Origin of the sequence: Rhizobium fabae (genome assembly GCF_003985135.1) — a bacterium.
GTDB classification, from domain to species: Bacteria; Pseudomonadota; Alphaproteobacteria; order Rhizobiales; family Rhizobiaceae; genus Rhizobium; species Rhizobium pisi.
The window spans coordinates 1-224526 of sequence record NZ_ML133656.1 but is presented as its reverse complement, the minus strand read 5'-3'; the positions used below and the strand labels follow the sequence as shown (position 1 = coordinate 224526).

Annotated in this window: 221 protein-coding genes and 17 pseudogenes (1 of these 238 only partly in view); 119 read left to right on the top strand and 119 right to left on the bottom strand. The window is 58.9% G+C overall.

The features are described 5' to 3' along the window. The 12 genes from EFB14_RS24360 to EFB14_RS24305 form a co-directional block, all read right to left on the bottom strand. Window positions 1-57: the 5' end (the start) of an N-acyl homoserine lactonase family protein gene (locus EFB14_RS24360; protein WP_126829188.1), read on the bottom strand. Its footprint begins 810 nt before the window's first position; the window shows 57 of its 867 coding nt (coding positions 1-57); it begins with the start codon at window positions 55-57; the stop codon falls past the left edge of the window. Next, window positions 29-532, bottom strand: coding sequence for a hypothetical protein (locus EFB14_RS24355; RefSeq protein WP_126829187.1), 504 nt, complete (start codon window positions 530-532; stop codon window positions 29-31). Before EFB14_RS24355 ends, EFB14_RS24360 begins: the two co-directional genes overlap by 29 nt. After that, on the bottom strand, window positions 529-1569 hold the full coding sequence (locus tag EFB14_RS24350; RefSeq protein ID WP_126829186.1) for an aldo/keto reductase: 1041 nt from the start codon (window positions 1567-1569) through the stop codon (window positions 529-531). Before EFB14_RS24350 ends, EFB14_RS24355 begins: the two co-directional genes overlap by 4 nt. 269 nt (window positions 1570-1838) lie before the next feature. Then, window positions 1839-2789 (bottom strand): L-threonylcarbamoyladenylate synthase, encoded by a 951-nt coding sequence (locus tag EFB14_RS24345; RefSeq protein WP_342635074.1) that lies wholly within the window; start codon window positions 2787-2789, stop codon window positions 1839-1841. Between the two features lie 176 nt (window positions 2790-2965). Beyond that, window positions 2966-3946: an aldo/keto reductase gene (locus tag EFB14_RS24340; protein ID WP_097600935.1), complete on the bottom strand. Its 981-nt coding sequence runs from the start codon at window positions 3944-3946 to the stop codon at window positions 2966-2968. A 5-nt stretch (window positions 3947-3951) separates the two neighbouring features. Beyond that, window positions 3952-5241: a 3-oxo-isoapionate-4-phosphate decarboxylase OiaX gene (gene oiaX / locus EFB14_RS24335; protein WP_164737578.1), complete on the bottom strand. Its 1290-nt coding sequence runs from the start codon at window positions 5239-5241 to the stop codon at window positions 3952-3954. A gap of 5 nt (window positions 5242-5246) precedes the next feature. Further along, window positions 5247-6281, bottom strand: coding sequence for an aldo/keto reductase (locus EFB14_RS24330; RefSeq protein ID WP_097600936.1), 1035 nt, complete (start codon window positions 6279-6281; stop codon window positions 5247-5249). A 66-nt stretch (window positions 6282-6347) separates the two neighbouring features. Then, complete coding sequence (locus EFB14_RS24325; RefSeq protein WP_097600937.1) at window positions 6348-7346, bottom strand: substrate-binding domain-containing protein; 999 nt, start codon at window positions 7344-7346, stop codon at window positions 6348-6350. A 93-nt stretch (window positions 7347-7439) separates the two neighbouring features. Next, complete coding sequence (locus tag EFB14_RS24320) at window positions 7440-8402, bottom strand: ABC transporter permease (protein ID WP_097600938.1); 963 nt, start codon at window positions 8400-8402, stop codon at window positions 7440-7442. Window positions 8403-8439: 37 nt separating this feature from the next. After that, the gene (locus tag EFB14_RS24315) at window positions 8440-9972 is read right to left on the bottom strand and encodes a sugar ABC transporter ATP-binding protein (RefSeq protein ID WP_097600939.1); all 1533 of its coding nucleotides are present in this window, start codon (window positions 9970-9972) and stop codon (window positions 8440-8442) included. Between the two features lie 68 nt (window positions 9973-10040). Next, entirely contained in the window at window positions 10041-10928 is an 888-nt protein-coding gene (locus tag EFB14_RS24310; protein WP_097600940.1) for a beta-keto acid cleavage family enzyme, read from the bottom strand. Between the two features lie 10 nt (window positions 10929-10938). Next, window positions 10939-12291: a four-carbon acid sugar kinase family protein gene (locus EFB14_RS24305; protein ID WP_126829184.1), complete on the bottom strand. Its 1353-nt coding sequence runs from the start codon at window positions 12289-12291 to the stop codon at window positions 10939-10941. A gap of 150 nt (window positions 12292-12441) precedes the next feature. On the opposite strand from EFB14_RS24305, the gene EFB14_RS24300 reads away from it, so the two are divergent. Next, a complete protein-coding gene (locus EFB14_RS24300; protein ID WP_097600942.1) occupies window positions 12442-13236 on the top strand; it encodes an SDR family NAD(P)-dependent oxidoreductase in 795 nt (264 codons plus the stop codon). Window positions 13237-13337: 101 nt separating this feature from the next. Further along, a complete protein-coding gene (locus EFB14_RS24295) occupies window positions 13338-14039 on the top strand; it encodes a FadR/GntR family transcriptional regulator (protein WP_097600943.1) in 702 nt (233 codons plus the stop codon). Between the two features lie 178 nt (window positions 14040-14217). Here the strand turns inward: EFB14_RS24295 and derI are convergent, their stop codons facing one another. From derI to EFB14_RS24225, 14 genes are all read right to left on the bottom strand, one after another. Beyond that, the gene (gene derI, locus EFB14_RS24290; RefSeq protein ID WP_097600944.1) at window positions 14218-14691 is read right to left on the bottom strand and encodes a D-erythrulose-4-phosphate isomerase; all 474 of its coding nucleotides are present in this window, start codon (window positions 14689-14691) and stop codon (window positions 14218-14220) included. Between the two features lie 10 nt (window positions 14692-14701). Then, window positions 14702-15469 carry a triose-phosphate isomerase gene (locus EFB14_RS24285; protein ID WP_126829183.1) on the bottom strand — a complete coding sequence of 256 codons (768 nt, stop codon included), beginning with the start codon at window positions 15467-15469 and terminating at the stop codon, window positions 14702-14704. A 43-nt stretch (window positions 15470-15512) separates the two neighbouring features. Next, entirely contained in the window at window positions 15513-16562 is a 1050-nt protein-coding gene (gene fba / locus EFB14_RS24280) for a class II fructose-bisphosphate aldolase (protein WP_097600946.1), read from the bottom strand. 6 nt (window positions 16563-16568) lie between these two features. Next, on the bottom strand, window positions 16569-17591 hold the full coding sequence (locus tag EFB14_RS24275; RefSeq protein WP_097600947.1) for a class 1 fructose-bisphosphatase: 1023 nt from the start codon (window positions 17589-17591) through the stop codon (window positions 16569-16571). Then, window positions 17588-19657 (bottom strand): transketolase, encoded by a 2070-nt coding sequence (gene tkt / locus EFB14_RS24270; protein WP_245438303.1) that lies wholly within the window; start codon window positions 19655-19657, stop codon window positions 17588-17590. Before tkt ends, EFB14_RS24275 begins: the two co-directional genes overlap by 4 nt. Before the next feature lie 390 nt (window positions 19658-20047). Then, window positions 20048-20995, bottom strand: a complete 948-nt coding sequence (locus tag EFB14_RS24265; RefSeq protein ID WP_097600949.1) for a LysR substrate-binding domain-containing protein — start codon at window positions 20993-20995, stop codon at window positions 20048-20050. Window positions 20996-21047: 52 nt separating this feature from the next. Continuing rightward, window positions 21048-22664 (bottom strand): ribulokinase, encoded by a 1617-nt coding sequence (locus tag EFB14_RS24260; RefSeq protein ID WP_097600990.1) that lies wholly within the window; start codon window positions 22662-22664, stop codon window positions 21048-21050. A gap of 2 nt (window positions 22665-22666) precedes the next feature. Beyond that, window positions 22667-23377 (bottom strand): L-ribulose-5-phosphate 4-epimerase AraD, encoded by a 711-nt coding sequence (gene araD / locus EFB14_RS24255; protein WP_097600991.1) that lies wholly within the window; start codon window positions 23375-23377, stop codon window positions 22667-22669. Window positions 23378-23389: 12 nt separating this feature from the next. After that, entirely contained in the window at window positions 23390-24364 is a 975-nt protein-coding gene (locus tag EFB14_RS24250) for an ABC transporter permease (RefSeq protein ID WP_097600950.1), read from the bottom strand. Then, window positions 24357-25892: a sugar ABC transporter ATP-binding protein gene (locus tag EFB14_RS24245; RefSeq protein WP_126829182.1), complete on the bottom strand. Its 1536-nt coding sequence runs from the start codon at window positions 25890-25892 to the stop codon at window positions 24357-24359. The genes EFB14_RS24250 and EFB14_RS24245 overlap by 8 nt, the downstream gene beginning before the upstream one ends. Before the next feature lie 52 nt (window positions 25893-25944). Next, window positions 25945-27021: a sugar ABC transporter substrate-binding protein gene (locus tag EFB14_RS24240; protein WP_164737577.1), complete on the bottom strand. Its 1077-nt coding sequence runs from the start codon at window positions 27019-27021 to the stop codon at window positions 25945-25947. Between the two features lie 90 nt (window positions 27022-27111). After that, the gene (locus EFB14_RS24235; protein ID WP_097600953.1) at window positions 27112-27516 is read right to left on the bottom strand and encodes a cupin domain-containing protein; all 405 of its coding nucleotides are present in this window, start codon (window positions 27514-27516) and stop codon (window positions 27112-27114) included. Next, on the bottom strand, window positions 27513-27983 hold the full coding sequence (locus EFB14_RS24230) for a cupin domain-containing protein (RefSeq protein ID WP_097600954.1): 471 nt from the start codon (window positions 27981-27983) through the stop codon (window positions 27513-27515). Before EFB14_RS24230 ends, EFB14_RS24235 begins: the two co-directional genes overlap by 4 nt. Before the next feature lie 10 nt (window positions 27984-27993). Further along, a complete protein-coding gene (locus EFB14_RS24225) occupies window positions 27994-29556 on the bottom strand; it encodes an aminoacyl-histidine dipeptidase (RefSeq protein WP_245438300.1) in 1563 nt (520 codons plus the stop codon). Window positions 29557-30129: 573 nt separating this feature from the next. Here EFB14_RS24225 and EFB14_RS24220 point away from each other — a divergent pair. From EFB14_RS24220 to EFB14_RS24150, 15 genes are all read left to right on the top strand, one after another. Further along, window positions 30130-31260 (top strand): substrate-binding domain-containing protein, encoded by a 1131-nt coding sequence (locus EFB14_RS24220; protein ID WP_126829181.1) that lies wholly within the window; start codon window positions 30130-30132, stop codon window positions 31258-31260. 55 nt (window positions 31261-31315) lie between these two features. Beyond that, window positions 31316-32899, top strand: coding sequence for a sugar ABC transporter ATP-binding protein (locus tag EFB14_RS24215; protein WP_126829180.1), 1584 nt, complete (start codon window positions 31316-31318; stop codon window positions 32897-32899). Continuing rightward, window positions 32889-33869 carry an ABC transporter permease gene (locus EFB14_RS24210; RefSeq protein WP_126829179.1) on the top strand — a complete coding sequence of 327 codons (981 nt, stop codon included), beginning with the start codon at window positions 32889-32891 and terminating at the stop codon, window positions 33867-33869. Before EFB14_RS24215 ends, EFB14_RS24210 begins: the two co-directional genes overlap by 11 nt. A gap of 30 nt (window positions 33870-33899) precedes the next feature. After that, window positions 33900-34760, top strand: coding sequence for an NAD-dependent epimerase/dehydratase family protein (locus tag EFB14_RS24205; protein WP_126829178.1), 861 nt, complete (start codon window positions 33900-33902; stop codon window positions 34758-34760). Continuing rightward, entirely contained in the window at window positions 34747-35496 is a 750-nt protein-coding gene (locus EFB14_RS24200) for a GntR family transcriptional regulator (RefSeq protein WP_245438299.1), read from the top strand. The genes EFB14_RS24205 and EFB14_RS24200 overlap by 14 nt, the downstream gene beginning before the upstream one ends. A 13-nt stretch (window positions 35497-35509) precedes the next feature. After that, complete coding sequence (locus EFB14_RS24195) at window positions 35510-36625, top strand: isocitrate/isopropylmalate dehydrogenase family protein (protein ID WP_097600961.1); 1116 nt, start codon at window positions 35510-35512, stop codon at window positions 36623-36625. Further along, window positions 36622-36951, top strand: coding sequence for a putative quinol monooxygenase (locus EFB14_RS24190; protein WP_097600962.1), 330 nt, complete (start codon window positions 36622-36624; stop codon window positions 36949-36951). Before EFB14_RS24195 ends, EFB14_RS24190 begins: the two co-directional genes overlap by 4 nt. Continuing rightward, on the top strand, window positions 36948-37658 hold the full coding sequence (locus EFB14_RS24185; RefSeq protein WP_097600963.1) for a haloacid dehalogenase type II: 711 nt from the start codon (window positions 36948-36950) through the stop codon (window positions 37656-37658). The genes EFB14_RS24190 and EFB14_RS24185 overlap by 4 nt, the downstream gene beginning before the upstream one ends. Window positions 37659-37672: 14 nt before the next feature. Further along, a complete protein-coding gene (locus EFB14_RS24180) occupies window positions 37673-39151 on the top strand; it encodes an aldehyde dehydrogenase (RefSeq protein WP_097600964.1) in 1479 nt (492 codons plus the stop codon). A 3-nt stretch (window positions 39152-39154) separates the two neighbouring features. Continuing rightward, window positions 39155-40423 carry a 3-oxo-tetronate kinase gene (gene otnK, locus EFB14_RS24175; RefSeq protein WP_097600965.1) on the top strand — a complete coding sequence of 423 codons (1269 nt, stop codon included), beginning with the start codon at window positions 39155-39157 and terminating at the stop codon, window positions 40421-40423. Beyond that, window positions 40423-41070 carry a 3-oxo-tetronate 4-phosphate decarboxylase gene (gene otnC, locus EFB14_RS24170; RefSeq protein WP_126829177.1) on the top strand — a complete coding sequence of 216 codons (648 nt, stop codon included), beginning with the start codon at window positions 40423-40425 and terminating at the stop codon, window positions 41068-41070. The genes otnK and otnC overlap by 1 nt, the downstream gene beginning before the upstream one ends. Before the next feature lie 46 nt (window positions 41071-41116). Continuing rightward, window positions 41117-42433: an MFS transporter gene (locus EFB14_RS24165; protein WP_126829176.1), complete on the top strand. Its 1317-nt coding sequence runs from the start codon at window positions 41117-41119 to the stop codon at window positions 42431-42433. 48 nt (window positions 42434-42481) lie between these two features. Beyond that, window positions 42482-43204: a haloacid dehalogenase type II gene (locus EFB14_RS24160; RefSeq protein WP_126829175.1), complete on the top strand. Its 723-nt coding sequence runs from the start codon at window positions 42482-42484 to the stop codon at window positions 43202-43204. Between the two features lie 67 nt (window positions 43205-43271). Then, the gene (locus tag EFB14_RS24155; protein WP_126829174.1) at window positions 43272-44126 is read left to right on the top strand and encodes an NAD-dependent epimerase/dehydratase family protein; all 855 of its coding nucleotides are present in this window, start codon (window positions 43272-43274) and stop codon (window positions 44124-44126) included. A 124-nt stretch (window positions 44127-44250) separates the two neighbouring features. Next, a complete protein-coding gene (locus EFB14_RS24150; protein ID WP_097600992.1) occupies window positions 44251-45546 on the top strand; it encodes a DUF3422 domain-containing protein in 1296 nt (431 codons plus the stop codon). Between the two features lie 132 nt (window positions 45547-45678). On the opposite strand, the gene EFB14_RS24145 is transcribed toward EFB14_RS24150, so the two are convergent. Then, window positions 45679-46719 carry a LacI family DNA-binding transcriptional regulator gene (locus EFB14_RS24145; protein WP_126829173.1) on the bottom strand — a complete coding sequence of 347 codons (1041 nt, stop codon included), beginning with the start codon at window positions 46717-46719 and terminating at the stop codon, window positions 45679-45681. Between the two features lie 202 nt (window positions 46720-46921). On the opposite strand from EFB14_RS24145, the gene EFB14_RS24140 reads away from it, so the two are divergent. Genes EFB14_RS24140 through purU form a run of 5 tightly spaced genes read left to right on the top strand, consistent with a single transcriptional unit; the run spans window position 46922 to window position 51341 of the window. Next, window positions 46922-48010, top strand: a complete 1089-nt coding sequence (locus tag EFB14_RS24140; protein ID WP_126829172.1) for a fatty acid desaturase family protein — start codon at window positions 46922-46924, stop codon at window positions 48008-48010. A 21-nt stretch (window positions 48011-48031) separates the two neighbouring features. Next, window positions 48032-48346, top strand: coding sequence for a MocE family 2Fe-2S type ferredoxin (locus EFB14_RS24135; RefSeq protein WP_028758296.1), 315 nt, complete (start codon window positions 48032-48034; stop codon window positions 48344-48346). Between the two features lie 11 nt (window positions 48347-48357). Beyond that, entirely contained in the window at window positions 48358-49584 is a 1227-nt protein-coding gene (locus EFB14_RS24130) for an NAD(P)/FAD-dependent oxidoreductase (RefSeq protein ID WP_126829171.1), read from the top strand. Between the two features lie 43 nt (window positions 49585-49627). Beyond that, window positions 49628-50428: a 3-methyl-2-oxobutanoate hydroxymethyltransferase gene (locus tag EFB14_RS24125; RefSeq protein ID WP_126829170.1), complete on the top strand. Its 801-nt coding sequence runs from the start codon at window positions 49628-49630 to the stop codon at window positions 50426-50428. Between the two features lie 28 nt (window positions 50429-50456). After that, window positions 50457-51341, top strand: coding sequence for a formyltetrahydrofolate deformylase (gene purU / locus EFB14_RS24120; protein ID WP_097600971.1), 885 nt, complete (start codon window positions 50457-50459; stop codon window positions 51339-51341). A gap of 185 nt (window positions 51342-51526) precedes the next feature. Here purU and EFB14_RS24115 read toward each other — a convergent pair whose 3' ends face one another. Next, window positions 51527-52432, bottom strand: a complete 906-nt coding sequence (locus EFB14_RS24115; RefSeq protein WP_126829169.1) for a LysR family transcriptional regulator — start codon at window positions 52430-52432, stop codon at window positions 51527-51529. Window positions 52433-52717: 285 nt separating this feature from the next. Between EFB14_RS24115 and EFB14_RS24110 the strand changes: the two genes are divergently transcribed. From EFB14_RS24110 to EFB14_RS24095, 4 genes are all read left to right on the top strand, one after another. Continuing rightward, window positions 52718-53377, top strand: a complete 660-nt coding sequence (locus EFB14_RS24110) for an ABC transporter permease (RefSeq protein WP_126829168.1) — start codon at window positions 52718-52720, stop codon at window positions 53375-53377. Window positions 53378-53389: 12 nt separating this feature from the next. Further along, window positions 53390-54187, top strand: coding sequence for an ABC transporter permease (locus EFB14_RS24105; protein WP_126829167.1), 798 nt, complete (start codon window positions 53390-53392; stop codon window positions 54185-54187). Between the two features lie 15 nt (window positions 54188-54202). Beyond that, window positions 54203-55048, top strand: coding sequence for a transporter substrate-binding domain-containing protein (locus EFB14_RS24100; RefSeq protein WP_126829166.1), 846 nt, complete (start codon window positions 54203-54205; stop codon window positions 55046-55048). Window positions 55049-55154: 106 nt separating this feature from the next. Continuing rightward, a complete protein-coding gene (locus tag EFB14_RS24095) occupies window positions 55155-56387 on the top strand; it encodes a CapA family protein (protein WP_126829204.1) in 1233 nt (410 codons plus the stop codon). A gap of 57 nt (window positions 56388-56444) precedes the next feature. Here the strand turns inward: EFB14_RS24095 and EFB14_RS24090 are convergent, their stop codons facing one another. Continuing rightward, complete coding sequence (locus tag EFB14_RS24090) at window positions 56445-56924, bottom strand: helix-turn-helix domain-containing protein (protein ID WP_126829165.1); 480 nt, start codon at window positions 56922-56924, stop codon at window positions 56445-56447. A gap of 156 nt (window positions 56925-57080) precedes the next feature. Between EFB14_RS24090 and EFB14_RS24085 the strand changes: the two genes are divergently transcribed. Then, window positions 57081-57347: a helix-turn-helix domain-containing protein gene (locus EFB14_RS24085; protein ID WP_126829164.1), complete on the top strand. Its 267-nt coding sequence runs from the start codon at window positions 57081-57083 to the stop codon at window positions 57345-57347. Window positions 57348-57465: 118 nt separating this feature from the next. On the opposite strand, the gene EFB14_RS24080 is transcribed toward EFB14_RS24085, so the two are convergent. Continuing rightward, entirely contained in the window at window positions 57466-57945 is a 480-nt protein-coding gene (locus EFB14_RS24080) for a helix-turn-helix domain-containing protein (RefSeq protein WP_126829163.1), read from the bottom strand. Window positions 57946-58100: 155 nt separating this feature from the next. On the opposite strand from EFB14_RS24080, the gene EFB14_RS24075 reads away from it, so the two are divergent. Next, window positions 58101-58340: a helix-turn-helix domain-containing protein gene (locus tag EFB14_RS24075; RefSeq protein ID WP_126829162.1), complete on the top strand. Its 240-nt coding sequence runs from the start codon at window positions 58101-58103 to the stop codon at window positions 58338-58340. A 58-nt stretch (window positions 58341-58398) separates the two neighbouring features. Here EFB14_RS24075 and EFB14_RS33565 read toward each other — a convergent pair whose 3' ends face one another. Beyond that, a complete protein-coding gene (locus EFB14_RS33565) occupies window positions 58399-58617 on the bottom strand; it encodes a hypothetical protein (RefSeq protein WP_245438297.1) in 219 nt (72 codons plus the stop codon). Between the two features lie 239 nt (window positions 58618-58856). After that, complete coding sequence (locus EFB14_RS24065) at window positions 58857-59336, bottom strand: helix-turn-helix domain-containing protein (protein WP_126829161.1); 480 nt, start codon at window positions 59334-59336, stop codon at window positions 58857-58859. A 144-nt stretch (window positions 59337-59480) separates the two neighbouring features. Between EFB14_RS24065 and EFB14_RS24060 the strand changes: the two genes are divergently transcribed. Then, window positions 59481-59741 (top strand): helix-turn-helix domain-containing protein, encoded by a 261-nt coding sequence (locus EFB14_RS24060; RefSeq protein ID WP_126829160.1) that lies wholly within the window; start codon window positions 59481-59483, stop codon window positions 59739-59741. Between the two features lie 62 nt (window positions 59742-59803). On the opposite strand, the gene EFB14_RS24055 is transcribed toward EFB14_RS24060, so the two are convergent. The 3 genes from EFB14_RS24055 to EFB14_RS24045 all read right to left on the bottom strand — a co-directional run bounded on the left by EFB14_RS24055 (window position 59804) and on the right by EFB14_RS24045 (window position 63460). Beyond that, window positions 59804-61210, bottom strand: coding sequence for a hypothetical protein (locus tag EFB14_RS24055; RefSeq protein ID WP_126829159.1), 1407 nt, complete (start codon window positions 61208-61210; stop codon window positions 59804-59806). After that, on the bottom strand, window positions 61207-62460 hold the full coding sequence (locus tag EFB14_RS24050) for an MFS transporter (RefSeq protein ID WP_126829158.1): 1254 nt from the start codon (window positions 62458-62460) through the stop codon (window positions 61207-61209). The genes EFB14_RS24055 and EFB14_RS24050 overlap by 4 nt, the downstream gene beginning before the upstream one ends. A 112-nt stretch (window positions 62461-62572) precedes the next feature. After that, on the bottom strand, window positions 62573-63460 hold the full coding sequence (locus EFB14_RS24045; RefSeq protein WP_126829157.1) for a helix-turn-helix domain-containing protein: 888 nt from the start codon (window positions 63458-63460) through the stop codon (window positions 62573-62575). Between the two features lie 259 nt (window positions 63461-63719). Between EFB14_RS24045 and EFB14_RS24040 the strand changes: the two genes are divergently transcribed. Further along, a complete protein-coding gene (locus tag EFB14_RS24040) occupies window positions 63720-64700 on the top strand; it encodes a class I SAM-dependent methyltransferase (protein ID WP_126829203.1) in 981 nt (326 codons plus the stop codon). A gap of 109 nt (window positions 64701-64809) precedes the next feature. On the opposite strand, the gene EFB14_RS24035 is transcribed toward EFB14_RS24040, so the two are convergent. After that, window positions 64810-65277, bottom strand: a complete 468-nt coding sequence (locus EFB14_RS24035; protein WP_126829156.1) for a helix-turn-helix domain-containing protein — start codon at window positions 65275-65277, stop codon at window positions 64810-64812. A gap of 121 nt (window positions 65278-65398) precedes the next feature. Between EFB14_RS24035 and EFB14_RS24030 the strand changes: the two genes are divergently transcribed. Further along, a complete protein-coding gene (locus EFB14_RS24030) occupies window positions 65399-65701 on the top strand; it encodes a hypothetical protein (protein WP_125846497.1) in 303 nt (100 codons plus the stop codon). An 18-nt stretch (window positions 65702-65719) separates the two neighbouring features. Here EFB14_RS24030 and EFB14_RS24025 read toward each other — a convergent pair whose 3' ends face one another. From EFB14_RS24025 to EFB14_RS24010, 4 genes are read right to left on the bottom strand one after another with little or no spacing between them, the layout of a single operon-like run. Continuing rightward, on the bottom strand, window positions 65720-66262 hold the full coding sequence (locus EFB14_RS24025) for a hypothetical protein (protein WP_126829155.1): 543 nt from the start codon (window positions 66260-66262) through the stop codon (window positions 65720-65722). Between the two features lie 13 nt (window positions 66263-66275). Next, window positions 66276-66950: a thermonuclease family protein gene (locus EFB14_RS24020; protein ID WP_126829154.1), complete on the bottom strand. Its 675-nt coding sequence runs from the start codon at window positions 66948-66950 to the stop codon at window positions 66276-66278. Further along, the gene (locus EFB14_RS24015; RefSeq protein ID WP_126829153.1) at window positions 66947-67489 is read right to left on the bottom strand and encodes a thermonuclease family protein; all 543 of its coding nucleotides are present in this window, start codon (window positions 67487-67489) and stop codon (window positions 66947-66949) included. The genes EFB14_RS24020 and EFB14_RS24015 overlap by 4 nt, the downstream gene beginning before the upstream one ends. Continuing rightward, complete coding sequence (locus EFB14_RS24010) at window positions 67486-68055, bottom strand: hypothetical protein (protein ID WP_376772360.1); 570 nt, start codon at window positions 68053-68055, stop codon at window positions 67486-67488. The genes EFB14_RS24015 and EFB14_RS24010 overlap by 4 nt, the downstream gene beginning before the upstream one ends. A gap of 223 nt (window positions 68056-68278) precedes the next feature. On the opposite strand from EFB14_RS24010, the gene EFB14_RS24005 reads away from it, so the two are divergent. From EFB14_RS24005 to EFB14_RS23940, 14 genes and pseudogenes are all read left to right on the top strand, one after another. Further along, complete coding sequence (locus EFB14_RS24005) at window positions 68279-69157, top strand: lytic transglycosylase domain-containing protein (RefSeq protein ID WP_126829151.1); 879 nt, start codon at window positions 68279-68281, stop codon at window positions 69155-69157. A gap of 18 nt (window positions 69158-69175) precedes the next feature. Beyond that, complete coding sequence (locus EFB14_RS24000; RefSeq protein ID WP_125846502.1) at window positions 69176-69514, top strand: TrbC/VirB2 family type IV secretion system protein; 339 nt, start codon at window positions 69176-69178, stop codon at window positions 69512-69514. Window positions 69515-69517: 3 nt separating this feature from the next. Then, window positions 69518-69817 (top strand): VirB3 family type IV secretion system protein, encoded by a 300-nt coding sequence (locus EFB14_RS23995; RefSeq protein WP_126829150.1) that lies wholly within the window; start codon window positions 69518-69520, stop codon window positions 69815-69817. Window positions 69818-69820: 3 nt separating this feature from the next. After that, on the top strand, window positions 69821-72235 hold the full coding sequence (locus EFB14_RS23990) for a VirB4 family type IV secretion/conjugal transfer ATPase (protein WP_126829149.1): 2415 nt from the start codon (window positions 69821-69823) through the stop codon (window positions 72233-72235). After that, window positions 72232-73324 (top strand): annotated as a pseudogene (locus EFB14_RS23985) (lytic transglycosylase domain-containing protein). Before EFB14_RS23990 ends, EFB14_RS23985 begins: the two are co-directional and overlap by 4 nt. A 13-nt stretch (window positions 73325-73337) precedes the next feature. Further along, on the top strand, window positions 73338-74039 hold the full coding sequence (locus EFB14_RS23980; protein ID WP_126829148.1) for a type IV secretion system protein: 702 nt from the start codon (window positions 73338-73340) through the stop codon (window positions 74037-74039). A 1-nt stretch (window position 74040) separates the two neighbouring features. Further along, window positions 74041-74256, top strand: a complete 216-nt coding sequence (locus EFB14_RS23975) for a hypothetical protein (RefSeq protein WP_126829147.1) — start codon at window positions 74041-74043, stop codon at window positions 74254-74256. A gap of 10 nt (window positions 74257-74266) precedes the next feature. Further along, window positions 74267-75292 carry a TrbL/VirB6 family protein gene (locus tag EFB14_RS23970; RefSeq protein ID WP_126829146.1) on the top strand — a complete coding sequence of 342 codons (1026 nt, stop codon included), beginning with the start codon at window positions 74267-74269 and terminating at the stop codon, window positions 75290-75292. Between the two features lie 29 nt (window positions 75293-75321). After that, window positions 75322-76014 (top strand): VirB8 family type IV secretion system protein, encoded by a 693-nt coding sequence (locus tag EFB14_RS23965; protein ID WP_126829145.1) that lies wholly within the window; start codon window positions 75322-75324, stop codon window positions 76012-76014. A gap of 35 nt (window positions 76015-76049) precedes the next feature. Continuing rightward, window positions 76050-76826 carry a TrbG/VirB9 family P-type conjugative transfer protein gene (locus EFB14_RS23960; RefSeq protein ID WP_246719405.1) on the top strand — a complete coding sequence of 259 codons (777 nt, stop codon included), beginning with the start codon at window positions 76050-76052 and terminating at the stop codon, window positions 76824-76826. Beyond that, the gene (gene virB10 / locus EFB14_RS23955; RefSeq protein ID WP_126829143.1) at window positions 76823-78076 is read left to right on the top strand and encodes a type IV secretion system protein VirB10; all 1254 of its coding nucleotides are present in this window, start codon (window positions 76823-76825) and stop codon (window positions 78074-78076) included. Before EFB14_RS23960 ends, virB10 begins: the two co-directional genes overlap by 4 nt. Next, a complete protein-coding gene (virB11, locus tag EFB14_RS23950; protein WP_126829142.1) occupies window positions 78036-79061 on the top strand; it encodes a P-type DNA transfer ATPase VirB11 in 1026 nt (341 codons plus the stop codon). Before virB10 ends, virB11 begins: the two co-directional genes overlap by 41 nt. Further along, entirely contained in the window at window positions 79058-81100 is a 2043-nt protein-coding gene (locus EFB14_RS23945; RefSeq protein ID WP_126829141.1) for a type IV secretory system conjugative DNA transfer family protein, read from the top strand. Before virB11 ends, EFB14_RS23945 begins: the two co-directional genes overlap by 4 nt. 204 nt (window positions 81101-81304) lie before the next feature. Continuing rightward, window positions 81305-83146, top strand: coding sequence for a type II toxin-antitoxin system HipA family toxin (locus tag EFB14_RS23940; protein ID WP_126829140.1), 1842 nt, complete (start codon window positions 81305-81307; stop codon window positions 83144-83146). 43 nt (window positions 83147-83189) lie between these two features. On the opposite strand, the gene EFB14_RS23935 is transcribed toward EFB14_RS23940, so the two are convergent. From EFB14_RS23935 to EFB14_RS23925, 3 genes are all read right to left on the bottom strand, one after another. Further along, window positions 83190-83549: a hypothetical protein gene (locus EFB14_RS23935; protein ID WP_126829139.1), complete on the bottom strand. Its 360-nt coding sequence runs from the start codon at window positions 83547-83549 to the stop codon at window positions 83190-83192. 12 nt (window positions 83550-83561) lie between these two features. Then, window positions 83562-85634, bottom strand: coding sequence for a relaxase family protein (locus EFB14_RS23930; protein ID WP_126829138.1), 2073 nt, complete (start codon window positions 85632-85634; stop codon window positions 83562-83564). A gap of 317 nt (window positions 85635-85951) precedes the next feature. Next, the gene (locus tag EFB14_RS23925) at window positions 85952-86362 is read right to left on the bottom strand and encodes a plasmid mobilization protein (RefSeq protein ID WP_126829137.1); all 411 of its coding nucleotides are present in this window, start codon (window positions 86360-86362) and stop codon (window positions 85952-85954) included. Window positions 86363-86793: 431 nt separating this feature from the next. Between EFB14_RS23925 and EFB14_RS23920 the strand changes: the two genes are divergently transcribed. The 4 genes and pseudogenes from EFB14_RS23920 to EFB14_RS33555 all read left to right on the top strand — a co-directional run. After that, complete coding sequence (locus EFB14_RS23920) at window positions 86794-87504, top strand: ParA family protein (RefSeq protein WP_125846518.1); 711 nt, start codon at window positions 86794-86796, stop codon at window positions 87502-87504. Further along, window positions 87501-87893 (top strand): hypothetical protein, encoded by a 393-nt coding sequence (locus EFB14_RS33560; protein WP_210276263.1) that lies wholly within the window; start codon window positions 87501-87503, stop codon window positions 87891-87893. Before EFB14_RS23920 ends, EFB14_RS33560 begins: the two co-directional genes overlap by 4 nt. Window positions 87894-87897: 4 nt before the next feature. After that, complete coding sequence (locus EFB14_RS23910) at window positions 87898-89151, top strand: DUF1173 domain-containing protein (protein WP_126829136.1); 1254 nt, start codon at window positions 87898-87900, stop codon at window positions 89149-89151. Between the two features lie 384 nt (window positions 89152-89535). After that, window positions 89536-89790, top strand: a pseudogene (locus EFB14_RS33555) (WGR domain-containing protein); the annotation flags it as partial. Window positions 89791-89932: 142 nt separating this feature from the next. Here EFB14_RS33555 and EFB14_RS33020 read toward each other — a convergent pair. Continuing rightward, on the bottom strand, window positions 89933-90100 hold the full coding sequence (locus tag EFB14_RS33020; protein WP_164737576.1) for a hypothetical protein: 168 nt from the start codon (window positions 90098-90100) through the stop codon (window positions 89933-89935). Between the two features lie 414 nt (window positions 90101-90514). Here EFB14_RS33020 and EFB14_RS23900 point away from each other — a divergent pair, with 414 nt between their 5' ends. After that, window positions 90515-90793, top strand: coding sequence for an HU family DNA-binding protein (locus EFB14_RS23900; RefSeq protein WP_125846520.1), 279 nt, complete (start codon window positions 90515-90517; stop codon window positions 90791-90793). Window positions 90794-90837: 44 nt separating this feature from the next. On the opposite strand, the gene EFB14_RS23895 is transcribed toward EFB14_RS23900, so the two are convergent. From EFB14_RS23895 to EFB14_RS23820, 15 genes and pseudogenes are all read right to left on the bottom strand, one after another. Next, the gene (locus EFB14_RS23895; RefSeq protein WP_125846521.1) at window positions 90838-91149 is read right to left on the bottom strand and encodes a DUF736 domain-containing protein; all 312 of its coding nucleotides are present in this window, start codon (window positions 91147-91149) and stop codon (window positions 90838-90840) included. 516 nt (window positions 91150-91665) lie between these two features. Next, on the bottom strand, window positions 91666-92067 hold the full coding sequence (locus EFB14_RS23890) for a hypothetical protein (RefSeq protein WP_245438296.1): 402 nt from the start codon (window positions 92065-92067) through the stop codon (window positions 91666-91668). Further along, window positions 92030-92275, bottom strand: coding sequence for a type II toxin-antitoxin system prevent-host-death family antitoxin (locus EFB14_RS23885; protein ID WP_126829135.1), 246 nt, complete (start codon window positions 92273-92275; stop codon window positions 92030-92032). The genes EFB14_RS23890 and EFB14_RS23885 overlap by 38 nt, the downstream gene beginning before the upstream one ends. 78 nt (window positions 92276-92353) lie before the next feature. Next, window positions 92354-93277 (bottom strand): ArdC family protein, encoded by a 924-nt coding sequence (locus EFB14_RS23880; protein ID WP_126829134.1) that lies wholly within the window; start codon window positions 93275-93277, stop codon window positions 92354-92356. 296 nt (window positions 93278-93573) lie between these two features. Further along, window positions 93574-94158 (bottom strand): hypothetical protein, encoded by a 585-nt coding sequence (locus tag EFB14_RS23875; RefSeq protein ID WP_126829133.1) that lies wholly within the window; start codon window positions 94156-94158, stop codon window positions 93574-93576. Window positions 94159-94829: 671 nt separating this feature from the next. Then, entirely contained in the window at window positions 94830-95405 is a 576-nt protein-coding gene (locus tag EFB14_RS23870; RefSeq protein ID WP_126829132.1) for a hypothetical protein, read from the bottom strand. Window positions 95406-95437: 32 nt separating this feature from the next. Further along, window positions 95438-96049 carry a hypothetical protein gene (locus tag EFB14_RS23865; protein WP_126829131.1) on the bottom strand — a complete coding sequence of 204 codons (612 nt, stop codon included), beginning with the start codon at window positions 96047-96049 and terminating at the stop codon, window positions 95438-95440. A gap of 123 nt (window positions 96050-96172) precedes the next feature. After that, complete coding sequence (locus EFB14_RS23860) at window positions 96173-96583, bottom strand: hypothetical protein (protein WP_126829130.1); 411 nt, start codon at window positions 96581-96583, stop codon at window positions 96173-96175. A gap of 871 nt (window positions 96584-97454) precedes the next feature. After that, window positions 97455-98348 (bottom strand): DUF3991 and toprim domain-containing protein, encoded by an 894-nt coding sequence (locus EFB14_RS23855; protein ID WP_126829129.1) that lies wholly within the window; start codon window positions 98346-98348, stop codon window positions 97455-97457. A gap of 573 nt (window positions 98349-98921) precedes the next feature. Continuing rightward, window positions 98922-99008, bottom strand: a pseudogene (locus tag EFB14_RS23850) (DUF1419 domain-containing protein); the annotation flags it as partial. Between the two features lie 214 nt (window positions 99009-99222). Continuing rightward, window positions 99223-100050: a universal stress protein gene (locus EFB14_RS23840; RefSeq protein WP_126829128.1), complete on the bottom strand. Its 828-nt coding sequence runs from the start codon at window positions 100048-100050 to the stop codon at window positions 99223-99225. Window positions 100051-100360: 310 nt separating this feature from the next. Then, a pseudogene (locus EFB14_RS23835) lies at window positions 100361-100656 on the bottom strand (NAD(P)-dependent oxidoreductase); the annotation flags it as partial. 173 nt (window positions 100657-100829) lie between these two features. Beyond that, entirely contained in the window at window positions 100830-102356 is a 1527-nt protein-coding gene (locus tag EFB14_RS23830; RefSeq protein ID WP_126829127.1) for a SulP family inorganic anion transporter, read from the bottom strand. Window positions 102357-102360: 4 nt separating this feature from the next. Continuing rightward, entirely contained in the window at window positions 102361-103050 is a 690-nt protein-coding gene (locus EFB14_RS23825; RefSeq protein WP_125846530.1) for a carbonic anhydrase, read from the bottom strand. Between the two features lie 286 nt (window positions 103051-103336). Next, a complete protein-coding gene (locus EFB14_RS23820; protein WP_245438295.1) occupies window positions 103337-105295 on the bottom strand; it encodes an ABC transporter ATP-binding protein/permease in 1959 nt (652 codons plus the stop codon). A 253-nt stretch (window positions 105296-105548) separates the two neighbouring features. Between EFB14_RS23820 and EFB14_RS23815 the strand changes: the two genes are divergently transcribed. Further along, entirely contained in the window at window positions 105549-106031 is a 483-nt protein-coding gene (locus EFB14_RS23815) for a DUF2127 domain-containing protein (RefSeq protein WP_125846531.1), read from the top strand. 235 nt (window positions 106032-106266) lie between these two features. Beyond that, window positions 106267-106500: pseudogene (locus EFB14_RS23810) on the top strand (VIT1/CCC1 transporter family protein); the annotation flags it as partial. Window positions 106501-106574: 74 nt separating this feature from the next. Here EFB14_RS23810 and EFB14_RS23805 read toward each other — a convergent pair. The 13 genes and pseudogenes from EFB14_RS23805 to EFB14_RS23735 all read right to left on the bottom strand — a co-directional run. Beyond that, a pseudogene (locus tag EFB14_RS23805) lies at window positions 106575-106784 on the bottom strand (DUF302 domain-containing protein); the annotation flags it as partial. A gap of 159 nt (window positions 106785-106943) precedes the next feature. Next, a complete protein-coding gene (locus EFB14_RS23800) occupies window positions 106944-107243 on the bottom strand; it encodes a DUF982 domain-containing protein (RefSeq protein ID WP_126829125.1) in 300 nt (99 codons plus the stop codon). Window positions 107244-107312: 69 nt separating this feature from the next. Next, a complete protein-coding gene (locus EFB14_RS23795; protein WP_126829124.1) occupies window positions 107313-107789 on the bottom strand; it encodes an Hsp20 family protein in 477 nt (158 codons plus the stop codon). An 883-nt stretch (window positions 107790-108672) separates the two neighbouring features. Next, window positions 108673-109695: an extracellular catalytic domain type 1 short-chain-length polyhydroxyalkanoate depolymerase gene (locus EFB14_RS23790; protein ID WP_126829123.1), complete on the bottom strand. Its 1023-nt coding sequence runs from the start codon at window positions 109693-109695 to the stop codon at window positions 108673-108675. Beyond that, the gene (locus EFB14_RS23785) at window positions 109692-110147 is read right to left on the bottom strand and encodes an NUDIX hydrolase (protein ID WP_126829122.1); all 456 of its coding nucleotides are present in this window, start codon (window positions 110145-110147) and stop codon (window positions 109692-109694) included. Before EFB14_RS23785 ends, EFB14_RS23790 begins: the two co-directional genes overlap by 4 nt. 758 nt (window positions 110148-110905) lie before the next feature. Then, the gene (locus tag EFB14_RS23775) at window positions 110906-111793 is read right to left on the bottom strand and encodes a phosphotransferase enzyme family protein (RefSeq protein ID WP_164737574.1); all 888 of its coding nucleotides are present in this window, start codon (window positions 111791-111793) and stop codon (window positions 110906-110908) included. A gap of 292 nt (window positions 111794-112085) precedes the next feature. Beyond that, a pseudogene (locus tag EFB14_RS23770) lies at window positions 112086-112322 on the bottom strand (methyl-accepting chemotaxis protein); the annotation flags it as partial. Window positions 112323-112432: 110 nt separating this feature from the next. After that, entirely contained in the window at window positions 112433-113284 is an 852-nt protein-coding gene (locus EFB14_RS23765; protein WP_126829120.1) for a carbohydrate ABC transporter permease, read from the bottom strand. Between the two features lie 6 nt (window positions 113285-113290). Beyond that, a complete protein-coding gene (locus tag EFB14_RS23760) occupies window positions 113291-114172 on the bottom strand; it encodes a carbohydrate ABC transporter permease (protein WP_164737573.1) in 882 nt (293 codons plus the stop codon). Window positions 114173-114333: 161 nt separating this feature from the next. Further along, a complete protein-coding gene (locus EFB14_RS23755; protein WP_126829118.1) occupies window positions 114334-115587 on the bottom strand; it encodes an ABC transporter substrate-binding protein in 1254 nt (417 codons plus the stop codon). A 504-nt stretch (window positions 115588-116091) separates the two neighbouring features. After that, window positions 116092-117237 (bottom strand): ABC transporter ATP-binding protein, encoded by a 1146-nt coding sequence (locus EFB14_RS23745; protein WP_126829116.1) that lies wholly within the window; start codon window positions 117235-117237, stop codon window positions 116092-116094. 103 nt (window positions 117238-117340) lie between these two features. Further along, window positions 117341-118279, bottom strand: coding sequence for a PfkB family carbohydrate kinase (locus EFB14_RS23740; protein WP_126829115.1), 939 nt, complete (start codon window positions 118277-118279; stop codon window positions 117341-117343). A gap of 3 nt (window positions 118280-118282) precedes the next feature. Then, entirely contained in the window at window positions 118283-119083 is an 801-nt protein-coding gene (locus EFB14_RS23735) for a beta/alpha barrel domain-containing protein (protein WP_126829114.1), read from the bottom strand. Between the two features lie 226 nt (window positions 119084-119309). On the opposite strand from EFB14_RS23735, the gene EFB14_RS23730 reads away from it, so the two are divergent. Both EFB14_RS23730 and EFB14_RS23725 read left to right on the top strand, forming a co-directional pair. Beyond that, the gene (locus tag EFB14_RS23730) at window positions 119310-120071 is read left to right on the top strand and encodes a DeoR/GlpR family DNA-binding transcription regulator (RefSeq protein ID WP_040116482.1); all 762 of its coding nucleotides are present in this window, start codon (window positions 119310-119312) and stop codon (window positions 120069-120071) included. A gap of 162 nt (window positions 120072-120233) precedes the next feature. Beyond that, window positions 120234-121268, top strand: coding sequence for a LacI family DNA-binding transcriptional regulator (locus tag EFB14_RS23725; protein WP_126829113.1), 1035 nt, complete (start codon window positions 120234-120236; stop codon window positions 121266-121268). On the opposite strand, the gene EFB14_RS23720 is transcribed toward EFB14_RS23725, so the two are convergent. After that, window positions 121256-122209 carry an alpha/beta hydrolase gene (locus EFB14_RS23720; RefSeq protein ID WP_126829112.1) on the bottom strand — a complete coding sequence of 318 codons (954 nt, stop codon included), beginning with the start codon at window positions 122207-122209 and terminating at the stop codon, window positions 121256-121258. The genes EFB14_RS23725 and EFB14_RS23720 overlap by 13 nt on opposite strands. Before the next feature lie 9 nt (window positions 122210-122218). Next, window positions 122219-123367, bottom strand: coding sequence for a Gfo/Idh/MocA family protein (locus tag EFB14_RS23715; RefSeq protein WP_126829111.1), 1149 nt, complete (start codon window positions 123365-123367; stop codon window positions 122219-122221). A 235-nt stretch (window positions 123368-123602) separates the two neighbouring features. Between EFB14_RS23715 and EFB14_RS23710 the strand changes: the two genes are divergently transcribed. Genes EFB14_RS23710 through EFB14_RS23685 form a run of 6 tightly spaced genes read left to right on the top strand, consistent with a single transcriptional unit; the run spans window position 123603 to window position 128821 of the window. After that, window positions 123603-124424: a sugar phosphate isomerase/epimerase family protein gene (locus tag EFB14_RS23710; RefSeq protein WP_126829110.1), complete on the top strand. Its 822-nt coding sequence runs from the start codon at window positions 123603-123605 to the stop codon at window positions 124422-124424. Between the two features lie 9 nt (window positions 124425-124433). Beyond that, complete coding sequence (locus tag EFB14_RS23705; RefSeq protein ID WP_126829109.1) at window positions 124434-125510, top strand: Gfo/Idh/MocA family protein; 1077 nt, start codon at window positions 124434-124436, stop codon at window positions 125508-125510. After that, window positions 125510-126331 (top strand): sugar phosphate isomerase/epimerase family protein, encoded by an 822-nt coding sequence (locus tag EFB14_RS23700; protein ID WP_126829108.1) that lies wholly within the window; start codon window positions 125510-125512, stop codon window positions 126329-126331. The genes EFB14_RS23705 and EFB14_RS23700 overlap by 1 nt, the downstream gene beginning before the upstream one ends. Then, window positions 126328-127161, top strand: coding sequence for an alpha/beta fold hydrolase (locus EFB14_RS23695; protein ID WP_126829107.1), 834 nt, complete (start codon window positions 126328-126330; stop codon window positions 127159-127161). The genes EFB14_RS23700 and EFB14_RS23695 overlap by 4 nt, the downstream gene beginning before the upstream one ends. After that, a complete protein-coding gene (locus EFB14_RS23690; protein WP_126829106.1) occupies window positions 127158-127880 on the top strand; it encodes a ribulose-phosphate 3-epimerase in 723 nt (240 codons plus the stop codon). Before EFB14_RS23695 ends, EFB14_RS23690 begins: the two co-directional genes overlap by 4 nt. Continuing rightward, on the top strand, window positions 127877-128821 hold the full coding sequence (locus EFB14_RS23685; RefSeq protein ID WP_126829105.1) for an ROK family protein: 945 nt from the start codon (window positions 127877-127879) through the stop codon (window positions 128819-128821). The genes EFB14_RS23690 and EFB14_RS23685 overlap by 4 nt, the downstream gene beginning before the upstream one ends. A gap of 461 nt (window positions 128822-129282) precedes the next feature. On the opposite strand, the gene EFB14_RS23680 is transcribed toward EFB14_RS23685, so the two are convergent. Beyond that, the gene (locus tag EFB14_RS23680; protein ID WP_126829104.1) at window positions 129283-131076 is read right to left on the bottom strand and encodes a methyl-accepting chemotaxis protein; all 1794 of its coding nucleotides are present in this window, start codon (window positions 131074-131076) and stop codon (window positions 129283-129285) included. 478 nt (window positions 131077-131554) lie between these two features. Between EFB14_RS23680 and EFB14_RS23675 the strand changes: the two genes are divergently transcribed. Further along, window positions 131555-132277 (top strand): LuxR family transcriptional regulator, encoded by a 723-nt coding sequence (locus tag EFB14_RS23675; protein WP_126829103.1) that lies wholly within the window; start codon window positions 131555-131557, stop codon window positions 132275-132277. Window positions 132278-132469: 192 nt separating this feature from the next. Here the strand turns inward: EFB14_RS23675 and EFB14_RS23670 are convergent, their stop codons facing one another. After that, window positions 132470-134305, bottom strand: coding sequence for a HAMP domain-containing methyl-accepting chemotaxis protein (locus EFB14_RS23670; protein ID WP_126829102.1), 1836 nt, complete (start codon window positions 134303-134305; stop codon window positions 132470-132472). 364 nt (window positions 134306-134669) lie between these two features. Here EFB14_RS23670 and EFB14_RS33550 point away from each other — a divergent pair. Next, window positions 134670-134786 (top strand): annotated as a pseudogene (locus tag EFB14_RS33550) (class I SAM-dependent methyltransferase); the annotation flags it as partial. 46 nt (window positions 134787-134832) lie between these two features. Here EFB14_RS33550 and EFB14_RS23665 read toward each other — a convergent pair. From EFB14_RS23665 to EFB14_RS23655, 3 genes and pseudogenes are all read right to left on the bottom strand, one after another. Then, window positions 134833-135711 (bottom strand): alpha/beta fold hydrolase, encoded by an 879-nt coding sequence (locus tag EFB14_RS23665; RefSeq protein WP_245438294.1) that lies wholly within the window; start codon window positions 135709-135711, stop codon window positions 134833-134835. A gap of 274 nt (window positions 135712-135985) precedes the next feature. Then, window positions 135986-136066, bottom strand: a pseudogene (locus tag EFB14_RS33545) (GntR family transcriptional regulator); the annotation flags it as partial. Window positions 136067-136126: 60 nt separating this feature from the next. Further along, window positions 136127-136381 (bottom strand): hypothetical protein, encoded by a 255-nt coding sequence (locus EFB14_RS23655; protein ID WP_245438293.1) that lies wholly within the window; start codon window positions 136379-136381, stop codon window positions 136127-136129. 125 nt (window positions 136382-136506) lie between these two features. Between EFB14_RS23655 and ku the strand changes: the two are divergent. Next, window positions 136507-137041: pseudogene (gene ku, locus EFB14_RS23650) on the top strand (non-homologous end joining protein Ku); the annotation flags it as partial. 22 nt (window positions 137042-137063) lie between these two features. Beyond that, the gene (gene ligD, locus EFB14_RS23645; protein ID WP_126829100.1) at window positions 137064-138104 is read left to right on the top strand and encodes a non-homologous end-joining DNA ligase; all 1041 of its coding nucleotides are present in this window, start codon (window positions 137064-137066) and stop codon (window positions 138102-138104) included. Between the two features lie 95 nt (window positions 138105-138199). Here the strand turns inward: ligD (EFB14_RS23645) and EFB14_RS33820 are convergent. Together EFB14_RS33820 and EFB14_RS23635 are read right to left on the bottom strand one after the other, a co-directional pair. Then, window positions 138200-138315: pseudogene (locus EFB14_RS33820) on the bottom strand (AtaL-like protein); the annotation flags it as partial. Window positions 138316-138353: 38 nt separating this feature from the next. After that, window positions 138354-139223 (bottom strand): NmrA/HSCARG family protein, encoded by an 870-nt coding sequence (locus EFB14_RS23635; protein WP_126829099.1) that lies wholly within the window; start codon window positions 139221-139223, stop codon window positions 138354-138356. Between the two features lie 104 nt (window positions 139224-139327). On the opposite strand from EFB14_RS23635, the gene EFB14_RS23630 reads away from it, so the two are divergent. From EFB14_RS23630 to EFB14_RS33535, 3 genes and pseudogenes are all read left to right on the top strand, one after another. Then, a complete protein-coding gene (locus EFB14_RS23630; RefSeq protein ID WP_126829098.1) occupies window positions 139328-140218 on the top strand; it encodes a LysR family transcriptional regulator in 891 nt (296 codons plus the stop codon). Window positions 140219-140408: 190 nt separating this feature from the next. Next, the gene (locus EFB14_RS23625) at window positions 140409-141506 is read left to right on the top strand and encodes an NADP-dependent oxidoreductase (protein ID WP_342635067.1); all 1098 of its coding nucleotides are present in this window, start codon (window positions 140409-140411) and stop codon (window positions 141504-141506) included. Beyond that, window positions 141500-141664, top strand: a pseudogene (locus EFB14_RS33535) (ATP dependent DNA ligase); the annotation flags it as partial. The gene EFB14_RS23625 and the pseudogene EFB14_RS33535, both read left to right, overlap by 7 nt. Before the next feature lie 298 nt (window positions 141665-141962). Here EFB14_RS33535 and EFB14_RS23615 read toward each other — a convergent pair. The 3 genes from EFB14_RS23615 to EFB14_RS23605 are packed head-to-tail and all read right to left on the bottom strand — an operon-like array spanning window position 141963 to window position 145856. Continuing rightward, window positions 141963-142877, bottom strand: coding sequence for a hypothetical protein (locus tag EFB14_RS23615; protein ID WP_126829097.1), 915 nt, complete (start codon window positions 142875-142877; stop codon window positions 141963-141965). 31 nt (window positions 142878-142908) lie between these two features. Further along, window positions 142909-145545 carry a DNA ligase D gene (gene ligD, locus EFB14_RS23610; protein WP_126829096.1) on the bottom strand — a complete coding sequence of 879 codons (2637 nt, stop codon included), beginning with the start codon at window positions 145543-145545 and terminating at the stop codon, window positions 142909-142911. Window positions 145546-145547: 2 nt separating this feature from the next. Continuing rightward, window positions 145548-145856 (bottom strand): hypothetical protein, encoded by a 309-nt coding sequence (locus tag EFB14_RS23605; protein ID WP_125846550.1) that lies wholly within the window; start codon window positions 145854-145856, stop codon window positions 145548-145550. A gap of 184 nt (window positions 145857-146040) precedes the next feature. Here EFB14_RS23605 and dinB point away from each other — a divergent pair, with 184 nt between their 5' ends. Continuing rightward, a complete protein-coding gene (dinB, locus tag EFB14_RS23600; protein WP_126829095.1) occupies window positions 146041-147129 on the top strand; it encodes a DNA polymerase IV in 1089 nt (362 codons plus the stop codon). A 196-nt stretch (window positions 147130-147325) separates the two neighbouring features. Here the strand turns inward: dinB and EFB14_RS23595 are convergent, their stop codons facing one another. Further along, complete coding sequence (locus tag EFB14_RS23595; RefSeq protein WP_126829094.1) at window positions 147326-148075, bottom strand: SDR family oxidoreductase; 750 nt, start codon at window positions 148073-148075, stop codon at window positions 147326-147328. A gap of 98 nt (window positions 148076-148173) precedes the next feature. On the opposite strand from EFB14_RS23595, the gene EFB14_RS23590 reads away from it, so the two are divergent. From EFB14_RS23590 to EFB14_RS23580, 3 genes are all read left to right on the top strand, one after another. Next, window positions 148174-149118: a LysR family transcriptional regulator gene (locus EFB14_RS23590; RefSeq protein WP_126829093.1), complete on the top strand. Its 945-nt coding sequence runs from the start codon at window positions 148174-148176 to the stop codon at window positions 149116-149118. A gap of 536 nt (window positions 149119-149654) precedes the next feature. Further along, window positions 149655-149972, top strand: coding sequence for a PepSY domain-containing protein (locus EFB14_RS23585; RefSeq protein WP_126829092.1), 318 nt, complete (start codon window positions 149655-149657; stop codon window positions 149970-149972). 17 nt (window positions 149973-149989) lie between these two features. Then, window positions 149990-150589, top strand: coding sequence for a general stress protein (locus EFB14_RS23580; RefSeq protein WP_126829198.1), 600 nt, complete (start codon window positions 149990-149992; stop codon window positions 150587-150589). Window positions 150590-150808: 219 nt separating this feature from the next. On the opposite strand, the gene EFB14_RS23575 is transcribed toward EFB14_RS23580, so the two are convergent. Further along, a complete protein-coding gene (locus tag EFB14_RS23575) occupies window positions 150809-151120 on the bottom strand; it encodes a DUF982 domain-containing protein (protein ID WP_126829091.1) in 312 nt (103 codons plus the stop codon). Window positions 151121-151300: 180 nt separating this feature from the next. Between EFB14_RS23575 and EFB14_RS23570 the strand changes: the two genes are divergently transcribed. Then, window positions 151301-152326, top strand: coding sequence for a sensor histidine kinase (locus EFB14_RS23570; RefSeq protein ID WP_126829090.1), 1026 nt, complete (start codon window positions 151301-151303; stop codon window positions 152324-152326). Window positions 152327-152692: 366 nt separating this feature from the next. Here EFB14_RS23570 and EFB14_RS23565 read toward each other — a convergent pair whose 3' ends face one another. Continuing rightward, window positions 152693-152917, bottom strand: coding sequence for a hypothetical protein (locus tag EFB14_RS23565; protein WP_125846555.1), 225 nt, complete (start codon window positions 152915-152917; stop codon window positions 152693-152695). A 218-nt stretch (window positions 152918-153135) separates the two neighbouring features. On the opposite strand from EFB14_RS23565, the gene EFB14_RS23560 reads away from it, so the two are divergent. Together EFB14_RS23560 and EFB14_RS23555 are read left to right on the top strand one after the other, a co-directional pair. Continuing rightward, window positions 153136-153612, top strand: a complete 477-nt coding sequence (locus EFB14_RS23560) for an Hsp20 family protein (RefSeq protein ID WP_126829089.1) — start codon at window positions 153136-153138, stop codon at window positions 153610-153612. 90 nt (window positions 153613-153702) lie between these two features. Continuing rightward, a complete protein-coding gene (locus tag EFB14_RS23555; protein ID WP_126829088.1) occupies window positions 153703-154212 on the top strand; it encodes an Hsp20/alpha crystallin family protein in 510 nt (169 codons plus the stop codon). 187 nt (window positions 154213-154399) lie between these two features. Here the strand turns inward: EFB14_RS23555 and lov are convergent, their stop codons facing one another. The 4 genes from lov to EFB14_RS23535 form a co-directional block, all read right to left on the bottom strand. After that, entirely contained in the window at window positions 154400-155461 is a 1062-nt protein-coding gene (lov, locus tag EFB14_RS23550; RefSeq protein WP_126829087.1) for a blue-light-activated histidine kinase, read from the bottom strand. Between the two features lie 447 nt (window positions 155462-155908). Further along, window positions 155909-156250: a hypothetical protein gene (locus tag EFB14_RS23545; RefSeq protein ID WP_281015436.1), complete on the bottom strand. Its 342-nt coding sequence runs from the start codon at window positions 156248-156250 to the stop codon at window positions 155909-155911. Window positions 156251-156420: 170 nt separating this feature from the next. Then, window positions 156421-157005 carry a cysteine hydrolase family protein gene (locus EFB14_RS23540; protein ID WP_126829086.1) on the bottom strand — a complete coding sequence of 195 codons (585 nt, stop codon included), beginning with the start codon at window positions 157003-157005 and terminating at the stop codon, window positions 156421-156423. 79 nt (window positions 157006-157084) lie between these two features. Then, window positions 157085-157975 carry an SDR family oxidoreductase gene (locus EFB14_RS23535; protein ID WP_208661890.1) on the bottom strand — a complete coding sequence of 297 codons (891 nt, stop codon included), beginning with the start codon at window positions 157973-157975 and terminating at the stop codon, window positions 157085-157087. Between the two features lie 422 nt (window positions 157976-158397). Between EFB14_RS23535 and EFB14_RS23530 the strand changes: the two genes are divergently transcribed. From EFB14_RS23530 to EFB14_RS23520, 3 genes are all read left to right on the top strand, one after another. Next, a complete protein-coding gene (locus EFB14_RS23530) occupies window positions 158398-159297 on the top strand; it encodes a hypothetical protein (protein WP_126829084.1) in 900 nt (299 codons plus the stop codon). 180 nt (window positions 159298-159477) lie between these two features. Then, complete coding sequence (gene katE / locus EFB14_RS23525; RefSeq protein ID WP_126829083.1) at window positions 159478-161595, top strand: catalase; 2118 nt, start codon at window positions 159478-159480, stop codon at window positions 161593-161595. A 146-nt stretch (window positions 161596-161741) separates the two neighbouring features. Then, window positions 161742-162101 (top strand): low affinity iron permease family protein, encoded by a 360-nt coding sequence (locus tag EFB14_RS23520; RefSeq protein ID WP_126829082.1) that lies wholly within the window; start codon window positions 161742-161744, stop codon window positions 162099-162101. Here the strand turns inward: EFB14_RS23520 and EFB14_RS23515 are convergent. Continuing rightward, window positions 162098-162505, bottom strand: a complete 408-nt coding sequence (locus tag EFB14_RS23515; RefSeq protein WP_125850254.1) for a low affinity iron permease family protein — start codon at window positions 162503-162505, stop codon at window positions 162098-162100. The genes EFB14_RS23520 and EFB14_RS23515 overlap by 4 nt on opposite strands. 343 nt (window positions 162506-162848) lie before the next feature. Beyond that, window positions 162849-163466, bottom strand: a complete 618-nt coding sequence (locus EFB14_RS23510) for a flavodoxin family protein (protein ID WP_126829081.1) — start codon at window positions 163464-163466, stop codon at window positions 162849-162851. Window positions 163467-163967: 501 nt separating this feature from the next. On the opposite strand from EFB14_RS23510, the gene EFB14_RS23505 reads away from it, so the two are divergent. From EFB14_RS23505 to EFB14_RS23465, 9 genes are all read left to right on the top strand, one after another. Next, a complete protein-coding gene (locus EFB14_RS23505) occupies window positions 163968-164495 on the top strand; it encodes a DUF4142 domain-containing protein (protein ID WP_125850257.1) in 528 nt (175 codons plus the stop codon). 76 nt (window positions 164496-164571) lie between these two features. Further along, the gene (locus EFB14_RS23500; RefSeq protein WP_210276388.1) at window positions 164572-164808 is read left to right on the top strand and encodes a hypothetical protein; all 237 of its coding nucleotides are present in this window, start codon (window positions 164572-164574) and stop codon (window positions 164806-164808) included. 159 nt (window positions 164809-164967) lie between these two features. Beyond that, complete coding sequence (locus EFB14_RS23495; RefSeq protein ID WP_126829197.1) at window positions 164968-167376, top strand: FdhF/YdeP family oxidoreductase; 2409 nt, start codon at window positions 164968-164970, stop codon at window positions 167374-167376. Window positions 167377-167382: 6 nt separating this feature from the next. Next, window positions 167383-167982, top strand: a complete 600-nt coding sequence (locus tag EFB14_RS23490) for a c-type cytochrome (RefSeq protein ID WP_126829080.1) — start codon at window positions 167383-167385, stop codon at window positions 167980-167982. A gap of 29 nt (window positions 167983-168011) precedes the next feature. Then, window positions 168012-168962 (top strand): cytochrome c oxidase subunit II, encoded by a 951-nt coding sequence (gene coxB, locus EFB14_RS23485; RefSeq protein ID WP_126829196.1) that lies wholly within the window; start codon window positions 168012-168014, stop codon window positions 168960-168962. Next, entirely contained in the window at window positions 168959-170872 is a 1914-nt protein-coding gene (gene ctaD / locus EFB14_RS23480) for a cytochrome c oxidase subunit I (protein ID WP_125850262.1), read from the top strand. Before coxB ends, ctaD begins: the two co-directional genes overlap by 4 nt. Beyond that, window positions 170869-171471 (top strand): cytochrome c oxidase subunit 3, encoded by a 603-nt coding sequence (locus tag EFB14_RS23475; RefSeq protein WP_125850264.1) that lies wholly within the window; start codon window positions 170869-170871, stop codon window positions 171469-171471. Before ctaD ends, EFB14_RS23475 begins: the two co-directional genes overlap by 4 nt. Before the next feature lie 292 nt (window positions 171472-171763). Further along, the gene (locus EFB14_RS23470; RefSeq protein WP_126829079.1) at window positions 171764-172642 is read left to right on the top strand and encodes a cytochrome c oxidase assembly protein; all 879 of its coding nucleotides are present in this window, start codon (window positions 171764-171766) and stop codon (window positions 172640-172642) included. Continuing rightward, on the top strand, window positions 172635-173051 hold the full coding sequence (locus EFB14_RS23465; RefSeq protein WP_126829078.1) for a c-type cytochrome: 417 nt from the start codon (window positions 172635-172637) through the stop codon (window positions 173049-173051). The genes EFB14_RS23470 and EFB14_RS23465 overlap by 8 nt, the downstream gene beginning before the upstream one ends. 2 nt (window positions 173052-173053) lie before the next feature. On the opposite strand, the gene EFB14_RS23460 is transcribed toward EFB14_RS23465, so the two are convergent. Beyond that, window positions 173054-173938, bottom strand: coding sequence for a c-type cytochrome (locus tag EFB14_RS23460; RefSeq protein ID WP_376772363.1), 885 nt, complete (start codon window positions 173936-173938; stop codon window positions 173054-173056). 107 nt (window positions 173939-174045) lie between these two features. Next, window positions 174046-174246 carry a hypothetical protein gene (locus EFB14_RS23455; RefSeq protein WP_126829076.1) on the bottom strand — a complete coding sequence of 67 codons (201 nt, stop codon included), beginning with the start codon at window positions 174244-174246 and terminating at the stop codon, window positions 174046-174048. A gap of 750 nt (window positions 174247-174996) precedes the next feature. Here EFB14_RS23455 and EFB14_RS23450 point away from each other — a divergent pair. The 5 genes from EFB14_RS23450 to EFB14_RS23430 all read left to right on the top strand — a co-directional run bounded on the left by EFB14_RS23450 (window position 174997) and on the right by EFB14_RS23430 (window position 178173). After that, a complete protein-coding gene (locus EFB14_RS23450; RefSeq protein WP_126829075.1) occupies window positions 174997-175374 on the top strand; it encodes a response regulator in 378 nt (125 codons plus the stop codon). 481 nt (window positions 175375-175855) lie between these two features. Then, window positions 175856-176287, top strand: a complete 432-nt coding sequence (locus EFB14_RS23445) for a hypothetical protein (protein WP_126829074.1) — start codon at window positions 175856-175858, stop codon at window positions 176285-176287. Continuing rightward, on the top strand, window positions 176284-177504 hold the full coding sequence (locus EFB14_RS23440) for an Nramp family divalent metal transporter (RefSeq protein WP_126829073.1): 1221 nt from the start codon (window positions 176284-176286) through the stop codon (window positions 177502-177504). The genes EFB14_RS23445 and EFB14_RS23440 overlap by 4 nt, the downstream gene beginning before the upstream one ends. Next, the gene (locus EFB14_RS23435; RefSeq protein WP_245438291.1) at window positions 177501-177863 is read left to right on the top strand and encodes a hypothetical protein; all 363 of its coding nucleotides are present in this window, start codon (window positions 177501-177503) and stop codon (window positions 177861-177863) included. The genes EFB14_RS23440 and EFB14_RS23435 overlap by 4 nt, the downstream gene beginning before the upstream one ends. A 1-nt stretch (window position 177864) precedes the next feature. Beyond that, window positions 177865-178173 carry a hypothetical protein gene (locus tag EFB14_RS23430; RefSeq protein WP_125850284.1) on the top strand — a complete coding sequence of 103 codons (309 nt, stop codon included), beginning with the start codon at window positions 177865-177867 and terminating at the stop codon, window positions 178171-178173. A 126-nt stretch (window positions 178174-178299) separates the two neighbouring features. Here the strand turns inward: EFB14_RS23430 and EFB14_RS23425 are convergent, their stop codons facing one another. Continuing rightward, entirely contained in the window at window positions 178300-178572 is a 273-nt protein-coding gene (locus EFB14_RS23425; RefSeq protein WP_125850286.1) for an usg protein, read from the bottom strand. A gap of 279 nt (window positions 178573-178851) precedes the next feature. On the opposite strand from EFB14_RS23425, the gene groES reads away from it, so the two are divergent. The 6 genes from groES (at window position 178852) to EFB14_RS23395 (ending at window position 185015) form a co-directional block, all read left to right on the top strand. After that, window positions 178852-179166 (top strand): co-chaperone GroES, encoded by a 315-nt coding sequence (gene groES, locus EFB14_RS23420; protein ID WP_028739445.1) that lies wholly within the window; start codon window positions 178852-178854, stop codon window positions 179164-179166. Between the two features lie 46 nt (window positions 179167-179212). Beyond that, window positions 179213-180841 carry a chaperonin GroEL gene (groL, locus tag EFB14_RS23415; protein WP_126829072.1) on the top strand — a complete coding sequence of 543 codons (1629 nt, stop codon included), beginning with the start codon at window positions 179213-179215 and terminating at the stop codon, window positions 180839-180841. Window positions 180842-180896: 55 nt separating this feature from the next. After that, the gene (locus EFB14_RS23410) at window positions 180897-181214 is read left to right on the top strand and encodes a hypothetical protein (protein ID WP_245438290.1); all 318 of its coding nucleotides are present in this window, start codon (window positions 180897-180899) and stop codon (window positions 181212-181214) included. Further along, entirely contained in the window at window positions 181195-181623 is a 429-nt protein-coding gene (locus tag EFB14_RS23405; RefSeq protein WP_125850292.1) for a hypothetical protein, read from the top strand. Before EFB14_RS23410 ends, EFB14_RS23405 begins: the two co-directional genes overlap by 20 nt. 68 nt (window positions 181624-181691) lie before the next feature. Beyond that, a complete protein-coding gene (locus EFB14_RS23400; protein WP_126829071.1) occupies window positions 181692-182786 on the top strand; it encodes a glycosyltransferase family 4 protein in 1095 nt (364 codons plus the stop codon). A 24-nt stretch (window positions 182787-182810) separates the two neighbouring features. Further along, the gene (locus EFB14_RS23395) at window positions 182811-185015 is read left to right on the top strand and encodes an amylo-alpha-1,6-glucosidase (protein ID WP_126829195.1); all 2205 of its coding nucleotides are present in this window, start codon (window positions 182811-182813) and stop codon (window positions 185013-185015) included. 39 nt (window positions 185016-185054) lie between these two features. Here EFB14_RS23395 and EFB14_RS33015 read toward each other — a convergent pair whose 3' ends face one another. The 3 genes from EFB14_RS33015 to EFB14_RS23385 all read right to left on the bottom strand — a co-directional run bounded on the left by EFB14_RS33015 (window position 185055) and on the right by EFB14_RS23385 (window position 190051). Then, the gene (locus tag EFB14_RS33015; protein WP_164737570.1) at window positions 185055-185195 is read right to left on the bottom strand and encodes a hypothetical protein; all 141 of its coding nucleotides are present in this window, start codon (window positions 185193-185195) and stop codon (window positions 185055-185057) included. 83 nt (window positions 185196-185278) lie between these two features. Next, window positions 185279-188785 carry an ATP-binding protein gene (locus tag EFB14_RS23390; protein ID WP_126829070.1) on the bottom strand — a complete coding sequence of 1169 codons (3507 nt, stop codon included), beginning with the start codon at window positions 188783-188785 and terminating at the stop codon, window positions 185279-185281. Next, entirely contained in the window at window positions 188786-190051 is a 1266-nt protein-coding gene (locus EFB14_RS23385; protein ID WP_126829069.1) for a metallophosphoesterase family protein, read from the bottom strand. 201 nt (window positions 190052-190252) lie between these two features. On the opposite strand from EFB14_RS23385, the gene EFB14_RS23380 reads away from it, so the two are divergent. Beyond that, window positions 190253-190462: a hypothetical protein gene (locus tag EFB14_RS23380; protein ID WP_126829068.1), complete on the top strand. Its 210-nt coding sequence runs from the start codon at window positions 190253-190255 to the stop codon at window positions 190460-190462. A gap of 307 nt (window positions 190463-190769) precedes the next feature. Then, a complete protein-coding gene (locus EFB14_RS23375) occupies window positions 190770-190985 on the top strand; it encodes a hypothetical protein (RefSeq protein WP_125850304.1) in 216 nt (71 codons plus the stop codon). A 114-nt stretch (window positions 190986-191099) separates the two neighbouring features. On the opposite strand, the gene EFB14_RS23370 is transcribed toward EFB14_RS23375, so the two are convergent. After that, window positions 191100-191993 carry an AraC family transcriptional regulator gene (locus EFB14_RS23370; RefSeq protein WP_126829067.1) on the bottom strand — a complete coding sequence of 298 codons (894 nt, stop codon included), beginning with the start codon at window positions 191991-191993 and terminating at the stop codon, window positions 191100-191102. 89 nt (window positions 191994-192082) lie between these two features. On the opposite strand from EFB14_RS23370, the gene EFB14_RS23365 reads away from it, so the two are divergent. Continuing rightward, the gene (locus EFB14_RS23365; RefSeq protein ID WP_126829066.1) at window positions 192083-193036 is read left to right on the top strand and encodes an alpha/beta hydrolase family protein; all 954 of its coding nucleotides are present in this window, start codon (window positions 192083-192085) and stop codon (window positions 193034-193036) included. Between the two features lie 402 nt (window positions 193037-193438). Here the strand turns inward: EFB14_RS23365 and EFB14_RS23360 are convergent, their stop codons facing one another. Beyond that, the gene (locus tag EFB14_RS23360; protein ID WP_126829065.1) at window positions 193439-194212 is read right to left on the bottom strand and encodes an SDR family oxidoreductase; all 774 of its coding nucleotides are present in this window, start codon (window positions 194210-194212) and stop codon (window positions 193439-193441) included. Window positions 194213-194300: 88 nt separating this feature from the next. On the opposite strand from EFB14_RS23360, the gene EFB14_RS23355 reads away from it, so the two are divergent. Further along, window positions 194301-194936, top strand: coding sequence for a TetR/AcrR family transcriptional regulator (locus EFB14_RS23355; RefSeq protein ID WP_125850313.1), 636 nt, complete (start codon window positions 194301-194303; stop codon window positions 194934-194936). A gap of 271 nt (window positions 194937-195207) precedes the next feature. On the opposite strand, the gene EFB14_RS23350 is transcribed toward EFB14_RS23355, so the two are convergent. The 8 genes and pseudogenes from EFB14_RS23350 to EFB14_RS23315 form a co-directional block, all read right to left on the bottom strand. Further along, window positions 195208-197298 carry a VCBS domain-containing protein gene (locus tag EFB14_RS23350; protein ID WP_126829064.1) on the bottom strand — a complete coding sequence of 697 codons (2091 nt, stop codon included), beginning with the start codon at window positions 197296-197298 and terminating at the stop codon, window positions 195208-195210. Between the two features lie 271 nt (window positions 197299-197569). Beyond that, window positions 197570-197821 (bottom strand): annotated as a pseudogene (locus EFB14_RS23345) (SRPBCC domain-containing protein); the annotation flags it as partial. A 146-nt stretch (window positions 197822-197967) separates the two neighbouring features. Then, a complete protein-coding gene (locus EFB14_RS23340; RefSeq protein ID WP_125850317.1) occupies window positions 197968-198390 on the bottom strand; it encodes a type II toxin-antitoxin system VapC family toxin in 423 nt (140 codons plus the stop codon). Continuing rightward, window positions 198387-198641 (bottom strand): type II toxin-antitoxin system Phd/YefM family antitoxin, encoded by a 255-nt coding sequence (locus EFB14_RS23335; protein WP_125850319.1) that lies wholly within the window; start codon window positions 198639-198641, stop codon window positions 198387-198389. Before EFB14_RS23335 ends, EFB14_RS23340 begins: the two co-directional genes overlap by 4 nt. Before the next feature lie 217 nt (window positions 198642-198858). Continuing rightward, on the bottom strand, window positions 198859-199908 hold the full coding sequence (locus EFB14_RS23330) for an acyltransferase family protein (RefSeq protein ID WP_125850321.1): 1050 nt from the start codon (window positions 199906-199908) through the stop codon (window positions 198859-198861). 462 nt (window positions 199909-200370) lie between these two features. Beyond that, the gene (locus tag EFB14_RS23325; protein ID WP_126829063.1) at window positions 200371-201003 is read right to left on the bottom strand and encodes a class I SAM-dependent methyltransferase; all 633 of its coding nucleotides are present in this window, start codon (window positions 201001-201003) and stop codon (window positions 200371-200373) included. Window positions 201004-201103: 100 nt separating this feature from the next. Then, on the bottom strand, window positions 201104-201517 hold the full coding sequence (locus EFB14_RS23320; protein ID WP_126829062.1) for a nuclear transport factor 2 family protein: 414 nt from the start codon (window positions 201515-201517) through the stop codon (window positions 201104-201106). A 147-nt stretch (window positions 201518-201664) separates the two neighbouring features. Continuing rightward, a pseudogene (locus EFB14_RS23315) lies at window positions 201665-201784 on the bottom strand (SDR family NAD(P)-dependent oxidoreductase); the annotation flags it as partial. 226 nt (window positions 201785-202010) lie between these two features. Between EFB14_RS23315 and EFB14_RS23310 the strand changes: the two are divergent. After that, window positions 202011-202907, top strand: coding sequence for a LysR family transcriptional regulator (locus EFB14_RS23310; RefSeq protein ID WP_126829061.1), 897 nt, complete (start codon window positions 202011-202013; stop codon window positions 202905-202907). A gap of 67 nt (window positions 202908-202974) precedes the next feature. Further along, window positions 202975-203328: pseudogene (locus tag EFB14_RS23305) on the top strand (DinB/UmuC family translesion DNA polymerase); the annotation flags it as partial. 120 nt (window positions 203329-203448) lie between these two features. Here EFB14_RS23305 and EFB14_RS23300 read toward each other — a convergent pair. The 5 genes from EFB14_RS23300 to EFB14_RS23280 form a co-directional block, all read right to left on the bottom strand. Beyond that, complete coding sequence (locus tag EFB14_RS23300; RefSeq protein ID WP_125850333.1) at window positions 203449-203595, bottom strand: DUF1127 domain-containing protein; 147 nt, start codon at window positions 203593-203595, stop codon at window positions 203449-203451. Window positions 203596-203799: 204 nt separating this feature from the next. Further along, entirely contained in the window at window positions 203800-204528 is a 729-nt protein-coding gene (locus EFB14_RS23295; RefSeq protein ID WP_126829060.1) for a transporter substrate-binding domain-containing protein, read from the bottom strand. Window positions 204529-204565: 37 nt separating this feature from the next. Beyond that, entirely contained in the window at window positions 204566-205333 is a 768-nt protein-coding gene (hpaI, locus tag EFB14_RS23290) for a 4-hydroxy-2-oxoheptanedioate aldolase (protein WP_125850337.1), read from the bottom strand. Between the two features lie 8 nt (window positions 205334-205341). Beyond that, window positions 205342-206124, bottom strand: a complete 783-nt coding sequence (gene hpaH, locus EFB14_RS23285; protein ID WP_125850339.1) for a 2-oxo-hept-4-ene-1,7-dioate hydratase — start codon at window positions 206122-206124, stop codon at window positions 205342-205344. Window positions 206125-206145: 21 nt separating this feature from the next. Then, window positions 206146-207039: a dioxygenase family protein gene (locus tag EFB14_RS23280; RefSeq protein ID WP_126829059.1), complete on the bottom strand. Its 894-nt coding sequence runs from the start codon at window positions 207037-207039 to the stop codon at window positions 206146-206148. A 288-nt stretch (window positions 207040-207327) separates the two neighbouring features. Between EFB14_RS23280 and EFB14_RS23275 the strand changes: the two genes are divergently transcribed. From EFB14_RS23275 to EFB14_RS23230, 10 genes are all read left to right on the top strand, one after another. Continuing rightward, window positions 207328-208062: a GntR family transcriptional regulator gene (locus EFB14_RS23275; RefSeq protein ID WP_125850343.1), complete on the top strand. Its 735-nt coding sequence runs from the start codon at window positions 207328-207330 to the stop codon at window positions 208060-208062. Between the two features lies 1 nt (window position 208063). After that, a complete protein-coding gene (locus tag EFB14_RS23270) occupies window positions 208064-208894 on the top strand; it encodes a sugar phosphate isomerase/epimerase family protein (protein ID WP_126829058.1) in 831 nt (276 codons plus the stop codon). Between the two features lie 76 nt (window positions 208895-208970). Continuing rightward, entirely contained in the window at window positions 208971-209639 is a 669-nt protein-coding gene (locus EFB14_RS23265; RefSeq protein WP_126829057.1) for an amino acid ABC transporter permease, read from the top strand. Between the two features lie 11 nt (window positions 209640-209650). Further along, window positions 209651-210301 (top strand): amino acid ABC transporter permease, encoded by a 651-nt coding sequence (locus tag EFB14_RS23260; RefSeq protein ID WP_126829056.1) that lies wholly within the window; start codon window positions 209651-209653, stop codon window positions 210299-210301. Window positions 210302-210352: 51 nt separating this feature from the next. After that, entirely contained in the window at window positions 210353-211195 is an 843-nt protein-coding gene (locus tag EFB14_RS23255; protein WP_126829055.1) for a transporter substrate-binding domain-containing protein, read from the top strand. A 64-nt stretch (window positions 211196-211259) separates the two neighbouring features. Then, the gene (locus EFB14_RS23250) at window positions 211260-211982 is read left to right on the top strand and encodes an amino acid ABC transporter ATP-binding protein (RefSeq protein ID WP_125851029.1); all 723 of its coding nucleotides are present in this window, start codon (window positions 211260-211262) and stop codon (window positions 211980-211982) included. 10 nt (window positions 211983-211992) lie between these two features. Continuing rightward, entirely contained in the window at window positions 211993-212868 is an 876-nt protein-coding gene (locus EFB14_RS23245; protein ID WP_126829054.1) for a shikimate dehydrogenase, read from the top strand. A 25-nt stretch (window positions 212869-212893) separates the two neighbouring features. After that, entirely contained in the window at window positions 212894-213262 is a 369-nt protein-coding gene (locus EFB14_RS23240) for a 5-carboxymethyl-2-hydroxymuconate Delta-isomerase (RefSeq protein ID WP_125850974.1), read from the top strand. Between the two features lie 28 nt (window positions 213263-213290). After that, entirely contained in the window at window positions 213291-213740 is a 450-nt protein-coding gene (gene aroQ / locus EFB14_RS23235; protein ID WP_125850977.1) for a type II 3-dehydroquinate dehydratase, read from the top strand. A gap of 17 nt (window positions 213741-213757) precedes the next feature. Further along, a complete protein-coding gene (locus EFB14_RS23230; RefSeq protein ID WP_126829053.1) occupies window positions 213758-214795 on the top strand; it encodes a Gfo/Idh/MocA family protein in 1038 nt (345 codons plus the stop codon). A 147-nt stretch (window positions 214796-214942) separates the two neighbouring features. On the opposite strand, the pseudogene EFB14_RS33530 reads toward EFB14_RS23230, so the two are convergent. The 3 genes and pseudogenes from EFB14_RS33530 to EFB14_RS23215 form a co-directional block, all read right to left on the bottom strand. After that, window positions 214943-215020 (bottom strand): annotated as a pseudogene (locus EFB14_RS33530) (sulfite exporter TauE/SafE family protein); the annotation flags it as partial. Between the two features lie 93 nt (window positions 215021-215113). Further along, entirely contained in the window at window positions 215114-216559 is a 1446-nt protein-coding gene (locus EFB14_RS23220) for an adenylate/guanylate cyclase domain-containing protein (protein WP_126829052.1), read from the bottom strand. A 182-nt stretch (window positions 216560-216741) separates the two neighbouring features. Further along, the gene (locus EFB14_RS23215) at window positions 216742-217836 is read right to left on the bottom strand and encodes a nucleotidyltransferase family protein (protein ID WP_126829051.1); all 1095 of its coding nucleotides are present in this window, start codon (window positions 217834-217836) and stop codon (window positions 216742-216744) included. Between the two features lie 497 nt (window positions 217837-218333). On the opposite strand from EFB14_RS23215, the pseudogene EFB14_RS23205 reads away from it, so the two are divergent. After that, window positions 218334-218450 (top strand): annotated as a pseudogene (locus EFB14_RS23205) (SMP-30/gluconolactonase/LRE family protein); the annotation flags it as partial. Window positions 218451-218715: 265 nt separating this feature from the next. Beyond that, a complete protein-coding gene (locus EFB14_RS23200; RefSeq protein ID WP_245438289.1) occupies window positions 218716-219024 on the top strand; it encodes a hypothetical protein in 309 nt (102 codons plus the stop codon). A 109-nt stretch (window positions 219025-219133) separates the two neighbouring features. Here the strand turns inward: EFB14_RS23200 and htpG are convergent, their stop codons facing one another. Together htpG and EFB14_RS23190 are read right to left on the bottom strand one after the other, a co-directional pair. Next, entirely contained in the window at window positions 219134-221020 is a 1887-nt protein-coding gene (gene htpG / locus EFB14_RS23195) for a molecular chaperone HtpG (RefSeq protein ID WP_126829050.1), read from the bottom strand. Window positions 221021-221258: 238 nt separating this feature from the next. Then, window positions 221259-221495, bottom strand: a complete 237-nt coding sequence (locus EFB14_RS23190; RefSeq protein ID WP_125850987.1) for a DUF982 domain-containing protein — start codon at window positions 221493-221495, stop codon at window positions 221259-221261. A 290-nt stretch (window positions 221496-221785) separates the two neighbouring features. Here EFB14_RS23190 and EFB14_RS33010 point away from each other — a divergent pair, with 290 nt between their 5' ends. From EFB14_RS33010 to EFB14_RS23170, 4 genes are all read left to right on the top strand, one after another. Further along, window positions 221786-222355 (top strand): hypothetical protein, encoded by a 570-nt coding sequence (locus tag EFB14_RS33010; protein ID WP_164737571.1) that lies wholly within the window; start codon window positions 221786-221788, stop codon window positions 222353-222355. Window positions 222356-222446: 91 nt separating this feature from the next. Then, the gene (locus tag EFB14_RS23180) at window positions 222447-222641 is read left to right on the top strand and encodes a hypothetical protein (protein WP_126829049.1); all 195 of its coding nucleotides are present in this window, start codon (window positions 222447-222449) and stop codon (window positions 222639-222641) included. A gap of 734 nt (window positions 222642-223375) precedes the next feature. Next, window positions 223376-223717 (top strand): NIPSNAP family protein, encoded by a 342-nt coding sequence (locus tag EFB14_RS23175; RefSeq protein WP_126829048.1) that lies wholly within the window; start codon window positions 223376-223378, stop codon window positions 223715-223717. A 258-nt stretch (window positions 223718-223975) separates the two neighbouring features. Then, window positions 223976-224194: a hypothetical protein gene (locus EFB14_RS23170; protein ID WP_125850995.1), complete on the top strand. Its 219-nt coding sequence runs from the start codon at window positions 223976-223978 to the stop codon at window positions 224192-224194. Window positions 224195-224526: the final 332 nt, after the last annotated feature.

Sequence of the window (224526 nt, the reverse complement as noted above, 5' to 3'; positions counted from 1 at the left end):
GACCGGGTGCACCGGGCTGCGCGAGTATTCAAGCACCCAGATCGAATGTGCTCCCATGGTTTTCCTCCCCATGTTTAAATAGAGACCTTCCACAGCATGCGCTCGTATCGAAGGTCGTGGTGCCCAGGATAGCGGCCGAACGATTCAGTTCGGCCGCCGCTTTCGAAAGCAAACCCAGCAGCGTCGCGTCGGAACTGAACACGCCGCGCTGAAGGTGCCCGTCCGCCTCGACCAGCAGGCGGTCGGTGTTTTCGAGATGAACCACGCCGTGGGCATCGCGTGTGAAACCAAGCGCGACGGGCCACGCGTGACGAATCGACCGCTTTATTTCGGCGGCGCGGTCGGCGAGTTCACCAACAAGAATGCGCATGCTCTTCTCCCTCAACGCCAAATGCATGAACGAGTACACCGCAAGAAGGTCGCCATATGCCCGGACGAGCGCTTCGAGACTTGCGCGCATCTCACTCAACGCGACAGGGTCGATGATCGCGTCACAATTGAAGCTGCGGCGGACCGTATCCCTGGTCATCATCGGCCAGTCGGCAGCGGAGCGTTCGCCGGAAGCAGCCCGGCCTCTTTCAAATCATCCCAGAACGCAGGGGATATCGCCTCGTTGATAGCTTTGATGTTCTGGTCAACTTCGGATTGGTTCTTCGCGCCCATGACGAGAGTGGCTACCGCGGGATGCGCGTAGACGAACTGCATCGCAGCTGCGGGCAGGCTCACCGAATGTTTTGAGCAAATGTTTTCGATAGCCTTCACCTTTTCGACGACGGCGGTCGGAACCTTGCCATAGTCGTACGTGGCGGTGGCGCCGCCAACTCCAGTCGCCAGGATACCAGAGTTGAAGATACCTCCCGCGATTACGGATACGTTCCGCTGGAGCAACTCGTCGAAAGCCGCCTCAAGAGGAGCGTGGTTCAAGAGGGTGTAGCGGCCGGCGATCAGCGAGCAGTCGATCGGAAATTCACGCGCGACACCGACGACAGAGTCGGTTTCGTTGACCCCGAGGCCGATGGCTGAGACGGCGCCGCTGGACCGAAGCTCGTCGAGCGCCTTGTAACCGGAGGCTCGGAGCTGATCCCAGTAGAACTCGCTCTGGTCGCCATGCCAAGCGCGTCCGACGTCGTGCACCAGAAGAACGTCAATATAGTCAAGCCCAAGACGCTGTTGGCTGTCTTCGAATGCACGCATTATGCCGTCATAGGTGTAGTCATAGGTGTCGAGAAACGGAAGCGGGTCGATCCAGTCGATGCCGTAGACGGTTTCAAGCTTCTTCGTCTTGCTTGCGGGCTTTAGCACGCGCCCGACCTTGGTGCTCACCACGACGTTTTCACGCAGCTTGTTCGCTCTGAGCGCGTGACCGAGGTAATGTTCGGATTTCCCGAAGCCGTACATAGGCGCGCAATCGAAGTAGCGGATGCCGGCAGCATATCCAGCAAGAATGGTGGCTTCGAATTCGTCGTAGGAGACATCAGCGTTAAAGCCGGAGAGCGGCACGGTGCCTAGCCCGAGTGAAGTGACCTTCACGTTGCTTTTGCCGAGCGCCCTAATTTCGAGTTCAGTCATGTAGTCGTCCTCAAGATGTCGATAGAAGGTACCGGACGACCGGGCCTCAGCCTTGCCGTCATTGTTTGGGAAGAGCCCGCTTCGGAATTGATGAGAAGACCGCGCCCAGCCGCGCCGGCGGCCTGCCTCGATTTCTCAGACCAGTTTGATGAACACCTCCTTGGACCGACTCCTCAATCAGTAAGGTGTAAGGTATAAGGTCATACCTATAAAAGCAAGCTTTTTTGGAGGCTCATCCACACCGGTCGGGCAGAATCAACATGATCGGCTTACGTCGAACGAGGCGCGGCAGCACGTTTCAATCGGTCATTTATTGCCCTTCCGATACCGACCAGCGGCACTGACGCGAACGCGATCACGCCACCTGGCCCAGCGAGAGCATCGGCTTCGCTCATGACGGTGTAGAGGTTGCGTGCAGCCTCCTCCATGTCGCCAGAACTGGATAGCGTTAGCTGGCAGCCCTTGCTTTCCGGGCCGAAACCGACCCAGACCGTGTTGCCTGTTGGAGAGTTGAAATCCATCCGAACTGTGGCTTCCGGAGCGTAATGGCTCCTTAATTGGCCCGGGGCCGCGACCTTCTCGGGCATACTGTCCTCACCGATTGGACCGAGTAGAGCTTCCAGGGCTTCCTGGGGAACCGATCCATGGCGCAGAATGATCGGAAGCCCGACCAGAGACAGAATCGTCGATTCAAGTCCGTGATCGCATTCGTCTTCTTCAACGATCCCCGCTATTCGTCCGTTCAACTGGCGTGCAACCTCTGCGAACCGTGTCGAAGATATCTTTCCCGAGCGATTAGCCGAGGGCGCCGCGACCGGAAAACCGACCGCCCGGATCAGTCGTTGCGCGACAGTTGACGAGGGAAAACGGATCGCGACATTGTTCATGCCTGCAGTGACTGCGGAGGCGAGCCCGGCGTCGGCCCTTTTGGGCAGAAGCAATGTCAGAGGTCCCGGCCAGAATTTCGCACCAATCAACTCTGCTACCGGACTGAGATGCGCCATTCTCCGCGCCATCTCCAAATCCGAGACATGGATGATCAGCGGGTTATGCCGGGGGCGTCCTTTGGCTTCGTAGATTCGATCGATCGCAGCTGGGTTGCTAGCGTCCGCTCCAAGGCCGTAGACCGTCTCGGTCGGAAACGCCACAACTTGCCCACATCGCATGAGGTGTGCGGCAGCCTCGATTTCGCTATCGCTGACGCCAAACCGACGGGTCATGGGCATTTGTTCCTCGCGATGATACTTGAGCGGTCGTCGTCAATTGCTTGGGCCACTCGCCGACGAGAAAATTTCTATGGGCTGCCGTCCCGAAACCGAGATTGAAACGACCTGTGCACGTCTAGAAAGACAGCACCACTTGCCGACCGCTTCAGCTAGGCTCCCGCTGAGATAACTCAGTTCAAGCCCACCACCCTGTGTGGCAAATAGGGCTCCTCGAGTTCCTGGATCTCGTGGTCGTTCAACTTGACGTCCAAAGAGGCGACCGCGTCCCTCAGATGCTGAAGCTTCGTGGCGCCGATGATCGGAGCCGTCACGCCCGCCTTGCTGTTGAGCCAAGCCATCGCAACGAGTGACCGCGACACGTTCTTGGTGTCTGCGATCTTTGCGACAATGTCCACGACTTGCCGGTCCGCGTCGTCAGCGTGACCGTAGAACCGGGCCGTCACATTGTCGGTCTGGGACCTCAGGCTGGTCTCCTCCCAGGGCCGGCTGAGGCGGCCGCGAGCAAGCGGGCTGAAGGCGATGATCCCCACACCTTCTGCCTTGCAGAGAGGTAGCATTTCCCGCTCCTCCTCGCGATAGAGGAGGTTCATCTGGGCTTGCATCGAAACGAAGCGTGACCAACCGGCAGCGTCAGACTTGTAGAGAGCGCCCGCGAACTGCCACGCGTAGCAATTGCTTGCCCCGATGTAGCGGACCTTGCCGCTCCGAACCAGATCGGTCAGTGCCTCCAAGGTCTCTTCGATGGGCGTAGAATTGTCCCAGAAATGGATCTGGTAGAGGTCGATGTAGTCGGTCCCCAGCCGCTTGAGGCTCGCCTCGGCCTCCGCGATGATCGCCTTGCGAGAAAGTCCGACCGCATTTGCGCCATTACGCATCTTGCCGTAGACCTTGCTGGCAATAACGACTTCGTCACGAGGCACCATCTCTCTCAGCAGCTTGCCGACAATTTCCTCACTGGTTCCGTCGGAGTAGACATTGGCCGTGTCGAAGCAATTGATGCCGAGGTCGAGCGCTTCCTTGATGAACGGCCTGCTGTCTTCTTCGGACAGCGTCCATGCATGGTTGCCGCGATCGGCGACGCCGAAGCTCATGCAGCCAAGGACCAGTTGCGAGATTTTCAGACCTGACCGGCCAAGTTGACGGTATTCCATCTTTGTCACTTTCCTTCTGATACGGTCTTTGAGCCGAACTTGGCGAGCGCCTGTGCCAACTCCGGATGCGATTTGGCATATTCATTCAAATCGATTCCGCTGACGGCGGCGTCCCAGGCGGCACGGACCGCTTTCACGCCCGCCGACGGCCCGCCGGGATGGCTGACCACGCCACCACCGCAGAGATACAGGTGGTCGACCGTCTGCCCCGTTCTTCTATAGGTCTCAGGTGCCTGTCCGCCCCATTGGCCCGAGCAGACGACCGGCAGGGGGCGGTCGGCGTCGCGGAAGATCGGCTTCTGGAGATCATGAAACGACTGAACGAACGAATCGTCCGGCTCCCAGTATTTGGCAGCGATCCCGTTGATCTGGAATTGGTCGACGCCAAGCAGGCGCCAAAGCTGCTGGTAAACCGAGAAGTCGAAGCCAAGACCCGGGTGTCGAGTGAGAAGATCCCAGCCGTTTCGATGGGCATGCAAAGTCAGCGACGAGCGCCGACGCAGAAACAGGAAAGCGCCCATGCCAATTGAATTGATGTTGATAACTGCGGCGTTGCCGCCTTCGCGCACCACCATGTCGTGCTTGCGGACCATCTCGTCAGGATCGACGTCCGATATGCCGAAGGCGTACATCACCTTCTTACCCGTGCGTTGCTCTTCGTCACGGATAACAGGCATTATCGCTTTCACTCGTGCCTCCAACGAGGAGTAAGGTGGCGACATCAGTTTTTCGTCGTCCTTGATGAAATCGACGCCGGAAGCGACAAGATCGGCAACTACTTCCGCTGTCTCGTCGGGGGTCAGGCCGAGTGCGGGCTTGATGATCGTGCCAATGATTGGTCTTTCGTAAACGCCAGTCAGGCGCCGCGAGCCCTTGATGCCGAACTGAGGGCCGGGATAAACGCCGTCGAACTCTGACGGCAGTTGCAGGCCGATGACCCGCAGCCCGGTAAAACCTTTGATGGACCAAACGCCGCCGAGCGCAATCGTGGTCAGCGCCGTCAAATCGGTGCCGACCGCTTCCAGCGGATAGGCGATCGTCGCCTGGGCGCGATTGAATTTTCTCCCCTCTGAGGGAAGAGACGCGACCTCGATCGCATCCAGGTGCTCAAACCCCACAATCCTCGCGGCCGCGCGGGCTTTGAGCTCCGGTGTCTCGCCCGGCAAGTCAACGAACGTCCCAGTCGATTGGTCGCTCGCTATCTTTGCGGCCAATGCCTCGGGGCTACCCGCCGTTTCGATCCGGTAAGTGACCAGGATGTCAGAGGGCCTCGGTTGAGCCAAGTCGATCGTCATGAGAGTCACGCCGTCGGTACTGGCGCGGCCGCGGGGATGAGGCCGGACGATTTCAAATCGTCCCAAAACGCGGCCGGGATCGGCGCCGAGATCGCGGCAACATTCCCCACGACGTGCTCGCGCGTCAGCGCTCCCTGGACGACAGCGGTCACCGCTGGATGCGCATAGACGAACTGGGTGGCGGCGGTTGGAAGCGATACGCCGTGGCGTTCGCAGACAACCTCGAGCGCTTCGACCTTACGGACGATCGCCTCAGGCGCAGGCTGGCAATCATAGGTCCGCGTCGTTGTCATCGACTTGCTGCCCTCGGCGAGAATGCCCGAGTTGTAGATTCCGGCAGCGATGATGCCGATGCCGCGACGCTGCATTTCGGGATAGAAATGCTCAAGCGCGCCATGGTTCAGAAGGGTGTAGCGTCCGGCCACCATGGAGCAGTCGAGATCGAACTCCTCCGCCACCTGCAGGACCGAAGCGGTCTCGTTGACACCGAGGCCGATCGCCTTGACGGACCCCGTCCGGCGCAACTCGTCACACGCCTTGTAGCCGCTGGTCCTAAGCGCCGACAGATGCGTGTCGTACGCTTCACGATGCCATTCGCCGCTCACGTCGTGAAGATAGAGGATATCGATGTGGTCCATCCCCATGCGCTGCTGGCTGTCCTCGAACGCACGCATGATGCCATCATAAGAATAGTCGTACTCATCGACGAACGGCAGCGCCTTAACCCAGTCGATGCCATACAGACTTTCGGCACGCTTGGCGCGGCTTTCCGGCTTGAGAATGCGTCCCGCCTTGGTGCTGACGACGACCTTGCCCACGAGATCGTTGTTCCTCAGGATGTGGCCGAGGGAGTGTTCCGACTTCCCCAGCCCGTACAAGGGTGCCGTGTCGAAGTAGCGGACACCCAGTTCGTAGGCCTTGAGAACCACCGCCTCGAATGTCGGGAAGCTGACGTCGACGTTGCAGCCTCCGAGCGGCGACGTTCCCAGCCCCAGCGAGGTGAGCGTCACATCCGTCTTTCCAAGTTTTCTTTCCAACATGGTGGTCGATCCTATTTCCCTGTATTGTAAGCGGACGGCCCGCGCGGGCCGTCCGCCGCCGTCCAATTACATGTACTTTTCTACGTTGGTGGAATCGAGGATCAGCCACGGCACGGTGTAGTCCTTCTGGGTGCCGTCTTTCCATTCCATCAGCGAGCCCCAGATTTCGGACTGCGGCTTGTAGCTTTCGCCCTTGATCGCGCGAAGAGCGAGGTCAACCGCGCCCTGGCCTTCGGCGCGGGCGTACTTGTAAAGGCTAACCGCCATCTCGCCCTTCTTCACGGCGCGCTTGGCGTCCGGAATACCGTCGATCGCCAGGACAGGAACGGTCTTGAGGTCTATGCCGGAGCTCTTCATCGCTTCGATCGCACCCAGCGCCATTTCGTCATTCTCCGCGAGGACGCCGTTGATCTGGCCCGGATGGGCGAGCAGCCAGTTCTCCATCAGAGCCTGACCTTCGGCGCGGCTCCAGTTGCCGGTCTTGTTCTCGATGAGCTTGAGGTTCGGGAACTTGGCCAGGCCAGCGTCGATGCCGGCGCGGCGCTCGATCTGGGCCGACTGGCCGATCGGTCCTTCCATGAGGACGACGTTGCCCCCGTTCGGAAGGCGCTTGCCGAGCTCTTCAGCAATAATGCGGCCGCCTTCGGTGTCGTTGACGATGATCGACGCGGTGTAGTTCGTCGACTTCGTCTTAAGCGCCGACACGATCAGCGGGATTTTCGCTTCGGCGGCCTTGTCGATCGGCGGTGCCGAGGCCTCAAGGTCGAACGGAGCCATGATGATCGCATTGAACTGCTGGGTGATCGCGGTGTCGATCTGGTTGGCCTGGGTCAGCGGGTCGTACTTGCCGTCGAAGACGGTGATCTCGACCTCGCCGGACTTCACGGCGGGATGGTTCTTGATTTCGGTCGACCAGGCCTTCATGTATTCGCCGGACTCGCCGAACGATAGTGCTGCGATGCGGATCTTGTCTTCCGCGAACGCCAGTTTTGGTCCGGCCATTGTCGCCGCGACCAGTACCAGTCCCGCGCCTGCCTTGAGCAGGCTCCTCCTAAACGTCTGCATTTTCTTGATCTCCTCTGGTTTAAAAACTGCCCGAACACGCCTTGCATGACCGGGCATTGTCGCCGGCCACGCCGGCGGCAATTCCGAAATTCGTTATTTGCGGATTTGATCGGCGATGACCGCGACCACGATGATGGTGCCCTTCAGCACCTGCTGGTAGTAAGACGACACCCCCATCAGATCCATGCCGTTATTGATGGTGCCAATGATCAACGCGCCAATCAGAGTGCCGAGCAAGGAACCACGCCCGCCTGCAAGGCTCGTGCCGCCGATGACGACCGCGGCGATGGCGTCGAGCTCGTAGCCGATGCCAGCTTGGGGCAGTGCCGCAGTTGTACGTGCGGTCAACACAAGCCCAGCCAAACCAGCCAGAAGGCCGGAGATGACATAGGTGGCGCCGACGATGATTTTCGTCGAAATACCACTCGTACGCGCAGCTTTCTCATTGCCGCCAACGGCGTAGACGTAGCGACCGAAGGTCGTGTAATTCAGAACGACCCATCCGATGATGAATACGAGAAACAGGATGATAATCGGAACCGGAATGTACATGACCTGACCCGAGCCAATCCACTTGTAGGCGTCGGAAAGGTTGGGGATCGGGCTTCCTTGGGAGAAGATCAAGGTCAGACCGCGGGCCACGCTCAACATTCCAAGCGTCACCACGAACGGCGGAACCTTGATTGCCGCCACGAGGACGCCGTTCACCAGGCCGAGGCCCGCGCCCACAGCAAGTCCGGCCAAGATGCCGATAAGAACGAAATGTTCGTTGGTTTCGGTTACCAGGCTGGCCGCGATCATGCCGGCAATTGCCATGACCGAGCCTACGGACAGGTCAATGCCTTTGGTCAGGATCACGAAGGTGACACCGATCGCCAGAATGCCGTTGATGGACGACTGGCGAACCAGATTCAGCCAGTTCGGCCAACTCATGAAATACGGGCTGGCGAACGAAAAGAACGCGACGATCAGGAAGAAAACCACGACAATACTGAATTGCCTTATGATCTCTCCGGCGCGGAAGCTTCCTGATTTTCCGATAGCGATTGTATTCATTACTCGAATCCTCCCATTGACCGATTGGCGCTGTCGATCAGCTCGCCAAATCCATGAGCGTCTGTTGTGATGCCTCGGCACCGTCGATTATGTTGACGAGCTGGCCCTGCTTGAAAATCGCGATCCGGTCGCTCAGCTGCATGATCTCCGGTGCCTCGGAAGAAACTACGAGTACGCCGTTACCCTTTGCCGCGAAGTCGCGCAGGAACGCGTAGATCTCCTGTTTCGAACCTTCATCGATGCCGCGCGTCGGCTCGTCGCAAATCAGGAGCTTCGGGTTCGTCAGGAGGCACCTTGCCAACACGACTTTCTGCTGGTTCCCACCCGACAATGTTTCGACGGCGACGTCCGGCGAGGCCGATTTGATTCGTTGAGAGGCAATCATGTCTTTGACCGCGCTCCGCTCCTTGTCGCCTCGGATAAAACCACTGACAGCCATCAAGGCGAGCGAGGAGAGCGTGATGTTGTGAGCGATCGACGCCGATAGCACGAGCCCGCTGTCCTTGCGATCCTCGGTCACCATCGCCATTCCACGTTGGATCGCCTCCTTTGGACTCCCAGGTTTTACCCGGCCGCCATTGAAGACAACTTCCCCTCCCGTAGGCGAATGCAGCCCGAATATCGTCTCCAGGAACTCGGTTCGTCCGGACCCGAGCAGCCCGTAAATGCCCACGACTTCGCCCGAGGCGACTTCCAGTGATATGTCCCGGAAGTGGGAGCCTCTGGCCAAATTCGAGACGGAAAGGAGGATCGGCGCGTCTTCAAGAGGCTTGCCTTTCTCGACCAGTTTTACTTCTCGCCCGACGATCTGCGTCACAAGATGACGACGATCGATGTCCTTAATGTTTCCGGTTTCGATGAAGCGGCCATCACGGAACACCGTGTATTCATCAGCAATCTCGAAGATTTCGGTGAGTTTGTGAGACACATAAATAATCGCAGAACCGCGGGCAGTGATCTTGCGGAGTGCGTTGAACAAGACGTGGACTTCGTGTTCACCGATCGCCGACGTCGGCTCGTCCATGATGACGATGTGTGCGCGATAGCTCAGAGCCTTCGCGATTTCGACGAGTTGAACCTGGGCGAGGCTCAGTTCCCCCATCTTCTTACGGGCGTCAACCTCAAAACCCAGTTCATCTAGGAACGCTTGGGCGTCCTTGCTCATCTGACCGAAATCGACAAAAACCCCAAGCCTCTTCGGTTCACGGCCAAGGTAAAGGTTCTCGGCGACGGTCATCTCGGGAACTGGAGAAAGCTCCTGGGTGATAATGGCGATCCCTTGGCGCAGAGCGTCCGCCGCGCTTTTGAAGTCGACCTGTTCACCATCGATCTCGACTGTTCCTCCATCGCGACGGAGCAACCCCATCGTGATATTAAGGAACGTGGACTTACCCGCCCCATTGCCACCGCACAAAGCGTGGACCGTACCGGCCTTTAGAGTAAGTCGTCCGTCGACGAGAGCCGGAACACCGTTGAACGACTTTTGCACACCTTCAGCCCGGAGAAGCACGCGTTCCGGCGACGACAGCTCGGTTGACAGGGCTTGAATCTTCTCAGTTGCGTTGACCATGATATGACGTCATACCTCACAAAATCGAAATCTATGGCGCGTGCATGCGCGCTGCATCCGCACTGGCGCTAGGCGCTCTCCAATCCCAGGATCGCGCGAGCCTCGTCGGGTGTGGCAGGCTCGCGTCCGACTTTTTGGGCGACCTCCACAGCGCGGGATATGATATCCGCGTTTGTCGGCGTACCGAACTCACGATAGGGGTAATCACCGATGCCAATCGCCATATGGCCGCCCAGGCGGCAAATCGCAGGAGCGATGTTCAGTAGATTTCCCCCCAGACAATTGACCGTCCATTCGACGGGCCTGTCGTCCGGCAGGAAAGCAAGATGCGCCATCAGACCAGCCTCGGTCGGCGGGTGCCCGGTGATGTATCGCCCTCCCGTGAGGTGGAGGAGAAAGTAGGCAGGACCAACCACGAGACCTGCATCCATCAGGGCAATGGCGCGACGCGTAAATCCAACGGACCACGAGACCAATTTCGGCTTCACGCCTCTTTCGGCTAAGATACGCGCATAGTGTGCGAGGCTTTCGGTCGTGTTCAGATACAACCGCTCGGGGTTTTCGAAGGTGCGTTTCTCGGCGTCCCAAATTTCGAGGTTGGCCGATCCCGTATCGATCGGAGCGATGTCGGGCCGCGTGGCCGGATCCAATGCCAGTGTCGCAACCGTGTCGATGCGCCTCTTGGCGTCGGAGTCATTCGAGATGAAGCCAAGAGTCGGGAGGATCAGTAGATCCGTTGCGTCCCTGACTTTACGGATGATTTCGGCGTTCGCTTCGACGGTGTTGGTCGCGCCTCCATCCGGAGTTCTCGCGTGATAATGGAGGATCGCCGCTCCAGCGTTTCGAGCTGCGACGGCAGCCTCAACGATGTCGTCGGCGGTGTACGGAATATTTGGGTTGGAGGTACGCGGTGCGTACTCGTTGACCCTAGCTTCGAGGATGATCTTCTTGTGCATCTTCCGATCCTTATGCCGCCACCGAACCGACAGTGCCCGCCTTGGCGCGGAGGAAAAAATCATCGGCACCAATCTGCCCGCCCTTCAGCATGACTTCGAGGCCATCGATCTCGGCGTCCCCTGGCGCCTGCAAACGGCAGACGTGGCAATTCTGAACTTCGTCGAAAACAGCGATCTCGAGCGCTTCGGCTCCGATCGTACGCACCGCATAGCTTGAGCTGTCACCGCCGGAAAAAACGATGCGCGGCAAGGAAACGACACGACGCACTGCACGAGCGACGTCGCAGTATATGGCTCCCAAACGTTCGGCTGGGACATCGCCACCCTCTACGCGGCCGGACTCGCCGCGGGCGGTGTAAATGACTGTGGGACGGCCGCGATCGAGGCCTTCGACGGCCTTTAGAGCAGCCTCCGAGGCAACTGCCGAGGCATGGTCGCCGGACTCGATCTTGGAGACATCCAAGTGGACCATCTTCCAGCCAGCAGCTTCCGCCGTGGCGATTTGGCGACCAGTCTGGAGCGCGCAGCTGCCGGACAGCACCAGCAGATTTTCGACTCCGGTTATTTCCGTCTTTACAGCGTTCGGCGAAGAGAGCAGCCCCAAACGTGACCAATGAGCTCCAAGCTGTTGCGCAAGACCTTGAGCTGCAAGCGCAAACATAGGTAGCCTCGAAGACTGAGCCCAAAGCAGATCGACGACAGCGGCCAGATCAGTGTTTTCAAGACCATCGAAAATGACCCCTACCCCCTGTTGAAAGGCCTTGAACACGCGGTCGTCCATCGCCGAGCGATTCCGGATCAGGGGAAGCGTAATGTTGATGAACTCCATGTCCGTCTGCCGGGCCAGGTGCATGCGCAGATCGGCCTCCTGCATTGGGGTCCGGGGATGGCGCGACATGCTTGGGTGACGGTCCAGCCGCTCGATCCTGTCGGCGAAGCGAGCAAAATGGTTTCCGAAACAGGTGTAGCGTCCAAAATCTGGAGTGGCGGCGAGGACTGAGACGTCCCTTTTGCCGAAATGAGCCGCAGCGCGATCGAGGACCGCACCATAGCTTCCGACAGTCGGCGACGAGTCGAAGGTCGAGCAGATTTTGTATTGAATGAACGAGCTGTCGAGAGTGCGCATAATCGAGAAGGCGCTATCCAGTTCCTCGGCGAGTTCAGCTCCCGACAATGCCCGCGCGGTACCAGCGAAACCAAGCACGTCATAATGTTGAGAATCTGCGGCCACTTTGTCCACCGAAGGACGTGTCAGATAAAGCTTGGCCTTCACTCCGCTCCGATGGAACTGTGCCAGATTTTCGGACGAGCCCGTAAAGTCGTCGCCGTAAAATACGGCCTTGAGCTTACCAGCTGATGTCATCGGATTCTCCCAATTTCCCTCGGCCGAAGATACCTGCCTCCGTACTTCAGCCGTGCTCCACTCTTGACAATACTCATAGAAGCAGCTCATAACGCTGTCAAGGTCATACCTTATACCTTATACCTCATATCTCGGAAAATGGAGGAAAAGATGAGACTGTCAGGACGCACTGCCGTGGTGACCGGCGCTGGCCGGGGCATTGGACTAGCGATTGCTGAAGCCTACATTCGCGAAGGCGCGAACGTCGTAATCGTTGACCGCGATCGGGATGTTGCTGACGAGGCCGCGGAGCGGCTTGGCGACCGGGCGCTGGCCGTTGCGGCCGATATCTCGGTCACCGAAGACGTGGAGGCGATCGTCAAGGCAACGGTCGACCGATTCGGAACCGTCGACATACTCGTTAATAACGCTGGTGTGGGCGCGACTACGCTGTTTCTCGAAAGCTCAAGGGAGGAGTTCGAGCGCGTTGTCCGGATCAATCTGACGGGAACATTTCTCGTGGCGCAGGCCTTCGCGCGCATCATGGCGGCCAAGGGCTATGGGAGGATCATCAACATTGCTTCACTCTCCGGTCAGAAAGGCGGCGTCGGCCGCTCGGCTTATGGAGCCTCAAAGGCCGGCGTCGAGCTGCTCACAAAGGTGATGGCGGTCGAACTCGCGGAATCGGGAATCAACGTGAACAACATAGCGCCCGGTCCGATATTGACCGAGGTGTCGAAGGTCATGCATACGGTCGAAACGCGCGAAGCCTATCATCGACTCGTACCGCAACGTCGTTATGGCGAGCCGTCGGAAATCGCCGACGCCGCGGTGTTCCTGGCGAGCGACGAAGCTGCCTATATCACTGGGCACACTCTGAACGTCGACGGCGGATTCCTGGCCGCTGGCCTGATGTTTCCGTTCGACCCGAAAGCCTCGAAGCGGTTGGGGCAGATCAGCGAATAGCTTTGATAAGTGGCCAGCTTGACCGTTGGCATTTGTCGGAAAACGCAAAACGCGGTATGACCTCGTACCTTCCTGATTTTCTGATTGGAGCGTGACTAGGAATGCTGTCTGTTGATCCCAAAAAAATCCCAAGCAGGTTGGACATAGCGCTCGACTATATTACGGGCGAAATTGCCAAAGGAAACCTTGGACCCGGCGACAAACTTCCCAATGAAAAGGAGCTGGCTCAGCTTCTCGGCATCAGCCGCACTCCGATTAGAGAGGCGATTAAGACACTTGCGGTGTCGGGTCTCGTCGAGACCCGACATGGCTTTGGCAATTATATCCGGAAGGACGAAGGCCTTCCGGTAATGCCGCTTGCGATGTTCCAACTCTATCTTCAGAGTTCGACGCCGGAAATGCTGATGGAATTGCGGTTCGTATTCGACCGTAACTGTTCGGAACTCGCCTCGTTGCGGCGCACGGACGAAGATCTTGCCATCATGAGGGAGTGCATCGACCGGCTGAAGAGACTGTCGGATGACCCGGACTCCCCAATCGACGAACTCCTTAAGGCCGACCTCGATTTTCATCGAGCCATATACAAGGCTGCGGGAAACCCGTTGATCGCCGTGGTTGCGGATTTCGTGCTGAACATGGTCGCACCATGGGTCCAGAAATCGCTTGAAGTCAGTGGCAAGTGGCGGGCTGTCGGGCTTCATGAACACATGTTCGAAATGATCCGCGACAGGAAGACCGGCGACCTTAGCCGCGAGAGCGTCGAGGAAAACATGGAACACTTCCGCACTTCGTTGCTGAAATGACGGGGTTTCTTTGATCTTCCCACTGTGATTGGAGTGCGGCGTCGTTTTTGGTCCTGAACGAAATATCACCGTCGACTGTTTAGTCGAGGCGGCCGCTGAACCTTGTAGGTAGACGGCCCGCCCCATTCGCGGTCGGGCCGGTCAGAGCCGCCAGTCGGGTTGATCCGCGCCGATCCGCCTAGCGGCTTAAAGTCGGTGCGCTCGTATGATACTTGCTGTCGAGATCGTTGATCGCCCTGACGTTGCCCGCTGATTGGCTACGCTCATCGAACGTTTTACCCAGGAACATGTCGGCGATTGCCTTGGCATGCTCCGATCCTATGACACGGGCGCCCATCGTGATGATCTGCGCGTTATTTGAAAGGGCAGCACGCTCGGCGGAGTAGGTGTCGTGCGTCAGAGCGGCCCGGATGCCCGGCACCTTATTCGCTGCGATGCAGACGCCGATTCCGGTTCCACAAACGAGAATCGCCTTGTCATACGTGCCATCGAGAACACCCGAGGCCACGCGTTCGGACAGATTGGCATAAAAAGCATCGAGGTCCGCATCGATTCGGGACACTTCATACACGTCGAAGCGGCCTTTCAGGTGTTCGGCCAAAACCTTGGCAAGACCTTCGCCAGCGCTGTCTCCTGCAACGGCAATCTTCATGTTTTTCTCCTTAGAGTTTGGTGGCGCATTTCCGGAGAATCTCGAGGTATCCCTCGAACTCCCATGCGGACCGGCCAATGAAAAGCCCATCAATGTGCGGGCTCGAAATCAGTTCTTCGCAATTTTCGGCATTGACGGAGCCGCCATAGAGGCAGGGGACCCTCCGACCGACCACCGCCTCGGCGATAGCAATAATTTCGGCCTGACGCGCATCAGCGTAGTCAGCGGTCGCCGGAACACCCGTCTCGCCGATCGCCCAGACGGGCTCATAGGCAAAGAGGATCTCCGCCTCCTGCTGCGCAGCGGTCAATTTCGAAAGCGCGCCACGCACCTGGGTAGCCAAAATTTTCGAAGCGATTCCGCTGTCGCGATCTCTTAACGTCTCACCTATGCAGATGAGCGGAGTGAGACCGTGCCGGACGGCGGCTTCTGTCTTCAGGGCCACTGTTTCATCCGTCTCACCGAAATGTTCACGCCGCTCAGAGTGGCCGAGTTCGACCAAATCGAGCTTGCAGTCCTTCAGCATCAGTGGCGAGACTTCGCCCGTCCACGCGCCACGTTCGGCCCAATGCATGTTCTGGGCGCCGACCTTGACGGAGGTTTCCGCGAGCATCGCCTTGACCTCGCGAAGAACTGTGAAAGTCGGAATGACGAAGCGCTGGATGCGTGGATGATCCGTCGAGCCTGACTTGAGACCGCGCACAAAATGCTCGGCATCGGCGAGCGTCTTGTTCATCTTCCAGCTAGTGCCAATCCAGATGCTCTTCTTCTCGTTCATGTCCCGTTTCACCGCGTTTCCATTTCAGTTGTCGCTGCCCGACCTAAAGCGATCCGACCCGATACCGCTTCGCCATTTCAGCAAGTGGGATGACGTGAATGGAGCTTGCGCGCCCCGCCGTTCCGAACGCCTCGAATCGTTCGCGACAAAGCTTTGACAGTGCCGTCATTGCGGGCTTCAAGTACTTGCGAGGGTCGAATTCGCTCGGATCCTCGGCCAGCACTCTGCGCACCTGACCCGTCATCGCCATACGGCAATCCGTGTCAATGTTGACCTTTCGTACGCCATGCCGGATGCCTCGCAAGATTTCCTCAAGCGGCACGCCCCAGGTCGGCTTCATCAGGCCGCCGAACCGATTGAAGATTTCCTGCAACTCCTCTGGCACGCTCGAAGAACCATGCATGACGAGATGCGTGTTCGGCAGCTTCCGGTGGATCGCCTCGATCACTTCCATTGCCAGAACATCTCCGTCCGGGCGACGTGAGAATTTGTAGGCGCCGTGGCTGGTTCCCATTGCGACGGCAAGCGCGTCCACCTTCGTCTCGTTGACGAATTTCGCGGCCTCGTCCGGATCGGTCAGAAGCTGATGTGGATCAAGCTTGCCTTCGACACCGTGACCGTCTTCGGCTTCGCCCATACCGGTCTCCAGCGAGCCTAGAACACCAAGCTCCCCTTCCACCGAAACGCCTGCCCAATGAGCGATCTCGCTGACGTCTTTCGTGACCTTAACGTTATAGTCCCAGTCCGCCGGCGTCTTTCCATCGGCACGGATCGACCCGTCCATCATCACTGAAGTGAAGCCATGTTGAATCGCAGTGACGCAGGTGCTTGGTTCATTTCCGTGATCAAGATGGACGCAAACGGGGATATGCGGATAGATCTCCGTCACTGCATCCATCATGTGCTTAAGCATGATGTCGTTGACATAAGCCCGCGCCCCTCGGCTCGCCTGCAAAATGACAGGCGAATCCGTGTCGTTGGCAGCCTCCATGATGGCAAGCGCCTGCTCCATATTATTGATATTGAACGCGGGAACGCCGTATCCCCGTTCAGCGGCGTCGTCCAACAGTTGGCGGAGCGTAATCCTGGCCATGAAATCTCACTCGCTGGTTCGATTGGAATTGAGATAGCGCGCGATTAATTCGACCTCGGTCGCTGAACCGAAGACGAGCGGCGTGCGGCAATGGTGGGAGGTCGGGATCTTGTCCAGGATCGCTGAAGTGCCATCCGTCGCCCGCCCTTCTGCCTGCTCCATCAGGAACGCGATCGGGTTTGCCTCGTATACCAGGCGAAGCCGTCCATTTTGATACCCGGGTCTCTTGTCGGCGGCGTAGAAAAAGACACCGCCTCTGAGCAGAATCCGATGGAGTTCACCGACTGCAGATCCAAGCCAGCGCATGTTGAAATCGCGGTCACGCGGCCCGTCCCTCCCCGCCAGGCAATCCTGAACATACTGGCGGAGACCAGATTGAAGGTGGCGGTGAACAGACGCGTTGAAAGCGAGTTCCGAGGTGGTCGTCGGTATCTTGACCTGCCTTCTCACGATCAAGAACTCGCCGGCTTGTGGATGCATCGTCGCCAGCAAAACTCCGTCTCCGACAGAGAAGCCGACATCGATCGTGTTGCCGAAGGAGACATATCCGGCGGCGACCTGGCGCCTGCCGGAGGTCAGGAATGGGTCTTCGCCTTCTGTGAAGGGAATGATCGAGAAGATCGTGCCCACCGGGGCGCCCAATCCAACGTTGCCCGAACCATCGACTGGATCGATAGCGACACCGAAGCCGGAACCGTTCAACACAACCGGCTCATCAGCCTCTTCGGAGAGAATCCACCCGGCCCCTGCCCTTTCCAGTATCTCGACGAACAACTCGTGAGAAGCAACGTCGATGGCCTTTTGCGCGTCTCCATCGGAATTCGATCCGACGAGCCGCGCCGGATCGCCCTCCAGCGAACCGGTGGCGATCCGCTCCGATAGAAGACATGCCGCGTCCAAGATTCCGTTGACGAGTGCTGTCACGCGCTGACGCGATTGGTCCTTACCGGCCCATGTCGAGAGATACGCATCGACCGACTGGTGCTGGGAGGAGGCTCCTTCGCCGGTGAGAGTTAGCGAAGCACTCATCGGTCGCCCCTCACCCTCGCAACAGCGCGCGCGACAATCGATTCACGGGTAATTCCGAACTTTTCGTACAAGGTCTCCGCCGGCGCGGATGCACCAAAGCCCGACATCCCAATGACGTCGTCTTCACTGTCCACATATCTGGTCCAGCCGAACTTCGAGAGTGCTTCAACTGCAATGCGGGGTGCGTCCCCCAGCACCGCATGTCGATAGTCCTTGGTTTGTTTTTCGAAGAGATCCCAGCTTGGCATTGAAACGACTGCAGCTGGAATGTTTCTCGCCTCGAGCTCCTCGGCGGCTTGAATCGCGAGCGCAACTTCCGTTCCCGTCGCGATGAGCGTGACGGCGCGCTGCATGCTGGCTTCCCGCAGCACGTATGCTCCTCGCGCGCAGCGATTGGAGCCGTCGCGTTCCGTACGCAGTTGGGGAACATTCTGCCGCGATAGCGCCAGGACGGATGGCGTATTTTTGCTGCTTATCGCAATGTCCCAGCATTCAAGCGTTTCGATCGTGTCGGCGGGCCGGAATACATGCAAGTTTGGCATGGCCCTGAGGCTTGCGAGGTGCTCGACTGGTTGATGCGTCGGGCCGTCTTCGCCAAGGCCGATGGAATCATGCGTCATCACGAAGATAGAGCGAGCCCCCATCAGAGCCGCCACGCGAATGGCATTGCGACAGTAGTCGGAGAACACAAGGAAAGTGCCGCCATACGGAATGAACCCGCCGTGGACCGCCATGCCGTTCATTGCAGCAGCCATCGCGAACTCCCTCACGCCATAGCTGACATAACGCCCGCTTCTGACGGCGGTGAAATCACTGTCGACGGCCCGAACACGCGTCAAGTTCGAGTGCGTGAGGTCCGCCGAGCCGCCGATCATTTCGGGAAGCAACTCCGTCAGCTCCTCCAAGGCAATCTGGCTAGCTTTGCGTGTGGCCACCGATTGCGGCTTGTCCAGCAGTTTCGTCTTCGCGGCGTTCACCGCCTCCGCGTAGTGCGACGGCAATGAGCCGGCGGTTCGACGCTGAAATTCGCTTTTGACGTCAGCTCCCGTTGCTTCGAGCCGCGCTTGCCACTCCCCGCGCGCCGTGGCACCCTTTGCGCCAATCTCGCGCCATGCTCCCAGGATCTGGGTTGGGACCTCGAAAGCATCCGCCGTCCAGCCGTAAACCGCTTTTGTAGCGGCGGCTTCGCTTTCGCCCAGCGGCGCGCCGTGCACGGAACTTGTTCCCGCCTTCGACGGGGAACCGTATCCAATTACTGTTTTCAGAGCGATAAGGGACGGTCTCGATCCATCCGCTTTCGCGTTTGAGATCGCTACGTCGATCGCTTGCGGATTATGACCATCAACACGTTGGGTGTGCCATCCGTACGCGTCGAATCTCGCGAGGACATTTTCCGAAAACGCGATCGCAGTGGAACCGTCAATTGTAATCGAGTTGTCGTCGTAGAGGACAATCAGCTTGCCGAGCTGAAGGTGGCCCGCCAGCGAGGCGGCTTCTTGACCGACACCTTCCATGAGGCATCCGTCTCCGCAGAAGACGTAGGTGTGGTGATCGACGAGCGCAGTGCCGAATTCAGCTGCCAGGCGCCGCTCCGCGATAGCCATTCCGACAGCGGAAGCGATCCCCTGCCCCAGTGGACCGGTCGTCGTCTCTACGCCGGCTGTATGGCCGTATTCCGGGTGGCCCGGTGTTTTCGAGCCCCATTGGCGAAAATTGCGAATCTCCTCGACGGTCATATCCTCATAACCGGTCAGGTGGAGAAGGCTATACAGCAGCATCGAACCATGGCCATTCGACAAGACGAACCGGTCCCGGTCGGGCCACCCAGGTTCGCTTGCATCGAATTTGAGGTGACTGCCGAAAAGGACGGCCGCTGCATCCGCCATGCCCATCGGCATACCGGGGTGACCGGATTTTGCCGCCTCAACCCCGTCGATCGACAGGACACGGATGGCGTTCGCGAGATCACGGATCGAAACTGCTGCTGACAAGTCTTCCTCCCTTTTAACCGATCCTATTGTGGCGCACCTCGCGCAAAATAACAACACAAAATCACAAAGGAACATCAATTATTGTGATCTTGTGAGGATTCGTAACGCATTCCCTTTAAATCGCAAGGCTTTATCGCTCGCAATCAGTGGCGGTAACGGTCAGCCACGTGACGTTAAATCGAACAGAAGAAGCATTTCCGCCGACGATGTCTGCACCCAAACGAGGTGCCGGTAACCCAATGGTACAGGATCACTTTTCAGGGCATCCAAGGCTCGAAGGAGCACGCTGGCAACCCGGGCTGCAGGCTGGCTCCCGCAAGCTCTTTGGCTGAGGTGGCCAGTTCTGCGAAACGAAACGATCCCTCATCTGGGTGGCTGCAGCCAAGGTCTCTTTGTCAAATGGAGGCAGGCCTTCAATCATCGCTTCGAACATCTTGAAGGGTTCCCAGCTCATCCGCAGTCCTCTCACGCCATACGACGGCGGCCATCGTTCAACGGTTTGCTTTGAATGATCTCGACTACCTGTCTGTCATCAGTCCAGACCGTCTCTAGCCAGGCCTTGAACGCGCTGATCTTCGGCGAGCGGAGCCGAGACCTAACGTAGGTGAGGCTGTGGCAGCCCATATTGGGTCCCGTCATGCCGAATGGCAGAACGAGATTGCCCTTCTCGACGTCGCGCTCTAGCAGGCGGTAGCTCTCGAGGCAGACCCCTCTGCCCTCCACAGCCGCTGCGATCGCCATGAACGCGTCACGGAACCGCGGGCCGCGCGTAAGGTCAATTTCGAGATTGTGGTCCTTGGCCCACTGGTGCCAGCTGTATAGTGTCTGCTCCGATCGGATCAAAGCTTGGCCCAGAAGATCGGACGGCTTTCGGATGGCCTTCTCTCCCGATGCGATTTCCGGCGAACACGCGACTACGATCGTCTCCAGGGGAAACTCTTCCGCAGCGATCGAGCCGAGTTTGGGAACGCTGCCGAAGCAAATGTCGACGTCGACCGAACCGTCGTTCAGCTTGGCCGGATCCGACGATGAGAGCAACCTTGTCTCGATGTTCGGGTAGAGTTGCTCAAACATCGGCAGGCGCGGCATCAACCAGAGTGATGCGAGGCTCGGAACGCATCCCACACTGAGAACGTCGACGCTATTGCGCCTCGACACCTCGTTCGTCGCGTGCTCAATAATCGAGAGCGCTTCCGCAAGATCGCGATAGTATCGCTCGCCGATATCCGTGAGCGACACGTTGCGTCCGATACGGTGGAACAGCTTCTCCCCGAGGTCCTCCTCCATAAGGCGAATCTGGTGACTGATCGCCGAGGGAGTGAGTTGGAGCTGCGCCGCCGCCTCTAGGAACGAACCCAAGCGGCTGGCTGCTACGAACGACTGGATCGCGCGTATCGAGGGAAGCGCCGTCATGAGGTCTTCCAGTCCCGGACGCGCGCGCCGCCCGACTGCGCGAATGCGTTCGTCATAATGAGGCTACCTTCCGCTGCGCCCGCTGTCCGAAGTCGGAACGCACCTCTTCACCTGCCGCAATGCGTTTGATATCGCCGAGGACCTCGGAGAAGTTGCTTCGGCCAGACGTGCCGAATCCCATGTAGACCTGCTTGTAGAGCTGGTAGAGCATCTCATAGCGCTCGCGGGTCGCCGGGTCCGGGTCGAACCTCTTGAAGCCGACGCACATGGCCGCTTGAGCCGTCTCGATGCTTCCGTGGTCCTTCGATGCAAGGCTTGCGAAGATACCTGATCCCAGTCCGGTGGGCAGGCCGTCGGGCACGAGGATCGGCTTGCCGAGCACGTTGGCGTAGATCTGGTTGAGCAAGGCGTTCTTCTGCGGCACGCCGCCGCCGTTGATGACCCGGTGGACGGGAACGCCGTGCTGTTCCATCCGCTCGAGAATGATACGCGTGTGGAACGCCGTTCCTTCGATCGCAGCATAGAGTTCGTCCTGTGCAGTGTGCCCCAGGTGCCAGCCGATCGTCATGCCCCCAAGATCAGACCTAACCAGAACGGTGCGATCACCATTATCCCAGGAAAACCGCATGAGGCCCGTCTTCCCGCCCTCAATCCTCCCAAGGCCCTCGGACAGTTTCGAGACCGTCGTTGATGCGCGGCGAGCAATAGCGTCGAAAATGTCTCCCGTCGCGGATAAGCCAGCCTCGACGCCGACTAGGTCGGGATGGGCGCTTCCTGGCACTACGCCGCAAACTCCCGGAATCAGTTTGACGCGTTCGCTCACCGCGATGATGCAGGTCGAGGTCCCGATCACGTTCACGACATCGCCCAAACGGCAGCCTGCTCCAATTGCGTCCCAGTGCGCATCGAAGGCTCCGACCGGGACCGGAATTCCCGCGGTCAATCCGAGCTTGTCCGCCCATTCGAGGCTCAGGCGGCCGGCAACCTTGGCAGAAGTCTGGTAGGTCCCACCGATCTTCTCCCGAACTCCATCGAAAAGCGGATCGACGCGTGAAAGGAACGCCTGGGACGGCAGCCCGCCCCATTTAGGGTTCCACATCCACTTATGGCCCATCGCGCACACACTTCGAACCACGGCGGAGCTGTCCGTGACACCTGTCAAGACGGCGGCAGCCATGTCGCAATGTTCCAGCGCGGTGCCGAAACGGTCGCGGAGTCGGGGATTGTGCCGGAGCCAATGGAGAAGCTTGGCGAATCCCCACTCATGCGAGTAGGTGCCCCCGCACCATTCGATGGCTTCGAGATGGGTCTCGTGCGCCGTCGCCGTGATTTCCTCGGCCTCGGCCTTGGCTCGGTGGTCGCACCAGAGATAGTAATCGCTCAGAGGATTGAGATTGCGATCCACCGGGATCACCGATGATCCGGTGGTGTCGACAGCAATCGAGCGCACTGTCGTCGGATCGATCCCGCATTCGTCAGAGACGCTGCGCATGGCACGGACCAGCCCCTCCATGTGGTCGGCATGCGACTGTGTCGCGAGATCGGGCTCGGAGCGAGATCTGCCGAGCGGATATTCCGCGATGGCAGTGCCGAGGGGGCCGCGCTCCGTATCAGCAAGCGTCACGCGGACGCTCAGCGTGCCAAAATCAACACCAGCTACAATCGACATCGTCATACCTGCTTTGATCGCGCGGGCTGGCCGTAGGTGGCCGACTTTCCGTGCTTTCGTTGGAAATGCCGATCGAGGAGTGCCGCCGAAATTTCGAGACTCTCCTGGCTGATCTGGCGTGAATGGAACGCGATCCTGGCGACCGCCTCCAGCATCTCGGCGTTGTGGACCGCGTCGGCGGCGTCGACACCCCAGCAAAACGGGCCATGATCGTTTACCAGCGCCGCGGGAATCGCGAGCGGATCATTGTTGCCGAGTGCTTCGGCGATCACCCTCCCGGTGTTCCGGACGTAGTCGTCGCGGATCTCAGCGTCCGTCAGTTGCCGGGTCACCGGAATGGTGCCGTTGAAGTAGTCGGCATGGGTGGTCCCCATCGCCGGGATCGCACGGCCGGACTGGGCCCAGGCCGTGGCGTAGAAGGAATGAGTGTGAACGATCGCGCCAATCGCCTTGAAGCTCTTGTAGAGCTCGATGTGGGTGTCGAGGTCGCTCGACGGGCGCATGTCGCCGTCGATGATGGTGCCATCCAGGTCGGTGACGACGATGTCGCTAGTGTTCATCGCCTTATAGGAGACGCCGCTCGGCTTGATGGCGACGATGCCGTTGTGGCGATCGATGGCGCTGACATTTCCGAACGTGGAAATGACGAGCCCGCTTTCATAGAGTTCGAAGTTGGCGTCGAGGACGGCCTTGCGCAGTGCGGAATACTTCACGTTTTCCACCTCTTAAGCCTTCCGGCTGCGGTTGAAGCGGTCGGCTGCGACAGCAACGAGAATGATGGTGCCGATCACGATCTGGTGCCAGAAGGTGTTGACGTTCAGCAAGTTGAGGGCGTTGCGAACGACCGCCATCAGAACGGCACCGACGACTGTTCCGAAGAGCGTCGCGCGACCGCCGGACAGCCCGGTGCCACCGATGACGACCGCGGCGATAACGTCCAGCTCGTAGCCTTGTCCTGCCTCCGGCATCGCCGATTCCAGACGGGAGGTCAGCATGATCCCGGCGAAGGCGGAGAGCGCCCCGGCCAGCACGTAGACTGCGATCTTGATCCTGTCCGTGGGGATACCCACGAGCCGCGCCGCATCGGGGTTGCTGCCGATCGACAGAACGAAGCGGCCGAAACGGGTGTAGTAGAGAAGATAGTAGGCCGCAGCGAACACGATGGCGGTTAGGATCACAGGGACTGGAATGCCCGCGAGATAGCTCTGGCCGATGGCGCGGAAGGCCGGATCCGAGGCGCCCGTGATCGGGATGCCCTGTGTGTAAACCATGACGACGCCGCGGCTGACGACCATGATCGCCATCGTCGCTATGAAGTCGGTAATCCCTACCTTGGTGATCAGGAAGCCGTTGACGAGGCCGATGAACGCACCCAGCGCGAGGCCTGCCAAGCAGGCGACGGGAACGGGGTATCCGAGAACGAGAACATTGGCGGTGACAAGCCCCGTCAGCGCGAGCGTCGAGCCGACGGAGAGGTCAATGCCCCGCATGCCGATGACGAAAGTCGCACCGAAAGCAATGACGGCGATGGGCACTGCCTGCCGCAGGACGTCAGTCATGTTGCCGAAGGTGAAGAAACGGGGAGCCGCGAAACCCAGCCCGATCAGAAGAATGACGAATGCGACGTAGACACCAGCGTTGCCGCTGGCACGGCCGACCTTGAAGCCTAGCCGTGGACGAGTGACTGCAACTTCAGCCATTGATGCCTCCCATGGTGTTCAGGGTTTCCGGCGGCCTGACCGAATGCAGGGCCAACGTCTCTTCCTTGGACGTGGCGGCATCGACCACCGTGGTGATTTTGCCTTCGAACATCACCGCCACGCGGTGGCAAAGTCCGAGGAGTTCGGCGTTGTCCGCCGAGACGACGATTACGGAGCAACCGTCTTTGGCAGCGGCCTGAACCAGTGCGTAGACCTCGGATTTTGCTCGGACGTCGACACCTCTGGTCGGCTCTTCGAGGAGCAGGACCTTCGGCTGGGTCAGGAGCCATCGGGCGAGCATGACCTTCTGTTGGTTGCCGCCGCTGAGCGACGCGATCTCCGCCTGCGGGCCGTCGCATTTGACGCCCAGCTTGGAGATGTAGTCTCCGGCAATCTCTCTCTCACGGGCCGGCTTCAGCGTGACTTTGCCGAGAACACCGAGGTTTGCGATAGACAGATTCCAGCCCACGGAATGCTCGGGGAAGATCCCTTCCACCTTGCGCTCGGCGGGCAGGAAAGCAAACCGTTTCCTGATCGCGTCGGTGACGTCGACGATGGGGGCATCCTTGCCGCCGATCACAACGGTCCCGCTGTCGTAGGGCCGCTGGCCGAAAAGGGCTCGTAGCAGAGCGCTCTTGCCTGAGCCCTCGAGCCCGGCGATTCCGAAGATCTCGCCCTTCGAGAGCGAGAAAGAGATATCCTCGAAGGCTCCGGCCTTCGAGAGGCCCCGCAACTCCAGAGAGGGTTCGGACCTCGCAGGGACACGGGGAGGAAACTGTTTGGACAGCGATCCGCCAATCATTGCGCTGACGACTTTGTCGACGTCGAGATCTGCGACCGGGAGGTCGGCGACAGTGCGCCCATCCCGCAGAACCATCACCCGGCTGCAGATGCCGAGTAGTTCCTTGATGCGGTGCGAAACATAGATGATCGCCCTACCAGCCGCCTGAAGGCGCTTGATGATGGCGAAGAGTTGCTTGCGCTCGACTTCCTCGAGAGCCTCCGTTGGCTCGTCCATGATGATGATGTCGGCGTTGGTGCTGAGTGCCTTGGCGATTTCCACCATCTGGCGGTCTGACAGGCTGAGTTCTCCCACCGGGCGGTCGACGGGTACGTCGACACCGAGTTCGTCGAACAGAATGCGGCGTGCTTCCTTGCGCATGCGGGCGTGCGCCAACGGAGCAAGCACGAAATCACTGGTGCGCAGTTCCCGGCCCGCGAAAATGTTCTGGGCGGCATCGAAATCGGGGAACAGGCTGAGTTCCTGGTAGATGATGGCAATGCCAGCGTCTGCTCCGGCCTTCGGATCAGCGAGCTCGACAGCCTTGCCACGCACCGAGATCGTACCGCCATCGCGACAATATGCCCCGGCAAGGATTTTCATGAGCGTGCTCTTCCCCGCTCCATTTTCGCCTACCAGGCCGAGCACTTCACCGGCGCTTATAGCGAGGTCGATATCGCGCAGCGCGACCGTGTTGCCGAAGCGCTTGCCGATACCCTTCATTTCAAGCAGCGGATTGTGGGTCATCTCTAGGATCCTCGGATTGAGTGCGGCCCCCGGCGTGGGGGCCGCGTCGTGATCACATCTTCTGTTGGGGGACGTAGACGTAGTCACTCTGGTCGAACGTCTTGATGTTCTTGGCATCGTAGGTCTTGGGCGCGACGAAGATCTTCTTCGGCAGCGGATGACCCTTCATCAAAAATTCGTCGACGGCACGGATGATGTTCCTGCCTTCTTCCTTGGCGCCCGTATCGACCGTCGCCGCGAAGTCACCCGTCAGGATCGCGTCATTGGCCTCCTTCATGTTCTCGTAGCCCACGATCGCGACCTTGCCGTTCAGGCCCTTGGCCTTGAGTGCCTGCAGTCCGCCGAGTGCCATCTCGTCATAGAGAGCGACAAGCACTTGGATGTCCGGATTGGCCGTGAACATGTTTTCGGTCACCGAAAGGCCCTGGGCGCGCACCCAGCCCGCTGGCTGCTGAGCCACGATTTTGAAGTTCGAATGCTTCGAGATGATCTCGTTGAACCCCTTCATGCGCTGGCTCGTGTGGGGACCGGGTAGGCCTTCGAGGATGCCTACCTTCACTTCCTTGTCGCCATAGGTGTCGACGAGCCACTGGGCCTGCGCGCGGCCGCCGTCCGATTGGTCGTAGCCGATGTCGCTGACATAATACGGGTTGTCGGCGACCGGGGAGTTGAACAGGAAAATCGGGATGCCCGCTTCCGTGGCGCGACGGATGGACGGCAGGAGAGCGCCTTCGTTGTATAGCGCGACCGCTATGGCATCGACACCATCGTTGATCCAAGCCTCCATGGTTCTAATCTGGTCATCCGTGGCCGACTGACTGCTCGGAGCCTGAACGAGCAGATCGATCGTGTCCGCGCCGCCGCGCTTGTCGATCTCTTCCTTCACGCCTGCAAGAACGCGCTGATAGTAGGTGTCCATAGCGGTCGGAAGGAAGCCAACCTTCAGAGGGCGGTTGTCCTTTTTGACCGGCTTCATTTCCTGACCTGTCGGCTTGATGTCCTTGTTCATCAAGATCCCGGGAAACACGGCATTGTAGCCGGGATCCTGCGCGAACGCAGGGCTGAAGCTGACGGTCGCCACCAGGCTGACAGCGGCGGCAAGCACGGTACGTCGTTTGAAAATTGTCACGAGGTTCCTCCCTTGTTGTGACAAGACACACTCCTCCTGTCCGCGGGACGATCCCGCGGAGGAATTCATTGAAGCGATGAAATCAAAGGCTCAGAGGCCAGGCGCGATGGTGAAAACCATCCGGATGGGATTGGAGCCGTAATTCAGGCACTGATAGCTGACGCCCCCTGGCAGGAAGAACGCCTCCCCGTCGCGGACGTGGAATGTCTCGTCGCCCTCGGCGACGTAAAAAGTGGCCGGGCCTTTAAGGATGTAGAAGATCGCGTCGCCATCGTGGCTGTTCGGTTCGCTCGCTCTGGGACCAACGCCGCCGACCGGGATCACGATCTCTCCGACGTGCATGTAATCGTTGGTCACGCACAGCTCCATCAGGACAGGATGGTCCTGCCCGAAGATGAGATTTACCCGATCCTCGCGGGCAACCTTCACGAGGTCACCCTTGGTCCTTGCCTCGGCGCCATCGACCGGATAGTTCGCAAGCTTTTTCAGGCTCATTCGGCAGCCCCCCGTTCGGACTTGAAGAGACGCGTTGCACCGAAGTAGCCAGTAGGCGGACCCTTCTCGTCCCAAATCCGGGGCGCTATGCAGAAGAGGATGACCGCTGCCTTGTCAGTGAAGTTGTAGCCGCGATGCGGCACGCCCATCGGTATGAGGATCGAGTCCCCCGGCCCCATCCGCTCGGTCTGTCCGGTTTCCGGGTTAAGCAGGTGCACCTCGCCCTCGAGGACGTAGTAGACCTCGTCCCCCGCATGGATGTCAGCGGGGTCGAAGTTGCTGCCCGGTGCCAGCTGGTAGATGCCCGTGGTCATCTTGTCGGTGCTGGCAAGCAGGTAGTTCAAGTCGCTCGAATAGGGCTTGTTGCCCGTATAGATGAACATCTTGAAGCGGTCCGCCGTCAAATGATGGGGTCTCTTCTCGTCCGGCGGGAACGGAAAGTTTCCAAAGTATGCGGGAATGGTCATTGCGGGAGCCTCAGGTCCTCAGTTCGGAGAGCAGCGCCTTTAGGAGACGCCAGGTGGCTTCGACGGTGGTGTGGTTGAGGCGTTCGCGCGTCGTGTGAACGTCGAACGCCTCCGGTCCAATCGAGAGCATGTCGATGTCCGGCACCTTTTTGCGGAAGAGACCGAGTTCAAGGCTCGAATGCGAGACTTCGACGTGCGGCTGCTCACCGAATTCCCGCTCGTATGCCGCACGTCCGGCCGCCAGCATGCGGGACTTAGGGTTGTACGGCCACTCCGGGCAATCCGCGAATGTCTCGACCGATGCGCCCAGCCCGATCACTTCCGAAAGCTGCCGGATGCGATCGACGATGTTGTAGCGGCGCGAGCTGACCGCACTCGGGATCGTCGAGGTGATCTCGATGCGCTCCTGGTCGTTGGAGATCAGTGCGACGGTGTTGGAGCTCTCAACGAGGTTGTCGACAATAAGGCTGCGGCTCTGGACGCCATTCGGCAGCAGGCACATTGCGTTGACCGCGCCCGTTGCGACATTCTCCGAGAAGACGGAAAAGAACAGGCCCGGGTCTTCCTCAAATGTGATCTTCAGGTTCGGATCGCTTGTCGAGTATTCGGCCGCGATGGCTGCAGCCTCCGCTTCGATCTTGCTGCGCAAAGCCCCTAATACGGAGCGGTCAAAACTGATAAGCGCTTCGGCTTCACCCGGAATGACATAACGGTTCACGCCGCCCTCAAGTTTGGCGATGCTTACGTCACCTTCCTTGATCGCGAGGCGGAGCAAGCGACCGAGCAGTACGATCGCGTTCGCCCGCTCGAGATGAATATCGAACTCCGAATGGCCGCTGCTAAGGCCCGATACGCGTAGCCGCGCAGCTTCTTGTCCGTTAGGGCGCTCGGACCATTGCAGCGGGATTCTGAAGTGCGCAGAGATGTCGCCGGCGCAGCCTGCGAACAGCGACTTCGGATCATGCCAGTTCATGTCGAGCAGGCGCTTGCCTGTCAGTTTCGTGCCATCGAAATGCTGAGCGCCGCCTTTGCCGACTTCCTCCTGGACGGTCAAAACCACTTCCAGCGGCGGATGCGGGGTGTCGTCGGAAGCGAGAAGCGACATGGCGAACGCAACGCCGACCGTGTTGTCAGCGCCGAGCGTGGTTCCGGTTCCATGAATGAAGTCGCCGTCGAGGCGGAGCTTGATGCCTACGCTCTCGAAATCATGTTCTACCCCTTCATCGCTTTCGCAGACGATGTCCGTATGGCCGTGCAGGATAAGCGTCGGGGCATTCTCGTAACCGGGCGTTCCCGGCTTCTTAATGAGAAGGTTCCAGATTTCGTCTTGATAGACCTCAAGACCGCGGGCACGGGCAAAGTTAGCGATATGGTCGCTGACCTGCTTTTCATTGTAGGATCCGCGCGGGATTGCGCTTAGCTCCTCGAAGAAGCCGAAGAATACCGCTGGCTCCAGACCGGTCAGTACAGAATTGGTTTGAGGCGGCACGACTTTATTGGCAGATACGCTCATCTGCTCATCCTCCCTTATGAACATTGGGCAGTACTCTCTTGTCTTCGGAATCGCTTCCAAAGGATAATCGAATGATTGTACTGCGCTTCGCTTGGACCTATCCGGGCGAGTTCCTTCCAATCACCCTTGGAGCCGAACCTTGTTATTTTCGGAATTCAAATTCAAACGCATATTTTGGCGAAATAGGTGAGCAATTTTCATCTGAATTTCGCAATGCATGCGTTAACGCATACATTAATGCGTATGGACATGGCGTACGCAAGTGGCGGTGCGCGAATTCTGCTCAATGCAACGTTGAACTTTACTTATCGGCCAGCACTCTGCTTACTCCAAATGAGCGTGGATCGCCCAAGGCTCGAATCTCGGATCGAAGCCTGCCATCAAGCCATCGCGTGAACCTTTTCCGCTCGGCCCCACAATTCAGATTCAGCAGCCGCCTTGTACCTCTTCAATCCGTCTGCGTCGTTGTAGCCCACACTGCAACCGCAAATTTCCCTGATCTTGCGCTCGTTTGGTGATCTTGATGGTCTCAAGCCCGACCAGCAGGTTGACTCCGCCCCAAATCGGATTAATGTATACGTTACCGGATGCGAAGACGTACGCATTCGCGGTTTACTCGTTGGGAGGAGTCCAATGAACGTAGAAATTCGCAAGCCAATTCGTAGCCTGATGGCGGTCGCCGCCCTCGCTCTCAGCGCATCATATGCGCCCAGCGCGTTCGCGATCGACATCGACCAGCAGATCAAGGATATCGAGAGCCATCCGGCCAAGGGACCGAACGGCGAAGCGGCTACGCTCGCCAGCGATCTCAAGCTGTCGCCAGACGAGATCGAGAAGATCAAGGCCAAGCACGCCAAGGCTGCCATCGTGATGCACTACACGGCATCCGACTGGGCAAAGGCCCAGATGGCAGGACAAAAGAAGGCTCTTGAAGAGCTTGGCATTGAAATCGTAGCCACGACGGACGCAGGCTACCGCGCCGAACAGCAGGTTTCCGACATTGAGAGCGTCATGGCCCTCAAGCCGGACGTTATGATCACCGTCCCTGCCGAGCAGTCTGCCACGGCAGCAGCCTACAAGAAGGCTGCGGCTGCTGGGATTAAGATCGTCTTCCTCGACCAGACAGGCGCCGGAATGGTTGCCGGGAAGGACTACGTCAGCCTGGTTTCCTCGGACAACCGCGGCATGGGCAAGGTCGCCGCGCTACTTATGGCCAAGGCTCTCAATGGCAAGGGGGATATCGGCCTGATTCCGCACGCTTCTGACCTCTTCGCCACGAAGGAGCGCCTCGTGGGCTTCAGGGAAGCAATCAAGGATTACCCAGATATCAAGGTCGTGCAGGAAACGGGCGTCGGCGGTCCGGACTTCTCCAGTGAATCTGAGCGCGTAGCCTCCGCCATGCTGACCGCACATCCGAACCTCAACGGCATCTGGGCTGTATGGGACGTTCCGACCGAAGGCGTGCTCTCGGCAGCGCGTGCGGCAGGCGCCGCCAAGGATCTCGTGATCACGACGTGCGATCTGGGCGTGAATATCTCGCTCGACATGGCCAAGAAGGGCTATGTGAAAGGGACGGGCTCCCAGCGTCCGTACGGCGCAGGTTATGCCGAGGGCATCCTTGCGGGATATGCTCTCCTTGGAAAGGACGCACCTCCTTACGTCGTGCTCCCTGCGCTTGCGGTTACCCGCGACAACCTGATCGAGGCATGGCCGCAGTCGAACGGCGACCAAGCTCCGAAGATCCTCACCGACGCAATGAACTAAAGGCGCGCGGGAGCGACTCCGGTCGCTCCCCATCCCCCGGCGGCGGACAACGACCATGAAACCTCAATCAATCACCGAAAGCGTCGCGGCCGTAAGGATGAGCGACGTCCGGAAATCGTTTGGCGGCGTGCACGCATTGCGCGGTGTCAGCCTGACGATCCAGCCTGGAACCATCCATGCGCTGGTCGGGGAAAACGGCGCGGGCAAGTCTACCCTGCTTAAGATCCTGCAGGGTGTCGTCACACCGACAGAGGGATCCATCGAGGTCTTCGGCGAGCACATGTCGTCGAACTCTCCGGAGAACTCCCGCAGGCTCGGGATCGAGATGATCTTCCAGGACCTTAGCCTGATCCCCACGCTGTCGGTTGCCCAGAACATTTTCCTGAACCGCGAGCCCCGCCGCCTGTCGATCTTGGTCGACGAGCGCCGGGAAATCGCACAGGCAGCAGAAATCATCGGGCAGCTCAATCTGAGGGTCGATCCCCGGACAGCTGTTTCCGAACTCAGCCCTGGCCAGGCCCAGCTCACCGAGATCGCGAAGGCCATCCACCAGAAGGCCAGGATTCTAATCCTCGACGAACCGACCTCGTCGCTGAGCGCACAGGAAGCCGACACTTTGTTCGGCATGTTGAGGAAGCTCACCGCCGCGGGAACAGCCGTAATCTACGTTTCGCACCGCATGACCGAGATCATGACCATCGCGGACGAGATCACGATACTGCGTGACGGTCAGAACGTGACTTCCGGAAGGACTTCAGAGTTCACGCTTGACTCGATCGTGCAGCACATGGTCGGCAAGCGTGTTACGGGCTTCCAGTACCAGGCGCGCTCCATTGACCGCAGCGGTAATCCCGCGTTGACCGTGCGTAGCCTTTCCGGGCCCTCGGGAAAGCCCAGCGACGTCAGCTTCGACGTTCACAAGGGCGAGATCGTAGGGATCGCGGGCCTCATGGGCGCAGGCCGGAGCGAACTCGCCCGCCTCCTCTTCGGTGTCGACAAGAAGACTGCGGGAACCGTGGAGCTCAGCGGGAGGGCCGTGGAATTCAAGTCACCTTCGGACGCGATCAATGCTGGCATAGTGCTGGTTCCCGAGAGCCGCCACGACGAAGGTCTCGTCGTCGAGCACAGCGTCGGCGAAAATCTCGGCCTGCCGCAGATAGACCAGCTCGTCCGCGGCCCCTTCATCGACCGTCGGCGGGAAGGTTCGTTGACGTCCGATCTCATCAAGCAACTTAGGATCAAGACGCCCTCTGCGGAAAACAAGGTGAGGAACCTTTCCGGCGGAAACCAACAGAAGATCGTCATTGCGAAGTGGCTGGCTACCAACCCTTCGGTCGTCATCCTCGACGAACCGACAGCGGGCGTCGACATCGGCTCCAAGTCCGAAATCGTCGAACTGATCCGCAGCGTCGCATCGTCCGGCAAGTCTGTCATCGTCATCTCGTCCGAGCCAGCCGAGTTGCTGGCAACTAGTGACCGAATCCTCGTCATGAACAACGGACGGCTCGCGCGCGAGATCGAACGCGACGAAATCGAAAGCTGGGCCACCAGTGCCGGCGATGAAACGCAATCTCCGCTGATCCGCACCGAACTCGGTCTGCAGGTCGCGATTCAGAAGGCAACCCAAAATGTCCACTGAGGTCAAAGTCTTGAAGCCAGCGGCTGACTCACAATCTCTCCGCAGACCCTGGCACAGCAACTGGCGCGATTACGTCGTCTATATCGGCTTCGTCGTCATTTTCATCGTGTTTGCGATCCTGCTGCAGGACCGCGGTTTCCTTTCTTCGAATAACCTGCTGAACATCCTTCGGCAGACGGCGATCGTCGCGATCGTATCCATGGCGATGTCCTTCGTCCTCTCCGCAGGCGAAATAGATCTCTCCGTCGGCGCGATCGCTGGACTGTCATCCGTGATCGCTGGCCTGGTGCTGACGCATTATGGCCTTGTCCCTGGCATTCTGGCGGGTTTGGCGCTCGGTTTGCTGGTCGGCGCGATCAACGGCGGCCTCACAGCTTACCTCAACATTCCGTCGTTCCTAGTGACGCTCGGCATGATGGGGATCGCGCGCGGCGTCGGGATGTGGGTGAGCGGCACCTCCCCTGTTCCGATCATCGATGACACGTTCATCTTCATCTTCGGCTCCGGCAACATCGGTCCCGTTCCCGTGCTCGTCCTATGGGTCGCCGTTCTCGGCACCATCGCCCATATCGCGCTGCGCAAGACTCCATTCGGCCGCAAGGTGATGTCCGCAGGCGGCAACCCGATCGCAGCCCGCTACAGTGGCGTTGATGTCCGAAAGATCAAGTTCCAGGTGCTGCTGCTTACCGGAACAGCCGCTGCGATCGCGGGCATGCTCTATGCCGGGCGCCTGCAGTCGGGACGCTTCCAGCTTGGCGAGGGCGACGAGCTGTCCGTCATTGCAGCCGTGGTGCTTGGTGGAACCAGCCTCTTCGGAGGACGCGGAACCGTGATCGGTTCCATCGTCGGCGCCCTGCTCATCGGTGTCATCAACAACGGGCTGATCCTTGGCGGTCTCGACTTCAGCCAGCAGCTGATCGCACGCGGGATGCTCATCATCCTCGCCGTCGCGGTCGGCCGCAGCCGCTAACCATAACAGATATTCAGGAGGAATATTTCAATGCGAGTAATAGTGACAGGCGGAAGCGGCAAACTTGGCCGGGCCACGATCAAGGATCTTCTCGAGAACGGCCACGACGTCGTCAACGCCGATACAGTCGAGCCGCGATCGAACACGTGCCCGTTCATCAAGGTCGACTTCGAGGACATGCGGGCGACCATGGAGGCCATCGCTGGCTACGATTGGAATCACGACCGGAGGACCGATGCCGTAGTGCATCTGGCCGCCGTCCCGATGCCGGGCCGTGTTCCCCCGGCCGAGGTCTTCCGGGTGAATACGATCGCGACCTTCAACGTGTTCGAATCCTGCAGGCTGCTCGGCATCAAGAACATTGTCTGGGCATCAAGCGAGACGCTGCTCGGCATCCCTTACGCGATCAAGCCGGACTACTTCCCTGCCGACGAGGAGTATGAATCCCGCCCCGAAACGTCCTACTCGCTCTCCAAGCACCTCGGCGAGGAGATGGCCAAGCAGTATTGCCGCTGGGACAAGGATTTCAAGATCGTCTGCCTCCGCTTCTCTAACGTTATGGACGAGAGCGAATATGCGGGCTTCCCGGACTTCGAGAAGGACCCAGGCAGCCGTCGCTTTAACCTGTGGACCTACATCGATGCCCGCGACGGTGCGCAGGCCATCAGGCTCTCGCTTGAATGGCAGGGTACGGGTGCTGAAGTCTTCATCATCGCTAACGACGATAGCGTGATGAGCACGTCAAACGAAGAGCTCGTGGCGAAATGGTATCCGGGCGTTCCGTTCAAGCGTCCGGCCCACGGGACCGAAACCTTGCTTTCGATCGAGAAAGCTAGGTCCGTTCTCGGATATAAGCCTGAGCACAGTTGGCGCAGATATGCCGAAGGCTAAACAAACCAGCCAGACCAGGAGGAATCACATGGCGTCGACCAGTCAATCCGAAACGGCCGAGATCAGGGAGGAATCCTTTGCGAAAACTATGACCGCGACGGCTCACCTCAAGCTTCGGCAGCTTATCTTGAACAACAAATGGCCGCCTGGCTTCCAGGCAACCGAGCAGGAGGTCGCTTCTCAGCTCGGCATGAGTCGCACCCCTGTCCGCGAGGCGCTCATGCGCCTGCAGCAGGACGGTCTCGTTTCTGTGATCCCCCGCCACGGCATGCGTGTTCTTCCCGTGTCGACGGCGGATATGAAGGAGATCTACGAGATCCTCACGTCCCTCGAAAGTACGGCGGCCGAACTAGCCGCCGGGCGCGGCCTTACCGAGGAGCAGCTTCATGGTCTGGAAAGGGCGACCGCCGACATGGATCACGCATTGTCGGAAGACGATCTGGAAGGCTGGGCGCAGGCCGATGCGCGGTTCCACGAACAGCTCTTGGAGCTGGGCGGAAACCAGATGCTGAAGTCGGTGGTGCTCAACTTCATCGACCGTGCACATCGCGTTCGGATGCTGACTTTGAAGATGCGTCCGAAGCCCGTGAATTCCACGCGCGAACACGCCGCTCTGGTGGAGGCAATTCGCGCAGGAGACCGCGAGAAGGCCAGAAACATTCACAGGGCGCACCGCGAGCGTGCGGGCACGGAACTGCTCGCTCTCCTCGAACGCCTCGGGCTCAATCATCTTTAGAATAGGCTGAATAATGTCATCCCTGAAAAACTCGTTCAAGATCGCAGTCCTTCCTGGAGACGGTATCGGCCGCGAGGTCATGCCCGCTTGCCTCGAAGTCATCGACGCTGCCGTCAAGGTGGCTGGCGCACCACCCATGTCCTTCGAAACCCATCAGGCAGGCGCACAATTCTACGCCGAGTCCGGGGAAGCCCTGCCCGCGAGCGCTCTTGAAGCATGCCGCAAGGCCGATGCGATCCTTTTCGGCGCCATGGGCTGGCCAGACATCCGCTTCCCTGATGGCACGGAGATCATTCCCCAGCTCGACCTGCGCATGGAGTTCGGCCTTTTCGCAGGGGTACGCCCCATCCGCTGGTTTCCGGGACTACCAAAGGTGCTGTCAGATCCGCGTGCAGAAGGGATCGATTTCGTCCTTATCCGCGAACAGACCGAAGGCCTGTTCTACGCCCGAGGCCGTGGAGAGATCCGGGACGACCAGGAAGCTTACGACACGATGCAGATCACCCGCGCGGGTACCGAGCGGGTCACCGAATTCGCCTTCCAGATCGCAGCGCAGCGCAAGCGCCGTGGGAGGCCCGGTGTTGTTACCTGCGTGGACAAGGCCAACGTCTTCAGCTCGATGGCCTTCTTCAGGAAGATTTTCGACGAAGTGGCAGAGAAGCATCCGGACGTCCAGAAGGACTACGCCTACGTCGATGCGCTTGCGCTCAATATGGTGAAGAAGCCTTGGGCCCTAGACGTTCTCGTGACTGAGAACATGTTCGGTGACATTCTGTCCGACCTCGCAGCCGGACTGATCGGCGGCATGGGAATGGCCGCCTCCGCCGACATCGGCGAGCACTACGGACTGTTCCAGCCCGCTCACGGAACGGCGCCTGACATCGCCGGGAAAGGCGTCGCCAACCCCAGCGCCATGATCCTGTCGGGAGCAATGATGCTCGACTGGCTGGCGGTGAAGCATCGCGAGCCGAAACTTGCTGATGCCGCGCGTCTTATCGAGGCTGCGGTCGAGCACACCCTCTCCACGAAGACCGCGGTTCCGATGGAATACGGCGGCGGAGCCAACTGCGCGGACATGACCCGCAGCGTCATCGGCGCGCTCGGCGCTGTCCGGAAGGAAGTCGCATGAGCGCGGCCGCTTGCACGGGATACGTCGTCGTCGTCGAATTCATCGTCCAGAGAGAGTTCGCAGAGCGCTTCCACGTGGCGATAATCGAGAACGCCGCCAAATCGCTCCGTGACGAACAGAATTGCCAAGTGTTCGACGTCTGCCGCGATCCAAAGCGACCGGAGCGCATCTACCTCTATGAAGTTTACGGCTCAAAGGCTGATTTCGACTTCCACCTGAAGACGCCGCACTTTCTCAGCTTTGATGGGACCGTTCGCGACTGGGTCGCCGAAAAGCACGTCGAGACGTTCGAACGGGTGTCGGCAGGAAAGAAGGAACAATTGTGATGTCCGGTATCAAGGCGATTGTCTTTGACACTTTCGGCACGGTCGTCGACTGGCACGGCTCAATCATTCGCGATCTTACGGCATGGGGAAACGCCCAGGATATGAACGTCGATTGGGCCGATCTCGTCGACCGCTGGCGTGATCGCTACAATCCGCAGAAGGCGCGCGTGCGAAGCGGCGAGCTGCCGTGGACGAACCTCGACGAACTGCATTTCGACGCACTTAAGGCGGTTTTCGACGAGATGGCACTTCCCGAGTTTGATCACGACCGAATGATGCATATCAACAGGGTCTGGCATCGTCTGGAAGGCTGGCCGGACGCCTCGCGCGGCCTGCACAGGCTGAAGACAAAGTTCATTATTGGCCCCCTGTCGAACGCCAATGTCGCCATCCTGGTCAACATGGCGAAGCACGCAGACCTTCCTTGGGACAACGTGTTCTCCTGCGAGTTATTCCAACACTACAAGCCCGATCCCGAGACCTATCTCGGTGTCTGCAAGCTCCTCTATCTGGAGCCGGACGCCGTCATGATGTGCGCCGCGCACAACTACGACCTGGCCGCCGCGCGCAGCCTGGGTCTCCGAACCGCATTCATCGCAAGACCCACCGAATACGGCAAGGGTCAGACAACCGACCTGACGGCCGAGCAGGACTGGGACTACGTCGCCGACGATCTCGAAGACCTTGCTCGACAGCTCGGATGCTAGAAGAGAGAAAGACAATGCAGACATACAAGATGTTCATCGACGGCCGCTGGGAGGACGCTGCCAGCGGCGAGACCTTCGAGACGAAGAACCCCTTCAACGGCAAGGTCTGGGCAGCGATCCCGAAGGGCGGCAAGGAAGACGCCGAACGCGCGATCGAGGCTGCGTACCGGGCCTTCACCAGCGGCTCATGGCCGACGCTCACCGCCAGCGCACGCGGTCATCTTCTTCGACGCCTTGGTGACCTCATTGCAGAGAACGCCGAGCATCTCGCTCGGACCGAGGTCACTGATAACGGCAAGCTCATCAACGAGATGCTGTTCCAACTCAAGTACATTCCTCAGTGGTACTACTATTTCGGGGGTCTCGCCGACAAAATCGAAGGCGCGGTCATCCCAATCGACAAGCCGGAGACTTTCAACTTCACTCGGAACGAACCGCTCGGCGTGTGCGTGGGCATCACGCCATGGAACTCCCCCCTTCTGCTGCTTGCCTACAAGCTGGCGCCGGCGCTCGCTGCTGGGAACACTTTTGTCGCAAAGCCGTCCGAGTTCACGTCCGCCTCCACATTGGAATTCGCCAAGCTTGTCGAACAGGCAGGCTTTCCAGCGGGCGTCTTCAACGTCGTCACTGGTTTCGGTGCGGATGTCGGCGGGACGCTGACCACGCACAAGCACGTCGCCAAGATCGCCTTTACGGGCAGCGAAGCGACCGGGCGCAAGATCGGCGAGCTAGCTGCCCGCAACTTCAAGAAGGTCACCCTCGAGCTCGGCGGCAAGAGCCCCAACATCGTCTTCGACGACGCCGAGATCGACAACGCGGTGAACGGGGTCATTTCAGGCATCTTTGCAGCGACTGGCCAGACCTGCATCGCGGGTTCGCGCCTTCTCGTCCAGCGCAGCATCCACGACCAGTTCCTGGAGAAGATCGTCAATCTCGCCAAGACGGCGCGCATGGGTGACCCGCTGTTGACGAACACGCAGGTCGGCCCTGTGACGACGCCGCCGCAGCTCGAGAAGATCCTCGGATACATCGATATCGCTAAGAACGAAGGCGCGGAATGCGTTCTCGGTGGCGGCAGACCGAGCAATCCCGAACTTTCCAACGGATGGTTCGTCGAGCCAACCATCTTCTCGGGCGTCCGCAACGACATGCGGATCGCGCAAGAAGAAGTCTTCGGTCCCGTGCTTTCGGTAATCCCGTTCGACACCGATGAGGAAGCGGTGCATATCGCCAACGACACGAACTACGGCCTTGCCGCCGGGTTCTGGACGCAGGACATGCGCCGCATCCTCAAGGTCTCGGCAGCCATCCAGGCGGGCACCGTCTGGGTGAACACTTACCGCGTCATCAGCTACATGTCGCCGCTCGGCGGTTACAAGCACTCCGGCATCGGACGCGAGAACGGCATGGCCTCGATCCAGCAGTACATGCAGACGAAGAGCGTGATGATCTCGACGGCCGAGGACGTTGCCAACCCCTTCATCATGAGGTGATCCATGGCAATCTCCGGAAAGCTGGTCGTCGGCTGCGTGGCAGACGACTTCACGGGAGCGACGGACGTCGCCAATATCTTCGCACGGGGCGGGCTGAAAGCCACAGTCGTCATTGGCGTTCCCGATGATGACCGGGAAATCGACGCCGACGCCATCGTCGTCGCGCTGAAGACGAGGACGATCGCCAAAAAAGCGGCGGTCGAGGAATCGCTGACGGCTCTCCGGTGGGTTCGACGTCGAGGAGCGGAGAAATTCTTCTTCAAATACTGCTCGACCTTCGATTCCACGGCCGAAGGTAACATCGGGCCGGTTACGGATGCCATGTTGGCGGAGATTGGGGAAACCTTCACCATCGCGTGTCCGGCGTTTCCGGCGAACGCTCGGACGATCTATAAGGGCAACCTGTTCGTCGGCGACGTGCCGCTAAACGAGTCGGGAATGCGCAACCATCCGCTGACACCGATGACGGATGCAAACCTGCTACGGGTTCTCGGCCCGCAGTCCAAGGCCGAGATCTGCGGCTGCTACTATGACACCGTAAAGCACGGGGCATCCGCGATCGGCGAATGGCTTGCGACAGCGGACAAGGGTGCGTCCCAGATCGCTGTCGTCGACGCGATAACCGATGGGGATCTCATCGAGATCGCGAAAGGGTTCAAGGATCTCAAGCTGTTCACCGGAGCGTCCGGTCTTGCCTACGGGCTGACTCATTATCTCGTTCGTGACCAGGCCAGCCCGGAAGTCCCTCTCTCTCTCGGTAGGGAGGGACATCGCGCGGTTATTTCCGGGAGTTGCTCCGTCGCCACCAACGATCAGGTTGCGGCAATGCTGGCCGATCACGAGGGTTTCCGGATCGACGTTGCAAGGCTCGCTGAAGGAAGAGATGTCGTCCGAGAGGCTATCGAGTGGTCGTCCGGACGGCTCGGCAAGAAGCCGCTGCTCATCTACGCCACCGCCCAGCCCGACGAGGTGAAGGCCAACCAGCGCAGGATGGGTGTCTCGGCATCCGGCGACCTTGTAGAGAAGGCCCTGTCTGAGATCGCGCGCAAGCTAGTAGAGAACGGAGTGAACGAACTGATCGTGGCCGGAGGAGAGACGTCCGGTGCCGTCGTGAAGTCGCTCGGCGTTGACCAGCTCGCGATCGGCAACGAAATCGCTCCCGGCGTGCCGTGGGTCGGAGCGATGAGCAATGGTCGCCCCCTCTCGCTTGCGTTGAAGTCCGGCAACTTCGGTGGCCGGCGTTTCTTCATCGATGCATGGGATCGTCTCTGATGACCGCGACGATATCCGAGGAAACAAAGGTTCGAGACGAGATCGTCGACGTGGGCAAGTCGCTTTTCGACCGGGGCCTGACAGCCGGCTCGACAGGAAACATAAGCGTCCGGCTTTCGGATGGTCGCATGCTAATGACACCGACAAACGCGTCGCTCGGCGGGCTCGATCCGGCAAGGCTCTCCTGCTTCTCGGCCCACGGCGTGCACGAGAGCGGAGACAATCCGACCAAGGAGGCTTTCCTTCATCAGTGCATGTACTGCGGCAAGCATGGTCGGCGCGCGGTCGTGCATCTGCACTCGACCTATTCGGTGGCCGTCAGCATTCTCAGACACGTTAACGAGCGGGACGTAATGCCGCCATTGACAGCCTATTACGTCATGCGCGTCGGCTTCCTGCCGCTTGTGCCGTATTTTCCTCCCGGAGCCGAAGCCCTGGCCGCGGCGGTAGGAGCCGCCGCGGCAGATCATCATGCCGTGCTGATGGCTAACCATGGTCCGGTCGTCGCGGGGAAGACTCTCAAGGATGCCCAGTACGCAACGGAAGAACTGGAGGAAACTGCAAAGCTCTTCATGTTGCTGCAGAATCATGAAATCCGACCGCTCACACAGGAGCAGAGGAGCACTCTGATCGACCAGTCAAAGTGACGGGCCTAGGCGGAGCAAAACACATATATAATCGTGAGGAGAACGCATGATGGAACGCGCCGACAATGCGACGATATCGCGCGTCGAAAGAGTGGGCGAGGACACAGAGGACGCCCTCTACAGAAAGGTAACGCTGCGGCTGCTGCCAATCCTTCTTGCCTGCTACACGATTTCGTACCTGGACCGCATCAACATCAGCTTCGCCAAGATCCCCATGAATGCTGAGCTAAACTTTAGTGAGGCAGTTTACGGGCTCGGAGCTGGGCTGTTCTTCATCGGCTACGCACTTGCCGAAGTCCCGAGCAACTTGATGCTTCACCGCTTTGGAGCGAGACGGTGGCTGGCGCGAATCCTGTTTACCTGGGGCTGCATCTCCATGGCGATGCTGTTCGTGTACTCGGAACTCTCCTTCTACTTTCTTCGAATCATGCTTGGTATTGGCGAAGCCGGGCTCTTTCCGGGTGTAATCTTCTATCTGCTCAATTGGTATCCGGCCCATCGCCGCGCACGCATCACGTCGCTGCTCTATCTCGCAGCGCCCTTCGCTGGCGTGTTAGGCGCTCCGGTGTCGGCATTCATCATCGCTGGAACACATGGCGCGCTAGGTATGTCAGGCTGGCAATGGATGTTCCTACTCGAAGGACTTCCGGCTGTATTGATGGCGCTCGTCGTCTTCAAATGGCTGACCAACAGCATCGAGGAAGCTTCGTGGCTTTCGCCTTCCGAGAAGAAGACGCTGCGTGGCAATCTCAATACCGAAGACCTTCGCAAGCATGACATCGACTTCAGGGCTATCTTCTCCGACAAAGGCGTGCTGCTGCTCGCGGGCATCCTGTTCGGGATCGTTCTCTCCCAGACAGGCGTCTTCTTCTACATGCCGTCACTCATCCGAAATGCGGGCGTGACCGACACTATCGAGCTGGGGATATTATCGGCGGTCCCATACGGGGCGGCGGTCGTCGTTATGCTGCTCGTCAACCGTCATTCGGACAATGTCGGCGAGCGCCGCTGGCACCTGTTTGCTAGCTGTATGCTTGGCATCTCGGGCTTCATCGTCAGCACGGTCTTCAAGGCGAACATAGTGCTAGTCGTCCTTGGCATGAGCATGGCGATCAGCGGCGTCATGGCATCGCTTCCTGTCTTCTGGACGCTTCCGACTGCGGTGCTGAAGGGCAAGGCTGCGGCTACGGGTATCGCGTTCGTTAACAGCATCGGCCTCACCGCCGGTTTCGTCGCACCCTTCATCATCGGTTACCTGACGACCATGACGGGAAGCCCGGACACCGGCATCTATCTCGTCGCAGCCGTCTGGACCGTTACTGCGCTGATCGCTCTGATGTACGTGAAGCCCAAAATTGTCTGATCGAATGGCGGGCAACAGCGTCCGGCCGCTCAAAAAGGAGACTTTGAGATGCCCGATTTCAAGGACGTAAAGCTTCTCGGTTTCGACGTGTTCGGCACCGTTGTCGACTGGCGAGGCAGTGTCGCTCGTCACGTCGAGAAGTTCTTTTCCTCGCAAGGCACCGCTATTGATCCGTATAAATTCGCCACCGACTGGCGCTCTCTCTATCAGCCGGCAATGGAAAGAGTTCGTACGGGTGAGCGCTCCTGGGTACCCCTTGACGTCTTGAACCTGGAAAATCTGAAAGTGACTTTGGCTTACAGCGGCGTCGATGCTACACGGTTTACTGCGCAAAGCCTCGATAATCTTAACAAGGCCTGGGAAAGGCTCGACCCGTGGCCGGACTCGGTCGCCGCGATCGATCGCCTTAAGCGGAGATTCGCCGTCGGTCCGATCTCTAACGGACACGTGGCGGGTATGCTGTGGCTCTCCAAGTATGCCTCCTTGCGTTGGGACGTCATTCTGGGCGCCGAAACGGCGAAGAACTACAAACCACGTCCCGAGGTCTATTTCAGGTCGGCGGAGAGCGCCGGCCTGTCGGTCGAGGAGACCGCGATGGTCGCCGCCCACAATGACGATCTTGAGGCTGCGCGAGGGTGCGGAATGAAGACCTTTTTCGTCCTTAGGTCGACCGAACATGGGCCGGATCAGACCACTGATCTGGTGGCCGACGACGAGTGCGACATAGCTGTCAAGGATCTGGCAGAGCTCGCCGACGTTCTCGGATGCTAAGGGAAAAGGCGCTGAAGTTGAGACATTTTTGCATCGACGCCTAGAAGCTACGAAGGGAGATTATCTCATGAAAATTCTGGTAACTGGAAGCAGTGGAAGAGTTGGACGGGCTGCGATTGAGCGCCTTCTTGAAGAGGGGCATCAGGTTATCGGGATTGATGCGGCACCATCCTCCGACACCAGATGGCCCTCCGCTAAGGTTGACATGCGGGATTACGGCCAGGTTCTGGATGCGGTCGTTGACCTCGAACCGAAAATTGATGCGATTGTTCATCTTGCTGCGATTGTGGGCGCGAAAGTCGCTCCGAGCACGCACATATTTCACACAAATACCGCCATCAGTTACAATGTTTTCCAGGCGGCAAAGATCGCAGGCGTCAAAAACATTGTTTTTGCAAGCAGCGAGACCCTGCTTGGCATCCCGTTTACCGAGCCACCTCCCTATTTCCCGGTCGACGATAGCGTCACCTCAAAGCCGGAAAGTAGTTACGCTCTGTCCAAACTTGTGGACGAAGCCGTCGCAGCCGAGTTTTGCCGTTGGGATCCTTCTCTCAAGATGATTGGTCTGCGGTTTTCCTGGGTAAAGGAACCCCACCAATACAATGAGTTCAAGGCTACCGAACAGAATCCAGAACTTCAGAAATGGAACCTGTGGTCTTACGTCGACAGCCGCGACTGTGCCCAAGCTATTTCGCTTGCGTTGAACTCAGACCTCAGCGGGTTCCATCATTTTGTGATCGCAGCAGATGATACCGTAATGGCGCAGCCAACACATGCGCTTATGGCCACCTACTATCCCGATGTTCGGATCCAAGGACAGATTGAAGAGCATGGCAGCCTCGTTTCAAGCCGGTTAGCCCGAGACGTTCTCGGATATTGTCCGAAATATAGCTGGCGCGACAATCGTGCGGACGTTTCTTAGAGGGTAGACGTTCAGCGGCTCTTCACGGAGCACTCACCGGGCCGGTGGATTCTTTGCGCCAGCGGGGCTGTCAAGTTGATTGCGTACGGTTCATATAGGTTCGCCGGTTCGGGTGTTGATGGGAATGGGGAAAATAGACGTGACTTTTAATTGCGCAGAAGAACCAGTTTCGGTGACCACACCAGCTTCCACGCTCCATGTCTCCAGTCCACCTCCTTTTAAGCTGGAGACAGCCGACTTCAACTCCGAGCTTCACGCGCGGCCGTCGATCTATTTCACCGGTCCGGCGATCGTCGAGCACATTGCTTTCATGCCCTTGGATGGGGCGATCAAGGAGTTCCACGATAGCCTGAAAGTCGATGACGAGATTTCAGTCAGGGTCGAACGGCATACTGAATTCGTCACGGTCACACGCCTGCGGAAATTGCATTCGGAGCCCGGGCGTTGGCCGGAATCGGATCTCACCGAGGATGATTTTGCGCGGCTGGCAGGTTTGTATGCTCCTCGTCTTGTTTGCCACGTCAGTATCCTTGTCCTGGGAGATCCTCCTGAGGAATTGGGACCGGTTCTGAAATCCTTCGATTTCGGCGATACCGCGGCGTCTTCGATTGGTGGTGGGTCGGCGCAAGTCTGCTCCGATTTTCGGGTCAGACCTGACAATTCAAGCAGGATCATCCTGTTCAACAAGGACCTGAACGCGCATCGCCTGGGGCGCATGGTGCGTCGCATCTGCGAGGTAGAAACCTATAGAGCAATGGCACTGCTCGGATTGCCGGAGGCGCGACGCCTTGCCCCCCTTCTCGGCGCATATGATGCGGAGCTCGTTCAACTGACCAATCGCAACTTGAGTACTCCGGCACATCAGCACAAGGACCTGCTTAACGAGATCACGGTTCTTTCGTCGCATATCATCTCGGCCACTGCAGAAACCAGAAACAGGTTCGGAGCGACCGCTGCCTACGCCAAAATCGTTGAAGAGCGGATAGCCCTCCTACGGGAAACCCATGTCCCCGGCTTCCAACGTTTTGGTACCTTTGTCGAACGACGTTTCAAGCCTGCAGTTCGAACCTGCGAGGCGACCGCCCTGAGGCTCGAGCAGCTATCTCGAGCTACGATGCACCTGCTCGATCTGCTGCAGACCCGAATTCAGGTCGAAATCGAATTTCAAAACGCGACACAGATTCAAGCAGTGGCCGATCGGGCTGCGACGCAGGTCAAGATCCAGCGCGCGGTCGAAGGCTTTTCGATTATCGCGATCAGCTATTATCTGATGAGCTTGCTGAAGTTGATATATGAGACAGCAGATCACGCGGGGTTCCATTTCGATCCGGTGATCATGCTTATTGCCGTTCCTGTGGTTGTTGGAACTGTTGCGATCACTATCCTCCGAGTCAGGCATGCTCTGAAAGGAGAGAACTAGAGCTGGAGGCGGTGGAAAATCCCTCAGACTTTGCCAACCCGATCTGCCCGCTCGCAGAGCCAGCTTCCCGGCTTGAGGTTAATGGACAACCCTCCGCAGCTCACAGTTTAAGACCTTAAGCAAGTCGCCGGACTATGCCGGCAAGTTTTCGGGAAAAACCACGTTGAACGGCAAAGTCCGGTTTGGCGCGACCGCGCGTAAGCCTGTGATGGATGCAATCATCTCGTCAATGACGGCACGTGCGAATGCCTCGACCGGTAAACAAAGGACGCAGGTGACAATACCGTCGATGAGGGCGGATCGTGTCGCGCCGGTGAGATCGTTGCATACAACGACTGGTCGCTGCCCACTGCTGTGCGTTCGAATTGCCTCAATGATACCGTCCCGTCCCCCACCCGCATCGTAGATCGCGGCCAGATCGACGTGACGGTCAAGGAGGATTGTCGTGACTTCTCGAGCCACCTCTGGATCATCGAGATTGACAATAGTCTCAAGCAGCCGCGCTTCGTCTCCTATTTCGCGGAAAAAGGATCGAAATCCTATCTCACTGACTTCTTGGCCTCGGTATCTATGACTTCCCACGAGTGTGGCAATTTTACCTTTGGCAGGGGCCATCCTGGAGATGATGAAAGCGCCTGTGCGGCCGACCTTGCGGCTATCTAGACCGATATACCCGGTGACCCCGCTGGCGGAAATTCCTGATAACAAAGTGAAGACTGACTTCCTTTGGAGATTTAATTCATCGATGGCTTCGACGACAAGCGGATGTTCGATCGCTACGCACGCAACTGCGTCGGTCCTGGTCCCTACCTCTAGAATTTTCTTTCCCAGCGACCTGGCAGAAATCTCGTCCACGAAGACGATCTCAAGCTTGCCGCTGACCTCGAGTCTCGACGAAAACTCTCGACGGAGAGCAGTGGCAACGTTCTGATAAAACGGATCCGCCTGCTTCTGAAGCACGAATCCTAGGCGAACGTTTGCGATCCTCGCCGACACCCGGCGCCGTATGAGGGGCAGCGCGTGATAACCGAGCTGCTCTGCAGCCTCTTTGACGCGATCGACAGTTTCTTTTCTCACGGGTGCCCTGCCGTTCAGGACCCTGTCGACTGTCGCCAAGCCAACGCCTGCAACCTGTGCGACATCGGCCGCTGTCGGTCTTCGTTTTGCCGCCAATTCCCATCCTCTTTCTATGCAAGGCTTCTACCTCGCCGCTGACAGGATTCCCCAGTCCCGTGGACTTGGCAAGCCGTATTTATGATAAGTTTATCATCAAATACTAGGCGACAATGATAAGTTTGATAGAAATCATCATCGCAGCGTTGAGATCGGAGCATGCCTTGCAATATCCTTTGTTCGTCTGACAGGAGACGCGGTGGTGGCAAGAGCAAAGCGACAAAGAGATTACGATCTACTCGGAGAGAGCGGCAGGACGGCGATAGAAAACGGCCTTGCAGCGGCTGAGTGGTATCATACGGAAATTCCGCGCAAGGAGATGAAGGCGCTGATGCAGCGCTCCGATGCGCCGGCCATCCGTGACACGGTCATCTGGCTCGGCAGCATGGTGGTCTTTGCCGGGCTCGGCATCTATTTCTGGGGTTCGTGGATCGCGCTGCCCTTCTTCCTCGCTTATGGCGTGCTCTATGGCTCAGCCTCCGACAGCCGCTGGCACGAATGCGGCCATGGCACCGCCTTCAAGACGCGCTGGATGAACGATGCCGTCTACCAGATCGCCTGCTTCATGATCATGCGCAATCCTGTGACCTGGCGCTGGAGCCATACGCGCCATCACACCGATACAGTCATCGTCGGCCGCGATCCGGAGATCGCCGTCATGCGGCCGCCGGACCTCCTCCGGCTAATCCTCAATTTCGTCGGCATTCTCGACGTCTGGCATGCCGTCGTCGATATGCTGCGCAATGCCTTCGGCGGCGTCAGCGCGGCGGAAAAGACCTTTATTCCGGAGATGGAGCAGCCGAAGGCTATCCGCTTCGCCCGTATCTGGCTGGCGATCTATCTGGCGACAATCGCCGTCGCGGTCGCCACCGGCTCGATCCTGCCGCTGATGCTGATCGGCCTGCCGCGCCTCTACGGCGCCTGGCACCATGTGCTGACCGGACTGCTGCAGCACGGCGGCCTGGCCGACAACGTCATCGACCACAGGCTGAACAGCCGCACGGTCTATATGAACCCGATCAGCCGCTTCATCTACTGGAACATGAACTACCACGTCGAGCACCACATGTTCCCGATGGTGCCCTACCATGCGCTGCCCCAGCTGCACGCGATGATCAAGCACGACCTGCCGGCACCGAACGCGTCGATCTTCTCCGGCTATCGCGAAATGATCCCGGCCTTCCTGCGCCAGTTGCGCAACGAGGACTATTTCCTGAAGCGCGAATTGCCGGCCACCGCGCGGCCCTATCGCGAGGAATTCCACAACGAGCTGGCTCCGGCCGCGCAATAACGACAATCGAGGGAGGATAAGATGAGCGGAAACTGGATCCAGGTTTGCGGCAAGGACGAGATCGACGAGGAGGATGTCATCCGCTTCGATCACGACGGGCGCACCTTCGCGGTCTATCGCAGCCCGGATGACGAATTCTTCGCCACCGACGGGCTCTGCACACACGAACATATCCATCTCGCCGACGGGCTTGTCATGGATGAGATCATCGAATGTCCGAAACATAACGGCCGCTTCAACTACAAGACGGGCGAAGCCAAGGGTGCGCCGGTCTGCGTCAATCTCAAGACCTATCCGGTCAAGATCGAAGACGGCGCCGTCTTCATCTCGCTCTGAGGGAGCTGGACGTGGCTCATTTCGTTATCTTGGGGGCAGGCGAATGCGGTGCGCGCGCCGCCTTCGCCTTGCGGGAAAAGGGCTTTGCCGGCGAAGTAACGCTAGTCGGCGCCGAGCCGCTTCCGCCCTATGAACGGCCGCCGCTCTCGAAGGCCGGCTCCACCGATGCAAGCGATCCGAAATTCATCGCGACGGCGGAAAAATATGTCGAAAACGGCATCCGGCTGCTGACCGGCCTCGAGGCAAGGGATCTCGACCCCGCATCTAGGACCGTCACGCTTTCGGACGGTACCGTGCTTTCCTACGACAAGCTTCTGCTTGCGACGGGTGCCGCTGCACGCTCCTTCCCCGGCGCGCCGCAGGGCAGCCCGCATATTCGCGCGCTGAGGACCCATCACGATGCGGCGGCGCTGCGTGATGTGATGAAGCCGGGACGGCATGTCGCCATCATCGGTGGCGGGTTCATCGGACTGGAGCTTGCGGCAACGGCGCGGCTGCTCGGCGCCGAGGTCACCGTCATCGAAGGGCTGGAACGCGTGCTGAAGCGCGGCGTGCCGGAGGAGATCGCCCATCTCATCACCCAGCGCCACCGCGCCGAGGGCGTCGACATCCGCTGCGGCGTCTCCATCGAGGCGCTGACTGCGGAAAACGGCAAAGCCCAGATCAGATTGTCGAGAGGTGAGGCGATCGAAGCCGATCTCGTCCTTGTCGGCATCGGTGCCCGACCGAATGTCGAGATCGCCGAAAGAGCGGGCCTCGCCATCGACAACGGCATTGCCGTCGACATCCATCTCCGGACCTCCGCAGCGGATGTTTTTGCCGCCGGCGACTGCTGCTCCTTTCCGCTGTCGATCTATGGCGGCCGGCGGGTACGGCTCGAATCCTGGCGCAGCGCCCAGGAGCAGGGCACTTTGGCTGCGGCGAACATGCTCGGCCTCGACGAGGCCGTTTCATCCGTGCCGTGGTTCTGGTCGGATCAATACGACATGACGCTGCAGATTGCGGGTCTTGCCGAAGGAGCCGTCACGCATCATCGCCGCGATCTCGGCGCAGGCGCCTTCATTCTCTTCCATCTCGACGCCACCGGCCGATTGATCGCCGCAAGCGGCATCGGGCTAGGCAATGCCGTGGCACGTGACATCAGGCTCGCCGAAATGCTGATCGCCGCGCGTGCCCATCCGGACCCGGCAGCACTCGCAGCCACCGACATCAAGCTGAAATCTCTGCTGGCCGCGTGAGCTGGCCGATATTTTCACCCGGTATTTTCAAAGGAATTTGACGATGAAGAAACATAGACGCGCAACCGTCGCCGATCTGCTTGCGGAAAAAGGCAAGCGCCAGCTCACCATGCTGCGCGTCACCACGCTGGAGGAGGCGGAAGCCGCCGAAAAAGCGGGCATCGATATCGTCTCGGTGCCGCCCTCGCTGCTCGGGCCGGTCTTTCGCGAGGCCGCGCCCACTCCCTTTGCCATTCCGGGGCTCGAATATGGCGACCATGTCTCGGCGGAGGACTATCTGCGTGCGGCTTTCGCGGCGCTGAAGGCCGGTGGCGATGCGGTATATTGCGCCGCAAGCCTGCAGACGATCCGGCGCCTGCGGGACGAGGGCATCCCTGTCTGCGGCCATCTCGGGCTGATCCCTTCGAAGGCGACCTGGACCGGCGGCTTCCGCGCCGTCGGCAAGACGGCGGCAAGTGCGGCCGAGATCTGGCGGCAGACCAGGGCGCTGGAAGAGGCCGGTGCTTTCGCCGCCGAAATCGAAGTCGTGCCTGGGGATGTCGCCGCGGCCATCAGCAGCAACACCTCGATGCTGATGATCTCGATGGGCGCGGGCAGCGGCTGCGACGCCCAATATCTCTTCGCCGACGACGTGCTCGGCGCCAACCGCGACCACTATCCGCGCCATGCCAAAGTCTATCGCAACTTCGCCGCCGAACATGATCGGCTGCAGCGCGAGCGCATCGCCGCCTTCAGCGAATTTGCCGAAGATGTGCGCTCTGGAGCCTATCCGGAAAAGCGCCACCTCGTCGGCATCGATACCGAGGAGATGGACACGTTCATCAAACTGATGGATCAAGCCTGAACGAGTCTTGTGAGCGGGGAAGAAGACGATGAAATCCTACTATCTCAGAGTATCTTGCCAATCAACGCGCGGCATCGTTGCCGCAATCTCAAGCTATCTTGCGGCTGCGGGCTGCAACATTTTGGATTCATCGCAGTTCGACGATCTCGACACGGGAAAATTCTTCACGCGCGTCTCGTTCATCTCCGAAGAAGGAGTGACGCAGGACCAGCTTGTCGAGGGTTTCAAACCGATCGCGGAAAAATTCGGCATGGCATCCGAAATCCACGACGCAAAGAGCCGGATGAAGGTTCTGTTGATGGTGTCGCGCTTTGGCCACTGCCTCAACGACCTTCTCTATCGCTGGCGCATCGGTGCCCTGCCGATCGATATTGTCGGGGTGGTATCTAACCATCTCGACTATCAGAAGATCGTCGTCAACCACGACATCCCCTTCCATCACATCCTAGTGACGAAGGAAAACAAGCCGCAGGCAGAGGAGCGAATCAGGGAACTGGTGCTGACGACCGGCACTGATCTGATCGTCCTTGCCCGCTACATGCAGATTCTTTCCGACCGGATGTGCCAGGAGATGTCAGGGCGGATCATAAACATCCACCACTCTTTTTTGCCCAGCTTCAAGGGTGCCAACCCTTACAAGCAGGCCTATGAGCGTGGCGTCAAGCTGATCGGGGCGACAGCGCACTATGTCACGACCGACCTGGATGAGGGCCCAATCATCGAGCAGGATACCGCCCGCATTACCCACGCCCAGAGTGCCGACGACTATGTCTCGATCGGTCGAGATGTCGAGAGTCAAGTACTGGCGCGTGCCGTTCATGCTCACATTCATCATCGGACGTTCATTAATGGAAACCGCACAGTAGTCTTCCCAGCAAGCCCAGGCTCCCACGCCTCTGAAAGGATGGGCTGACAAACGTTTATCGATGGTCGTTGATTTCTGGGCGCAAATCCCGACGAAACCAGAGATTTTCGAGGGCCACGGGGAAAGCCAAGACATCCCTCTTGTCGAGCGTCGTGCCGAAACAGCTCGATACCATCGCCATTCTGAAAGTCTAAACCCACTGCCAAGACCGACGCGCGGCGCTGGACACCTCGTTACGTCGCTGTGAAGGCGCCCACTAACTCATCGACAGTTTGTCGCATGCCGGCGGTGAGTTGCCGCCCCCGTTGCCAAAACACCACGTAGTGGTAGACAGCGCCAGGCTCGAACGGCCTGAACTCCAGCCCGAATTGCCGATATTCGCGCGCAATCAGGCTGTTGATGATCGAAATTCCGACACCGGCCGCGACGAAGCCTACGTCATGGCCGTTCGCGTCGTATTCAACGGCTAGATCCGGCTCCATGCCCCTATAACGCAAGGCATTGATATTCATCTGATGGGCGGCAAACTGGGGCTCTATGTCCACCAATGGTTCACCGACAATGTCCTCTGGCGTGATCACTTCTTTGGCGGCCAGCCGATGTCCTGCTGGGAACAGGCAGACGTTCCTGGCCGTGGCGGCCGGTGCCCAATCGAAGGCACGCTCATCGAGCGGCAGCCGCGAAACTCCCAGATCGGCCCGGCCGTTTAGAACGTGCTCTGCAATCTGCTGGTAGCTGCCGGATCTGATTTGAAACGACAGGTGACTGTTCTTACGGACAGCTTGGATGGCCCGTGGGATGGCGTTCAGACAGAAAACGCCCGGAGCAGCCAAGCTCAATGAGTCTGCCTCTTCGTTGCGAATGGCAGCAATCGACTTTTGGATCCGGTCGACGCTCTGAAGGGCACCGTCGACGCTGTGCAGCAGATCCCAGGCGCGATCCGTCGGTATCAGCCGATTATTCTCCCGCGCAAACAACGTAAGATCAGTCTCCAGCTCAAGCTGCCTGATCTGCTGGCTGACGGCGGGCTGGGTGATCTTGAGGATCTTCGCGGCATGCCGTTCCGATCCCGCGCGCAAAACCTCGCGAAAAATCTGTAGCTGCCGGATCGTCACTCCCGTCGTGGTTTTGCCGACCATATTTTTCGGTCCTATGGTTTGACCAGCCCGAGCGTCATCGCCGTGAAAGAGAGGTTCTCGGAGGATGACGGGAGCGGCGTATAAGCTTCGCTTATTGCAATTAAGAACACCTTATAAATTGACGCCAAATTGTCAAAGTATAAATCTTGGTTTAACGCGAATATTACTTGAGATTATAGGTATTAATAATACTATCTCCGGTAGTAAGCGCTCTTTTGATGAGAAACCATACATAAGTCGACCTTATTCCGAGGGGCAACCCGACATAAGGCGGAGAGGACATGCGTGCTTAGCTTTGCACTTCAATTCTTCAATGGTCTGCAGATAACAGTTGTACTGTCGCTGGTAAGCGGCGCACTGGGATCACTTCTCGGTCTGTTTGTCGCCATGGCCAAACTATCAAAACGGGATGTCGTAGCCCTCCTTGGACGGGCATACACGACGATCGTGCGCGGCCTGCCCGAACTGCTCATCATTCTCGTCGTCTATTTCGGGGGAACGGCGGCCATCACTGCGCTGACGGGCCGCTATGTCGAAATCAATGCCTTTGCCGCCGGTATAGCCGCGTTGATGATCGTCTTTGGTGCCTATTGTGCGGAGATTTTCCGCGGGGCGATCATGAGTGTTCCGCAAGGACAGGCGGAGGCCGCGCGCAGTCTGGGCCTGAAACCATGGCAGATCTGGTTGTTCGTCATCCTGCCGCAAATGATGCGCGTCGCCCTACCCGCTTACGGTAATCTCTGGGCTTCCCTCGTGAAAGATACTTCCCTCGTGTCGGTCATCGGGCTGACCGATATCATGCGTGTGGCCTTTATCGGTGCGGGATCGATGAGGGCGCCGCTCACGTTCTATTTGGTGGCCTCGGCACTTTATCTAGCCCTCACCAGCATGTCGCTCGCGTCGTTCCGCGCGCTCGAGCGGCGCATCGAGATTCCCGGCCACTAGGGGACCACGGCCATGGACATCAACCTGATCGTCGAAAGCATTTCCGTGCTGGCGCACGGTATTTTCCTAACCCTTTCCGTGACACTTCTATCGCTGGTGGTCAGCTTCATACTGTCGGTGCCCCTCAGCCTTCTCAGAGCATCCCCGAACAGAGCCCTCTCGGGATCGGTACTGGCGTATACCTACGTGTTTCGCGGCACACCATTACTCGTGCAGCTGTTCCTGGTCTACTACGGTCTCAGCCAGCTGACGGTCGTCCGTCAGAGCATCTTCTGGCCGTTGCTGCGTGAACCGTTCTGGTGTGCCCTCGCCGCATTCTCTTTGAACAGCACCGCTTACACGACCGAAGTATTCAGGGCAGGCATACTGGCCGTCCCACGCGGCATCACCGAAGCAGCGCAGGCACTCGGCCTGTCGAGACTGATGCAGATCCGGCTGATCATATTCCCTTTGGCGTTCAGGATGGTACTTCCCTCCTATGCGAACGAAGTCATTGGCATGGTCAAGGCGAGCTCGCTGGCAAGCACCGTCACGCTCCTTGAGATCACGGGGCTTGCCCGCCGGATGGTCTCGGAGACATTCGCTCCCTACGAGGTCTTCCTGGCGGCAGGTCTTCTTTACCTGCTTTTGAACTTCATCGTTTCGGCATTCTTTCGAACGCTAGAGATGCATCTCGCGCACTCGCCCACCAGCAATTCAAGGAACATCAAAGCCGGCCCAAAGTCTTCGAAGCTCTGGCCTCTTAGACAGGCCATAGACAAGCGAGCCCACACAAAACCGGACGATCAACCATCCATCCGTTCACTATAAAAAGGGAAACAGCAAATGCTCAAGTCCATACTTCTAGTATCGCTCATCGCTCTCACGGGCCAGACTGCCGCCCAGGCCATGGATCGCAAAGTGCTTACGATTGCGACTGAAGGCGCCTCTCCGCCCTGGGACATGATCGATACGGAAGGAAAGCTGGTCGGCTACGACATAGAGGTCGGCACAGAATTATGCCGACGCATCGCAGTCGAATGCAAGTTCGTCGCTCAGGACTGGGATGGGATCATCCCGGCGCTGACCGTCGGCAAGTTCGACGCGATCATGTCCGGCATGGCGATCACGGAAAAGCGCAGGAGATCTATTGCCTTTTCGCGCCCCTATGCCGGCGGCTTCAATCAGCTGGTAATGCGAAAGGACCTTCAGCTCCCGGCAACCGACACCAAGGCCAAAATCAACCTTACAAGCGTTGGCGCAGAGCAACAGGCAATCCTAGGGCAGCTCCAATCAGCACTTTCCGGCAAGACTTTGGGCGTCCTCAGATCCTCCAATTCCGAAGCCGTCCTCAACGAGCTCTTCGGCAAAGTTGCAACGATCCGAAGCTACGACACCCAGGACAATCTCCATCTGGATCTCGCCGCAGGCCGCATCGATGGCGGCCTTGCCGACTATTTCACATGGAAGACGTTTCTTGATGGTAAGGATGGTGAGACAGCGGCCTTCTACGGTCCGGAACTGTCAGGCGGACTGTGGGGGCCAGGCGTTGGGGTCGGCATCCGCAAAGAAGATACCGATCTGGTCGCGGCCTTCGACAAGGCTATCGATGACGGCGTCAGAGACGGAACACTCAAAGCGCTTAGTCTGAAATGGTTCGGAATCGATATCTCCCCTTCCGCGACGCCGTGAACCGGCGCGGCGCTCGATGGAATGGAGAGATCGCGCCAGCCGTCAACCACCGGAACCAGCATCAAAGCTCCCGGTTGAATCCCAATTGAACACCGCAGGAAAACCGATGCCCTCCCCTTTTACCGTGGCCATGACGGGCCAGTCGCTAATCCATCACGATGTCAGAACTTGCCGGGATCCCGGCTTTCTGCAAATCGTGGACGTCCTGAAAAAGGCCGATGTCGCCTTCACCAACTTCGAAGGCACCATCCTGGGGCGGCACGGTGGCTCTCCCATGAAAGGTTCATATTTCGGGTATTCCGACCCCTTTGTCCTGGATGCCCTGAAGCAAATGGGCTTCAACGCCCTGGCGCTCTCCAACAACCATGCTTTCGATCTTGGCCCACCAGGTATTATGTCTACGCTCGAGGAGGTTCGTGTCCACGGATTTCTCCATGCCGGTATTGGTATTGACCGCGATCATGCCGCGGCGCCAGGTGCGGCCACGTTCGGCAGCCGACATATAGCCTTGCTGGCAATGGATGCCGGCCCTGGACCTCGAAACATGTATGCAGAGAACGCGCGCAACCGCCGTCCGTCCAGACCCGGTGTGAACCAATTGGACGTGACCAGGATCTTCGAGGCGGATCAAGCCATATTCGACATGCTGGAAACCATTCAGGCGACGTTTCAAAGCTCCAAGCTGGAACGGGCAAACTATGCCCAGCCCGATGATCCTCCAATCCTAGACAATGACAAGGAAGTCGACTTTTACGGTACCATTTTCCGGCGCTCCGACGCCAACCGGCGTGTTATCGCGATTGATCCTGAAAGTGCTTCAAACCAGCTGGCGGCAATTGCAAAGGCCAGCTCTCGCGGGCAATTCGTTATCGCCTATCTGCACCATCATCACTGGGAGCCGAACTGGCGCGACGTGCCGGACTGGGTCAGGGCATTCGCCCATGCCTGTATTGATGCCGGTGCCCACGCCTTCGTCAGCCACGGGACACCGGTCCTGCAGCCAATCGAGATCTACAACCGCACCCCAGTCTTCTACGGTCTTGGGAACTTCTTCTTCCACACCGAAAAGGGTGAAACCGAATGGAGTTCGCCAGACGTCTGGAAGAGCGTGGTCGCTACATGCATCTTCGATCCGGCAGGATCCTTGAAGATCGACCTTCTCCCCATCGTTCTCGGCGGAGAACAGCTCGAAGAGCTGGACTTCCATCAGCGTCATCTACCGATTGCAGCGTTCGGCAAGACAGGAGAGCAGATCATCGATGATCTCGCCAAGCGCTCGGCCGAATTTGGCACGCTCATCGAGCGCAACGGTCCCATGGGTAGAATTCATGTCGCCTGAAGGCAGACACGGAAACATGAGGCCGGCTGCTAAAAATCAGCGGGCATCACCGGACGATCAATCTCCTTCGGGTTTATCCTCAGCTCCGGCGATTGCCCTGATTACCGCCAACGTGCGAGTCCTGAGTTTGGGCGGAAGACGAAGTATCTCCTCAACAAAGCGGCGTCCTTCCGCGGTGGCGAGATAAGCGATGCGCTCATCTGCCTCGGGCGCGATAGTCGCCCCCTCCCCTGATCCTGGTTGCGGCAGCCCATCGAAGAAGCAGCCCACCGGGACATTCAAACGCCTGGCGATCTCATAGAGCATCGACGCACTGATGCGGTTCTTCCCACTCTCATATTTCTGGACCTGCTGGTAGCTCAGGCCAACTTTTTGGCCGAGTTCGGTTTGCGACAGGTTGGAATGAACCCGCCTAATGCGAAGCTGTTGGCCCACATGGATATCGACCGGATGCGTAGCTTGATTGCTGTCGTCTTCAGCCCGAAACACGTTGCGCGGAGAGTTGATCGCTAACCGCTTTGCCACCCGATCATGCATTGCTGTGTATCTCCAAGTCAGAGAGGCTCGTGCTTTCCAGTGCCGACCGCCCCCGGTGAGAGAGGCCAATCTTCGGCAAATTTCGCGCCTGGCTAGAATTAATTAGGGACTATCAGTCCGTCGATTGTCAAGCCGCCAATATGCATTTGTTACACGATGGACGTGCGGCGGACCATCGGCTGGAATCTAAGGCGACTGCGAGTGGATAGAGGCCTCTCCCAAGAGCGTTTGGCATTGGAGGCCGAAATTGACCGTTCTTACGTTGGGCGGGTCGAAAGAGGCAGAGAAAACGTTACTGTTGCGACCTTGGAAGCGTTCGCAAAAGTCTTATCAGTAAGTGTTTCTGAGCTGTTTGCGGACATCGACCCAAAGGACGCGCGGCCGCAATCACTTCGTTCCGGGCGGAAGCGAAAGGTTTCTTGATCTGCCGGCGACACTGTTCCGCGAGATTATGAAGGGCGTTTCAAATGCAAAATTGATAGCGCTGCTGCAAAATTCCGTGGCGAGGTCTTGTTTATACTCAGCCGGCATCACGGGACCATCAATCTCCTTCGGGTTTGTCCTCAGCTCCGGCGATTGCCCTGATTACCGCCAGTGTGCGAGTCCTGAGTTTGGGCGGAAGACGAAGTATCTCCTCGACAAAGCGGCGTCCTTCTGAGGTGGCGAGATAAGCGATCCGCTCATCTGCCTCGGCTGCGATAGCCGCGCCCTCCCCTGAACCTGGTTGCGGCAACCCATCGAAGAAGCAGCCCACTGGCACGTTCAAACCGCTGGCAATCTCATAGAGCATCGACGCACTGATGCGGTTCTTTCCACTCTCATATTTCTGGACCTGCTGGTAGCTCAGGCCAACTTTTTGGCCGAGTTCGGTTTGCGACAGGTTGGAATGAACCCGCCTGATGCGGAGCTGCTGGCCTACATGGATATCGACCGGGTGCGATGCTTGGTCGCTGTCGTCTTCAGCCCGAAACGCGTTCCGCGGAGAGTTACCTGCGAACCGCTTTGCTACCGGATCGTCCATTGCCCTTAGATCCTTGACCCACATGCCCGCGAAAATCTGCGCGAGCCTGATCGCAGTCCTTAACGCCGCGGGTCGACTCTGAAATATCTGAATTTAAGATAACTGAAAATCAGATATAACGAAAGAGCCCATCTCAATCGGTGGTGGGTGAATGCGTGGAGAAGACACTCGGCACGGAACGACATAAAGCGCTCATTGCGCTGTTGATTGAAAAGCGCGAAGCCGCCGGCTTGACGCAGATTGAGCTTGCCAGAAAACTTGGAGAATATCAGTCGTTCGTGGCTCGCTTGGAAAGCGGCCAGCGCAGAGTTGACGTCATCGAATTTCTGGAACTCTCGAAAATTCTAGGTTTCGATCCCTACAATGCACTACGGACCATATCCGGCTTTGAATAGAGTCTTCTTGGGACAACGACATACGCTACGAAAATGCACTCGGGATCACTCCCGCCCACTAGCCCTTCCTTATGGCAATAGGCCCATAATGGACGCCCACGAAACTGTCGAGGGCACCGCAGGCCTCCTCCAGTGGCAGACTTCCATATTTCCTGAGCACTGCCATAATATTGCCCGGCCCCAGCATATCGAGCTCCGAGAAGGGTTCGGCGTCCTCCAGCAGCACGCGATGTCCACAGATGCCCGGTTTTCGGTCGGCGGCGATTGTGGTGCGCAACTCGTAATCTCCGTTCATAGCGAGCGCACGACAAAAGACATAGCGCATGAGGGGGGTAGCACACGGTATGCCGACTGCCGCCGAGGACAGTTCGGGATGATCTTGCGGGACTGTAGCGCCTCGATCGCGGCATCCGCAGGGAGTTCGAGCAGAACTCCTTTTGCCTAAAGCCGGGAATCCGCCAGCCGCAATGGAAAGAGGTGGCCGCCTGCTTAAAATCTGCGGGCATCACGGGACCATCAATCTCCTTCGGGTTTGTCCTCAGCTCCGGCGATTGCCCTGATTACCGCCAGTGTGCGAGTCCTGAGTTTGGGCGGAAGACGAAGTATCTCCTCGACAAAGCGGCGTCCTTCTGAGGTGGCGAGATAAGCGATCCGCTCATCTGCCTCGGCTGCGATAGCCGCGCCCTCCCCTGAACCTGGTTGCGGCAACCCATCGAAGAAGCAGCCCACTGGCACGTTCAAACCGCTGGCAATCTCATAGAGCATCGACGCACTGATGCGGTTCTTTCCACTCTCATATTTCTGGACCTGCTGGTAGCTCAGGCCAACTTTTTGGCCGAGTTCGGTTTGCGACAGGTTGGAATGAACCCGCCTGATGCGAAGCTGCTGGCCTACATGGATATCGACCGGGTGCGATGCTTGATTGCTCTCCTCTTCAGCCCGACACATGTTGGGCCGAGAGTCACCGACGAACCGCTTTGCCACCCGATCATGCATTGCGCTTGCCTTCCTCTGAGAGACGCCCCTCGCCTGTATTAACGAGGAACAAAGGCGCCGAATGAAGCGTTTTTGGAACTTAAATAGCTATTATGTCGAATATATTCCATGGATTAATGCTATGCAAGATGTTGCCCATTGTGCATGGACACTCGTGCGCGCATCGCGTGGAATTTGCGACATCACAGGTCAGCGCAGAACATTACGCAGGAAGTTCTCGCGGTAGATGCGCGTGTCGACAGGACCGTGATCAGTGATTTGGAGAGAGGAAAATATAACGTCTCTATTGATTTACTGGATCGCCTCGCGGACGCCCTATCAATAGATATCTCACAGTTTTTTTCTATACCTTTGCCTGGAGATAGACCGCAACCGATGAAGGCTGGGAGGAAGCCGAAGGGCTGAGTTAGAATTGCTTATTTGCATCAAGCGCCGACAACCTGGAAAATGCGCTGCCAAAATAGCACCTATGAAAATGCCCATTCGGGATCGTTCACGCCCACTAGCCCTTCATTTTGGCGGGTCTTGAAACAGGCCCATAACGGATCGCCAACGAAACTGTCGAGGGCACCGCAGGCATCCTCCAGTGACAGACTTCCATACTTCCTGAGCACTGCCTGAATATTGCCCGGCCCCAGCATATCGAGCTCCGAGAAGGGTTCGGCGTCCTCCAGCAGCACGCGATGTCCCCAGATACCCGGTCTTCGGTCGGCGGCGATCGTGGTGCGCAACTCGTAATCTCCGCTCATGGCGAGCGCACGGCAAAAGACATAGCGCATGAGGGGGTAGTACACGGTATGCCGACTGCCGCCGAGGACACGCACGCCCGGTAATATCGCCATGACGATGAACATCAAGTACAGGTTCGGGATAATCTTGCGGGACTGCAGCGCCCCGATCACGGCATCCGCACCGAATTCGAGCGCGAAATGCTCCGCTCCTTTTGCCTCAAGCCGGGAATCCGCCAGCCGCAACGGAAAGAGGTGGCCGCGATCGCTGCCCCAAAACAGGTCCGTCGTGTTCTTGAACCAGCCCTGCCAATGACTGTCGGCAAGAGCGTCGATGTAAGACAGCAGACAACGCACGAACCCTCCTCTCTTAAACATATGCCGGGCGAGCCAGGATGATTCATCTTGAAGATGCTCGACCACGAGGTCGGCCACATCTTCATCATCGATTTGCAGGAAATCGATGCCCGGATCGAAATATCGGTTCCACAGGGATGCATTAGCCTGCTTGATTGCCAGCGCAGCCGACGGAAACTCGCCTTGCGGCAGTTCGGAGCGCAGCCGCGCAACCAGATCTCCGTCCTGGGCGCGCTCGACGTTTTTGAGGGCGAAGCGATAAGGGCCATTTCGCGCGAGAACGCTGTAGGGGATCATCTGGCTCCGGCTTAGCCCAAAAACGTTGATCGCATCGCCACCGAGTTTTAGCCAACCGGGCCCCTTCCGACCCCTCTCGACGAATTTGACTGTCGATACCGCATAAGAGACATAGGCCGAACGGCGATGCGCGCTCACTCCCATCAGACTGAAGAGATGCGTGTAATAGGCGTCCGGCTCGATTACCAAATGCAGGTGCGGGCCGGCTTGCATGACGGGAGCATTGGCGAACTCCGCCGCAATGTAGCTGGCCCGGTGGTCCGCGAACCCCGCATTCCTGGCCGCCCCGCGGATACATCGCTGAAGGAGAGACAGCGCGTGGCGCCGGGCATCACAGCTGCTTGCAGGCGGCTCGGCGTGGAACGCGGCTCGAGCATAATCCGCCAGGCTCCGTCGCCGGTAATCGGCGATCCACGGAAACAGGGTACCGATCAATTCCAACACGTCATGCTTCGAAACCGCCGGAACATCAGCATCTGTAGGCCCGGTCATAACGGCATGCTCCGATGTGATGAGGCTCTATTTTTCACCAAGTGAAATCCATAGCCGGCAACAATGACGGCGATCATTCCGCTTCCAAAAGCAAGGAACACCGCCGACGAAGTTAGTGCGTCTCCGGAAACAGAGAGGCCCGCATAGACAAGCAGGCTGAAGCCCATACAGGCGAGGTGTACCCAACCTTTCGCTCGTCCGAGCTTCGTGCTTGATACGAGCCTCTGTATCTCGACATCGATCAGTACCCGTGACAAGTTGTAACCAGCGCCAAGGAGCGCCATCAAGGCGCTGGCAACGTCCAGATTCCGCGTTGGATAGAATGCTGTCATGGCCACGCCCGCCAAAAGGACGATGATCGGAGTGACCCGCCCATCCACCTTGCTGAACCGCCTGAAGGTCAGGATCAGCATGCTGATGATCGCGCCGGCTGCCCAATAAAATTCCAGCATGCCGAACTCCAGAGAAGTCCCCTGAAGATCCTCGAGCACATATTTTGATATGAGCGCGCTGATCAGCATACCCATGACGTAGATCAACACGTAGCTGAGAACAAGACACGACGGCACGCGGCTCGTCTCCTCGCCTTCGGACGTTTCGCGCGGAACTTGCGCCGGGCGGCAACGGTCGACCGGCAGGATTCGATAGCGGAGAGCGGTCCGGAACATACTGAGCAGGGAAATCGCGAATGGGCCGGCGGCAAAGAGGAAGCATGCCGTTCCGGGCTTGGCGCTTAGCAGCCATCCGGTCGCTATCGCCGCCAGCATGTTGCCCGACTGCATAGCGAAATAAGCCAGTGAATTGAAGGCCACCAGGCTCTCAGATCGCGCAATCGACGGCACCATTGCCGAGGAGGCCGTAAGATACAGCCGGTCGGCCACCGCAAACAAAATCACTGAGCCATAAAGGACGGCGTCCGGCTCTTGTAGGACGAGCGCAGCAGATGTCATCAGCAAGATTGCGATCCTGACACAGTCGCCTACCATGCAGAGGCGCTGGCGATCGACGCGATCGACGAGATATCCAGCCGGCGCACTCGACAGAAACTCCGAGGTGCTGCCAAGAGCCAGAAACAAAGCAATGGAGCCAGCATTGTTGCCCGACGCCGCTAGCATCCAAACGGCACCTATGTAGTAGGCGTTGCGACCGGCTGCAGCAAAGAAGGCGCTTATCAGAAAGAAGCGTCGCACCGAAAGCAATCCGGCGCGATCCGGAGCGAGGTTCGGTGCAATACTGGCATCTTGATTCATCTTGCTGCCGCCGAAATAGAGACGCAGAGCTTGCGTGGCGGTGAGCCTAAAGGATGAAGCGACATCGCACTTTCAAAATCCAGCTCTATTCAGCTCGGACGCCTTAACGGGCTTATGTCTTCCAGTCTGCTCTATATTGCCTTGGCGTGACGCCGATCACACGATGGAAAGCTGCCGCAAGATGGCTGGGGCTTGAGAAGCCACATGCATAGGCGATCTCCGTTATTGGGCGACTGGAATACCGGAGCATTTCGCTCGCCCGCTCAACTCTTCTTCGAATGATGAATGCGTGTGGCGGAAAACCCGTGGAAAGCCGAAACGCCTTCGACAGGTAATGCTCGCTCAAACCCGCCTCGTCTGCAAGTTCAGCCAGGCTCAAAGACCCATCCAGTGAGGCTTCTATCCTTCCGATCAAGCGTTTCAGGACCGCGGGTGACAGCCCGCCTTTGACATAATGTCGCCTCTGGCCCGAACTACGGAACAGCCGCCCGAAGATCGTCCGCGCATGGTTCTCGACGATCATACAACTCAAGGCATCCCGCTGGCCGATTTCGGAGCGGATGCTGCGGGCAGCATATTGGATTAACGTGTCCTCAAAACCGATTTTCGGCATGAGCCGATCAAGGTCCGCTCCGGGTACATTCTCAAACTGATCCAGGATGAATTTCTTGCCAATGGTGATGAACAGGTAGGACGCCGTCGGATCGCCATCGTCCCAGCCGCTCCAATTGTGGTCTGCCGGAATGAATGAGAGCGATCCGGCCGGCCTCTGCGTAAATGCGACCCTGCGGCCATCCACATAATCTTCGCCCGCTTTTGCAGCGCCAAGCATGTTCAAGAGGATCGCGTGGTTCTCCGCGGTAAGGTTTGTTTCCTGCCGCCCTACACCGCTCCTGCGCACGACGTCCGCGCGAACGGATCGCCAGCACTCATACTCACGAGCAACTGCGGTATGTTCTGCGCGTCTGATATCCGGGTCAAACGCTGCAGGACCGACCATTCATAACTCCTCAATCTTAAGACTCGCAAACCCCCGTTCACCGGCGGCATTCTTTTCTACGAACTGTGGCGGGATTTCCGTCTGGCTGCTGCAACGCAGAATTTTATGACAGTTTTTTGAAAGAATAGCCGGATTGTGACGGCTGCAGGATCAACCGCCTGCAATTGTGCCCCGGCACGATGCTTGTTCTCCCATCGAACGGCAGACATCCGTCTTGGCAACGGGAGCATCGATGCGTGTCGAATCAATGGAGCACGACATGCGGGACTTCTCCTCATTTTTTGAAGAATGCGAACGGGCTCCGCGGTTGAACGAACTCGCCGGCTTCTTTGGAGCAACGGCCGCCGGCCGGTCGGGAAATCCCATCAAGCAACCACATGTGGACCGGAGACTGTTAGGCGGCGATAGGCTTCTCGACCGTTTCATCCTCCTTCACGAACGGCGCCGCGGACCTTTCGACCAACATTACCATGCAAGCATCCCCTACCGGCTGGAGGAAGAATGCCGTCTTGGACACGCAATCCTCCGATATGGTCAGGGCATGTCCGCACCGCTCACTCTTTATTCGCTGGGCACAGCGGAAGGGACTATGGCGCGGACGATCTCTGAGTTGGCCGAAGGTCGTGTCGAAAGCCTGTCATGCAGTCCCAACGTGGAAAACTATCAAAGCTTCATGGCCTACGGCGATCCTCCGCATGCGACGTTCTTTCTCGGCCCCTTCCATCACCTGCGGAAAGATCTTCTGCGGACGCGACGGGAGTTCACCAAATTCGCTTCGGGCTTCGACATCATTTTTGAGGATACGACGTTCCAGATGTATTCCCCGAACCGGCCCGATCAGATCGAATTCGTCTCGCAGCATCTGAAAGATGATGGTCTGTTCTTCTTCGTCGAAAAGTTCAAAAACCGTGACATCGATGAATATCAGCGACGCGAATTGCAGAAGGATCACGGCTTCAAGGCACGCTTCTTCGGCCCAACCGATATCATCGAAAAAAAGGTGGCAGTGCTGACCGTGATGAATCGGAACGAGGTTACGCTTGCGGAGATGTCGGATGCCGTCAAGCGCCGTTTTCAGCACTGCTTCGTGACCTGGAACAGCGGGAATTTCTGCACACTCGTCGCGAGCAACAGCCTATCAAACATCGAACGCTTCATGTCGGGCCTGATCGCCCCGGCCGTTCCAGGGGAATACGTCTATGCCGACATCCCCAATCGTCTTCATCCTCAGACTACGTGAAGGCCACTATCAAGGGCAATCAGGTAATTCAAACCACCGCAGAGCGATTTGGTTCAACTATCATGATTATACGATCTTATCCCGCCTCGTGTAGCGAGCAGGGAACACTCTATTCCCCGTCCGGCCGGAGTTTGCTCATGGCCTCCACAAGCGCCAAGAGCGACTCAACTGCGTCCGGGGGAAGGGACTCGACCACGTTGATGAGCTTCCGTCGCTTGTCGGCCTCGGCCGGCGTCTTTCCGAACCGATAAGGAGCAGCTTTCATGATAAAATCGATCGGTGAGAAATCCAGTACCTCGCTCAAATGGATGAGCCGGGTGACGTGCATTTTCGTCTCATTGCGCTCATAGCGGCCGTAGACTTGCTCGTGCAGGCCGAGGAACGGCGCCACCTCCGCCCTAGTCAACCCAGTATTGTCGCGCGCGTCCCGGAGCGCCTCGGAAATACGGCGATCAAGTTCGCCGAGCTGGGGTGAGCCTTCAAAGCCGGGACAACGGTAAATGGGTTTGTCGATCTCCGGGTCGGCTGTCTCAACGAGACCTTTATCCTCAACGTATTTATCAAACTTTGTCGTCATAAAAGGCAGCCCGCCATTGTCCCCACCCCTCTTACATCACCCGCACCGCGTCTGGCTACCATGCACAGATCTCACCCACATACCGGCCGAGCGAATCCGAAATTAGTGCCCGGGCCGAGAGATGGCAGACGATAATCGACCTCAGCTTGCCAACCTAATTTCCCGCCATCATTCGATGGTCGTTCTGCTCGCGCCGTCGATACGCGAGGAACCGCTGCGAAAGAACAATCTTGCGGGCGGGGGTGAGCTCAGCAATGAGGAGCGCCGGCTGCGGGCCGATATCATTGCGTGGCCACCGAAGAGCACTTCGGAGGCCCGCGAGAAGCTCGAATATTTGGCACGTTTTGTCGTGGCCACAGGGGTAAGCTTTGACGCCGAAACGCACAGGGTAATTCTCGAATCGGTTGCGCCCTTCTTTGGCTGACTGATGCTCGACAGCGCCTCAATGCCTCAAGTCGAAATAATGCCGCTCCGTGCCGCCCTGTTCGCTTTTGATGTCGAAATAATAAGGCTGCGCCCGCAACGGCCGCGCGACATATTCACGATACTCGCAACTGTTTCGCCCTAAAAACTCCCGGGTGATGCCCTCACGGGTGTTTTCCTGCCGGTCGCTATCGGCACTCTGCGGCGTGCGCCCGTTACAAACTCTGACGGTCCGGCTGCAGCGCGACAACTCCCCGGATCGCCCATGATCATAGTCCTGATCGCCCGCGACTGGCTGCCAGCCCGCTGGGCAATCTGCATAGCGATCGTAGCCGGGCTTTCCGGCACCACCCTCGGGGCATGTCGGCCAGGAGAAGCCTGGGCGTTTCATTGCCGTGATCAATCGCTCCATCGGTGGATGACAGGATTCAACTTCGTGCCATGAGGGGTTATCCGAGGCCGCACAGAGCAGAACCTCACAGCCCCATTCGCTGCCTTGGGCGGCTTGAAGTGGAAGGCCGAAGACGGAGAGAGCAAGAAGGATTGCCCGGATCTGTCTCATCAATATCTCCTTGTCAGCGGTCTGTCCTGCGCGGCCTGTTACGCCAATCCCCAAACGGCGGCGTAAACTCGCTCTTACGCCCGGCGAGAAGATTCAAGTCAGCGATTGGGAGACGTGCGATCGTTTGGTCGATGGCGTTTTTCCGCCATTCTCCCATGTCGAGCACGTAGGTCCCCCACAGCCCATAACGCGCCGACCGGGCATACCGCTCGGCCGCGAGGTATGCGGGATCCTGCTGCCCGACGGTGCGCGCCCATCCGACGCGAAGCATTTCGAGACCGAGATCGCGTCCCCTCGCAAAACATCGGGCCGAGGGCTCGCCGGCCACAAAATAATGCGAAGGGGTACAGTGGACGACAGAGTTGTCGACCACCCGCTTCAACCAAGCCTGCGCCAGAGCGCCGCATGGAACCGGCGCCGGACTCGTCAGCTCCTTCGAAGCTGTGGGATCAAAGGCCCATTGAGGTAGCAGGCAGGCTTCGATGCCGTCGAGCCGCACCCTTATCCCCATTTGCGGAAACCAAAGGGTGTCTCCGCTAACAACTGCTGCCCTTCCCTTGATCAGCGGAAGGTATTGCGGACCGGCAGGGGCTGTGTTTGCCTGCAAATTCTCCACGAGATCGGCACTTTGACCCGGGCTCGTGATGGAGATCAGCACAACTACGGCAACAGCGATAGAACGCCTCATTTTGGCCTCACCTGATCGCTCTTGGCGGCACGACTGAGCAGGACGGCCGGATGCTTTACGTCCGAAAACTGCCAAAGGCCCCCCTTGCGACCCCTCGCCTGCTGCTCGGCGACCGAATAGGCCGCGTTGATGGGAAGCCCCTTAGCGTCGAGCGCAGCAAACGCGTAACCCTCTGAAATCAATATCGTCCCAAGGTCCAGTCGCTGCCTGGCAACCGTCGCAAAGCACACGACATAGGTGATCGATGACGCCTTGGCGATGGGAGCACAAGAAGGGCCCGTGTCCCTGACAAAAGCGACAAGGACAGCGAGTGACGCTTCACCGCAGTCCTGCCTCACGCCGGCCGTGTTGGTGAAGGTCGTGCCGCGAAGGCAGGACTGAACGCCATAGAGACGGTATCGTTGTCCTCCGAGCGACCAGGTATCGCCGCTTTCAAACACGGCGCTTTCGCTCAGTGCGAAATAGCCCGCCGACGTCGCATGCGCTTGCGTGACTGCGAAGCATGCGACGCCGATGAGGACTGAGAGCCCACCCCTCATTGCCCTTGCACCCGCGGATCCGCCCACATCCCGAACCCGCTGCGGCCGATTTTTTCAGCCTCGGCAAGATCGGGCCGCATCGGTAATCCGTCCGGCTTTTTCGCAAGCCTCAGCGCACCGAGCGAAACGAGCTGTTCTTCAAGGTTCTCGACAGTGTCGAGCGTGCCCGGAAAATTGTAGTAGCCGAAGCAGGTGGCATCCTGTGTGGGCGCATGCTCCTCCGAGACAAAGGCACGGCAGAACAGGACCTTTGGGTTCCTTAAGAGAATCTCGAGCTGAGTTTGCGCGAAGTCATCGCAGCGTCCGGCAAAATTCTCTTTGCGATTCACCATTTCGCCGGCACACGGTTCGACGCCATAGAGATGAAGCCTAACCTTGTCGTCAACGCGGATGTCGGTCGGGGACGCGGCTTTAAACCCGGTCGCTGACGCAAATCCCTGTCGGCCGACGACCTTCCTGTTGCCGTCGTAATACTCGATGACCAGCACCGTCTTCCCCGCTGCAGCAAGCGATTTCACATAAGGCTCGTCGACCACGCCCGCGGCCAAGGTGGGCGATGATGACATTGCTGTCGCCGCGATCAGCGCCATGCTGCAAGTCCAACCGCGTAGCTTCACTAAATTCGTCATATTTGAAACTCTCGCTCAAAAGTTTCTTTTCGGGCTTCCACAATCCACATTTTCGATGTAGCACTTAACGCATATAGTAATGCTTTGTGATTAGCGTAGCGGGTTTTCCAGGAAACGACAACCGCTTTTATCGAGCCCAATACTCGATGAAGGGAGTGCAATGAAGATCATCATTTCCCCGGTAGCGATCATAGCGCTAGCCAGCACAATGACCCAGAATGTCGATGCAAATGAGGTTAGATCGTTTGATTTTACTCGTTTTTCAGACCTAGAACAGACCGGCAGCGTCACGCCAAGCCGAGTTTCGTCAGGTTCGGAAGAAGGCGCGGAACAAGAGTTTACGATCGGCGGCGGCGGTATTCTCACCACAGAAAATCGCGTGATAGAGGATTACTATTCACGTATAGCTAATTTGGACGTCCCCACGAGTTCATGGCGCGGCTCTGCTCCGCAGGCAGACGGATATGTCGGCGAACTTCATAGCGACAAAAGTCATGCTCAGGTATCCACTGATCGCTGCGGACCGTCGCCGCTTGGCCCGGCAGCAATCCGCGATCTGGTCGTCGCCGCTGCAGACAAGCACGGTGTTGACCGGAGCCTTGCAACGGCGGTCGCCTGGACCGAGAGCCGGTTCGATCGGGTCCGCAACAGCCCGAAAGGTGCACGCGGCGCCATGCAACTGATGCCGGCGACGGCCCAACGTTACGGGGTGCGCGATGTCTGCGATCCCACTTCCAACATCGACGGCGGTGTCCGCTACCTCCGCTCGCTCATCGACGAATTCGGCAACCCACTGCTTGCCGCAGCCGCCTACAATGCCGGCGAACAGTCGATTTACGCATACCACGGTGTGCCGCCCTTCCGCGAAACCGTCGCCTATGTCGCGGCCATCCTGAACTACCAGCTTGGCCTCCCGACCCCCGGCGAAAGCGACGGCGCATCGCATCAAGGCGACGGTGACCGATCGCCAACTCAAAGCAACAGCGTCATCGGCGCAACCACCGCCGCCACGTTCGTCGGCGGCGTGATGCAATTCTAACCGCATGAGGAGAAGGATATGAAGATCGCAGATACTTTCCGGCAATCCCGGGCACTCCGCATCGTGACAATCTGCTCACTCGTCGCGGCAGCACAGCTGTTCTGCGCCGATATTGCGATGGCGCAGCAAACGAGCCAGGCTTTCGCGCCACTTCAGGCTGTCATGCAAGCGATCGTCGACTTCATCACCGGTCCATTTGGACGGCTCTGCGCGATCATTGCAGTCATTTCAATGGGCTTCCTCGCTTTTGCAGGCCGTCTCAGCTGGTTCCTCGTGGGTGGCGTCGCACTCGGCATAGGCCTTGTCTTTGGCGGGCCGGGCATCGTCGATGCGCTCATATCCGTCGTCGGGCATTGAACCATGAGCGAACCCGACGTGACAAAGCCGACCCTCACGCCGTTGATCATAGGATTGACGCGCTCCCCGACCTTGTGGGGGGTGCCTTACATGGCTGCCATCATCGTCATGGGTCTGACGATCATCGCCTGGCTTGCCACCAACAGGCTATGGGCATTGCTCACCGCCCCCGTCGGCTATCTGACCCTGTTCACTCTCTGCAGCTGGGACGCTCGTATCCTCGATGTCCTTCAGATCTCAACGCGATCGACGCCGCGGACGCCGAACAAGGTCTTCTGGGGCGCGAACTCCTATGGACCCTGAAGCATGCTGAAGGTCGTGCGCGAAGAGCTCGGTTTTGGCGCCATCGGCAACCGCGAGCTGCCGATGGCGAAACACATCCCTTATCTCAGGCATGTGGCGGACACCGTCGTCAACCTCGCCGACGGTGCGCTGATCAGCATCATCAAGCTCGATGGTCTGTTCTTTCAGACCGAGGATCAGGCTGAGCTCAATATGCGGTCGGCCGTTCAGAACACAATGATCCGGGCCCTCGGATCAAGCCGCTTTTCGATCTGGTCGACGGTGATCCGCCGTCAGGTCGACGCCGATCAGGACGGTGCATTCGAAGACCCGTTCTGTGCTGCGCTCGACCGCCGCTACATGGCAGCTCTTGCGCAAAAACGGATGTTCACCAACGAGCTCTATCTCACCATCGTGAGATCGGGCATGCGCGGCCCGCTTGCGATCGGCGATAGACTCCGGCGCCTGCTGGATCGCACGGCCGGCCGCGATTTGCGTGACCAGCAGCTGCGCGAAGCCATCGGCGAACTTGAGGAGCTGACGGGCAACATCGTGCGCGATCTTAGCAAATACGGAGCCTGCACACTTGGCGTCATCCATCGCGGCGGCGAACCCTATTCGGAGCCGGCGGAGTTCCTGAACACCATTCTGACCTGCGGCATCCCGCGGAAGATGCGCCTGCCGCGGATGGGTATCGCCAACTACGTCGGGACCTCAAGGCTGCACTTCTCGAGGCGAACATTGCAGGCTCAGGGCGCCACGCCGGACGAGAACCGCTATGGCGCAATGCTCTCGATCAAGGAATATCCTCCCTTTACCGGCCCCGGCATGCTCGACGGGTTACTCCAGGTCAACCACGAGTTCATCCTCACCCAGTCCTTCACGATCGCCGACAAGCCGGTCGCCCAGGAGCGCATCACCCGCCTCCAGCGGCAGATCGCCGCCTCCGACGAGGCCGGCAGCGATGTCGAAAACGATATCGATTTTGCGCTGAACAGCCTGCTCAACCAGGAGGCCGTCTTCGGTTTCCACCATCTCTCCCTGCTATGCCTCTCGCGTGACCTCCATGGCATCAACAAGGCGGTGTCCGAACTCGGCGCCTGCCTGACCGACATGAATATCAACTGGCTGCGCGAAGATCTGAATACCGAGGCCACCTTCTGGGCTCAGCTTCCCGGCAACCACGCCTACATCGCGCGCAAGGCGATGCTATCGAGCGCAAATTTCTCCGGCCTGTCGTCGATGCACAATTTCGCATCCGGGCAAAGCGATGGTCTGCATTGGGGAAGTCCGGTCACCATCCTGGAGACGACCAGCCAGACCCCCTACCGGTTCAACTTCCATCAGCGCGATATCGGCCATTTCCTGGTGACCGGCCCGACCGGCTCAGGCAAGACCGTGGCGCTGACCTTTCTGCTCGCCCAAGCGTTCCGTGTGCGGCCGACGCCGAAGGCTGTGTTCTTCGACAAGGACCGCGGTGCTGAGATTTTCATCCGGGCGATTAACGGCACCTATGAGGTGCTCACCCCGGGAACGCCGACCGGTTTTAATCCCCTGCAGCTCGAAAACACCGGCGAGAACCGTGAATTCCTCCTGCGCCTCCTCAAAACGATGCTGCGCCGTGGCGACGGTGGCGATTTCGATCAACAAGAAGAGGATGTGCTCGAGCGTGCCATCGTTCGGCTGATGCAGGAACCGGCCGCCGAGCGCAATCTGGCAAACCTCTCCGGTCTCTTGACCGGCCGGTCTCGTGCCGATCCCAACGACATCCATGCGCGTCTCAGGCCGTGGATCGATGGCGAGAAGGCTTGGCTGTTCAACGCCCGCCATGACGTTCTGTCCTTCTCCGGTCGAACCACCTTCGGCTTCGACATGACCAGCATTCTCGACAATGGCGAGGTTCGCACGCCAGCGTTGATGTACATCTACCACCGCCTCGACGAGCTCTTCAATGGTACGCCGGTGATGATCTTCATGGATGAAGGCTGGCGGCTCCTGAAGGATAAGACCTTTAGCGATTTCATCGTCGATAAGATGAAAACGATCCGAAAGCTGAATGGAATTGTCGGATTTGGAACGCAGTCGGCCGCCGACATCGTCCGCTCGCCGGCGGCCCACACCCTGATCGAACAATCGGCGACCAATATCCACTTCCCCAATCCGCGGGCTGATGAGGAAAGCTACATCGGCCGGTTCGGGCTGACGGTGAAGGAATTCAACTTCATCCGCAACACGCCGCCGGAGAAGCGGGCTTTCCTGATCAAGCATGGCAATGACAGTGTGATCGCCAGGCTCGATCTGAGCTCGATGCCAGATCTGATCAAGGTCCTGTCGGGACGGACGGAGACGATCGAGGAATGCGCGCGTCTGCGTGAGATCCACGGCGATGATGCGGCTGCATGGCTCCCCGCCTTTTGTAATTGGGAGGGCGACGCATGAACCAAGGCTCCCTGCCCGTCCTCGCCCTCGCGTTGGTTCTGACCGGTTTCAATTCCTGCGTTGCAAAGGCCGACGTGCCGGTGATCGATGACATCAATCTCGGCGAACACAAGGAGCGCGACAAGACAACTGACAACATCGAGGATACAGATCACGATCGCCATACAATCCACACCTCGGTGACATGCTCGGTCTATCGGGCGGGCCGCGACAACGATCCGGTCGGTGCAGCGAATGCCAACCCGGAGATCTCCGGTCTGGTGCGACGCGTCGCCCGCGAGGAGGGCGTGGACGAAAACCAGTTCCTCGCCCTCGTCTACCAGGAAAGCCGCTTCAACCCCTGCGCCAAGTCGAGCGCCGGCGCCACCGGCTTGACACAGCTCATGCCGGGGACGGCGAACCAGCTCGGGGTGAACGAGAACAACATCGAGGAAAACCTGCGCGGTGGTGCGCGCTATTACAAGCAGCAGCTTCTCCGTTACGACGGCAATGTCTCGCTGGCGCTTGCTGCCTATAACGCCGGGCCGGGCAATGTGAACAAATTTGGCGGCATTCCGCCGTTCAAGGAAACGGAGGGCTACGTCCGCAGCATCACACAGAATTGGCTGCCGGCATTCGGGGGCTCCGACAAGTCGGGAATACCCCTCAATTTCGGGGGTGGCGAGACGGCCTATACCGGCTTGCGTTCCTCGACGTTGAACGCGATGGGAATGACCGCGGCGACCGGCGACAGCCTAGCCAATGTGGCGAGCTGGTATCAACAGCTCGGTCAAGTCAAGACCGGCACTATCCAGGATAGCTGGGACCATAATTCCACGGTCCGCAATGCCAATCTCGAGATGATGAACAACGTCATTAAGCTGGGTACCGCCATGGGCCGATCTTGTCAACGCTCGCAATGCCCTGTCCTCGGCCAATCTTTCCGGCTCGTCGCGAAGCACGGCCGATGACGAGGGGAGTGAAAAACCTCGGGACGTCACTGGTCTCTGCGACCCGCGCCAGAACCTTATCTGGAGCGATGAGAAGAGGGCCTGCATCGAGAAACGGGGAAACGAGGATCAGGTTGAACTGATGCTACAGCCACAATGATAGGAGAACCGATATGAGAGCCGCCGTTCCGATCGGCATTGCGTTGCTCGTTGTGCCTGCGATCGCATTGGCCGACGTGCCGGTGATCGACAGGACCAATTATGAGGTCGCTAAAAAGACCGCGGAGACCACCAACCAGATCCTGGACACGAACAAGAATATCCTGACGACTGTCGAGGACACGCTAAGAGCGGTCACCGGCGATCGCGGCAGCACTGCATCGCCTTTGAAGGACCTAGCCGTCGGGAGCGGCTTCAGCGTCTCGGCGATGCCGTCCTTCGACAGCATCCTGAAAGAGGGTGTTCCGAACTTCGGCAATATGGGCGGCGATATCGCCAGGACCGCGACAACGTTCATCAACGGATTGCAGCTGGTCAAATCGCTGTCGGGCAAGGAAGACAGCACCTTCTCGGGCGACAAATCCTACGAGCAGCTGGTGAACACGGTGCTGGGGGTATCAGCCCTCGTCAACGGGTCACAGCAGGCGATTGAAACCCGGCGCAGCGCTTTCGAGAAGGCGGGAGCCCAGATCGGTACGGCGCAGGACATCAAGGGCTCGATCGACCAGAACACGCAGCTGCAGGTTCAATCCGGCCTGACGCTCAATGAAATGATCGGCGTCATGAACGGCGCCGTCACATCGCTGCAGGCGGAAAACCAGCGGCGTCTCACCGATATCTCGAACACCAAGAAGGCCCTGGCCTTCGGGAACTGACATGGCAAAATTTGAAAGCTTCGCGGCCATCCTTCTGGTCGCGGCAACTGTGGTCGGCTGCGGCACCGTCAAGGAAAAGACGGCCCCATGCAAGCGGCCGGCCAATCTCACCTCCTTTGCGGACGTTCCGCGTCAGGAGTGCGGACCGATGCGCCGCGTGAACGATCCGGCTGCAGCCTTCGCCGCAGCCGGCGTGATGGATCAGGATCACCAATAGGAACGCGCCAATGCAAGACTTCCTCGGCGATCTGCTCGACCGCATCGAGAACTCCGGGACCAGCTTCTCGGAGAAAGCCTATACGATCGTCGGCAACGAGATCATGCCGCTGCTGCAGACGCTGTTCGTCGTGTATGTCGCCTGGTACGGAGTGCAGCTTGTCACGGGCACAGCTCGTCTCAGCGTCGGCGAAATCGTCGGGCGCATCGTGCGTATGATGATCATTCTCGCGCTGGTCAGCTCCTGGGGCAACTTCAACAACCTCTTCTATCACTGGATCAACGACACGCCCGAGGACGTCGGCCGCGCGATCCTGGCAGCCTCCGGCACCGGGATTACCGAGCCAACCAATGGCATGTCGATGATCTGGCGCACCGCCAGCCAGGCGGCCTCGGCCTTTGCCGAACAGTCCGGCTACTTCACCATCCTGCCCAGCATGATCGGCATCCTCATCATGGTCGGCGCCGGCGTCTTCATTGCAATTGCGCTCGCCATTCTCATCCTCGCGAAGGTGATGCTCTGGGCGCTGATCGGGACCTCGCCGATTTTCATCAGCTGCATGCTGTTTGAGAGAACACGTCGCTATGGCGTCGGCTGGTTCAACCAGCTGCTCACCTACGCCCTGATCCCGCTGTTCATCTACGTCATCGCCGCCTTCCTGATCGCTGCGATGAATCCCGAACTGTCTAAGATCGACGCCGCCAGTGGTTCGAGAACGCTGACGCTTGCGGACATTGCCGGCTTCCTGCTGCTCTGCGCCGCAGGCGGCTTCGTGATGTTCTACATCCAGTCTCTCGGCCAGGGCATTGCCGGCGGGATAGCCACGGGCATCGGCAGCGCCGCAACCAACAGCGCCCATTTTGCCGGCGTGCGATTGCCGCGAGCAACCGGCAATGCCGCGCGCAGCAGTGGTCGTGCCGCCTTCCGGGCGGGTCGCGGCCTGCGCGATCGCTTTCGAAACGGCGGTGATGACGATGCCTCGGGCACACGCGCCGCCATGCAATCACGCATCACCCAAAATAGCACGCCAACCTAAACGGAACCGTTTCCGAAAAGTCATTTGCCATGGCCAATTCCAAAGACATCAATTTGCGGACCTATTATCAGAGCGGCGATATCTGGGAGCAGGAGATCGTCAAAAAGGCGAAGCGCTCGCGCATGATTGCGTGGTTCGTCACAACGATCTTCGGGGGCATCACACTGCTGAGCCTGCTCGCCCTCGTCATGCTGGTGCCACTCAAGAGCTTCGAGCCCTATATCGTCGAAGTCGACAAAAGCACAGGCTATATCGAGGTAAAGAGCGGGCTGACGCGGCCTTCGAACCTCACGGAACAGCAGGCGATCACTCAGGCCAATATCGTCCGGTATATCAGGGCTCGCGAGGGCTACGATCCCTTTGCCATCGAGCAGAATTTCGGGATCGCGGCACTGCTGTCGACCGGCAATGCGGCCCGCGAGTTGGCTGACCTCTACAGCGCCACCAATCCGAAAAACCCGGCCAAGCTCTACGGCAAGAACAAGCGCATCACCACGGAAATTGCTTCGGTCACCTTCCCGAACAACTCTACCGGCATCGTCCGTTTTTCGACCACGGAGCTCTCCGACACCGATTCCATCACCAGCCACTGGATCGCGGTGGTTCGTTACCGCTACACCGAGACGCCGGCGACCAACGAATGGCGGTTCGAGAACCCGCTAGGCTTCCAGGTCTACGACTATCGTCGCGACCAGGAAACGGTGACGGGGAGCGGCCAGTGATCAAACCGTTTCTCATTGCCATCGCTGTCGCAGCTATGATTGGCACCAACAGCGCCGGAGCTGCCGAGACACCTTTGGCAGGACGTCTCGATGCTCGCGTCACCAGCGTCGTCTATCAGCCGAACAATGTTGTGCGCGTCTTTGCTACCTACGGCGTCTCGACGATGATTATCTTCGACGAAGAGGAGAAATTCGAAACGATCGCCGTCGGCGACACCGACAGCTGGGACGTGGTGCCGACCGACAAGGGCAATATCCTCTTCGTCAAGCCGAAGGCGAAGAACGTCGCGACCAACATGAATGTCGTCACGACGAAGCGCATTTATTATCTCGAGCTCAACGACTACGCGCCCGAGGACAACAAAAAGGTCTTCGGCATTCGCTTCATCTACCCCGACAAGGACCTGAACGCCTCGCTTCAAAAGGAGGCGGAGGCCCGCGCCGGCTACCCGAATATTTCGGGCATCGACAAGGCCAACGTCAACATCGACTACTCCTTTTCCGGCGATGGCCGGCTGAAGCCGCTCATGGTCTTCGACGACGGCAAGAAGACCTTCTTCAAATTCAGCCAGCGAGTGCCCGCGATCTTTGCTGTCAACGCGGACTTCACCGAGACGCTGCGCAATTTCCGACGCGAGGGCGACTACATCGTCGTCGACGGAACCGCGACGCAATACACGCTGCGGGACGGCAGTGAGTGGACCTGCATCTTCAATCTCAGAAAGCCCGACTTCGGCGCCCCGGATCCAGCGATCATGGGCCCCGCGCCCGACGACAAGGCAAAATTAAGAAGAAAGAGCGGCAACGGATGAAACGATCGCCCGAACTCGAAGCAATGTTGGCTGCGGACGAGACTGAAGTGCGCGATCGGGGCGCCCGACGCAAGCAGCTCGTCGGGGGCGCTGCACTGTTGCTCGGCGGGGCAGCACTTGCCTACGTGATCGTCTTCGCACCGCAAAAGCGTCCGCTGGATGTTCTCCAGGGTGACGAGGAATTTTCCACGACGACTTTCCGCCCGCCGTCTTTTCTCCGCGACGAGCACAAGCCCGAAGAGAAGCCGGCAGAGAACATCATCCAGCTTCCCGAGCCGCCGGAGGAAAAGAAGGACGACCATTCGGATACGACGGCATTCGATGTGCCGCCGCCGCCCGTTACCGTCGAAACCGGCGAACAGAAGCAGCAGCCGCCGGCCGAGGAATTCCCGAGGCGATTTCTCTCAAAGCAGATCGTGGCCGACTCGGCCAAAGCCGACAGCGGCAACGGTTCGCTGGCTGGTGGCGCTGCCGAGGGGGCACCCACTGTGGCGGGCGAGGATCGCAACAGCAAGTTCCTCGCCACAGCCTCGGCGATTGATGACCGCTCGGCCAAGGCACGCCAGATCGGCCGGCTGGATGCGATGATCCCGGAGGGTACGCTCATCCCCGGCATTCTCGAAACCGCCATCAACAGCGACTTGCCCGGCCAGATTCGCGCCATCACCTCGCAGGATGTCTATTCCTTTGATGGCCGTCGGGTCCTCATTCCGACGGGAACGCGGCTGATCGGCGAATATCAGTCGGACATCACCCGGGGACAGAAGCGCATTTTCGTCATCTGGACCCGGCTGCTGCGCGACGACGGCGTCTCGGTTCGGCTGAACAGCATCGGCACGGACAACCTCGGCCGATCGGGCCTCACCGGGATCGTCGACAACAAATGGCGCGAGCGTTTCGGCTCGGCCATCCTGCTCTCAATCGTCGGCGCCGGCTCGTCCTACCTCACAGGCTATGGCAGCGGCCAATACAGCGCCAGAAGCAACAGCAATGGAGAGTCCAATTCCGATCGCGCCGCCGATCTGGCCCGGGAGACGATTGCCCAAACCTTCTCCGATATGGCCAACCAACCGCTCGGAGAGAACCTCAAAATTCCCCCGACGATCAGCGTCCACCAGGGTGAGCGCATCTTCGTCTATGTCCGCCAGGATCTCGACTTCTCCGCCATGTATCCGGATCCGGTCGAGGAAGCCTTGAAGGAGATCAAGCATGAGCGAGGCCTTGGCACGGGTCGTGACGTCAGACAATGATCCGCATTATTTCCTGAAGCGGGCACTGTCCCCGCTGGCAGAGTTTCTCGCCGACACAAAAGTCGTCGAGGTTTCCGTCAATCGGCCGGGTGAGGTATTCGTCGAGCGTCTCGGCTCACAGCATATGACGTTTCATGAAATCCCGGCCCTGACGGCGACCGAGATCGAACATATCGCTGAGCGGGTGGCAGCCGCCAGCAGCCAGTTCATCAGCCGCATCAATCCGCTGCTGAGTGCCACGCTGCCGAGCGGCGAGCGCGTTCAGGTCATTCTTCCACCGGCAGCGCCCGACGGCGGCGCCATCTCGATCCGCAAGCAGGTGATCAGTGATTTCACGCTGACGCAGTATCGTGACACCGGTGCGCTCGATAAGGTGTCGGTCACCGTCGGCGGATTGAGCGGGATCGAGCAAAGGCTCATCGCGCTCCTTGAGGCAGACCGCATCCATGAGTTCATCGAGACGGCGGTTCGTGAACGTGTGTCGATCTTGATCAGCGGCGGCACGTCAACCGGCAAGACGACCTTTCTCAATGCTTGCCTGAAGAGCATCGACGCACATGAACGTATTCTGACGCTCGAAGACACACGCGAGCTCGTTCCGCCGCATCGCAACAGCGTCCATCTCGTCGCATCTCGTGGCGATCAAGGGACGGCGCATGTGACGATCCAATCGCTGCTGGAAGCATCGCTACGAATGCGGCCGGATCGGCTATTCGTTGGCGAGATCCGCGGCGCCGAGGCCTTCGCGTTCCTGCGTGCCATCAATACCGGCCATCCCGGCAGCATGTCGACCGTGCATGCCGACACGCCGATGGGCGCCTATGAGCAGCTCGCTATGATGATGCAGGCGGGATTGTCGTCGAGCTATTCAAAGCAGGACCTGATGTCCTACATCCGGATGGTGATACCGGTGGTGATCCAGCTGCGTCGTGACGGTGGCCGCCGTGGTGTATCGGAGATCTACTACGCCCGGCGCGCAACATGAGCCGATCGTATTTCGCAATCTATTTGCTGTTCTGCCTGCTGATCGCCATAGCCGTCTGGATGATGAGCTACAGTCTGATCCTCCAGCTTGTCTGGAAGGATGGCCGAATTCTGCATTTGATGACGACCACCAATCCCTTCGCGCCGCTGCAGCAGTTCTTCGTCTATTCAAACAGTCGGCCGTTGCGGCTGGCGGCAATCGGATCCTTGGTCCCGGCGATCGCTATCGCAGCTGCTGCGGCTGCATTTGGACTGCGCCGGCCCGCTAACCCGCTGGGAGACGCCGCATTTCAGGACACGGCGTCGCTCCGGCGCGGCGGCTGGTTCCGCAAGGATGGACATATTTTCGGCCGCGCCGGACGCAACACTCTTCGCCGCAAGGACGATCGCCACCATCTGGTGATCGGCCCGACGCGCTCCGGCAAGGGCGTCGGTTATGTCATTCCGAACGCCCTGATGCACAAGGGCTCGATGATCGTCACGGATTTGAAGGGCGAGATCTTCGAACACACCGCCGGATACCGGGCAAGCAACGGCAGTGGCGTCTATTTGTTTTCGCCAGGATCGGCGAAAACGCACCGCTGGAACCCGCTAGATTTCGTGCGGACCGATCGCGGCAGCCGCACGCTCGACTTGCAGAACATCGCGAGTATTCTCATTCCTGAGACATCGGGTTCGGAGAACGCCGTCTGGCAGGGTATCGCCCAGCAGGTGATTGCCGGGGTCATCAGCTATGTGCTCGAAAGCCCGCAATACAAAAACCGGCGCGACCTTGGCGAGGTCAACAGCTTCTTCAACGCAGGCGTCGACCTGCAGGTCCTGATGAAGCTGATCAAGGAGAAGGAGCCCGACCTCTCTCGGTTCACGTCCGAGAGTTTCAACGCCTATATAGCTCTTAACGAAAGAGCAGCGCGCTCTGCCCTTCTCGATATTCAGAAAGCGCTGGCGCCTTTCCGCAATGAGCGCGTTATTGCCGCCACCAACGTGACCGACATCGATCTGGCATCGCTTCAACGTCGGCCGGTCACTATTTATCTGGCGCCGAATATAACTGACATGACGATCCTGAGGCCCTTGCTGACGCTCTTCGTGCAGCAGACAATGGATCTGCTGACACGTGAGCATAACGAAAATGCTCTCCCGGTCTATTTCCTGCTCGACGAATTCCGCCAGCTGAAGAAGATGGACGAGATCATGAACAAGCTGCCCTATGTGGCCGGCTACAATATCAAGATGGCCTTCGTCATTCAGGACCTCAAAAACCTTGATGAGATCTACGGAGAAACGGCGCGACACTCGCTTCTCGGCAATTGCGGCTTGCAGCTCATCCTCGGCGCCAACGACCAAGCGACCGCGGACTATGCGTCACGGGCACTCGGCAAGCGAACCATCCGCTACCAGTCGGAGTCGCGTACGCTTGAGCTGATGGGACTGCCGCGCCGGACCAGGGTTGAGCAAATTCGCGAGCGCGACCTGATGATGCCGCAGGAGATCAGGCAGATGCCGGAGGATCGTTTCATCCTGTTGGTCGAGGGTCAGCGTCCGATCTTCCAAACAAAGCTTCGCTACCATCTCAGCGAACCGTTCAAGAGTGCGGCAAAATATGCGGCGGAACATCCGGTTGACGTTCCGGAAACGGAGTTTGTTGTCACACTCCCAGTTCCGGTCCTTTCTACGGGTGATAATCAGGCATCAAATCTCGACCCCGAGACAGACGAAGCGCCCGCACCGCCGGACATGCAGATGACCACTGAAAACGCTGGGACAGGCGCGAAGAAGGTGGCACGCAGCATTCGGAGAAGACCAGGACCCAACGCAGTTGAGAAGGCAAAATCGACGCTGACTTCCTCTGAAAGCGCACCGGCCGGTAATCGGAGGGCCCAAATCGAACGAAAATTGGTGCCGACAGGGACTCGTTTGAAGGCTGCGATTACCGCGTCGCTTGCCGCTGCGCCGGATATGCCGTTTTCACGGCGGAAGAACATCCAGGAGATTTTGGCGCAAACCATTCCTGATCCGGCCGAAATCGGGTTGGAATAAGCCATATTTATGAAGGCGCGGTCATTACTGACAAAGCTCTGTGTGCACCCAATCTCGACGGTGCTAATTATGACCAAATAGGCGTAGCGTGTCCAATTTCGAAACTTTCACGTATTTCATATACGCGATAGTTTCGTTTTATGTTGCTGCTGCAAACTAATCAATGTAACTTTCCCGTATCTGAAATACGCGAAAGTTACATCTATGCCTCTCCATCTCGTCGGCGAAAACATTGACAAAATGCGTGGTCATCGCCAGGCGGAGGCCGGCAAGCTCGTGCAGTTGATGCGCGGTATCTATGTAGATGCAGACGACGACATAGACCAGACGGTGCGGACTCATGCTGTCCGCATCGCAAAGTATCTTTATCCGAACGCCTACCTGTCGGGCGCCAGCGCCGTCCTACTCGGTCCGATGCGCGATGGCCGCCTGTTCCTGACCGGCCGCCGCGCGCAGCGGCAGCGTATCAGGGCGCTCGAAATCATTCAGAACAAAGCGCCGGCCCACCCTTCCGTCTCTCAGGCGGTGGTTGGCGACGCCATGGGCGAACTGCGTGTGGACGTGTCTTCGCTGCGCCAGCGTTTTCTGGAGGCCTTTCGCATCCGTAGTGAACACGCGGCCTCGTTCGACGAAGCGATGAAAGAAGGAATCGCCGCGCGCTTGATCGGAGAATACGGAACTCCGGAAAGCGCCGCCGATGCGGTGTTCAAGCTTGCCCGCGACAATGACTGGCTTGATGAAGGGAGTGCCGCCGAACGCTTCCTCAAACGGAATCCGGCGGCCGCTGTCGCCGTCACCAACAAAGCCGCGCTCGATCTGATCGTGGCATGGCATGGGGCGCCGATCGGCAACCTGGCGCATGATGGATTCGAATGGCGATGGCAGGCGTCCGCCCCCGACGGTCCGCCGCTCGTGCGCCAGACTACGCCCGGCCGGTTGCCCCCTTTCATTGAATCATTGTTGCCTGAAGGCTGGCTGAACCGGGTGCTAAACAACCCGGACGAGCGCGCCGAGCTGCGGACCGGCAAGCGCTACATGTCGAACATCACTATTGTAAAGCGGCGAAGCGAGCTGGCGGACTTTCCAGCTGATATTCTGCTGACGAGGCTGAATAGTTTCACGGCAGAACACCTGTTCACAGGGACCTATGCCGGCCCGGGCCGTGGCAATATCCAGGATACGTTTGACCAGAACCTTGCAAAGATCTTCGCGACGGGCGCGACACCGCGCCTCTCTGGCGTGCAAATTAAGGCGCCGATGTTCCTCGATGCGGACGGCACCCTCATCCCCAGTACGAACAGGCCGTTCACGCATATTCTAAAACCGGCCGGAATGTCGGGTTTCGAGGCGCTGCCCGCGATCGAATGGCAATCTATGGAGCTTGGCCGGGCGGCAGGATTCGTCGTGCCCGCCACCGCGCTCGTCGCTATGCCAGACGGCATGCCGCATGCGCTCGCGGTTGAGCGGTTCGATATCCGTACCAGCCTGGATGACATGCGCCGTCTGGCGCTTGAGGACATGACATCCGTTCTGGGCGTCCGTGCGGAAGATAAATATACAGGCACCATGGAGCGGATCGCGGCCGCCCTACGCCCGCTTTCTACTGACCCGGATGCTGACCTGCTATTGATCTTGCGGCGGGCACTGTTTGCCTGGTTGATCGCCGATGGCGATATGCACCTGAAGAACATGGCCGTCCTCAAAATCGCGGAGCCACGGCGGAGAGATTTTAGCTCCGTCCGGATGGCGCCGCTCTACGATGCAGTGACGACGCGGGTGTTTCCAAACCTGCAGAGTGACCGCATGGCGCTCAAAATCAGCGGCAAGGACGAACGGTTGAAGAGAGCGGATTTCAAGCGTTTTGCTGCCACGGCGGGTATTCCGGCCGCGGCCGCGGATGGCGCCATGGATGAACTCGTAGCGGCGCTTGAGCGCGGTCTAGCTAATCTAACTCTGCCGTACCCGCTGACAGACGGCTCAGCGGGCGCTGAACGCGCGGCGCAGATGCGGGAGATTGTCCGCGAGCGCCTGACCACTTTTGAGTAGCCCCTATGTTCCGGCACGTCTACGATGCGGCCACAGCGGTTTCTCAGCGCTGCAACGAACCGGACTTATGCCGCGGGACTGTCCGCGTAGATGCAGTCACCGATCTTAAATACCCTGCGCTTCGGCAGGAGCGAGCACGACATTCATTACTGCGGTATTTCCCATCGAGGCGATCAGGCACCGTTGCCGCAGGGAGACCCTCATCACCCTCGACACCCTTGCGAATATCTTCCCGTAGCGCCGCCACGGTTGACAGCCCCCATTTCCAGGCGACCGTCAGGGTGTGATCAACAATGCCAATTGCCATCACCGCCCAGAAAACGATGCCGAAGACCTTCGCGAGGCCTTCTTCGGCCTCTCTTGAGCCCTCCGGAATGATGATGATGGGTCGTTCGTCTCGCATAAATCGACCTCCTTATCGCTCGCGGTCGTCGCGTTCGCGATCTCGACGTTCGCCGGTTTCGCGCTGGGGTTCCTCCAGCCTCGGCATGCGTTGCTGGGCCGGATCGGCGCGCGTCGTGTCGCCTGCTCCGGAACTTATGCGTTCCAGGCTCGGCTGCGTCCCATCGGTAGTTGGCCTTCTCTCTTCTCCCTCGGTCCGAACACGGCTTGGCTCACCGTCCTGATCGCCTCGCTCCTTCTCGGCGGCGGGCACAGCCTGGATAACGAAGGTGCCCTCCCTCTCCGATGTCATTTTGATGCCGCGCTCCCGTGACCGCTCCGCCGCTTCGATCGCAATCCTGAGGTCGTGATCCATCTCCGCGATTTCGCGGATCAAGCTATTGCCGACGGCACCGAGCTCACCGGCGCGCGCCATCTCAAGGTTCAAGTTGGCCTGCAACGACACTTTGTTGGCATTGATTTCCGCCGCATCCGCCAACTCGATCGCTTCGCGGAAATGTTCCACCTCGAGCATGACCTCGTTTGCCTCTTCGACGGTCCTGCGGCCATGGCGGGCGACGGCTTCGTCCCAGCGCGCGTTGGCGTCGTCTCGTTCTCCCTCTTTCAACCCATCGCCGACGGGCCGCTCACCACTTTGTTCGTGCAGTTCCATCAACTCGCGTCGCACGTTCACGTGTTCGCGGGCTGCCGAAGCAATATCGTCGAAAGTCGCGCGCTCGGCTGCCGGCATAACGCGTTCCGCCTGAAACAAGGCGGTTTCGACGTGCTTTTCGTAGGCCTCGAACTCGGATCGGCTCATTTGACGCATCGGTTCATCCCTCGAAACGATCTTTTCCAAAGATACCAGATGCGTTATGAATTGCGAGCGCAAACTTTCCGCTCCAGCCACTTCGGGCGATCGAGGATCGTTGCTCTTTGTGTCTGATTCCAAACGCATAATATGCGATCTTGCGAACCTTTCGACGCTTGCATCGTCGTTTCCTGCAGCTAAAGTCGCCCACTCATGCTTAGCGAATTCAGTATAGCGCCGGCTCGGCTCTGTCCGCGGAAAGCTATATTCATCCGAGCACTTGGCATCATATCTTCGTTGCGCCGCGTCGCTCGTTCCCTCATGTTCCGTTCGCCCATAGCGGTCCGTCGGACGCACCTGGTTCTTGGTATAAGCCGCAGCACTCACCCGCTCACGTCGGTCGGTCATTTCCATGTTGATGCCGTGGGCCCGTGCCTTGTCAGCCATGGTCACGCGCCAGCGGCGAAACGCCGGGATCGTCGTTTCGATCCTGTGGCCTGCGTCCGAACGCATAGCGACGATCGCATGGACGTGGACATGCGGCCGCCTGCCACCCGCCTCCTCAAGCTTCGGGTCCTTCAACGGATCATGTAGGGAAAATACATAGCGGTAACCGGCAAATTCCTGCGCCAGAAAGTCTCGCGCGGCGGAGTGGAAGGCCCCGATATGCGTACCCGCCCTCGCCGACAGAATGACGTGCATGATGTCGCGTGGTTTGCGGCTATGCAGGCCGTCGCGCCATTTCCGCTGCACAACATCGCCGGCCTGCTTGGCGTCCACGATCGCACCCCCTTGCTCGTCGTAAACCGCACCATCGTATCGGCTGACAAGGTCGCGCAGGCGGGCCGTGCCGTAGTCGGTCCCATTGCCGTAACCGGTAAAGCGAAACGATGTGGGCTCACTCTGCTCCCTTCCCTCATCGTTCAGACGTCCCTCAACGATCCGCGACGCCTTCGCATCGCCCGTGAGGCGCTCGGCCGCGCCGTCCCGCAGCACGGCGACGCCGTCGATGGAGAAGCCCTTGCCATCGTCGCGAGTCAATACGGCAAAGGCGAACATCCGGTCGCCGAGTCCACGTTTAAGGACCGCCCGCGCCTTCTCGTGGAGATCGGATGCAGGATCGAACCGCTCCTTCACCTCAACCACGAAGGTCCCGATGTCGCGGCTCTCGGCGCGGTTTTTCATCAGATGGCCCCACTCATTTCGGACCGTGGAAAGTTCGTCGCGTCCGCGCAATTGTTCGCCGCGTTCGTTTTCGACGACGACGTCGCCGTTGCGCGAGATGTAGTTGATCACCGCCCCTAGCCGTCCTCCGCCACCGAAAGACGCCATCTTCACCACCGCCGGTTGGCCACCCGATGCCAGCGATGCAAACCGATCTCGCATGGAAGGTTCGCTTGCGCGGCGCCTTTTCCCATGCCGCAATCTGGTCGAACGCCAACCGAGTTTGGCGCGACCAAGTGTTCCACCACCGATGAGAGATGCGGTCGGGACTACTCCGCGGCGGCGCTCCTCGTCCTCCAAATATTTGCCCCGGCCCAGCGATCGTTCGTGCAGCAAGGCGGCCTTGCGCCGCTCCCATTCATTTTCGAAAGCGCCTAGAAAGAATTCCATCAGGCCGCGCCTCGCCGGCGCTGGGCACCGCGTGCCGCGAAGCTCCTGAGTTCGATCATCACGACCGCTACGATCTTCTGAATATCCGCCGTCTGGGCTGAGATCTGGTCGGCTTGGATATGGCCGCCGGTGTTTGCGACGCGCGCCAGCTGATTGAGGTTCACGCCGATTGCCCGCATGTCCGACAAAAGCAGATCCAGAACCGCCCGGTCGTCATCGGTAAAGAAGGGTCGCACCCCTGCCCCTTCCAGCGTCAACGACCGCATGAAGGCCGAGATGGTCAGTCCGGCCTCCTCAGAAACGCGCGTGATCGCGGCGATTTCGGATGCGCTGAAACGCGCGTGCACGACCCGGTCCCTTCGCTCGTTCGTCGCTCCCCGTTCGATCGCCCTGCGATGGCTCGCCGCCATTTCAGCCTCTCTGAAACATCGCCGCAGGCGCCATCGACGGCTCGTCCGTCGATCGTCAGCAAATTTGTATCACAAATTTGCGTATCCTGCCAAAAACAGATATACTATTTTAGTAACAAATTTCAACCCAAGAAGCGAAACTGCTACGGGCGCGGTGATCAGCCAACCCAAGAGCGATCAGCGGTGAGCTAACCCGATGAAGGTGTGTTCACACCATTTATTCACACGGGATATTTACGCTATATTTCAATATGGTTAGTCTGCATCGGCACATCGAGCGAACACAGCGCGCGTTGGTGCCTTGCGTTCAAATTCTAGAGACCATCGCCCATAGAATATGTCTGAAGTCCCGCATTTGAGTTGACGATTGCTATACTCATATAGTTATATTCGTGAAGCGAGGTACGCCAGCCGTCAGAGGATCGATCAAGATGAGCCGAGTCTATGCCGCAGTGAGTAATAAGGGTGGCGCGGGCAAGACCACGCTCGTAACGCTCGCGGCGGGGGAGTATGCACTTAGAAACGAGCGGGTGCTTCTGATCGACGCCGACAGCAGGCAGAACCTGTCGGGCTGGTGGCGATTGTGCCACAACAAGCAAAATGTGCCCGAAAACATCGAAGTCAAAACGGCTTCGACATCACGATCGCTCGAAACAGCGATCGATCGGTTTGCAGCTTCCTTCGACCTCATCGTCATCGACGCCCCCGGCGTCGATAGCTCCTTTCAGACGAGCATCATTCGCGCGTCGGAACTGGTGATTTCTCCTATCCAGCCGGCGATCAAGGAGATCGAGGCGGCTGGGCAGGCGGTCGCCTTGGTCAACGAGATAAACGACGAAGCAGGGTCCAGAATTCAGCACCTGAATGTGAAGACGCGCGTGACCGTCCCGGCCCGTAACCTCGAAGCCTATCGCTATATTCGACCATTCGTCGCTGGTTTGCAGGACGCCGCCTATCGCACAAGCCTGCTCGATACAGAATTGTTCGAGCGCAATATCTATCGCGAAATTCAAAACGGCCTAGGGACTTTGCAAATGCAGGAATTGACCGACAGCGTCCGAAAAGCCCGCGCCGAAGTTCAGGCGCTCGTCACGGAAATCGAGAGCAAACGATCAATCCATCTCAAGGGCATTGCCGCATGAACAAGCCGAGCCTGGGCCTTGACGACTTCATCATCGCATCGAAGGCGGCCAAAGCCGATCTCAATGCTGATGGTGGAAATGCGGGATCGATCGAGCGTCACGCAAAAGACGAACCGGCGCGGCCGGTCGCAGCCCCTATCCTGCCCAATCTCTCGGAAAGTGCGCGCCGGCAGAAGGCGACCACAAGCGCTATCGCGGGGGAACGAGCGCGCCACGCACTCAAAAACCTGAAGCGCGCCAAAGAGCGCGACGCGAAGTTCTATGTCAATGTTGCGCTGGACTACGAGACGAAGGCGCGCCTGAAAAGGGCGGCGCATGAGAACGATGTCAAGATGACAGTGATCATGCAGGCGGCGATCGATTTTTACCTGAAGGAAAACGGGTACTGATGCCATGGATTGGCGAACGCCCGAGGTAAGAATTTCACAGTCGGCAAGAGAGACTCGGCGGCTGCGGATCGTCGACCGGATATTCGATGGCGAAGAGGAAAGCTACGCGGAAGCGCTCGCAGAGGCCTATCGGCTGAAGGTCCGGCCGCTTTGCCTCTGCCGGGAGCCAGGCATGCCCATGTATATCGCGCAGATTGGTGGGCAGTTGGTCGTCAAGCGTATGCCGCTCTCCGGCGGGGATCACCATGCGACTTGCCCATCCTATGAACCGCCTTACGAGCTATCCGGACTCGGGGCATTGATGGGGACAGCGATCAAGCTGGATGCGGTCGCAGGGTTTGCGGCACTGAAGCTGGATTTTCCATTGTCGAAGCGCGGGGCGTCGGGACCAGAGAACACTGATTCATCGCAATCAGACAGCGTCAAGAACGACAGCAAACGACTTTCGCTGCGCGCACTTCTCCATCTCCTCTGGCATGAAAGCGGCCTCACCGAATGGACGTCCTATTGGTCGGGCAAGCGCCATTGGTGGCAAATCTATCATCATCTCATCGAAGCTGCTCGTACCATGTCGGTGCGGGGAGAGCCGCTTGCAGAACGCCTGTTCGTGCCGGAGCCATTTCGAACCGACGACAAGGCTGCGATAGAGCAGCGACGCAGCCAGGCGATGGCGGCATTGGCAAGGTCAGGGACCGGGCCGAAAAAACTGATGCTGCTGGTCGGTGAGATTAAGGAGTTCGCAGCCGCGAGAAGCGGGCAGCAGGTTGTCGTCAAGCACATGCCGGGTTTTCGCCTGCATCTAGAAGAGACGGTGTGGAGGAGGCTGCAGCGGCGGTTCGAGGCAGAATTGGCACTCTGGAAAAGCGATGACCGCCACCATCTGATCGCAATCGCGACGATCGAAGCTGGCTCGGCCGGCCTTGTGACGATCAATGAGATCGCTCTGATGACCGTCACCGAGCAGTGGTTGCCGGTGGAGAATGCGCATGAAGAGCGGCTTCTCGAAAAGCTCGTACGATTGCGGGGCAAGACGGTAAAAGGATTGCGTTTCAACCTCGCCACCAGCCAGCCACTCGCCAATGCGATTCTGCCGGAGGCTCGCCCTAAACCCACGGCGCTTTATATTGTGCCGCCCAATGCCGATGATCGGTTTGAGGCATCGCTCCGCGAGATGATCGACGCACGACCGGACATGTCTGCATGGATCTGGCGGGTCGCGGACGGAGACATACCGCCACCCCCTTGGGACCCGAATTGAATGTTACCGCCGGCTGGCTGGTCTGCATTATGGCGAGTGGCATGTTCCGCCCGCGACCCCACCTTGTGCCCTCTACACGGAGCCGGGTTCAAATCAACAGCGCTCGGTCGGATCACGATCGCATCGCGCAGGTCGCTGACGCTGCACAAAGAACTCGGGCGATCGCGCTGACGATGCGGCAACCGCGTGAGGGGCGGCGTCACTCGAATGGGCGGAGACCGCTTGCGGGCTCCAAGAGCGGCAGCGAATAGCACCGTCCGCCCCAGGCGTCTCGCCCGGATCATCCTGCCCATCCGACAACCCATCATCGTCATGAATCAATCGAGGTCGATCGATTCAAATCTCTCGTTGGACGCCGAGTCCGCTCTCAACGATCATGCCGCAATGATTGCACAACCCTACGAGCTATATGTCGAACGCGTCGACGCCACGAAAAACATGGCCCGCTACTATGCCATGTCGATAGAGCCGACCCTGTTCGGTGAAGCGTGCCTCATCCGCAGGTGGGGGCGCATTGGCGCCGGTGGTCAGAGGATGATGCATCATTTCACGCGGGAGGAGGATGCAGTCGAACTCTTCCTCGAGCTTCTGAGAAAGAAGCGCTCGCGCGGATACAGACCAAGGCCCCATTTCCAGCAAGGTCCCCTCCCCGCCCCGCACCGAGCTTTTTCGGACAACCCGCCGCCACGACTTCACCCGATCATTGACGGCGAAGCGAAGCTTCAAGCCTGACCGTCGGTCGATCCGACGGTTAGGCTTGGCAACATGGCAAAAGTCTCCCTCAAAAGGGAGGCTCGGCGCTGATGCGGCCTTCCTGCTCCGCCACGAAGACCTCTCGTTCGGCCAGCGCCAGTTCGAGTTCCGCTGCGATCTGGCAGCGCTCGTCCGGATGTGCGTTCCGCAGCTCGGCCTTGAGTTCAACGATGGTCCGATCCAGTTCGTTCGTCATGTGTCGTCTCCTTGACGTTTGTGAAAGACGAGCGCTCCGGTCATGGCGGGATGGAGGGGTCAAGGATCGCGATGGCGACCGGCGGAGCCGGCGAGTGGGGGAGCCGATTTTGTCGGAGAGGAGGGCACCGGAGCGGAGGCAAAATTGGGGGAACCGCTCGTCCTTGAGGCCTTCATGCCGCCATGGCACCCTCGGGCGGACTGAGCAGACTTTCCTCTCCGTATGGCACCCAAAAATGTCGACGCGGGCTCGATACCAGCTTCCGGTTTATCGACGCTTGCCGCGGATGGTCGCAAACCTCGTTGGTACTTGTGGACAATCGCGTTCTTATACGGAATTTGCCGCAGCGTGCCGATGACAGCGGCGGTCACCAGTGGCAGGGATTCCGGGTCATTCATGATGCGGAGAGAAAAAATGACCACCACCAACGAAATCGCCGACAAGATTGCCGGAGAGCACGGCCTGACCAAGGGACAGGGGAAAGCCATCGTCGAGGCTGTGATCGCTTCGATCACGGCGGCTGCCATTGCCGGCAACGAGACGTCCCTACCAGGTTTTGGAAAGTTCAAGGTGAAGGAAACACCTGAGCGAGAGGCTCGCAATCCGTCGACCGGCGCGACCATCAAGGTCGCGGCCGCAAAGAAGCTGAGCTTCCAACCGGCCAAGGCGCTGAAGGACGCGCTGAACAAGTAACACGTCAGAAGCCCCGCTCGGATCGAGCGGGGCTTTCGGCTTTATCAGCGACGCGTGCTGCGTGACCAGATGAGCTGCAATCCTTCCTGCCCCTGAACTTCGGTCAGCGTTGCGTAGATCGGCGCGGGGAAACTCGGGTCGTCGAGCTTGACCGAGATGTAGTCGCGCTCACTCTCGCGAGCCTGCTTCTGCCAGCCGGCGCCAAATTCGACATTGCCGGCCAGGACCCTGAAATCGGGAGCGTCGTCGGAGGTGCGCTCGACGCGGACGATCTTGGCCTTGACGTTGAGGTTGAGGGTCTTGATCGTGCCGGTAAAGCCGTTTTCGGAAGCGGTGAAAGAGCCGATGGTTGCCATAGTCGTAATCCTTCTGTTGCTCGGGCCGCGCCCATCGCAGCCTCGATGGCTGTCGATGAGACCGGGAACGATCGGACCGCACCCCTTGGGGCCGTAACAAAGTGAAGGACGGCCTTTGGCCGAGGCTTTCTTGTCTCGCGAGGAATGGCGGCAGATCCGGGGTCCCCACAGGACCTGTCATGTGGGGTGGTCATCGCCAGGGGAAGAAAACGAGCCGGCCGTTGCGGGAGGACGATCGAGCCGAGCGTGCGAGGCGATTTCCGGTCAGACATGCCCCATCGAGACCGCGGGGGCGAGCTGTTGCGCGGAGAGGATCCGGCGCCTGGCTCCGTCAGGCAGATCGCGCTTTCGGCAGACGCATCTCCGCACCAGACGCCCTCGGACATCGTCAAGACCGGCTCACAATCCCCGCTGCAACTTAGATCCGTCCGGAGATGACTGAAGCCAGGCCGTGCCTTGGTGCGCACTGGATTGGCACGGCAATCAGCGTGCGTGTGCGACCGGCTCATGAACGGTTCAAGGCCGCCACCCTGCGGCTCGCCGCTGCATCCTTAACGGTGCGGCGATTTTCTTGAGGAAGGCCGGGCTCAAACTGCCGAGCGGAACGGCGCACTCGAAATCGAAGGCCTTGTCGAGTTCGACCCGGTTGTACTCGTCGAGAATGATCCAGCACGGAAAATCGAGACCGGCGCGCCGGCATTCGATCTGGCTGATCGGCAGAAACAGGCGCTCGTGCTGCGGCGTTCGCGAAGTTATGGCGAACAGGACGACAACACCTGGCACGGACGACGACACAGACCGGTCGCGCCTTGCGACCTGTTTCTTCGCCGGCGTCTGCTGACGCTTCCAGCCATAATGGAAACGGACGACATCCCCCGCGTCAAACCTGCCCGTCCTCGAGCAACTCGTCGAGGCCATGCATCAACTCGGCGTGGACTTTGTCTGGTGCGTCGTCGAGATTGTATGCGGCAGTATGGGAGCGGCCGAGCAGCTTTCGATACTGCTCCGCGGTCAAGATGACGAGCTTCTCCTTGCCTCGCTTGGTGAGCGTCACCGGTTCGACCAATGCGGCCTCGAGGATCTCGCCCGAGGCTCGGTTCATGTCCGAATAAGAAAACTGCTTCATAGGCACCTCCAGTCAATTGCGTAAAACACGTAATCTTTATGCAAGTCGGCCCGGGATAGCGACCAACTTGCGGGAGGATTATGCGGCCTCATCGTGCGGCTGAAGCGCGTGCAGATAACCGACGGCCTGTTGCGCATGCGCTGCGGCCTGGACGATAAACCGTTTGTCGCTCTCCAAAACCGAAAGCCATGACGCGAGATAGCTCGCATGGTCCGGGCGCGGCTCCATCTCCGGAACGATGCCGAGGTCGGCCGCAAGGAATGCCGCACCCAACTCGGCAATCAGTTCTTCGCGGGCCCGCTCCGACCGGTCTTTTGTGTATCTGGAAAGATCACGATTGAGGCGATGGGGTGCACCAGCCCAGTGAATTTCTTCATGGGCAAGCGTTGCATAATAGCTTTCCACGTCCCGGAACGATTCGATCGGAGGCATCTGGATATAGTCCGGCGCCGGCGCGTAGAAAGCCTTGTCGCCACCATGACGGATGAGGGCGCCGGTCGCCGCGAAGAAGGCATCGGCGTGCGCGATCCTGTCAACGGGCCGCACGGTATTGTCCTCACTCGGAACTGCATAGCTTTTAGGAAGGCCGTCGATCTGCTCGACATTGAAGACGGTGTAGGCCTTGAGGAAGGGAATATCGCGTTCGACCTCCCGCCCCTCGCCGTCAGTTTCGATCTTGCTGATACGGTTGGCATAAACGACCATCGAGCCCGTCTCGCCCTTGCGGACGCAAGCGCCAAGTTCCAATGCCTGGCGAAACGTCATCCATGTCGATGACGAAAAGCCGCGTGCCATGCACTCCGACCAGAGCAGTAGCACGTTGATGCCCGAATAGGGCTCGCCGTTATGGCGCAAGGGCCGCGAAACGCGGCCGCTCAGATTCTTCGCGCTCCATGGCTGCAGCCATGGCCGCACACCCTCGTCCAGCGCGGCAACGATCTTGTCGGTGATGCGTGCATAGATGTCTGCACGTTCGCCGTTGTTCTTGTCTGACTTCTTCATGATCTTATCCCTCGACCCCGCGAACCGCGCCCTTCGCGGTTCGTCACGGCGGTCGAGAAAGCGGAGGCCGGAAGCGGCGCACCCGCTGGCATCCTGGTTGATAGTTCGATCATCGCAGGCGGGCCGGAACGACAGTGGAGGACGGCTTGCCGTTGCGACCGACCATCTCCGGGCGCAGCTAGACCGCAAACCGGGACGAACCGTGAGGGGCAAGGCTAGCCAAACGACACAGAATAGGCCGGTGCGCGCCGCGCACCGGCCTTGTTCCGGAGATAAAGGGGCTTTCGCCCCTTCCGTCAGTCGAAAGCGGACATCTGTAGCGAAGCCGCCTTCTGGTCGATCGATGGAGCGGCGGCAGCAGCGCCTGCCCGCTCATATGGCTTCCAGGTCTCACCAGTGATCTCTTCATAGGCGCTGACTGCGCCTTCGGCGGCCATGCGCAGGACGTGGGCCTGCAGGCCCATGTCGGCTGCGAATTCGCGCTTGCGCTGGGCGCGGCTGTCGAAGCCGACCGGGCCTTCAATATCCTCGTCGCGATAGTCGTTGGAAAGCTTGGTGGTGAGATCGCGGGCTTCCGTGACTGAGCGGCTATAGAACTGGCCCGCGCCGTAGGCGGAGCCGACGAAGGAGCCGACGATGCGCTGCATGTGGATCTGCATGGCCCTTTCGGCGAGACCGTCTTTCAGTGCCACGGCACTTTCGATGAGCTGGGCACGGTGGAGTTCGCGGATACCGTCGCTATCGACGACGGCCAGGCCGAAGCTTTCGGAGATGCGTTGTGCCTGCGCGCTGTCCGGGCAAGCGTGGCGGACCATCTCGAGGGTGGTGGCACGCTGGGCGGCTGGGCGGGCTATCGGTGCGGAACGGTTGAGCGATGCCATGATGAATGTCCTTGTCCGTGTTGGTTGAGCAAAGCCCGGGGCCTGCCGTTTGTCCGGCGCTGTCCCTCGGGTGCGGTCGACACGAACCGGCGAGGCGGCCTGGCCCAAGGTCAGGACGATGCGAGGCGAGAAAGGTGGGGTTGCGGACAATGCGGGGCGCTTGCGGTCTGCAGTGAACGCGGCAACGCCTTGCGAAGCAAGCGTCGAGCCTGCCGCCCCGCGGCGCGGACCGCGGCCTTTGACCGGGCTGCAGTCCGGTTCAGACCGCAGCAGAACCGAGGGCAGCGCCGGATGAACCGCTCGACGTGCGTACTCGGCCAACGCTGGCACATCATCGGCTTGCCGCGGTTCCGCCAAGCTCCTTTCAGACTGCGCCGAACTCGGAGGTAAATCCGCTTGGCAACTCCAGTCCCCGCACTTCATGTTGGGAAAGCTCCCCGCAGCGCTTCGACAGTTGCGGTCTGCAACTCCATTATCCTGCGTTTAGCGCCGCGTGGCCAAGAGACCGCGGCCTAGACCATGCAAAACATCGCAAGGTTGCGTCAAACCTCGGTAACTTGTGCGCAGAACATCCAACGGTTCCTGGATGCATGGAGAGGGAGCGCACCAGCGAAAGAGTTTCCAAACAAGGAGCTAGTCACGACGGGGTCAACCAAGGATATGCTGTCGGATCAGGGAGCACCGAAGCGGTGCAACATCATTCGAAGCCGCAGATTCTGTTGGCGAAGGCGATCAGCCAAAAGCGTCTTCAATCGGCGATTTTCGGCTTCGAGAGCAGACAATTCATCAATTGAAGCTTCGCTGAGAGACGCCAAGTGGGAAGTTACTGAGGTACCGACCTTATCGCCGTCTTTAGGCCTAGTTGGCGACTGACGGCCCGTGATCCCCGATCGAGGGGGCTTTCTTGTCGCGGCGGCTTTTGCAACAACTTCGACAACGGCCAGTTCTGGTTCTGAGCGCTCTTCCACAGTAGCAACGGCGATCGCCGCTATGGCATCAGAGGTCTCAGCCACCGGCGCGAGAACCGGCGCCGCAACAGGCGCATTTTCCACGGCAGGCGCGATGACAATGTTTTCGACCGTCACGTCAGCTTTCTGCCCGTCCTCAAACAGCTGCGGCGCCACGCTGGCTGCCTGACGGGCAAATGCCTTCAGATCTGTACTGCCCCAGATGGATCCCTGCCTGACTGCCGATCGGCGGCCCTTCGACTTGATCTCGACAACGAAATTTCTCTGCGGAGTCTTCATGTCATTCCAATCATAACAGCCTGACCGGCAGGCTAACGAATATCAAAGCGCTCGAGCATCTTTTTCAATTGAGCGTTCTGCAGTTTCAGCTTCAGCGCCAAGGTAGCCTTCAGCGCCGCGATGTCTTCGTCGAGGGCGGCCACCTCCTGAAGAAATGTCAGAGGCTGCACCGGAAGAGATGCAGGTTGTGGGTCGTCGTTCGACTTGAACGGAGACTGCGTCACGACTTGAACCGAACCGGGCTTTATACGCTTCGACCGATTTTTGCTAGAGGTCGACAGGGCTTCCATATCGCCAGGGCTTGCCGGTGCTATTGCCACGACATCTGGATCTGGACGCTCGATTGCGACTTCCGGTTCTACTATGTCAACCGCTCGTTCCGACGGCAAATGGGAGGCGACTTCGCTCGGTTCGACCGCGGGCCTGACCACCGATGATGACGTAACCGGCGAAGCGGCGGCGACGTCTGTCGTTCCGAGCGAATGATCAGTCGACGCAGCTTTCGTTGCAGAAAGCGCTTGCGCCCCGTCCTGATCGCCTGCCTGATCCTCAGCCGGTTTGTCTGAAGCCGGGGGAACCAACGGCGACGATTGCATTTTACGGCGCGACGTCAGGTCCGCGAGAAATCGCCATGGTGACTTCATAGTGCTTTACCCCCTGACTGGATGCGCAACGGCGCTGCGAGATCCTTGCAGATCCCGCTTGCCAAATTTCTTGGTTCGATATGCTTGCCGCTGTCAAAAGGCAGAACGACAGCACTGTTCGCGTCAGACGCGATCAAGCCGCCTGCGCAGATCGGCGTTTTCGTTGCGCAGCTTTTCGGCAAGCAGCTTGCGAAGACGCTGGTTCTCTTCTTCCAGCTTGATCAGATCTTCAATCTCATCAAGCACTGCGACAGACGTTGGTTGCGGCTGTGGAACAGCCTTAGGCCTGCGCTTGGCTCTGGTAGCCTTTGCTGCAGCTTCGGGCTTTGCAACGACCGCTTTGGCCTTCCTGCCACGGCCGCTTGCAGCCTTTACGGAATCCGACGGTGCAGCAGCAGCTTGCGACGGAACGTCAGCCGGCGCGGCAACCGCCTTCTTCTGACGAGGTGCCCGCGTCTTCTTCACAGGGGGTGTCTCTACCGGAGCCGCTACGCCTACGGCAACAGCGGGGGCAGCGTTATTCTCTTCAGCCATCGATCATCTCCTTTACAGCCGAACCCTTTTCGGCCGGGCGAGATACTCTGTCAACAGGGGCTTGCGCGGGCCTTTGCTTTGGTTTGCGTGTAGGCGGACCATTGGGTCGTTGGCACCGATCTGCATCGCGCGTCAAAGGATTACCCTAAAGCTATGAAACCTGATGTTTGTCTGTTTGTACGGCGCACAAGGAAATACAAAAGGCGCTCTACTCTTGCGGGAAGCGCCTCTTCTGGAGCCGGAAAGCACGAACATGCCATGCGACGATGCAGAATGCCATCGGTAATTGGTAGTGACGGGCAACTATGACATCGAAATGTCATATAGGGGGTTCTACGGATTTCTTCAGCCAGCCTTGATCGCAGCTTGTATATCACTTTCCACGTCCTCCATCTCCGCCGCGACGAGATCGCGTTCGATGTCGTCGAGTTCATTTCGCTTAAGAGCAAGCGAAGGCGAATGTCTCTCCAAGGTGCGGCCGGTAGGACACCGGCGGCCGTTCGGAATCCTCCAATCGATTGCGGTAGCTCCAGCGTTCAGCTTCCATGGTCGACAGGGCATGCCACGGCGCCATTGGGCGTCTCGGTATCCTTCAAAATTGACAACCGCCCCGGTCGTTGCCGACCGAAAGTGCGTACCTCGTCGTACGCGCTTGGTTGTGGCGGTTCGTGACGGCTGGCGACACCTTGGAAGATCTTGCGAGTTTCGGGACGACAAGTCATGGCTTTCTCCTGAGGTTCTGGCCCGAAAGCCTTGCCTCGAGACATTTTGATCACCCCATCGGCACGTCCGGGTCAGGAGGCGACGCCAACGGGCAAAGCCTTGCCCTTGACGCGGCGAATTCCCATGCAGCGGGCCAGCCTTCAGCTCTCTACCTTGTCCGTCTCTGCTGAAGATCCTCGTTCCAGTCTCCGGCGTTCGGGCGAAGCCGCTGGAAACCGCAGTCCAGGCTCGACGCGATCTGTCGCAACCTATCGGCATAGGCCTCGCCCTGGCTATTGCTGTCGGTCGCCGCCACAACGAGATCGAGGTCACCGGCGAGCAACGTCACGGCACTCTCGGTTGCCGGCGACCAGCCGCCAGCCGTACTGGTATAGAGGGTATCGGCGCGGCGACCCTCGAGTGCCGATAGGCTGAGCGCGTCAATGGCGGCTTCGGTGACGCAAAGCCGGCCGCCGACCGAGTTTCCGAAGCGAAAGAGCGTCTTGGCGCCCCCGGTCGAAAATCCGCGCCACACCGGTCCCCTCTCCTCCCAGCCGGAGATCCTGCCATCATTGTCCTGATGGGCGAACCAGGCGCTGCCGGAAGGTCCCTGCCGGATCAGTCTGGCGTCGGTCGCCTGTTGCAGCACACGGCGCGGAATGGCGCGCATGCGGGACAAGTAGTGGTGAGCACGTGCCCCCTGGCACAACAGCGGGCGGGCCGCCCATCGTGTAGAGATGTCAGCGGCCGTCCGGCGCGACGTGCGCGCCCGCCATGTCGGGTACAATGGCTGAACGCCGGCCAAGGCTTCGACTGCCGCCAGCGTTGCCTGAAAATTTCCGGGCTGAAGGAAGCCAATCAGTGCAAAGATGTCTCCCTTTCGGTCCGACAGCGGATCAAACCAACCCCTCCCCTCGTGGGTGACGATGATGATCTCACCGCGGCGTCGGAATTTGACGGCGCGGCGCGTGCTCTCCTTCAGATCGATTGCAAAACCAGCCTGCTCCAGGGCAACGGCGCAGGAGACTTGCTCGCGCAGCCGCTCGATATCTTCTCTTTGCATGTCCAATGTCCTTTCCGCCCTCCTGATTGTCAGGGCAACCCCCACCAGCCGCGAAGACCGGCGACTGCAAGGGCGCGATTTGAGGATGAGCAGCGATGAGATAATGTGCGCGGCGAAGCTTCCCTTGCGGCCGACGGGGCGCGAGCGGCAAAATCGACGGTGCGACCTGGGGGATTTCAGTTGCGGTTAGAGCGCGGCCGGTTCGAAACGGGTGGTATGGGTGTAAACGCTCATACGAAAAGCTCCGCAACGACATCGGTAGCGTAAGCGTGTTCTCCCTTGCGTTCGTAGCTGGCCAAGTCCGCCTATTTTGGCCAACTTCAAGAACACCAAGGACAGTGCCCAGGAAGGACAAGGATTTTGCGTCAACAGAGAAGCGAAGGCGTGATACAGGTAACTCTCAGACCTGAGCACGGCATACAGGTAACTCTCAGACCTGAGCACGGCCTTACACAGGGCAGAATGCAGCGATGCTAAAGACCGATACTCGCCAAGCGAACTGGCGTCGTGCTAATCCGAGCAAATATGATGCTGACCTTGCCGTGCAAACTATGTCTAATGTCTGCAATGGCGATCGCAATAGCCATGGAAATGCCGGATGAAGCTATCGATGCGTAGGGCAAAGAACACCGCTGTCACCGTACCCGTCAGAAACTCGCGCGAATGCACGTCTCGCCTACAGGCCATACTCACTTCCGAAGTCGAGAAAGGCCTCGATCCCCTCCGGCGGATTGCTATGATTCTGAACTTCTGACACTGCTGCGGCACGTCATCCTATGACGGCAGTAACCTGTTGGCTCTTGCGAACACCGCCCGAGAGGCTGGTCGAATTGGCGCCTGCCAAGTCCTGGTCGTGAAATGATCTCAGCTGCACCTAATGCTTCATCATCAACGGAAGCGCGGCATGCGACAGCAGATGACGGGTGATACGACCGAGAAGCAGTTCCAGGAAATAGCCGTGCTTGAATGCGCCGATAAGTAGGCAGGTGGCATTCGCCGACCTGGCGAAATCGAGGATTGCTTCCGCTACGGACCGACTTCCCGAGTCGATCGCGACGACATCGCTCTTGAGCCCGAGCTGGTCAATGAGCTCCCTCGCAGTGAACTGGTAGCTTCCGTCCGGTTTGTCGTTGACGCATAGAACGGTCACGCGATCGGCCGCGGCCAGCCAGCGCCGGGCGGCGACGACCGCGCGCTGCGCATGATCATGCGGTTTCCAGCCGATCACCACATGTCCCAGCAGGTTGCCTCGATAGGGACCGGGCGGCGGCGCCAGGACGAGCTTCTGTTCATTGAACAGAAGATCGTGGAACGCGTCGCGGGCATCCATGTTGCCGTGACACGGAGCGACTACAAGCGCCGCCTCATGGCATTTGCTGGTCACACAGCGATTGAGATCGCCGCGGCAGTCGTCCAGAAGGAGACGCTCTCTATCGGACTTGGCCTGCTTCCAGTCCTCGAAGGCGGAGGTGACCCGCTCCAATCGCTGCGCTGGCGAGCCTTCGTCCAAATCTCGCAGCATCTGCAGGTCAATCTCCTCCGGCGCGGCGATCATCCTTGCAGGATCGGCGCCAACGTGGGCGGCTGCCATGGTGCCGCAGACCGCGCGGGCGGCGTCTTCGGCGACGTCCAGGCAGATCCGCGCAGTTGCCGGATCAGGCAGCAGAGCGAGAACGTCGGCATGGACGGTGACCTCATACATCACGGTACTCTGGCCCGAAAGCCGGCGCGCCAATCCCGCTGTTCGCGCTTTTGTGAAGATCCTGACCGACCTGTGTTGTTCGGCGCGTGAAGTTAACTCATATCAAGTGCCGATGCCGATGGGACAGAGATCGATGGACGACTTTCTCGCCATGTTCTGCTGCGCTACCGCTCTCGTGAAGGTCGATCATCACGGCGGAATGCCGGCCCATTATACAAAGGCGCCATTTGCTAGTCTAGACTGGCCCTTGCGAGGTGACGAGGCGCCGCCTTAGCCCGCTGACGTCGATGCGGCTGGCCCCAGTGTTCCCTCACCAAGTAATCAACGGCGACTTGCGCAGCCACGCATCGCTGTTGAGGTGATCGAGAATGAACGTTGCCACGTCTACCCGCGATATCGAGCCACCGTGAAAGTTGCTCAGATCCGTCAGAGATCTGATCGTTTTACCCCAGGCTTGTTGTTAAGAACCGACGGACGGACGATGGTCCAGTCGACATCGCTACCCTTGATGATTGCCTCCTGCCGGTTCTTGTCGGCATAGACATCGCGCAGGATCAGCGGGAAGATCACATTGTCGAACAGGAAGCCGCCGTGTCCTGCGTCTTCTTTCGACCGCTGCCAGCAGAGACGGAATGCCAACAAAACCTGATTGTAATGTGGCATCTCGTATGGCCGCAGCAATGGCAGCGAGGGAATGTTTCCGCTTCGCCTCTTGCCGTGTTTGCCCCGCAAGCGGGGCAAGCACATTGTCGCTTGGTAGCTGGTTCGTTCACCGCCGATCAGGCAACTTCCTCTGACAGCCGTTCAAAGATCGGTTTCAGCCGCCGATGGCGTCCGACCGGCGGATGCTCGATTTCGACGAGGCGCCCTGATTTCTTCTGGCGCTTCAACCAGTCGCGCAGGGTCTCGGCGCTGGTATGATCAAGATAATGCAGGCGGGTACCCGCGATCGTGATCTTACGACCCTCGGGAAGCGTTTCCAGCATGTTGAGCAGGACAGGAACGTCCTTGCAAGTCGCCACGCCGACGAGGTCGAGGTGGATGGATTCCTCATCCTCCAACCTGTCGATGGCAAGTTTGCGACGTAGGTGCGGAAGGATTTCCAGTATGGACAACGCAAGGCCGAGCGCCACGCCGACGAGCAGGTCCTGAAGCACCACCATCGCCACCGTCGCGGTCCAGATTCCCACGGGAACCCAGCCGTGATGATCGAAGAGGTGCCGGACGTGATGGAGACTGATCAGCCGCCATCCTGTCACAAGCAGCACCGCGGCAAGTGCGGTCAGCGGTACCATCGCGAGCAGCTGCGGCAGTAATGCCACGAGCCCAAGGATCCAAACGCCGTGCAGCACGGCCGAGGCCCGCGTCCGTGCGCCGGCCTGAATGTTGGCGGACGATCTGACGATGACACCGGTAATCGGCAGGGCACCAAGGAGACCGCAAAGTCCGTTGCCGATGCCCTGGGCGAACAACTCCTTGTTGAAGCGGGTCCGCACGCCATCGTGCATGCGATCAACGGCGGCGGATGACAGCAGCGTTTCCGCGCTGGCGATCACCGCGATGACAAGCGTCGTCACGATGATACCGGGCTCTATCATCCTGGCGAAGCCATCGAGCGTCGGCAGGGTAATGCTTTCGACGAGAGAGGACGGCACCTCCACTCTTGCGATCGGCAGCTGCATCCCGACGGTCAATATCGTACCGGCCGCGACCCCCACCAGGGCACCAGGCACCAGCATCAGGGACTTCGGCCTGAACTTTTCCCAGGCGATCATGGCAAGCAAGGAAATCAACCCCACGAGGAGGGCGACCGCTTCGCGCGTCAGCCCTGCGCCCCATACGCGAGCGAAGGTCTGCTCCATGGCAGTGACGTTCTCAATGCCTCCGGCAGCAGGTCTTGCCCCCATCAGCACATGGATCTGGCCAAGGATGATGAGGATCCCGATCCCGGCGAGCATGCCGTGAACGACTGCAGGCGAAATTGCCCGAAACCACGAGCCGATCCGCAGGAATCCCGCAAGGACCTGCAGCAATCCCGCCACGATGAGAACCGGCCCGAGCATGGCAGCGCCATATTGCTCGACGAAGCCGAAGACGATCACGGCTAAACCCGCCGCCGGCCCCGACACCTGAAGTGGGGATCCGGCCAAAAGGCCGACAACGAGGCCGCCGACAATGCCGGATATGAGGCCCATGGCCACAGGAACTCCTGACGCCACCGCAATCCCGAGGCAAAGCGGTATGGCAACGAGGAACACGACGAGCGACGACGCGAGGTCGCGCGAAAGAACAGAGCTGGAAATCATCGGCCTACTCCGCGGCTTGCGGAATCACATGCGGACGACCACGACCCTTAACCGCGACAGGCAAGGGCCCGTCCTCAAGGATCTCCGTGAAGCGAGCAGCTGCACCGTCATAGACGAGCACCTCCCCCGTCTCGATATCGAAGAACCAGCCGTGCAGGGTAATGTCGTTGGTCGCCAGCTTGGCGGCGACGGAAGGATGCGTGCGCAAGTGATCGAGCTGGACGACGACGTTTTCCATCGCGATGGCGCGAACCCTTTGACGCTCGGACAGGTCGACGGGATAGGCTTCGCAAACAATCGAATGGGCAGCATGACTATGCTTCAGCCAGGCAGCGACATTCGGCATCGGCTTCAGAAGATCGGGATGGCAAAGCCCTTTCATCGCACCGCAATCGGAATGCCCGCACACGATGATATCACGAACGCCGAGTGCTACGACCGCATATTCTATCGCCGATGATACACCGCCATTTGCTGTGGAAAAGGGAGGAACGATATTTCCGGCATTCCGGCAGACGAAGAGTTCGCCGGGGCCGGACTGCGTGATCGTTTCGGGCATCACCCTGCTGTCGGCGCAGGAAATCATCAGCGCTTGCGGCTGTTGTCCCTCCTCCGCCAGCTTGCGATAAAGCGCCTGATGGTCTGGAAAGACGGCACCGCGAAAGCTGGAGATCCCTTTAAGCAAATCACCCATTGTCGAGTCCTTGTGATGGGCCGGACGGCAGGCAGGGGGCGTACCCATGCCCGGCGGGTTGGAATGCGCGATCATTTCGCAAGTGCGAGATAGGTGAAGATGCCGGGAAAAAAATAGCCGATACGGAATGAGTGTAATCTAATTTATAAAAATCTTGTGAGTGGATTGTGAAATGATTTTAGTCGACGCCCGCTTAGCGCGATGGACGTGGAAATCTCAAATTCGTTTCGGTGAAAGTGTCTCTCTGTGAGATCCAATGCGGTGGGGTCCCCGATGAAGAGTCGAGCTATTCCTGGCCGCTGGACCACTGCCACACGTCTTCGCGCTGTTCTGCCTGGGCCGCCGGTTTTACCCGCGCCGGACCCACGGGGCCGCCTTTCGTTTCTTCCAATGGCTCCTTTCTGGTGGTACCGTTTGCGATGATCAACACGCTGTCGTAGAAGCCCTTCCCGATGGAGGATCTAGGAGGTATGGCATCGTGCATGATGCTGATCACCGTCGTGCTCGGACAGGCATCCTTGATCGCTTGGTGGAAGGCAACCGTGGCGTCGGGGTCGAGGGCGCTCGTCGACTCATCCAGAAACAGCAACCCCGGCTGGAGCAGGAGTATCCGCGCGAGTATGATTTTCTGCTTCTGCCCCCCGGACAGAAGCTGGTCCCAGCTATGCCCCTTGCGCCCGTCCTCGGCGAGGTCGCCAGCAAACTCGGCAAGGCCGGCCTTGGTCAATGCGACGGCGACGTCGACATCCGAATGGGCTTCAACGAGATCCGGCATGCAAATCAATTCTTTGAGGGATATCGGGGGGAGGTTGACATCCTGAGCGGCGTACAAGCTTCGCACACTCTCAGGCAGAATTGCCGCGCCGCGACCATGCGGCCAGAGACGATTTATGGCCTTGAACAGCGATGACTTGCCGCTGCCCGACTCTCCGACGAGCAAAGTCCATTCACCCGGCATGAAATGGTGCTCACCGGTCCTGATAAAAGGCACATCATCGCCCTCATGCATCAGTTCCAGACCATCGAGGGTCAGGCCAAGTTTTGAGTCCTGCGTGCTATAGCGCAGTTCGGAAACGCCGGTTCGCGCATAGAACTTGCGCGGCCGCTGCACATCCTCGATCGCCCTCGCAAGTTCGGTTAGGCGACCTAGATTCGCCTTGAGCGTCGATATGTCCGGCATAACGTGGATGAACCAGGAACAAGCGATTATCAGCGCATTCGCCAGTTCGGCTCCCGTAACGTAGGTTTGCAGGCTGATCTTATTGTCGACATAGGGCAACAGACCCGGCGCGTAGGCGACAATCCGAGAGCCCAGGAAATTGTAGAAGAGCTCGAATGCCATATATCCGGAAACTAGCTTGTTCAGCCGAGCCCAGGTGCGATCGATGTCGAGATAGCGACGTTTGTGAATACCTTTCTGCGCAATCTCGCCCGAGGCGGCGGCGATATAGAAGCTGTTGTGGAGAAGGGTGTTCAGTTCCCCGCGGTAACTGCCCTCGGCCCTTTGCATTGTATTGTCCAGGACTTGTAACACCGCCCCCAGCTTCGTGGCGACGAAGGTTGCAATCGGGACGTAGGCAACGACGGCAACAAGCGTCAGGAAGGCGCTACCATATTCGCCGAAGAACGGCAGCCCGTTAATCGGGGCAGATGTTTCGATGATCTTTCTGCCAACAAAGGCAAGCGACAGCAGCACCCCGGTAATACCCATAGCGACTCCGATGGCACCGCCGGCCATGCCCTTGACCGATTCCTGGACACGCTGATCAATATTGTCGGGGACCGAAATCTTGGGCGGTATGGCATGGGTTGCGCCATGTTGGAGGTGATAGTGCGTATGGTTGCTGTCGAGCAGTGCATCGTTGAACCGCTGGTCAAGCCAAGAGCGCCATTTGCGGTGCAACGTGGTTGAGAAATAATGACGGACGGAGATGAAGCCTACATCCCGAAGGAGCACGATCGCGGCAAGTATTGCGGCACTCCCAAGGATTGTTCTTAGAGTCGCAGGATGTTCAGGACGGTGAAGAAGGGCGATCGCGCTGACAAGCTGGCCCGATACTTCTGCAAACCAGACACTGGCCATGGCCGACAAGGCTGTAAGTATAATGATCACCGATGTCAGCCCCCATGCCTCCAGCCATTTCTTCGACAGCCAGTAAGCAGCCATGAGGCCAGAGAAGCTAAGCATCGAGGAAACCGGAGTTGCCGGTTGTTGCTCTACGGAACGACGGCTCAGCCAGCGCAACGCAACCTCCCGCTGTTAATGAGCTGGTGTCTGCACACACAATGCTTGCGGCAGGATGAGGGCTCACAAGCGGAAAATTCTATACAAGGCAGGTCGGGTGACGCCAAGAGAGAATTCGCTGCTGCTATGGTCTCGGGTTCGTCCTTGCTGACGGTTAAGAACATGGCGTAATGGTGGCTCCTCGCCTTCATTGATGCGGTCGCGTGAGGGCTGCATCCATTGTCTGGTCGCATTGTTGGTCGCGAGGTGCATTGTGAAGCCTGTTGATGAGCGCCGTATCCATCAGATTTTCGAGATTGGTGTCTGGCTGAAGGGCGCGCATGCCCTGATCGAATGCATAGGCGGCCTGCTGCTTTATGCGGTCAGCACCGACACAATCGCCGCTTGGGTCAATGCCGTCACACAGGATGAATTGATCGAAGACCCGAACGATTTTGTTGCCGGCCATCTGTCGCAGATGGCGAACCATTTTTCCGTCGCCAGCGAGCATTTTTACGCCTTCTACCTCCTCAGCCACGGCCTGATAAAGCTGCTCTTGGTCACCGGGCTTTTGAGAGGCAAGCTCTGGTCGTATCCGGCTTCGCTCGCCGCATTGGGCGCGTTCATGGTCTACCAACTGTATCGCTATTCCTACACCCATTCGTTCGGCCTGCTTGGCCTGACCGCCTTCGACGCGATTGTCATGGTACTGATCTGGCATGAGTGGAGGGTCGTGCGGCAACACAAGCCGGCATGATGGCAGAAGTTCTTCGTAACCTACCTGATAGCATCAGATCGACGGCACCCATTCGTATCATCGGACCGTCCTCCACGACCAGGACGACCGGGTTGCCATTCAATGAGGGTTGAGCCGTAGGGCGGCGAGGTAAATTGCGTAAGTAGCATTTGGTTCTTACACCGCTGAAGACAGGTCGTTTTCGAGGTTAGTGGCTTCCCGATGGCTGATCGTAACCACGGCACCCGGACCTGCCACCTTCGCGGTCGGAGCCGCAATGCCCCTGCTCATGGTCGTCTTTTCGCCCGCTTCAATGCTGGTCTACGCTGTGGCGGTCGCATCGTTGTTGTTTCTCGCCCTGCTCGGAGCAATTGGCGCGAAGGCGGGCGGTGCGCACGTTCTCAAAGCCACCGCGCGCGTCACCTTCTGGGGCGCATTTGCGATGGCGCTGACCGCAGGTATTAGGGCGCTGGTCGGGACTGCAATTTAATGCGGTGTCGGTCCGCCCAGACCGATCAGCTCGGCGGGGCCTCCTTGTCACGGCAATTCGGATTCTGGCCGCTCTCAAAACTCCGCGACGACATCCTCAAGCATCGACGGATTCTTGCCAACCAGACTCTTCAGCATGTCGTTGTCGATTGCCTGCATCGATGCGTTTGGATCGATCGCGCTCACCATGATGTCGCCCCCATTGATGGCCCGTACGATCACGTTGCACGGCAACATGGCCCCGACCTTCGGTTCTAGCTTCATAGCTTCGTATGCCATCTGCGGCCCCAGGCCGCGAGGATCGTTCGCTTGCCGTCGACAGAAAGTGCGGGCGCCCTTCCACATCGATTGGCCGTCGAAACAGCATTCCTGGCGGCGCTAGAATTGTTGCCCGATCGTCATGGCGGTGCTGCCAACCTGCTCAGATGTTGTCCATCATCGACCTCAGCGTACGTGCGGCTCCCTGTCGCGGCGCAGGCGAGACGCGACGATGGCGTTAGCTTCCGGGGCCAACAGATCGTGCTTCTCAGCAAAGGCGGCAAATAGGCCGCGGGCGATCTCCGCTTCGATTTCACCGCGCAGCGCGGCTCCACACGCTTTAAGCGCAACTGAGTGCGTGTTATCTCTGCGCGCCGCCGGCCACTCGACGAGATAGCGGTAGGCGTCCATCGCGCTGCGAACCTCCGCCGGAAAGCCGAGGCCGACCAGAATAGAAACAGGCTCTTTGAACATATCGGGTTTCATTACTCTCTCCTTCCTAACCCGGGATGTTGTCGGGCGCCGCAGCGACGCCCTTTCCTTGACGGGTTCTGCTTAAGCGACCCTCTGCGCTTCGATCTGCGCGGAAGGAGCCGATGGCCCAAGAGTCGGCGCAGTCTCGATGGCAATTTTCCGCGGCTTCATTTCCTCCGGTACTTCACGAACGAGATCCACGGACAGGAGACCGTTCTTTAGATCCGCTCCGTTCACCCTGACGTGGTCGGCGAGCTCGAACCGGTGTTCGAACGGCCGACCGGCGATGCCGCGATAAAGGTAGGCTTCGGCGGCCGCCTCCTGCTTCTTGCCGGTCACGGTCAGAAGGTTGGACTGGAATGTGATGTCGAGATCGTCCCCTGCGAAGCCTGCCACCGCGATCACAATCCGATAGCTGTCATCGCCGGTCTTGACAATGTCATAGGGCGGCCAGTCGCTGATCGAGCGGGCGCGCTGAGCATTTTCGAGAAGATTGAAGACCCGATCGAAACCGACGCTGGATCGGAACAGCGGTGCGTAGTCGTAGGATGTTGCCATAGCCATATCCTCCTTGAGCAACATGGATACAGAGCGCCTAAAGATGGCGCTTCCAGCAAGGCCAGCCCCATCTCAGCGGCTGGCGGCTATCGATTTGGTTTTTGAGGATTTCGGATTCAAGAGCTGCGGCTGAGAAAAATTAGCGCGTCGAGCGGACCTCTCGATCGAATTCAAATCTTGCTGCCACCGGACCAACTGCGAAAGTCAAAGCCGGCGATCAAACGAGGGCGAGGAACGGGCGCGACGCCTGATCCGCAAGGTGGGCGTCTGCGAAGCGGTAGAGCGTGCCGGACATCCTTGCCAAAACCCGCCGCATCCGAGACGGCCCTCGCGCTTTGGGCGCAGTGAATCAAAAAGGAGCCCCGCCGAAACGGGGCAATTTATGGAAAGGAGGGATCGCACAGGTAAGAAGGGTTGACGTACGGACCCGTCACAAGGGCGGCTGTGCGATCCTTGTCGACATAACGATAGATATTCGGAAAGGTTCCTGTGCGGTCCCGCACCAACCGCTGGATAGATTGCTGGTCACACCAATATTCGGTCAAAAAATCGCCCGCAATTTAAGGCACTCAGCGGGCTGGAGGAACAGGCACTCTTCGACAGCTACAAGGCTGGGCTGCTTGTCGACCCTCAAGCGTACCCGGGACCGCCATCACGAGCGTCAACGCCCGGAAGCCTTCACGAGAGGACATCCTATCTCGCAAAGGGACGGACCGTAAGCCTTTTCACACCCCAAACATTTCGCTGTGCCACTCGGCAGGCGCAGGGACGGTGACCCACTCTGGCCCCCTGGCTCCCCTCCTTCGCCTCAGTGTCCTTGTGTGAGATGCTCAGATCAATGCATGACCGCGGTCGCCCTTGGCCAAACCTGCTGTGTGCGAGGCTATGCTCGGTGTTTCGCTAGGCCCCACAACCACATCAGCTCTGCCGGGGCCGAGATTTCCGCCGAAAGCACGAAAGGGTCTTCGGATCTTCGCGTGGAAGTAGTGCGCTTCTTAATCGGCAGGCCGTGACCAATGTTGCGGACCAAATAGAGCGCGACCTTGAGCTCACCTGCCACCTTCCACGACTGCAACCTGCCCCAGGGCTTTTCTTCGAGCCGTCCGCGGCTCTCATCAATGCCACGGACTTCAAGCCACTGAGCAACACATGCGAGTGCGTTGGTGCGATTAACAATCCTGTCGTCCATTCCCTGCCAAACGGTTAGCGCGGGCCACGACGTGGCTTGTGGGGTGAGCTCGGTGACGGGTTTTCCCCACCCGCCGGGTGGCGGCGTCGCTCCCAACTTCATCGCGCGCATCGCGGACATTGCATCCCGAGCAGAACCGAATGGCATGCCCGCGATGATCGCGGCGCCGGCAAAAAGATGAGGATAGCTCGCGACCAGCGCCCCCGTCATCGCGCCACCGGCGGACAGTCCCGCGACAAAGATCCTCGATCGGTCTATGCGATGTCGCTCGCATGCGTGCTCGATCATCTGCTTGACTGAAAGCACCTCGCCGCGGTCTCGAGCGACGGCGCTCGGCCGGAACCAGTTGAAGCATCCCTGCGCATTGTTGGCTCTCCTCTGCTCAGGATAAAGGAGAACAAAACGTCGCTCTTTCGCGAGCACGGAAAAGCCGGTGGCGACATCCAGGCTGTCAGGAGATTGACGGCAGCCATGCAGCAACACGACAAGTGCGGGGTTCTTCGGCAGCCGCGTTGCCGGTACGAATGATTTCATGATCAGGCGGCCCGGATTGCTTCCGAACCCCGCCGTCTCGACCAAAACCGTCTTTGGAGGGGATGTTGGCCTTGCACGGATCGGCTTGCGTTGCGGCGCTTTGAAAGCCTTCTCAACAAGCCTGCTGATTTTTTTCTGGGCTTTGAAAGCCTTTGAGAGCGATTTACCGAAACTAAACTTCATACGTCCACGGTCTCAAGCCGCGACAAAAGTGTCCGGAGACCCGGCTGCGCGGCATCGCGGAGAGCATCCTTCAGCAGAAACCACTGCGTCTTGCGGATACCTTTCTCCGGAAACCTGCTTGCGACCTTCAACACCTTCAGGAGATGGACCGTGACATTATATTGGTTCGTGCTGGTATCCTTGCGATAGGTAAAATTGCCAAACGGCGTACTGCCGACAACGCCGAGGATGCCGGCCTCCTCGAACGCCTCCCTTAGGGCGGCCGCGCTACTCGGCTCGCTGCCCTCGATATGCCCTTTCGGGATACCCCATCGGCCGTTACGGCGGCTGCTCACGAGGAGGACCTCCAACCGTCCCTTCCGATCCCGCCGGCAACAGATGGCGCCTGACTGCGCGACGTCGAGACTGACGACATTGTGGGAAAATTCGTTCTGAGCAGCCTCGTGAAGCATGGGCGTCCTCCCATTTCGAGCCTTGCAAAGTAGAATGGCGACACCGGCAATCCAGCCGATCGCTCTGGGTCGACACGCATGATCTGAGAGCCGCGTTGATATCGTCCAATTCAAACCTGGAGTACATCCTCGCAAATTCAACTCAAGCCCAGTAAAGCCCGGGGGCGCTTCTATGTTCCGACCTACACGTCATTTGCCGGCCGTTCGCGCTCCATTAGGCGAGGACAAGGACGAACGCGGCCGCAAACGCGAGGATTGCATGAAAGCGCCTTCTGCCAAAGAGAGCACGATGGCCCAGGCACTAAAGGGCCCGAACACAACGGGGCTGGCTGGACTGCCGATCTCGGGCAACGGCAAGCGGTTCCAAAGCGCGAGCGACGACCAGGCCGATGCAACGGTGATAAGCAACGCGAGCTCTACAGTCATCGCACCCTGCCAGTTTCCCAACTCGAAGCTCAGAACATATCCGAAGCGACGGGGCTCCGGATCCTCCATTTTGGTAAGGCTTGAATTCCGCTGGCGTGACCGACGCTCTCGGCCAAACCAGACGGTTCATGTCCTGTCGACGGCAAGCACTTCGAAAAGTAGGCATAGAGATCGGCGTAGAGTGGATCCTATGGGGCATCCCGCTGTATTAAGTGCGGATCGCGGCTCCGGCGGGGTCGGCTGCGGAGCATTGACGCTGTCGGGGACGGATCCGGCCGGATCGGGTATCCGAACATGCAGTCTCCCGAATATCTACGTTCGCAATCCTGCGCTCAACGCCAGCTAAATCGTGAAATCTCGTTGCCCAGAACAAAATCAATTGTTTCCCGGGCAAGCCGCGCCGTGGCAAGCCCTACTTCTCGAGACATCGTGACGTTCTCACATAGAAACTCGATGTTATTGATTTCCTTCTGCAGCAGGCTCCTTTTCAACTCGTCCTGTCTGAATCCCCTGTCGCTCTCCCCGCGATAGCCCTCGACGAAGCTGTTGAAGATGAGCTCCTTCTCTTTGCTCTGTTCAGCACGAAGCGCCCAGATAAAGGTCGCAATGTCATAGGCCAATGCCCCAACTTTCGTGAACTCGAAGTCAAAAACAACTGCTGTGCCGTCGCGCATGATGGCGTTGCCAAGCCAAGCATCACCATGGCAGATACCAATGTTGACCTCAGGATCGACCCGGAGCCTATCGGCCTGTTCGGCCAACTCGCGAAAAATGGGACGGAGTGTGGGGTGAATCCGATCTTCCCCGGTCGCTGGTTTGGTTACAATGGGTAAATCTACGGACGCTCGATGTACTTGGGCGAGCGAGCGGCCGAAGGCCTTCGCGTCTGCTGGGACCGGCGCGAGTGGCGAACCGACGATCGTCCGAATTACCAATGCGTTGAACTCGATCTCGTTGACCGTGACTGGTCCAAGGATCTGCCGGCCGTCAACCTCGACGATTTCGCAGCACGGCACATCTAGCGAGATTAATTTCTTTAATGTGTTTGCTTCGCTCTCGAGATCGGACGGGCTATGTAGCGAAGCAGGTGAAAATCTAATAAAGACGTCGTCATTCGTGCTTCTCGCGCGGAGGTTCTTGTTTACTCCGTCTGTCACCATCTGCACGTCGCAAGGTTCCATCCTCAGCCAACTTCCGACATGAGCCTGAAAGTCTGTCATGTTAGAGATTTCACCAAGTAGATTTTGCTGCGCCATAAGACACTGATAAAACAGAAGAATATGGACTTTGTTTGTCCGAGGTTCCAATGCGGCCCTTCCGGATAGCGGCCTCAATAAATTGCCACATTAATCAAACGTGAGTTGGCGGCCCAAACGGCAAGATCAGCGACGGCGTCCGCTGCCCGAGAAATGTGTCGGTTCCTCAGCGGCAACCGGCTTCGCCGGCGTGGTGCAGTTTCGGGCCGCGTTTGGTTCTCCTGCCGGGTGACGTCAGGACAGACCCTGGCGTCAATCATGCAGCCATGGTGCGGACGTTACGTCTAGGCTCAGCGACATGACCGGCATCGCGGTCGAGCGTGAACTGATTGACCAGATCGCGCAGTCGGCTCGCCTCAGCCGACAATGTCGCTGCCGCTGCCGTGGATTGCTCGACCATCGCGGCATTCTGCTGAGTGGACTGGTCCATATGATTGACGGCTGTATTGATCTCGGCAAGTCCCGTGGACTGCTCGCGCGCAGATGTCGTTAACCGAAATTCCGGCAAGCGACCAGCGGATCACAAAGCAAAGGCCTGCTGTTCCGAGCGACGGCGACAACGGCAGTTCAAACGCGACTGTTTTATAAATCTATATGGCCTGCTCAGCTCTTCACCGATCCGGCTGCCATGCCCGCCAGGAAGTAGCGTTGAGCAATCAGATACAGGACCAAAAGTGGCAGCGATCCCAGCACGCTCATCGCCATCATCTCGTTCCACTCGAAGGCGTGTTGACCCATAAGCAATTCGATACCGATGGGAACCGTTCGCATGTCCATCGATTTCGTCAAAGTCAAAGCAAAGAGGAATTCGTTCCATGCCAGCAGGAACGTATAGACCGCGGTCGCGACAATGCCGGGCACCGACAGCGGGATGATCACGCGCCACAGCGCCGTCCAGCTTGACCCGCCGTCGACAAGCACCGCCTCATCGAGTTCCTTCGGCAGGGTATTGAGGTAGCCGGTCATCAGAAGGATCGCATAAGGCAGGGTAAAGACCATATAGGTCAAAATCAACGCGAAATAGGTGTTGAAGATGCCGAAGGCGACGACCATCCCGAAATAGGGGATCAACAGCGTGATCGGCGGAACGGTCTGCGTGCTGATGATGAAGACGTTCAGCGTTTTCTTGAGCCGGAAGGAATAGCGGCTGAAGGCATAGGCCGTCAGGATTGCGATCAGTACCGTCAGAACCGTTACCACTCCCGCGACGAGATAGCTGTTAAGGAAGAAGCGAACCTTCGCCTGGTCGTTGAAGATGGAGAGATAGGCGACGTTGGTGAAGTGGTCGGGCAGCAGCCGCGGCGGCAGGGCAAAGATCTCGGTGTTCGACTTCAAGGACGTGAAGAACATCCACAGGATCGGAAAGCCCGCAAACACCAGACCGACCGCGAGCCCGAGATATGTCAGCAGGGTCGGTAAGATGGTGCGACTGAGAGAGCGCCTTGCCTTTGCCATTGCCGGTCACCTTGCCTTCTGATGTTTGATGTAGAAGTATGTGGCGCCCATCGAAATGATCAGAATGAAGATTGCGCTCGCCGAAGCGCGGGAGAATTCGTAGCTCGAAAAAGCAAGCTTGTAAGTGTAGGTGCTGAGCACCTCGGTCGCGTAGATCGGACCGCCTCCCGTCGTCATCCACACGAGGGGGAAGACCTGCATCGTCCAGATGAAATCCAGCAAGGCAATGCTGATGATGATCGGCATCAATTGTGGGATCGTGATGTAGCGGAATTTCTGGAACTCGTTAGCGCCGTCAATGCCCGCGGCCTCATAGAGATCCTTGGGGATGCCCTGAAGACCGGCGAGAAGGCTGACCATGTAGAGTGGGTATCCCGCCCAGATGTTGGCAAAGGTCAGAGCGTGCAGCGCGGTTTTCGTCGAAGAGAACCACTCGACCTTGAAGTCGATGATATGCAGCGACATCAGAATGCTGTTGACGACGCCGTTGGGATCGAGCAGCAGCCGCCAGATGATGGCGATGATCACTGCTGTGAAGAGCCACGGCAAAATGTAGAGAACCCGCAGGATGCTTCTGATCAACGGATCGACACGCTGGCTGTTGAGCAAAAGGGCGAAGGCCAGGCCGATCAGAAGATGGAAGATGACGCTCATCACCGTGAAGTAGAGTGTCTGCCCGACCGATTGCCAGAAAACCGGATCGTTGAAGATCGTCACGTAATTCTGCAATCCGATGAAGGACGCGTCCTTCTTCGTGATCGCACCGTCCATCAGCGAATAGCGCAGGACGGTCAGCATCGGAAACAGCATCAGGAGGCAGAACAGAAATGTGGCCGGCGCAACATAGAGATACGGCACCAGCCTCTTTCTTATTTTGTAAGAAAGCATGCCAGGCTTGCGCCTTTTTGCTTGCGTCCGGATCAGAGTTTCTGTGGCGAGGCTCATGAGATGTGATTTTCCGCCTGGTGTTCAGACCTATCAATTCATCCTGATGTAGAGGCAGCGCGATAAATTCCACCGCGCTGCCAACGATTGGTCGACGCGGTGGATTACTTGTTGAACTCGACCAACCATTGCTTTTGGGTATTGGCAGCCGCATCCTTTGCGCTTTGCTGACCGTCGAACATCTTTTGAACTTCGACGTTCATCTGGCGCATGAGATCTTCGGCCACCGGCAATCCGACGAATTCGTTGGCCAGCTTCCCGCTCTGGAAGATCTTGAAGGCTTCTTCAAACAACGGGTCCGACTTGGAGAAATCGGGCTTGGCCTTGACATTGCCCGGGAAGGCATTGGCGATCGACACGAGGCGGCTGTTTACTTCTGGACTCATCAGATATTCGACGAGCTTCCAGGCTTCGGCCTTGTGCTCGCTCTTGTCGCTGATGCCGATACCCCAGGAAGCATAGGGCAGCCCGCGCTTGCCGGTGTAGCCGTCGACGGCCGGAAGGGCGGAGATGCCGAACTTCAGATTGGGGTTGCGCTGGCGGATGAGATTGATGTGGGCGAGCGAGTCGATCATCATGCCGACACGCCCGTTGACGAATTCTTCGACCTTGTCCTGTTCCTTCTTGGCAAAAATGCCGGGCGAGATGACGCCGGCGTCCTGCAGCGACTTGATGTATTCAAGCGTGCCGACGACGGAGGCGTTTTCCAGATCGGGCTTGCCATCCTTCAGCATGGAGGCTCCCGATGCCCAGACCCAGGACATCACGTCATTCTGGATGCCGCCCGGATTTTGCAGCGAAAGCGGCAGCACCCAACCATATTGGTTCTTCTCCGCATTGGTCATCTTCTTCGCGGCTTCGGCGAATTCCGTGCGGTTCGTCGGCATCTTGTCGACGCCGGCGGCTTTTGCCAGATCGAGGTTGACGAAAACAGGATAGACGAACGAGGCAAGCGGGAACATCACGCTTTGCCCGTTGACCTTGATGATGTCGGCAATCTGGCTCTTATCATATTTGGCGTCAGCCATCAGGCTGTCCATCGAGGCGATGGCGCCCTGCTTTGCCAGGCCGTTGACCCATGCTCCGTCGAGGCCGACGACATCGCTGAGTGTCCCCGACGCGGCGCCGACGACGATCTGATCATGGGTGGCGGAATAGGGACCGCTGACGAGCGTAACTTTGATGTCGGGATTTTTAGCTTCAAAGTCGTCCATGATGCTTCGCAGAGCACCGGCCGGCATTTCCGGCTCCCACCATTGGATGAATTCGAGATTGGTCTGAGCAAAGGCGCAGGTGGCGCACAATGCCCAGGCGGCCACAGCCGATTGAGCCGCCACGATATATCTTCTGACGTTCATGTTTCCCTCCCTAGGAACGATATTTTGCTCGATCCTCCCGATCGAGACCAAAGTAGGTTCCTTAAGGGGTCTGGCTGTCAACGAAGAACTGCAGTTGGGAAAAGGAAGGAGGCCGAAAGAGTGGAAAAAATGAGATTAAGATATTGATTTTAATATGTTTTACCCCAGGATTTCGAGGTGCTTTTTTCTTTTCGTGACGTTGCTCGTGTCGCATTTTTTCTTTACTTTCGTAAACAAATGAAAGTCGCGCCGCCCAAAGGAAAACAAATGAAAGGCTCTCGGTTTTGGAGAAGCGGGGGATCGGCAGGATGGTGCACATCGTCGATGCCGCGCCTTAACGTTGTCCTGTTGCGTGCGCGAGTACCGGGAGAACCTGGCTATGGCTGCAAGGTCACAGGGTTATGAGAGGGGTAAGATCTTGCGTTCTCGATGCGCAGCGCACCATGCAAGCATGCGCTCTTGCGACCGCCCGCCAGCCGGCTCCTCGCGACATCGCGAATTGTGCTAGAGTGCCAAATGCGTCTGGGGATCGAAGAAGTGCAGCTTGGACGCATCGATTGCCAGGTGGATCATTGCCCCCGGCTGGACCGCGCTGACGGCTTCGAACTTCGCCACCGCGTTTGCCGCACCGCTCAAGTCCTCGACGGCATCGGGGTCGCCGGAATCGATGCGCACCGCTTCGATCTTCAGATGAACAATCAGCTCGGAACCCAATTCCTCGATCGTTTTTACAAGAGCCGGGATCGTTGCGTAGCGTGATCCCGATTCCAGGCTGCTGTCGTAAAGGTCTTCCGGGCGAATGCCGAAAATAACAGTCTTGCCTTCGAACGCCGCCAGACCGGGAGAGTGCTCGAAGGTAGTCGTCGACAGAGGTATGGAAAAGGCCGGCAGTTCGATCCTGCCGTTCTGCAAACGGCCTTCGAACAGGTTCATCGACGGCGAGCCGATGAAACCGGCGACGAAGGCATTGACCGGCCGGCTATACAATGTCTTTGGCGTGTCGACCTGCTGAAGGACGCCGCCTTTCAAGACCGCAACCCGGTCGCCCATGGTCAAGGCTTCGGTCTGATCGTGCGTCACATAGATCGTCGTCACGCCCAGCTGTCTTTGCAGGCTGACGATTTCGGCGCGCATCTGCACCCGCAGCTTGGCATCGAGGTTCGACAGGGGCTCGTCCATGAGAAAGGCCGCCGGTTCCCGCACCATTGCGCGTCCCATGGCGACCCGCTGGCGTTGACCGCCGGAGAGCGCTGCCGGTTTGCTGTCGAGCAGCGTATGCAACTGAAGGGTCTTCGCTATTTCATGGACCCGCTTCGTGCGCTCTTCCTTGCTTTTCCCGGCAAGCTTCATCGAGAAGGCAATGTTTTCGAACACCGTCATATGCGGATAGAGGGCATAGTTCTGAAAGACCATCGCTATGTCCCGGTCCTTCGGCGCGAGATCCTCGACATTTTCTCCGCCGATGCTCAGCGTCCCGCTGCTGATCTCCTCAAGGCCCGCGATCATGCGTAACGCCGTCGATTTTCCGCATCCGGAAGGGCCGACGAGGATCAGGAACTCGCCATCATTGATCGTCAGGCTGAGATCCTTGATGGCGTGGAATTTGGTTCCGAAGGTCTTGCAAATCTTGTCCAGTACAACAACAGCCACGGCACTTCCTCCCTAGTATCATCGCCATCCAATCCTGAAGACAGCCCCTCCCCGGCGCCGCTCCGGATCGAACCGAAACCGTCAACTGCGCGACGTTGAACTCTCAGTCCGGCGGCGCAATCGGTCTGGGCACGGATGCATTTTCCCTCGCCAGCCACGAGAGGCAGGCGCTTTGATCCGGCAGAGCCATGCGGCCGCCCGGGCCGGTCACCGAGATCGCCGCCGCGGCAGTCGCGTAGACGGCGCAGGCGACAGGCGGCTTTCCCTGTGTCAGCGCAAAAGCATAGGCGCCGTGAAAACAGTCTCCGGCGCCTGTCGTGTCGACCGCTTTGACCTCGTAGGCCGGAACATGCCACAAAACGGCGTCTCCCGCCTGCCTGACATAAGATCCCCGCTCGCCATCGGTCAGAACGACTGCAGTGCGGTCGTCAGACCATAGCGTGCGCAAGATCGACGCGGGATCGGTTTCGCGAGCATAGGTCTGTGCAAATTTCAATGGCAAGACCAGATGGTTGGACAGGCTCATCAACCGGTCGGTCGCAGGCCCGATCGTCCATTCGATGTCTGCCACCACCGCCAGGCCCAGCTTGCGGGCGCGCGCGACGATCGTTTCGGCGTGCGTGGCATAGCCGTCGATCAACAGCACCTCGGCTTGCGCAAGGGTGCTGTCGGCCAATGCCTCGGAAGTCCCGTGCGGCACATCATCGTCGTAGGCGATAAACCGGTCGCCTTCAGGTCCGACGGTGATCACCGACCGTATAGGCCTGGCATCGGCGCGGCGCGGCGCAAAGGATATATCGACCCCGTGCCATTCAAGCTCGCGGGCGCCGATATCGGCGGGAGGCTGATCGCTCAGCCAGCCTATGAAACCGGCCCGCCCTCCGAGCTTTGCGACCGCAACAAGGGCCGTCGCGACATTGCCGCCGTGGTCCTGGGTGCGACTCGTCACCTTTCCCTTGCCGGCACTGAGCGGTCGATCGACATAGATGATATCGTCGATCGACAAGGCCCCGAAGCCCAGAACCTGGAGGTTATGTGTCACTCGTCAACCGCCCGCGGCAGCGAGCGCCTCTTGCGGCGCCATGCCGCTGTGAATGACCAGCTTGAAGGCACGCGCCGCCATCGTCGTGTCGCCGTGCCCCCAGAGGTTCCGCCCCACAACGGCGCCCTTTGCTCCCGCACGCAGGGCATCTGATGTCTGCGTCAGTGCACCGAGCAGATTTTCCGTTTTCGGACCGCCCGCGATAACGATGGGAACCGGGCAAGTCGCGACGGTTTCTTTGAACGAGTCAAAGTCCCCGGTGTATCCGACCTTGATCACGTCGACGCCGGTCTCGAATCCGATCCGCACGGCATAGGCGATTTCGTCGGGGGTGAAGACGATCTTGCCACCGTTCGAATAGTCGCGGGGATAGACATGGGCAACGACCGGCATTTCGAAACGGGCAGCGGCGTTGACGGTATCGGTGAGCCAGCGGATGTATTCGCCTTCCGTGTTGCCGCGCACTGGAATGGCGACGGCCAAGGCATCGGCGCCATAGCGCACGGCATCCTCGGGGGTGGCGATCAACTGACGGATACGGTCGTCCGGCGTAAAGCAGCCGGCTTGAATGACCAGCGCTGCCTTGCCGGCATAGGCAGGCCATAGGTGGCGCGCAGCCCCTGGCTGAATGCTGATATAATCAGGCTCTCCGGCCATCACCCGCTTCAGCGCGCCCGGCAGATCCGCCAAACCGCCTTCGCGGACGTTGCCATAGCCAACGAAGTGATCGACCGCGCCGCCGAACAAATGCCCCGACGGATGTGAAAACAGCCGTGACAGGCGAATTTTGGTTCCAAGGCCCATATCAATGCTGTCCCTTTACAAGTTTGATTTCGCATAGAGAACCTAACTCGAAAATAAACGAATGTTCAATATTTCGATTTCTTTCGTTTTGATTTAAGATGACGACTGCGCGGGCCTGACACATGCAAATGATGCATTTTCGCGCATTTCTTGATCATAATGGTTGCCATGCATTTTCGATTTTCGAAAGCTCGCACTGCAGCCGAAAGGCAATTCGAGGTCTCACATGCTTGCGGAACAACGGCGACACCAGATCATGCTGGAACTTCAGCGGACAGGTCAGGCGCGCACCAGCCAGCTGGCGGAAAACTTCGGCGTCTCCGAGGTGACCATCCGATCGGATCTGGAAATTCTGGATGCAAAGAAGCAGCTGATCAAAACGCATGGCGGCGCGATAGCATTGCCGGCGAGCTCCCCCGCTGCGGCCTTCGAAGAACGGATGAACCGCAATTTCGATGCCAAGCGCCGCATCGCGCAGATGGCGGCACGCCAGATCATCGACAACCAGTCCGTGGTCTTCGACAGCGGCTCGACGTTGCTGCAGGTCGCCATGCAAATGCCCCCCGTCAACAATGTCGTGGTGGCGACAACCGCCATGAATATCGCGCAGCATCTGATGTATCGGCCGGGGCTCGACGTGCATATGATCGGCGGCCGGGTCTTTCCGAGCACCGTCAGCACGATCGTGTCAGATTCCGACAAGGCCGTGGGCGGTCTTGTCGCCCACCAGGCGTTCCTCAGCGCCCATGCCATCGATCATTCATTCGATGTCGTCGACGTCTCGGAAGATATCGCGCGTACCAAACGCAATCTGGTTCGCATGGCAAGGCGCGTGATCCTCGTGGCGGATTCCAGCAAGTGGGATATCGGCGCCTCGTCCAAGGCATTTTCGCTGTCACGGGTCGATCTGATCATCACCGACACGGGCATGCCGCACGGGATTCGCAGCCGGTTGGACAAGCTCGGAGTCGAAGTGCGATATGTCTGAAGCCGGCGACGGTTTCGCGGCTGATTGTGCTCTCCGTAACTAAAAATTTTGCGCATGCGACATTGTCAGGCTACAAGCGTAGTACGACAGTCCTCACACTGACCGCCATTGCGACATCAGCAGACGCAGACTTGCCTTGGCGCAGTGCAACCAGAATTGCCAATGGACAAGATAACGATCAAAACCATGGACGATTTCGCCCGGTCCTGCGGCGTTTCCCGTCCAACGCTTTCGCGGTATTTCGATAGCCCGAACAGTGTCAAGCCGGCGACACGCAAACGCATCGAGGACGCACTGTCGGCATCGGACTACCGTCCCAATCTCTATGCCCGCAATCTCAATCGCAAGAGAACGCGCAACGTCGGCATTGTCGTGCCTGTCATCACCGATCCATTTTATGCCGAAATGGTCAACCGCTTGGAATTGCTCGTCCGCGGTGAAGGCTACTGGCCAATCGTCATCTCGTCCCACGGCTTGCCGGATCTCGAAGCCGAGGCCGTGAACACGCTTCTGTCCTTGAAAGCTGCCGGCGCAATCATTGCGCCTCTAGGCCTCACTTCCGAGCCCGGCATCTTCGAAAAACTCCGGGAGAGCATACCGATCGTCTATTTCGATACCTATATCGAGGGGGACACGCCCTTCATTGGCAACAACAACACCCAAAGCGTCGCGACAATCGTCGACTACCTCTGCCGCTCGGGCGAGCCGCCTGCTTTTTTCGACATTCCGCATGTCAATCACAATTCCGGGGAGCGGCTGGCAAGCTATATCGCCACGATGGAGTCGCTCGGATTTGAACCGGTCGTGTTTGGCAACGCTGAGGGTTACGGCTGGGATTTCGAACGTATGGGGCATGAGCAGATCGATGCGATGATCACGGCTCGTGCGCTTCCGGGCAGGACGATCCTCTGCGCGAACGATCGCCTCGCCTTCGGAGCAATGGCAGCCGCCCATTCGCGCGGCCTTCGCGTCGGCCGCAGGAGCGACAGCGATCTTCGCATCGCCGCCCATGACGACCACCCCCTCAGCCGCTATACCTGCCCGGCATTGACGACGATGGCGCAGGACTTCACGGCCATGGCGCGCAGCAGTGTCGACACGCTGCTTTCGATGCTGGATGAATCCCATGATTCCACGAAGGCCGTTGCGAGAAAAATCATCCTCGACGGGACATTGGTGATGCGTCAGTCGGCATGATCGACGAGGCTGCGCCATCCGGCGACCGCATCTTCCACCGCCCGCCGCGCCGCCGGAATGTGCCGCCCCATGGAAACGAAGCCGTGGATCTGATCCTGCCAACGCCTAAGGATTATAGGGACACCCGCCTCGGCAAGACGGTGGGCATAGGCCTCGCCTTCGTCTGCGAGGATATCTTGGCCGGCAATCGCCACGAAAGCCGGCGGCAAACCCGCAAGGGTCTCAACGATCAGGGGAGAGACGCGCCAATTCCCGATATCGGCCGCATCGCTGATATAATGATCTCGGAACCAGCGCATCGTCGAGGTCGTCAAACCGTATCCTTCCGAAAACCTGACATAGCTGTCGGCCGTCTGTCGGGCATCGGTGTTGGGATAAAGCAAAAGCTGAGCCGAGAGTTTCGGCGCGGCGCCATCTCGCGAGAGAAGTGACAGGACAGCGGCCAGATTGCCGCCGGCGCTATCGCCTGCGACCGCGATCCGATCTGGATCGATGCCGAGCGCACTTGCCTGCTCCACCATATAGACAAGCGCCGATAAGCAGTCTTCCAGGCCCGCCGGAAATTTGTGCTCGGGCGCCAGCCGATAGTCCGGGCAAAATACGATGCAGGTGCCGATATTCGCAAACCACCGGCAGATCTCGTCATGGGATTCAAGCGTGCCGACCACCCAGCCGCCGCCGTGAAGGTAGAGAAGTGCCGGCGCATCCGCGTCTGGCGCGCCCACGCCGCGATAGATCCTGAGCGGGATCGGGCCGCCCGTCCCGGCGATCCTTCTGTCCTCGATGGCCGCGACCGGCTCGCGATCGCCCTGCAATGTGGGGCAACCCGCGTCATAGGCAGCGCGCGCCTCGTTGACTGTCCCGCATTCGAAGGGCGGTTGGTTGGCGGCGCGGTCGAGCGCCAGGACATGCGCGGCGCCGGGATCCAATCGATCTTTCATCGCTTCACCTCAAGCAAGCAGGCTGCGGGCTTCATCTTCGCCGAGCAGCGGTGGCTGCGCGACCGTGCCGGCGATCGCAACCGCGAACCGGCTTTCGCTCGATGCCAGGGTTGCTTCCATGATTTCCAGAACATGAAGCGCCAAGTCGCCGGAGGCGCGCGGCGCCCTGCCCTCCTCGAGCGCGCGGACGAGATCGGCAACGCCCAGCATACGATAATTGGCGCGGTCGGGAGCGCCGTACGGCCAGTTCAGGGCGCCATAAAGCTCGCCCTCGCTTTCGAAACTCTCCCATTCGGCGCCGCGCTCGGAAAGCGACACCGTTCCGCCGAACGTGTCGGGATCGGGCAGGCGCAACGAACCTTCCGTGCCGTGCAGCTCGATCGGATGATTGGAGTGCCGGAACACATCCCACGACGCACCGAAATTCACCGTCGCGCCCGATTGAAACTCGAGAAGCGAGAGCACGTTTGTCGGCGTGCCGACCTTGAATGTGGTATTCTTGAAGGGACCGTCGGCGGTGATCAGCCGCTCTTCCTGACCTTTCGTCGCCATCGCCATGACGCTTTTCACCGGACCGAGCAGATTGACGAGCATCGTCAGATAATACGGCCCCATGTCGAACATCGGGCCGCCACCGGGCTGATAATAGAATTGCGGATTGGGATGCCAATGTTCCATGCCGCGTCCGAACATGAATGCGGTGCCGCTGACCGGGCGGCCGATCGCACCGGCATCCATCAGGCCTCGTGCACGCCGGCCGGCAGCGCCGAGGAACGTATCGGGTGCTGAGCCCAACAGAAGACCGCGACTTCCGGCTTCTGCCACAAGCTTGCGGCCGTCGGCGGCCGACGTCGCGAGCGGCTTTTCGGTGAAGACGTGCTTGCCCGCGGAAAGCGCCGACATCGTCACGTCGAAATGCACGGCCGGGATGGTGAGGTTGAGGACAAGATCGACTTCGGGATCGGCCAACAGCGCATCGACCTCCATCGCCCGGATGCCATATTCCTTCGCCCTTAGCGCCGACATGTCGGATGAGATGTCGGCACAGGCTCTCAATTCGACTCCGGCAAACAGGGCGGCGTTGCGCAGATATGTCATCGAGATATTGCCGCAGCCGATAACGCCGATGCCCAGCCTGCTTCCCGGATATGCTTTCATGAATTGGCCTCCCCCACCAATTTCAGATGTTTCGCCCATCATCGACGGGCATCGCCGCTGCGACAATCGCTATAGAACATTTTATTTCTTGACGCGCGATAAATTTTTATAAACCATGCGGAAATAGCAATCCGCGAGGGGACGCCCCCACATCACCAACATGCCAAGAGCGCGGTCATACCGGTCCAGCGGCATATCAACGAAGGCCTACGCAGGACGATATCGAGGAATGGGCATGAGTATCAAAGACCTGAAAGTCGGCTGCCAGACATTCACCTGGGAAATGCTCGGGAAAAACTGGAATGGCGGCCCGGACGATCTGCTGGAAGCCATTGCGGAGGGCGGCTACACGGGCATCGAGATTACCGACAGGATGATCGGCCGCTACGCGGATCGCCCCGATGATTTCGCCGCGAGCCTGAAAAAACATGGCCTGAAGCTCGTGTCTTTCGCGATCGGCTCGAAAAGCGGCTTCACCCTCAGGCAAGAAATCGGGAACGACCTTAAGGCCACGCAGCGCTGGATCGATTTTGCGGCGGGCTTTTCCGGCGCCCTCGTTTCGATCGGCTCGGCGACGGTGGTTTCCGAAGGACCGCGGGAGGCGAAATTCGAAATCGCCGCGGAGTTCTACAATCGGGCTGGCGAACTGGGCAAGGTTTCGGGCGTGGATATCGCCGTGCATCCAAGTTCGCACCACAATACGCTGCTGTTCGACCGTGCCGATTATGACAGGATCTTCTCGCTGATCGACAAGACCCTCGTCGGCTGGGTGCCGGATACCGGCCATATCCTGCGCGGCCATGAGGATATTCTGGATACGCTGCGAACCTATCAGGACCGCATCCGCTATCTGCACCTCAAAGACGTCGACGCCGACGGCAAATGGGCCATGCTTGGCAAAGGGGTCTGCGATACGCTTGCCGTGATCGACATCGTCGCTGCCGCGCCGCGCTTCAATGGCTGGCTGGTCCTGGAAGAGGAATCAGACACGGCCGCTGCCGACCCTGCGGCTGCCGTAAAGACGAACCGCGAAACGATGCGCCGCTACGGCGCCTGAGGAAGAGACATGATCCGTAAGGAAGACCGGCGGCTGCGTTTGGGTGTGCTCGGCTGCGGCCCGATCGCACAGTTTGCCCATCTCGAATCCTGCGTGAAGGCCCGGAATGCCGACCTCTATGCCATCTGCGACGCAGCACCCGACCTGCTCGCGCGCATGGGCGCGACATATGAACCGCAGAAGATGTATGCCGATTATGACGCGATGCTCGCCGATCCCGAGCTTGAAGCCGTCATCATCGCCACGTCAGACGCCTATCACGTGCCGATGTCGGTCAAGGCGCTCGATGCCGGAAAGCATGTGCTCTGCGAGAAGCCGACCGGTGTGACGATCGAGGAAGGCCGGGCGCTTGCCGACGCCGTCAAGCGCTCCGGCAAGGTGCTGCAGGTCGGCCACATGAAGCGCTTCGACCCGGCGCTGGAGGCCGCCCGGGACTTCGTCCGCGACGATATCGGCGAGATTTTCGCGCTGAAGGCCTGGTACTGCGACTCCACCCACCGCTACACCAACACCGATGCAGTCCAGCCGCTGCCGATCACCAGCAAGTTCGCCAGAAAACCCGCCGGAAATCCCAAGGCTGACCTGCGCCAGTATTTCATGCTGGCGCATGGCTCGCATCTCGTCGATACCGCCCGCTTCCTGTGTGGTGAGATCGTCGCGGTGCGAGCCCGCCTTCTCGAACGCGCCGGCGCCTATTGCTGGTTCGTGGAAACCGAATTCGCCAATGGCGCGCTCGGTCATCTCGATCTGACGGTCGCAGTCCGCATGGACTGGCATGAGGGCTTCCAGCTCTATGGCGAAAACGGCTCGGTGATCGCGAAGACCTTCAATCCCTGGTATCTCAGGGCAAGTGAAGTCGAGATCTTCCACGAAAAGGATGCAACGACCCGCAAGCCGCTAGGAGCCGACGGGCACTTCTTCCGCCGGCAACTGGAAGGGCTTGCCGATACCGTGCTGAACGGCGCGCCGATGCGCGGCGCCGATATTGAAGACGGCATCGCCTCGATCCGCGCCATGGTCGCCATCGCCCGCTCGGTCGAAACCGGCGAACGTGTCGAACTCGCAACCGTCACGGGGTCGGTCTGATGCAGCTTGGCATCTTCGCAAAGACCTTCCCCGGCACCAATCCCAAACAAGTGCTCTCGGCCGTGCGGGACAGTGGATTTGCGACGACGCAATTCAATCTCGCCTGCGTCGGCCTCCCGTCGATGCCGGATGCTGTGGCGCCGGAGACGATCGCCGCGATCCGGGCAGCATCCGAAGAGACCGGCGTTTCGCTTGCAGCACTTTCAGGCACCTATAACATGGCCCATCCGGACAAATCCGTCCGGGAAAGAGGGCTTGAGCAGCTTGGGATCGTGATCGAAACGGCAGCGGCCCTGCAGATTCCGCTGGTGACGCTTTGCACCGGCAGCCGCCATGCCCAAGACCAATGGATGTATCATCCGGACAATGCGCTTCCCTCCGCCTGGGCAGATATGGCGGCCGAAATGGAAAAAGCGCTGGAACTCGCCGAGCAACACGACATCGAACTCGGCATCGAGCCGGAACAAGCGAACATCGTCACCTCTGCCGCCGATGCCGTGCGGCTGATCGGAGAGATGGGGTCTAAGCGCCTGCGCATCGTGCTCGATCCGGCAAACCTCTTCGAGCAGGCAACACCTGCCGAAGTGTCCGACATTGTCGCGAGGGCAATCGAACTCTCGGCCGGGCATGTGGCGATGGCCCATGCAAAGGATCGCCACGCCGATGGCCGCTTCGCGACGGCAGGTCAGGGCATCGTCGATTTCCCCGCCTTCATCGACGGCCTGCGCGCGACCGGTTTTAACGGTGTGCTCGTCACGCACGGTCTTGCGCCAGAAGAAGCACCCGCCGTCGCCAGGTTCCTCTCGGGTCTGATCCGATGAAGGCGCAAATCACCCTCAGGCGAGACGATGCCGACCTTTCCGTCCGCGACTGCGGGACAGGCAAAGCCTTGCTCTTTCAACACGGGCTCGGAGGCAATGAGGCGCAGGTCGCGCAAATTCTCCCCGAGGAGCTCGACTGGCGGCGGATCACGACCGAATGCCGCGGGCATGGCAGTTCGACGCTCGGCACGCCGCGCCCCTTCTCGATTGCGATGTTTGCAGCCGACGTGATCGCCGCTGGGGATGAAAGGGGAATAGACCGGTTCATCGCCGGCGGCATCTCGATGGGCGCAGCCATCGCGCTGCATCTGGCAAAGACGCATCCCGACCGCGTCACAGGTCTCATCCTGGTCCGCCCGGCCTGGTCCTTTGCCCCCGCCCCCGACAACCTCGCGCCGATCCGCGAGATCGCGGCGTTGCTCCGATCGCATTCGCCAGCCGAAGGCCAGGCGCTTTTTGCCAGATCGGCGACGGCGGAACGCCTGCGGGTGGAAGCGCCTGATAATCTCGCCTCCCTGCTCGGCTATTTCGCGCGCCCGGATGCGCCTGGTTTCGCCGACGTGCTTGATAACATCGCTTCGGATGGGACCGGCGTTTCGCGAGAAGACGCGGCAAGCCTTGCTATTCCTGCCCTCGTCCTCGGTAACCGGCAGGATGCCATTCACCCTCTCGTCGCCGCGCGATTGGTGGCCGACACGCTTCCCAATGCGCGTTTCCTCGAAGTGCCCGCGAAGGCAGCGGATGCCGAAGCGCATTTCGCGGCGGTCCGAACGGTCATCGCGCAATTCCTCGACACAGAATTCAAACATCGGAGCGTCGCTCAGCCATGACATCGAAATCTCTCTCGAGCGGCGCCATCGCCGCATTGCCCCGGCACAGGCTGCTCGGCGAGTTTTCGCTCTGGTCCGCAGATCTTGCCAATATGGAGCGCGACCTTCAGCGCATCGAACCCTATGTCGATCTCCACCATATCGACGTTGCCGATGCGCGCTTCACGCCCGGCTTCCTGTTCTTTCCCGATTTCGTCGCCCGCATCGCCAAGCTGACGGAAAAACCGATCCATGTGCATCTGATGGTCGAGGCCGAGATCGTCGAGGAGCAGACACGCCAGTTCATCGAGGCGGGCGCCGATCTCATCAGCGTTCATGCCGAAAACGGTGTAGCCGGCTTGCGTGCAGTGGCGCTCGCGAAAGAGCTTGGGGCCGAAGCCGGCGTCGTTCTGCGGCTGGAAACTCCGGTTACCCAAGCAGAACGATTCCTGCCCGAGGTTGCTTTCTTCACGCTGCTTGGGACTTCGATCGGCGTCAAGGGGCAAAGCCTTTCGGACAAAGCCTGCGACCGGCTTCGCGAAGCGCGCTCACTGATGAAGCGTGCCGGACGTGAACAGGAGATCGTTCTTGCGGCGGACGGCGGCATCCGCGAGCAGACCGTTCCACTGTTGCGGGCAGCCGGTGCGGAGACGGTCGTGCTCGGATCGCTGGCATTCGGTGACAAGGATCTGCCGGGACGTATCGCCTGGCTGCATGCTCTGGAGACTGAGGCCCAATGAGCAGAATTGCGCTTGCATTCGATCTGGGTGGCACGGAGTTGCGCGCCGCACTGGTTGGGGACGGCGGCAAATTGCTGGCTTTCACAGCCGTGCCGACGCGCGCCAGGGATGGACCGGATGCAGTCATCGAGCAGATCGCGATGCTTGCCGAGAAGACCTGCTCAGAACGTCCCGACGCCAGGCCACTCGGCATCGGCATCGGGGCGCCTGGTCCGCTCGATCCGGTTGCGGGCATCCTTACAGCACCACCGACGCTCTCGGGCTGGCGCGAAGTCCCCCTCGCGCGCCTTCTTCAGGACCGCTTGAAGCTGCCTGTACGGTTGGAGAACGATGCGAACGCCGCCGCTCTCGGCGAATGGCGTTTCGGCGCCGGCCGTGGCGCGGCCTCGCTGGTGTTCGTCACCGTGTCCACCGGCATCGGCGGCGGGGTGATCTCCGATGGCCGGATCGTGCACGGGCGCCGCGGGCTCGCCGGCGAAATCGGCCATATGACCATCACAAGCGAGGGCGAACGATGCCTTTGTGGGGCGGTGGGCTGCTTTGAGGCGGTGGCGTCGGGCACGGCACTGGGCCGACGGGCCACGGCGCTAACAAAACCGGGCGATGGTTCGGCGCTTCGCATGCTGTCGCATGATGGCGAGGTGACAGGCCGACACGTCGTTGAGGCGGCGCGCGGGGGTGACGAAGCAGCCCTTGCGCTGATCGACAGGGAAGCCCGCTGGCTGGGCATTGGCTTGACCAACCTGCTCCATCTTTACTCGCCTGACATGATCGTTATGGGCGGTGGAATTTCCCACGGTTACGATCTTCTTCGCCAACCGATCGAGGCTACCATTAAGGAGCGAGCGATGCCCGCTTATCGCGATGTGCCGGTCGTGCCGGCGCAGCTCGGAAAACACGCCGGCTTGATCGGCGCCGCAAGCCTGATCCTTGTCGATTGAGAGATTCCGAAATCTGCATTTTCGCAACGCTGCAGAATAATTGCCGAGAGCTGACTTAGACGGTGTAAATGCAAGCCTTTTCTTCTGACACAGCACGCTTTCGCCAACAATTCGCTTCCGTAGAAGTGCTCGCTATCGTTTGTCAGTGGCGTAACGCCTGTTAGAACACCGCTGGCGGTTGGGTCATGGGGTCGCAACCAGTCAGGGCGTCGTTGCGACCGAGACGGTCCTTCTGGCCGGTGGAATGTGAACAAGCCGTTCTAAAGGCGCATGGCGTCCGCTTCATGCGGCGGAACATTTCTACAGGCGGCGTGGCGACACGCTTCGGAACGGTGACGATCTCTGTCCCCGGCTGATTGGCGCCCGAGACGCCGCAGGCGACATAGAGCTGCGGCGCCAGAACCCGCCGGTCTGACCGACCTCACGCAAGCTCTCGCGTCGAGACCAGCAACCGCCATATGTCAGAAGTCTTGCCACTCGCTGCCGGCGACCGCAGCATTGCCATGAAAGGCGGAAACAACCTTCGCGACCCTCGCCCGTGCCGGCGATGTTGCCGGCTTGGAAGCGGCGGTTGCCACCACCGGACGCATTTGATGTGAGGCCATGTGACCGCCGATGTTGAACTGACCCAGCAGTTGGAAGAGTGCATCGGCCTCTCTGGCAAGACTATGGGCCGCGGCCGTCGATTCCTCGACCATGGCTGCATTCTGCTGTGTGCCCTGGTCCATGATGTTGACGGCCGTGTTGATTTCCTTCAAACCCGTCGCCTGTTCCTTCGAGCTTTCGACAATCGCGAGAACATTGCCGTTGACCTGCTGAACCTGGCCGACGATCTCCTCCAAGGCCTTGCCGGTTTCTGCAACGAGGGCGACGCCGCTCTTCACGTGCTGGTTGGACGCGGTGATCAGTTCCTTGATTTCCTTTGCCGCCTTCGCCGATCTCTGAGCGAGCTCCCGAACTTCCTGCGCTACGACCGCGAAGCCTTTGCCGGCGTCGCCGGCGCGTGCCGCTTCCACACCAGCGTTGAGCGCCAGGAGATTGGTTTGAAACGCGATCTCGTCGATCACACCGATGATATTGCTGATTTCCGCGGACGAGGTTTCGATCTTGCCCATCGCGTCGACCGCATTTCGCACCACTGCCCCGGAACGCTCGGCGTTTTCGCGTGTTCTTCGCACCAGTTGACCGGCTTCCTGGGCACGATTGCTGGAATCGGCGACGGTCGTGGTGATCTCTTCAAGGGCGGCCGCGGTTTGTTCGACCGAGGCCGCTTGCTGTTCCGTTCGCTTCGAAAGGTCGTCCGACGCGGAGCGAATTTGCTGGGCACCGGCAGCGATCCCGGTTGCGTTTTCCGCCACGGCCTGCATCGCGCCGCGCAGCTTGCCGACCGCAGCGTTGAAATCGGTCCGGAGTTTTTCAAGTGTCGGCGTGAACGGGATTGTGACCTGCTGAGTCAAATCCCCGCCGGACATGGCCAACAACGACCCGGCAAGCTCGTTCACGTTGTTGACGCGGGCCGTGACATCGGTCGCAAATTTGACGACCTTGAAGACCTTGCCATTCATGTCGAAAATCGGATTGTAGCAGGCTTGGATGTGGACCTTTTTCCCGCCCTTGCCGATCCGCAGGAATTCATCGGCCACGAACTCGCCGTCTGCCAGACGTTGCCAGAACCGCCGGTAATCGTCGCTGTTGACGTAAGCGGCGTCACAAAACATCGAATGGTGGCGGCCCAGGATTTCCGGAAGCTGATAACCGAGCACGGACAAGAAATTCTCGTTCGCCGACAGGATCTCGCCCTTCAGCGTAAATTCGATGACCGCTTGGGCGCGTGAGAGAGCGTTCAGCTTGCCGGCGTCCTCAGCGCTCTTTAGCTTTTGCGCCGTGATATCGGTTGCGAACTTGACGACCTTGTAGGGTTTTCCGCCGCGAAAAACCGGATTGTAGGAGGCCTCGATCCAGATCTCCTTCCCGCCCTTGCCAATACGTTTGTATTGACGCCGGTCAAACTCCCCTCGATTCAGCCTCGCCCAGAACTCACGATAATCGGGGGAGGAAGCTTCTGCCGGCTCGACGAACATTCGGTGGTGCTGGCCGACGATCTCAGATAATTCGTAGCCGAGCGTGGAACAGAAATTGGCATTTGCCTTTAGGATCTTGCCGGTGAGGTCGAATTCGATAATGGCCTGTGACTTGTTCATTGCGGCCAGTACGGCCTTGGCATCAGAGCCGAAGCCGAATGCTATTCCCGTCATGCTGTTCCTCCCACTCAGGACCAAGAGAGCGACTGCTTCCATCCGATGTTGACTGGCACCGGACGAGCGATCTGAGGATAAAATCTATCAAAATCTTTAAGTATCCATTAACCGCATGGCTCCTGTTTCCGGTCCTTTCGAGCCAAATGAGATTTTGAAAACTTTGCTAATAGAATCATGACTTTAACTTAATGTAATTTGAATATATCTGCTTTGTCCGAGGCATCGTCGAGTGCCGGCTTCGGATGGTTCGCGTCGGGGTCTTCCACAATATTGCACTATCAGCTCGAAAAGTTTGTTTACCAGTCGTTAAGATTTAACATTCGCCGGGCCACAGCTCACGGACGCTTTGCGATTATCCCGTCGGATACATTTTACGCGCTCCCCTAGCCGTGTAGAATCCACGTCCGATGCTAGCGGATTCGCGGGACATACTGGTCGCCAATCGCCCGGACGCGACTACTGATCGGAGAATGACATGAAGCTCGAGGCCGAGTTCAATCGAATTGAGGAAGTCGCCGCCGGCTTCAACACGCATTACGAAGTGTTTAAATATATGAAGGGTCTCACGCAGGACCTTGGAATGAATGCCTTCCTGCTGATGACGCTGCCGACCGTCGACATCGTCGAAATCGGCGTGACGAAGATCATCACCAATTGGCCGGCGGAAATGGTGGATTTCTATGACGCCCACAACCTCATGATCGACAGCCCGGTCATTCGCCGGATGTTGAGATCGACCAGCCCATTCAACTATGACGTCGAAGCGATCAATACCAATCGCGGCGAAGGCAAGAAGTCCACCGTCATCGAGCTATTCAACCGATACGGCATGGAAAAAGGCGCCTATTTTCCTGTTCACGATGCCGCAGGCGGACGCGGCGCGATGTCGATCTCGGGCTCACGGAATTTCAGCATGACCGAAATGGCGAAACTGCTGTTCATCGCCACACTGATCTATGACCGGCTATCGCAGCTGACCTTGAACGAGAAACACCGGCCCATCGAATTCACGCGGATCGAACTAGATTGCCTGAGACTCACCGCTGGCGGCAAGAAGAGCAACGAGATTGCCAAGCTTCTCGATCTTTCGGAAAATGCGGTGAATAATCACATCGGGGGAGCGATCAAGAAACTGGGGTGCACTACCAGAACGCAGGCGGTCGTCAGCGCCCTGCGGCTCAATGTCATTCGTGTCTAAAGCAGGGTGTCCTTCGGCAGTCACAAAGAGGTGGAGACGACTTTGTTTTACCCATTTCATCTGAGTCGACGGCGTCCGCTGCCCGAGAAATGTGTCGGTTCCTCAGCGGCAACCGGCTTCGCCGGCCTGGTGCAGTTTCGGGCCGCGTTTGGTTCTCCTGCCGGGTGACGTCAGGACAGACCCTGGCGTCAATCATGCAGCCATGGTGCGGACGTTACGTCTAGGCTCAGCGACCTGACCGGCATCGCGGTCGAGCGTGAACTGATTGACCAGATCGCGCAGTCGGCTCGCCTCAGCCGACAATGTCGCTGCCGCTGCCGTGGATTGCTCGACCATCGCGGCATTCTGCTGAGTGGACTGGTCCATTTGATTGACGGCTGTGTTGATCTCGGCAAGTCCGGTGGACTGCTCGCGCGCAGATGTCGCTATTGCTTCCATCAATTGATTGATCTGAGATACCTGCTCGCTGATCTTGTTTAGCGACTGGGCGGTCTCAAGAACCAGTTTCACGCCGGTGCCGACTTCAGTGGAGGACTTTTCAATAAGTCCCTTGATTTCTTTTGCCGCCGTCGCTGCGCGCTGGGCAAGCTCGCGAACCTCCTGAGCGACAACCGCAAAACCTTTGCCGGCTTCTCCGGCTCGTGCTGCCTCCACGCCCGCATTCAGCGCGAGCAGGTTAGTTTGAAATGCAATGTCGTCGATGACACCGATGATGCGTGATATGCGCTCGGAACTTTCTTCTATCCGCCTCATCGCCTGTTCGGCATCGGACACGACGCAAGCAGAACGTTCTGCGCTGACATTAGCCTCGCGGGCGACATGGCGAGCTTCCTCGGTTCGCTTGGAGGCAGTCGTCACATTGGCAGTAATCTCATCAAGGGCTGCAGCAGTCTCCTCCAGTGAGGCGGCCTGTTGCTCGGTGCGCTTTGACAGATCCTGCGCACCAGAGGCGATCTCGCCTGTTCCGTTGTCGATGCTGTGTACGGTCTGCAGTACAGCACCAATAGTGGTTCCGAGTTGTTTGAGCGACACATTGAAATCCCCCCGCAACTGTTCGTACTCCGGAGCGAATGGCTCCGGCAACTGGAAGGAGACGTCGCCGCCAGCCAGGCGTCTCAGTCCATCGCCCAGCGCCGCCGTCGCAAAGCGCAACTGATGCGCTTCCCTCTCGGCGCGCTCCTGTTCTGCAACTCGGGCCGCCTCTGACTGACTCCGCGATACCGCTGCCTCCTGCTCCAATCGAAGAACGTTCATGGCATTGTGTCGGAAAATCTCCACTGCTGCTGCCATCGCCCCGATTTCGTCGGCGCGACCAGCGTAGGGGATCTCGCTCTGCAGATCGCCGTCGGACAGGATCTTCATGGCAACGGCAATACGCCGGATCGGATTGGCGATGCCAAAAACCGCAAACATTGCCCCGGCGAAGGTGACCAGAATGGAGAGGAAAGCGATCACCGCGGTGGTGGTGAACGCGAAGCTCGCTGTGGCGTCGCTTGCGGTCACATATGTTTCCGTCTGTTCGAGAATAAAGGCCACAAGATCTGCAATTTCGTGGGTTACCTTATCGGATTGCGGCTCCATGTTCTCGCGAAAGAAACTGGCTGCCTCGGCGCCCTTCCCGCGGTCCTGGAGTTGGACCATTTGCTTGGCAAGCTCGCTATATTTTTTTAGCTCCGAATCGACCTGACCGATCAACTCGCGGCCTTTCTCCGTGCGCACCCCTTTCACATATTCTTCGATCGCTTGGTCGACCGCGGTGTTTGTGTCGCCGATCAGCTTCGCGCCTGCGGCTTGATTTTCTGGGGACGCCTCCAACAGGTACCGAGCGTAGGCCAGCTTCAGATCCGAGAAGTTTCCCTTGATATCTCTGGCTGTCACCATCCGCTTCATCCAAAAGCCACCAATCTGCTGCGTGTTGTCGTTCAGCGCCGAAATTGTGCTGAGAGAATTATAGGATAACGCCATGAGGAAGGCACAGATGACAGACAAAACGGCTATCAGGGTCTGCTTAACAGTGAGACGTTTCATACGACACTCCAGTTCCTTTGGCCGCCCTCGCGGCTGAATGACTGAAAGAATTCGTCGCAGTTGCTAATTTAGCTTTAACTTTGACCGCTTGGTTCGTCGCTAATTGGATTATCTACGTCGCTTACAAACGATCCCTAGAAAAGCGCCTTCTCACTGCTATCAAGAGTATGCATCTGAAGACTGAGATGCGATCGAGCGGCATAGTGCATTAGTGGCATAATCGAGATAGTTCGTGCCCGAATCACACGGAAGCACCCTTTGAAAACTCCAGGCCGCCAACCGGCGAGTTGCAACGTCGAACCCGACGAATGCCGTGGGACGGTGGCTCAGTGAAAATTCCGGCTCTTAATCTTCAGGGTATCACCCGTTGACCCGGTGGTCGTTCGAAAAACCGCGCGGGTATTCCGGCGATGCCCATCTTCTCGATTTCATTTATGGGAGGCCTGAGATCGAAGACGCCGTTAGAGGGTCACGCGATTTGATCACGATGAACATCGCAGTACTCCATTCTTGGAATATCATCCCGTTCAGTTCACGCTAGCACCGCGTCGGTTGCTGATTTTGTCGGGCGAATGAACGCGGCCAAGAAAGTCACGTACGAGTGAGAGCACCTCATCGAGGTTGGTCTCCAGAAGCCAATGACCACCATCCAGCAGATGCAGTTCAGCGTCGGGGAGATTGCGGAGATAGGCACGCGCCGACTTTTCCGGCATGTACCCGTCTTGCGGTCCCCATACGATCAGCGTCGGCGGACGATGCTTGGCGAGATAGTTCCGATGTTGAGGAAACCAGGCGCGGTTCTCTTTCAGGCCTGCGATCAGATCAATCGCTACCTCCTTGCGCTTCGGCGTCATCAACGACCAGTGCAGCTTCCAGAGGTCGGGCGGAATCTGTCGAGCGAGCTCAGGCCTCACATCGTTCAGGAATTCACCCCTGAAGGTCTCTTCATTGATCGCCTCGGCCACTTTCAGCCTCATCTCGGAAAGGGGCAGCCGCCAGCTCTTTTCGATCTCGGCATATTTCGGTCCCAGCGCGTCTTCGTACGGGATATCGCCATTTTGGATGATGAGCGCTGCGATGCGCTCTGGTGCCTTGATAGCCAGCCGCGTGCCAATGGGGGATCCGAAGTCATGGAGATAAAGCGCGAAGCGCTGCACACCGAGCGTTTTCACGAAGCCGTCCAGAAGGCTGGCATAGCCATCGAAGCTGTAGTCAAAGGCGTCCGGAGTCGCGCTGTAGCCGGCACCGGGAAAGTCCGGCGCAAGCAGCCGCCAACGATCCGCCAGCCCTGGCATGAGATTGCGGAATTCGTACGACGAGCATGGATAGCCATGCGGCAACAGCACTACGGGTGCGTTTTCAGGCCCTGCCTCGCGGTAAAAGATATCGATGCCGTTGACGGTCACATGTCTATGAGTCGTTGGTTGCACGCATACCCTCTCGGCCGCTCAGGAAGTTTGATCCCCCAACCCGTCGGACATCAGTTGGTTCCATATGTTACAAGGCGCGTAGGTTTGACATGCAAACTGGGCGCGTCCTTCGCAATCCTGACATCATTATTGGACGGTGTAAGATGGCCACAGAGATCAGCGCGCCGCGGCGCGCCCCGATGCAAGCCGAAATCGCCGCTCTCGGTCTCGCCGGAAGGGTACGCACAGGGGGGACGAGATGATGATCGGTATAATCGGGATAGTGGGTGCGAAGCTCGGCCACATCAGGGATGACCGCGCTGAGGTGGTGCAGCATCGCCTCCCGGGCGGCTCCGCCTCATGGCCGGTCGCGCGCCGACGGAGGCGCGGGACCCTCGGGTATCGCTGGACATCAAATGTCATTGCTTGCGATCGCCCTTATCGCCCTGCCTGGTTTGGCTTCTTGTTTCGCGTCGTGGCGCGCATCGGCGGAGAGCGATCGCGAAACATCATCGCTCTCCTTGAACTTGCCGTCCTTGTCGCGACGGACGTCTCGTTTATCGGTTCCTGTATCGATCAGTTCGCGCTTGCTCATCGTAGGACCCCCTTGGGGTTGCTCCACTTCAAAAACGCGTGTCGTCGCCGAAAGATGCATGGAATCAATCATCTAGGCGCAACTCGCGAACGCCCCCGCGAACAGATCCCAGTTATTGAAAAATGATTCGTTTCGGGTCGGAACGATTCGCCCCCGAATCACTTGAATCGCTTGAATTGCTTCAGAGTGTCGATGTCATGGCGGGTCCAAGAGCCAATTGGAAGGGGTACATCAAGTTCGGAGAGGTGTCCTTTCCGGTGGCGCTCTATACGGCCGCGTCCTCGTCCGAACGCATCGCTTTCAACACACTCAATCGCAAGACAGTCAACCGGGTCAAACGGGAGTTCATCGACAGCGAGACGGGCGATCCGGTTGAGCGTGAGGAACAGGTCAAAGGCTACGAAGTCGAAAACGGCCAGTATATCGTGCTTGAGCCGGAGGAGGTCGCCGCGGCCGTGCCCGAAAGTGATAAGACGCTGAAGATCGAGGACTTCGTTCCCTGTTCGCAGATCGACACCACCTATTTCGACAAGCCCTACTATCTGACTCCCGACAAGATGGGCACGGACGCCTTCCTGCTGCTGCGCGACGGCATGAAGAAGAAAGGTCGCCGCAATTGCCCAGACCGCGCTGTTCCGCCGGATGCGCAGCGTGCTCATTCGCGCGCATGGCAAAGGCCTGATCGCCTCGACGCTGAACTTCGACTACGAGGTCCGATCCGAAAATCGGTCGCGGCCGAGATAAGGGCCAGCAGATGAGCCGCCGCGCCAAACCGCTGCTTCAGGACGAGCACCTTCTCAAGTCCAGGCAGGCACGCCCGCGCGATCCGGCGCAACCCAATCTGCCCTTTGATCCAATGCCAGTGCGTATCGAGCCGTGCCTGGCGCTTCTGAAGACTGTCCCGCCCACGGGCGCGGACTGGGCATTCGAGGTGAAATGGGACGGCTATCGCCTGGCAATCCACATCGAGCCGAAGGGTGTGCGGATCATCACCCGCGGCGGTCACGATTGGACACACCGTTTTCCGACGGTGGCTGAGGCGGCACGAAAGCTGGGCGTCGGAACAGCCATCCTCGATGGCGAGGCCGTGGTGCTCGACAAAGAGGGCCGTTCGGATTTCGGAGCGCTGCAACGCTCGCTTGGTGGACGCGGCGGCAAGCGATCGTCGACGGAATCGGTGTTCTTCGCTTTCGATCTTTTGTATTTCGACGGTCATAACCTGACGGGAGCCGAACTCTCCGTGCGCCGGCATCTTCTCGAGGACTTCCTCGATGGTGCCATCGGCGCAGTACAGCTGTCGGAGGAAGTCCACGGCGACGGTGAAGCGCTCCTGGCAAATGCCTGCTCGATGGGGCTTGAGGGAATCGTCGCCAAGCATCGGGATCGACCCTATCGCTCCGGCCGCACCGGTGACTGGTTGAAGATCAAATGCGTCCAGAGCGAAAGCTTCATGATCATCGGCTATGAGCAGTCGGCGGTTGCGCGCGGTGGGATCGGCAGCCTGCTTCTTGCCGGCCGCCAGGGAGATGACTGGGTCTATGTCGGCTCGGTCGGCACCGGGTTTAAGGCCAAGGACGCCGAATACCTGCGCGCCATGCTCGACAAGCTGAAGACTGCACGCCCGGCGGTACCTCTCAAGGGCAAGAACCTGGTCTTCGCGCAGCCGACATTGATCGCGGAAATCGAGTTTCGTGGATGGACCCGTGACGGCAATGTGCGGCATGCATCCTACAAGGGCCTGCGCGAGGTTCAGGACAATGCCGCCGTGTTTGACGTGAGCGAACGGCTGGTATGAATGGCGCTCGGCGTTGCGGAGTGCATAGGGCGACCTTCAAAAAAGAGGCAGCCCTGTTGTCTTGTGCTTCTGGCGATGCTCAGAGCTTTCCCTCGGCCCGCAGGAAGAAAGGACCGGGCGTCGCGCGCCTTGCATTTGAGACCTTGCCAGACCTCAGCGCGCATCAGAGGGCCTTCCGGTTCACCGGCACCGTGGCGGTCGAATAGATCATGGTGATAGTCCTTATGGTCAATCGCAGTTGGGCTTGCCTCAGGCGGAGGCAGCGATTTCCGAAGCGAAGTTGCGATAGGAGCGCAGCGGGCGTCCGAGCAAGGCGGTCAGCCGCTTGATGTCGCCTGCTTCAGGCAGCATCCCGTCGGTGATGAAGCGCTCGCCCATCAGGCGCATGTCGTAGGCCATCCAAGCAGGCAGGAGCTGCCTGAGATTCTGTTCAAAGCCCTCGATATTGTCACCGGCGTATTGGATCGGGCGGGCGAGCACGTCTGACCAGATCGCGGCAATATCTGATCCGGTCAGTTTCTCCGGACCGACGAGGTTGATCCGGTCGAGCGCAAGCGGCTCTGCAGCCTGTTCGCGGCGCAGCAGCTCAAGGGCGGCGATCTCGGCAATATCCCGCACGTCGATCATGGCGAGACCCTTAAGCCCGATCGGCATCGGGTAGGCGCCGTAGCCGGTGATGACATCTTTGACCATCAGATCGTTCTGGATGAAGTAGGCCGGGCGCAAGATCGTCGCCTTGAAGTCCATCTGCTCGATCATTCGCTCGACACCGAACTTTCCCGCGAAGTGCGGCACATTCACGTAGAGGTCGGCGTGGATCACCGAGAGATAGACGATCCGCTCGATGCCAGCCGATCGGGCAACGTTGAGTGCGATCAAAGCCTGGGTGAATTCGTCCGACACCACGGCGTTGAGAAGGAACAGGGTCGACACGCCCGACATGGCGTTGCGCAAGGAATCGATGTCGAGGAAGTCGCCCTGCATGACGCTCACGCCCTGGGCGAATTCCGCTTTCGACGGGTCGCGGACAAGAGCACGGACATCGGCGCCGCGCTTGACGAGGTGTTCGACGACTTGGCGGCCAACATTGCCTGTGGCACCGGTGACGAGAATGGTCATGGTATTTCTCCGTGTTTGGTTGCTTGACACGTCGAATATGTGTGGTTCACTGGTAACCCGATAGACGGAGATTTTGGACACTCCGTCTCAGCAGCGGAACACCTATGGATCTTCTTGCGCTTGCCGATTTCAACCTCGTTGCCCGCCATGGTGGTTTCGGCAAAGCCGCAAGGGCCACCGGTCGGCCGAAGGCAACCCTGTCGCGGCGTGTCGCCGAACTCGAAAGCGGGCTCGATCTGCGGCTGTTTGAACGGGGTGCGCGAAACCTGAAGCTCACGGAAGAGGGACGAGCGCTGTTCGAGCGGACGGGGGCGTTGCTCGCCGAATTGGACGAGACTGCTTCGGCGATTGCATCCGGCGGTCAGAAACCTAAAGGGAGATTGCGGATCAGCGCACCTTTGCATTTTTCCCAGACCGCAATGGGGAGGATCGCCGCGGGCTTTACCCTTAAATACCCGGAGGTGAGGCTTGAGGTGACAAGCGAAGATCGGCCTGTGGACATGATCGAGGAGGGCTACGATCTGGTCATCCGGGTCAACCCGGATCCCGACGAAAGCCTGGTTGGACGGGCGTTTCTTCGCGACCGCCTGGTCGTGGTGGCAAGCCCGGATCTTCCCCGTCCGACCGGTGAGCTCGCTGCTCCTGGCGTTGCGCGCGGTGCAGGCGAAGCGCAAACATGGCACGTGAAGACACCCGTTGGCCGGTCAACGATCAAGATCGAACCTGTGCTGATCTTGTCGACGCTCATCACGGTCCGGGATGCTGTACGCGCCGGAGTCGGTGCTGGACGCCTTCCAATCTCACTGGTGAGCCATGACTTGGCTGATGGCACTCTGGTTAATTGGGGAGATATTGACGGCCCCGAGATCGCACTCTGGACGCTCTATCCGTCCAGGCGGCTGCTCAGCGCGCGAGTATCCGCGTTCCTGGATTTTCTGAAACAGGCCTTCCCAAATGGGACGCCGCACGAGCTGGCCGCCTATATCGGCAGGTGATGACCGGGATCACTCCCCCACCTAAATGCCCTACCAAGCGACCCGTTGAAAATCAGGGCAGAGGACACGTGCAACTCGCTGGCGTCGGTCTGAACTGAAGCAAGCAAGACGCTTCAGATCAATTCCTCGCGTTTCCTCGTCCGTTTTCAAATTGGCTGATGCGAGCACCGGACGAGGCGGCGGGCATGGCATGAAAGAAGCCGCCGAGGGCCCCATTAAATGTCTTTCCCATGAGACGGGCTGTCTCATCTCGGCGACTTGTGGCACGGATTTGGCTGCATACCTTCCGTCCAGAAGGAGAACCCATATGAGCCAACTCGCTGACCTTGAGCACACCAACTCCACATCCAGACCGATCGGCCACGGCCGAGCCCTACGTCTTCACACCTACGGCAGCCCCGAATCCTTCTCGGTCGATTCAGTATCCGTACCTGATCCGGGTCCCGGTGAGGTTCTGGTCGAGGTTAAAGCAGCCGGCGTGAACGGCCTCGACTGGAAGATTCGCGACGGCCATGTCCGCAACATCTTCAGGCTGGAGCTGCCCGCCACCCTTGGTATCGAGATGGCCGGCGTTGTGCTGCAGACAGGCCCTGGTGTCACGGGCTTGGTGCGCGGCGATCGCGTTATGGCCGCGCTCGGTCAATGCGGCGCCTATGCCGACCATTTGGTCATCGACGCCGAGAAACTCGTCCTGACGCCAGTAGGTCTGTCGGACGTGGAGGCAGCGGCTATTCCGGTCGCGGCAATGACGGCCTGGCACGTGCTTCAGGTCGTGGATTTCGACCTCTCCGAACGGCGGGTGCTGATCCATGGCGCAGCGGGCGGCGTGGGGAGCTTCGCCGTCCAATTCGCCAAGGCAGCGGGAGCAATCGTCTATGCCACGGCCTCGACCAAAAGCCTGCCGCATGTCCGGTCGCTTGGTGCAGACAAGGTGATCGACTATCGACACCAGCACTTCGAGCTGCTTGTGGCTGACATCGATCTCGTTGTCGACCTTGTCGGGGGTGATGTCGTGGACCGGTCCTGGGCACTGCTGTCGCCCGATGGTATTCTCGTGAGCATCGCCGCTCCAGACGTCGCATCGCGCGCGCCCCAAGGCCGGCGCGGTGTCTTTTTGTCAAATAGACCCGACACCGCGCGTCTGGCTGAGATCGCCCAGCAAGTCGCCACGGGTGCCCTGCGATCGACAATTGCCGAAGTCGTCGGTTTCTACGATCTTCCCTCGGCAATTGAACGTAATCGCACCGGCCACGCCCCCGGCAAGATCGTCGCAGACTTCACCCGCTGACAGACAAGACCCTGTTCTTCGCGTACCCGACATCGATCGCGGAAATCGAGTTTCGTGGATGGGACCAACGCGGCAATTCGACACGCATCGTTTAAAGGCCTGCGGGAAACAAGGACAATACCGCGGTCTTCGACAAGAAAGACAAGCCGACCGGGTAAAAAGGACAGGGCGCTCGACCCTTGCGGGGAGCGCCCTGTCCGACCCGGACGATCGAGCGCGACAGGCAAGCTGCTCGGCAGGCGATCATCAAAACGGGTGATAGCCGATAGATGATGTCCGACCGTCCGGTTTTCAAGGTTCGTTGATGCGCACGAATTCGAAGAAATAGATCGGCTCGTCGCCCTGATCGTCATCGCCGCCACGATCCGGAGCGGAGACCGTCGAATGGATGTCCTGAGCCCGCGCCATAGGCCGACGAACTCGCGCGGCTCGATCGGTGGCAGGCTTCGGAGCCCCTCAAGCGATGTCTGCTTTCCTCTCACCTGAAGAATTGTCCTTCTGCTTGCGCTCGCTGGCTCGCCGCCTGGACTTGGCGGCCCGGCGCGCAATCCGCAACTCCGCCAGCGTCGGCATCCACCAGCCGCGCTTGAGCTCCCGCTGCGCCGGTGGCGTGCGCGCCGGCCAGGTCGTCACCAATTCTTCCAATGTGCCTGTTCGCCAGGATGCCCAGACATATTCTTCGCCATTTGCTGCAGAAAAATAGAAGGTATCGACTGTCGCCCGATCCGCCAATTCGCCGTCAGTCCATATGAAGACGACCACCCCGACATGCGTCCCGATCGCACGGTCGAACGGCGGACAGTCATCAGCGGGGAGCGGATAGCGCTTTCGCCGGCGCTCTCTGATCCTCGCCTTCGACGCCTCAGCTTCCTCCGTCCCTTTGATCGCCTCGCGTCGAGCCCGCCTTGCATCTGGCTCACTGCGCTCGGCAGCCGCCTCAATCGCCGGCCATCGTTGCCGGAGCTCATCAAGCGAACGATAGGGTACGGTCCAGAGGCGGCGATCAGCATCCCAGCGTGCATAGGGAATTTCACGGATCTCATTGACGACGCTGCGCGAATAGGGCGTCCGGATCTGGAAGGCTGCGGGCGCGACCTCGAGGTACCGGCTTTCGATCGGCTCGAAAGCAAATGCATCCCTACCCTTTTCGTCGGCGAATGTATCGGTCTCGGCTTCAAGCTCGGCCAGCCAGCGGCCGATGCGTTTTTCAGCGGTGCGCCCGGGCACGAACCAGGCATTCAGGCGGTCGCTCCACCGCGCACGTGGGAATGCCTGCCGAAACCGCTCTACCGTTATCCGATCATGCGGCAGGTCAGTGGTTGCGCCCTCTCGCGGGGGCGGGCCGGATGGGTCCTTCGTTTGCTCGTCCATGCGATATCACCTGGCAGCCACCCATGGATAATCAGGCTGCCCGTTTGGATTTTCCAAGGCGCTTGATCGCCTGCTCAAGCGGTCGTTCGCCATCACAATAGTCCTGCCAGGCCGAGCTCTTGGTAAGAAGCGCCGGCACGGTGCGAACGGTGAACCGCTTCGGGTCAAGATCGGACTTCACCTGCGTCCAGGTGAGCGGCATTGAAACGCTGGCGCCGGACCTTGCGCGCGGCGACAGCGGCGCCACGGCGGTGGCCATGCGGTCGTTGCGGAGATAATCAAGGAAGATCCGTCCACTCCGAAGGCTCTTGGTCATCTTGATCAGATAGAGTTCGGGGTTGTCGAGCGCCATCTGTTGGCAGACATTGTGCGCAAAAGCTTTGGCCTGCGCCCACGACAGGGGCTTGCGCTTGTTGACGGCAAGCGGGGTTACGACATGCAGTCCCTTGCCCCCGGTGGTCTTGCAGAAACTGACGAGGCCGAGTTCGCCGAGCCGGTCGCGCATCTCGCGCGCGGCCGTGACCACGGTCGAGAATGGCACGTCGGGGCCGGGATCGAGGTCGAACACCAGCCGGCCGGGCACTTCCGGCAGTCCAGGCTCGCAATTCCACGGATGCAGTTCGACGCCGCCGATCTGGGCGATGGCCGCGAGTCCTTCGATCCGGTCGATCTGCAGGTAGGGCTTCTTGTCCCCGAAGACTTTCACCAGCTCGAGGAGGTTGGAGGTGCCGGGCATCGCATGGCGCTGGAAGAACTGCTCTGCGCCAATACCGTCGGGTGCGCGGATAATTGAGCACGGTCGGCCCTTGATATGCTTGATAAGCCAGGCGCCAACCGCCTCATGGTAGCGAGCGAGATCTTCCTTGGTAACAGGCTCACCATCGCCGGCATCCGGCCAGAGCGGCTTGTCCGGATTGGAGATGAGGACGCCCATGACCTCTGCCTTGGCGCCCTTGCGCCGGACGGGTCTGGCCCTGGCCGACGGCGCAGGCTCGGGCGTGTCTGTCTTGGCGGGCGATGCCGGCTTCTCGGCCTCGACCTCTTTCGCTGGCTTGTCCACGCGCAGGCCTTTGAAGGCGGCTTGGCGCACGAGGCCGTCTGCCGTCCACCCTTCGAACTCGATTTCGGCGACGAGCTCGGGCTTTACCCAGACAACTTCGTCCTGCTTCTTCGGAGCACCAATACCGGCGAATGGCGATCTTGCCGTCTCCAAGGCCTTCAGTTTCGGAACCAACATTTCGACTTTCCTGACGCCGTAGCCCGTACCGACGCGGCCGACATAGACCAAATGGTCACCACGGTGGACACCGACGAGAAGAGACCGGAACTTGCCGTTGGTCTTGGCATAACCGCCGATCACTACTTCGTGGCCGGCGCGGCATTTCGACTTCGCCCAGGTGTCGGTGCGGCCGGACTGATAGGGCGAATCCATCTGCTTGGAGACGACACCCTCGAGGTGCAGCTTGCAGGCGGAGCGAAGCACGGCGTCGCCACCGGATTCGAAATGTTCGACGTAGCGGATGCGGGCATCGTCGCGGACCTCGTTGAGAAGAGTTTGCAGCCGCTCCTTCCGATCGGCTAAACGCATTGACCGCAAGTCATCCCCGCCGTCAAACAGCAGATCGAACGCGAAATAGACCAGATCGCCGGACTTGCCCTCCGAAAGAGCAGCCTGCAGTGCGGCAAAATCCGGGGCGCCATTCGGATCGAGGGCGCAGATCTCACCATCGATGATGCAATCGGGCAGTTCGGATCCGGCCTGTGCGATCTCGGGATATTTTCCTGTCCAGTCCAGGCCTTTGCGGGTCTTCAGCGTCACCTTGCCGTCAGCGATACGCATCTGGATCCGGTAGCCATCGAATTTGATCTCGTGCAACCAATCATCGCCGGCTGGTGGCCGGGCAAGCGTCTCGCACAACTGCGGGGCAATGAATTCCGGCAGCTCCGCTACGGTAGAAATCGCCGCATCCTCGCGAGACCTCTTCTCACGTTGGTCGGTCGCCCGGCCATGCTTGCTGTCCCAGACCGCGTCCGCCTCGACATCCGCGTTCGCCATCATGAACGGTCTCGGCTTTCGCCCCTTGCCGCTGGCGATCTGATCCATACTGCGGCCTGAGGCGACAGAGGTTGCATTTTCCTCCAGGATCGCCGCGCCATTCTCTTCGACCGAATGATTGTCGTGATGCTTGATCAGCAGCCAGTTGGTTCGCGTGCCGCCGTCGCGTTCGTTACGCATCCGGACCAGAACGAAGCTGCCTTTGAGACGCTTACCCTCAAGCGTGAACTTGAAGTCGCCCTTCCTGAGAGCCTCTTGGGGTGACATCCTGCCTTCCGGCTCCCAATAGCCGCGATCCCACAACATGACTGTGCCGCCGCCATATTGGCCCTTCGGGATTGTACCTTCGAAATCGCCGTAGTCGAGAGGATGGTCCTCCACCTCGACGGCCAGCCGCTTGTCGTGCGGATCGAGCGACGGCCCTTTGGTCACCGCCCAGGACTTGAAGACGCCATCGAGTTCAAGCCTCAGATCATAGTGAAGCCGGGTCGCGTCATGCTTCTGGATCACGAACCGCCGGCGGTTCGACGGCTTGACGTGCGCCTCGCCGCTCGGTTCGCTGGTCTTCTGGAAATCGCGCTTGGCGCGGTATTTTGAAAGGTTGTCGGCCATGCTCAGCGACTCGATACATTGAGCGCCCCGGCTTCTCCCAGACTGCGCTGGACCGCGGCGGCCTGGCTGGATGCGATATCCGCTGAGACCTCGATCTCTCCTCGGAGGGGGGCGTCACGGCGAGCGCCCTGGTCATGAGAGGCATCCCCGCCCGATGGCGCCGAGCCGGCAGTGTTCCGGTCGCTTGCCGACCGAACGAAGATGTCGGGTCTCGAGATACCATGCTGCTGAACGAGGTGTTCGACCGCCAGATCAGCTGCTGCTCGCGTGTCGAACGTCGCCCGGATCGTGGTCGTGCTGTTGTCCGCCATAGGGCTGTCTCCTGATGTTGATCTCCACAGGACGTCAACGCCGTCGGCCGCTCGTAGTTTCCCGGCGCGACCCTTGCGTTCAACGAAATGGTTGATATGGCGGCGCAGCATGCTATGTTCCCTTTTTGTTTCGGCGGCGATCTCCGATTGAGGCCGATTCCATCTCGATCGCCCTGAAGCCGCCATGAACGACCTGAGCTCGACCCCAGTCCGAAAAATCATTCATGTGGACATGGATGCTTTTTATGCGTCGGTCGAGCAGCGCGATAACCCGCAATTGCGCGGCAAGCCGGTTGCCGTCGGCTACGCGGCGGCGCGTGGCGTTGTGGCGGCGGCCAGTTACGAGGCCCGAAAATTCGGCGTCCACTCGGCCATGCCGTCGGTCACCGCCAGGCGCAAATGTCCAGATCTGATATTCGTGCCGCCGCGCTTCGATGTCTACAGGGCGGTGTCCCAGCAGATCCGTGAGATCTTCGCCGAATACACGGCCTTGATCGAGCCGCTCTCACTCGATGAAGCCTATCTTGATGTCACCCACAATCTCAAAGGCATGGAGATTGCCACCGCGATCGCGGTGGAGATCCGCGGTAAGATCAAGCAGGTCACCGGCCTCAATGCGTCGGCTGGGATTTCCTACAACAAGTTCCTCGCCAAGATGGCAAGCGACCTCAACAAGCCAAATGGCCAGGCCGTCATCACACCAAAGAACGGGCCTGCCTTCGTTGAGGCCCTTCCCGTGAAGAAATTTCATGGCGTCGGACCGGCAACGGCCGAAAAGATGCATCGGCTCGGCATCGAGACGGGCGCGGACCTCAAGGAGCAACCGCTCGATTTTCTCACCCAGCATTTCGGGAAGTCGGGACCGTATTTCTATGGCCTCGCCCGCGGCGTCGATAATCGCCAGGTCAAGCCGGACCGGGTGCGGAAATCGGTCGGTGCCGAAGACACGTTCGCTGAGGACATCCATTCCTACGAGCCCGCCCGGGAACGTCTTCAGCCGCTGATCGAAAAAGTCTGGGGCTATTGTGAGGTCAACGAAATTGGTGCGAAGACGGTGACACTCAAGGTCAAATACGCCGACTTCATCCAGATTACTCGCAGCAGGACCGTTCCATCAGCACTGCCGGCGATCACCGATCTTGAGGACGTCGTCGCCCTCCTTCTCGCGCCAATTTTCCCGCCGCGCAAAGGGATACGCCTGCTCGGCGTATCGCTGTCTTCGTTGGAACGGCGGGCACCTGTCATGCAACCGCAGTTACGGCTGGCGCTTTAGTGCGCCTTGCTGATGATGAGGCCGGCCGAGAGCGGTGGGACTAACAGCCGACTATGCGGGGGTGTCGCCACACCGTCCCTCGTGCCGCGTGCGCGGGTCATCGGCGCCATGCGGATGCGGCGCGGTGCCTGATTGCTCTGACCTCTCTCGCATCAAAAAGAATGGGTACCTCACTTCCTCTGAGAACTGTTCGGTATCAGACCAGACGCGATCCGCCGTCGATGTTGAGGACCGCCCCGTTCATCCATCCATTCGCCATCAGAAAGACGACCGCATCGCCCGCCTCCTCCGGTGTTCCGAGACGATGGAGCGGCAGCGTCCGGGTGAGCGCTTCGACATAGGCCTGCCTGCCCTCACCGAGCGTTTTCGAAAGGATCGGGGTGTCGATGGGACCTGGCGACAGCGTGTTGACCCTCCGCGGGGCGAGCTCGACGGCAAGGCCGCGGGCAAAGGCTTCCATCGCGGCCGAAGCAGCGGCAAGCACCGCTGTTCCGTAGGCGTTCGGACGGTCCGCCAGCGCTCCTGAGATAAAGGTGATCGAGGCGTCGGAAGCGAGGTTGTCTCCGAGCGCCCGGAGAACATGAATCGATGCCCAGATCCGCTCTTCGAAGGCGCGCCGCAGATAGATGACGTCAGCCTCAAGAACCTTGCCGGCGACAAAGGATCCTGCCATCAGGACGAGATGGTCGACATGTTCGATGTCGGCGAGTGCTGTATAGATCGCGTCAGTGTCCGTGACGTCGGCAGCTCGCCAGCCGTCGAAGGCGTTTCCCGCTGCCACGTTTCGGGTCCGCTCACGGTCGGAGCCGACGACCGTCACCTTCGCGCCGGCATCCCTCGCCTGTCGGGCTGTGGCCAATCCGATTCCGGAGGTGCCACCAACAATCAGAACATGCTTGCCAGCGAGCGGGCTCGTGTGGCTTTCGGATACTGCTGCCTCTGTCATTTTTCTCTCCTTGAAGCGTCACCGTCGGCGCGTTGAAGAAAGATTTAGATTAGCAATCACACCTTGATAATCGGGCCTCATTTCGCTTTACTCATTCCATGGTGGAACAAATTGGAATTGAGCGACTGACCGGGATAATCGCCTTTGCACGTGCAGCCTCTCTCGGAAGCTATACGGCAGCGGCCCGCTCTCTCGCACTCTCGCCGTCAGCCGTCAGCAAGAGCGTTCAGCGCCTGGAACAGTACCTTGGCATCAGCCTGTTCACGCGCACTACGCGGTCCCTGACACTTACCCCGGAAGGAAGGGATCTTCACGAGAGGGCCTTGCGGCTCCTCAGGGAGGCCGAGGAGATCGAGCAGGCTGCCGCGGCGGCGCGCGCTGAGCCTGCGGGCTTCATCAAGGTGACAGCGCCTCTTCCCATCGGCGCGCATATAATAGCCCCGGCCCTTCCCAGGTTTCGGGAACGATATCCCAAGGTGATCATCGACCTCAGGCTGGGCGACCGTTTCACCGACCTTGTCGAAGAAGGGATAGACGTCGCCATCCGCGTTGGAGAACCGGCGGACTCGCGGCTGATCGCAAGAAAGCTTGCCCCCAACAGAATCTGCGCCTTTGCCTCTCCATCCTATCTGGCAACGCGGCGCCGGCCGGAACGGCCGGAAGACCTCGTCGACCACGACTGCGTCAACTTCCGGTATCAGAGCAGCGGTCAAACCCTGCGCTGGCCTTTCAAGGTCGGAGACAAGGTGATTGAGATCGTACCCAACGCCGTGACGATCGTCGACAACAGCGACGCCGTCGCGGCAGTTGTCGCTGCCGGCGGCGGTGTCGGGATTTCGCCCACATATATCGCAGCGCCTTACCTGCGGCGGGGGCAGCTGGTACCTGTCTTGAAGGAATTCGCAGTCGACAGAAGCAGCATCACAGCCTACTGGCCGGAGAGCCGCAGGGGTAACCCGAACGTCAAGGCGTTCGTGTCTTTTCTAGGTGAAATTTTTCCTTCGCCTACGGCCTGGGACGCGGTGTTCTCGTCTGTCTCCTGATGCTGGAAGAGGTGACCGACGGCCCCGGCACTCCTCTAAAATTCTCCGCCCCGGCATGGGCTGATCGCCGAAATCGAAACTAACATTGCCCGGTCCACAAATTACCGCCGCGTCGTCGTCACGACCCTATGATATCGCGCCGCGAAGGCGGTTCCGGCACGTGGTCCCTCCCGACATCGCGCTCTGTTGTTCCAAATCAGAATACCAACCGCACTTTCTTCATCACGCAGCCCGCGCCGCTTTACTCCAGCAGCTACTGAAAGCACCCTGACGTTCAAAGCACAACTAGAAGGGGCGCAAAACCGGATTCACTATGACAGGTTCTTGGATTTACCTGGTGGACCGGTTGGTTAGCCCGATCGCCTCGTCTCTCTTCACCCTGCCTCGACACCAAAGGGAATAAGCCGAGTGATGACTCTGGCATATATTTATAAAAATCAATCGCATACTCCCACACACAATGGCGGGAACAAAAATCGCCACTGCGGGTTTTCACCGCATGGATCTTCTTGATCCGCAAACAGAGGAAACATCATATGAAAAAGACTGCGTTGGCAGCGGCAATTCTTGCCGCCTATACCGTTGCCGCTTTAGCCCAGACCCCGCCGGCTTCGTCTCCGGATGGAAATACACCTGCAGTTGCAACCCCGGATACCAAAAATCCGACGGCGCCCGTTGAGGGTGCCAATAGCTTTACCGAAGGTCAGGCGAAGGATCGCATTGAGAAAGCGGGCTACACCGACGTCAAGGATCTCAAGCTTGATGACAAGGGGATCTGGGTGGCCTCCGGCATGAAGGATGGGAAAGCCGTCTCCATTGCCCTCGATTATCAAGGCAACATCGTCGCCAAGTAACCCCAAGGAGAAGCATGATGAGAACTGTAACCGGACTTTTCGACGACTACTCGGACGCTCGTATCGCCGTCAGCAAATTGGAAGCGGCAGGCGTTCCCTCAAGCGATATCAGTATCGTCTCCAACAAGGCTGGCCGCATTGATAGGGATTCCGACGTTGGCGAGGATGCCGCGACCGGCGCTGGTCTTGGTGCTGCCGTCGGAGGCGCCGGCGGCCTGCTCACGGGGCTGGGCCTGATGGCCATCCCTGGCGTCGGACCGGTGGTTGCTGCAGGCTGGCTTGCCGCGACCGCGGCCGGGGCTGTCGCCGGCGCCGTCGCCGGGGGTGCCGTTGGTGGCCTGATCGGTGCACTCACCGACTCCGGTGTTTCGGAAGAAGATGCTCACCTCTATGCCGAAGGTGTCCGCCGAGGTGGCAGCTTGGTCACGGCCAAGGTCGACGATGCCCGCGCCTCCGAGGCGCGTGCTATTCTCCAGAGTTCAAACTGGGTCGACCCGGTCGAACGTCGGCGTGCCTATACCGAGCAGGGATGGACCCGGTTTGACGACACGCTCGATCCCTATTCTCCTGAGCAGATTGCGCAAGAGCGGGACCGGTACCGTCGGACCGCCATCTAACCAGCATCGAGCCAACCCTCCTCGCTCTTGGCAAGGAGGGTTGAAGCTGATCTGACGCATCTCTCCCTATCGAGACCATTAACCCGATATGGTCATCGCCTTGGGCAAACCCAGCTCGGTCTCAAAGACGTCGTTCGTGGCGTCCGTCCGTTCGATCATCAGGGAAAGCGCGCCTATGCCGGACCTCGCCTCTGATGAGGCGAGGTCACCGCTGATACCTTAGATGACAGCCATGCGCGCCGGCCAGGCCGGATGCTCGGTCGGCTTCCTCTTCAACGGAACGAGAACGGCCGGCATGCCGGCTTCGAGACAGGCCGCCACGAAGGCCTCGCGTGCGACAATGCGGGGGGTGGTGCCGTTGAGGGCGCCGCGGCAGGTCTTCACCGCGCGCTGATGGCGCTCTCCGTGACGCAGCGGCCATTCGTTTTCGAGAAAGTCCAGGGCGTCATATGCCCCTGTGAAAGTCCGCTCCAAACCGCACTGCAGCCGGATTCTTATAGGCCGGGTCCATGGAACATCGTTCTGCGGCATATTTTCCTCCTTTCATGCCACTAATGATCCTGACGAAATGATATTGTTAGGGGAAGCCGATCATTCAAGGACCGCCACAACCATCAAGGAACCCATTAAATCATAGCGCCATCCCCGCGGTCGGCGGCGCCCTAGAACAGGATGAAACCTGTAGCCCTCGGGAGGGATCAGGCGCATCATATGATCATGAAACTCTTTTCCAGCTCCAGCCGCTCCCGTGAGCGTTTTCTCGAAGCCATCCTCCAGAGCGCGATCGAATATGCGATCATCTCCATGGACCTGGATGGGTTGGTGACCACCTGGAATGAGGGCGCGCGACGGCTCCTCGGATGGGAGGAGGCCGAGATTATCGGCAAACCTGCAGCCGTAATTTTCACGCAGGAAGACCTGCAGGCTGGGATTGTCCAACGGGAGATGACCGCTGCTTTAGCGGAGGGCCATGGCAATGATGAGCGCTGGCACGTTCGCAAGGACGGCTCCCGGTTCTGGGCGTCGGGTCAGATGATGGCCTTGACGTCGGATGACGGCGAAGTCGAGGGCTTTGTGAAGATTCTGAGAGATCGTACCGAGCAGAGAGAAAACGAGGAGCGGCAACGCGTCCTGATGCACGAACTTTCTCACCGCATGAAGAATACGCTGACCGTCGTTCAGGCTATCACCAGTCAATCCTTCCGAAACGCCGGCTCCATGGAGGATGCGGAACAGGCGATCTCGGCACGGATCAATGCTTACTCGAAAGCGCACGACATTCTGCTACAGCAGAATTGGTTAAGTACGACCATGGCGACGATCGTCGAGGCGACCGCGATTAATCTTGGACTTGAGACGTCAGGACGGTTCAAAGCGAACGGCCCCGCGGTTGAATTGGGTCCACAGGCTGCCCTTTGCTTCTCCCTCGTGCTGCACGAACTTGTCACCAACGCCCACAAGTATGGTGCACTATCTGCAGATACCGGGACTGTCGAAATCGACTGGTCCGTGCGCGATGAGGCGGGCGACAAGCGCCTGAACTTCAATTGGCGGGAGGTTGGAGGCCCGGCGGTAGAAGCTCCGACCAAGAAGGGTTTCGGCTCCCGGCTCATCAGCTCCAGCCTTTCCGCCTTTGGAGAGGTCGCCGTTGATTTCGCGACGACAGGGCTCGTCCTGAGGATGGATGCATCGCTCCAGAAGCTGCAATACAAAAACTATTCCGACAGCGAAGAATAACTTGATTTCAAAGCCATGAGGCCCTCGACAAAGCAAAGCCTCCCCTTGGATGGATGGAAAAGAGGCGATCCGGCTTAACCGGAGCGCTTGGCGTCGTCGCTCCGGAATCAATCTCTCTATCTGAAGTCATCGGTGCACGACATTTAATGCGGCTATTCGAGCCGCTGGCCAGGTTGTTGTTCCTTTCTAGTGCGTTAGGCCGCAGATCAGGTTGCGGCGCCTGCTGATCGGCAAAGGCTCGGCCGACATGGCGATCCGCCGCTCCGGCCGCAATGTCGTCGTAGACGTCATCGGCCGCAAGGGTGACATTCGCGTGCTTGCGACGGCATGACCGGCTGGGTCATGGCGCGGCAGTGGCAACCAATTTCATTTGTCCTGCTCTTCGTCGTCGGCGGAGAGCAACTCAACGAGCGCGGCAACCTTGCCCGTCGGCAGACGCCGACCTTCGCCCATCAAGGCCTCGTCGTTGTTGGCCCATGCAAATGCCTCGGCGAGTTCAGCCGGGGTTGCGCCTGTCGCGATGATCTCGGCCACCAGCGTTTCATCGGCAGGCCCAAGGATGGCGAGGACGTTATCCGAAGTCATGATCATAGTCATTTCTCCCTCTTTCCACCGCGGCTTGAATATGGTGGTTCCTGGGAAAAATTCAATTTTTTCCGCCGAGAAATTCCACTTCCCTTGAAATTCTAAGACACTGAATTATATCAATATTAGTCGATTGCCCTATGGGATCGACATCAGGTCCAGGAGACGCCTCGTGGCTCTTGGCGTCTCCTTGTATCCATGTTGCTTATAAGGAGGATATGGCTATGAGGACAAACCTCGATTTCTCGCCCCTGTTCCGATCGAGCGTCGGCTTCGACCGGATGTTGAACGCGCTTGAGGCTGCAAGCCGCGCTGAGACCAGCGACGGTTGGCCGCCTTACGATATCGTCAAAGCCGGCGAGAATGAGTACCGCATTGTCATGGCAGTGGCGGGCTTCTCAAGGGACGACCTCGCGATGACCCAAGAGCAGAACATGCTCATCGTCTCAGGACAGAAGGCGAACGGCGATGACGTCCAATATCTGCATCGCGGCATCGGCAGCGGCTCGTTCCAGCGTCGCTTCGAACTGGCCGACCACGTCAGGGTCGTGCGTGCGGGTCTCGTCAACGGCCTGCTCATCATTGATCTCAAGCGCGAAATCCCCGAAGAGATGAAGCCGCGCCAGATCGAGATCCAAACCGGCCAGACAATGCCGAAGGCCGAGACCAAGCAGATCGAGGCCAATCAGCAGGCGGCTTAAGCCTTCCTAGCAGACCGCTAACAAGGCGCCGGGCATGGTCCGGCGCCGGCAGGAAAGCTTTGCCGACCGAACAACAGAAAGGAGAAGAACATGAGTGTTCGTGATCTAATTCCCTGGGGCCGCAACAATGGCAACCAGGTTCCAAGTCTCTTCCGCGATGACGACGGTGATCCCTTCCTGTCGCTTCATCGTGAGGTGAACCGTTTGTTCGATGACGTCTTCCGCGGCTTCGGCTCCGGCCTGGCGCACCGCGGCAACAGCGCCACGTCCGGGGGCGCCTGGCCGAGTGTCGAGATCTCCGACACCGACAGGGAGATCAAGGTGACGGCCGAGGTCCCCGGCCTTGAGGAAAAGGACATCGAAGTTCTGCTCCATGACGGCGTGCTGACGCTAAAGGGCGAAAAGCGCTCAGAGAGCGAGGATAAGGATCGCCAGTTCTCCGAGCGCTACTACGGCCGCTTCGAGCGCCGAATTCCACTTGGCGTCGAAGTCAAGGAGGACCACGTTGAGGCTACCTTCAGGAACGGCGTGCTGACCGTCAGCTTGCCTAAGACCGAAAAGGCGCAGTCACAGGTCAAACGCATCGCCATCAAGAGTTGATCGAAGCAAATGCGCGGCCGGCCACGTGCCGGCCGCCATAAATCTTTCGCTGCGGCGGCGCCTGCGGGATTGTCAAAGGATCGAGACAACGGCTTAACCTTGCCAATAAGCGCGAGCTTAAAGCAGCACGAACGTATCTTCGGGGGCTATCTTTTGCCGGCCAAACATCGATTGCAGGATAATCGCATCACTTAGCATGATCCAGGGGAGCGTCATACGAAGGCGAGCGATCGGCCGGGATTTCAATGTTGATAAGCAGGCCTTCATTCCCCCAGTTTCTCTCGATGCGCCCTTTAAGCTGTTTTTCGACCATTGCACCGACAATCACGGTTCCGAAACCTCGTTTTGCCGATTTAGGTGGAATGCCGGTGCCCACCTCCTGCCATCGGATGTTAAGGCCTGTGCCCAACGGTCCGGGCTTCCAACTGATTGAAAGTGTGCCCCGCGCAACGGCAAGAGCGCCGTGACGGGCCGCGTTTACAGCAAGTTCATGGAATACGAGCGCAAGCGGCTGAACAACCGGGGCCGGCAGTCTGATATCCGGCCCGCTGAAAGAAGCGCGGGCTGCTGCGAATGGGGCCACCTGCTGGCGAACAATCTCCTCAACGGAAATGCTCGTCCACCTTCGCTCAGCAAGCAAGCCGTGGGCACGCGCGAGCGCTTGGACGCGATGTTGAATTGAGGCAGCATAAAGGGCCGGGTCCTCGGCATTGCTGAGGCGGACGATGCTATCGACGATAGCCAGCACATTCTTCGCGCGGTGATCGACTTCCCTGAGCAGACGATGCTCGGAGGCTTCGAGTGCTTCAATGCGACGATAGTCCGTTATGTCGATTTGAGACCCGAAGACATACAAGATCTGCCCGTCATCTCCATGTACCGGACTAAGATGAAGGCGGTTCCAGAACTGCTCCCCGCTTTTCTTATAATTGAGGATTTCTACATCCACCTCGCGCTCGTCAGCGATGCCGGCACGAATTTCTGCCACGGCAGTTGGTGAAGTAGCGGGGCCTTGCAGGAAACGGCAATTGCGGCCAAGCACCTCTTCGGCAGCATAACCAGTCAGTTCGAGGAATGATTTGTTTGCGAGCACGATCGGCAGATCCGGGGCGCGGGCGTCGGCGACGACCATCGGCATTCTGGTGCGTTCAAAGGCGATCGCCGCCAGCTCTTTCCGATCGGCGGAGGCCACTTTTGACGATGCGGAGGGCAAATCGCCGTGGAGTTTTCTCGTTGAATGGCTTGTCATGCTTCTACGCCTTACTGTGACGTCGCACGATAACGCGGTTCGCATTCCTTTGTTTCCGATGTGGCCACCGGTTTGGGATTTGCCACGGCTTCCCGCAGCTGCGACCTTGGCGCGTGCCAATAAACGGGCAATATCAAGGATGTCAACATGCGGGTGGCAGGGTCTTGCTTCCCAAGCAACACCGAGCGCGATCCTGAAGTCGCCGAACGAGGGTCTGGCGGTCCCTACGTGTTGCAACGTTATTCTGGCCACCAAACCGGCATCAGGCTTTCCACGAACATCACCATTACGAGAGTCAGGTAGATTGCCCATCCGATTGCCAGACGAAACGGTCTAAGCAGGCGGGCAATACGAACGAGCAGGCGATCTGCAAAGCCTGCGTCGGGGGAACATCCCCTGTCGGCGACGCGCCTCAGCTTTGGCATTGCGGCTCAGCCACAACCTTCATTAACGTGGCTTCCCATCGGATTCTTCTCCTGCCTGAGTGAACTTGCGAAGTCCTGCAACTGCGAAGGATGCGAGTTCATGAGCAGATGGCTCAGAGTGGTTCGAAGGCAGGGCGCCAATAAATCTCGGATCCCACACGGAGATGATTGAGGCGCAAAAGCAGGAGGCGAGCGCATCAACATTCCTCGGAACGAACTCTCCAGTCGCGATGCCGTCGGAAACGAGCTCCCCCACCGTCGCCTTAAGTCGCATGAGATGGATTCTGAAGGATGGCCAGGTGCCTTCAGCGGCGAGAACAGCGAGGCTGAACATCTGGATGTCGCTGTCACATGCCTGCAGAATTAGGTGGTGTTGTCCGAGCCTGGCAGCGAAGCGCCACTAGCCGGTTTCGCACGCAAACTTGCCAACTGACGAAAGACGATGGGATCTACAAACTAAGCATCCCACACCGTTCCTCGTCTGGATGCCCCACCCAATCCTGACTGCCAGGCTAGCTTGGTGACAGGATCGCATCACGAGATGGCAGACAAAAACTCCTCCGTCTTAAAGAGTTGAAGTTGAACCGAGAAACGGTCACCCAACAGATCGATAGCGGCATCGTGTGTTTCATCGGCGCCGCTGCACACGGCATCGCTGAGCACAATGACGTGGAAACCGAGGTCGATCGCGCCCAGCACGGTGGTGAGCACACAGACGTCGGTTTCGCCTCCGGTTACGACGAGCGAAGTCGCCCTTTCCTGGTGAAGATGCGCGAACAATCTGCCATCGATCCACGGCGAATAAGTCGATTTGTCGTAGACGCGTGCTGGTGGCACAAGCTTTTGCAGCGAGGGGGCTAGTCCAATCAGTCCCTCGGGCAAATGCTCGCCCGTCATCATCCACCATTTCCGGTAGTAGTCTCTCCAGGAACCGAAGGCGTCTTCGGCCCGGACTGGGGGAACGAAACGCGTAAAAATCGTTCGTTCCGCATGATACCGGGCGATCTCAAGGAGTTCTGGAAGCACCCGTTTCATCCAAGGCACATTCCACGGCGTGTCTTCAATGAACATGCGCTGAGCATCGACGCAAATATGCCGCCAGTTCCCAATGTCTTTCATAAGCACTCTCATGAATACCGCACCCGGCGAGCCACCGCCGGCCAGTTCTACAAGGCGGCTTCTGCGTCGGAACCAGCGCTCAGGCTACGCCTTTGCCACCGGTGATGCCGTAGACTTCGCCATTGATAAAGCTTGCTTCCGACGAGGCAAGCAGCACGAAAACAGGCGCCAGTTCTACCGGTTGACCGGGACGGCCAAAGTCGCTGTCCTTGCCGAAATTCTTCACCTTTTCCTCCGGCTGTCCACCACTCGGCTGAAGAACCGTCCAGACCGGTCCGGGCGCCACGACGTTGGCGCGGATGCCGCGCTCGATCAGTTGTTTGGCGAGCGCTTTGGTATAGGCGACAATACCCGCCTTTGTCGTCGCGTAGTCGAGTAGGATCGGCGACGGCTGATAGGCCTGGATGGAAGCGGTTGTGATGACCGCCGATCCCGCGGGCATATGGGGAACGGCAGCCTGAGCGATCCAGTGGAGCGCGTAGAGATTCGTCTTCAATGTCTTGTCGAAATCTTCCGTCGACAACTCCTCGATCTTCTCGCGGTACTGCTGACGGCCCGCATTGATGACAAGGATATCAAGACCGCCAAGCTCGGAAACGGTCTTTGCGACCAGCTCCCGGCACCAGGCTTCCTCCTTGACGTCGCCTGCCAAAGCCGTCGCCTTTCGGCCTTCAGCCTCGATAAGACTGATCACCTCTCTCGCATCTGCCTCTTCTTCCGAAAGATAGGCGATGGCGACATCCGCACCCTCGCGGGCAAAAGCGATGGCAGCGGCGCGGCCGATTCCGGAATCGCCACCAGTCACAAGCGCCTTGCGTCCTGTCAGTCTGCCGGAACCGCGATAGCTTTTTTCACCATGGTCCGGAGTGGGGTTCATCCTTCTTGCAAGCCCTGGAGCCGGTTGTGGTTGATCGGGAAAGGGAGGCGCGGGGTAAATCTTTCGAGGATCCTTCAACGTATGATCGTTCATCATGGACACCGGACATTCGTGTGGTTGGGAATGCGATAATCGCTGGACCCGAACGCGCTTGCGTTTGCTTTGTTCCTTGAGTGGACCCGCCCCTCCTTAACGACCGTTTCGTCGCGATCCAGAAAGAGGGAGGAAACGTCGGATCCGAACGGCGTCCCTCGTGGATGGGAAAGCTCGCGATCACGATTTCCGGTAGCGGAACTTTAAAATTCTCGTCGATCTCCACGAGCTCTGCATGAAGATCGCCGATGACCAGGTCGGCCGGGAACAAAGACTACGGTTTAAAGTTGAGGGGCATCAACCACGTAACGTCAGTTTCTGACAGGAGGTCTTTCATGGGTCGCGGTATTCTGCTTTGGCTGCTTGGTGTTCCACTGCCGATCATCATCCTTCTTGCTCTGTTTATGCGATAGGAACAGATCATGTCGGTTTCAATGACAGGTTCCGGAGAGATTGCCACTCCGGTCGAATCCTCCAAATCCGCCATGACATGGGGGCCCATCTTCGCAGGCGCCGCGGCGGCCATCGGCGTGACCCTCATCCTTTTGCTTCTCGGATCTGGGGTTGGGTTGACGATGGTGTCACCCTGGTCGGGGCAAAGCAGTTCGCTCGGCACGGTCGGAGTAACGGCGGCGATCTGGCTCGTTGTCGTGCAGTGGCTTTCTTCCGCGCTAGGAGGTTATATTACTGGCCGGCTGCGCACGAAGTGGGCGGCCGTCCACACTGATGAGGTGTTCTTCCGTGACACGGCGCATGGCTTCATCAGCTGGGCGCTGGCAACGATCTTCGTTGCCGGATTTCTAGCCTCGTCGCTGACCTCGCTTGCCGGTGCAGGCGCACAAGCCGTGGGTTCGGCCGCCACGGCCGCAGGCACGGCAGCGGCATCATCGACTTCGTCGCCTGTAGACCTCTCAACCGCCTATTTTACCGACGCATTGCTGCGTCCGGAACAGGCCCGGGCGACGGCAGCGACCAATGATGCTGCGGCAACAACGGAAATCTCCCGTATCCTCCTCAAGGGTGCAGCCGCCGGTCAGATCCCGGACGACGACAAGGCCTATCTTGCCACCGTCGTCGCTGCACGGACCGGCCTATCCGAAGCCGATGCACGCAGCCGCGTGGATACGGTGCTGAAGCGTATCGACGACGCCAAGGTTGCCGCCCAGAAAGCGGCCGACGAGGCACGCAAGGCGGCCTCTACCGCGGCCTTGCTCGGCTCGTTGTCACTTCTGATCGGAGCCTTCATCGCCTCCGCCGCTGCTGCGTTTGGCGGATCGCAACGCGACGAAGAGGAAGACCTGCTCGTCAGGCCCAGGCTCTGAGAACCGGCGGAAATCGGGGCGCGGGGTCGAAAGCTCCGCGCCCGCTTTATGTGAGCATCGGCGTCGCTGCGCGCCTTAAGAGACGCGCGGTGCTGCAGGTGGCGAGTTTATTTCGCCTCGAACGGAACATGTGGCCAATTTTGAGCTTCGGTTAAGTCAAACCCTTTCCGGAGAAAATAGATGGCCAAGAAGACGTCCAAAACCGCGCCCGCAGACAATCCAACGATCCATGATCAGAAACTGCACCGGGGGGCAGGCGGTGAGCTTCATCAGCTTGCCGAAGACGGGATGCCGGTACTGACGACAGCGCAAGGCGGCCCCGTCTCGGACGATCAAAATACCCTTCGTCTCGGCGCCCGCGGCCCCGCCCTCCTCGAGGACTTCCATTTCCGCGAAAAGATCTTTCATTTCGACCACGAGCGCATCCCCGAACGGGTCGTGCATGCGCGCGGATACGGCGCCCACGGCTACTTCGAAACCTACGAATCCCTGGCAGCCTATACCCGCGCCGATCTTTTCCAGAGGCCTGGCGAAAAGACGCCGGCCTTCGTCCGGTTTTCGACCGTCGCCGGCAGCAAGGGTTCCTTTGATCTGGCGCGCGACGTGCGCGGTTTTGCGGTGAAGCTTTATACGCAGCAGGGAAATTGGGATCTGGTCGGCAATAACATTCCCGTCTTCTTCATTCAGGATGCGATCAAATTTCCCGACGTCATTCATTCCGTAAAGCCGGAACCCGACAAGGAATTTCCGCAGGCGCAGTCGGCGCATGACAATTTCTGGGATTTCATCACGCTGACACCCGAAAGCATGCACATGATCATGTGGGTGATGTCGGATCGCGCCATTCCGCGCTCGTTCCGGTTCATGGACGGTTTTGGCGTTCATACCTTCCGCTTCGTCAATGCCGCGGATGAATCGACCTTCGTCAAATTCCACTGGAAACCGAAACTCGGCCTGCAGTCCGTTACATGGAACGAGGCAGTCAAGATCAATGGCGCGGATCCGGACTTTCATCGCCGCGACCTCTGGCAGTCGATCCAGTCGGGGGCCTTCCCGGAATGGGAGCTTTGCGTGCAGTTGTTCGATCAGGACTTCGCCGACGCATTCGACTTCGACATCCTCGATCCGACGAAGATCATTCCCGAAGAGATCCTTCCGGTCAAACCGATCGGCCGTCTCGTGCTCGACCGAATGCCCGAGAACTTTTTCGCGGAAACCGAGCAAGTCGCCTTCATGACGCAGAACGTGCCACCCGGTATCGATTTCAGCAACGATCCGCTTCTGCAGGGACGGAACTTCTCCTATCTCGACACACAGCTGAAACGCCTGGGAGGTCCGAATTTCACCCATCTGCCCATTAACGCACCGAAGTGTCCCTTCCACAATTTCCAGCAGGATGGCCACATGGCGATGCGCAATCCTGTCGGACGCGTCAATTACCAGCCGAACTCCTGGAATCAGGGACCGCGGGAATCGCCGGTTCAGGGCTACCGGCACTGCCCCGCCGAAGAACAGGGTTCCAAAGTCCGGCTGAGGCCGGAAAGCTTTGCCGATCACTACAGTCAGGCCCGGCAGTTCTACATCAGCCAGACTCCGCCGGAGCAACGCCATATCGCCGCGGCACTCATCTTCGAGCTGAGCAAGGTCGAGACACCAGTCATTCGCGAGCGCATGGTCTCACATCTGATGAACATCGACGAGACGCTGGCCAGCAAGGTCGGCCACGCCCTCGGCTTCAAATCGATGCCGAAACCTGCCGATGCCGCCATGCCGACGCGGCAGGATCTCGAGCCGTCGCCGCCACTCAGTATCATCGAGCGCGGTCCGAAGCGGTTCGAAGGACGCAAGCTCGGCATTCTTGTCAGCGACGGCACTGATGGCGTTATCTTCAACGCGCTGCTTGCCCAAATCACCGAGCAGAAGGCAACCTTCGAAGTGATCGCGCCAAAGATCGGCGGCGTCACACTTTCCGACGGCAAATGGATAGAGGCGCATCAGATGATCGACGGCGGACCTTCGGTGCTTTACGACGCCGTCGCCCTCCTTCCCTCGGCCGAGGGAACCGGTGATCTGCTGAAGGAGGCAACCGCCCGCGATTTCGTGGCGGACGCCTTCGTGCACTGCAAATTCATCGGTTTTGTGGAAACGGCGCTGCCGCTCATGCAGAAGGCAGGTATTGCCGACTCCCTGGACGAAGGCGTGATTGGGCTCGAATCGGCGAAGGATGTCACCGCCTTTATCGAGGCACTTGGCAAACTGCGGGTCTGGGGCCGGGAGCCATCGGTCAAATTGAATTGACCGTCGCCACGTTCGCCAGAGAACGGCTACTCGTCAGATAAAACCCGCGGAAACGCGGGTTTTATGTCATTCGCGACGCCCTATTTATTGAGCGTAGGTGGATAGGAACTTCTCTATCTTCCGTTTTACACGCGTTGGAGAGCCGTATGCGCAGGCGCTTTCGACAGATCTCTGATTTGGCCGTCTTATGGGCAGGGCATCGTGCGGTCCCTGTCACGCTGATTGCGTTCATAGCCCTATGGACGGCAGTGGGTCTCAGCCTTTCCTTCCCACGGCAGTGGTTTCTGCTGACCAACATGCTGGGGACTCTCATTATATTTTTTATTTTGCTGCTCCTGCAGCACTCCCAGAACCGGGATATGATGGCGCTTCATGCCAAGCTCGATGAATTGATCCGCTCAAGCAAGGCAGGAAACCACTGGATTGCGGCTGAGAAGAAAGATGCCGACGCAATCGAGGGGATGCGCCAGCAACATCACGGCCAAATCACGGAGAGTGCGAATTAGGCGGACGCTGACTCTGCAGCAGATTTCTCATCCGCTTTTTCCTCGACGCATTCGGCTTTTTCGGCAAGGGCCTTGCTCATTTCCCTGAGTTCGCCCTCCTCCAACTTTTCGATGCCGACAAACTTGTTGGCGGCCTGGCTCGTCAGGATGAGTTCGTCAAGCTTGGCCTGCAGAGCCTTTCCGTCACGGTTCTGGCTGTTCTGCAACACAAATACCATCAGGAAGGTGATGATGGTCGTGGTGGTATTGATCACGAGCTGCCAGGTTTCAGAATAGCCGAAAAAAGGGCCGGACACCGCCCAGACAAGCACGAGCGCCAAAGCCGCGACAAAGGTGAACGGCTTTCCCGAGAGATCGGCGACCATGGTTGCGAAGGAAGAGAAGAAGTTGGATTTGTTCGACATCTGTAAAGCCTCGTTCGATCGCAGCATCAGTACTGTCAATCGACAACATCAACTCCATTTCCAGGCCGAAGTTCCTTGCACACCGTGGTCGATCAAAACGTTGGACCACCCTGCCCGCAAGCGGATAGCCGGCACGTTGAAGGACATGCTTCACAAGCTAGGGCACAGCAGTGAAAGAGCTGGCCCCATGGGGTCGACGGCGCGCTTGTGGTAGCTTGGCAATTAGAAGCGGTAGGCCGCGTGATGCGGGCGCACAGCAGCAGACCGCCGTTCGGCCAGGGCTAGCCGGATTGGAGCCGACACGGGCGCCTTGCGGCTTTCTCGTGACCGTCGCCATTTCCCCTTACTCTTCTTCCCCTGGATATTGGGACTTCTTCAGAAGGTTGGCGAGATGCGCCGTGTTGCGCGTCAGCATCGATATCATTGTCTCAACGACCTCCGGGGTCCTTTTCAGATCGACGAAGTTGGTCGACCCCATGGCTTCGCCGACCCAGTAGGCCACTGCGTTGGCCGGGATTGTAAATCCGACATCATTAAGGGCCTGAAAGATCTCCGCCGACACGTGGTGAGCACCGTCCTCGTTGCCGACGACGGCCACAGCAGCGACCTTGCCATAGGACACCATGCGGCCCTGTTCGTCGGTTTCCTCGAGAAATGCGTCCATACGCTCCAGTGCCCGCTTGCAGATGCTTCCGGGCTGCCCGAGCCAGATAGGGGTTCCAACGAACAGGATATCGGCTTCCAGGATCTTTTTGCGGATGGCCGGCCAGGCATCGCCTTCGCCTTCATCGGACGTCACGCCCGGCTTAATATCGTGATCGGCAAGACGGATGGTCTCGGTTTTGACGCCATACTTCTTGAACTCTTCGGCAATGAGATCGAGCAATTTGCCGGTGGAGGATGCCTCAGAGGAATTCGAGGACTTCAAGGTGCCGTTCAAGGCGAGTGCTTTGAGAGACATGGTTGCTCCTGTCATATGGGAGGCAGACCGGCCCATCGTTCGAGTTTTCGGTGGGTATGGCTGCCTCCAGTTCGCGCAAGGCGAAACCGATGGTCAGCAGAGTTGTTCCCCGCACCCGCTGTCACGGAACAAACGTTTTGCGGTGCTGTTTCCGCTTGAGAAGCCACCAACCCAGAACATCAAAGGAATTTCATCATGAAGGCTGTGCGCATTCATCGCTTCGGCGGGCCGGAGGATATGGCGATCGAGGAGATCGATCGCCCGATCCCGGCCGCCAATGAAGTTCTCATCAAGGTCTTCGCCGCAAGCATCAATCCGGTCGATGTGAAGATGCGTGAGGGCAAATATCCGATCGTCACCGAGAAAGATCTTCCCTGCCGCGCTCAAGGAAAAGCATATCGTTTTCTTGGCGCGGCTTTCATTTCGGCCAATGGCGGGTTTCCAGGGAACAGTCAGGTCGAAAAACCGTTTTTACGCGGAAAGACCGTTCAGGAGATAGCCATGAAACGCCTAGCCATCGCCTCGCTTGCTCTCGCGCTTGCAGGTCCAGCCTTCGCACAGTCTGCGGCTGAGAAGACCGGCGTCAATTCCCTTATCGGCGTCGCGCCAAAGACGGAGGACTTCGTCAAGGAAGCCGCGACCAGCGACATGTTCGAGATCGCCTCGAGCAAGCTTGCCCTGGAACGCGGTGACGCTGCGACGAAAGCCTTCGCGCAGCAGATGGTGACCGACCATCAGAAGACCACCAACGAACTTAAGGGACTGGTGACAAGGGGAAAAGTCGCAGCGCCGCTGCCCACGGCCATGACGTCCAGTCAGCAGAGCATGCTCGACAAGCTGAACGGCCTCCAGGGAGCGGACTTCAACAAGCAATATCACGCCGATCAGGAAGCCGTGCATGAAGACGCCGTCGATTTGTTCAAGCGCTATGGCGATAAAGGCGATAATGCCGGCCTGAAAGCATGGGCTGCAACCACGCGCCCTGCCCTGGAACACCACCTGCAGATGGCGAAAGACCTCAACAAGTAGCGCCGAGGCGCTGTGGCAGAGGCGGCTCAGACAGATGAAGCAATTGAGACCACCCCAACTATCCAGGAGCTTCAACGTGAAAGAAAATGAAAAACCGTCTAAATCGCGGATCGAGCAGGATGCCAGAGGGCAGTCCGAAAGCAATCATGCTGGCGGATCCAACAATGGCGTCAGCAGCGCCAAACCGCGTGTCATCACCCGTTCCGACGACGCAACCGTCCACAAGAAAATGCCCGGCAAGAGCAAAGACACCAAGGACTGGGATGTCAATTACGATGAGCGCGACACGAATGAGGGCGAGTTTCGGGGATAGAGGCCCTGACGACGAGTGCCCGCCGTATCCAGCGAAAAGCGGACGCGCTGACACGGCATTTCGGCGCAGGGCGGAACTTGGTGGGGCATCAGGGGTTACTGCTTCCTGATGAGCTCCACCAACTGGAATTGGTTTTCCGTCTCACCGCGTGAGGCAAAGATGACATCGAAAGCACGTTCTCCCGAAATCAGGGCTTATTCTGGGCCAGCCGGCGGATGGGGTTCTGCAAAATCCGTCGCCGAGATCACGTTGAAGGAGCATGTCGCATTCCGGGGACCCGGGCTGCTGTCGACGCAAAATAAGCCGGAAGGTTATATGTGCGTGAGTTGCGCCTGGGCAAAACCTGCCAAGCCCCACCCGCTCGAATTCTGCGAGAATGGGGCCAAGGCCACGGCCTGGGAGGTGACCTCGCGACGCGCCGACCGGGCATTCTTCGATAAGCACCCTCTCCACGAACTGGAGACCTGGGAAGATCATGATCTCGAGGAACAGGGAAGACTGACGCATCCAATGCGTTGGGATCCAGCGACGGACAGATATGTTCCGGTCGCTTGGGCAGACGCGTTTGAAGAGATCGGTCGGGAACTGCGCGGCCTCGATCCTCATCAGGTCGATTTCTACACGTCAGGCCGCGCATCGCTCGAAACGAGCTACATGTACCAACTGTTCGCGCGTATGTACGGCAGCAATAACATGCCCGACAGCTCCAACATGTGCCACGAGAGCTCCTCGGTAGCCCTCCCGGAAAGTATCGGGGCATCTGTCGGCACCGCCGTTTTGTCCGACTTCCAGAACACCGATTGCATTTTCTACATCGCGCAGAACGTCGGTACGTCCTCGCCGCGTTTGCTCCACGATCTGCAGGACGCCGTCGATCGTGGGGTGAAGATCGTCACCTTCAATCTGCTGCGGGAACGCGGGCTCGAGCGATTCGTCAACCCGCAATCGCCTTCGCAGATGCTCACGGGTAAAGAGACAAAAATCTCCTCCGAATATTATCAGGTAAAGAACGGCGGTGATATCGCGGCGCTGTTCGGCGTTTGCAAGGCACTGATCGAGGCGGATGATGCCTTGAAGGCATCCGGGAAAAGTAGCGTCGCGGGGGACGACGGGAAACCAAAAGATCCGGACAACGCAGCCATGGTCGCCTTTGCCGCATCGATTTTAGCGGCCGACAAGAAGCATGTTCTCGACCATGACTTCATCAGGGAGCACACCACGGGGTTCGAGGAGTTTGCGGAGGCCGCACGCGGGCATCAGTGGGAGGAACTAGAGCGGGTCTCCGGCCTTAGCCGTTCTCAGATGACGCAGGCTGCAGACACTTACGCGAAATCCGATGCGGTGATGATGGTCTATGGCATGGGCCTGACGCAACAGCTTATGGGCGTCCAAAATGTCCACATGGTCTGCAATCTCGCCCTACTGCGCGGCAATATCGGTAAATCGGGGGCCAATATCTGCGCTGTTCGCGGCCACTCGAACGTCCAGGGGCAACGAACTGTCGGGATCACCGAAAAGCCGGGACTGGCGCCGCTAGACAAGCTCTCCGAGCTCTATGGTTTTGAACCGCCGCGCTGGACAGGCCGTTCGACCGTCGAGACGTGTGAGGCAATCATGCGCGGCCAATCGCGAGCGTTCATCAGCCTTGGCGGCAACTTCTTAAGAGCCGTGCCCGACACGGCAGCTATGGAAGACGGATGGCGCAAGCTGCATCTCAGCGTACAGATCGCCACCAAGCTCAATCGCAGCCATGTTGTCCACGGCGAGATCGCCTATCTCCTGCCGTGTCTCGGTCGCATTGAACTGGATGAGCAGATGACCGGACCGCAGGCAGTGTCGATCGAAAGTTCCATTGCCCATATTCATGGGTCACGCGGGAAGACGAAACCGGCAAGCCCGGAGCTTCTCTCCGAGCCGGCAATCGTCGCGGGCCTGGCAAAGGCTACGCTCGGCGAAACCAAGGTTCCCTGGGACGCCTGGGTCGGAGACTATGCCCAGATCCGCGATGCGATCGAGCGAACCTATCCGGAGACATTCAAGGACTTCAACAAACGGCTCTTTACGCCGGGGGGATTTGTTAGGCCGCTGCCGGCGCGCGAACGCAAGTGGGTCACGAAAAGCGGCAAGGCGAATTTCCTGACGCCGGAAAAACTGTTTCCCGAATTTTCGATATCGCAGGGCGCCGACGTTCTCCATCTGACGACCCTGCGGTCCAACGATCAGTTCAACACGACGATCTATGGCTACAGCGATCGTTTTCGCGGGGTGGAAGGGACGCGAAAAATTCTCTTTGTGAACCCGGAAGATATCGTCCGATTGGGTTTCGAGGATGGCGACCGCGTCGATGTGACGACCGCGATCGACGCGAACAATCTTCGCAAAGTGACGGCGTTTAGGATCGTCCCTTACGACATTCCCAAGGGCTGTTGCGGGGCGTATTATCCGGAAGCAAATCCGCTCTTTCCGCTGGCGCACCACGACCCGAAGTCAAAAACGCCCTCCTACAAGCTTCTTCCGGTGCGTCTCAGCCGATCGATCGAGATCTCACATGACAGCCCCGCCGGATGACGCCACATGAAGCCCGGGACGATCAACAATGCGAAGTGGCCGTTTCTGGCGACCTTCATTCTTCTGGTCGCCGCGGGCGCTTTCCTAGGCTGGGCTCGACAGCCACGGGAACTTCGTACCGATCCGCCCGTCGCCGCCGATCTCGACAGATTCCGGCTGATGCCGAACGGCATCAGCGGCACACCGCCTGAGAACTATTTCGCGCTCGGCAAGCTCTACGAAACCGATTCATATAATCTCAGCCAGGGCAAACGCCTCTACGCCTGGTTCGGCTGCCAAACGTGCCACGGAGACGGTCGCGGCAACAACGGTCCTTCCTTCCTCGATGGATGGTGGCTTTATGGCCCGGAGATGGTGTCCATCGTCGCGTCCATCCGCGATGGCCGACCTCACGGCATGCCACCCTTTCGTCAGCGGATGACGATCGAGCAGATCTGGCAACTGGCCGGTTATGTTCAAACGATCGGCGCCTATTCGGCTCAAGTGGCGGCGACCGGACGCAACGACGACCGCCAGACGCGGCCGGCCGAGAACCGAGCGCCGGCAAAGATCCTGTTCGATGAAGGACCGGTCGGCATCCATCCAGATCAGGGGCCATCCCCTTGAGAACCGCCCCCGCCCTTTTGCTTTCGATCATGGCTACTGCCGCGGGCTGCAGCAGCAACCAGTCGGCACTGGATCCCCACGGCGCTCCCGCGATCCATGTCGAGCATCTTATCATCGGCATAACAATTATCTGCTCGATTGTCTGGGTCCTGGTGATGGCCATGCTCGGCTGGGCACTGATGCGGGAACGGTCCAGCGACAGCAGCCAGCCCCGGCTCTTGGCGTTGACGGTGTCCACTGCAGTTGCAGCGACGGTTGTCATCATCGCAGGTCTAACGGTCGCGAGCTTCTACACCACGCGCAGCATCGGGCTCCCGGAAAATGGCGCACTGACGATCACCGTCAGAGGACAGCAATGGTGGTGGCAGGTCCTCTATGCCGATCCAGATCCAGCGCTCAGCTTCCAGACTGCCAACGAAATCCATATCCCGGTCGGGCATGATGTTCGCATCCAGCTCGAAAGCGCCGACGTCGTTCATTCATTTTGGGTGCCGAGCCTTGCTGGCAAACAGGATCTCGTACCGGGACGGAATAACAGTCTTCTACTTCGTGCGGAGCGGCCCGGTATCTATCGCGGTCAGTGCGCCGAGTTTTGCGGGCTGCAGCACACCCACATGGCGATGATGATCGTCGTCGATGAGCCCGCAGACTATGAGCGCTGGGCTGCGGCACAGCGCGAAAACGGCGTGACGCCTACCGACCAGGACGCTGCCGCCGGAAAGGTTGCCTTCTTATCTAAGCCTTGCGCGGCCTGCCATACGGTTCGGGGAACGCCGGCCACCGGCACCGCCGGCCCTGATCTCACCCATATTGGCAGCCGTCAGACGATCGCGGCCGGCCTTCTTGAAACCACGCGCGGGTCGCTTGCGGCCTGGATCGCCGATCCACAGACGCTCAAGCCCGGCAACAACATGCCGATGGTCCCCCTTTCCAGCATCGAGCTGCGAGATATCTCCGCCTATATGGAGAGCCTCAAATGACGCTCACGGAGGACGGCCGGGATCTTCGCGATACGGGATTGGACGAGGGAGAACTCGACCGCCGTCTTGCAGCCACCTGGTCGACGCCGGCGGGGTTGTGGGGCGCTCTCTCGACGGTCGACCACAAAATCATCGGCCGTCGCTACATCGTGACGGCATTCCTGTTCCTGGCGCTCGGCGGGATACTCGCGCTCGCAATGCGACTGCAACTGTCCCGGCCGGAAGCGCGGTTCATCGGCCCCGACCGCTACAATCAGATTTTTACCATGCACGGCACGAACATGATGTTCCTGTTTGCCGTGCCCATCATGGAGGCGATGGCCGTCTACCTGGTGCCGCTGATGGTTGGCACCCGCAACATCGCCTTCCCCCGCCTCAATGCATTTTCCTACTGGATTTATCTCGCAGGCGGGCTGCTTTTGTGGGTCTCCTTTGCGGTCGATACCGGCCCTGACGTTGGATGGTTTGCCTACGTGCCGCTGTCGGGGCCGCAATATGCCGCGGGAAAACGGGCCGACATCTGGGCACAGATGATCACGTTCACGGAAGTCTCGGCGCTGGCCGTCGCCGTGGAGATCGTCGTGACTGTGTTCAAACAGCGCGCGCCGGGCATGTCGCTGGACCGTATTCCATTATTCGTATGGTCGATGCTTGTTACATCGTTTCTTATCATCATGGCCATGCCGGCAATAATGATCGCCAGCACAGCGCTGATCCTCGACCGCCTGGTCGGCACACATTTCTTCAATCCCGCTGAAGGCGGCGACGTGTTGCTGTGGCAGCACCTGTTTTGGTTCTTCGGCCATCCGGAGGTCTACATCATCTTTCTGCCAGCCGTCGGCATGGTCTCAACGATTGTCGCGACGTTCACGCGACGACCCGTGTTCGGCTACCTTGCCATGGTGATGGCCTTGATCGCGACCGGGGTTCTGTCCTTCGGGCTGTGGGTGCATCACATGTTCGTCGCCGGGCTGCCGCGCCTTGGCGAAAGCTTCTTTACCGCCTCAAGCATGGCGATCGCCATTCCCGCCGGCTTGCAGATATTCTGCTGGCTGGCGACGATGTGGGCCGGCAGACCTGTATTCAAGACGCCGTTCCTGTTCGTCATCGGCTTCATGGTGATCTTCGTCATCGGCGGGATGACAGGCGTGATGGTGGCCTCCGTCCCCTTCGACACGCAGGTCCACGACACCTATTTTGTCGTCGCCCACTTCCACTACGTCCTGGTTGGAGGTGCAGTCTTCCCGCTGCTTGGCGCCATTTATTACTGGTTCCCCAAGCTGACCGGGCGAATGATGAGCGAGACGCTGGGACGCTGGGTATTCGCTCTGATCTTCACCGGCTTCAACCTGACCTTCTTTCCAATGCATATCCTCGGCCTGCAGGGCATGCCGCGCCGCATCTATACCTATCAGCCGGAAATGCCATGGTCCGGTCTGAACATGTTCGTGAGCCTGAGCGCTGTTATCCTGGCGGCCGGTTTCCTGCTGTTCTTTGTCGACGCCATTCGCAGCGCAGCATCAGATGCGCCTGCGCCAGCCAATCCCTGGGGCGCGTCTACGCTCGAATGGGCGACATCGTCACCACCGCCGTCTTATAATTTCCTCCGATTGCCGGTGGTCGGCAACCTCGAACCGCTGTCTGATAATCCCGAATCGTTGGCCGTTGCCGCCGGCCTGTCCGTCGACCGCCGCGAACTGATCGTCAGCAGTCTTGTCGAAGCGCTGCCGGAGGCACGAGAGTCGTCGCCCCGGAATTCGATCTGGCCGTTCTGGTCGGCGCTTGCGACCACCGCAATGCTGATTTGGTCGATCTTCACGCCCTGGGCTGTCGTCTGGGGCTCGATCCCCGTCGCAATTGCCCTTGTCGGATGGTTCTGGCCGAAAGGCGTTCCGGAGGACGACGCATGAAACAATCCGTGGTGCTCGATCTGAGTAAACTTCCCCCGCATGGCCTCGGCATCGCAAGCCCGACTTGGTGGGGTACGCTTGCCTTCATGTTGATCGAGGGAACAGGCTTCGCGCTGTCGATCGTCGTTTATCTTTACCTCATGAGTCTGGCATCGCACTGGCCCCTGAATGCGCCGCGTCCCGATCTGCTACCCGGAACGGCGCTGACAGTGCTGCTGATTGCCAGTCTATTTCCCAATATCCTCATTGCCCGTTGGGCGCGCCAGCAAAATTTGGTGAAGGTCCGCGTCGGTTTGATCATCATGTCCCTGCTGGGACTTGCGCCACTTGCCATTCGTATCTTTGAATTCCCGGCGATGCACATCTCATGGGACCAGAATGCCTATGGTTCGACCGTCTGGGTTATGCTTGGGCTTCACACGACCCATATCATCACCGATCTGATCGACACGCTGGTGCTGACCTGTCTTATGTTTTCCAGGCATGGCGACAATCCGCGGCGCTACGGCGATGTCAGCGACAATGCGATGTACTGGAACTTCGTGGTCGCGACCTGGTTGCCGATGTATGCCTGCCTTTATTGGTTGCCACGGTTATGACCAGACGTTTGCTGCGATATAGTGGACTTGCTGTCCCCCCTCTTGCCTGGGCCATTGCAACCCAGCTTGGGCAGATCACCCCCTATACCGATTGCCGCCAGCATGTGCCTTTGACATCCGCCTTTTGCGCAACCCTCTTGTTCGTTTCTATTGTGGGAACCGCTGGCTCTCGTCTGTTTCCAACGCCCGTCGGCAGGGTGGAACGGTTTGTCGTCGATGCAGGATTTCTGATCGCGTCGGCATTTGTCTTTGCGCTGATATTGCAGGGAGCGGGGTCGATGCTGCTGGATCCATGTCAGCGCTGATTTGCATCTTGATCTCACTTATGATGGCTGCCCCGGCATTGGCGCATGGTGACGATGCGCATGCATCTGGGTTGAGCTGGACATTCGATCCCTGGATCGTGCTTCCCATTGTCGTGATCGGCCTTCTCTACGTTTCGGGACGCATCACGCTTTCGCGGCGGGCACACAGCACCGGCCCTATGCGATGGCAAGATTTTTTCTTCTTAAGCGGGATGATGACTTTGGCGTGTGCTCTCATCTCGCCGCTCCATTGGCTCGGAGAGCACCTCTTTACCTTTCATATGATCGAACACGAGATCGTCCTGGCTGTCTCGGCGCCGTCGATCGTGCTTGCACGCCCCGTTGGCCTCCTTCTATGGGGATTGCCGAAACGCGTCCGTCGGGGCTTGGGCACTGCTATGCGAGCTCCTCTCGTCCGGCGGTCGTGGGACCGGTGCACGGGGGCCACCAGCGCCACCGTCATTCATGGCGTCGCCATCTGGATCTGGCATCTGCCATTGCTATTCGATGCAGCCGTGACCGAAAGCGCAATGCATCGCCTCCAGCACTTCAGCTTTTTCGCGACGGCGATCCTGTTCTGGTGGGCGGTTGTCTGGAAAAGTGAGCGGGGGATCGCAGCCTGGCACCTGTTCGCAACGATGATACACACCAGCATCCTCGGAGCTCTGATGGCGCTCGCGCCTCGTGTTCTTTATATTGCCCAAACGCAAACCGCGTTCGGTTGGGGGCTGACACCCCTGGAGGATCAGCAACTTGCCGGCATGATCATGTGGGTTCCGGCCGGTACCATCTATGCTGGCGCGGCAATGACGATGCTGGCGCTCTGGATTCGGGGCTCAAGCGAACGAGAGGCGCAAAATGCTTGATGTCCTCATTCCAACTTTTCACCGCACCGCTTGGGCGGCGGCCGCCGTTGCCGCTGGGCTGGGCGCCGTGATCACAACGGATGTCCTGCGTGACAACGAAACAAGGACGGCCGCAGCTGTCGCGCTGACGGGAGGGGATCCAGCCCGGGCTCCCGCACTCTTTCGTCGCTATGGTTGCTCTGGCTGCCACACGATTCCAGGCATACCGGGCGCGGATGGCAAGACCGGTGCACCACTCGAAGGGCTATCCAAGCACGTCTATATCGCCGGCGTGCTGGAAAACAGCTCGGACAATCTTGTCGCCTGGATCGTTTCGCCCCAGGACTTTTCGCCGCGGACGGCGATGCCGAACACCGGAATATCGGAACGCGAGGCGAAGGACCTCGCCGCCTATCTCTACAGCCATTGAGTTCACGGATGAGGCGTGGGTAAAGGCGAGAGCGTCTTGACATAACGAGCGATCGCTTCACGGTCGCTGTCGGGTAGCATGGCCGTATTGGTCACGACATCCGCCATCGAAGATCCCACACGGCCATGCTCGAGCGTTTCGCCGGTTTCGAGCATCCTTGCGATGTCGCCCTCGCTCCATTTCCCGAGCGTTTCCTCGGTAATATTTGGCACGAACCCTGTGCCCTGGGGATCGACACCGCCGGCAAACCGGGTGTCGGATTTGATGGCGCCGAAGAGGTTTCGGCTGGAGTGGCACTCGGCGCAATGCGAGACGCTTTCGACGAGATAGGCGCCGCGGTCATGGTTCGGATCTCCATTCAGCCGAGCCGGCGACTGACGCTCACGAAAAAACAGCAGTTTCCAAAACCCTACGAACCGCCGAATACGAAACAGTATCGCTGGATCGTGCGGCGGCACGCGCCCCGATACCTTGGGAAGCGTCATCAGGTAGGCGTAGAGATCCCTGACGTCGGCGACCGTCATGCCAGTGTAGCTCGTATAGGGAAAGGCCGGGTAATAATGCTGGTGTGCAGGCGATACGCCGCCGATCAGTGCATTTGCGAGATCGGTCACGCTCCACGCGCCGATCCCATCGATCGGATCGGGGGAAATGTTGGGCGGCCGAAAGGTGCCGAATGGCGAGGCAAGAGCCATGCCGCCCCCAAGCCTCAGGCGATCGGGCTGGCCCGGTGACGCGTGGCAGGACGCACAATCGCCAGCGGCGAATACGAGGTGCCCTTTCGCGACATCGCCCGCACCCTGGAATTGGGGATCCCCCTTCGAAAACGGCGGGCGGGCCGCGGTAACATACACGCCAGCAGCCGTGGCGCCGCATGCGCACACCATGGCAACGAGAGCAATTTTCCACTGCATCGACAGCATGACGTTCCCAGCGCCAAAGGCAACCTGAGCTTCGGCGAACTCGCCTCTTGCTTTACTCTCGGTCTCCCGGATCAATCCCCTTTGATCTTGAATGCGTCGGAAACCTTTTTGACCTCCGGGTCGCTACTGCTTTCGCCGTTTGCATCCCGGTTCTTGTCGGGATTGTCCTTCGCCGGCAAGTAGCCCCGAGGGGTGTTTTCTTGAGGGCCTTCCCAGCGTGGCGATTGATCCGTGGTGCCTGGCGCACCGTTCTTTGGTGATTTCATGCCCATGACACTTCCTCCTTTTCAGAAGCGTAACTGAGGGACCAGTCGAAAGTTCCGCGTGGGAGAACCTAGCCCCAATCGGAGACAATATGAGCGCGCTGAGCTCCAGGACCTCTGTTGCTGTTTTTCCGTCCAGTCACCTTCCGTGGTGGAGGAACCATATCTTATCGGTGGCGAGAGGATCGCGGGTCCGTTTCCAAGGCCCGCGATCCCTCTATCATTGCACCTCATCCTCATCAGTACCGTTCGCTCGGCGGCAAGGTTCGAATTCAGCTTGGAATCCACTGCAGCCAGCCGCATGAGGTGACATCGTAAACCGCACGGTCTCTTTGGGCCTTCGAGACACAATTTGATCGTCGAATTTCGCGATCTTCATTCGCATTTGCTCTTCACCGTTTGCTGTGGTCGTCCCGAGACGAAGTCAGCATTGTATTCCCCGCAGACCTTCTGGAGGGCAAGCCGAACCGCGAGACACGGGTCGCTTCGTAATATGCGCCGATATTGTACTTCCGATCGGGTATCGCGGAAGCCGCGGATTTGCGGCCCGCGATGGAGGCAATACTTTCGTAGAAGAGGTGGAATGTCAGTCGCACGCAGCGGGCGCGCGACCCCGGCGAGGCATCCGGATCTCGGACGTTAGTTGGGGGTGCTTGAGACTCAAGTCCTACACCTGGAACCGCTTGTGGTGATGAGTGTTTTCGATTAGCGACGCCAGAAGGCGCCGCGCTGATTTTGTAGCCGACCGGGAGACGAAACATGCGCCTGCTCATCGTCGAGGACGAACCGGGAATCGCACTGATGATGGAGGACGTCGCGATCGACGCCGGATTCGAAATCGCTGGCATCGCGGGGAACATCTCAGAGGCTCTGGAGCTCGGCTCTGTAGCGGACATCGCCATCATCGACGTCCGGCTTGGGGACGGACTCACCGGGCCATCCATTGCCCGCGCCCTCTTTTCGGGATTCGGACTTGGGGTGGTCTATTTCACCGTGAACCCCGGCCTTATCGAGAATCCGGAGGCTGTCGTCACCAAGCCGGCGAGTCCCGAAGGAATCGTGGACGCGTTGTCCATGGCAGCCCAGAACGCTCGCGCAAGAACGCATCGCGTCGCGAGCGGCCCCACCTTTCACTGAATGCTTGAGGCACTCGGCTTCCTCCCCAACAAGCCATTGCGACACTATTCCTATTGTCGGTCAGGAGGTGGCAAATGCCCAGTCCACAACGTATGAAGCGGCTGCCCTCGAATTTTTCAGCGACGGCTACTGTGGGCTCGGGAACTCCCACCCTAATCGGGACCATGTCGATTGTGGTTGGGCACGCCTGAACGCTCCGGCATTAAGCTCCGTCCAATAGCGGCCAGCTCCCAATAAAGCGAACGGGACCACCCTCACCGGAGGCCTCGCGCGCGTTCGAGCGCTGCAACCGCCGCACACCGAGACGCGGTTCTAACCTGCAATTGATGTTTAGAGAGCCCTGCGCTGAAGCGGGCGTCGAACGGGCAGAGAAGCCCACTTTTTCGACCAGCAAGGACCTCGTGCCGCTTCGGTCCTTTGGAACATGCTGACTGGACCTGCGTTTTATGACGAAGGCAATAAACCGCTGTGCGGAACTCACATGGACCATCGGAATGTCTCGAAAATCCGCGTCAGTGTTCTTTGCTTGGCCGCAGCCCTGGCAGGCTGCTCTTCTTCCGAGTCTGATCAGGTTAGCGTGCAGTCGAAATTGATTTCTTCCTGCTCGAATTCGGCTCGCATGGCGCTGGAAGGCTGGCACTTGAACCAATTGCCGGAAGCGTACGTACGGCAAACCTTGCAGTCGATGCAGGGCAATGTCGAAAGAGCAGCTTCTGAAATCGAAGCCCTCCGCGACGTTGACACGGCGCAGCGCGGAATGCTGGCTAGGTCGGTCACCGACATTGTCAATTTACTCAGACAAGCGCAGAGCCAGGTTGCGCATGGAGATCACGATACCGTACAAACGACGCTGCACCTCAAAGATGCGATCGAGGGTCTCAGCCTGACTTCGGGTGTGAAACGCTCCACATGAAAAAGATGTTGGAAATATCGCTGGGAATAGTGACGAGTGTCGGCGGCTTTCTTGAAATCGGATCGCTGGCGACGGCTGCCCAAGCTGGATCGGCCTTCGGCCTTCAACTCATCTGGGCGATCATACTCGGCACTGTCTGCATCATTTTCCTTGTTGAGATGGCTGGCCGTTTTGCCGCGGTAAGTGGCCACACGATTTCGGACGGCATCCGTGAACGGTTCGGGTTCAACTTCTTCTTGCTGCCTTTTCTCTCGACCCTGTTGCTCAATTTAATGGTTCTCGCAGCTGAAATTGGAGGCGCCGCTATTGCGCTGGAGCTTGCCACAGGCATTGCCTTTCAGTGGTGGGCACCGGCCGTTGCGTTCCTTGCCTGGTTGTTGCTCTGGAAGGGCACTTTTGGTTTCATCGAGAAAGGCGTTTCCATCCTCGGTTTGGTGACGCTCTGTTTCGTCGTTGCAGCAGTATTGCTAAAACCTGATTTGAAGTCGGTGGCCGCCGGGGCTTTGCCAAGCATGCCAAAGCACGATTATGCCAGCTACTGGTTTATGGTCGTCAGCATTCTCGGCGCCTCGATATCGCCATACCTATTCTTGTTCTATTCGTCTGGCGCCGTCGAAGATCAATGGGACGAAACGTACCTAGGCACCAATCGCGCCATTGCAGGACTGGGAATGAGCTTTGGCGGCACGATATCGATCGCCGTGTTAATTGTGGCGGCCCTCGTGCTGGCTCCCAACGGGGTGGTCCAAGTCACACATTACCATCAGTTGCCGACAATGCTCGTCCCCGTGTTTGGTCGCTGGGGATACTGGCTGTTTGTTGCTTCCTTGGGTATCGCCTGTTTCGGCGCGATCCTCGAGCTTGGGTTACAGCAGGCCTATCTGGTAGCTCAGGGACTGGGTTGGAACTGGGGCGAAGATCGCAAACCAAGCGAAGACCCAGGATTTAGCGCCGCCTATACGCTGGCCCTTTTGTTTGCGGCCATTCCGATCGTCTCTGGTTTCGATCCCCTAAATCTGACGATCCTGTCCATGGCTTTGACCGCAGCAACACTTCCGCTAACAGTTATCCCGTTTCTATTCCTGATGAATGACGAGCGATATGTTGGAAAACATGGGAACGGACTCATCTCCAATTTTGCAGTCGTCTCGATCATCCTGCTGGGCTCTATCTTGGCGATTGTGAGCATCCCGCTTGAGCTACTTGGAGGCACATGATGGATTTGCTGCGTGATGTTCTCGACAAGCAATTGGTCGACCGACATGGCGTCAAGATGGGCAAGGTCGACGGCATCGTCGCCGAACTTCGGCGAGACGGCCCGCCCCGCGTGGTCGCAATAGAGGTCGGCGCCATTGTCATGGCCCGTCGATTTGGCCAACGGCCACAGCAATGGACAACTTGGCTCGCATCCAAACTTGGCGGAGAGGTACACTCAAGACCCCATCGCGTGGCATGGAGCACCGTCCGCGACGTTGGCGTTGACCTTAAGTTGGACGTGGCCGTGAGCGATACCGCAATTTTTGATTGGCAAGATTGGTTACGAGACAGGGTGGTGAGCAAAATTCCTGGAGCATGAGATGGATGAGATCAATATCGAATTGTTGGTGGGTCGGGCCGTCTTATCGAGGGAAGGAAAAACAATTGGTCATATTGAGGAGGTACGGGCGGAGCAGGAAGGACCAGATCTTGTCATAACCGAATTCCATGTCGGCTTGTATGCAACCATGGAGCGAATGTCAGCATCGCCGATAGGCGCACATGTCCTGGGTCTTTTCCGCCTGCGCCGCAGACATCGCGGCTATCGCATACGCTGGAATCAAATCGAACTCGGCAAGAGCGAGCTAAAGCTGCTTTGCGACGAGAAGGAACTTGCTTCGCTCGGCTGAAGTCGTTGCCGCAATCAGCTCTGCTCTTAGGCTCGGTGCCGGGCGGTGCGGTTAAATCCGCCGTCGCTTGTCGACGCTTCGCCACTCAATTCGATTTTTGCAAACGAAAAATCCAAATTTTAAGTCTCAGTGCAGCTTGAACTCGCCTTCGACGCGGCGCCATTCGTTGGGTCCGATCAGGCGCTGATGCGTATAGCGGACGGAATGCAGCGGCCCGTCAAGGTTGGCCTGCCAGTAGTTGAGGAACCTCTGCATCTCGGGGAAATCGGGAGCCAGGTCGTAATCCTGCCAGATATAAGTCTGAAGGACGGATTCGAAATCGGGAATGCGGTAGAGGATATGCGCGGTGGTGAGACCATAGCCATTGAGTTGGCGTTCAAGATCCGATGAAAATTGCATGCTTCATCTCCGTTTCACGACATTGCGAATGTGGCGCAAAATTTTGCGGCCATCAACAGGTTTTCAACGAAGAACGACAGTTTATTGTTCCTTTCCAGCATGTTAGCAGCCGATCAATACGAGTGCTAATTTTTTCGTGCTGACCTCTTGAAATCGAAAAACCGGCAAACCAGATCATTTTGCGCAAAACGCTCGACTGAGGTTTTGCACCTGCCCGGACTGGTCATCCGGTCCGGCCAGGGGAACAACGTCATCATTGTTTGTCCATCGGAGGAAAACATGTCGTTCCGACCGCTTCATGATCGCATTCTTGTCCGCCGGGTTGAGTCCGAAGAGAAAACGAAGGGTGGAATCATCATTCCCGATACCGCCAAGGAAAAACCGCAGGAAGGCGAGGTTATCGCCGTCGGACCCGGCGCGCGCAACGATGCCGGCCAGGTCCAGGCGCTCGACGTCAAGGCGGGCGATCGCATCTTGTTCGGCAAATGGTCCGGCACCGAGATCAAGATCAACGGCGAGGACCTGCTGATCATGAAAGAAAGCGATGTCATGGGCATCATCGAAGCCCCGGCAGAGCAGAAGCAGGCCGCCTGAAGGCCGACCCATCCGTAAATTAGCTGCCTATTGAGGAGTTAAAGAAATGGCTGCGAAAGAAGTCAAGTTTCATACCGATGCCCGTGAACGCATGCTGCGTGGGGTCGATGTGCTTGCCAATGCTGTGAAGGTGACGCTTGGCCCGAAGGGGCGCAATGTGGTGATCGACAAATCCTTCGGCGCACCGCGCATAACCAAGGACGGCGTTTCGGTCGCCAAGGAAATCGAACTCGAAGACAAGTTCGAAAACATGGGCGCCCAGATGCTGCGCGAGGTGGCATCGAAAACCAACGATCTCGCCGGCGACGGCACAACGACCGCGACCGTGCTTGCCCAGGCAATCGTCAAGGAAGGCGCCAAGGCGGTGGCCTCGGGCCTGAACCCGATGGACCTGAAGCGCGGCATCGACCTTGCTGTCGACGCCGTGGTCAAGGAACTGAAGACCAACGCGCGCAAGATCTCCAATAATTCGGAGATCGCCCAGGTCGGCACGATTTCGGCCAACGGCGACGAAGAGATCGGTCGTTATCTTGCCGAGGCAATGGAAAAGGTCGGCAACGAGGGCGTCATCACCGTCGAGGAAGCCAAGACGGCCGAAACCGAACTCGAAGTCGTCGAAGGCATGCAGTTCGACCGTGGCTATCTCAGCCCTTACTTCGTCACCAATGCCGAGAAGATGCGCGTCGAGTTCGAAGATCCTTACATCCTCATCCACGAGAAGAAGCTTTCGAACCTGCAATCGCTGCTGCCGGTTCTCGAAGCCGTCGTCCAGTCCGGCAAGCCTTTGCTTATCATTGCTGAGGACGTCGAAGGCGAGGCCCTTGCCACCCTCGTCGTCAACAAGCTGCGCGGTGGTCTGAAGATTGCTGCCGTCAAGGCCCCGGGCTTCGGTGACCGCCGCAAGGCCATGCTGGAAGACCTCGCCATCCTGACAGGCGGCACTGTCATTTCCGAAGACCTCGGCATCAAGCTTGAAAACGTCACGCTCAATATGCTTGGCCGGGCCAAGAAGGTGGCGATCGAGAAGGAAAATACCACGATCATCGATGGCGTCGGTTCCAAGACCGAGATCGACGGCCGCGTTGCGCAGATCCGCGCGCAGATCGAAGAAACCACCTCTGACTACGACCGCGAGAAGCTGCAGGAGCGCCTTGCCAAGCTCGCCGGCGGCGTTGCCGTCATCCGCGTCGGCGGCTCGACGGAAGTCGAAGTCAAGGAAAAGAAGGACCGCGTCGACGACGCGTTGCATGCAACCCGCGCGGCCGTCGAGGAAGGCATTCTGCCAGGCGGCGGTGTGGCGTTGCTGCGGGCCGTCAAGGCGCTCGACAATCTGAATACGGCCAACCAGGACCAACGTGTCGGCGTCGAGATCGTGCGTCGCGCGATCGAGGCACCTGTGCGTCAAATCGCCGAAAATGCCGGCGCAGAAGGTTCGATCATCGTCGGCAAGCTGCGCGAGAAGTCCGACTTCTCCTACGGCTGGAACGCCCAGACCGGCGAATATGGTGATCTCTACGCACAGGGCGTGATCGATCCGGCCAAGGTCGTGCGCACCGCGCTCCAGGATGCAGCCTCCGTTGCCGGCCTGCTGGTGACGACGGAGGCCATGATCGCCGAGAAACCGAAGAAGGAAGCCGCTCCGGCGATCCCCGCCGGTGCAGGCATGGATTTCTAGGGCACGCCGGCCCGCCCTGCTCTTGAAGGGCGGGCCTCCAGCAATGGAGGAACAAATGGTTCAAACGATCATCAAGAAGTCGCAAGCGCCGCTTGATTCCCGTGACCTGGAAGTCTGCCAGCACGTCTTCGATGACCTCAGAACGATGGCGGACGTGCCTCGCAATTCTGAAGAAGCCGAAGGCATCGCGGCCATCGTCGTGGAGCTTTATCGGCAGGGCGTTCGCAATAGAGAACAGCTGAAGACCATGGTTCAGGCCGCGCGCGGACTGTTCGAAAAGCAGCCTACTCAGGCGGGCGTGACCATAGGAGAGTCGACAAGGTCCATTGGTCCTATATCCGAGGAGTCGGAACATGAGAAAGGAAACCGATAGCAATTCTGCAGCCAAGCATGCCGTAGCAACAATCAGCGCCGCGCATCTGTTGCACCCGGCCATGCATTTCGATCATCCCCGCGACGTGCTGATGGCAGACAATATCAGCAAGGACGAGAAGCGGGCCATTCTGGCCTCGTGGGCGTCCGATATATGTGCAATCGAATCCATGCCGGCCTGGCGACGCTATCCGGGTACGGAACAGATCGTCTCTTATGATGAGGTTCTTGCGGCTTTGAAGGCCCTCGATGGCGGTGATCAGAGCACCTCGTCGCAAAAGCCGGCCGCTTCCCTCAACGACAGCAAAAGCCGCCGCCGCAGACCCCTCGCGCACCGATCCGGTGGCGGCTTCGGCCTGTGCAGCTACTGGAAAGGAGGGCGTCGCAGACAACTATTCGATTCCCTCTGACCGCCGCGTTTCGGACGCGGAGAAGATTTTTGCCGACGACTCTTTGCTCACTTGAGGAGGTTTTGCCGATGAAGATCGCTCAGATCGCACCGCTCGCCGAAAGCGTTCCCCCAAAGCTCTATGGGGGAACGGAGCGGATTGTCTCCTATCTCACCGAAGAACTCGTTGCACAGGGCCATGAGGTCACGCTCTTTGCCAGTGGCGACTCCGTCACCGATGCGAGACTGGTGCCCTGCTCAGATCTTGCGCTCCGACTCAACCTGGCGGTCAAGGACCACTTGCCGCATCAGGTCGTGATGCTTGAGGAAGTTCGCCGCCGCGCCTATGAGTTCGACGTGCTGCATTTCCACATCGATCTATTGCATTTTCCGCTGATCCGGGACTTTGCCGATCGTACGTTGACGACCTTGCACGGCCGTCTCGATCTGCCGGATCTCAAGCCCTTCTACAAGGCCTTCGCAGATATTCCGCTCGTATCGATCTCCAATGACCAGCGCCGGCCGATGCCGCCTGTCAACTGGGCGGGGACGGTTTACCACGGCCTACCCGCCGATCTGCTACCCTTCACGGAAAAACCAAAGGGCAATTACCTCGCGTTTCTCGGCCGCATTTCGCCGGAAAAGCGACCCGATCGCGCCATCGAGATCGCGGCAAAAGTCGGCATGCCGTTGAAGATCGCCGCCAAGATCGACTATGCCGATCGGGCCTACTGGGAAACGGTCATCGAGCCGATGGTGAAACGTCACTCCAATGTCGAGTTCATCGGCGAGATCAATGAGCATCAGAAGGCGGCGTTCCTTGGAAATGCTGGAGCCTTGCTTTTTCCGATCGATTGGCCGGAGCCGTTCGGACTGGTGATGATCGAGGCAATGGCTTGCGGCACCCCGGTCATCGCCTTCGGCTGCGGCTCGGTTCCGGAGGTTATCGACAGCGGCGTGTCCGGCATTCTGGTCGACAGCGTGACCGAGGCGGCCGACAACGTCGAATGGGCGCTTCGGATGGACCGCCTCAGAGTGCGGGCGACATTCGAGAAGCGCTTCACCGCGGAACGGATGGCGCGCGACTACCTCGACCTCTACCGCAACCTACCCCGCGTCCGTACCAAAGCCGCTCCACTTCGCCGGTCGAATGGGCACCCACTCGACCTGCAGGTGGTCGCCTGAGACTTCAGGAGGAGCAAAAAATTGATCGCTTCCGCAAACAGCAGTTCCGCGCCCGCATCGGCCGGCCCGGCGGCACCGACCGGGCAATTTTTCATTCCGGCTGCCGCATCGCTGCAGGAGCGCCGGCCGCGCACCCTCAAGCATGGCGATACTTTCGCCGTCTTCGATCACAATGGCGACGCAGTTTCCTGGCCAGGCAGCCCGGAAGGCCTATTTCATCGCGACACCAGACATCTGTCGCATCTCTACCTGACGATCAACGGCAAGCGCCCGATGCTGTTGTCGTCGACCCTGCGCGACGACAACGCGACGCTTACCTGCGATCTCACCAATCCCGACCTGTTCGACGACAAGGAACGGCTCGTCCTCGGCCATGACCTCATTCACCTGCGCAGGTCTCGCTTCCTCTGGAATGCTCACTGTTACGAGCGGCTCTCGATAAGGAATTTTGACGACCGGCCGCAGCTCATTCGTGTCGAGATTGCGTTCGGAGCCGATTTTGCCGATCTGTTCGAAGTTCGAGGAACGGTCAGGACGAGAAGAGGGCGCCATCTTCCCCCCGTCATCGAGCAGGATTGTGTCTTTCTCTCCTATATCGGCCTCGACAAGAGGAGCCGATCGACGCGTCTTTCCTTCGAGCCGAAGCCGGACCAGATCGGCACCGACCATGTCACTTACGATCTCCGCCTGGCACCGCATGAAAGCCGGTCTTTGTTCATAGAAATCGGTTGTGACGCGACTGAGCCTCGAAAACCCGGCCATCGTTCGTTTTTCCTTGCCCTGCGGGATGCACGCAGGGCCCTGCGCGCTTCTTCGTCGCGCGCCGCTTTGATTGCAACGTCGAATGAAATCTTCAACGAAGTCGCCCGACGCAGTATCGCCGACCTCTACATGCTGATGACAGACACGCCTGAAGGTCCCTATCCTTATGCGGGAATTCCCTGGTTCAGCACTGTCTTCGGACGCGATGCAATCATCACAGCGCTGCAGACCCTGTGGCTCGATCCGGAGATCGCCCGCGGTGTACTTGGGCATCTTGCCGCCAACCAGGCGACGGATGTAGATCCGGCTTCGGACGCCGAGCCGGGAAAAATCCTGCACGAAATACGCGCCGGTGAAATGGCAGAACTCGGCGAAGTTCCTTTTCGCCGCTATTACGGCAGCGTCGACTCGACGCCGCTGTTCGTGATGCTGGCCGGCGAATATCTCAGGCGAACCGGTGATTTTGCGACCATCGACCGTCTCCTGCCGCATATCGAAGCCGCACTGACATGGATTGATGACCATGGCGATCGCGACGGCGACGGCTTCGTCGAATATGGCCGGCAGACGCAAGAAGGGTTGGTCAACCAAGCATGGAAGGACAGTCATGACTCCATTTTCCACGCGGACGGTACGCTGGCAAAGGGTCCGATCGCGATCGCCGAAGTTCAGGCCTATGTCTTTGGCGCCTGGCAGGCGGCGGCCGAGATCTTTCGTCTCTTCGGCCGGCCCGAACGGTCCGCTAGCTTCCTAGCGCGGGCACAGGGCTTGCGGCGCGCCTTTGATATTAGTTTCTTCGACGAAGAGCTCGGCACATACGTTCTGGCGCTAGACGGGCACAAGCGGCCCTGCAGGGTCCGCTCCTCCAATGCCGGCCATGCCCTGTTCACCGGCATCGTCTATCCCGAACGGGCCGCACAGCTCACCCTTACTTTGATGAGTGCCTCCTCCTTTTGCGGCTGGGGCATTCGAACTATTGCCTCCACTGAGGTGCGCTACAATCCCTTGAGCTACCATAACGGCTCGATCTGGCCACATGATAATGCCCTGATCGCCAGCGGCCTTGCCCGCTATGGTTATCGCGCTGAAGCCGCGCGGATATTCGAAGGACTATTTGCCGCCTCGACCTACACCGGCTTACGGCGGCTTCCAGAACTCTTCTGCGGCCTCCCGCGCAAGCGCGCGCAGGGGCCGACCTTCTACCCAGTCGCGTGCTCCCCGCAAGCATGGGCGGCGGCAACGCCTTTGTCGTTACTGCAGTCATGCCTTGGTCTTGAGTTTGATCCCAACGCCTTACAAATCAGTTTGAACACGCCGCGGCTTCCGTGTTTCCTTGACGAGGTCAGGTTGCGGCGCTTGCTGATCGGCAAAGGCTCGGCCGACATTGCGATCCGCCGCTCCGGCCGCAATGTCGTCGTAGACGTCATCGGCCGCAAGGGTGACATTCGCGTGCTTACGACGGCATGACCGGTTGCGTCATGGCGGCCGGGACAGTGGCAGCCAATTTCATTTGTCCTGCACTTCGTCGTCGGCGGAGAGCAACTCAACGAGCGCGGCAACCTTGCCCGTCGGCAGACGCCGACCTTCGCCCATCAAGGCTTCGTCGTTGCTGGCCCATGCAAATGCCTCGGCGAGTTCAGCCGACAAAGGACGGCAACCGAGATTCGGCTACTTCCTACAAGAGATTCGAGCCATGCAAGTTGCCGAAGGGCTCAGGGATTGTAACGCGACTATTCCGCGGCAACGACGTCGATCCGTCCCGTCGAGGTTAGCGCTTCCAGATCATGCAGCCGGGCGCTCGGGGCGACGTTTCGAGCTATGTCGATAAGATGTCTGTGATGAGTCAGATAGATCACCTGTCCGTGTCGGGCCATCTCTGAGAACAACCTAAACGCCTCTTCGGCTCGAAAGTCGTCGAAAGTCTCCATAATATCGTCGGCGATGAACGGGATCGGCGCGTGGTTCCCCACCAGCTCGTGATAGCCGGCGACACGAAGTGCCAGGTACAACTGGAAGCGGGCTCCCTTCGACAATTCGTGGGCTGCTTTGGATCCACCGGATGTGGAAACGGCGATCAAAATTTCGCCGTCCTTGCCGGGTTGCGCGGCCACCTCCCGATAGGCTCCTCGGCTGATTGTCCGAAACGCAGCGGACGCCCTTGACATCATGCCGCTGCGGTGACGGTCTCTGTAAAGCTTCAAGCCGTGGTCTGCGGCGACGACGCCTGCGCGGAGCTCCATGTACCGCTTTGCACCATCCTCTATTTCAAGCAGCGTCGTTCGTCTGCGCTCTTCAATTTCAGCGACCTTCGAGTCGCCTCCAACGGCATCGAGAGAATCCTGCGATTTCGAGCGAGCGTGAAAGATTTCACTGCACCTCTTGTCCTGATCCTGCAACAACGGCGTCAGTCCGGCGAGTTCCGCTTCGAGTTCAGTCCTATCAGCCGAAACGGCCATGACCTCCACTTCGGACAAGTCGCGTGCGCCGACACTCTGCACGATTTCGTTCTCCAGCTCGCAGATAGAATTCACTAACTCTCGGCGCCGCGCAGCAAGATCCATGCGTGCATTGACATCCTTCAAATCGACAACGCCGAAGAATGCGATCATTTGCTGGGCCTGCGCATCGAGAAGCTCCTGTGCTAGCTTGAGATCGTGGTGCTCCTTTCGTTTGCCGTCCAGCTCGCCGTCGAGTTTCTCCCGGCGCTGCTTATTCAGGCCAGCATCGGTCACCTTGTCGACGACAGCCTGAGCAAGTTCACTGAGGGATCTATCCGGGGCGATTCCAAGCTTCTGACATAATTCGAGAACCATTGCCTCGAACGCTGCCCTATCCTTCTCCATCTTCTGGACGCGGTCTGTGAGCCCCTCCTTGGTCTCGATCGCGGAGGCGAGCTTCTCAAGCGCCGCAAGTATCTCGTTTGCGGCGCTGGGACCCGGCACGGATGCAAGTTCACCGAGCCAGCACGTCTCGCAGACTGCCGCCCATTGTGAATTCCAAGCGGCTACGTCACGCTCGGCGTCGTCAAGGGCACGCTGGCGCTCCAGGCGTTCTTTGCGAAGCCGCTCCATCTCCTGAACACGGCCGAGGGCGGCCCCGTGGGCATCCAGCGCCTCGTCTGCAACCGACAATAGCGCTGCAATGTCTGCGTCCCGATGGAAGGATAATCCAGCAGTGGTCATCGCATTCATAAGAACGAGCCGGGATCGATCAACCCGATCGCGCACGTCGGCGATTTCCTGTTCGATGCTTGCCAGACCTTCTTTGGCCTTGAGGGCCTCGTCCCGCTTCGAAAGCCAGTCTTCGAGCTCGGCCGGGTGGCTTCGATCAAGCCGGGCGCCCGGCGCGAGTTCGCGTACCACGTCGGCGACCTCAGATCTGATACGATCGAGTTCGCCGAGAGCGCGCCGGTGGTGTTCCTCGGCGGATTGAACATCCGAGGCGGTCGATGCGCGCCGCAGCAGAAGCTCGTTCAACTTGCTGATCTCCGCAGCGTGCAAAAGCCGCTTCGATCCAAGATGGTCGTCCGCCCTCATGGCAGCTTCAAACGCATCCGCAGAGGCGGCGTCCATCGTCTGCCGATGTGTCGTCCACGCGCTTTCGCGAAGGCCACGGCTGGCGGAGATACTGGCTTCGTCGATTTCGCCCGCCTGCTCGCGGACCGCCGCAATCTCCGACTCCAATCTTCGGACCTCGGGCTCTAGCCGATCGAGATCAGCGCGGGAGGTTCTTACCTTTTCTTCGCTCTGCCTGAAGGCATTCTTCCAGTCTTCCAACCTGATCGGCGAAGGACCTGCCATTAGGCTCAGGTCAACAACGGTGCCACGCCACGGAAGAAGCCGCGCCAACGCTCCCGACAACGTCAAGGAGGCAGCGTCGCGACGCCGCGCCAGTGAGCGCAGCGGAATCTCCTCGTCAGAACGTGGAACAGCCTTGACCGTCGCCGCTAGCAGCTCGAATGCCCTGACCCTTTGGGATGAAAGGGGTGAATTCGCTTCCAAAGCCTCGTCGCAACCGGCTGAGAGCGCTCGCTCCGCCTTGGCGACCTCGTGGGCCGCAGCGGCTCTCTGGGCATCGACACCGGATCTCGAACCGATCAGCTCCCGAAGCGTGCCGACGGTCGCGGCATCGAGGACGAGCCTGGTGGGGGACGCTTCCCCGGACCGTCCTAACTGTAAAAGTATGCTTTCAACAGAAAGATCGGCTGCGCGGGCGGAAAGCTTGGGTATATCCTTCTCAGCAGTCAGGAACCGGGCCTTCAGTTCAGCCAGCTCGTCCATGCTTGAGGCCAAGCGCAGAGCGACCGGATCCGGCTTGATCTCAGTGGCCTCCTCTTCGATCGATCCGATGGAGCGGAGTACGGCCTGCAGCTTGACCCGATGTTCGATTTCCTTGGTCCGAAGAGTGGAAAGCTCCTCCCGCCAGGATTCCGGCGGCTCCGGTACGACCTCCATGAGCCGAAGGCTTTCCTTCAGTCCCGCCAACCGGTTCATGGGAAGCAAAACTTGGAGAATGCGCCTTATCTCGTTGATCCGTTTGTGGGTCGCGGCCCTATCGCCAACGGCCTCCTCGTAGAGGCGGCCCATCCGGTCCCTTTCTTCAACGAGTTTGTGATGGTCGCTGGCCTGCAGATCCAACGCTTCGCGTTGCTGCTTTAGTTCCTGGAGCTTCGCCTTCAGATCGCCGAGGACGCCGCTGCGAGCGCGATACCGATAGAAGCTGTCGGCCTCGCCACGGATCGCAACCAGTTGCCGGCCAAGGTCAGAAAGGCCTGCGCTGGCAGAGAATAACAGTTGGCCGAGATCGCCTTTGCTGGCGAGAATTCCCTCTCCGCCCTTCTCCAGCGTCTCGTCGTCGAGAGAGAACATTGTGGTGAAGGCGTCGCGGTCGATGCCCCCGAGGTCGGCCCTAACAAGTGCGTCCGGTAATGTCCGCTCCTCGTCGTCGAGCAGACTGTTCTGAGGTCGTTTAATGCGGACAAACTCGTGGTCCAGACCGCCGACATGCATATTGGCGCCGATCCGCATCGTCGGATAGGGATGTAGGAATCCATATTTGCTGGAGCTGGGAATGCCGAAGATCAAGTCCAGGATGGCGTCGAACGTCGTCGACTTGCCTGCCTCGTTAGGGCCGTAGATTATGTGGAGATCGGGCCCATCCGCAGGCCGAGGTCCGAAGTTGATGACGCCGTCGGTGAACTTGCCGTAGCGCGTGAGATCGAGGCGATTGATCCTCATCTATTCCCCCTCGCCGCCGCGAAGACGCGCAACGACATCGGACGATCCCTCTCGGGCGAAGCTTCTCAATATCCGCTGGAAGGATATCTCGTCGGCTCCGAAGATGTCCCGCAGTTCCGGAGGAAGCTGACCACGCAGTTCGTCCGCGATCGCTCGGACGTCCTGCTGGTAGTCGGTCGAATCCTTCACTTCCTTGTCGATTATCGTCACGAGTTCCTCAAGCGCTCCCGACCTGTTTTCGGAGCGGCTAGGCGGTACGCATGACGTATGGACCTTGTCGATCCAGACGTTTCCAATCACCGCGCCGCGGGTTTCCATCTCGGTCCGGACAAGATCGAGATCGCGACGAACACGCCAGGCCAGCTCATTCGATCCGGTAATCTCCAGGCGGGTGACGAGATGGTCGGCCTCCACGACCGATCGCAGATCCTCCATTTTTTTGAAGATCGTGCCGATCATTTCCTTCCAGTCCGACGCACCCGACACATCTACCTCGAGCCGCTCGAACTGCGCGACGCTTGTCTGCCGCTCTTCGACGACGACTGACTTATCGTCGCGTATCGTCACTAGTGAAACGGACTTCGGACCGTCCTCGTTAATGTCGCGGCCCTGGGGAATTCCCGGCATGACAACGGCCGACAAAGCGCCTTCAACGATTGACCGCTTATGTATGTGTCCCAACGCCCAGTATCGGAAACCGCTTCGTTGGAGATCGGTGACACTGCACGGGGCGTACAAGTCGTGTTTCTCGGAGCCGCCAAGGCTCGTATGCATTATCCCGATGTTGACCGTATCTGGCACCGGCGGTTGATAGCGTACCAGCAGGCTTTCCGGCGCATGTGGCTTGGCGAAGCTGAGCCCGTGAATGACCACAGGAAAATGCCCTGGCGCGCGATCAATGGCCACCGTTTCGGCGGTCGCACCGAAAACTTTCACGCTATCAGGCATCACCAGCTCGGTCGTGATCCTCGACAAGGCGTCATGGTTGCCGCGGATGATAAAGCTTTTGATCCCGGCCTCGTGCAGCCGGCGAAGCTGCTCGGCCAGAAATCGCGCCGTTTTCATCGAAGTCTGATCGCCATCGTAGAGATCGCCAGCGAGTACGAGCGCATCAACCTGTTCTTCGAGACAGAGGTCTATGATCCGGACGAACGCGCGCCGCGTCGCCAATCCTATCACTTCGGACAGCTCGGGATTGCGCAACGCAAGCGTCTTCAACGGCGAGTCGAGATGCACGTCCGCAGTATGCAGAAAGCGATAGGTCAATTCGGAACCTCGTGCGTGGGTCTCCGTCTATACGCGACTGCCTGCGCGCGGGCCAGTAGATATTCGTGTTTTGTTCCCTTTTCCACACCTGATCGGTTAGTGTTTGCTTCGATTGTCTCCAACGATCCCGTTAGGGGGTGCGGAGTTTTGCCATACGCGCTGGCGTCAGGGGCAGGAAGCGCGGCTGACAGGAAGATCACGGTGCTTCTGATACATACCAAAACCTGCCGCGAGAAGATCGGCTGGATAGTCGACTTGGCTGGTGATGACAGCGATGCCGTAACTGTTAGCGTGGCCGGCGGTCGCAACGAGGAAGAGGCGATGGAGCGGGGGGAGGCGGTGGAGTTTGAGGTGGCGGCCGCCCAACGCACAGGAGATTTCAATGCTTGGGGTTTAGCAAGTGCTCGCTGAGCGGCCCGCCGAATAATACAAACTATTAATCGAAACACTGCTCAATTTGTATTTTCGAGCGAAATCAAATAATGAACCCTTTAATTGCAAAACAAATTGTGGACACAGAACTCAAAAAAGTATTATTTATTGACAAGATACAAAGGCTTCACAAAGTATCTTTGTAACGCCATGACGCGTTATGCCTAGAAAACACCCCCTTTCTTGATCCCCGCCATGACGGGGATTCTTTATTCTCATCCACATAGGCATAGTTATCTGATTGTACCGGGAACCTAGCCGATCCCTTGCTGACTGGCACAGGTGGATGGAACTCGAATCTGCCAGCGCGCTTGCAGAGATTGACCGCTATGGTGGCCATTGGAAGAATTACGCCGAAAGCCATGCCGATTTTGACGAGGACTTCAGTATGCAGGGCGAGGTGCGCAATGCCGCTGTGGCCCTGTACGAAGCGATTATGGATAAGCGCGAAGGCAAACGTGTCTCCGCAGGCTCAATGCTGATGCAGCCTCGCGAAAAATGACGCTTGCGGAGGCTTGAGTCCGGCACTGGCCAAATATTTCTGTCGCGTTCACATTTCGGACTCTTTACGGAATTTTCAATTAGCCGCGGTGCCAGCGGTCGGTCGCCAGGTTTTTCAGCAGCTCCGCGCAAAGGCACCGGGTGTCATTCCCACATATCGGGCGAACGCGACATTGAAGGCACTGGCGGAGGCATAGCCGACCCTCGCAGCAATCTCGACAAGCGGCGCCTCTCTGCGACGCAGCATATCCTTTGCCAGGGCCATGCGCCAGTTCGTCACATATTCCATGGGCCGCACTCCCATCTGCTGCCGGAAGCGGTCGAAAAACGCTGAGCGTGACATACCAGTCGCCTCGGCCAGCATTTCGACGGAGACCTCGCCCGCCGGATCACGATGGATGCGTCGCAGGGCAGGCGCCAGTCGACTGTCAGCGAGACCGCGCAGTAATCCGGGGGATGTCGTAGTGTTGCCCGCGCTACGCAACGCGGCTATGAACAGCACCTCCAGCAGCCTGGTTAGGATCATGTCTCGCGCCGCGAGCATACTGACCGTCTCCGCATGGATCATCCGAACTAGATCGGTGAGACTGCTCCCATCCTGTACATGAACGATGCCCGGCAGCAGCGAGCTCAGCAACTGCTTGTCGTTGCCCGTGAAGGTGCAATGACCCACCATGGCGGTAACCTCGGCAGCCGCTTCCGGATTGCCCAGGCGGAAAACCCCGGGACTCGTCTCCAGCCGCTGCGGCAGGGTACCTCGCGGCGGAGGCATAAGACTGCTCATGGTAAGGGTATGGATTTGCGGGACCAGAACGAAATCTCCTGCTGCGAGCCTGATCGGTACTCGGTCATTGATCGTAAGCAGACAGTGTCCTTCCACGATCGCACAATAAAACGGGCTCCCAAGATCTCGGCGCTCCACGAGCCACGTCCCGCCCGCCGTTACCAGCTTGGCGATCGAAGGAGCGGGTTTGAGGAGCGAGACAATTTCGGCGAGCGGATCAGACATAATGGACGTTCGCTAAATAGATGCGGATTTGCAAGCATAGAACGTCCGACCGATCCCGTCCATTTTGGCGCTCTTAGCAGGAGGCACAAATGACGACCAACAACCTGATCAATTTTGCGAGCTACATACCGACCCCGAAGGCGATGCTAACCGTCGCCTACTCACCGATTCGTCTAGATCTTGCCGGGCGGCAACCTTTGGAACTGCGTTTGACCGCACCGACGATCGGCAGCAAACTGCCGATCGTCATCCTGTCGCATGGCTTTGGACCTTCCTACTATATTCCGTCGAAGGATGGTTACGCTCCCTTGGTGCAGTTCTGGGCGGAGCGTGGGTTCGCCGTCATTCAACCGACGCACGCGAGTTCTCGCGTCGGTGGACTTTCGGCAGATGCAGAGGGCGCGCCGTTCTTTTGGCGAGAGCGCGTTGCCGAGGTGCGGGCGGTTATCGACCTGCTGCTCGATATCGAGGAGCAAGCACCGGCGGTAGCGGGTCGGCTTGACCATGGACGCATCGCTGCTGCAGGGCATTCCTTTGGTGGCCACACTGTGAGCCTACTCTTGGGCGCGCGTCTTAATGGAGAGGCGTTCTGCGATCCCCGAATCTCGGCAGGGATCCTACTTACGGCTCCGGGCCGGGGTGGGACGGATCTCACGGCAGAGAATGCAGCGCGCTTTCCGTTCTTCGATCTCGATTTTGCCCACCTATCGACGCAGAGCCTTGTCGTATGCGGGGCAGATGATAATCCGCACTTTACACCGCGTGGTCCTGAATGGCACGCCGATGCGTATCACGACGGGCCAGGCGCGCGAGCTCTGCTCACCCTTCATGGCGTTGGCCATGGGTTGGGCGGCATCGCAGGACTCGATGCCAAGGAGACCGAGATCGAGGCACCAGACGGGCTTGAAGCTACAAAGCGGATGACGCTCGCTTGGTTGAGAACTGCGCTGGGGTATGATGCTGCGGCTTGGGCTTCCGCCTGTGGGGCATTAGCTGGTCGAGCGAGCACCCTTGGACACGTCAAAGAAAAGCCGCGCGGGTAATTTCCCTGCTGGATGGAAGCCGTCCCAACCGCTAGTTGGACAGCCTCCCGCTTTCCAGATGTCCATAACTGGCGCACGGAAAGCGGGACAGCGCCGGGGCGATATCTACTTGCTAGCAGGCGCGATGACGGCCTTTTGACCGAAATGAGGGCGTAGTCAGTTCAGTCGATTTTCAAATGTGGTTCTCTGCGCAGAAACGCACGGGCCCGCTCCGCGCGGGGCCATGGTCGAGGACGCCGCGCCGATCTGCACGCTCACGACCGCCGAGCTGACAGGACGCCTGCCGTCCTTGCGAGCCGGTGGACGAAGCCAAGATCGCGCTCAGCGAGCGCGGTCAATTTCGTCAAGAATACGCCCTATGCCGCTTGGTTTGACGGCTTGCATAGCGGAGCCTCGGATAGATCAGATCCGAGCACCACCTGTTGCATCGATCATCTGGCCGGTCGTCCAGCGCGCATCGTTCGATGCAAGGAAAGCGATGACGTCGGCAACGTCTTCCGCCCGGCCGACACGGGAAAAGACTGAGAGTGCTTCGGCGCCGGCGCGCGCGTCGGGTGACGCCAGCCACTCTGCATTCATATCCGTCTCCGTCACACCCGGCAGCACGGCATTGACCGTAATCCCGCGAACCGCAAATTCTGGTGCCAGCGCCAGTGTCAACGTCTCCAGCGCCCCCTTCGAGGCTGCATAGGCCGGATGCGACGGGGCCGCGATCCGCGTAAACCCTGTCGAGACATTGATGATGCGGCCGTTGTCGCGAATGTGGTCGGCGACTGCCTGGATCAGGAAGAACGGCGCCTTGTAGTTAATCGTCATCACCTCGTCGAACGCGGCTTCGCTCGTCTGCTTCAAGGGTATCGCGGGCGCAATGCCGGCATTGTTCACCAGAATGTCGAGAGCGGGCGAACCCGACTCGGTGCGGGCAGCTTCGCTGAATTGCGCCCAAAGGCTGTCGGCAGAGTCCTTGCCCTGCCGCAGATCGGCCTTCACGGCTACAGCCTTGACGCCGAGCGTTTCGATGTCGCGGACAGTGGCATTGGCCGCATCCGAATTGGCGGTGTAATGCACGCCGATCAGCGCGGCACCTTCTTTCGCGAAAGCCAGGGCTGCGGCTCGGCCGATACCGCGCGAGCTTCCGGTGATTAGGGCTGTCTTGTTTGCGAGTCTATGGGACATGCATCACTCCGTTGATAAATTAAATAGTGACCCCTATAATAAGAGTGAAAGAAAGTCTGTCAATATTTTAATAGGGATCACTATTTTAATGGATGAGCCAGTCCGCAAACGAGGCAGACCACGCGTGCTCGATCGCGACGTCGGGCTCGACATCGCCGCACGCCTGTTCTGGGAACGCGGCTATGAAGGAACCTCGACCGCCGACCTAACGAAGGCCATGGGGATCAATCCGCCGACGCTCTATTCGACTTTCGGCTCCAAGGAAGAATTGTACCGTCAGGCGCTCGACTTCAGCATTGCCCGTGAAAACAGTCGCCGGTCGGAAATCCTGCAATCCAATCTTCCGGTTTACGAAGCCCTGAGCCGCTACCTCTACGATATAGCCGATGGCGATACCCAGCCTGACAAGCCGCGGGGATGCTTGGTCTCGACGGCGGTCCTCCAGCATGCGGAAGAAAATGCATCGGTCGCCCGGATGACGGCGGCACTGCGCGAGGCGTCGATGCAAGTTCTCAAGAGCCGCTTCGATCGGGCAATCACCGAAGGCGAATTGCCGGCGGAAACCGATACCGACACGCTCGCGCGCTTCTACGGCGCGATCATCCAGGGCATGTCCGCCCAAGCCTGCGACGGCGCCTGCAATGCTCTGCTGAAGCGTCTGATCGACATCGCACTCACGGCCTGGCCCGGAATGCGTCAGACCTCGACCGGAAATTCGGATTGAAGATATTGAGCAATTCGATCGCGTCCCGGACGGCAGCAATTGAACGCGTGTGACCTGATGCTATCCACCGATGAATTCGTCGCGCCCAGCGCGCTGGGCGCACAAACTCCGGGACCTCCCCGTCAGGCCCGAGTACGGGAATGGGCGCAGAATTTCGCTGCTGTCGGAAGACGCCTGTCCGCGCCGCCGATGGATCCTGTCATTGACGCCGCAGGCGAGGTCTTCATTGGGCTGCGTCTGCGGTGAATGCTGGTCGTGATCACAGCTCGCCTCAGCTAAACAAGAAGTCGCCCGAGTTGAAGTTTGAAAGCCCGCCGAGGGTTGTGATGTTGTCGAATTCAGCGACCAGCACCGCGCCGCCGGCTGAACTTGGGTTCTGATCGTAGTAGACCGCCGCATGGCCGAGATCCGTATTGTGGAACACGAACAATGCCCCTGTGGTTATGTTGCTGTAACTATTGATGGTGCTCTGGACGGTTGCGTTCGTGACGCTCACGTCCGTTTTGACGGCAACCTCGGTTCCGGCAACATTGATCGTGCCGTTGTTTCCCACCTTCACATTGTCCACGCTTGTATTGTTGTTGCCGACGGCGAACTCGAACGTGCCGCCTCCGACGTCCAACTGGAACCTGTCCACGGTTGTGCTATTCGTCCCAGCGTTGAAGTCAGTCATATGGTTCGTGGTGGTGGCAAACTTTTGCAAAAAGAAGGTGTCATTTCCCACGCCGCCGGTCAGGGTGTTGTTGCCAGCACCACCGTTTAGGGTGTCGTTGCCGTCTTGGCCGAAAAGAGTGTCGTCACCTCCGAGCCCGAACATCGTATCGTTACCGCCACCGCCGTAGAGAACGTCGTCGCCCGTTCCACCGGTCGGATTGTCCACTGAGTTGCCATTGCCACCGGTGATAATCGTGAACGTCTCGGTCTTTTCGAAGGCCGGGCCTATAGGATCACCGGTCTGCGTTGCCGCTACCGTCACTGAAAATGTACCATTCGTCGATAGCGCATCCGAATGAAGCGTGTTGCCGGCAATCGAAAATAAGCCCGGATTCGACTGCGAGGCAATGCTGAAGCTGAACCCACCTGTGTCGGGATCAGTCGCCGACAGCAAACCACTGAACTCAAAACTATTGAAGTTGACGCTATCCGGCGGAACGACAGGCGTCAGCTTAATGTCGGTCGGCGCCTGCCTAGCGGGACCATCATCGGCGCCGGTGATGGCGACGACGATGTTGTGGCTGGCCGTGCCGTCGAGCGAGCTGACGCTCAGCGTATCGCTGACGGCGTCGCCCTGGTTGAGCGCCTGCGTCGCGGCCCGGCTGTTGTCGAGCGCATAGGTCCAGCTGCCGGTGGCGGCATTGAAGGTGAAGCTGCCATAGATGCCGTTGAGGGAGGCCGGGACGGCAAATGCCGCCTCGCCGTCGTCGACATCGCTGACCGTCAGCTTGCCGGAGGCATTCGCATCGCCGCTGCCGGCCGCACCCGCCTCGACCGTCGCCCGATCGTCGGTGACCGTCGCATCGACGACGATCGAAGCCGCATCGTTGGCGCCGGTGATGGCGACGACGATGTTGTGGCTGGCCGTGCCGTCGAGCGAGCTGACGCTCAGCGTATCGCTGACGGCGTCGCCCTGGTTGAGCGCCTGCGTCGCGGCCCGGCTGTTGTCGAGCGCATAGGTCCAGCTGCCGGTGGCGGCATTGAAGGTGAAGCTGCCATAGATGCCGTTGAGGGAGGCCGGGACGGCAAATGCCGCCTCGCCGTCGTCGACATCGCTGACCGTCAGCTTGCCGGAGGCATTCGCATCGCCGCTGCCGGCCGCACCCGCCTCGACCGTCGCCCGATCGTCGGTGACCGTCGCATCGACGACGATCGAAGCCGCATCGTTGGCGCCGGTGAGCGAGATGGAGACATTTGCCTCGCTCAGCGTGCCATTGCCGAGCCGTATCGCGTAGACGAAACTATCTTTGAGGATTTCACCGGCAGACAGCGTATTGATATCCGCGCCCGAGCCGACGATGCCGCTTCCATCACTAAGACGGTATTCGATCTTTCCATTATTGATCCTGACCCAATTGCTGAGCAGGGTCTTCTCCCAGGCAGATGCCCCGTTCGCTCCGACGTCTTTCGCAAGAAGCTCGTAGTCGGCGGTAATTGGATTGCCATCACCGTCGTCGACCGAAAAGAGGGATTTGGCATTCCCGCCAAGATCATTCGACATGACGTCGAGGGTTATGGTTTTGGTGGCCGCATTGTAAAGCTGGAGACTGAGCAGTTGGTCTTCTGTCCAGATGTAAGAGTCATCCTTCGCCTGCGGCGTATTGGAGAAAGAAGTCGTGCTGCCGCCGCCGGTGCTTTGCGTACCCATCAAAATACCCCCATAACACAAAACAAGTAATCCGGCGCTAATTCAAGATTATCAAACCAGCATGACACGCGTGAACACGCGGCCGCGCCGGTAATATCGGCAACGATGCCAACTTTTCTTAAACAATAGCCGGAATACTCCCCATCCCTAATAAAGTGTTAACACATATACTGTGAAATGAAAGACGATTTTCTTGCGATGGTAAATTTATTCAGCAATTCGTTCCGAGAGACGCAGAAGTCGCAGAGCTCGATCCTGACGAGCGGTGGGGGCGAACGCGTTCGCCAGGGACGAGATCGAGAAATTCGCCGCCGAAGGCGTGGCTGTTACCTGTCGTGAAGTTGCGGGACGACATTCTGAAGGTACCGCCGACGGCCGGCTCCAGATGATGCACGGTGCAGAGAAAGCCGTTCGGCGGAAGCCATTTGGCAAGCGCGTCGGCCTCGATGAAGGCGCGATAGACCTTGTCCGGGCTGGTATCGCCAACTTCATCAGTGGTTCGGCCACCAGTGTCCCGAGGGATGCGCTGGGATAACGGCCGTGAGGCTCTCGACCGGAGCTGAACCTGAGATCCTGTCATTCGACGTCTGGCGCAGTTGGAAGGACATGAACTGCAGAGTGGCCTGGGGAGTCTAAATAGACATCGCTAGCGGGTGCCCGCACCCGATTTCAGTCTTGCCAGGGGTCGACTATGATCACGCCGGTATCGTCGAAATCCTGAACATTACGCGTGACTACAGTTAAGCCGTGAACCAGCGCGGTAGCGGCAATCAAAGCATCAGCCTCGTTGCGGCGGTCTGGAATATGTAAGTGGGCACAACGCGTCGCTATCGCATCATCGATTGGCAGAACTCGCTCGGCGAATTCAGGGCGAACACGGCTATCCATCCATCCCCGTAAGCGAGAGCCCTGGGCAGCGTCGCGACGCTGGATGGTTAATATCCCGCGCTCAATTTCCAGGATCGTAATTGCGGAAATGAACAAGTCATTGGAATCTTGCGCACCGACCCACTTCGTCACATTGGCATCTGCTTTACCGTCTCCAACTTTGCGCAACTCGGAGAGGACGTTGGTATCCAACAGGTACTTCAAGACAAATCGACCTTGCGAGGTGCAATTTCGGCTCTCGGTGGATCGAATTCAATCGTCGACAAACCAGGCATTGAAAGAGCATCGACGAGATTCCGGCGCTTGCCGGTCAGGCGGACGAATTCGCTGTATGTCATCAACACATGGGACGGCTTCCCGCGATCTGTAATAACTACAGGACCTCTTTTGGCAGCCTTCTTTGCCTTGCTGACGTCGTGGTTCAACTCCCGGCTAGACAAACTTGTGATGCTCATAGAATACCTCGTAGAATACCTCGATGTAGGAACATACCTACATATATGATATTATCGACTGTGGAGCAATATCCAAGATAGCCGCCTTGAAGGGAATCGACCCTTGATCCCTTTATTTAAATGCCGCTGGCATAAATAGAATTTATGGAATTTTTCCGTCTCGCAGTCGCTGGGATGTGTGGGTCGAAGCCAGCTTTTCTCAAGGACTGATGGGCTGTCACCGGAGGAGTGCGATCCGCTTCAACCGCAGCGCACGCTTTTCCAGGAGATGCCACGAAAGCCACCCGAGCAACCACGATGCCGGCAGAGAAAGGGCAAAGACCGCCCACCACGTGCTGTACTGGCCGAGGGCATGGTTCATCACCTGCTCCACTGGCCATCCATAGAGATAGGTGCCGTAGGAGACGTCGCCTACCCGTTCGAGAGTCGGCAGGCGTATTACCGGCGAGGTCGCGATGTAGATAAGCGGATAGGCAAACAACATAGGGCGGTAAAAGTAGTTGGGCCAGATAACGAGGCAGAGCACACCGAGCACCACAAAGATCAATGCCAGGACAATATTAGGCTGTCGCTTTTCCATCACGATCCAGAGAAGCGAACCGCAGCAGAAGTAGGGAGCGATAAAAGTGAAGTCTGTCAGGAACCGTATGTTTGGCCACGGATGATCGAAGAAAAGCTGCCAGGTCACGCCCACGGCGAGGACAAGTGCCATAAGCTGGGCTCGCAGAAGCCCGATTGCCATTAATCCCGCGATGATGAGGTAGCAGAAGATTTCCTGCCCGATCGTCCAAAGAGAGCCGTTGACGAAGGTGGCGAGCCAGGAGATTGCGGGATCATAAAACTGCACGTGCGGCAGAGTCATGCCGAAGTTCGGGTCGAACAGCGAATGCAGTGTCGTCTTCACATGAAGCGACTTGAGCAAGTAACCGCTGATGCCCAACGGGCTGAACAAGGCACCCAAGACATAGACGCTCAGCAGCGTGCAGACCGCAAACGCCGGATATATTCTCAGCGCCCGCCGCCAGAGAAAACCGCCCGCGCTGCCGAACTGCGCGCTCTGTGTGACGAGGAAGCCGCTCGTGATGAAGAACGCATAGACCCCGAAGATGCCAAGGGTGCCCTGGCCGAGCAAACGCCGGAAGGGCTCGTTCGCCGAGGTCTTTTCCGAGATAAGAAAGGCATGCGAGAAGATCACCATGGAAGCTGCAACGAGCCTGATCATGTTGAAGTTCGGGTAAAACGCCTTCTCGATTTCCCGCCCGTCCATGCGAGCCTCCCGCGCTTCCACAGTTTAACAAACTAATAATTTGAGTTTTGAATGATGTCATGGGCCGTTGTGAAGACGGGATTATGACTGATAACCTCCGGTCTGCTCAGATTCGCCTCGGTCGTACACTTGTTGTTTTGGCAGTGATCTTTCCATGCCTGATCATACACAGTCGAAGCACGTTGCATCATCCCTGGCGGAAGAATTCTGATAAGCATATTTGCCGTGAGCTTTTCATAACGCCATTACTATTTCGGGGGCATGTGGGCCCTTCGATACTGGCAAAGAGAGTATTGAAGCGGGGCGGGGTCTGCCCGTACGAGCAATTGGGGCAAAAGATCTTCCTCAGCAATGCAGGCTCTCCAGCGAGTTCCGAAAGCTGGCGTTGCTGCAGACTGGCGCAGTTGAGCAGTATCCTGGCATCCTTGGGTGGTCGACTTGAGGTTGGCGCGCCGGCCTTTGTCAGGGCTTCACGAACCGATATGCGAAGCGATCGGTCTGGCCCTTGATCGAGGGATCGAACACCTTGATCGCGTGCGGATCGTCGTTGTTTGCGAGCATTGTGCTTTCCGCATCCAGTACGAAGCCGGCCGTCTCCACCTCCTCGCGCACGGAGGCGGGGTCGATGCGATGCAATGACTGGGCATCACCTGTGCCGGCTCCGGCGGCGGCGGCGTGATCGACGATGACGTAGAACCCACCGGGCTTCAGCCGCTCGTAGACCGCTCGATTGAAGTCGGCCGCCGTCGCGCCCCTGGCCTGCATCAGCGCGGTGTGGAGATCGTGGTAGAACAGGTGCAGCCACAGGACGTCCGCTGGCTCCGTGGCCTGCAGTATCGCGACGAGGTCCGCCGAGACGGCTTCGACATTCTCTCGGCCCGGCTCCTTCGCGAGCGTCCGCATGCGGCCAACCGGATCGTTCTTGAAGTCGGCGACTTCGGCCGGCACGAAGCTTGTGACTCGACCTTCGGGTCCGACCATGTCGGAGAACAGGCGCGTCCAATCACCGTCGCCTGGGTAGACGTCAATGACAGTGGAGCCCGCATCTACACGTGCGAACCGGATCAACTCGGATAGTATGGATTGGTCGTACATCGGAATCTCCTTTGCGGTTGGGCACTAGACGAGCGCGCGGCGTACAATGGGGCGATTTTCTCTGATCTATCATCTACACCGAACCGATGGCCGAACAGTGCTATGCAGGCCCGGCCGCGCCCATCTGCGCGGCGCGCGCCAATGCTTGTGTGTCGACGTATTCCCGGATGTTGGTCAGTCTGCCGTCCCGGACGGTGATGGCGAAGATCCAGTCGTCCTCGAACGTCTTGTTCGTGGCTTTGATCCTTCCCCTCGCGAAGCCGAGCACGAGGACCCGGTCTCCTTGCGCCACGAACTCCCGGGGTTCCGTGGACGTTTCAATCGACTTGGATGCCGTCTCAAGCAAATCCTTTAGCCCCGCGTGTCCGCGGTGCGTTCCGGCCAGCGGCCAGTCTTTGCCGGGGATGATCCACTCGATGTCATCGGCGACCAGTGCCAGCAGGCCATCCCTGTCGCCGCGGCCGATCGCGGCGAAGAAGTCCTTCACGGTCTGGATGTTCTTCTCAATGCTCATGGGAATTTCTCCATTTGGCGCCGATCGCATCGTGCTCGATCCGATCCGTGCATCGTAGCCCTGCCGGTTGGCACGTCGTGTTCATCAGTCGAACTTGACCAGGTCCTTGAAGATCAGTTGACCCCAGCTATTTCCGCGCGCGTGGACCTGCCGACGGCCGTAGATGAAGACGAAGGCACCCTCCTCGATGAAGCGCTTTGCGGCAGCGAGGCCGATACCCGTGGCGCCGCCCGTGATCACAGCGGTCTTTCCATTCAATCTGGTCATGTCATGCATTCCTTGTGTCGCGTCTCGGGTCATCGCTTTTCGGAGACATCCTCCGACAGCCTCGATATGGGTTCGCGGGCACCAGGCGGTGAGTGCGCAATCGCGCGCATCCGTGGTGCGTAAACGATCCACTTACGTGATCGAACGCAGCGACGATCATGCGCAATCCTGCCCAGTAGGGTAGACTGGTCTTCGCAAGCCGCCCCATGCGGCGCGGGAATGGACCATGATCGACTGGGATGACGTTCGCTACTTTCTTGCAGCCGCTCGTGGCGGCTCAGTGCGGGCTGCCGCCAAGAGCCTGGGAGTCAACCACTCGACCGTGCTGCGACGCATCGCTCAGCTCGAGGCGCACCTCGGGGCGCAGATGTTCGAAAAGCTGCCTTCGGGTTACCGCCTGACGGCCGCGGGCGAGGAGGTTCTCGAGTTCGCGAACCAGATGGAAGCCTCGTCGCACCAACTGGAGACGCGCGTCTTCGGGCGCGATCAGAGCGTACGCGGGCTTCTGCGGGTGACGCTGCCCCCGTTCCTTGCGACACACCTGCTCATGCCGGATATCGCAGATTTTGCGCGTCTGCATCCGGACATCGAGATGGAGATCGTATCGACCGGCGAGGTCGTGAATCTGACCAACCGGGAGGCCGATGTGGCGATCCGGATGGTCTCCGATCGCAAGACCCTGCCGCTCAATCTTCATGGTCTGAAAGGTCCGGATTTGCTCGCGGGCGTTTATATGTCCCGCGATAGACTGGCCGCTTGGCGTGCGGGTTCGCCGGATCCAATCCGGCCCATCGTCATCGGCGGTCAGGCTGTTCCGGCCTGGGTCGACGAAGGGGAGGTTCGCGCCACAGGGGTTCCGTTCAGGACGCCGGACGCCGACGCGCAGATCGCTGCGGCAAGGCAAGGGATCGGCATGACCAAATTACCCTGTTTCGTCGGAGATGCCGATCACCTGCTGGCGCGAGTTCCGGGCATCGATCTGAAATCACCTGCGACGATTTGGCTTCTCACGCAGGGGGAGACACGCAAGACGAAGCGCGTGCGGCTTTTCACCGAGTTCATATCCCATCGACTCGCCGCGTGCGCTCCGCTCCTCGCCGGGCGGTCCATATCGCGCGGCTGACGTCCCGTGCGAAACCCCACAAATGGGCTAGGGAAATTGCTGTTGGAGATTGGCATTCCCAAGGGGACATGGGCCTGGCTTTGTCGAAACACTGCCTGTCAGGAAATTCCACGGGGTCGGGCCAGCGACCGCCGAGCGCATGCGCAAATATGGGATCGAGACCGCGCTCGATCTGAAATCGAAGTCGCTCGCCTTCCTAAAGGAGCATTTCGGCAAGTCCGGTCCGTATTTCTATGGCATCGCCCGTGGAATTGACGAGCGCCAGGTCAGACCCGACCGCATCCGCAAATCGGTCGGCGCAGAAGACACTTTCGCAGAGGATATCAATGATCTCGAAGGAGCGACGGCGGAGCTGAAGCCGCTCGCAGAGAAGGTTTGGCGCTACTGCGAGGCGCGGGGCATCGGCGGCAAGACGGTGACCAAAAGTCGGAAAGGCTGACGAAGAGAACAAAGATCCAATCGACTCATACGTTGGATTTCGACGCAGAAACGCCCGCGTCTTCAGCGGGCGTTGAGAACTCTTAGACAAAATGCCGTACGGTTAGCGCGCGACCGATGCGCGGGCAACGCTGCGGATGTCGGCTCGGTCGATGCCGAGGTCCTGCAGTTCGCGGCCGGACATGCGGCCGAGTTCGGTGACGGTCTGATGGAACTTGCGCCAGTTGTTGAAAGAGCGTGCTATGTTCATGATAATCCCCTTCCTGAGGGCTATGTGACGTCAGCAACCTTGTTTAGTTCCGGCGTCGTTTCGATGACCGCAACATAGGCGTTTAAATCGGTTTAAAACAGCGACAATCCCTCACCCCACCCATGCGAAAGGCGCATAGATGGAACAGGTGGATCGCCGGCATGCCATTGCTGTGGCCCCGCGATCGACAGAGATTTTGGAGGCTCATTTCCGCAAGGTAATGCCATTGCTTTGCGCTTCGCGAACGACGTTTTCCGAGAAGCCGTGCTGGAGAGCGTCTTCGACGAATTCGAGCACCAGGAGACCCGCAGCCGGGTGGGAACGACTGACAGCGATCGTTTGCCTGATAATGAGGAATGGTTCCAGCAAGACACGAAACCCTTCATGCTCGCCGATAAAGCGCTCGAGAGCCTGCTTTATACCAGCAGATGCGTCATGATTGCCGTTCACAAAAAGGTCGAGCGCTTCCGCTGGCGTTGAAGCATGAACGATTTTGGCGTGAGCGAGACGCCGCGCTAAATAGAGATCATATGCAGCGTTTCGTGTGACGCAGATTTTTACGCCGTCCGAATCGATATCAGCAAAGGAGCGGTACGGACTTCCCTCCCGGACGACAAGCGTACCTTCGATCAGAGCGTAGGCCGGCGAGAACAAGAGCCTGTCTTCACGTGCCGGGTCGGCGGCGAGGAAGGCGACGTCCCACTCGTCGTGATCGACCTTTTCCAGAATTTTGGCGGCCGAGGGATAAGTGACAAATTCAACGCGACAACCAAGGCGCCTTGAAAGGTCGCGGGCCAGTTCAACGCTGACGCCTTCAAATTTTCCCGTTGCCGGATCGACGCCCACCAAGGCGATGTTGGCAAGGTTGACCGCCGCACGCAGGTAGCCCTTCGGTATCAGCGCGGCGCGCGAACGTGCAATTTCGTCGGTCATGTTTTCGATCCTCTACCGAATAGCGCATTCCTGCTGGTCAGCGTTGCTTGAACTTGGCCGCGAGCGTCTCGGTCCCGCGGGCGAGAAGGCCGACATCGATGCCGACCGCAGTAAAAGTCGTTCCAAGTTCGATGCAGCGGGCAGCAAAGGCTGTGTCCGGCGTCAGGATGCCTGCGGGTTTGCTGAGAGCCGCAAGGCGGCTGATTGCGTCCTCGACGGCAGCCACGACCTCAGGATGGCCGGGCTCTCCCGGATGTCCAAGGCTGGCTGCTAGATCCGCGGGGCCGATGAAGACGCCATCGACACCATCAACCTGTGCAATGTCTTCCAATGCCTCGAGTGCCGAGCGGGTTTCCAGCTGCACCAAAAGACAAAGTTCTTCTTCTGCCCGCCTGGCATAGCTCGCGATACGCCCAAAACGTGTCGCCCGCGTCAGCCCCGACACGCCGCGGATGCCGGTCGGCGGATAGCGCATGGCAGAAACCGCAGCTTCCGCTTCCTCCCGGTTCTGCACGTAGGGAATGAGCAGCGTCTGCGCGCCGATATCGAGGTGCCGCTTGATCAATACCGCGTCGTTGCTGGCAGGCCGCACGATCGCCGAGACGTCGTAGGCCGCGACCGCCTGCAATTGCGGCAAGACTGTCAGCACATCACCCGGCGAGTGTTCGGTGTCGAACAGCAGCCAGTCGAAGCCCGAAGGCGCCACGATCTCCGCGGCATAGCTGCCCGGCAGGCTGCACCAGAGACCTATCTGCTGCTTGTTTTCGCGAAGCGCCCGCTTGAAGCGATTTTCCGGAAGATTCATGTTTTCACCTATACAAAAGCGACGCCGATAGCACCGATCGGGCCATAATCGGCGTGGATGACGTCGCCAGCAGCAATGTCGACCGGGCGGGTAAAAGAGCCCGCCAGCACGATCTGCCCCTTCTCCAGTTTGCCGCCAACCGCATGGAGCTTGTTGACGAGCCAGGCGATTCCTGCCGCGGGATGTCCCATGACGGCCGCCGAAACGCCGGACTCCTCGATGATCCCATTCTTGGAGAGCGTCGCCCCGATCCACCGGATGTCGACATCCATCGGACGTATCACGCGACCGCCGACGACGATGGCGCCGAAGGCCGCGTTATCCGCTATGGTATCAGTGATCGCGCGCGGAACTTCGGTCCGATAGTCGATGATTTCGAGCGCCGGCACGATGAATTCGGTGGCGCGCATAACGTCGTAGATGCGGGTGGTCGGGCCTTTGAGATCCTCACCCATGATGAAGGCAAGCTCCACTTCGAGGCGCGGCTTGATGAAGAGGTCGGCCCTGATCTGGGCGCCATCGTTGAACAGGGCATCATCAAGGATGCGCCCATAATCCGGCTCGGTCATCTTCGATGCCATCTGCATGGCGCGCGACGTCAGGCCGATCTTGTGGCCCGCGACGCGCGCGCCCTTAGCAATCCTGCCCTCCGCCCAAAGATCCTGAATGCGATACGCATCCTCGATTTCGATGTGTGGATAGGTCTTGCTGAGCTGCGGGATCGGCACCCGGCTTTCCTCGGCGCCCAGCAACGCCTGCGCCGCGCCGCGGCGTTCTTCATCCGTCAACATGGGTATGGTTCTCCCGTTTGTTTATTTGATTGGCGCGCGCGGTAGGACCGCCTCGCCAGGCTCCATCACGTATGTGTACTCCAGGGAAAACCAGGGAACGCTCACATTCGGATCGTCCGGATGCGGTTCGTCGTGCTGTACGAAATCGCCCGTCAGCGCGGACGTCACCCCGAACTGCACGTCGGAATCGATATTCGGATCGCTCGGGTCGAAAACCTGCGAAATAAGTGTCTTGTAGCCTCGCTTGAAGATCAGCGCATGCAGATGCGCCGGACGATAGGGGTGACGCCCCTGCGCCTTCAAAAGCCGACCGACGACACCGTCCACCGGGATCGGATATCCGATCATCTTCACCGTGCTGAACCAGAAGCGGCCCTCCGCGTCCGTCGTGAATTTGCCTCGCAAGTTCATCTCGGCCTGATCGGGATCCTGGTTCTCGTAGAGACCCACAGGCGACGCGTGCCAGACATCCACTTCGGCGCCCGCAATGGGTTCACCGTGTGCATCCACCACCCGCGCCTGAACGAAAAGTGGAGAACCCGGCGTATCCGACCGGACGATGGAACCGCCATTTTCCACGCGCGGCGAGTTGAGGCGCCAGAAGGGGCCAAGCAGCGACTGGGACGTTTCCGTTTGCCCCTGGTCGCCGTTGTTGAGCAAGCAAACCAGCGTCGAAACGCCCAGAGAGCCCGACATCAAGACGAACTCGTTATGACTGTCCGTCTGCAATTGGCCGATTTCGTTGAGGACCGCGGTGGCATCGCGAAACTCCGGCTCCGTCAGGCGGACTTCGCGAACAAAAGCGTGCAGATGCTTAACCAGCGCCGTCAGGATCTCGCGAAGCCGGCCATCTGCAGTCTGCGCCATCACCGTCAAAACAGCCGCCGTCACATCCTCGTGCGTCTTTATCACCATCACACACCTCCCTATGGGCGTGCCTGTTTTGAAAAATCATCGATTATTTGTCAAGCCAAACCTCCATGCAAATGTAGGATATTTCAAGGGAATGAGCGCACAGCGCTCAAAATACGGCAATATATCTTTGATATTATTCGATAAAATTTAAATGTTTTCGGGCGCAGTCCGAAGATTGACCGCCAACGCTCATCAAACTGTTGACAGCAATAATCGTTTATTATACGGATCGTCGATAATGAAACCCGCGATCTGAAAAGGTCGTGGAACCATCTGGGAGGGTGTCAATTGCAATCAGGACCTGGCAGCCTCATTTTGGAAAGCGGCGCGGAGGCGGCAACGTCATCCTTTCTAGATGACGGCAAAAACACCATCGCCAGCCAGCTTGTTTCGCGTCTGCGTGAAGCGATTATTTCCGGCCAGCTCGAGGCTGGCAGCAAGATCAATCTTGATCGGGCAAAACAGAGCTTTAACGTCAGCCTCAGCCCTTTGCGAGAGGCATTGGCGCGTCTCATTTCGGATGGACTTGTCGAATTCGAAGACAATCGCGGCTACCGCGTGTCGCCTGTTTCGCTGTCGAACCTCGAGGAGATCACCAGCCTGCGCGAGGAGTTCGAAACCTATGCGCTGCGGGAATCCATGCGCGTCGGTGATGTTGAATGGGAAGGCAATGTCATGCGTGCGTTGCACCGCCTGAACCGCACGGAACGGGATGCGGCAAAACCCGAAACGCTTGAACAGTGGGAGGCCGTTCACCGGGAATTTCATCTCACCCTGATTTCGGGCTGCCGCAAACCGTTGCTTCTCAGTTTCTGCAAAACCATGCTGAATCTGAATGACCGCTATCGGCGCACATTTCTCACTCGCACATCCGGCGACCGCAATGTCAGCGTTGAGCACAGCGAAATCGCCCAAGGAACAGTGGCGCGGGATATGGAATATGCCTGCGACCGGCTGCGCGAGCACATCCATCGTACTGGCACAAATCTGCGACGGCATCTCGCTGAAAAGGGAATTGCCTGAAATGGAGATCCGGCAGGAAACCATATCACCCAATGCTTCCGCATCGCCGCTGGGGGTCGCGCATTTTTCCGCGATCGACGTCGAGCCCGCGAAATTCGTGTCGCTCTCCGCTGCTGCGGGCTTTTCATCGGTTGGCCTGCGACTTCATCCGGCCTTTCCCGGCGCTCCTTATTATGAGCTGCCCTTGGGAAGCGACGCAGCTCGCGACGTAAAAGCCCGCCTCGATGGCGAAGGTATTTCGCTCTACGACATCGAATTCGTCGTCATCGGGCCGGACTTCGATCCCAGCGCGCTGACGTCAATGCTTGCAGGCGCCAGCGCGCTCGGAGCGCGCCGTCTCAGCGTTTGCGGCGACGACCCGGATCGGGGGCGCCTTGTCGCCAATTTCGCGGCACTTTGCGACCTCGCGGCCTCCTTCGGTATGGGGGTTGATCTTGAGAACATGGGCTGGCGCACCGTCGTCAGCTTTGATGATAGCCTGTCGATCGTGCAGGAATCGAAACGGGGCAATGCCGGCGCGCTCGTAGATGCTCTGCATTTCTTCCGCAATGGTGGCCAAGCCAAGGATATTTCTGCTGCGCCTCACGGCATGATCAGGAGCATTCAGCTCTGCGACGCCTGCGGACCCGCACCGAGAACGGCGGATCAAATGGTCAGCGAGGCCAGAACGGGGCGTTTTGCGCCGGGACTGGGTGAGCTTCCCGTTGCGAGCCTGATGAGGGTGTTGCCGACAGGCGCTGCGGTCTCGGTGGAGGTGCCGATCCGCTCCGGGCAGGCGCCGGAGGAGCATTTGCGTCACCTTCATGATGCCGCCCGAGCGTTGACCGGCTAACCAGAAGCACAGCGCAAAACGGATACCACACACGAAGACAGGCAGAGGTGCCCGTCGGCGGGAAAGAGATGTTGTCATGAACTACGTGCTGGATTTCAGTGTTGTCTTCGAAAAGATGCCCGATCTACTGATGGCGGCTCTGGCGACGATCGGTCTGGCTTTGGCCGGCATGTCGCTGGCGCTGGTGATCGGCGTTATCGGGGTCGCGGCCCGGACATCGAATATCCGTCCCTTGCGCGCGGCTGTCATCGCTTTCGTCGAAGTGGTCCGCAATACACCGTTCCTGGTGCAGATCTTCTTCATCTTCTTTGCGCTGCCAATGATGGGCATTCGCCTCAACCCCACTGCCACGGCGATCGTCGCGCTGGCCATCAATGGCGGCGCCTATGCGATCGAGATCATTCGCGGCGGTGTCGACAGCATCCACAAGGGGCAGGTCGAGGCCGGGCTCGCGCTCGGCCTGCATAAGGCGCAGGTGTTTCGCCTGATCGTCCTGAAGCCGGCGCTAAGGGCGATCTATCCCTCGCTGACCAGCCAGTTCATCATGCTGACGCTGACGACATCGGTCTGCACGTCTATCGCAGCCTATGAGCTGACCTCCGTTGCCCAGATCATCGAATCCGACACGTTCCGCAGCTTCGAGGTCTATTTCACCATCACGCTCATGTATCTCGGCATCTCCTGGATGATGATGGGGCTATTTGCGCTGATCTCCCGTCATTTCTTCAGCTATCCGGTGCGGTGAGGAGCAGGATAATGGGTGTTTTCGGCCAAAACGAAATGCTTTTCCTGCTGCAAGGGCTGAAGTGGACGCTGCTTCTATCTGCGATCGGCTTCATTGGCGGCGGCATATTCGGTCTCGTCATCGCGCTCGCCCGGACGTCTGGACGATCCGCGCTCCGCAAGACAGCGGCGGGTTATATCTCCGTCTTCCAGGGTACGCCGCTACTGATGCAGCTGTTCGTCGTCTACTACGGCATCGCGCTTCTCGGCGTTAGCATCGAGGCCTGGATGGCTGTCGCAATCGCCTTCACGCTGCACGCCAGCGCGTTTCTCGGCGAGATCTGGCGCGGCGGTATCCAGGCGATCCCGAGGGGCCAAACAGAAGCCGCCAATGCGCTGGGTCTCCATTACATCTCGCGGATGAAGGACGTGGTGCTCCCGCAGGCCCTCAAGGTCTCGCTGCCGGCAACAGTCGGTTTCCTCGTCCAACTCATCAAGGGTACATCGCTTGCCGCTATCGTCGGCTTCATCGAACTCGCCCGAGCCGGACAAATCGTCTCGAACCAGACCTACCGACCATTGCTGATCTTCGGCATCGTCGGCGCAATCTACTTCATCATTTGCTGGCCCCTGTCTCTCTACGGAGCCCGGCTCGAAAATCGGATGGCGAAGGCCGCCCGGTAAGTTGGCATTCCAACGAATGCACAAGCTCTATCAACCAAGGAGGAGAAGGTAATGATCAGCAGCTTTAAGACCGGCCTGAAGCGCCGTGGAATTCTGTTCGCAGCCGCAGCCCTGGTGATGGCCCCGTGGCTGTCGCCGATGTCTGCACAGGCTGCAACGGTCGAGGAGGTCAAGGCCAAGGGCAAGATCGTCGTCGGCATTCAAGGCGACAACGCACCCTGGGGCTTCGTCAATTCGAGCGGCGTTCAGGACGGCTTCGATGCCGACATCGCCAAGCTTTTCGCCAAGGATCTGGGCGTCGAGGTCGAATTTGTCCCGCTTGCGGTCGCCAATCGCATTCCGGCACTTGTCACCGGCAAGGTCGATATCCTGTTTGCCACCATGGCGATGACGGAGGAACGAGCCAAGTCGATCCAATATAGCAAGCCGTACGCTGGTAACACAATTTCGCTTTACGGACCGAAGGACAAGAAGATGGCCGAAATCGGCGATCTCGCAGGCCTGGAGATCGGCGTTCCAAAGTCAAGCTCGCAGGATAAGGCGGTGACCGCAGCTGTCGGCGACACGGCGACCGTCCGGCGCTTCGACGATGATGCCGCCTCCATCCAGGCGCTGCTTTCCGGACAGGTGCAGGCGGTCGGCGGCAATCAGTTCTACCTCGACCGTCTGGAAGCAGCCAGCGCCGGTACCTATGAACGCAAGATCGATTTCCTCACGACATTCAATGGCGTCGGAACACGACTCGGCGAGAAGGACTGGAATGAGACCGTCAACGCCTTCCTCGACAAGATCATGGCGAACGGCGAGCACGCCAAAGTCTATGCCAAGTGGATGAAGGTGGAGGTTCCGAAGTTCCCCGAATCCATCCCAAACATCCCCTTCACCATCAACTGATACATGTTCTACGCAGGAGATCGCCGTGCCGCACGCCGCTGACACTCAAAGCCCGCTTCTCTCCATGGAAGCAGTGGATAAATGGTACGGCGCATTCCATGCGCTGAAGAACATCAACTTGACCGTCCGCAAAGGCGAGAAGATCGTCCTTTGCGGACCGTCCGGATCCGGCAAGTCCACGCTGATCCGTTGCATCAATGCGCTCGAGAAAATCGAGAAAGGCACGATCATGGTCGAGGGGAAAAAGCTGGATGACAGCGGCAAGTCGATCGACGCAGTTCGGCGCGAGGTCGGCATGGTGTTCCAGAGCTTCAACCTCTTTCCACATATGACCATCCTTGAAAACTGCACGCTCGCGCCGATGCGGGTGCGCGGGACAAGCAAGGCGGATGCCGAGAAAATCGCCCGCAAATATCTCGAACGCGTCCGTATTCTCGATCAAGCCGACAAGTACCCCGCCCAACTTTCCGGCGGACAGCAGCAGCGCGTTGCGATTGCACGGGCGCTCTGCATGGAGCCGAAGGCCATGCTGTTCGACGAGCCGACCAGTGCGCTCGATCCTGAGATGGTCAAGGAAGTCCTCGACACGATGATCGGTCTGGCCAGGGACGGCATGACGATGATCTGCGTCACCCATGAAATGGGCTTTGCCCGGCAGGTGGCCGACCGCGTGATCTTCATGTCCTCCGGCGAGATCATAGAAGAGGCACCGCCGGAAACTTTCTTCCGCAATCCGTCGCATCCGCGCACCCAGGCCTTCCTCGGCGAAATATTGGCTCATCACTGAGGCGAAGCACATGACAGTTTCAAGCGAAACGACGAAGCGCGCTGTGTTGGTGGGACTGATCGGCGCCGATATCCAGATGTCGAAGTCCCCGGCCCTGCATGAGCGCGAAGGCGCGCTCCAGGGGCTCGACTATCGCTATGAACTCCTCGACCTTGCGGAGCGCGGCCTTCCGGCCACAGCCCTACCCGATCTTCTGGCAGAGGAGGAAGCGCGTGGCTTTGCCGGCAGCAACATCACCCATCCCTGCAAGCAGACGGTGATTCCGCATCTGACGGATCTGTCCGAGGACGCCCGCATGCTGGGCGCCGTCAACACGGTCGTGTTTAAGGATGGAAGACGGACCGGTCACAACACGGACTGGTACGGTTTCTACGAAAACTTTCGGCGCGGACTTCCTGACGTCCCGCGGCATCGGGCTGTCCTTTTGGGTGCCGGCGGAGCCGGTGTCGCGGTCGCACATGCCACAATGAAACTCGGCATCGAGCGTCTTGCGATTTTCGATCAGGACGTTTCCCGTGCGGACCGTCTGGCGGAGGATCTGAACAGCCGGTTTTCCGCTGAACGGGCTTTTGCGATCACTGATGTCGGCAAGGCGATGCGGAGCGCCGCCGGCCTCATCCATGCGACGCCGACGGGCATGAAAAACCATCCGGGTCTGCCGATCGAAGAGAGTTGGCTTGAACCCCGCCATTGGGTCGCCGACATCGTCTACATGCCGCTCAAGACCGAGCTTCTGGCGCTTGCAACCCGTCTTGGCTGCCGCACCTTGCCGGGTGGCGGGATGACGGTGTTTCAGGCGGCGGCCGCGTTCAAGCTCTTCAGCGGTATCGAACCCGACGCCGAACGCATGAGCGCCCATTTTACCGAACTGTGCAAAGTCTCCTGATCCAGGCTGGCGAAGGAAGAAAGCGATGCCCCATATCGTCATCGAATACAGCGAGGGAGCCGGAAGTCGCATCGACATACCGGGGCTGGTAAAGGCCGTTCATCGCAGCGTGCGAGACAGCGGCGCCGTCAAGCCGAATGCCGTGCGCACTTTTGCGCGCGAGGCCACGCATTCGCTGGTCGCCGACGAGCATCCTGCCAATCAGTTCGTACAGATCATCTTGCGGATCGCGCCCGGACGTACGCCGGACGAAAAACGGGCAATATTGCAGACGGTCTATGACGCAGCCGAAGGCGTCGCACGTCCGGCACTTGACGAGGGACGCTGCGCCCTGCGTGCCGACCTCATCCAGTCGGATCCCGATTTTGCGATCCACGAGACAACGCTGCCGTGACCATTCCGGCAATTCGAAAGGAAGAAGAATGAGCCTGATCTACGTCCTCAATGGCCCCAACCTCAATCTGCTCGGCAAGCGCCAGCCACATATCTACGGCCACGAGACGCTCGCCGATGTCGAAGCCGATTGCCGCCGGCTCGCCTCTGAACTCGGCCACGACATCCGCTTTCACCAGAGCAACCGCGAATACGAGATCATCGACTGGATCCACGAAGCGCGCGAGGACGGCGCCGGCATCGTCATCAACCCGGCCGCCTTCACCCACACCTCTGTTGCGATTCTCGATGCGCTGAATACCTTCGAGCAGCCGGTCATCGAGGTGCATATCTCCAATGTCCACAAGCGCGAAGCCTTCCGCCATCACTCCTTCGTCTCGCACCGCGCCGATGGCGTGATCGCCGGTCTTGGCACCGAAGGCTATCAGCTAGCGATCCGCCGGGTGGCAAGCCTGATCATGTCGGCCGAGAAGAAGTGACGCAGAAGGGGCTCGGCATGGAACGGAAAGTAAGGCTTGCGGTGCTCGGCGCCGGCCTGATCGGCAAGCGACACATCAAGCACGTACTTGCCGAGCCGCAGGCGGAACTTCTGGCCGTCGTCGATCCGATGCCGCTCGGGCAGCAGATCGCGCGGGAATCCGGCGCTAAATGGTTCCCGAGCTTTGCGGCAATGATCGAGACGGATCGTCCCGACGGCATCATCGTCGCGACGCCCAACCAAGTCCACGTCGCCAACGGTCTCGAAGCCGTTGCCGCCGGGGTGCCGGCGCTGATCGAAAAGCCGATTGCTGACGATATCGCGGCCGGTGAAAAGCTGATCGGCGCCGCGGAAGCCGCTGGCGTGCCGCTTCTGGTCGGCCACCATCGCCGCCACAATCCGATGATCCAGAAGGCCAAAGAGATCATCGACAGTGGCGAGCTTGGCCGCATTCTCGTAGCCAATGCGATGTTCTGGCTGTTCAAGCCGGACGACTATTTCGATATTGACTGGCGGCGCCAGGCTGGAGCCGGCCCAGTCTTCCTCAACCTGATCCACGACGTCGACAATCTGCGCTACCTTTTCGGCGACATCGTCGCCGTCCAGGCACGCGAATCCAGCGCCGTTCGCGGCAATGTCGTCGAGGAGACCTCGGTGATCTTGATGGAATTCGCAAGCGGTCTTCTTGCCACAGCGTCCGTTTCGGACTCCGTCGTCGCTCCCTGGAGCTGGGAGATGACGGCGGGCGAAAACCAAGCTTACCCGAAAACGGAAGAGGCATGCTACTTGATTGGCGGGACGCACGGATCCCTGACGATCCCGTCGCTCGACGTATGGAAGAACGGCATAAAACGCAGCTGGTGGGAGCCGTTCGAAAAGCGTCGCGTCGCCGTTCAGGACGAAGACCCGCTGGTGCTACAGATCCGGCAGTTCTGCAAGGTGATCCGTGATGAAGAAGCGCCGTTGGTCAGCGGGCGCGAAGGGCTGAACACATTGAAGGTCATTTTGGCCGTCAAACAATCCGCAGCCGGTGGCGAGCGCATAGTGCTGGGATAGAAACAAACCAACACGCCGGGGTGTTGAAGCACTGTGAAGACGATCGGCAGCTTGCTGCCGGATCCACGGAATAGCCGTGAAGGACTCTCCGAGTTGTAGCTGATCGGCAGGGAAATGCTCGCCTTGAAGGGGATCGAACCGCCGGCCCGCGGCAACCGACGGCACTCCGACCGATATCAGCGCAGGCAGGGATACGAACGACCCGCCGCCCGCCAGCGCATTCATGCTGCCTCCTAACAAGCCGCGGAAATCAGAAGCGTATCGCTCAAGATCGTGTCTTAGTCACATAGGGGGCGAGCGGCGTGATCCGATACTCTATCAGCCACGAGCGATCCGATAGACAGACGCGTTGCCTTCGACGCCCCGGAGCGGAGCTTCGAACTCCATGATTGTCTGTCCCGACAAAAGCTGCCGGACTCCTGGTGCCATATAGAGCGCCTCAGAGATGCAAATTTCCCCGGCATCGGCCAGAGACTGCACGCGTGCCGCGACATTCACCGTCTGGCCAAAATAATCAAGATTTTCGTTCAGCGTAACGGCGATCGAAGCGCCGCAATGGGCACCAATCTTCAGGATGATACCTGGCTCGCCATGCTCGCTATTGAAGCGCTCGATTTCGTCCAGGATCCTGAGCGCCGCCTCAACCGCATCCGCCGGCCGGGAGAACGCCGCCATTACAGCGTCACCGATCGTCTTGACGACGGCGCCACCATGTTGCTGCGCCGTCAATTCCAGCAAGGCGAAATGCTCTCTGACCAAGGCATAGGCGTTGAGATCGCCAAGTTTTTCGTAGAGTGCGGTGGAACCCTTTAGGTCAGTGAACAAGAATGTGACCTGACGGATGCCAAGCCCCTCGCGTTCATCGACACGCTCCGAGCGGAACAGTCGCCGGAAAGTTTGCCGCGCGATCAACATTCCACCGGAAATATATGGCTCGAATTCCAGCGCTGGTTTGCTCGGCAGCGCCACGATCTCGGGCGGCCAGTTGATCAGCATCAGCGAGCCGCGAACGGCTCCGCTATTGTCGACTTCCACAACACAGCGGCCAGGCGACACGATGGCTTGGTCGGGGGCGAAGCGATGTCCGTCATATCGAATCCGCAACACCGCGGGTTCCGGCCCCGGCTCACCGGCGATCCCGACCATGAAGGCAGCCTGCGTCTGAACGTTGACCCCGGCCAAAACGCCAGGCCCTAACTCGACCGGCAGTCTGACCGTCGCGCCGGTTGGCAAATAGGAGAGGCCGCGTACAAAGCCGCGCAGCATATCGACAAACCGCACCGACTGGCCTGGCAGTTTGCCATCGCCGGCAAACCGCAGCTTCCAATGAAAGTCCTCAACCGACAGAGAGCCCGGATCGTGAAACGAAAGACGGCGGAGGTTGGGCGAGGCGGAAAACGTCACCTCAATAAAATCGTCGAGATCGGTTTCGCCCGATACGTCGCAGAGGCCGCAAACATAATGCGTTTTTAGCGTGCGCAGCGAACCGAAACTGTCCAACACCATCCCGGACTGCGGGCAGAGCACGTCCCAATGCATCTCGAAAAGACCACAACGCGCTGCATGCAGGAAAAGGTCAATGCACTCGCCTTCGCCGATCGCGCGGTCACGGGCAAAGGCGAGCGGGTTGACCCGGTAGAGCGACAATTCCTCGCTGCTGCGGATCAACGCCTCAAACTTGGAAACCACACGCGGGCTCCAGGATCGAGCTTTCTCGATCTCGGTCATCTTTCGTTCGAGAAGGCCATCATCGATACCGTTCATGGTATCCAACCCACCCGTTGGTGCGGCGACGTCGCTAACACCTTCCGCCGGTCTAATCCCAGGCATTCATCTCTGCTACACTCTCTTTTAATGCTACTTTATCCAAACTCTTGAAACAAGCCGCGGCCTATGGAAGGCATCCGCTTCTTCGTCTGCAGGCATGTCCGAAGACAGTCCCTACCCTAGTCCCCGAATGGAAGTTCGATCTCTTCTCGGTTCCTCTTCGCGCCTTCGACGAGCGCGGCGGAAAACCGCCCAATATCCTCGGGCGACATCATCCCTGCCCCTGCCCTAATGCCTTCTCGCCATGCAGGACCGCGTTCCCACGCCTCGTTGTAGGCGAATGCCAGGTCGGATGTTCGCCGGGTCTGCTGCAGTGCTTCGAAGAGCAGCGCAGCTTGGCGGACGTCTTTCTCACGCTTCGCTGGCCCCTGCCCGTCGGTGTGCCGGCGGCTGGCGACTATGAGTTTGTGGATCGCGTATCGGGACGGATCAGGGACAACGACCGGGACACCGCTGCGATGGAGCAGCATGGTTCGAACCGGCTCCCTGATAAGGAAGTCGAGGAAGCGCAGCGGATCGGCGCTGGCACCGCCGAGAGCGGGCATCTTCGCGGGCTGGTCGATGTCGTCGTCCGATCCGCGATTCGACGTCAGGAACTCCACCCGATAGCCGTCGGCGTTCTGAAATGCCGACGAGGCCGCTGCTCCCGATCGATGAGGAACCGGGCGGAAGGAAGGGTCGACTCCCTGTAGGAGATCGACGATGGGAGGCAGGCTGTCTTCGACTTCGCGGCTGATGGCGTAGTCCTGGGCAATATCTGCATCGCCGGTCAGGATCGCAGCCATGGGCAGGCGAACGCCAAGCAGCCCGGAATAGCACTGGAACGCTACCGTGCCGATGAGGACACCCCGGAGCCGGAAAAGGCCAGCGGTCGCCAATGCCTCGACGATGTCTCCGGACATGGCATCGGGTGCGATCATCCCGCCCTCGCGGGTGAGACTGTTGACCATCCTCCTCCGGGCGCGGATGTCATCCTTGTCGCGCTTGTGGTCGGCGACGCGCTGCGCGATAGCCGGATCGTCCGCAGGGCCGACGTAGCGACGTGTCGTACCCCCATGTCCATCTGGGATGTCAAAGTACCAGTACTTCCGGCCCTTTACGTTCGCCGGGGTGAACCGGCCTTCCGGAGGAAAGTCGGCCGTCCAAGCGGCGTCGAGCGAGCGTTGGCCCAGCTCGGCGAGCATCGTCTGGTACATGAGGTCGATGGATTTCATCGGCTCGACTCCGGTGTTATACTGTTTTTCAAAAACAGTATAACCAGCGAGGAGATAGGGAACAAGGTGGGATGTCGTAGGGGCCGTCCGGAGACAGATCGAGCCGGAGTAGCCTCCGTTGTAACGTCTTTGCGCAAACGTTACAACGCGCTCAATAGCGGCAGCCGGAATGGCTCCGCATCGCAACCCGCTTTCTCCTCGGTCCAGACCTCGTTCGGGCATTTCTCGGCAGGGAAGCATGACTTACAGAAAAACCTGAGCGATCGAAGAACACAGACGCACCTCCATCCGAGGAAAAGCATCGTGAAATTGCGTCAGGCGCGGGAGGAGCCAGCGTTGCGAGAATGTCGAGTAGGATTGGATGGCCAGAATGTCTCGCCTGCCGCGCCGCGAGACACGTTTCGCCGCATTGCCGATCTCCAGGAATGCGCGGGTGACGCCATTGTAAAGCTACTGCCTTCGTCGGTCGGTACCACACCACGATGCAGCCGCTTGAACCGAACACCGTTGCAAACCTCGCCTTCGGCGGGCCGAAACGCAACCGCCTCTTCATCGCCGCCACCCGCTCACTTTATTCGGTCTACGTCGCAGCAACCGGCGCCCAGACGCCGTAGGCTGGCGAACTGGCGCCTATATCGGGGCAGTCCGGCGGATACGGCACCTCCCGACTTCCTGTGTGACGGGATTCTCATCGAGGCGTGCCGCGGCGGCCGTCTCCCTCTCTGGCTATTGGCAGGCACTGAAAAAATGCGAGCGCCGGCCCAAGCGCAACGGTTTAATAAGACTCAGCTAACTTACGCTTAAGTTTTAGTTAAAATGCGATTCACTGTGTTTGCAGATGATGGGCGACGTTTTCGGCAGCTGACGCGTTAAGACGCCATGGAACAGATTTACCGCCAATGGCAGCTCTCCTCCCGGAACGCGACGAGCTACCGCGCCAAATTCATCCTGGCGACGGAGATCCTGAAATCCGATATGTCTTCTCATGAAATCCGCCGAGCTGCCCGCCGTGTCGTTCGTGCGCTCGAAGCCGTCATCGATCTTCCTATTGCCGGCGCTGATGTACTGAGGACGGCGCGGGAGCACTTTGGAGCATTGACGGAACTCCTCGCAGCCATGGAACCCCAGCCAGCCGGTGACGATGGGCATTGTCCCGGCCGCGAGGGCCGCGACAGCAAGCTGATGTAACCCTTGGCCATGGGGCCGGGAAGGCTCGGCTTCTGACATGGCGCCGAGCGGGTTTGAGCTGACCCCGCACGATCGCCATGTCGGTAAGCAAAGCGTGAACAGGCTAACCCTACGACCGAACTGACCTCTCGAAAACCCTCGCCAGCCGTTGCGCGAATTTTCGGGGATCTTGTGGCCGTTCGCCGTCGAGAATACGCGCTTGGTCGAGCAACAGGAACGTTGCGTCCTCTTGATAAGACGCATCGTCCTCGACGGCCGCAATGGCTTTAATCACGGGATGTGCCAGGTTGATTTCGAGGATCGGTTTGGTGGCTCCCTGGAGACGACCTGCGTTTTGCAGGATCTTTTCCATCTGCCTGTCATAGCCGTCCTCCGGCGCAACCAGGCAGACCGCGCTCTCCGTCAAGCGGTCGGATGCCCGAACATCGGCGACTTGACCGGCCAGTTTTTCTCTTGCGAAGCCAATAAATGTCGCCAAACCGGCGCTGTCCTGTTCGGGCGGCGTTTGATTGTCGAGCCTTGGAAATTGCGCCAGATCCGCAGTTCCCTGCGTGATCGATTTGAACGCCTTTCCTTCGAATTCCGGCGCGTTCACCACCCAGAAGCTGTCGACCGAGTCGGTTAGCAGCAGCACTTCGATGCCACGCGCCCGGAAACCTTCGAGCTGGGGCGACGCCTTCAGTTGGTCCAGGCTGCCACCCGCAAGATAGTAGATGGCATCCTGGCCTTCCTTGGCGTCTTTGACGTATTCGGCAAGTGAACGGTGCCCTTCCGGCGATGCCGACGTGTGAAATCGTGCAAGCGCCATCAATTGTGCACGCCGCTCGTAATCCTCGTAAATGCCCTCTTTCAAGACGGGCCCGAAATTCTCCCAGAACTTGAGATAGGTCTCCGGCTCGCCGTCAGCCAGTTTCTCGACCGCTGTGATAACCCTGTTGGTGACACCCTTGCGGATTGCCGCCAGGATGGGACTCTCCTGGATCATCTCGCGAGAAACGTTGAGCGGCAGATCAGCCGTGTCGATCAGCCCTCGGACGAAGCGCAGATATCTGGGCATCAGTTCCGCATCGTCGGTGATGAAGACCCGCTTGACGTAAAGCTTCATCCTTCCTTTGCGTTCCGGATCAAACATGTCGAACGGCTGCGTTCCCGGTACAAACGCCAGGGCTGTGTATTCGTGCCGCCCCTCGGCACGAAAGTGCACAGTCAGGGCCGGTTCGTCGTATTGCCCAGATAGGCCGCGGTAGAAGTCGGTATAGTCTTCCTTGCTGACTTCGCTCTTCGATTTGGTCCACAGCGCAGTCCCGTCCGTAATCTGGACCGGCTCGCCATCGGGTTTGTCGACAATACGGATCGCGACCGGGACGTGACCGGATTGTTCTTTGACGATTCGTTCGACGGTCCACCTTGAGGTGTATGTCTTGGCATCTTCCATCAGATGCAGGACGATGCGCGTACCGCGGGGTGGCGCTTCGACGAGGTTTGCCGCCTCGACGCTATAGCTTCCCTTCCCGTCCGAGGACCATTTCCAGGCTTCCTCTGAGCCGGCGCGACGGGAAATCACATCGACATGTTCGGCGACCATAAAGCAGGAATAGAAGCCAACGCCGAATTGCCCGATCAATTGTGCGCCTTCAGCGGCCTTGTTCTCTGCAATCCGCTCCATGAACGCCCGCGTCCCCGACCTCGCGATCGTACCGAGCGCCTCAATCATCTCGTCACGCCGCATCCCGATGCCGTTGTCCTCCACGACAAGCTGCCGGCGCTCTTCGTCAAGCCGCAGCGTGATGCGGCTCTCGGGATCGGCCGCCAGCAGCGACGGCGTCTCGATCGCCTCATAGCGCAGCTTCTCGCAGGCATCGGCGCCATTCGAGATCAATTCGCGGAGGAAAACGCCCTTGTCCGAGTAGACGGAGTGGACCATCATGTGCAAAAGGCGGGCAACATCGGCCTCAAAGACGTGGCTTTCAGCGGTCTGTTCGACAGTTGTCGTCATGTGCTCGGATTCTCCAAAGGAATGCAACTTGCGCCAATCAATTGGCGAAACCAGGCTCAAAATTCAAGATCCGAACACAGGTGGTCGCGGCCGAAATATACCGTCGCGCAGTTGCCATTTTCACCACTAACTCATGCCCCAGCCGCAGCTGTGGGGTCTTATGGAGACGAACACCTATCTGCCGGTGCAGGAACTCGAGGAACATAGCGAGGTTGATGGGACGGCGTGGGAGCCGGCATCACGAACTGAATTTGATGTCGCTCGCTTTAGCTGCGGCAATGAATGCGCGGCGAACATGTTCCGCGTCAGAGATGTCATTGAAAGCGTCGAGGACGAGGAGTTCTGCCGCCCTGGCCGCTGGCGTTTGTTCGGGCCAATCATTGAGCAGTGCATTGCCGGCCTGCAGCACGGTGTAGACCGTTTTGGTCTTCCCTTTGATCGTAATCTTGACTGGCTTGAAAGTTCGCTTACTCAAGACGTATCCCCGATCACGCGATTCAACGAATCACTTCGCGGGTCGTTCCAATCAAAGTCAAGACGATTCTGGGTGATTTCGAACACCGCCGCGTGGTCGTCCTCTTCCCGCAGTCCCTTATGGAACGCGTGACGCAGCTTCCCGTCATGCGTCCAGGCCCGGTATTAGACCCGCCCAAAAGTGGCAATCGGGAACCTCATTGACATCGGTGCGTGATCCTAGCACGGGTAGCTGAAGGCGAAAGCTGCAAGTCCCGTTTGAAAATGGGCCGGCAAAGCCTTGGGGAATACATGTCTTTTTTGACTTTGCCGTGGGTCATTGGCGCAATTCCAATCGTAGTAACAGTTTGGGCTGCCTATGCTTGCGGTATAGCTATAGCCCAGAAAACGTGGACTAGCGGCGAAGCATTTTTAGGTGCATTACTTCTTCCGAGCGGCCTGACTGCAACCGGGTGTCAGTTAATTCTTTTAAATCAGAACATTACTATTCTTCTAATAGGCAGTCAGATAATCTCAAGCCTATGCTGGTTTATTGTGATGCATGCCAGTGGCTTTCGCCTGACACCGGTTGCAAACCTTGAAACGTCCAGCGAAAAATATCCGGGGCCTCTAAAGATTTTTGTTATTTTAGTGTCTGGGTACATTATATTTAATGTTGTATTCCTCTGGATAGTTCCCGGCTCTGGTCGCTGCACTATTGGGAAGTGCTTTGCTTATGAGTGGGCGCTAGGGAGAAAAGACCATGTGTTTGCAGGGTTGTACTTAGGGATTTCCTTTGGAGCGCTCGTGTTAATTGGAATACTTGCCTTGCTTTTTCGGGCATTTCTCAAATTTTACGCGACCACTTTTCCAAGTAGATAGTGGAGTTGCAGCGAATCGAGCTGCGTTGATGGAACGGCCTGCCCCGCGCTATGCTTTGGCAACCACCTAAACTTTTAGATGGAGAATCAGCATGCCAAGCCTCGCGCAGATGACCGGTTCGCTGCATATCCACAATTTCTATATCGGGAAGTTGAAAGCCAAGCAGGCACAGCTTTTTGGGAGCGACCCCGAATTGGCTCAGCTTCTCGACAATGTTGCTGAGGTTCTCAGCGAGCACGTAGTCGCCTTGACAGATGAAATCTCCGAGCTGGAATACGAAGAGTAGTCAGACTTCGGATTGATGCCGCTCCTGGCGGCGCGGGTCGGGGACTTCGCAAGGGAGATGATTCCGCGCGGCACGCGTGCTATCGCTTCTGAATATAGAGATTGGCCGCACAGTTCATTAACGTCGGGAAGAAGAATGCCAGTCGAGCTTGACCGCCCAGTTGCTGGAGATGAAGTTGTACTATTAGAGCGAACCACCCCGCAAAGATATCGCGAGTGGCTCATTGCCCTCACGGGTGGCATTGAAACGCTGCCCGCCGAATTTCGGGACCGCATGCCGGCCCCTGAGGAGGAACTGAAGACTCTCCTCGCGCGAATGCTGCCAGGAGATGAACTGTGGCTTGCGAGGTCGCGGCGCTTTGAGCCAACCGCCCTCATAGGGAACAGGGGTATTGCAGTCGTACGAAATGGCTTAGCCGTCTGGTATCGGATAGGTATGCACCACTAACTCATACGCCAGCCACAGCTGTGGTGGAGAAGAACACCTATCTGTCTGTGCACGCCGTGAATGAAGACGGCGAAGTGGATGGGGCGGCTTGATCCACATATCGCTTCGGGCTGGTCACCCCTGCAGGAATGCCAGAGTCTGAAATTATGCTGTAAATTCAATGAAAATGCTTTGGTTTGAGGGGCCTCGCGGGACTATTGATTACCTTATGGAATTTTATAAGCTGCCCCTCATTTCCGAGAGCGGATTGAGGACGCTCCAAAGGCATTCAGCATAAGGAGCATCCGATGATCCACGAATTGCGCATCTATACATGTCTGCCGGAGAGGCTGCCGGCACTGCAACAGCGTTTCGAGACCGCGACGCTGGCGATCTGGGAACGTCTCGGCATCCGCTCACTCGGCTTCTGGACGACGATGATCGGTTCTTCCAGCAACGATCTGACCTACCTGCTCGAATGGCGGTCGCTGGCGGAGCGCGAGCAGAAATGGTCCGAGTTCATCGCCGATCGGGAGTGGAAGGAAGCGAAGGCGAAGAGCGAGGCGGATGGGCCGATCGTGGCCAACATCGTCAGTTCGCTGCTGCAGCCGACACGCTTCTACCGCGGCTTCTCCAAACCGTCAGAATAACGGCCAGAAACTCCGCTGGAAATTGATTGAGAAGCGTTTCAGATGTGTTTCGGCGTGGACCCATTGAACCAGAGAATTATTTTAATCTCTGGCGCTGCGAGTCAACAGAAAGGTGCATGACTCACCCTCCTTTGTAGAGGATGCCCTCCCCTCGACATTCGAATATCGCCATGACGTAATGCTACGTCGGCAGTTGCCGTTGGCCCGGGGACCGACGCGGCGCAGTTCGTCCGCTCACCATCACATGGAGGGCTCGGGATGTTTTCTATTGCAGGCATGTTCTTCATTGAAATGAAGGAGGTTAAGCGAACACCCGAGGAGGTTGAGGCAACCGCCCTGCTTATGGGGATTGACGTGCGGACAATGGGGCACCTCTATGTGATCCGACCGCCAGCATCCGGCCTGGAGTCAGTCGAGTTATTTGTTGCTGCGATAATGCAGTCAAATCCGACTGGTGACACTGACGATGACATTTAGCCATCCAGGGACTCCAGGAGTGCAAACGACCAAGTCCGGCACCGCCACCCTCCTCGAAGACGCCACCGACCGGATCGCTGATATCTCGCGAGCGGATCTTTAGATCATGCTACGCCGCGCGGTCACTGCGGCTGCGCAATGCCGGCGCCGTGCCATTATTGCGAACAGGGAGGTTGCACGGAATGGGGAAGCTGGGGCAAGATCATGGTCGAGTAGCTATGCCATTCGGCTTCGCCCTCACAGATCCGGGCGGGCGGATTTCCCGCACCCGGCTCTTCCCGAGAGTAACCCGCATCATCTCCTGGCCTGCGCCCAAGTTCGAGTAATACGTG

What these genes read in the sequence shown, in the direction of transcription:
- EFB14_RS24355 (WP_126829187.1), bottom strand. Translation starts at nt 532, where the DNA reads ATGATGACCAGGGATACGGTCCGCCGCAGCTTCAATTGTGACGCGATC.
- EFB14_RS24350 (WP_126829186.1), bottom strand. Translation starts at nt 1,569, where the DNA reads ATGACTGAACTCGAAATTAGGGCGCTCGGCAAAAGCAACGTGAAGGTC.
- EFB14_RS24345 (WP_342635074.1), bottom strand. Translation starts at nt 2,789, where the DNA reads ATGACCCGTCGGTTTGGCGTCAGCGATAGCGAAATCGAGGCTGCCGCA.
- EFB14_RS24340 (WP_097600935.1), bottom strand. Translation starts at nt 3,946, where the DNA reads ATGGAATACCGTCAACTTGGCCGGTCAGGTCTGAAAATCTCGCAACTG.
- oiaX (WP_164737578.1), bottom strand. Translation starts at nt 5,241, where the DNA reads ATGACGATCGACTTGGCTCAACCGAGGCCCTCTGACATCCTGGTCACT.
- EFB14_RS24330 (WP_097600936.1), bottom strand. Translation starts at nt 6,281, where the DNA reads ATGTTGGAAAGAAAACTTGGAAAGACGGATGTGACGCTCACCTCGCTG.
- EFB14_RS24325 (WP_097600937.1), bottom strand. Translation starts at nt 7,346, where the DNA reads ATGCAGACGTTTAGGAGGAGCCTGCTCAAGGCAGGCGCGGGACTGGTA.
- EFB14_RS24320 (WP_097600938.1), bottom strand. Translation starts at nt 8,402, where the DNA reads ATGAATACAATCGCTATCGGAAAATCAGGAAGCTTCCGCGCCGGAGAG.
- EFB14_RS24315 (WP_097600939.1), bottom strand. Translation starts at nt 9,972, where the DNA reads ATGGTCAACGCAACTGAGAAGATTCAAGCCCTGTCAACCGAGCTGTCG.
- EFB14_RS24310 (WP_097600940.1), bottom strand. Translation starts at nt 10,928, where the DNA reads ATGCACAAGAAGATCATCCTCGAAGCTAGGGTCAACGAGTACGCACCG.
- EFB14_RS24305 (WP_126829184.1), bottom strand. Translation starts at nt 12,291, where the DNA reads ATGACATCAGCTGGTAAGCTCAAGGCCGTATTTTACGGCGACGACTTT.
- EFB14_RS24300 (WP_097600942.1), top strand. Translation starts at nt 12,442, where the DNA reads ATGAGACTGTCAGGACGCACTGCCGTGGTGACCGGCGCTGGCCGGGGC.
- EFB14_RS24295 (WP_097600943.1), top strand. Translation starts at nt 13,338, where the DNA reads ATGCTGTCTGTTGATCCCAAAAAAATCCCAAGCAGGTTGGACATAGCG.
- derI (WP_097600944.1), bottom strand. Translation starts at nt 14,691, where the DNA reads ATGAAGATTGCCGTTGCAGGAGACAGCGCTGGCGAAGGTCTTGCCAAG.
- EFB14_RS24285 (WP_126829183.1), bottom strand. Translation starts at nt 15,469, where the DNA reads ATGAACGAGAAGAAGAGCATCTGGATTGGCACTAGCTGGAAGATGAAC.
- fba (WP_097600946.1), bottom strand. Translation starts at nt 16,562, where the DNA reads ATGGCCAGGATTACGCTCCGCCAACTGTTGGACGACGCCGCTGAACGG.
- EFB14_RS24275 (WP_097600947.1), bottom strand. Translation starts at nt 17,591, where the DNA reads ATGAGTGCTTCGCTAACTCTCACCGGCGAAGGAGCCTCCTCCCAGCAC.
- tkt (WP_245438303.1), bottom strand. Translation starts at nt 19,657, where the DNA reads ATGTTCCTTTGTGATTTTGTGTTGTTATTTTGCGCGAGGTGCGCCACA.
- EFB14_RS24265 (WP_097600949.1), bottom strand. Translation starts at nt 20,995, where the DNA reads ATGACGGCGCTTCCCTCGATACGCGCGATCCAGTCGTTCGTAGCAGCC.
- EFB14_RS24260 (WP_097600990.1), bottom strand. Translation starts at nt 22,664, where the DNA reads ATGTCGATTGTAGCTGGTGTTGATTTTGGCACGCTGAGCGTCCGCGTG.
- EFB14_RS24250 (WP_097600950.1), bottom strand. Translation starts at nt 24,364, where the DNA reads ATGGCTGAAGTTGCAGTCACTCGTCCACGGCTAGGCTTCAAGGTCGGC.
- EFB14_RS24245 (WP_126829182.1), bottom strand. Translation starts at nt 25,892, where the DNA reads ATGACCCACAATCCGCTGCTTGAAATGAAGGGTATCGGCAAGCGCTTC.
- EFB14_RS24235 (WP_097600953.1), bottom strand. Translation starts at nt 27,516, where the DNA reads ATGAGCCTGAAAAAGCTTGCGAACTATCCGGTCGATGGCGCCGAGGCA.
- EFB14_RS24230 (WP_097600954.1), bottom strand. Translation starts at nt 27,983, where the DNA reads ATGACCATTCCCGCATACTTTGGAAACTTTCCGTTCCCGCCGGACGAG.
- EFB14_RS24220 (WP_126829181.1), top strand. Translation starts at nt 30,130, where the DNA reads ATGAACGTAGAAATTCGCAAGCCAATTCGTAGCCTGATGGCGGTCGCC.
- EFB14_RS24215 (WP_126829180.1), top strand. Translation starts at nt 31,316, where the DNA reads ATGAAACCTCAATCAATCACCGAAAGCGTCGCGGCCGTAAGGATGAGC.
- EFB14_RS24210 (WP_126829179.1), top strand. Translation starts at nt 32,889, where the DNA reads ATGTCCACTGAGGTCAAAGTCTTGAAGCCAGCGGCTGACTCACAATCT.
- EFB14_RS24205 (WP_126829178.1), top strand. Translation starts at nt 33,900, where the DNA reads ATGCGAGTAATAGTGACAGGCGGAAGCGGCAAACTTGGCCGGGCCACG.
- EFB14_RS24200 (WP_245438299.1), top strand. Translation starts at nt 34,747, where the DNA reads ATGCCGAAGGCTAAACAAACCAGCCAGACCAGGAGGAATCACATGGCG.
- EFB14_RS24195 (WP_097600961.1), top strand. Translation starts at nt 35,510, where the DNA reads ATGTCATCCCTGAAAAACTCGTTCAAGATCGCAGTCCTTCCTGGAGAC.
- EFB14_RS24190 (WP_097600962.1), top strand. Translation starts at nt 36,622, where the DNA reads ATGAGCGCGGCCGCTTGCACGGGATACGTCGTCGTCGTCGAATTCATC.
- EFB14_RS24180 (WP_097600964.1), top strand. Translation starts at nt 37,673, where the DNA reads ATGCAGACATACAAGATGTTCATCGACGGCCGCTGGGAGGACGCTGCC.
- otnK (WP_097600965.1), top strand. Translation starts at nt 39,155, where the DNA reads ATGGCAATCTCCGGAAAGCTGGTCGTCGGCTGCGTGGCAGACGACTTC.
- otnC (WP_126829177.1), top strand. Translation starts at nt 40,423, where the DNA reads ATGACCGCGACGATATCCGAGGAAACAAAGGTTCGAGACGAGATCGTC.
- EFB14_RS24165 (WP_126829176.1), top strand. Translation starts at nt 41,117, where the DNA reads ATGATGGAACGCGCCGACAATGCGACGATATCGCGCGTCGAAAGAGTG.
- EFB14_RS24160 (WP_126829175.1), top strand. Translation starts at nt 42,482, where the DNA reads ATGCCCGATTTCAAGGACGTAAAGCTTCTCGGTTTCGACGTGTTCGGC.
- EFB14_RS24155 (WP_126829174.1), top strand. Translation starts at nt 43,272, where the DNA reads ATGAAAATTCTGGTAACTGGAAGCAGTGGAAGAGTTGGACGGGCTGCG.
- EFB14_RS24150 (WP_097600992.1), top strand. Translation starts at nt 44,251, where the DNA reads ATGGGGAAAATAGACGTGACTTTTAATTGCGCAGAAGAACCAGTTTCG.
- EFB14_RS24135 (WP_028758296.1), top strand. Translation starts at nt 48,032, where the DNA reads ATGAGCGGAAACTGGATCCAGGTTTGCGGCAAGGACGAGATCGACGAG.
- EFB14_RS24125 (WP_126829170.1), top strand. Translation starts at nt 49,628, where the DNA reads ATGAAGAAACATAGACGCGCAACCGTCGCCGATCTGCTTGCGGAAAAA.
- purU (WP_097600971.1), top strand. Translation starts at nt 50,457, where the DNA reads ATGAAATCCTACTATCTCAGAGTATCTTGCCAATCAACGCGCGGCATC.
- EFB14_RS24115 (WP_126829169.1), bottom strand. Translation starts at nt 52,432, where the DNA reads ATGGTCGGCAAAACCACGACGGGAGTGACGATCCGGCAGCTACAGATT.
- EFB14_RS24105 (WP_126829167.1), top strand. Translation starts at nt 53,390, where the DNA reads ATGGACATCAACCTGATCGTCGAAAGCATTTCCGTGCTGGCGCACGGT.
- EFB14_RS24100 (WP_126829166.1), top strand. Translation starts at nt 54,203, where the DNA reads ATGCTCAAGTCCATACTTCTAGTATCGCTCATCGCTCTCACGGGCCAG.
- EFB14_RS24095 (WP_126829204.1), top strand. Translation starts at nt 55,155, where the DNA reads ATGCCCTCCCCTTTTACCGTGGCCATGACGGGCCAGTCGCTAATCCAT.
- EFB14_RS24090 (WP_126829165.1), bottom strand. Translation starts at nt 56,924, where the DNA reads ATGCATGATCGGGTGGCAAAGCGGTTAGCGATCAACTCTCCGCGCAAC.
- EFB14_RS24085 (WP_126829164.1), top strand. Translation starts at nt 57,081, where the DNA reads ATGGACGTGCGGCGGACCATCGGCTGGAATCTAAGGCGACTGCGAGTG.
- EFB14_RS24080 (WP_126829163.1), bottom strand. Translation starts at nt 57,945, where the DNA reads ATGGACGATCCGGTAGCAAAGCGGTTCGCAGGTAACTCTCCGCGGAAC.
- EFB14_RS24065 (WP_126829161.1), bottom strand. Translation starts at nt 59,336, where the DNA reads ATGCATGATCGGGTGGCAAAGCGGTTCGTCGGTGACTCTCGGCCCAAC.
- EFB14_RS24060 (WP_126829160.1), top strand. Translation starts at nt 59,481, where the DNA reads ATGGACACTCGTGCGCGCATCGCGTGGAATTTGCGACATCACAGGTCA.
- EFB14_RS24055 (WP_126829159.1), bottom strand. Translation starts at nt 61,210, where the DNA reads ATGACCGGGCCTACAGATGCTGATGTTCCGGCGGTTTCGAAGCATGAC.
- EFB14_RS24050 (WP_126829158.1), bottom strand. Translation starts at nt 62,460, where the DNA reads ATGAATCAAGATGCCAGTATTGCACCGAACCTCGCTCCGGATCGCGCC.
- EFB14_RS24045 (WP_126829157.1), bottom strand. Translation starts at nt 63,460, where the DNA reads ATGGTCGGTCCTGCAGCGTTTGACCCGGATATCAGACGCGCAGAACAT.
- EFB14_RS24040 (WP_126829203.1), top strand. Translation starts at nt 63,720, where the DNA reads ATGCGGGACTTCTCCTCATTTTTTGAAGAATGCGAACGGGCTCCGCGG.
- EFB14_RS24035 (WP_126829156.1), bottom strand. Translation starts at nt 65,277, where the DNA reads ATGACGACAAAGTTTGATAAATACGTTGAGGATAAAGGTCTCGTTGAG.
- EFB14_RS24030 (WP_125846497.1), top strand. Translation starts at nt 65,399, where the DNA reads ATGGCAGACGATAATCGACCTCAGCTTGCCAACCTAATTTCCCGCCAT.
- EFB14_RS24025 (WP_126829155.1), bottom strand. Translation starts at nt 66,262, where the DNA reads ATGAGACAGATCCGGGCAATCCTTCTTGCTCTCTCCGTCTTCGGCCTT.
- EFB14_RS24020 (WP_126829154.1), bottom strand. Translation starts at nt 66,950, where the DNA reads ATGAGGCGTTCTATCGCTGTTGCCGTAGTTGTGCTGATCTCCATCACG.
- EFB14_RS24015 (WP_126829153.1), bottom strand. Translation starts at nt 67,489, where the DNA reads ATGAGGGGTGGGCTCTCAGTCCTCATCGGCGTCGCATGCTTCGCAGTC.
- EFB14_RS24010 (WP_376772360.1), bottom strand. Translation starts at nt 68,055, where the DNA reads ATGTCATCATCGCCCACCTTGGCCGCGGGCGTGGTCGACGAGCCTTAT.
- EFB14_RS24005 (WP_126829151.1), top strand. Translation starts at nt 68,279, where the DNA reads ATGAAGATCATCATTTCCCCGGTAGCGATCATAGCGCTAGCCAGCACA.
- EFB14_RS24000 (WP_125846502.1), top strand. Translation starts at nt 69,176, where the DNA reads ATGAAGATCGCAGATACTTTCCGGCAATCCCGGGCACTCCGCATCGTG.
- EFB14_RS23995 (WP_126829150.1), top strand. Translation starts at nt 69,518, where the DNA reads ATGAGCGAACCCGACGTGACAAAGCCGACCCTCACGCCGTTGATCATA.
- EFB14_RS23990 (WP_126829149.1), top strand. Translation starts at nt 69,821, where the DNA reads ATGCTGAAGGTCGTGCGCGAAGAGCTCGGTTTTGGCGCCATCGGCAAC.
- EFB14_RS23980 (WP_126829148.1), top strand. Translation starts at nt 73,338, where the DNA reads ATGAGAGCCGCCGTTCCGATCGGCATTGCGTTGCTCGTTGTGCCTGCG.
- EFB14_RS23975 (WP_126829147.1), top strand. Translation starts at nt 74,041, where the DNA reads ATGGCAAAATTTGAAAGCTTCGCGGCCATCCTTCTGGTCGCGGCAACT.
- EFB14_RS23970 (WP_126829146.1), top strand. Translation starts at nt 74,267, where the DNA reads ATGCAAGACTTCCTCGGCGATCTGCTCGACCGCATCGAGAACTCCGGG.
- EFB14_RS23965 (WP_126829145.1), top strand. Translation starts at nt 75,322, where the DNA reads ATGGCCAATTCCAAAGACATCAATTTGCGGACCTATTATCAGAGCGGC.
- EFB14_RS23960 (WP_246719405.1), top strand. Translation starts at nt 76,050, where the DNA reads ATGATTGGCACCAACAGCGCCGGAGCTGCCGAGACACCTTTGGCAGGA.
- virB10 (WP_126829143.1), top strand. Translation starts at nt 76,823, where the DNA reads ATGAAACGATCGCCCGAACTCGAAGCAATGTTGGCTGCGGACGAGACT.
- virB11 (WP_126829142.1), top strand. Translation starts at nt 78,036, where the DNA reads ATGAGCGAGGCCTTGGCACGGGTCGTGACGTCAGACAATGATCCGCAT.
- EFB14_RS23945 (WP_126829141.1), top strand. Translation starts at nt 79,058, where the DNA reads ATGAGCCGATCGTATTTCGCAATCTATTTGCTGTTCTGCCTGCTGATC.
- EFB14_RS23940 (WP_126829140.1), top strand. Translation starts at nt 81,305, where the DNA reads ATGCCTCTCCATCTCGTCGGCGAAAACATTGACAAAATGCGTGGTCAT.
- EFB14_RS23935 (WP_126829139.1), bottom strand. Translation starts at nt 83,549, where the DNA reads ATGCGAGACGAACGACCCATCATCATCATTCCGGAGGGCTCAAGAGAG.
- EFB14_RS23925 (WP_126829137.1), bottom strand. Translation starts at nt 86,362, where the DNA reads ATGGCGGCGAGCCATCGCAGGGCGATCGAACGGGGAGCGACGAACGAG.
- EFB14_RS23920 (WP_125846518.1), top strand. Translation starts at nt 86,794, where the DNA reads ATGAGCCGAGTCTATGCCGCAGTGAGTAATAAGGGTGGCGCGGGCAAG.
- EFB14_RS33560 (WP_210276263.1), top strand. Translation starts at nt 87,501, where the DNA reads ATGAACAAGCCGAGCCTGGGCCTTGACGACTTCATCATCGCATCGAAG.
- EFB14_RS23910 (WP_126829136.1), top strand. Translation starts at nt 87,898, where the DNA reads ATGGATTGGCGAACGCCCGAGGTAAGAATTTCACAGTCGGCAAGAGAG.
- EFB14_RS33020 (WP_164737576.1), bottom strand. Translation starts at nt 90,100, where the DNA reads ATGACGAACGAACTGGATCGGACCATCGTTGAACTCAAGGCCGAGCTG.
- EFB14_RS23900 (WP_125846520.1), top strand. Translation starts at nt 90,515, where the DNA reads ATGACCACCACCAACGAAATCGCCGACAAGATTGCCGGAGAGCACGGC.
- EFB14_RS23895 (WP_125846521.1), bottom strand. Translation starts at nt 91,149, where the DNA reads ATGGCAACCATCGGCTCTTTCACCGCTTCCGAAAACGGCTTTACCGGC.
- EFB14_RS23890 (WP_245438296.1), bottom strand. Translation starts at nt 92,067, where the DNA reads ATGGCCTCGACGAGTTGCTCGAGGACGGGCAGGTTTGACGCGGGGGAT.
- EFB14_RS23885 (WP_126829135.1), bottom strand. Translation starts at nt 92,275, where the DNA reads ATGAAGCAGTTTTCTTATTCGGACATGAACCGAGCCTCGGGCGAGATC.
- EFB14_RS23880 (WP_126829134.1), bottom strand. Translation starts at nt 93,277, where the DNA reads ATGAAGAAGTCAGACAAGAACAACGGCGAACGTGCAGACATCTATGCA.
- EFB14_RS23875 (WP_126829133.1), bottom strand. Translation starts at nt 94,158, where the DNA reads ATGGCATCGCTCAACCGTTCCGCACCGATAGCCCGCCCAGCCGCCCAG.
- EFB14_RS23870 (WP_126829132.1), bottom strand. Translation starts at nt 95,405, where the DNA reads ATGAAGACTCCGCAGAGAAATTTCGTTGTCGAGATCAAGTCGAAGGGC.
- EFB14_RS23865 (WP_126829131.1), bottom strand. Translation starts at nt 96,049, where the DNA reads ATGAAGTCACCATGGCGATTTCTCGCGGACCTGACGTCGCGCCGTAAA.
- EFB14_RS23860 (WP_126829130.1), bottom strand. Translation starts at nt 96,583, where the DNA reads ATGGCTGAAGAGAATAACGCTGCCCCCGCTGTTGCCGTAGGCGTAGCG.
- EFB14_RS23855 (WP_126829129.1), bottom strand. Translation starts at nt 98,348, where the DNA reads ATGCAAAGAGAAGATATCGAGCGGCTGCGCGAGCAAGTCTCCTGCGCC.
- EFB14_RS23840 (WP_126829128.1), bottom strand. Translation starts at nt 100,050, where the DNA reads ATGTATGAGGTCACCGTCCATGCCGACGTTCTCGCTCTGCTGCCTGAT.
- EFB14_RS23830 (WP_126829127.1), bottom strand. Translation starts at nt 102,356, where the DNA reads ATGATTTCCAGCTCTGTTCTTTCGCGCGACCTCGCGTCGTCGCTCGTC.
- EFB14_RS23825 (WP_125846530.1), bottom strand. Translation starts at nt 103,050, where the DNA reads ATGGGTGATTTGCTTAAAGGGATCTCCAGCTTTCGCGGTGCCGTCTTT.
- EFB14_RS23800 (WP_126829125.1), bottom strand. Translation starts at nt 107,243, where the DNA reads ATGAAACCCGATATGTTCAAAGAGCCTGTTTCTATTCTGGTCGGCCTC.
- EFB14_RS23795 (WP_126829124.1), bottom strand. Translation starts at nt 107,789, where the DNA reads ATGGCAACATCCTACGACTACGCACCGCTGTTCCGATCCAGCGTCGGT.
- EFB14_RS23790 (WP_126829123.1), bottom strand. Translation starts at nt 109,695, where the DNA reads ATGAAGTTTAGTTTCGGTAAATCGCTCTCAAAGGCTTTCAAAGCCCAG.
- EFB14_RS23785 (WP_126829122.1), bottom strand. Translation starts at nt 110,147, where the DNA reads ATGCTTCACGAGGCTGCTCAGAACGAATTTTCCCACAATGTCGTCAGT.
- EFB14_RS23775 (WP_164737574.1), bottom strand. Translation starts at nt 111,793, where the DNA reads ATGACAGACTTTCAGGCTCATGTCGGAAGTTGGCTGAGGATGGAACCT.
- EFB14_RS23765 (WP_126829120.1), bottom strand. Translation starts at nt 113,284, where the DNA reads ATGGCAAAGGCAAGGCGCTCTCTCAGTCGCACCATCTTACCGACCCTG.
- EFB14_RS23760 (WP_164737573.1), bottom strand. Translation starts at nt 114,172, where the DNA reads ATGCTTTCTTACAAAATAAGAAAGAGGCTGGTGCCGTATCTCTATGTT.
- EFB14_RS23755 (WP_126829118.1), bottom strand. Translation starts at nt 115,587, where the DNA reads ATGAACGTCAGAAGATATATCGTGGCGGCTCAATCGGCTGTGGCCGCC.
- EFB14_RS23735 (WP_126829114.1), bottom strand. Translation starts at nt 119,083, where the DNA reads ATGGGCCTTGGAACCAAAATTCGCCTGTCACGGCTGTTTTCACATCCG.
- EFB14_RS23730 (WP_040116482.1), top strand. Translation starts at nt 119,310, where the DNA reads ATGCTTGCGGAACAACGGCGACACCAGATCATGCTGGAACTTCAGCGG.
- EFB14_RS23725 (WP_126829113.1), top strand. Translation starts at nt 120,234, where the DNA reads ATGGACAAGATAACGATCAAAACCATGGACGATTTCGCCCGGTCCTGC.
- EFB14_RS23720 (WP_126829112.1), bottom strand. Translation starts at nt 122,209, where the DNA reads ATGAAAGATCGATTGGATCCCGGCGCCGCGCATGTCCTGGCGCTCGAC.
- EFB14_RS23715 (WP_126829111.1), bottom strand. Translation starts at nt 123,367, where the DNA reads ATGAAAGCATATCCGGGAAGCAGGCTGGGCATCGGCGTTATCGGCTGC.
- EFB14_RS23710 (WP_126829110.1), top strand. Translation starts at nt 123,603, where the DNA reads ATGAGTATCAAAGACCTGAAAGTCGGCTGCCAGACATTCACCTGGGAA.
- EFB14_RS23705 (WP_126829109.1), top strand. Translation starts at nt 124,434, where the DNA reads ATGATCCGTAAGGAAGACCGGCGGCTGCGTTTGGGTGTGCTCGGCTGC.
- EFB14_RS23700 (WP_126829108.1), top strand. Translation starts at nt 125,510, where the DNA reads ATGCAGCTTGGCATCTTCGCAAAGACCTTCCCCGGCACCAATCCCAAA.
- EFB14_RS23695 (WP_126829107.1), top strand. Translation starts at nt 126,328, where the DNA reads ATGAAGGCGCAAATCACCCTCAGGCGAGACGATGCCGACCTTTCCGTC.
- EFB14_RS23690 (WP_126829106.1), top strand. Translation starts at nt 127,158, where the DNA reads ATGACATCGAAATCTCTCTCGAGCGGCGCCATCGCCGCATTGCCCCGG.
- EFB14_RS23685 (WP_126829105.1), top strand. Translation starts at nt 127,877, where the DNA reads ATGAGCAGAATTGCGCTTGCATTCGATCTGGGTGGCACGGAGTTGCGC.
- EFB14_RS23680 (WP_126829104.1), bottom strand. Translation starts at nt 131,076, where the DNA reads ATGACGGGAATAGCATTCGGCTTCGGCTCTGATGCCAAGGCCGTACTG.
- EFB14_RS23675 (WP_126829103.1), top strand. Translation starts at nt 131,555, where the DNA reads ATGAAGCTCGAGGCCGAGTTCAATCGAATTGAGGAAGTCGCCGCCGGC.
- EFB14_RS23670 (WP_126829102.1), bottom strand. Translation starts at nt 134,305, where the DNA reads ATGAAACGTCTCACTGTTAAGCAGACCCTGATAGCCGTTTTGTCTGTC.
- EFB14_RS23655 (WP_245438293.1), bottom strand. Translation starts at nt 136,381, where the DNA reads ATGATTGATTCCATGCATCTTTCGGCGACGACACGCGTTTTTGAAGTG.
- ligD (WP_126829100.1), top strand. Translation starts at nt 137,064, where the DNA reads ATGAGCCGCCGCGCCAAACCGCTGCTTCAGGACGAGCACCTTCTCAAG.
- EFB14_RS23635 (WP_126829099.1), bottom strand. Translation starts at nt 139,223, where the DNA reads ATGACCATTCTCGTCACCGGTGCCACAGGCAATGTTGGCCGCCAAGTC.
- EFB14_RS23630 (WP_126829098.1), top strand. Translation starts at nt 139,328, where the DNA reads ATGGATCTTCTTGCGCTTGCCGATTTCAACCTCGTTGCCCGCCATGGT.
- EFB14_RS23625 (WP_342635067.1), top strand. Translation starts at nt 140,409, where the DNA reads ATGAAAGAAGCCGCCGAGGGCCCCATTAAATGTCTTTCCCATGAGACG.
- EFB14_RS23615 (WP_126829097.1), bottom strand. Translation starts at nt 142,877, where the DNA reads ATGGACGAGCAAACGAAGGACCCATCCGGCCCGCCCCCGCGAGAGGGC.
- ligD (WP_126829096.1), bottom strand. Translation starts at nt 145,545, where the DNA reads ATGGCCGACAACCTTTCAAAATACCGCGCCAAGCGCGATTTCCAGAAG.
- EFB14_RS23605 (WP_125846550.1), bottom strand. Translation starts at nt 145,856, where the DNA reads ATGGCGGACAACAGCACGACCACGATCCGGGCGACGTTCGACACGCGA.
- dinB (WP_126829095.1), top strand. Translation starts at nt 146,041, where the DNA reads ATGAACGACCTGAGCTCGACCCCAGTCCGAAAAATCATTCATGTGGAC.
- EFB14_RS23595 (WP_126829094.1), bottom strand. Translation starts at nt 148,075, where the DNA reads ATGACAGAGGCAGCAGTATCCGAAAGCCACACGAGCCCGCTCGCTGGC.
- EFB14_RS23590 (WP_126829093.1), top strand. Translation starts at nt 148,174, where the DNA reads ATGGTGGAACAAATTGGAATTGAGCGACTGACCGGGATAATCGCCTTT.
- EFB14_RS23585 (WP_126829092.1), top strand. Translation starts at nt 149,655, where the DNA reads ATGAAAAAGACTGCGTTGGCAGCGGCAATTCTTGCCGCCTATACCGTT.
- EFB14_RS23580 (WP_126829198.1), top strand. Translation starts at nt 149,990, where the DNA reads ATGAGAACTGTAACCGGACTTTTCGACGACTACTCGGACGCTCGTATC.
- EFB14_RS23575 (WP_126829091.1), bottom strand. Translation starts at nt 151,120, where the DNA reads ATGCCGCAGAACGATGTTCCATGGACCCGGCCTATAAGAATCCGGCTG.
- EFB14_RS23570 (WP_126829090.1), top strand. Translation starts at nt 151,301, where the DNA reads ATGATCATGAAACTCTTTTCCAGCTCCAGCCGCTCCCGTGAGCGTTTT.
- EFB14_RS23565 (WP_125846555.1), bottom strand. Translation starts at nt 152,917, where the DNA reads ATGATCATGACTTCGGATAACGTCCTCGCCATCCTTGGGCCTGCCGAT.
- EFB14_RS23560 (WP_126829089.1), top strand. Translation starts at nt 153,136, where the DNA reads ATGAGGACAAACCTCGATTTCTCGCCCCTGTTCCGATCGAGCGTCGGC.
- EFB14_RS23555 (WP_126829088.1), top strand. Translation starts at nt 153,703, where the DNA reads ATGAGTGTTCGTGATCTAATTCCCTGGGGCCGCAACAATGGCAACCAG.
- lov (WP_126829087.1), bottom strand. Translation starts at nt 155,461, where the DNA reads ATGACAAGCCATTCAACGAGAAAACTCCACGGCGATTTGCCCTCCGCA.
- EFB14_RS23540 (WP_126829086.1), bottom strand. Translation starts at nt 157,005, where the DNA reads ATGAAAGACATTGGGAACTGGCGGCATATTTGCGTCGATGCTCAGCGC.
- EFB14_RS23535 (WP_208661890.1), bottom strand. Translation starts at nt 157,975, where the DNA reads ATGAACGATCATACGTTGAAGGATCCTCGAAAGATTTACCCCGCGCCT.
- EFB14_RS23530 (WP_126829084.1), top strand. Translation starts at nt 158,398, where the DNA reads ATGTCGGTTTCAATGACAGGTTCCGGAGAGATTGCCACTCCGGTCGAA.
- katE (WP_126829083.1), top strand. Translation starts at nt 159,478, where the DNA reads ATGGCCAAGAAGACGTCCAAAACCGCGCCCGCAGACAATCCAACGATC.
- EFB14_RS23520 (WP_126829082.1), top strand. Translation starts at nt 161,742, where the DNA reads ATGCGCAGGCGCTTTCGACAGATCTCTGATTTGGCCGTCTTATGGGCA.
- EFB14_RS23515 (WP_125850254.1), bottom strand. Translation starts at nt 162,505, where the DNA reads ATGTCGAACAAATCCAACTTCTTCTCTTCCTTCGCAACCATGGTCGCC.
- EFB14_RS23510 (WP_126829081.1), bottom strand. Translation starts at nt 163,466, where the DNA reads ATGTCTCTCAAAGCACTCGCCTTGAACGGCACCTTGAAGTCCTCGAAT.
- EFB14_RS23505 (WP_125850257.1), top strand. Translation starts at nt 163,968, where the DNA reads ATGAAACGCCTAGCCATCGCCTCGCTTGCTCTCGCGCTTGCAGGTCCA.
- EFB14_RS23495 (WP_126829197.1), top strand. Translation starts at nt 164,968, where the DNA reads ATGACATCGAAAGCACGTTCTCCCGAAATCAGGGCTTATTCTGGGCCA.
- EFB14_RS23490 (WP_126829080.1), top strand. Translation starts at nt 167,383, where the DNA reads ATGAAGCCCGGGACGATCAACAATGCGAAGTGGCCGTTTCTGGCGACC.
- coxB (WP_126829196.1), top strand. Translation starts at nt 168,012, where the DNA reads ATGGCTACTGCCGCGGGCTGCAGCAGCAACCAGTCGGCACTGGATCCC.
- ctaD (WP_125850262.1), top strand. Translation starts at nt 168,959, where the DNA reads ATGACGCTCACGGAGGACGGCCGGGATCTTCGCGATACGGGATTGGAC.
- EFB14_RS23475 (WP_125850264.1), top strand. Translation starts at nt 170,869, where the DNA reads ATGAAACAATCCGTGGTGCTCGATCTGAGTAAACTTCCCCCGCATGGC.
- EFB14_RS23470 (WP_126829079.1), top strand. Translation starts at nt 171,764, where the DNA reads ATGTCAGCGCTGATTTGCATCTTGATCTCACTTATGATGGCTGCCCCG.
- EFB14_RS23465 (WP_126829078.1), top strand. Translation starts at nt 172,635, where the DNA reads ATGCTTGATGTCCTCATTCCAACTTTTCACCGCACCGCTTGGGCGGCG.
- EFB14_RS23460 (WP_376772363.1), bottom strand. Translation starts at nt 173,938, where the DNA reads ATGGTGTGCGCATGCGGCGCCACGGCTGCTGGCGTGTATGTTACCGCG.
- EFB14_RS23455 (WP_126829076.1), bottom strand. Translation starts at nt 174,246, where the DNA reads ATGGGCATGAAATCACCAAAGAACGGTGCGCCAGGCACCACGGATCAA.
- EFB14_RS23450 (WP_126829075.1), top strand. Translation starts at nt 174,997, where the DNA reads ATGCGCCTGCTCATCGTCGAGGACGAACCGGGAATCGCACTGATGATG.
- EFB14_RS23445 (WP_126829074.1), top strand. Translation starts at nt 175,856, where the DNA reads ATGGACCATCGGAATGTCTCGAAAATCCGCGTCAGTGTTCTTTGCTTG.
- EFB14_RS23440 (WP_126829073.1), top strand. Translation starts at nt 176,284, where the DNA reads ATGAAAAAGATGTTGGAAATATCGCTGGGAATAGTGACGAGTGTCGGC.
- EFB14_RS23435 (WP_245438291.1), top strand. Translation starts at nt 177,501, where the DNA reads ATGATGGATTTGCTGCGTGATGTTCTCGACAAGCAATTGGTCGACCGA.
- EFB14_RS23430 (WP_125850284.1), top strand. Translation starts at nt 177,865, where the DNA reads ATGGATGAGATCAATATCGAATTGTTGGTGGGTCGGGCCGTCTTATCG.
- EFB14_RS23425 (WP_125850286.1), bottom strand. Translation starts at nt 178,572, where the DNA reads ATGCAATTTTCATCGGATCTTGAACGCCAACTCAATGGCTATGGTCTC.
- groES (WP_028739445.1), top strand. Translation starts at nt 178,852, where the DNA reads ATGTCGTTCCGACCGCTTCATGATCGCATTCTTGTCCGCCGGGTTGAG.
- groL (WP_126829072.1), top strand. Translation starts at nt 179,213, where the DNA reads ATGGCTGCGAAAGAAGTCAAGTTTCATACCGATGCCCGTGAACGCATG.
- EFB14_RS23410 (WP_245438290.1), top strand. Translation starts at nt 180,897, where the DNA reads ATGGTTCAAACGATCATCAAGAAGTCGCAAGCGCCGCTTGATTCCCGT.
- EFB14_RS23405 (WP_125850292.1), top strand. Translation starts at nt 181,195, where the DNA reads ATGAGAAAGGAAACCGATAGCAATTCTGCAGCCAAGCATGCCGTAGCA.
- EFB14_RS23400 (WP_126829071.1), top strand. Translation starts at nt 181,692, where the DNA reads ATGAAGATCGCTCAGATCGCACCGCTCGCCGAAAGCGTTCCCCCAAAG.
- EFB14_RS23390 (WP_126829070.1), bottom strand. Translation starts at nt 188,785, where the DNA reads ATGAGGATCAATCGCCTCGATCTCACGCGCTACGGCAAGTTCACCGAC.
- EFB14_RS23375 (WP_125850304.1), top strand. Translation starts at nt 190,770, where the DNA reads ATGGAACTCGAATCTGCCAGCGCGCTTGCAGAGATTGACCGCTATGGT.
- EFB14_RS23370 (WP_126829067.1), bottom strand. Translation starts at nt 191,993, where the DNA reads ATGTCTGATCCGCTCGCCGAAATTGTCTCGCTCCTCAAACCCGCTCCT.
- EFB14_RS23365 (WP_126829066.1), top strand. Translation starts at nt 192,083, where the DNA reads ATGACGACCAACAACCTGATCAATTTTGCGAGCTACATACCGACCCCG.
- EFB14_RS23360 (WP_126829065.1), bottom strand. Translation starts at nt 194,212, where the DNA reads ATGTCCCATAGACTCGCAAACAAGACAGCCCTAATCACCGGAAGCTCG.
- EFB14_RS23355 (WP_125850313.1), top strand. Translation starts at nt 194,301, where the DNA reads ATGGATGAGCCAGTCCGCAAACGAGGCAGACCACGCGTGCTCGATCGC.
- EFB14_RS23350 (WP_126829064.1), bottom strand. Translation starts at nt 197,298, where the DNA reads ATGGGTACGCAAAGCACCGGCGGCGGCAGCACGACTTCTTTCTCCAAT.
- EFB14_RS23335 (WP_125850319.1), bottom strand. Translation starts at nt 198,641, where the DNA reads ATGAGCATCACAAGTTTGTCTAGCCGGGAGTTGAACCACGACGTCAGC.
- EFB14_RS23330 (WP_125850321.1), bottom strand. Translation starts at nt 199,908, where the DNA reads ATGGACGGGCGGGAAATCGAGAAGGCGTTTTACCCGAACTTCAACATG.
- EFB14_RS23325 (WP_126829063.1), bottom strand. Translation starts at nt 201,003, where the DNA reads ATGTACGACCAATCCATACTATCCGAGTTGATCCGGTTCGCACGTGTA.
- EFB14_RS23320 (WP_126829062.1), bottom strand. Translation starts at nt 201,517, where the DNA reads ATGAGCATTGAGAAGAACATCCAGACCGTGAAGGACTTCTTCGCCGCG.
- EFB14_RS23310 (WP_126829061.1), top strand. Translation starts at nt 202,011, where the DNA reads ATGATCGACTGGGATGACGTTCGCTACTTTCTTGCAGCCGCTCGTGGC.
- EFB14_RS23300 (WP_125850333.1), bottom strand. Translation starts at nt 203,595, where the DNA reads ATGAACATAGCACGCTCTTTCAACAACTGGCGCAAGTTCCATCAGACC.
- EFB14_RS23295 (WP_126829060.1), bottom strand. Translation starts at nt 204,528, where the DNA reads ATGACCGACGAAATTGCACGTTCGCGCGCCGCGCTGATACCGAAGGGC.
- hpaI (WP_125850337.1), bottom strand. Translation starts at nt 205,333, where the DNA reads ATGAATCTTCCGGAAAATCGCTTCAAGCGGGCGCTTCGCGAAAACAAG.
- hpaH (WP_125850339.1), bottom strand. Translation starts at nt 206,124, where the DNA reads ATGTTGACGGATGAAGAACGCCGCGGCGCGGCGCAGGCGTTGCTGGGC.
- EFB14_RS23280 (WP_126829059.1), bottom strand. Translation starts at nt 207,039, where the DNA reads ATGGTGATAAAGACGCACGAGGATGTGACGGCGGCTGTTTTGACGGTG.
- EFB14_RS23270 (WP_126829058.1), top strand. Translation starts at nt 208,064, where the DNA reads ATGGAGATCCGGCAGGAAACCATATCACCCAATGCTTCCGCATCGCCG.
- EFB14_RS23265 (WP_126829057.1), top strand. Translation starts at nt 208,971, where the DNA reads ATGAACTACGTGCTGGATTTCAGTGTTGTCTTCGAAAAGATGCCCGAT.
- EFB14_RS23260 (WP_126829056.1), top strand. Translation starts at nt 209,651, where the DNA reads ATGGGTGTTTTCGGCCAAAACGAAATGCTTTTCCTGCTGCAAGGGCTG.
- EFB14_RS23255 (WP_126829055.1), top strand. Translation starts at nt 210,353, where the DNA reads ATGATCAGCAGCTTTAAGACCGGCCTGAAGCGCCGTGGAATTCTGTTC.
- EFB14_RS23250 (WP_125851029.1), top strand. Translation starts at nt 211,260, where the DNA reads ATGGAAGCAGTGGATAAATGGTACGGCGCATTCCATGCGCTGAAGAAC.
- EFB14_RS23245 (WP_126829054.1), top strand. Translation starts at nt 211,993, where the DNA reads ATGACAGTTTCAAGCGAAACGACGAAGCGCGCTGTGTTGGTGGGACTG.
- EFB14_RS23240 (WP_125850974.1), top strand. Translation starts at nt 212,894, where the DNA reads ATGCCCCATATCGTCATCGAATACAGCGAGGGAGCCGGAAGTCGCATC.
- aroQ (WP_125850977.1), top strand. Translation starts at nt 213,291, where the DNA reads ATGAGCCTGATCTACGTCCTCAATGGCCCCAACCTCAATCTGCTCGGC.
- EFB14_RS23230 (WP_126829053.1), top strand. Translation starts at nt 213,758, where the DNA reads ATGGAACGGAAAGTAAGGCTTGCGGTGCTCGGCGCCGGCCTGATCGGC.
- EFB14_RS23220 (WP_126829052.1), bottom strand. Translation starts at nt 216,559, where the DNA reads ATGAACGGTATCGATGATGGCCTTCTCGAACGAAAGATGACCGAGATC.
- EFB14_RS23215 (WP_126829051.1), bottom strand. Translation starts at nt 217,836, where the DNA reads ATGAAATCCATCGACCTCATGTACCAGACGATGCTCGCCGAGCTGGGC.
- EFB14_RS23200 (WP_245438289.1), top strand. Translation starts at nt 218,716, where the DNA reads ATGGAACAGATTTACCGCCAATGGCAGCTCTCCTCCCGGAACGCGACG.
- htpG (WP_126829050.1), bottom strand. Translation starts at nt 221,020, where the DNA reads ATGACGACAACTGTCGAACAGACCGCTGAAAGCCACGTCTTTGAGGCC.
- EFB14_RS33010 (WP_164737571.1), top strand. Translation starts at nt 221,786, where the DNA reads ATGTCTTTTTTGACTTTGCCGTGGGTCATTGGCGCAATTCCAATCGTA.
- EFB14_RS23180 (WP_126829049.1), top strand. Translation starts at nt 222,447, where the DNA reads ATGCCAAGCCTCGCGCAGATGACCGGTTCGCTGCATATCCACAATTTC.
- EFB14_RS23175 (WP_126829048.1), top strand. Translation starts at nt 223,376, where the DNA reads ATGATCCACGAATTGCGCATCTATACATGTCTGCCGGAGAGGCTGCCG.
- EFB14_RS23170 (WP_125850995.1), top strand. Translation starts at nt 223,976, where the DNA reads ATGTTTTCTATTGCAGGCATGTTCTTCATTGAAATGAAGGAGGTTAAG.